General features: G+C 68.3%; 208 protein-coding genes, 2 tRNA genes and 2 pseudogenes (2 of these 212 cut by a window edge). 133 read left to right on the forward strand and 79 right to left on the reverse strand.

Annotated elements, in window-relative coordinates:
• The 8 genes from AC07Q9_RS07860 to AC07Q9_RS07895 form a co-directional block, all read left to right on the forward strand.
• A protein-coding gene (locus tag AC07Q9_RS07860; protein ID WP_495308596.1) for an O-acetylhomoserine aminocarboxypropyltransferase/cysteine synthase family protein crosses the window boundary here: on the forward strand, window positions 1–90 show its end. It extends 1,200 nt beyond the left edge of the window; only the last 90 of its 1,290 coding nucleotides appear in the window; its start codon lies off the left edge, out of view; it ends in the stop codon at window positions 88–90.
• A 16-nt stretch (window positions 91–106) separates the two neighbouring features.
• On the forward strand, window positions 107–703 hold the full coding sequence (locus AC07Q9_RS07865) for a malonic semialdehyde reductase (protein ID WP_495308597.1): 597 nt from the start codon (window positions 107–109) through the stop codon (window positions 701–703).
• Window positions 704–755: 52 nt separating this feature from the next.
• Complete coding sequence (locus tag AC07Q9_RS07870) at window positions 756–971, forward strand: TOBE domain-containing protein (protein WP_007829250.1); 216 nt, start codon at window positions 756–758, stop codon at window positions 969–971.
• Window positions 972–1,213: 242 nt separating this feature from the next.
• Window positions 1,214–1,696: a rhodanese-like domain-containing protein gene (locus AC07Q9_RS07875; protein WP_495309942.1), complete on the forward strand. Its 483-nt coding sequence runs from the start codon at window positions 1,214–1,216 to the stop codon at window positions 1,694–1,696.
• A 37-nt stretch (window positions 1,697–1,733) separates the two neighbouring features.
• Window positions 1,734–2,654, forward strand: coding sequence for a serine O-acetyltransferase EpsC (gene epsC / locus AC07Q9_RS07880; RefSeq protein ID WP_070060834.1), 921 nt, complete (start codon window positions 1,734–1,736; stop codon window positions 2,652–2,654).
• Window positions 2,651–2,920 (forward strand): helix-turn-helix domain-containing protein, encoded by a 270-nt coding sequence (locus tag AC07Q9_RS07885; protein ID WP_062470032.1) that lies wholly within the window; start codon window positions 2,651–2,653, stop codon window positions 2,918–2,920. Before epsC ends, AC07Q9_RS07885 begins: the two co-directional genes overlap by 4 nt.
• A 64-nt stretch (window positions 2,921–2,984) precedes the next feature.
• Complete coding sequence (locus AC07Q9_RS07890; RefSeq protein WP_042579703.1) at window positions 2,985–3,917, forward strand: family 2A encapsulin nanocompartment shell protein; 933 nt, start codon at window positions 2,985–2,987, stop codon at window positions 3,915–3,917.
• 66 nt (window positions 3,918–3,983) lie between these two features.
• The gene (locus AC07Q9_RS07895) at window positions 3,984–5,822 is read left to right on the forward strand and encodes a family 2A encapsulin nanocompartment cargo protein cysteine desulfurase (protein WP_495309943.1); all 1,839 of its coding nucleotides are present in this window, start codon (window positions 3,984–3,986) and stop codon (window positions 5,820–5,822) included.
• A 6-nt stretch (window positions 5,823–5,828) separates the two neighbouring features.
• Here AC07Q9_RS07895 and AC07Q9_RS07900 read toward each other — a convergent pair whose 3' ends face one another.
• On the reverse strand, window positions 5,829–6,797 hold the full coding sequence (locus tag AC07Q9_RS07900) for an alpha/beta hydrolase family protein (RefSeq protein WP_495308598.1): 969 nt from the start codon (window positions 6,795–6,797) through the stop codon (window positions 5,829–5,831).
• Between the two features lie 132 nt (window positions 6,798–6,929).
• On the opposite strand from AC07Q9_RS07900, the gene AC07Q9_RS07905 reads away from it, so the two are divergent.
• Together AC07Q9_RS07905 and AC07Q9_RS07910 are read left to right on the forward strand one after the other, a co-directional pair.
• Window positions 6,930–8,291, forward strand: a complete 1,362-nt coding sequence (locus AC07Q9_RS07905; protein ID WP_495308599.1) for an NAD(P)/FAD-dependent oxidoreductase — start codon at window positions 6,930–6,932, stop codon at window positions 8,289–8,291.
• A gap of 11 nt (window positions 8,292–8,302) precedes the next feature.
• Window positions 8,303–8,611 (forward strand): hypothetical protein, encoded by a 309-nt coding sequence (locus AC07Q9_RS07910; protein WP_492676907.1) that lies wholly within the window; start codon window positions 8,303–8,305, stop codon window positions 8,609–8,611.
• A gap of 3 nt (window positions 8,612–8,614) precedes the next feature.
• Here AC07Q9_RS07910 and AC07Q9_RS07915 read toward each other — a convergent pair whose 3' ends face one another.
• From AC07Q9_RS07915 to AC07Q9_RS07930, 4 genes are all read right to left on the reverse strand, one after another.
• Window positions 8,615–9,316: an aspartate/glutamate racemase family protein gene (locus AC07Q9_RS07915; RefSeq protein ID WP_495308600.1), complete on the reverse strand. Its 702-nt coding sequence runs from the start codon at window positions 9,314–9,316 to the stop codon at window positions 8,615–8,617.
• 14 nt (window positions 9,317–9,330) lie between these two features.
• On the reverse strand, window positions 9,331–10,263 hold the full coding sequence (gene panE, locus AC07Q9_RS07920) for a 2-dehydropantoate 2-reductase (RefSeq protein ID WP_495308602.1): 933 nt from the start codon (window positions 10,261–10,263) through the stop codon (window positions 9,331–9,333).
• A gap of 65 nt (window positions 10,264–10,328) precedes the next feature.
• Complete coding sequence (solA, locus tag AC07Q9_RS07925) at window positions 10,329–11,555, reverse strand: N-methyl-L-tryptophan oxidase (RefSeq protein ID WP_495308604.1); 1,227 nt, start codon at window positions 11,553–11,555, stop codon at window positions 10,329–10,331.
• A 19-nt stretch (window positions 11,556–11,574) separates the two neighbouring features.
• Window positions 11,575–12,558 (reverse strand): aliphatic sulfonate ABC transporter substrate-binding protein, encoded by a 984-nt coding sequence (locus AC07Q9_RS07930; protein ID WP_495308606.1) that lies wholly within the window; start codon window positions 12,556–12,558, stop codon window positions 11,575–11,577.
• A 226-nt stretch (window positions 12,559–12,784) separates the two neighbouring features.
• On the opposite strand from AC07Q9_RS07930, the gene AC07Q9_RS07935 reads away from it, so the two are divergent.
• The 4 genes from AC07Q9_RS07935 to AC07Q9_RS07950 are packed head-to-tail and all read left to right on the forward strand — an operon-like array spanning window position 12,785 to window position 15,713.
• Window positions 12,785–13,627: a transporter substrate-binding domain-containing protein gene (locus tag AC07Q9_RS07935; RefSeq protein ID WP_492676912.1), complete on the forward strand. Its 843-nt coding sequence runs from the start codon at window positions 12,785–12,787 to the stop codon at window positions 13,625–13,627.
• Between the two features lie 31 nt (window positions 13,628–13,658).
• Window positions 13,659–14,375, forward strand: coding sequence for an amino acid ABC transporter permease (locus AC07Q9_RS07940; protein ID WP_495308607.1), 717 nt, complete (start codon window positions 13,659–13,661; stop codon window positions 14,373–14,375).
• Window positions 14,372–15,106 carry an amino acid ABC transporter permease gene (locus tag AC07Q9_RS07945; RefSeq protein ID WP_495308608.1) on the forward strand — a complete coding sequence of 245 codons (735 nt, stop codon included), beginning with the start codon at window positions 14,372–14,374 and terminating at the stop codon, window positions 15,104–15,106. Before AC07Q9_RS07940 ends, AC07Q9_RS07945 begins: the two co-directional genes overlap by 4 nt.
• 49 nt (window positions 15,107–15,155) lie before the next feature.
• Complete coding sequence (locus AC07Q9_RS07950; protein WP_492676915.1) at window positions 15,156–15,713, forward strand: NADPH-dependent FMN reductase; 558 nt, start codon at window positions 15,156–15,158, stop codon at window positions 15,711–15,713.
• A 195-nt stretch (window positions 15,714–15,908) separates the two neighbouring features.
• Here AC07Q9_RS07950 and AC07Q9_RS07955 read toward each other — a convergent pair whose 3' ends face one another.
• Entirely contained in the window at window positions 15,909–16,694 is a 786-nt protein-coding gene (locus AC07Q9_RS07955; RefSeq protein ID WP_495308610.1) for an SDR family NAD(P)-dependent oxidoreductase, read from the reverse strand.
• 257 nt (window positions 16,695–16,951) lie between these two features.
• Window positions 16,952–17,599 carry an FMN-dependent NADH-azoreductase gene (locus tag AC07Q9_RS07960; protein ID WP_495308612.1) on the reverse strand — a complete coding sequence of 216 codons (648 nt, stop codon included), beginning with the start codon at window positions 17,597–17,599 and terminating at the stop codon, window positions 16,952–16,954.
• Window positions 17,600–17,734: 135 nt separating this feature from the next.
• On the opposite strand from AC07Q9_RS07960, the gene AC07Q9_RS07965 reads away from it, so the two are divergent.
• The 11 genes from AC07Q9_RS07965 (at window position 17,735) to AC07Q9_RS08015 (ending at window position 29,327) form a co-directional block, all read left to right on the forward strand.
• Window positions 17,735–18,649 (forward strand): LysR family transcriptional regulator, encoded by a 915-nt coding sequence (locus AC07Q9_RS07965; protein WP_495308614.1) that lies wholly within the window; start codon window positions 17,735–17,737, stop codon window positions 18,647–18,649.
• A gap of 148 nt (window positions 18,650–18,797) precedes the next feature.
• Complete coding sequence (locus AC07Q9_RS07970; RefSeq protein ID WP_093240439.1) at window positions 18,798–19,439, forward strand: peroxiredoxin; 642 nt, start codon at window positions 18,798–18,800, stop codon at window positions 19,437–19,439.
• Between the two features lie 22 nt (window positions 19,440–19,461).
• Entirely contained in the window at window positions 19,462–20,037 is a 576-nt protein-coding gene (locus AC07Q9_RS07975) for an RBBP9/YdeN family alpha/beta hydrolase (RefSeq protein ID WP_307590554.1), read from the forward strand.
• Window positions 20,034–21,050, forward strand: coding sequence for a sulfate ABC transporter substrate-binding protein (locus AC07Q9_RS07980; RefSeq protein ID WP_495308617.1), 1,017 nt, complete (start codon window positions 20,034–20,036; stop codon window positions 21,048–21,050). Before AC07Q9_RS07975 ends, AC07Q9_RS07980 begins: the two co-directional genes overlap by 4 nt.
• Window positions 21,051–21,186: 136 nt before the next feature.
• The gene (gene cysT, locus AC07Q9_RS07985; RefSeq protein WP_489061332.1) at window positions 21,187–22,074 is read left to right on the forward strand and encodes a sulfate ABC transporter permease subunit CysT; all 888 of its coding nucleotides are present in this window, start codon (window positions 21,187–21,189) and stop codon (window positions 22,072–22,074) included.
• A 1-nt stretch (window position 22,075) separates the two neighbouring features.
• Window positions 22,076–22,978 (forward strand): sulfate ABC transporter permease subunit CysW, encoded by a 903-nt coding sequence (cysW, locus tag AC07Q9_RS07990; RefSeq protein WP_495308619.1) that lies wholly within the window; start codon window positions 22,076–22,078, stop codon window positions 22,976–22,978.
• 20 nt (window positions 22,979–22,998) lie between these two features.
• Window positions 22,999–24,096: a sulfate/molybdate ABC transporter ATP-binding protein gene (locus AC07Q9_RS07995; protein ID WP_062470081.1), complete on the forward strand. Its 1,098-nt coding sequence runs from the start codon at window positions 22,999–23,001 to the stop codon at window positions 24,094–24,096.
• Entirely contained in the window at window positions 24,093–24,596 is a 504-nt protein-coding gene (locus AC07Q9_RS08000; protein ID WP_062470083.1) for a disulfide bond formation protein B, read from the forward strand. Before AC07Q9_RS07995 ends, AC07Q9_RS08000 begins: the two co-directional genes overlap by 4 nt.
• 201 nt (window positions 24,597–24,797) lie before the next feature.
• Window positions 24,798–25,964: a macrolide transporter subunit MacA gene (macA, locus tag AC07Q9_RS08005; protein ID WP_495308621.1), complete on the forward strand. Its 1,167-nt coding sequence runs from the start codon at window positions 24,798–24,800 to the stop codon at window positions 25,962–25,964.
• Window positions 25,961–27,943 (forward strand): macrolide ABC transporter ATP-binding protein/permease MacB, encoded by a 1,983-nt coding sequence (gene macB / locus AC07Q9_RS08010; RefSeq protein WP_495308623.1) that lies wholly within the window; start codon window positions 25,961–25,963, stop codon window positions 27,941–27,943. Before macA ends, macB begins: the two co-directional genes overlap by 4 nt.
• Window positions 27,936–29,327, forward strand: coding sequence for an efflux transporter outer membrane subunit (locus AC07Q9_RS08015; RefSeq protein WP_495308625.1), 1,392 nt, complete (start codon window positions 27,936–27,938; stop codon window positions 29,325–29,327). The genes macB and AC07Q9_RS08015 overlap by 8 nt, the downstream gene beginning before the upstream one ends.
• Window positions 29,328–29,564: 237 nt before the next feature.
• Here AC07Q9_RS08015 and AC07Q9_RS08020 read toward each other — a convergent pair whose 3' ends face one another.
• The 4 genes from AC07Q9_RS08020 to AC07Q9_RS08035 are packed head-to-tail and all read right to left on the reverse strand — an operon-like array spanning window position 29,565 to window position 32,976.
• Window positions 29,565–30,344, reverse strand: a complete 780-nt coding sequence (locus tag AC07Q9_RS08020) for a glycosyltransferase family 2 protein (RefSeq protein ID WP_495308628.1) — start codon at window positions 30,342–30,344, stop codon at window positions 29,565–29,567.
• The gene (locus AC07Q9_RS08025) at window positions 30,308–31,105 is read right to left on the reverse strand and encodes a lysophospholipid acyltransferase family protein (RefSeq protein ID WP_489061322.1); all 798 of its coding nucleotides are present in this window, start codon (window positions 31,103–31,105) and stop codon (window positions 30,308–30,310) included. Before AC07Q9_RS08025 ends, AC07Q9_RS08020 begins: the two co-directional genes overlap by 37 nt.
• A 36-nt stretch (window positions 31,106–31,141) precedes the next feature.
• Entirely contained in the window at window positions 31,142–32,188 is a 1,047-nt protein-coding gene (locus tag AC07Q9_RS08030) for a chorismate transformation FkbO/Hyg5 family protein (RefSeq protein ID WP_495308631.1), read from the reverse strand.
• The gene (locus AC07Q9_RS08035; protein WP_495308632.1) at window positions 32,185–32,976 is read right to left on the reverse strand and encodes a class I SAM-dependent methyltransferase; all 792 of its coding nucleotides are present in this window, start codon (window positions 32,974–32,976) and stop codon (window positions 32,185–32,187) included. Before AC07Q9_RS08035 ends, AC07Q9_RS08030 begins: the two co-directional genes overlap by 4 nt.
• A gap of 117 nt (window positions 32,977–33,093) precedes the next feature.
• Between AC07Q9_RS08035 and AC07Q9_RS08040 the strand changes: the two genes are divergently transcribed.
• The 8 genes from AC07Q9_RS08040 to rng are packed head-to-tail and all read left to right on the forward strand — an operon-like array spanning window position 33,094 to window position 40,046.
• Complete coding sequence (locus AC07Q9_RS08040) at window positions 33,094–33,819, forward strand: YebC/PmpR family DNA-binding transcriptional regulator (protein WP_056580425.1); 726 nt, start codon at window positions 33,094–33,096, stop codon at window positions 33,817–33,819.
• 43 nt (window positions 33,820–33,862) lie between these two features.
• On the forward strand, window positions 33,863–35,161 hold the full coding sequence (gene purD / locus AC07Q9_RS08045) for a phosphoribosylamine--glycine ligase (protein ID WP_495308634.1): 1,299 nt from the start codon (window positions 33,863–33,865) through the stop codon (window positions 35,159–35,161).
• A complete protein-coding gene (gene hemF, locus AC07Q9_RS08050; protein WP_495308636.1) occupies window positions 35,161–36,081 on the forward strand; it encodes an oxygen-dependent coproporphyrinogen oxidase in 921 nt (306 codons plus the stop codon). The genes purD and hemF overlap by 1 nt, the downstream gene beginning before the upstream one ends.
• Window positions 36,078–36,710, forward strand: a complete 633-nt coding sequence (nadD, locus tag AC07Q9_RS08055) for a nicotinate (nicotinamide) nucleotide adenylyltransferase (RefSeq protein ID WP_492676929.1) — start codon at window positions 36,078–36,080, stop codon at window positions 36,708–36,710. Before hemF ends, nadD begins: the two co-directional genes overlap by 4 nt.
• Entirely contained in the window at window positions 36,710–37,405 is a 696-nt protein-coding gene (gene rsfS / locus AC07Q9_RS08060) for a ribosome silencing factor (protein ID WP_062470113.1), read from the forward strand. Before nadD ends, rsfS begins: the two co-directional genes overlap by 1 nt.
• Window positions 37,402–37,869, forward strand: a complete 468-nt coding sequence (rlmH, locus tag AC07Q9_RS08065) for a 23S rRNA (pseudouridine(1915)-N(3))-methyltransferase RlmH (protein WP_070060813.1) — start codon at window positions 37,402–37,404, stop codon at window positions 37,867–37,869. The genes rsfS and rlmH overlap by 4 nt, the downstream gene beginning before the upstream one ends.
• Before the next feature lie 40 nt (window positions 37,870–37,909).
• Window positions 37,910–38,512 (forward strand): Maf family protein, encoded by a 603-nt coding sequence (locus AC07Q9_RS08070; RefSeq protein WP_495308638.1) that lies wholly within the window; start codon window positions 37,910–37,912, stop codon window positions 38,510–38,512.
• A gap of 7 nt (window positions 38,513–38,519) precedes the next feature.
• Window positions 38,520–40,046 carry a ribonuclease G gene (gene rng / locus AC07Q9_RS08075; RefSeq protein WP_070060811.1) on the forward strand — a complete coding sequence of 509 codons (1,527 nt, stop codon included), beginning with the start codon at window positions 38,520–38,522 and terminating at the stop codon, window positions 40,044–40,046.
• 33 nt (window positions 40,047–40,079) lie between these two features.
• On the opposite strand, the gene AC07Q9_RS08080 is transcribed toward rng, so the two are convergent.
• The 3 genes from AC07Q9_RS08080 to AC07Q9_RS08090 all read right to left on the reverse strand — a co-directional run bounded on the left by AC07Q9_RS08080 (window position 40,080) and on the right by AC07Q9_RS08090 (window position 43,282).
• Window positions 40,080–41,411 (reverse strand): MFS transporter, encoded by a 1,332-nt coding sequence (locus AC07Q9_RS08080; protein ID WP_492734653.1) that lies wholly within the window; start codon window positions 41,409–41,411, stop codon window positions 40,080–40,082.
• 108 nt (window positions 41,412–41,519) lie between these two features.
• Window positions 41,520–42,452, reverse strand: a complete 933-nt coding sequence (gene kce / locus AC07Q9_RS08085) for a 3,5-dioxohexanoate:acetyl-CoA acetone transferase (protein ID WP_495308639.1) — start codon at window positions 42,450–42,452, stop codon at window positions 41,520–41,522.
• Window positions 42,453–42,499: 47 nt separating this feature from the next.
• Entirely contained in the window at window positions 42,500–43,282 is a 783-nt protein-coding gene (locus AC07Q9_RS08090; RefSeq protein WP_495308641.1) for an SDR family oxidoreductase, read from the reverse strand.
• 100 nt (window positions 43,283–43,382) lie between these two features.
• Between AC07Q9_RS08090 and AC07Q9_RS08095 the strand changes: the two genes are divergently transcribed.
• Window positions 43,383–44,144, forward strand: coding sequence for a GntR family transcriptional regulator (locus tag AC07Q9_RS08095; RefSeq protein ID WP_495308643.1), 762 nt, complete (start codon window positions 43,383–43,385; stop codon window positions 44,142–44,144).
• A 3-nt stretch (window positions 44,145–44,147) separates the two neighbouring features.
• Here the strand turns inward: AC07Q9_RS08095 and msbA are convergent, their stop codons facing one another.
• Window positions 44,148–45,932: a lipid A export permease/ATP-binding protein MsbA gene (msbA, locus tag AC07Q9_RS08100; RefSeq protein ID WP_489061301.1), complete on the reverse strand. Its 1,785-nt coding sequence runs from the start codon at window positions 45,930–45,932 to the stop codon at window positions 44,148–44,150.
• Window positions 45,933–46,095: 163 nt separating this feature from the next.
• Between msbA and tolB the strand changes: the two genes are divergently transcribed.
• The 5 genes from tolB to AC07Q9_RS08125 all read left to right on the forward strand — a co-directional run bounded on the left by tolB (window position 46,096) and on the right by AC07Q9_RS08125 (window position 49,728).
• Entirely contained in the window at window positions 46,096–47,412 is a 1,317-nt protein-coding gene (tolB, locus tag AC07Q9_RS08105; protein WP_489061299.1) for a Tol-Pal system beta propeller repeat protein TolB, read from the forward strand.
• Window positions 47,413–47,448: 36 nt separating this feature from the next.
• Window positions 47,449–47,967 carry a peptidoglycan-associated lipoprotein Pal gene (gene pal / locus AC07Q9_RS08110; protein ID WP_489061297.1) on the forward strand — a complete coding sequence of 173 codons (519 nt, stop codon included), beginning with the start codon at window positions 47,449–47,451 and terminating at the stop codon, window positions 47,965–47,967.
• Window positions 47,967–48,719, forward strand: a complete 753-nt coding sequence (ybgF, locus tag AC07Q9_RS08115; RefSeq protein ID WP_489061296.1) for a tol-pal system protein YbgF — start codon at window positions 47,967–47,969, stop codon at window positions 48,717–48,719. The genes pal and ybgF overlap by 1 nt, the downstream gene beginning before the upstream one ends.
• 63 nt (window positions 48,720–48,782) lie before the next feature.
• Entirely contained in the window at window positions 48,783–49,601 is an 819-nt protein-coding gene (locus AC07Q9_RS08120) for a tRNA threonylcarbamoyladenosine dehydratase (protein WP_495309944.1), read from the forward strand.
• A gap of 51 nt (window positions 49,602–49,652) precedes the next feature.
• A tRNA-Lys gene (locus AC07Q9_RS08125) sits at window positions 49,653–49,728 on the forward strand.
• A gap of 220 nt (window positions 49,729–49,948) precedes the next feature.
• On the opposite strand, the gene AC07Q9_RS08130 is transcribed toward AC07Q9_RS08125, so the two are convergent.
• Window positions 49,949–52,306 carry a TonB-dependent receptor gene (locus AC07Q9_RS08130; RefSeq protein WP_492676936.1) on the reverse strand — a complete coding sequence of 786 codons (2,358 nt, stop codon included), beginning with the start codon at window positions 52,304–52,306 and terminating at the stop codon, window positions 49,949–49,951.
• Between the two features lie 284 nt (window positions 52,307–52,590).
• Between AC07Q9_RS08130 and AC07Q9_RS08135 the strand changes: the two genes are divergently transcribed.
• From AC07Q9_RS08135 to AC07Q9_RS08170, 8 genes are all read left to right on the forward strand, one after another.
• On the forward strand, window positions 52,591–53,100 hold the full coding sequence (locus AC07Q9_RS08135; protein WP_489056618.1) for a sigma-70 family RNA polymerase sigma factor: 510 nt from the start codon (window positions 52,591–52,593) through the stop codon (window positions 53,098–53,100).
• Window positions 53,090–54,112 carry a FecR domain-containing protein gene (locus AC07Q9_RS08140; protein WP_495308647.1) on the forward strand — a complete coding sequence of 341 codons (1,023 nt, stop codon included), beginning with the start codon at window positions 53,090–53,092 and terminating at the stop codon, window positions 54,110–54,112. Before AC07Q9_RS08135 ends, AC07Q9_RS08140 begins: the two co-directional genes overlap by 11 nt.
• A 183-nt stretch (window positions 54,113–54,295) precedes the next feature.
• The gene (locus tag AC07Q9_RS08145; RefSeq protein WP_495308648.1) at window positions 54,296–56,677 is read left to right on the forward strand and encodes a TonB-dependent siderophore receptor; all 2,382 of its coding nucleotides are present in this window, start codon (window positions 54,296–54,298) and stop codon (window positions 56,675–56,677) included.
• Between the two features lie 11 nt (window positions 56,678–56,688).
• A complete protein-coding gene (locus AC07Q9_RS08150; protein WP_495308650.1) occupies window positions 56,689–57,423 on the forward strand; it encodes a DUF4198 domain-containing protein in 735 nt (244 codons plus the stop codon).
• Between the two features lie 20 nt (window positions 57,424–57,443).
• The gene (locus AC07Q9_RS08155) at window positions 57,444–58,670 is read left to right on the forward strand and encodes a PepSY-associated TM helix domain-containing protein (protein WP_495308653.1); all 1,227 of its coding nucleotides are present in this window, start codon (window positions 57,444–57,446) and stop codon (window positions 58,668–58,670) included.
• Between the two features lie 930 nt (window positions 58,671–59,600).
• Complete coding sequence (locus AC07Q9_RS08160) at window positions 59,601–60,128, forward strand: sigma-70 family RNA polymerase sigma factor (protein ID WP_495300229.1); 528 nt, start codon at window positions 59,601–59,603, stop codon at window positions 60,126–60,128.
• Window positions 60,125–61,090 carry a FecR domain-containing protein gene (locus tag AC07Q9_RS08165; protein WP_495308655.1) on the forward strand — a complete coding sequence of 322 codons (966 nt, stop codon included), beginning with the start codon at window positions 60,125–60,127 and terminating at the stop codon, window positions 61,088–61,090. Before AC07Q9_RS08160 ends, AC07Q9_RS08165 begins: the two co-directional genes overlap by 4 nt.
• A gap of 132 nt (window positions 61,091–61,222) precedes the next feature.
• Window positions 61,223–63,745, forward strand: coding sequence for a TonB-dependent receptor (locus AC07Q9_RS08170; protein ID WP_495308657.1), 2,523 nt, complete (start codon window positions 61,223–61,225; stop codon window positions 63,743–63,745).
• Window positions 63,746–63,776: 31 nt separating this feature from the next.
• Here AC07Q9_RS08170 and AC07Q9_RS08175 read toward each other — a convergent pair whose 3' ends face one another.
• Entirely contained in the window at window positions 63,777–64,163 is a 387-nt protein-coding gene (locus tag AC07Q9_RS08175; RefSeq protein WP_495308659.1) for a YybH family protein, read from the reverse strand.
• Window positions 64,160–66,091 (reverse strand): amidohydrolase, encoded by a 1,932-nt coding sequence (locus AC07Q9_RS08180; protein ID WP_495308661.1) that lies wholly within the window; start codon window positions 66,089–66,091, stop codon window positions 64,160–64,162. The genes AC07Q9_RS08175 and AC07Q9_RS08180 overlap by 4 nt, the downstream gene beginning before the upstream one ends.
• 213 nt (window positions 66,092–66,304) lie before the next feature.
• Between AC07Q9_RS08180 and AC07Q9_RS08185 the strand changes: the two genes are divergently transcribed.
• Window positions 66,305–67,306, forward strand: a complete 1,002-nt coding sequence (locus AC07Q9_RS08185) for a GlxA family transcriptional regulator (protein WP_495300224.1) — start codon at window positions 66,305–66,307, stop codon at window positions 67,304–67,306.
• Here the strand turns inward: AC07Q9_RS08185 and AC07Q9_RS08190 are convergent.
• The 3 genes from AC07Q9_RS08190 to sctQ form a co-directional block, all read right to left on the reverse strand.
• Window positions 67,303–67,992: a DJ-1/PfpI family protein gene (locus AC07Q9_RS08190; RefSeq protein ID WP_492676949.1), complete on the reverse strand. Its 690-nt coding sequence runs from the start codon at window positions 67,990–67,992 to the stop codon at window positions 67,303–67,305. The genes AC07Q9_RS08185 and AC07Q9_RS08190 overlap by 4 nt on opposite strands.
• A gap of 137 nt (window positions 67,993–68,129) precedes the next feature.
• The gene (gene sctR / locus AC07Q9_RS08195; protein ID WP_099789470.1) at window positions 68,130–68,789 is read right to left on the reverse strand and encodes a type III secretion system export apparatus subunit SctR; all 660 of its coding nucleotides are present in this window, start codon (window positions 68,787–68,789) and stop codon (window positions 68,130–68,132) included.
• 2 nt (window positions 68,790–68,791) lie between these two features.
• A complete protein-coding gene (sctQ, locus tag AC07Q9_RS08200) occupies window positions 68,792–69,925 on the reverse strand; it encodes a type III secretion system cytoplasmic ring protein SctQ (RefSeq protein WP_495308663.1) in 1,134 nt (377 codons plus the stop codon).
• 323 nt (window positions 69,926–70,248) lie between these two features.
• Here sctQ and sctV point away from each other — a divergent pair, with 323 nt between their 5' ends.
• The 19 genes from sctV to AC07Q9_RS08295 all read left to right on the forward strand — a co-directional run bounded on the left by sctV (window position 70,249) and on the right by AC07Q9_RS08295 (window position 97,240).
• Window positions 70,249–72,324 carry a type III secretion system export apparatus subunit SctV gene (sctV, locus tag AC07Q9_RS08205; protein WP_495308665.1) on the forward strand — a complete coding sequence of 692 codons (2,076 nt, stop codon included), beginning with the start codon at window positions 70,249–70,251 and terminating at the stop codon, window positions 72,322–72,324.
• A gap of 42 nt (window positions 72,325–72,366) precedes the next feature.
• Entirely contained in the window at window positions 72,367–72,633 is a 267-nt protein-coding gene (gene sctS, locus AC07Q9_RS08210; RefSeq protein WP_099789463.1) for a type III secretion system export apparatus subunit SctS, read from the forward strand.
• The gene (sctC, locus tag AC07Q9_RS08215) at window positions 72,630–74,408 is read left to right on the forward strand and encodes a type III secretion system outer membrane ring subunit SctC (protein WP_495308667.1); all 1,779 of its coding nucleotides are present in this window, start codon (window positions 72,630–72,632) and stop codon (window positions 74,406–74,408) included. Before sctS ends, sctC begins: the two co-directional genes overlap by 4 nt.
• A gap of 2 nt (window positions 74,409–74,410) precedes the next feature.
• Complete coding sequence (locus tag AC07Q9_RS08220; RefSeq protein ID WP_495308669.1) at window positions 74,411–75,616, forward strand: FHA domain-containing protein; 1,206 nt, start codon at window positions 74,411–74,413, stop codon at window positions 75,614–75,616.
• Between the two features lie 143 nt (window positions 75,617–75,759).
• Window positions 75,760–75,966 (forward strand): hypothetical protein, encoded by a 207-nt coding sequence (locus tag AC07Q9_RS08225; RefSeq protein WP_021004014.1) that lies wholly within the window; start codon window positions 75,760–75,762, stop codon window positions 75,964–75,966.
• 55 nt (window positions 75,967–76,021) lie between these two features.
• Window positions 76,022–76,435 (forward strand): hypothetical protein, encoded by a 414-nt coding sequence (locus AC07Q9_RS08230; RefSeq protein WP_489056630.1) that lies wholly within the window; start codon window positions 76,022–76,024, stop codon window positions 76,433–76,435.
• A gap of 7 nt (window positions 76,436–76,442) precedes the next feature.
• On the forward strand, window positions 76,443–77,252 hold the full coding sequence (sctJ, locus tag AC07Q9_RS08235; RefSeq protein ID WP_495308670.1) for a type III secretion system inner membrane ring lipoprotein SctJ: 810 nt from the start codon (window positions 76,443–76,445) through the stop codon (window positions 77,250–77,252).
• Window positions 77,253–77,258: 6 nt separating this feature from the next.
• On the forward strand, window positions 77,259–77,963 hold the full coding sequence (locus AC07Q9_RS08240) for a SctK family type III secretion system sorting platform protein (RefSeq protein WP_495308672.1): 705 nt from the start codon (window positions 77,259–77,261) through the stop codon (window positions 77,961–77,963).
• Window positions 77,945–78,583 (forward strand): type III secretion system stator protein SctL, encoded by a 639-nt coding sequence (gene sctL / locus AC07Q9_RS08245; protein WP_495308674.1) that lies wholly within the window; start codon window positions 77,945–77,947, stop codon window positions 78,581–78,583. Before AC07Q9_RS08240 ends, sctL begins: the two co-directional genes overlap by 19 nt.
• Entirely contained in the window at window positions 78,580–79,926 is a 1,347-nt protein-coding gene (locus AC07Q9_RS08250; RefSeq protein ID WP_495308676.1) for a FliI/YscN family ATPase, read from the forward strand. Before sctL ends, AC07Q9_RS08250 begins: the two co-directional genes overlap by 4 nt.
• Window positions 79,923–80,411, forward strand: coding sequence for a serine kinase (locus tag AC07Q9_RS08255; protein WP_492676957.1), 489 nt, complete (start codon window positions 79,923–79,925; stop codon window positions 80,409–80,411). Before AC07Q9_RS08250 ends, AC07Q9_RS08255 begins: the two co-directional genes overlap by 4 nt.
• A 21-nt stretch (window positions 80,412–80,432) precedes the next feature.
• On the forward strand, window positions 80,433–81,215 hold the full coding sequence (gene sctT / locus AC07Q9_RS08260) for a type III secretion system export apparatus subunit SctT (RefSeq protein ID WP_099789444.1): 783 nt from the start codon (window positions 80,433–80,435) through the stop codon (window positions 81,213–81,215).
• Between the two features lie 8 nt (window positions 81,216–81,223).
• Window positions 81,224–82,255 carry an EscU/YscU/HrcU family type III secretion system export apparatus switch protein gene (locus AC07Q9_RS08265; protein WP_489056635.1) on the forward strand — a complete coding sequence of 344 codons (1,032 nt, stop codon included), beginning with the start codon at window positions 81,224–81,226 and terminating at the stop codon, window positions 82,253–82,255.
• Between the two features lie 63 nt (window positions 82,256–82,318).
• A complete protein-coding gene (locus AC07Q9_RS08270) occupies window positions 82,319–90,514 on the forward strand; it encodes a DUF4781 domain-containing protein (RefSeq protein WP_495308678.1) in 8,196 nt (2,731 codons plus the stop codon).
• Window positions 90,515–90,614: 100 nt separating this feature from the next.
• A complete protein-coding gene (locus AC07Q9_RS08275) occupies window positions 90,615–91,343 on the forward strand; it encodes a response regulator (RefSeq protein WP_495309945.1) in 729 nt (242 codons plus the stop codon).
• Window positions 91,344–91,355: 12 nt separating this feature from the next.
• Complete coding sequence (locus tag AC07Q9_RS08280; RefSeq protein WP_495308680.1) at window positions 91,356–92,696, forward strand: sensor histidine kinase; 1,341 nt, start codon at window positions 91,356–91,358, stop codon at window positions 92,694–92,696.
• Window positions 92,697–92,819: 123 nt separating this feature from the next.
• Window positions 92,820–93,872, forward strand: a complete 1,053-nt coding sequence (locus AC07Q9_RS08285) for an ABC transporter substrate-binding protein (RefSeq protein WP_495300210.1) — start codon at window positions 92,820–92,822, stop codon at window positions 93,870–93,872.
• Between the two features lie 28 nt (window positions 93,873–93,900).
• A complete protein-coding gene (locus AC07Q9_RS08290; protein WP_495308682.1) occupies window positions 93,901–96,162 on the forward strand; it encodes an ABC transporter permease in 2,262 nt (753 codons plus the stop codon).
• Between the two features lie 31 nt (window positions 96,163–96,193).
• Complete coding sequence (locus AC07Q9_RS08295; RefSeq protein WP_495308684.1) at window positions 96,194–97,240, forward strand: ABC transporter ATP-binding protein; 1,047 nt, start codon at window positions 96,194–96,196, stop codon at window positions 97,238–97,240.
• 11 nt (window positions 97,241–97,251) lie between these two features.
• On the opposite strand, the gene AC07Q9_RS08300 is transcribed toward AC07Q9_RS08295, so the two are convergent.
• Entirely contained in the window at window positions 97,252–98,154 is a 903-nt protein-coding gene (locus AC07Q9_RS08300) for a helix-turn-helix domain-containing protein (RefSeq protein ID WP_489056640.1), read from the reverse strand.
• 338 nt (window positions 98,155–98,492) lie between these two features.
• Between AC07Q9_RS08300 and AC07Q9_RS08305 the strand changes: the two genes are divergently transcribed.
• Window positions 98,493–99,416, forward strand: a complete 924-nt coding sequence (locus tag AC07Q9_RS08305; RefSeq protein ID WP_495308686.1) for a helix-turn-helix transcriptional regulator — start codon at window positions 98,493–98,495, stop codon at window positions 99,414–99,416.
• A 42-nt stretch (window positions 99,417–99,458) separates the two neighbouring features.
• On the opposite strand, the gene AC07Q9_RS08310 is transcribed toward AC07Q9_RS08305, so the two are convergent.
• Window positions 99,459–99,713: a hypothetical protein gene (locus tag AC07Q9_RS08310; RefSeq protein WP_495308688.1), complete on the reverse strand. Its 255-nt coding sequence runs from the start codon at window positions 99,711–99,713 to the stop codon at window positions 99,459–99,461.
• 550 nt (window positions 99,714–100,263) lie between these two features.
• Window positions 100,264–100,989 (reverse strand): helix-turn-helix domain-containing protein, encoded by a 726-nt coding sequence (locus AC07Q9_RS08315; RefSeq protein WP_489056643.1) that lies wholly within the window; start codon window positions 100,987–100,989, stop codon window positions 100,264–100,266.
• 70 nt (window positions 100,990–101,059) lie between these two features.
• Here AC07Q9_RS08315 and AC07Q9_RS08320 point away from each other — a divergent pair, with 70 nt between their 5' ends.
• Complete coding sequence (locus tag AC07Q9_RS08320) at window positions 101,060–101,290, forward strand: helix-turn-helix domain-containing protein (protein WP_495308690.1); 231 nt, start codon at window positions 101,060–101,062, stop codon at window positions 101,288–101,290.
• A 16-nt stretch (window positions 101,291–101,306) separates the two neighbouring features.
• On the opposite strand, the gene AC07Q9_RS08325 is transcribed toward AC07Q9_RS08320, so the two are convergent.
• The 11 genes from AC07Q9_RS08325 to AC07Q9_RS08375 all read right to left on the reverse strand — a co-directional run bounded on the left by AC07Q9_RS08325 (window position 101,307) and on the right by AC07Q9_RS08375 (window position 114,854).
• Window positions 101,307–101,819: a hypothetical protein gene (locus AC07Q9_RS08325; RefSeq protein WP_062470172.1), complete on the reverse strand. Its 513-nt coding sequence runs from the start codon at window positions 101,817–101,819 to the stop codon at window positions 101,307–101,309.
• Between the two features lie 91 nt (window positions 101,820–101,910).
• The gene (locus AC07Q9_RS08330; RefSeq protein ID WP_495308692.1) at window positions 101,911–103,920 is read right to left on the reverse strand and encodes an ABC-F family ATP-binding cassette domain-containing protein; all 2,010 of its coding nucleotides are present in this window, start codon (window positions 103,918–103,920) and stop codon (window positions 101,911–101,913) included.
• A 142-nt stretch (window positions 103,921–104,062) separates the two neighbouring features.
• On the reverse strand, window positions 104,063–104,944 hold the full coding sequence (prmB, locus tag AC07Q9_RS08335) for a 50S ribosomal protein L3 N(5)-glutamine methyltransferase (RefSeq protein ID WP_495308694.1): 882 nt from the start codon (window positions 104,942–104,944) through the stop codon (window positions 104,063–104,065).
• Window positions 104,941–106,128, reverse strand: coding sequence for a succinyl-diaminopimelate desuccinylase (gene dapE / locus AC07Q9_RS08340; RefSeq protein ID WP_495308696.1), 1,188 nt, complete (start codon window positions 106,126–106,128; stop codon window positions 104,941–104,943). The genes prmB and dapE overlap by 4 nt, the downstream gene beginning before the upstream one ends.
• Before the next feature lie 128 nt (window positions 106,129–106,256).
• The gene (locus AC07Q9_RS08345; protein WP_062470184.1) at window positions 106,257–107,405 is read right to left on the reverse strand and encodes a PilT/PilU family type 4a pilus ATPase; all 1,149 of its coding nucleotides are present in this window, start codon (window positions 107,403–107,405) and stop codon (window positions 106,257–106,259) included.
• Window positions 107,406–107,493: 88 nt separating this feature from the next.
• Entirely contained in the window at window positions 107,494–108,327 is an 834-nt protein-coding gene (dapD, locus tag AC07Q9_RS08350; RefSeq protein WP_095745420.1) for a 2,3,4,5-tetrahydropyridine-2,6-dicarboxylate N-succinyltransferase, read from the reverse strand.
• Window positions 108,328–108,376: 49 nt separating this feature from the next.
• Window positions 108,377–109,588, reverse strand: coding sequence for a succinyldiaminopimelate transaminase (dapC, locus tag AC07Q9_RS08355; protein ID WP_495308698.1), 1,212 nt, complete (start codon window positions 109,586–109,588; stop codon window positions 108,377–108,379).
• Between the two features lie 58 nt (window positions 109,589–109,646).
• Window positions 109,647–110,642: a DUF3829 domain-containing protein gene (locus tag AC07Q9_RS08360; RefSeq protein ID WP_495308700.1), complete on the reverse strand. Its 996-nt coding sequence runs from the start codon at window positions 110,640–110,642 to the stop codon at window positions 109,647–109,649.
• A gap of 124 nt (window positions 110,643–110,766) precedes the next feature.
• Window positions 110,767–111,414 (reverse strand): LysE family translocator, encoded by a 648-nt coding sequence (locus tag AC07Q9_RS08365; protein WP_495308701.1) that lies wholly within the window; start codon window positions 111,412–111,414, stop codon window positions 110,767–110,769.
• A 28-nt stretch (window positions 111,415–111,442) separates the two neighbouring features.
• The gene (gene argA / locus AC07Q9_RS08370; RefSeq protein WP_062470199.1) at window positions 111,443–112,789 is read right to left on the reverse strand and encodes an amino-acid N-acetyltransferase; all 1,347 of its coding nucleotides are present in this window, start codon (window positions 112,787–112,789) and stop codon (window positions 111,443–111,445) included.
• Between the two features lie 43 nt (window positions 112,790–112,832).
• Entirely contained in the window at window positions 112,833–114,854 is a 2,022-nt protein-coding gene (locus AC07Q9_RS08375; RefSeq protein WP_495308703.1) for an AAA family ATPase, read from the reverse strand.
• 351 nt (window positions 114,855–115,205) lie between these two features.
• Here AC07Q9_RS08375 and hrpA point away from each other — a divergent pair, with 351 nt between their 5' ends.
• A complete protein-coding gene (gene hrpA, locus AC07Q9_RS08380; protein ID WP_495308705.1) occupies window positions 115,206–119,171 on the forward strand; it encodes an ATP-dependent RNA helicase HrpA in 3,966 nt (1,321 codons plus the stop codon).
• A 44-nt stretch (window positions 119,172–119,215) separates the two neighbouring features.
• On the opposite strand, the gene AC07Q9_RS08385 is transcribed toward hrpA, so the two are convergent.
• The 8 genes from AC07Q9_RS08385 to lptF form a co-directional block, all read right to left on the reverse strand.
• Entirely contained in the window at window positions 119,216–119,374 is a 159-nt protein-coding gene (locus AC07Q9_RS08385) for a DUF3309 family protein (protein ID WP_093195340.1), read from the reverse strand.
• Between the two features lie 98 nt (window positions 119,375–119,472).
• Window positions 119,473–119,922 carry a DUF3592 domain-containing protein gene (locus tag AC07Q9_RS08390; protein WP_307588468.1) on the reverse strand — a complete coding sequence of 150 codons (450 nt, stop codon included), beginning with the start codon at window positions 119,920–119,922 and terminating at the stop codon, window positions 119,473–119,475.
• Between the two features lie 11 nt (window positions 119,923–119,933).
• Window positions 119,934–120,308, reverse strand: a complete 375-nt coding sequence (locus AC07Q9_RS08395) for a rard protein (RefSeq protein ID WP_495308708.1) — start codon at window positions 120,306–120,308, stop codon at window positions 119,934–119,936.
• A 28-nt stretch (window positions 120,309–120,336) separates the two neighbouring features.
• Window positions 120,337–121,518: a pyridoxal phosphate-dependent aminotransferase gene (locus AC07Q9_RS08400; RefSeq protein ID WP_369628971.1), complete on the reverse strand. Its 1,182-nt coding sequence runs from the start codon at window positions 121,516–121,518 to the stop codon at window positions 120,337–120,339.
• A gap of 32 nt (window positions 121,519–121,550) precedes the next feature.
• Window positions 121,551–122,492: a CysB family HTH-type transcriptional regulator gene (locus AC07Q9_RS08405; RefSeq protein ID WP_056580504.1), complete on the reverse strand. Its 942-nt coding sequence runs from the start codon at window positions 122,490–122,492 to the stop codon at window positions 121,551–121,553.
• A 63-nt stretch (window positions 122,493–122,555) separates the two neighbouring features.
• Window positions 122,556–122,930, reverse strand: a complete 375-nt coding sequence (locus AC07Q9_RS08410) for a sirohydrochlorin chelatase (RefSeq protein WP_495308710.1) — start codon at window positions 122,928–122,930, stop codon at window positions 122,556–122,558.
• Window positions 122,927–124,033: an LPS export ABC transporter permease LptG gene (gene lptG, locus AC07Q9_RS08415; RefSeq protein WP_492676975.1), complete on the reverse strand. Its 1,107-nt coding sequence runs from the start codon at window positions 124,031–124,033 to the stop codon at window positions 122,927–122,929. The genes AC07Q9_RS08410 and lptG overlap by 4 nt, the downstream gene beginning before the upstream one ends.
• Window positions 124,030–125,178 carry an LPS export ABC transporter permease LptF gene (gene lptF, locus AC07Q9_RS08420; protein WP_492676976.1) on the reverse strand — a complete coding sequence of 383 codons (1,149 nt, stop codon included), beginning with the start codon at window positions 125,176–125,178 and terminating at the stop codon, window positions 124,030–124,032. Before lptF ends, lptG begins: the two co-directional genes overlap by 4 nt.
• Before the next feature lie 21 nt (window positions 125,179–125,199).
• On the opposite strand from lptF, the gene AC07Q9_RS08425 reads away from it, so the two are divergent.
• The 4 genes from AC07Q9_RS08425 to AC07Q9_RS08440 all read left to right on the forward strand — a co-directional run bounded on the left by AC07Q9_RS08425 (window position 125,200) and on the right by AC07Q9_RS08440 (window position 128,960).
• Window positions 125,200–126,750: a leucyl aminopeptidase gene (locus tag AC07Q9_RS08425; protein WP_495308712.1), complete on the forward strand. Its 1,551-nt coding sequence runs from the start codon at window positions 125,200–125,202 to the stop codon at window positions 126,748–126,750.
• Entirely contained in the window at window positions 126,747–127,190 is a 444-nt protein-coding gene (locus AC07Q9_RS08430) for a DNA polymerase III subunit chi (protein WP_095948627.1), read from the forward strand. The genes AC07Q9_RS08425 and AC07Q9_RS08430 overlap by 4 nt, the downstream gene beginning before the upstream one ends.
• Window positions 127,190–127,618 carry a hypothetical protein gene (locus tag AC07Q9_RS08435; RefSeq protein WP_495308714.1) on the forward strand — a complete coding sequence of 143 codons (429 nt, stop codon included), beginning with the start codon at window positions 127,190–127,192 and terminating at the stop codon, window positions 127,616–127,618. Before AC07Q9_RS08430 ends, AC07Q9_RS08435 begins: the two co-directional genes overlap by 1 nt.
• Window positions 127,619–127,754: 136 nt before the next feature.
• Entirely contained in the window at window positions 127,755–128,960 is a 1,206-nt protein-coding gene (locus tag AC07Q9_RS08440) for a branched-chain amino acid ABC transporter substrate-binding protein (protein ID WP_492676980.1), read from the forward strand.
• A 114-nt stretch (window positions 128,961–129,074) separates the two neighbouring features.
• Here AC07Q9_RS08440 and AC07Q9_RS08445 read toward each other — a convergent pair whose 3' ends face one another.
• Entirely contained in the window at window positions 129,075–129,464 is a 390-nt protein-coding gene (locus AC07Q9_RS08445) for a response regulator (RefSeq protein ID WP_489056664.1), read from the reverse strand.
• Between the two features lie 308 nt (window positions 129,465–129,772).
• Here AC07Q9_RS08445 and AC07Q9_RS08450 point away from each other — a divergent pair.
• Window positions 129,773–130,909, forward strand: a pseudogene (locus AC07Q9_RS08450) (EAL domain-containing response regulator); the annotation flags it as partial.
• Window positions 130,910–131,161: 252 nt separating this feature from the next.
• Here AC07Q9_RS08450 and AC07Q9_RS08455 read toward each other — a convergent pair.
• Window positions 131,162–131,674, reverse strand: a pseudogene (locus AC07Q9_RS08455) (response regulator); the annotation flags it as partial.
• A 306-nt stretch (window positions 131,675–131,980) separates the two neighbouring features.
• On the opposite strand from AC07Q9_RS08455, the gene AC07Q9_RS08460 reads away from it, so the two are divergent.
• Window positions 131,981–132,958 (forward strand): fimbrial protein, encoded by a 978-nt coding sequence (locus tag AC07Q9_RS08460; RefSeq protein WP_495308717.1) that lies wholly within the window; start codon window positions 131,981–131,983, stop codon window positions 132,956–132,958.
• Window positions 132,959–133,039: 81 nt separating this feature from the next.
• On the opposite strand, the gene AC07Q9_RS08465 is transcribed toward AC07Q9_RS08460, so the two are convergent.
• Complete coding sequence (locus AC07Q9_RS08465; protein ID WP_495308719.1) at window positions 133,040–136,069, reverse strand: ATP-binding protein; 3,030 nt, start codon at window positions 136,067–136,069, stop codon at window positions 133,040–133,042.
• Between the two features lie 252 nt (window positions 136,070–136,321).
• Between AC07Q9_RS08465 and AC07Q9_RS08470 the strand changes: the two genes are divergently transcribed.
• The 13 genes from AC07Q9_RS08470 (at window position 136,322) to AC07Q9_RS08530 (ending at window position 149,926) form a co-directional block, all read left to right on the forward strand.
• The gene (locus AC07Q9_RS08470; protein ID WP_495308721.1) at window positions 136,322–137,149 is read left to right on the forward strand and encodes an IclR family transcriptional regulator; all 828 of its coding nucleotides are present in this window, start codon (window positions 136,322–136,324) and stop codon (window positions 137,147–137,149) included.
• A gap of 148 nt (window positions 137,150–137,297) precedes the next feature.
• Window positions 137,298–137,954: a TRAP transporter small permease subunit gene (locus tag AC07Q9_RS08475; protein WP_495308723.1), complete on the forward strand. Its 657-nt coding sequence runs from the start codon at window positions 137,298–137,300 to the stop codon at window positions 137,952–137,954.
• Window positions 137,951–139,258: a TRAP transporter large permease gene (locus AC07Q9_RS08480; protein WP_489056669.1), complete on the forward strand. Its 1,308-nt coding sequence runs from the start codon at window positions 137,951–137,953 to the stop codon at window positions 139,256–139,258. The genes AC07Q9_RS08475 and AC07Q9_RS08480 overlap by 4 nt, the downstream gene beginning before the upstream one ends.
• Window positions 139,259–139,313: 55 nt before the next feature.
• Window positions 139,314–140,354 (forward strand): TRAP transporter substrate-binding protein, encoded by a 1,041-nt coding sequence (locus tag AC07Q9_RS08485; protein WP_495308726.1) that lies wholly within the window; start codon window positions 139,314–139,316, stop codon window positions 140,352–140,354.
• A 6-nt stretch (window positions 140,355–140,360) separates the two neighbouring features.
• Window positions 140,361–141,737, forward strand: a complete 1,377-nt coding sequence (locus AC07Q9_RS08490; protein WP_495308728.1) for an amidase — start codon at window positions 140,361–140,363, stop codon at window positions 141,735–141,737.
• Window positions 141,713–142,507, forward strand: coding sequence for a 2-keto-4-pentenoate hydratase (locus tag AC07Q9_RS08495; protein WP_495308731.1), 795 nt, complete (start codon window positions 141,713–141,715; stop codon window positions 142,505–142,507). Before AC07Q9_RS08490 ends, AC07Q9_RS08495 begins: the two co-directional genes overlap by 25 nt.
• Before the next feature lie 32 nt (window positions 142,508–142,539).
• Entirely contained in the window at window positions 142,540–143,310 is a 771-nt protein-coding gene (locus AC07Q9_RS08500; protein ID WP_495308732.1) for a fumarylacetoacetate hydrolase family protein, read from the forward strand.
• Between the two features lie 37 nt (window positions 143,311–143,347).
• Window positions 143,348–144,574, forward strand: a complete 1,227-nt coding sequence (locus AC07Q9_RS08505) for a pyridoxal-phosphate-dependent aminotransferase family protein (protein ID WP_495308735.1) — start codon at window positions 143,348–143,350, stop codon at window positions 144,572–144,574.
• Window positions 144,575–144,792: 218 nt separating this feature from the next.
• Complete coding sequence (locus tag AC07Q9_RS08510) at window positions 144,793–146,118, forward strand: MFS transporter (RefSeq protein ID WP_492676984.1); 1,326 nt, start codon at window positions 144,793–144,795, stop codon at window positions 146,116–146,118.
• 25 nt (window positions 146,119–146,143) lie between these two features.
• Entirely contained in the window at window positions 146,144–146,872 is a 729-nt protein-coding gene (locus tag AC07Q9_RS08515) for a maleate cis-trans isomerase family protein (RefSeq protein ID WP_489056676.1), read from the forward strand.
• 46 nt (window positions 146,873–146,918) lie between these two features.
• Window positions 146,919–148,346 carry a dihydropyrimidinase gene (gene hydA, locus AC07Q9_RS08520; protein WP_307588420.1) on the forward strand — a complete coding sequence of 476 codons (1,428 nt, stop codon included), beginning with the start codon at window positions 146,919–146,921 and terminating at the stop codon, window positions 148,344–148,346.
• A gap of 16 nt (window positions 148,347–148,362) precedes the next feature.
• On the forward strand, window positions 148,363–149,124 hold the full coding sequence (locus AC07Q9_RS08525; RefSeq protein WP_495308738.1) for an aspartate/glutamate racemase family protein: 762 nt from the start codon (window positions 148,363–148,365) through the stop codon (window positions 149,122–149,124).
• Window positions 149,125–149,182: 58 nt separating this feature from the next.
• Entirely contained in the window at window positions 149,183–149,926 is a 744-nt protein-coding gene (locus tag AC07Q9_RS08530; protein ID WP_495300183.1) for a GntR family transcriptional regulator, read from the forward strand.
• 115 nt (window positions 149,927–150,041) lie between these two features.
• Here AC07Q9_RS08530 and AC07Q9_RS08535 read toward each other — a convergent pair.
• The 3 genes from AC07Q9_RS08535 to AC07Q9_RS08545 all read right to left on the reverse strand — a co-directional run bounded on the left by AC07Q9_RS08535 (window position 150,042) and on the right by AC07Q9_RS08545 (window position 151,560).
• Window positions 150,042–150,132 (reverse strand) — tRNA-Ser (locus tag AC07Q9_RS08535).
• A 36-nt stretch (window positions 150,133–150,168) separates the two neighbouring features.
• Window positions 150,169–151,098 (reverse strand): SPFH domain-containing protein, encoded by a 930-nt coding sequence (locus tag AC07Q9_RS08540; protein WP_099789315.1) that lies wholly within the window; start codon window positions 151,096–151,098, stop codon window positions 150,169–150,171.
• 48 nt (window positions 151,099–151,146) lie between these two features.
• Entirely contained in the window at window positions 151,147–151,560 is a 414-nt protein-coding gene (locus AC07Q9_RS08545; protein ID WP_489056678.1) for an NfeD family protein, read from the reverse strand.
• A gap of 216 nt (window positions 151,561–151,776) precedes the next feature.
• On the opposite strand from AC07Q9_RS08545, the gene AC07Q9_RS08550 reads away from it, so the two are divergent.
• Window positions 151,777–154,074, forward strand: a complete 2,298-nt coding sequence (locus AC07Q9_RS08550) for an Orn/Lys/Arg family decarboxylase (RefSeq protein ID WP_495308740.1) — start codon at window positions 151,777–151,779, stop codon at window positions 154,072–154,074.
• A 45-nt stretch (window positions 154,075–154,119) separates the two neighbouring features.
• Here AC07Q9_RS08550 and AC07Q9_RS08555 read toward each other — a convergent pair whose 3' ends face one another.
• Window positions 154,120–154,968, reverse strand: a complete 849-nt coding sequence (locus tag AC07Q9_RS08555) for a DNA ligase (protein WP_495308741.1) — start codon at window positions 154,966–154,968, stop codon at window positions 154,120–154,122.
• A gap of 31 nt (window positions 154,969–154,999) precedes the next feature.
• Window positions 155,000–155,782 carry an enoyl-ACP reductase FabI gene (gene fabI, locus AC07Q9_RS08560; RefSeq protein ID WP_095745393.1) on the reverse strand — a complete coding sequence of 261 codons (783 nt, stop codon included), beginning with the start codon at window positions 155,780–155,782 and terminating at the stop codon, window positions 155,000–155,002.
• Between the two features lie 37 nt (window positions 155,783–155,819).
• On the opposite strand from fabI, the gene AC07Q9_RS08565 reads away from it, so the two are divergent.
• The 12 genes from AC07Q9_RS08565 to AC07Q9_RS08620 all read left to right on the forward strand — a co-directional run bounded on the left by AC07Q9_RS08565 (window position 155,820) and on the right by AC07Q9_RS08620 (window position 172,124).
• A complete protein-coding gene (locus AC07Q9_RS08565; RefSeq protein WP_489056682.1) occupies window positions 155,820–157,652 on the forward strand; it encodes an extracellular solute-binding protein in 1,833 nt (610 codons plus the stop codon).
• A 10-nt stretch (window positions 157,653–157,662) separates the two neighbouring features.
• On the forward strand, window positions 157,663–158,676 hold the full coding sequence (locus AC07Q9_RS08570; RefSeq protein WP_099789303.1) for a microcin C ABC transporter permease YejB: 1,014 nt from the start codon (window positions 157,663–157,665) through the stop codon (window positions 158,674–158,676).
• Entirely contained in the window at window positions 158,669–159,712 is a 1,044-nt protein-coding gene (locus tag AC07Q9_RS08575; protein WP_489056683.1) for an ABC transporter permease, read from the forward strand. The genes AC07Q9_RS08570 and AC07Q9_RS08575 overlap by 8 nt, the downstream gene beginning before the upstream one ends.
• A 5-nt stretch (window positions 159,713–159,717) precedes the next feature.
• A complete protein-coding gene (locus AC07Q9_RS08580; protein WP_489057645.1) occupies window positions 159,718–161,349 on the forward strand; it encodes an ABC transporter ATP-binding protein in 1,632 nt (543 codons plus the stop codon).
• Window positions 161,350–161,368: 19 nt separating this feature from the next.
• Window positions 161,369–162,574 carry a YbfB/YjiJ family MFS transporter gene (locus AC07Q9_RS08585; RefSeq protein ID WP_495308745.1) on the forward strand — a complete coding sequence of 402 codons (1,206 nt, stop codon included), beginning with the start codon at window positions 161,369–161,371 and terminating at the stop codon, window positions 162,572–162,574.
• A 187-nt stretch (window positions 162,575–162,761) separates the two neighbouring features.
• Window positions 162,762–163,391 (forward strand): ribosome maturation factor RimP, encoded by a 630-nt coding sequence (gene rimP / locus AC07Q9_RS08590; RefSeq protein WP_495300156.1) that lies wholly within the window; start codon window positions 162,762–162,764, stop codon window positions 163,389–163,391.
• A 17-nt stretch (window positions 163,392–163,408) separates the two neighbouring features.
• Entirely contained in the window at window positions 163,409–164,893 is a 1,485-nt protein-coding gene (gene nusA, locus AC07Q9_RS08595; RefSeq protein WP_487846889.1) for a transcription termination factor NusA, read from the forward strand.
• Between the two features lie 23 nt (window positions 164,894–164,916).
• Window positions 164,917–167,907: a translation initiation factor IF-2 gene (infB, locus tag AC07Q9_RS08600; RefSeq protein WP_489056686.1), complete on the forward strand. Its 2,991-nt coding sequence runs from the start codon at window positions 164,917–164,919 to the stop codon at window positions 167,905–167,907.
• A 117-nt stretch (window positions 167,908–168,024) separates the two neighbouring features.
• Window positions 168,025–168,396 (forward strand): 30S ribosome-binding factor RbfA, encoded by a 372-nt coding sequence (rbfA, locus tag AC07Q9_RS08605; protein WP_062479819.1) that lies wholly within the window; start codon window positions 168,025–168,027, stop codon window positions 168,394–168,396.
• 2 nt (window positions 168,397–168,398) lie between these two features.
• Window positions 168,399–169,355: a tRNA pseudouridine(55) synthase TruB gene (gene truB / locus AC07Q9_RS08610; protein WP_495308747.1), complete on the forward strand. Its 957-nt coding sequence runs from the start codon at window positions 168,399–168,401 to the stop codon at window positions 169,353–169,355.
• The gene (gene typA / locus AC07Q9_RS08615; protein ID WP_489056689.1) at window positions 169,352–171,190 is read left to right on the forward strand and encodes a translational GTPase TypA; all 1,839 of its coding nucleotides are present in this window, start codon (window positions 169,352–169,354) and stop codon (window positions 171,188–171,190) included. Before truB ends, typA begins: the two co-directional genes overlap by 4 nt.
• A gap of 16 nt (window positions 171,191–171,206) precedes the next feature.
• Window positions 171,207–172,124, forward strand: a complete 918-nt coding sequence (locus tag AC07Q9_RS08620) for a DMT family transporter (protein WP_489056690.1) — start codon at window positions 171,207–171,209, stop codon at window positions 172,122–172,124.
• A gap of 14 nt (window positions 172,125–172,138) precedes the next feature.
• On the opposite strand, the gene AC07Q9_RS08625 is transcribed toward AC07Q9_RS08620, so the two are convergent.
• The 6 genes from AC07Q9_RS08625 to smpB all read right to left on the reverse strand — a co-directional run bounded on the left by AC07Q9_RS08625 (window position 172,139) and on the right by smpB (window position 175,713).
• Window positions 172,139–172,816 carry a hypothetical protein gene (locus AC07Q9_RS08625; protein WP_489056691.1) on the reverse strand — a complete coding sequence of 226 codons (678 nt, stop codon included), beginning with the start codon at window positions 172,814–172,816 and terminating at the stop codon, window positions 172,139–172,141.
• A 100-nt stretch (window positions 172,817–172,916) separates the two neighbouring features.
• The gene (locus AC07Q9_RS08630) at window positions 172,917–173,312 is read right to left on the reverse strand and encodes a COG4315 family predicted lipoprotein (RefSeq protein WP_119556624.1); all 396 of its coding nucleotides are present in this window, start codon (window positions 173,310–173,312) and stop codon (window positions 172,917–172,919) included.
• 77 nt (window positions 173,313–173,389) lie between these two features.
• A complete protein-coding gene (locus AC07Q9_RS08635; RefSeq protein WP_495308751.1) occupies window positions 173,390–174,214 on the reverse strand; it encodes an anti-sigma factor family protein in 825 nt (274 codons plus the stop codon).
• Between the two features lie 16 nt (window positions 174,215–174,230).
• Window positions 174,231–174,737 carry an RNA polymerase sigma factor gene (locus AC07Q9_RS08640; RefSeq protein WP_495308752.1) on the reverse strand — a complete coding sequence of 169 codons (507 nt, stop codon included), beginning with the start codon at window positions 174,735–174,737 and terminating at the stop codon, window positions 174,231–174,233.
• 24 nt (window positions 174,738–174,761) lie between these two features.
• Window positions 174,762–175,142, reverse strand: a complete 381-nt coding sequence (locus AC07Q9_RS08645) for a COG4315 family predicted lipoprotein (protein WP_492677001.1) — start codon at window positions 175,140–175,142, stop codon at window positions 174,762–174,764.
• A 94-nt stretch (window positions 175,143–175,236) separates the two neighbouring features.
• The gene (gene smpB / locus AC07Q9_RS08650) at window positions 175,237–175,713 is read right to left on the reverse strand and encodes an SsrA-binding protein SmpB (protein ID WP_099789277.1); all 477 of its coding nucleotides are present in this window, start codon (window positions 175,711–175,713) and stop codon (window positions 175,237–175,239) included.
• 62 nt (window positions 175,714–175,775) lie between these two features.
• On the opposite strand from smpB, the gene AC07Q9_RS08655 reads away from it, so the two are divergent.
• Window positions 175,776–176,222 carry a type II toxin-antitoxin system RatA family toxin gene (locus tag AC07Q9_RS08655; RefSeq protein ID WP_495300149.1) on the forward strand — a complete coding sequence of 149 codons (447 nt, stop codon included), beginning with the start codon at window positions 175,776–175,778 and terminating at the stop codon, window positions 176,220–176,222.
• Window positions 176,222–176,569, forward strand: coding sequence for an RnfH family protein (locus tag AC07Q9_RS08660; RefSeq protein ID WP_492677003.1), 348 nt, complete (start codon window positions 176,222–176,224; stop codon window positions 176,567–176,569). The genes AC07Q9_RS08655 and AC07Q9_RS08660 overlap by 1 nt, the downstream gene beginning before the upstream one ends.
• A 27-nt stretch (window positions 176,570–176,596) precedes the next feature.
• Here AC07Q9_RS08660 and AC07Q9_RS08665 read toward each other — a convergent pair whose 3' ends face one another.
• Entirely contained in the window at window positions 176,597–177,112 is a 516-nt protein-coding gene (locus AC07Q9_RS08665; protein ID WP_495308755.1) for a DUF4124 domain-containing protein, read from the reverse strand.
• A gap of 128 nt (window positions 177,113–177,240) precedes the next feature.
• Here AC07Q9_RS08665 and guaB point away from each other — a divergent pair, with 128 nt between their 5' ends.
• From guaB to argE, 8 genes are all read left to right on the forward strand, one after another.
• The gene (gene guaB, locus AC07Q9_RS08670) at window positions 177,241–178,710 is read left to right on the forward strand and encodes an IMP dehydrogenase (protein ID WP_095948611.1); all 1,470 of its coding nucleotides are present in this window, start codon (window positions 177,241–177,243) and stop codon (window positions 178,708–178,710) included.
• Between the two features lie 77 nt (window positions 178,711–178,787).
• Window positions 178,788–179,036, forward strand: a complete 249-nt coding sequence (locus tag AC07Q9_RS08675; RefSeq protein ID WP_070060762.1) for a type II toxin-antitoxin system Phd/YefM family antitoxin — start codon at window positions 178,788–178,790, stop codon at window positions 179,034–179,036.
• Window positions 179,033–179,467, forward strand: coding sequence for a type II toxin-antitoxin system VapC family toxin (locus tag AC07Q9_RS08680; protein ID WP_180288498.1), 435 nt, complete (start codon window positions 179,033–179,035; stop codon window positions 179,465–179,467). The genes AC07Q9_RS08675 and AC07Q9_RS08680 overlap by 4 nt, the downstream gene beginning before the upstream one ends.
• 11 nt (window positions 179,468–179,478) lie before the next feature.
• A complete protein-coding gene (guaA, locus tag AC07Q9_RS08685) occupies window positions 179,479–181,095 on the forward strand; it encodes a glutamine-hydrolyzing GMP synthase (protein WP_489056698.1) in 1,617 nt (538 codons plus the stop codon).
• A gap of 106 nt (window positions 181,096–181,201) precedes the next feature.
• Entirely contained in the window at window positions 181,202–182,032 is an 831-nt protein-coding gene (locus tag AC07Q9_RS08690; protein ID WP_495308757.1) for a helix-turn-helix transcriptional regulator, read from the forward strand.
• A 77-nt stretch (window positions 182,033–182,109) separates the two neighbouring features.
• Window positions 182,110–182,829 (forward strand): alanyl-tRNA editing protein, encoded by a 720-nt coding sequence (locus tag AC07Q9_RS08695; RefSeq protein ID WP_495308760.1) that lies wholly within the window; start codon window positions 182,110–182,112, stop codon window positions 182,827–182,829.
• 2 nt (window positions 182,830–182,831) lie between these two features.
• Window positions 182,832–183,755 (forward strand): DMT family transporter, encoded by a 924-nt coding sequence (locus AC07Q9_RS08700; RefSeq protein ID WP_495309947.1) that lies wholly within the window; start codon window positions 182,832–182,834, stop codon window positions 183,753–183,755.
• Between the two features lie 4 nt (window positions 183,756–183,759).
• The gene (gene argE, locus AC07Q9_RS08705) at window positions 183,760–184,866 is read left to right on the forward strand and encodes an acetylornithine deacetylase (RefSeq protein WP_495308762.1); all 1,107 of its coding nucleotides are present in this window, start codon (window positions 183,760–183,762) and stop codon (window positions 184,864–184,866) included.
• On the opposite strand, the gene AC07Q9_RS08710 is transcribed toward argE, so the two are convergent.
• Window positions 184,863–185,474 carry a porin family protein gene (locus AC07Q9_RS08710; RefSeq protein WP_307588363.1) on the reverse strand — a complete coding sequence of 204 codons (612 nt, stop codon included), beginning with the start codon at window positions 185,472–185,474 and terminating at the stop codon, window positions 184,863–184,865. The two genes, argE and AC07Q9_RS08710, sit on opposite strands and share 4 nt — an antisense overlap.
• Before the next feature lie 339 nt (window positions 185,475–185,813).
• Here AC07Q9_RS08710 and AC07Q9_RS08715 point away from each other — a divergent pair, with 339 nt between their 5' ends.
• Window positions 185,814–186,269, forward strand: coding sequence for a 2'-5' RNA ligase family protein (locus tag AC07Q9_RS08715; RefSeq protein ID WP_495308764.1), 456 nt, complete (start codon window positions 185,814–185,816; stop codon window positions 186,267–186,269).
• Here the strand turns inward: AC07Q9_RS08715 and AC07Q9_RS08720 are convergent.
• Window positions 186,266–187,186 (reverse strand): LysR family transcriptional regulator, encoded by a 921-nt coding sequence (locus AC07Q9_RS08720; RefSeq protein WP_307635796.1) that lies wholly within the window; start codon window positions 187,184–187,186, stop codon window positions 186,266–186,268. The two genes, AC07Q9_RS08715 and AC07Q9_RS08720, sit on opposite strands and share 4 nt — an antisense overlap.
• Before the next feature lie 133 nt (window positions 187,187–187,319).
• Here AC07Q9_RS08720 and AC07Q9_RS08725 point away from each other — a divergent pair, with 133 nt between their 5' ends.
• From AC07Q9_RS08725 to AC07Q9_RS08755, 7 genes are all read left to right on the forward strand, one after another.
• Entirely contained in the window at window positions 187,320–188,309 is a 990-nt protein-coding gene (locus tag AC07Q9_RS08725) for a 2Fe-2S iron-sulfur cluster-binding protein (protein WP_495308766.1), read from the forward strand.
• Window positions 188,310–188,337: 28 nt separating this feature from the next.
• Window positions 188,338–189,597 carry an aromatic ring-hydroxylating dioxygenase subunit alpha gene (locus AC07Q9_RS08730; protein WP_493192255.1) on the forward strand — a complete coding sequence of 420 codons (1,260 nt, stop codon included), beginning with the start codon at window positions 188,338–188,340 and terminating at the stop codon, window positions 189,595–189,597.
• A complete protein-coding gene (locus tag AC07Q9_RS08735; RefSeq protein WP_056580648.1) occupies window positions 189,594–190,076 on the forward strand; it encodes an aromatic-ring-hydroxylating dioxygenase subunit beta in 483 nt (160 codons plus the stop codon). The genes AC07Q9_RS08730 and AC07Q9_RS08735 overlap by 4 nt, the downstream gene beginning before the upstream one ends.
• Before the next feature lie 9 nt (window positions 190,077–190,085).
• A complete protein-coding gene (locus tag AC07Q9_RS08740; protein WP_062477800.1) occupies window positions 190,086–190,454 on the forward strand; it encodes a chorismate mutase in 369 nt (122 codons plus the stop codon).
• A complete protein-coding gene (locus tag AC07Q9_RS08745; protein WP_495308770.1) occupies window positions 190,451–191,416 on the forward strand; it encodes a Bug family tripartite tricarboxylate transporter substrate binding protein in 966 nt (321 codons plus the stop codon). The genes AC07Q9_RS08740 and AC07Q9_RS08745 overlap by 4 nt, the downstream gene beginning before the upstream one ends.
• 16 nt (window positions 191,417–191,432) lie before the next feature.
• Window positions 191,433–191,753, forward strand: coding sequence for a non-heme iron oxygenase ferredoxin subunit (locus AC07Q9_RS08750; RefSeq protein WP_056580656.1), 321 nt, complete (start codon window positions 191,433–191,435; stop codon window positions 191,751–191,753).
• 86 nt (window positions 191,754–191,839) lie between these two features.
• Window positions 191,840–192,331, forward strand: coding sequence for a RidA family protein (locus AC07Q9_RS08755; protein ID WP_062477794.1), 492 nt, complete (start codon window positions 191,840–191,842; stop codon window positions 192,329–192,331).
• A gap of 1 nt (window position 192,332) precedes the next feature.
• Here AC07Q9_RS08755 and AC07Q9_RS08760 read toward each other — a convergent pair whose 3' ends face one another.
• The 14 genes from AC07Q9_RS08760 to AC07Q9_RS08825 all read right to left on the reverse strand — a co-directional run bounded on the left by AC07Q9_RS08760 (window position 192,333) and on the right by AC07Q9_RS08825 (window position 205,675).
• Window positions 192,333–192,842, reverse strand: coding sequence for a DinB family protein (locus tag AC07Q9_RS08760; protein ID WP_062477792.1), 510 nt, complete (start codon window positions 192,840–192,842; stop codon window positions 192,333–192,335).
• 71 nt (window positions 192,843–192,913) lie between these two features.
• Window positions 192,914–194,194 carry an amidohydrolase family protein gene (locus AC07Q9_RS08765; protein ID WP_495308773.1) on the reverse strand — a complete coding sequence of 427 codons (1,281 nt, stop codon included), beginning with the start codon at window positions 194,192–194,194 and terminating at the stop codon, window positions 192,914–192,916.
• Window positions 194,195–194,221: 27 nt separating this feature from the next.
• Window positions 194,222–194,686, reverse strand: a complete 465-nt coding sequence (locus AC07Q9_RS08770) for a hypothetical protein (protein WP_495308775.1) — start codon at window positions 194,684–194,686, stop codon at window positions 194,222–194,224.
• A 7-nt stretch (window positions 194,687–194,693) separates the two neighbouring features.
• Window positions 194,694–195,617, reverse strand: coding sequence for an ABC transporter permease (locus AC07Q9_RS08775; protein WP_062477785.1), 924 nt, complete (start codon window positions 195,615–195,617; stop codon window positions 194,694–194,696).
• A gap of 130 nt (window positions 195,618–195,747) precedes the next feature.
• Window positions 195,748–196,812: an ABC transporter permease gene (locus AC07Q9_RS08780; protein WP_495309948.1), complete on the reverse strand. Its 1,065-nt coding sequence runs from the start codon at window positions 196,810–196,812 to the stop codon at window positions 195,748–195,750.
• On the reverse strand, window positions 196,812–198,401 hold the full coding sequence (locus AC07Q9_RS08785; RefSeq protein ID WP_144004379.1) for an ABC transporter ATP-binding protein: 1,590 nt from the start codon (window positions 198,399–198,401) through the stop codon (window positions 196,812–196,814). Before AC07Q9_RS08785 ends, AC07Q9_RS08780 begins: the two co-directional genes overlap by 1 nt.
• A complete protein-coding gene (locus AC07Q9_RS08790) occupies window positions 198,398–199,144 on the reverse strand; it encodes an alpha/beta fold hydrolase (RefSeq protein WP_495308778.1) in 747 nt (248 codons plus the stop codon). The genes AC07Q9_RS08785 and AC07Q9_RS08790 overlap by 4 nt, the downstream gene beginning before the upstream one ends.
• A complete protein-coding gene (locus AC07Q9_RS08795) occupies window positions 199,135–200,085 on the reverse strand; it encodes a 5'-methylthioadenosine/S-adenosylhomocysteine nucleosidase (protein WP_495308780.1) in 951 nt (316 codons plus the stop codon). Before AC07Q9_RS08795 ends, AC07Q9_RS08790 begins: the two co-directional genes overlap by 10 nt.
• Window positions 200,086–200,093: 8 nt before the next feature.
• Complete coding sequence (locus AC07Q9_RS08800) at window positions 200,094–201,095, reverse strand: BMP family protein (RefSeq protein WP_495308783.1); 1,002 nt, start codon at window positions 201,093–201,095, stop codon at window positions 200,094–200,096.
• A gap of 190 nt (window positions 201,096–201,285) precedes the next feature.
• Complete coding sequence (upp, locus tag AC07Q9_RS08805) at window positions 201,286–201,915, reverse strand: uracil phosphoribosyltransferase (RefSeq protein WP_307635808.1); 630 nt, start codon at window positions 201,913–201,915, stop codon at window positions 201,286–201,288.
• A 50-nt stretch (window positions 201,916–201,965) separates the two neighbouring features.
• Window positions 201,966–203,369 carry a URC4/urg3 family protein gene (locus AC07Q9_RS08810; protein WP_495308785.1) on the reverse strand — a complete coding sequence of 468 codons (1,404 nt, stop codon included), beginning with the start codon at window positions 203,367–203,369 and terminating at the stop codon, window positions 201,966–201,968.
• Window positions 203,366–204,691, reverse strand: coding sequence for a GTP cyclohydrolase II (locus tag AC07Q9_RS08815; protein WP_495308787.1), 1,326 nt, complete (start codon window positions 204,689–204,691; stop codon window positions 203,366–203,368). Before AC07Q9_RS08815 ends, AC07Q9_RS08810 begins: the two co-directional genes overlap by 4 nt.
• An 82-nt stretch (window positions 204,692–204,773) precedes the next feature.
• A complete protein-coding gene (locus AC07Q9_RS08820) occupies window positions 204,774–205,241 on the reverse strand; it encodes a DUF6152 family protein (protein ID WP_495308790.1) in 468 nt (155 codons plus the stop codon).
• Between the two features lie 14 nt (window positions 205,242–205,255).
• The gene (locus AC07Q9_RS08825; protein ID WP_495308792.1) at window positions 205,256–205,675 is read right to left on the reverse strand and encodes a hypothetical protein; all 420 of its coding nucleotides are present in this window, start codon (window positions 205,673–205,675) and stop codon (window positions 205,256–205,258) included.
• 86 nt (window positions 205,676–205,761) lie between these two features.
• Between AC07Q9_RS08825 and AC07Q9_RS08830 the strand changes: the two genes are divergently transcribed.
• Window positions 205,762–206,346 carry a sigma-70 family RNA polymerase sigma factor gene (locus AC07Q9_RS08830; protein ID WP_495308794.1) on the forward strand — a complete coding sequence of 195 codons (585 nt, stop codon included), beginning with the start codon at window positions 205,762–205,764 and terminating at the stop codon, window positions 206,344–206,346.
• Window positions 206,343–206,984 carry an NrsF family protein gene (locus AC07Q9_RS08835; protein WP_495308796.1) on the forward strand — a complete coding sequence of 214 codons (642 nt, stop codon included), beginning with the start codon at window positions 206,343–206,345 and terminating at the stop codon, window positions 206,982–206,984. Before AC07Q9_RS08830 ends, AC07Q9_RS08835 begins: the two co-directional genes overlap by 4 nt.
• 15 nt (window positions 206,985–206,999) lie before the next feature.
• Here AC07Q9_RS08835 and AC07Q9_RS08840 read toward each other — a convergent pair whose 3' ends face one another.
• Window positions 207,000–208,511, reverse strand: a complete 1,512-nt coding sequence (locus AC07Q9_RS08840; RefSeq protein WP_495308798.1) for a helicase HerA-like C-terminal domain-containing protein — start codon at window positions 208,509–208,511, stop codon at window positions 207,000–207,002.
• A gap of 102 nt (window positions 208,512–208,613) precedes the next feature.
• Between AC07Q9_RS08840 and AC07Q9_RS08845 the strand changes: the two genes are divergently transcribed.
• Genes AC07Q9_RS08845 through fabG form a run of 10 tightly spaced genes read left to right on the forward strand, consistent with a single transcriptional unit; the run spans window position 208,614 to window position 218,140 of the window.
• Entirely contained in the window at window positions 208,614–208,925 is a 312-nt protein-coding gene (locus AC07Q9_RS08845; protein WP_062482694.1) for a phosphopantetheine-binding protein, read from the forward strand.
• 3 nt (window positions 208,926–208,928) lie between these two features.
• Window positions 208,929–209,573, forward strand: a complete 645-nt coding sequence (locus AC07Q9_RS08850) for a COG4648 family protein (RefSeq protein ID WP_495308800.1) — start codon at window positions 208,929–208,931, stop codon at window positions 209,571–209,573.
• A 16-nt stretch (window positions 209,574–209,589) separates the two neighbouring features.
• Entirely contained in the window at window positions 209,590–211,305 is a 1,716-nt protein-coding gene (locus tag AC07Q9_RS08855; protein WP_495308802.1) for an AMP-binding protein, read from the forward strand.
• The gene (locus AC07Q9_RS08860) at window positions 211,302–212,312 is read left to right on the forward strand and encodes a lysophospholipid acyltransferase family protein (protein WP_495308804.1); all 1,011 of its coding nucleotides are present in this window, start codon (window positions 211,302–211,304) and stop codon (window positions 212,310–212,312) included. The genes AC07Q9_RS08855 and AC07Q9_RS08860 overlap by 4 nt, the downstream gene beginning before the upstream one ends.
• Complete coding sequence (locus AC07Q9_RS08865; protein WP_495308806.1) at window positions 212,284–212,919, forward strand: LolA-related protein; 636 nt, start codon at window positions 212,284–212,286, stop codon at window positions 212,917–212,919. The genes AC07Q9_RS08860 and AC07Q9_RS08865 overlap by 29 nt, the downstream gene beginning before the upstream one ends.
• Entirely contained in the window at window positions 212,916–215,321 is a 2,406-nt protein-coding gene (locus tag AC07Q9_RS08870) for an MMPL family transporter (protein ID WP_495308808.1), read from the forward strand. Before AC07Q9_RS08865 ends, AC07Q9_RS08870 begins: the two co-directional genes overlap by 4 nt.
• Before the next feature lie 20 nt (window positions 215,322–215,341).
• Window positions 215,342–216,175, forward strand: a complete 834-nt coding sequence (locus tag AC07Q9_RS08875) for a polysaccharide deacetylase family protein (RefSeq protein ID WP_495308810.1) — start codon at window positions 215,342–215,344, stop codon at window positions 216,173–216,175.
• A complete protein-coding gene (locus tag AC07Q9_RS08880) occupies window positions 216,172–216,942 on the forward strand; it encodes a class I SAM-dependent methyltransferase (RefSeq protein ID WP_495308812.1) in 771 nt (256 codons plus the stop codon). The genes AC07Q9_RS08875 and AC07Q9_RS08880 overlap by 4 nt, the downstream gene beginning before the upstream one ends.
• A complete protein-coding gene (locus AC07Q9_RS08885; protein WP_495308814.1) occupies window positions 216,939–217,412 on the forward strand; it encodes an ApeP family dehydratase in 474 nt (157 codons plus the stop codon). The genes AC07Q9_RS08880 and AC07Q9_RS08885 overlap by 4 nt, the downstream gene beginning before the upstream one ends.
• Window positions 217,409–218,140 carry a 3-oxoacyl-ACP reductase FabG gene (gene fabG, locus AC07Q9_RS08890; protein WP_062471225.1) on the forward strand — a complete coding sequence of 244 codons (732 nt, stop codon included), beginning with the start codon at window positions 217,409–217,411 and terminating at the stop codon, window positions 218,138–218,140. Before AC07Q9_RS08885 ends, fabG begins: the two co-directional genes overlap by 4 nt.
• Before the next feature lie 252 nt (window positions 218,141–218,392).
• Here fabG and AC07Q9_RS08895 read toward each other — a convergent pair whose 3' ends face one another.
• The 4 genes from AC07Q9_RS08895 to AC07Q9_RS08910 form a co-directional block, all read right to left on the reverse strand.
• On the reverse strand, window positions 218,393–219,085 hold the full coding sequence (locus AC07Q9_RS08895) for a P-loop NTPase family protein (RefSeq protein ID WP_062471226.1): 693 nt from the start codon (window positions 219,083–219,085) through the stop codon (window positions 218,393–218,395).
• A gap of 79 nt (window positions 219,086–219,164) precedes the next feature.
• On the reverse strand, window positions 219,165–220,463 hold the full coding sequence (locus tag AC07Q9_RS08900; protein ID WP_495308816.1) for a type II toxin-antitoxin system HipA family toxin: 1,299 nt from the start codon (window positions 220,461–220,463) through the stop codon (window positions 219,165–219,167).
• Window positions 220,460–220,780 (reverse strand): helix-turn-helix domain-containing protein, encoded by a 321-nt coding sequence (locus AC07Q9_RS08905; protein WP_070060699.1) that lies wholly within the window; start codon window positions 220,778–220,780, stop codon window positions 220,460–220,462. The genes AC07Q9_RS08900 and AC07Q9_RS08905 overlap by 4 nt, the downstream gene beginning before the upstream one ends.
• Window positions 220,781–220,835: 55 nt before the next feature.
• Complete coding sequence (locus tag AC07Q9_RS08910; protein ID WP_492677044.1) at window positions 220,836–221,606, reverse strand: hypothetical protein; 771 nt, start codon at window positions 221,604–221,606, stop codon at window positions 220,836–220,838.
• 113 nt (window positions 221,607–221,719) lie between these two features.
• On the opposite strand from AC07Q9_RS08910, the gene smc reads away from it, so the two are divergent.
• Window positions 221,720–223,972: the 5' portion of a chromosome segregation protein SMC gene (gene smc / locus AC07Q9_RS08915; protein ID WP_495308819.1), read on the forward strand. It continues 1,263 nt past the right edge of the window; only the first 2,253 of its 3,516 coding nucleotides appear in the window; the start codon lies at window positions 221,720–221,722; its stop codon lies beyond the right edge, outside the window.

Genomic DNA, 223,972 nt, shown 5'->3' on the forward strand with positions numbered 1-223,972 from the left:
GAAGACACGGTGCGCCTGTCGGTGGGCATCGAGCACATCGACGACCTGATTGCCGACCTCGACCAGGCCCTGGCCGCCGCATCGAACTGACACAGCGTTCCAAGAAATGACCACACTGCAAGCCATTCCCGACGGTGCGCTGGACCAGCTGTTCCGCAAGGCGCGCACCGTGCACGCCTTCAAGCCGGTGTCCGTGACCGACGCGCTGATCCACCAGCTGTATGACCTCGTGAAATGGGGCCCGACCGCCTACAACGCCCAGCCTGCGCGCTACGTGTTCGTGCGCAGCGAGGAGGCCAAGGCCAAGCTGAAGCCGGCGGTGTCGGCGGGCAACACCGCGCAGACGCTGCAGGCCGGCGTGACGGTGATCGTGGCGCACGACACGCGCTTCTACGAGCACCTGCCCACGCAGTTCCCGGCCTACGACGCCAAGCCCTTCTTCGAGAAGAGCGCCGACGCCGCGCAGGCCACGGCCTTTCGCAACAGCAGCCTGCAGGGCGCCTACCTGATCCTGGCGGCGCGCGCGCTCGGGCTCGACGCGGGGCCGCAGTCGGGCTTCAACGCCGACCTGGTCGACAAGGCCTTCTTCCCCGACGGCCGCTATCGCGCGAACTTCCTCGTCAACCTCGGCGTGGCCGACCACGCCGGCACTTTCGAACGCGGGCCCCGGCTGGCGTTCGACGACGTGGCCGAGATCGTCTGAGCGCCGGCCGTTTTCACTCACAACCCCTGTCAACCCTGAAAGAGAAATCACCATGTCCATCCAAGCCATCAACGTCCGCAACCAGTTCAAGGGCAAGGTCCGCGAGATCATCCGCGGCGACGTCGTCTCCGAAGTCGATGTCGAAACCGCCTGGGGCATCGTCACCTCCGTCATCACCACGCGCTCGGTCGACGAGCTGCAGCTGAAGGTGGGTTCCGACGTGGTCGCACTCGTGAAGTCGACCGAAGTTTCGATCGCCAAGCTCTGACGGACCCTCGGGCTTTGCGATTCCCCGGTGCTGTTTTGGTACCGGGGTTTTTCGTTTCAGCGCTGCTGGTTTGGAGCGTGTGCGCAGGACGCCGAGCGCGCCCTGAAGCAGCACCCCATAGATCACAAGGTTGTTAAGAATCGACTTTTGAGTCGTTTGACCTTGGCCTTCGCACTCCTACAGTGGTGGTTATCGCCATCAAGGAAGATGGAATGACCAACGTACAACAGGAGCCGAACCGCATGTCCGTGGAAGTTGAAGATGTCATCGCCTTGCCGCCCGCCCTCGAACAGGCGCGCGCGCAAGCCATCGAAAAGAACTGGCCCTACGCTGGCGGCGTGACGCCCCCCGTGGCCTGGCAGCTGGTGCAGGACGGCCAGGCCCTGCTCGTGGACGTGCGCTCCGGCGAAGAGCGCAAGTTCGTCGGCCATGTGCCCGACAGCCTGCACGTGGCCTGGGCCACGGGCACCGCGCTCACGCGCAACCCGCGCTTCGTGCGCGAGCTCGAAGCCAAGGTGGCCAAGGACGGTGGTAAGGAGGCCGTGGTGCTGCTCTTGTGCCGCAGCGGCAAGCGCTCCGCGCTGGCGGCCGAAGCCGCTGCCAAGGCCGGCTTCACGCACGTGTTCAACGTGGTCGAAGGCTTCGAGGGCGAGATCGATGCGCGGCAGCACCGGGGCGGGTCCGACGGCTGGCGTTTCCATGGCCTGCTGTGGGTGCAGGACTGAACCCCCATCGATAGATACACACGGGAGGAAAAAACACATGGCTCAATTCGAAGTGAGTGACATCGTGCGCGCACTGCACGAGGTGCGCGATGAATGGCGCGATTCGCAGCGCCGTTCGCGCGAGCCCGGTGCGCGCGAGTTTCCGTCGCGCGATGCGCTGGCGCAGATCGTCGAGTCGCTCAAGGGCGCGCTCTTTCCGATGCGGCTGGGCCCGCCGGACCTGCGCCACGAGAGCGAGGATTTCTACGTGGGCCACACGCTCGACGCCGCCTTGCAGGCGCTGCTGGTGCAGGCCCGGCTCGAGCTGAACTTCAACGCACGGCTGGCGCCGCGCCCCGCGAGCGAGATCGACGCAGCGGCCACCGAAGCCGTGCGCCAGTTCGCGAACGCGCTGCCGGGCCTGCGTCGGCTGCTCGACAGCGACGTGCTCGCGGCCTACCAGGGCGACCCTGCCGCGCGCAGCGTCGACGAGGTGCTGCTGTGCTATCCGGGCGTGCTCGCGATGATCCACCACCGCCTCGCGCACCGGCTCTACGAGCTCGGCCTGCCGCTGCTCGCGCGCATCGTCGCCGAACTGGCGCATGCGCAGACCGGCATCGACATCCACCCGGGCGCGACGATCGATGCGGGCTTCTTCATGGACCACGGCACGGGCGTCGTGATCGGCGAGACGGCCGTCATCGGCAAGCGCGTGCGGCTGTACCAGGCCGTCACGCTCGGCGCCAAGCGCTTCCCCACCGACGCCGAAGGCAACCTGCAGAAGGGCCTGCCCCGTCACCCGGTGGTGGAGGACGACGTGGTCATCTACGCGGGCGCCACCATCCTGGGCCGCGTGACGCTGGGCAAGGGCGCGGTCATCGGCGGCAACGTGTGGATCACCGACGACGTGAAGCCCGGTGCCAGCGTCACGCAGGCCAGCCTGCAGAACAACAGCGCACCGAAGGCGGGCGGCGTATGAAAGCCTTCGTCGAAGACTTCGGCGTCACCGTGCGCCAGCTGCGCGAAGGGCAGGGCTGGTCGCAGGAAGAGCTGGCCGAGCGTTCCGATCTGAACCGCTCGTACGTGGGCGAGATCGAGCGCGGGCGCGTGATCCCGTCGATCGTCACGGCGCAGAAGCTGGCCACTGCATTGGGCATCAACATCGTCAACCTGCTCGCGCGTTGCGAGCAACTGGAGCAGTCGCGCCTTGCACGGCGGATCAACTTGGCGGCTATAGCCTGTTGAGGGGAAACCCGTGGTCGCCAGACACTGGCGATCACTTTTTCCTCAACCCACGGAGCCTTGATCCATGAGTGCAACAGTCGGTGGTACCACCGCCCTTGGCGACAACGCCGCCCGCCAGCTAGCCAACGCCACCAAGACCGTTCCCCAACTCGAGACCATCAGCCCGCGCTGGCTGACGCACCTGCTGCAATGGGTGCCGGTGGAGGCGGGCATCTACCGCGTCAACAAGGTCAAGAATCCCGAGTCGATCAAGGTCACCTGCACCTCGCGCGAAGAAGAGAACCAGCTGCCGCGCACCTTCGTCGACTACGAAGAGAACCCGCGCGAGCACTACCTCAATGCCGTGAGCACCGTGCTCGACGTGCACACCCGCATCTCCGACCTGTACAGCAGCCCGCACGACCAGATCAAGGAGCAGCTGCGCCTGACGATCGAGACGATCAAGGAGAACCAGGAGAGCGAGCTCATCAACAACCCCGACTACGGCCTGCTGGCGCAGGTGAGCGAAGAGCAGCGCATCTTCCCGCTGACCGGCGCGCCCACGCCCGACGATCTGGACGAGCTGCTGACCAAGGTGTGGAAGGAGCCCGCGTTCTTCCTCACGCACCCGCTGGCCATTGCCGCGTTCGGTCGTGAAGCCACGCGCCGCGGCACGCCGCCGCCCACGGTGAGCCTGTTCGGTTCGCAGTTCATCACCTGGCGCGGCATTCCGCTGATTCCGTCGAACAAGGTGCCGGTGGCCGACGGCAAGAGCAAGATCCTGCTGCTGCGCGTGGGCGACAAGCGCCAGGGCGTGGTGGGCCTGTTCCAGCCGGGCCTGTCGGGCGAGCAGAGCCCGGGGCTGTCGGTGCGCTTCATGGGCATCAACAATCACGCGATCGCGTCGTACCTGATCTCGCTGTACTGCTCGCTCGCGGTGTTGACCACCGACGCGCTGGCCGTGCTCGACGACGTCGAGATCGGCAAGTACCACGACTATCCCGACACCTACAAGTAAGCCGCGGTGAGCAGCACACCCACGTTCCCGGGCGAGGCGCCGTTCGATCCGGCCGTTCTCGCGCGCATGGCCAGCGCCATGTTCTCCGCGCCGCCGGGCGCGCAGTTTCCCGCCAACATCGCACCGCCGGGCTCGCCGCTGGTGAGCCCCGCCGGCTTCGGGCCGAGCGTGCCGGGCACGCCGATCCCGCAGGGGCAGATTCCGGGCGCCAATGTGCTGCCCGCATCGCCCACGCAGCTGCCGTCGCTCGCGAACCGCGCGCCGGCGCTGCTGCCGCATGCGGTGGCGGGCAATGGCGTGCCGGACACGGTGCTGTCGGTGGCGCCGGCCTTCGAGCCGCGCTCGGGCGGCGCGGTGCAGGGCGTGCCGCAGCAGGTGGGGGCGCCTGCGTCGCCGCAGGCGGCCTCCGCATCGCCGTTCTACTTCCTGAACAACAGCTACGGGCATCCGACGGCAGGCACCGCCAGCGATGGCTTTGCGATCCACGATCCGTTCGCGGGTCTTGCCGCGCCGACCGCGCAGCCCGCGTTGCCACCGAGCCCGCCTGCGGCGCCGGTCGGACGCGACGCGCAGTTCTATTTCGTCGATGCGGTGCGCCTGCCCAACGGCTTCGTCACGCCGGCCAAGCCCGATCCGCGCGGCCCTGATGCGGTGCCGCTCGCCGGCAGCGGCCAGCATCCGCCGTTCGACGTGCACGCCGTGCGCCGCGACTTCCCGATCCTGCAGGAGCGCGTGAACGGCAAGCAGCTCGTGTGGTTCGACAACGCCGCCACCACGCACAAGCCGCAGTCGGTCATCGACCGCATCGCGTACTTCTACGCACACGAGAACTCGAACATCCACCGCGCGGCGCATGAACTGGCCGCGCGCGCGACCGACGCCTATGAAGGTGCGCGCGAACGCGTGCGCAAGTTCATCAACGCGCCCGAAGTCGAAGAGGTGATCTTCGTGCGCGGCACCACCGAGGCCATCAACCTCGTGGCCAAGAGCTGGGGTGGCCAGCACGTGGGCGAGGGCGACGAGATCATCGTGTCGAACCTGGAACACCACGCCAACATCGTGCCGTGGCAGCAGCTCGCCGCCGCCAAGGGCGCGAAGCTGCGCGTGATCCCGGTGGACGACTCGGGGCAGGTGCTGCTCGACGAGTACCGCAAGCTGCTGAACGACCGCACGAAGATCGTCGCGGTCACGCAGGTCTCGAACGCGCTGGGCACCGTGGTGCCGGTGAAGGAGATCGTCGAGCTGGCGCACCGCGCGGGTGCGAAGGCGCTGGTCGATGGTGCGCAGTCGGTCTCGCACATGCGCGTGGACGTGCAGGACATCGGCGCCGACTTCTTCGTGTTCTCAGGCCACAAGGTGTTCGGCCCGACCGGCATCGGCGTGGTCTGGGGCAAGCGCGAAGTGCTCGAAGACATGCCCCCGTGGCAGGGCGGCGGCAACATGATTGCCGACGTGACCTTCGAGAAGACCGTGTTCCAGCCGATCCCGAACAAGTTCGAGGCCGGCACCGGCAACATCGCCGATGCCGTGGGCCTGGGTGCAGCCATCGACTACGTGAACAAGGTCGGCATCGAGAACATCGCTCGCTACGAGCACGACCTGCTGGTGTACGGCATGGCGCAACTGGGCGCGATTCCCGGCGTGCGGCTGATCGGCACGGCGGCCGACAAGGCGAGCGTGATGTCCTTCGTGCTCGACGGCTACACCACCGAGGAGGTGGGCCACGCGCTCAACGACGAAGGCATCGCGGTGCGCACGGGGCACCACTGCGCACAGCCGATCCTGCGGCGCTTCGGCGTCGAGACCACGGTGCGGCCGTCGCTGGCGTTCTACAACACCTTCGACGAGATCGATCGGCTGGTGACGGTGGTGCGGCGGCTCGCCGGCCAGCGGCGCACGCGCTGAGCCGGCTCAGGGCTTCGATGCCAGGTGCTGCCTGAAGAAGGCGAGCACCTTGGCATTGAAGTCGGCGTGGAAGGCGACGCGGTCGAAGCCGCCGGCATCGCTGCAGATCTCCGGCAAGGCCTTGGCCATGGCCGGCGCGCAGGGCGCCAGGAAGGCGAAGTGCGCGGTGTTCGCGGGCACGTACCAGTTCGGCGCGGAAGGCAGGTTGCGGCGAACCGCCTCGACGTCGTCCAGCGTCACTCCGTCGCCGCCGCGCGCGGAGGCCCAGAGCTGGACGGGCACCGTGACCTGCTTCAGCCCCTCGGTATCGAAGAAACTCAACGGGTCGACGATCACCGCCGCCTTGATGCGCGCATCGCGCACCGGCGGCGCGGGCAGTTCCTGGCGCTGGATCTGGCCGCAGAACGGAATCTTCGACGCCGGCGTGCAAAAGCGCAGGCCCTGCTTGAAGTCGGGCACCGCGCCCGTCGCGACGAGGCCGGTGTAGCCGCCGCGGGAGAAGCCGAAGAAGCCGACCTGTTCGGCGGCGATCTTCGTGTGGCCGGGCCACGCCTTGAGCATGTGATCCGCCAGCCGCCGCATATCGACGGGCCGCGCGGCAAATGTCGAGAGATGGCCCCGGCGCTCCATGTCCTGGAAGTTGTTGTTCGGATGGTTGATGGCGGCGACCACGAAGCCCGCGTCGGCCAGCGCCGCGGCCGTGTCGTGGTGCCCGAGGAACGAGCCGCCCGAGCCGTGCGACATCAGCACCAGCGGCAGGCCCGTGCCGGCAATGGGGCAGTCCTTGGTGGCCGAAATGGCGATCAGGCCGAACGCGATCTCGCCGGGTGCTGCCTCGCAAGGCGTCCACACCGCGCCGCGCAAGGCCGGCCCGTCCTTGTCGGCCGGCACCTCGATGAAGCTGAAACCCGCGGCATGGCTCCATGCGGCGGACACGCAGAGGGCGGCGAGCAGGGCAAGGCGATGCAGGGTCATGGTGCGCAAGGGGTAGGGGGCTGAACGGGCCGCCAGTGTGCCGCCTCCGGCCCCGTGCCGCCAGCCCGTTTTGCGTCGTGCGATGCGGGCGCGCTATGCTCTGTCGCTGTCCATCACGCTGCTTGTCTTCGCATGTCCCAGCCTCAGGTTTCTTCTTCCGGTGCTCCTTCCTCTGTCAGCGATTCCTGCGATGTGTTCGTGATCGGCGGCGGCCCCGCGGGTTCGACCGTCGCGGCGCTGCTGGCGCAGCAGGGCCGCAAGGTGGTGCTGGTCGAGAAAGAGCACCACCCGCGTTTTCACATCGGCGAGTCGCTGCTGCCCGCGAACGTCGAGCTGTTCGACAGGCTCGGCGTGCGTGACCAGGTCGAGAAGATCGGCATGCCGAAGTTCGGCATCGAGTTCGTCTCGCCCGAGCACGAGCACCGCAGCTACGTGGAGTTCGCCGAAGGCTGGGACAAGTCGCTCGACTCCGCCTGGCAGGTGCGCCGCTCCGAGCTCGACGAGCTCTTGTTCCGCAACGCCGCCACGCGCGGTGCCCAGACCTTCGAAGGCTGCAAGGTGCGCGACGTGGCCTTCGACGCCGACGGCGCCACCGTGCAGGCCGTGATGGACGACGGTGCCAAGCGCAGCTGGCGCGCGCGCTTCGTGGTCGACGCCACGGGCCGCGACACGCTGCTGGCCAACAAATTCCGCTGCAAGCAGAAGAACCCCGACCACAACAGCACCGCGCTGTTCGGCCACTTCACGAATGCCGAGCGGCTCGAGGGCAAGAAGGAAGGCAACATCAGCATCTGCTGGTTCCCGCACGGCTGGTTCTGGTTCATTCCGCTGGCCGACGGCACGACCAGCGTGGGTGCGGTGTGCTGGCCCTACTACCTGAAGACGCGCGAGAAGTCGCTGAAGGAATTCTTCTACGACACCATCGCGCTGTGCCCGGTGCTGGCCGACCGCCTGAAGAACGCCACCCTGGTCGACGACGCCGTGCACGCCACGGGCAACTTCTCGTACTCGAGCACGCACGCCACGGGCGACAACTACCTGCTGCTGGGCGACGCCTTCACCTTCATCGACCCGATGTTCTCATCGGGCGTGTACCTGGCGATGCACAGCGCCTTCGACGGCGCCGAACTGGTGGCCACCGCGCTCGACCAGCCGGCCGAACTGGCCCGCGCGCGCGAAGGCTTCGAGGCCATGATGCGCAAGGGCCCGCGCGAGTACTCGTGGTTCATCTACCGCGTGACCAACCCGACCATCCGCGACATGTTCATGTACCCCGGCAACCCGTTCCGGGTGAAAGAGGCGCTGATGTCGCTGCTGGCCGGCGACATCTACAAGGGCACGCCGATGTGGGGCGCGCTGCGCATGTTCAAGGTGCTGTACTACGGCATCTCCCTGGCCAACTTCCGACGCACCATGGCAGGGTGGAAGCAGCACCGCTTCAACATCCGCGACATGGGGGCGTTGAAGGGGGAGACGATCCAGAAGTCGGACTGAGGATTCGGCGCATGGCCGTGCGGGTGTCCCGAACCACCATTGGCGTGGCGCTGGTCGGCCTCGGGTTGCTCATGGCCGTCTGGAGCTACAACGGCTATGGCGATGCCCGCACCTGCGGCTATATGGCATTGACCTGCCTCTATCGCGCGCTGGCCTGGCACCTCGGTCTCCAGGGCATGGCGACGGTCGTGCTGTGGTGGGAAGTTTTTTCACCGCAGAAGAACACGCGTCAGAAATGGGCTCGGTATGCGTTGGCCATGGGCGCCACGCTGGTCCTGCTGTTTCCGGCGCTGGTGCTCGCGTCCGTGTTCCTGCTGTAGGCGCTACCAGCCCCGCAGGTCTTCGCGGCCGGTCGCCCAGGCTGTGCTCGACGCGCGCAGCGTTGCCACGGCATGTGCCACCCCCAGCTGCGGACTGCTGAGCACATCGACCTTGAGGTCCGCCAGCAACCCCGTCACCGGCGCCATCGACGCCTGCGCCAGCACGATCACGTCGGTGCCGTCGGCCGCGGCGCGGATCGATTCGGCCAGCGTGGCCACGTAGCGCGCGATGTCGCCGGACTGGAAGTGCACCCAGGCATCGTCGACCAGCAGCGTGCTGGCGCGGATGCCGACACCGGCCTGCCGGGCCGCGGAGAGCACGAGCGACAGGGTCGGGTCGATGGTGCTTTCGACGGCGCCGACGATCAGCACGCGCGGGCCGTTGCGCACCGCGCGGTCGGCCATGGCGCGGTCGATGCGCAGGGCGGCGAAGGCGCCGCCGGTGGCGGTCTTCTCGGCGATGCCGCCGATGGTCGAGCAGGTGCACACGACCACCGAGGCGCCGTCCGAGGCGGCGTCGCGCATGGCTTCGTGGACGCGCGCCATGAGGCCGGCGTGGTCGATGCCCAGGGTGCGCGCATCGGCGAGCAGCTCTTCCATCACCAGGTGCTGCACGCGCAGCTCGGGCGCGATCTCGCGGGCCAGGCTGCCGAAGGTCTGCACATGCACCTGCGCGGTATGGAGAAAGGCGAGCGTGTCGGCCATGGTGTTGCCGCCGTTCAATCGGCCTCGTGGGCGCGCCGGAACTCGTAGGCCTTCAGGTGCACGTAGGCCGTGCGCAGCACCGACGGCGTGGCCGATGCGCTGCGCGGCGCGCGGGCCAGCAGGTCGCCCAGGATGTGGTCGGCCTCGACGCGCGCGCCGCGGGCCATGTCCTTGTACATGGAGGCGGTCATGGGCGAGCCGGCGGTCGTGACCACTGCGCGGCCGCGCGTGATGGCGCCGGGCCGCGGGGCAAAGCCGTTGTGGGCGGCGATGGCGCAGCACTCGTCGAAGATCGCGAGCGCCACGTCTTCGCCGCCGGCCGCCACGATGTCGCCGATGGAGGCGTGCATCAGGCTCGTGAGGCCCGCGGCCGAGGCGATGAAGACCCACTTCTCCCACATGTCCTGCGCGATGGACTCGCTCGCGGTGGCCGTGAAGTTCGCGCCGGCGAACTGGGCCGCGATGGCGTCGATGCGCGGCGAGCGCCCGCCGGCGCGTTCACCGTAGCTCAGGCTGTGCATGTCGTTCAGGTGCTGCACGCGGCCCTCGTCGTCGAGCGTGGCGGAGATCATGCACAGGCCGCCGAGCACGCGCGCCTCGCCGAAGCGCGCGACCAGCCGGTCGATGTGGCCCAGGCCGTTGAGCAGCGGAAGGATGACGGTGTCGGGCCCGACGGCGGGCGCGAACGAGTCCATGGTGGCGTCGAGGTCGTAGGCCTTGCAGCCGACCACGACCACGTCGTACGGGCCGCCGATCTGCTCGGCCAGCACATGCTTCGGCGTGGGCAGGTCGAGGTCGCCGAAGGGGCTGCGCACCACGAGCCCGGTCGTGGCCAGCTGGGCCGCGCGGCCGGGACGCAGTAGAAAGGTCACATCGCGGCCTGCCGCGAGCAGGCGTGCGCCGAAGTAACCACCGAGTGCTCCCGCACCCACCATCAGGAATCGCATCGCGCGCTGCCTCCGAAGAAACTGAAGATCGGAAGCGATGATGCCCCGGATCGCGCGCGGGCGCCTCAGGGGTGTTGCGAGGTCGCCAGTCGCTCGCGGGCAAAGGGCCGCAGGTCGAGGCCATGCGCGCTCTCGCGGCCCAGCACGCAGTCGGCGATGGCGTCTCCCAGCCCGGCCGAGTGCTTGAAGCCGTGACCGGAGCAGGCCGAGACGATCAGCACATTCGGCAGGCCGTCGAGCGCGTCGATCACGAAGCGGCGGTCGGGCGTGACGGTGTACATGCAGGCGCGGGCCTTGAGTGCGTGCCCTGCGATCTGTGGAAAGCGACCGGCCACGCGGTGGCGGTACATGGCGGCGCTTTCTTCGGCGCTCACCTCGCGGTCGAGTGCGTCGGGCGTGGTGGCGTCGACGTACTGCTCGGTGGCGACCTTCAGCGCGGGCTGCGACGGGTCGGAGGCCGGAAAACCGTACATGTAGTCTTCCTGCGCGTCGCCGAACATCCAGATGAAGATGGGAAAACGCCCAGGCGCGAAGTCGGCCGCGGCGGCGGGGCCGGTGTCGAACCAGTGCATCACCTGGCGGTGCACCGAGAAGTGCGCCTGCCAGTCGGTACGCGCCTGCCGGCCGAGGAATTCGGGCAGCCAGGCGCCGGCCGCGACCACCACCTGGTCGGCGGTGAAGCTCGCGGTTTCGGTGCGCACGCGCACGGTGTCGCCGTTGCCCACGGGCTCGACGCCCAGCACGCGCTCGCCGGTGCGGGTCTGTGCGCCGTCGGCGCGGGCCACGGCGAGCTGGGCGGCGATGGCGTCTTCGGGGCGCACGAAGCCGGCGTCGCGTTCGAGGTAGCCGATCTCGTCGCCCTGCAGGTGGAACTGCGGGTAGCGCGCGCGGATGCCGGCCGCGTCGAGCACCTCGTGCGCGATGTCGAAGCGCTCGGCGCAAGCGATGGTGCGGCGTACGAAGTCGGACTTGCCGTGGTGCTCGGCCACGCGGTCGCGCGGCGCGAGGATGAGGCCGCCGGTGGTGGTCATCAGCGGTCGGCCGGTGCGCGCCTCGAGCTCGCGCCAAATGGCGTGCGAGCGGTGCACCAGCGGCACGTACTCGTCGCCTTCGCCGACGGCCAGCCGGGTGATGCGCGAATCGCCGTGCGAGGAGCCGCGGTCGTGCGGCGGCGCGAACTGGTCGATGCCGAGCACGCGCGCGCCGCGTTGCGAGAGCTGGTAGAGGGTGGCCGCGCCGAGGGCGCCCAGGCCGATGACGATCGCGTCGTAATGAGTAGGGGAACGGGTCACGGGGCGAGAGGTTTCGTCGTCACACAAGGTTCAGGTCCAGAAACGCATCCTTCACCGCGATGGGCTGGGGAATGAGCTTCAGCTGCGCGAACACATCGGCCAGGCCCTGCTGTTCGCGGGCGATGGCGGGCGTGAGCGCCACGACGCCATAGTGCCGCCGTTCGGTCGCCAGCGCCAGCACCTTGGGCTCGACCTTCAGCTGCGGCGCGAGCGTGGCCACCACGTCGCCGGGGTGGGCCTGCGCCCAGTCGTTGGCCTTGCGCAGCTCGGCGAACACGGTGCGCAGCGTGTCGGCGTTGGCGCGCGCGAAGGCGGGCTGCGCGAAGTGGTAGGTGCGGTTGCCGCTCAGGCCGCTGCCGTCGAACAGCAGGCGCGACTCGGTCGCCACCTGCGCGCCGGCCAGGAACGGGTCCCACAGGCCGATGGCCGCAACGCTGCCCGACTGGTAGGCGGCCACGGTGTCGGAGGCCGTGACGATGTAGACCGGCTCGATGTCTTCGTAGCGCAGGCCGGCCGCTTCGAGTGCGCGGATCAGCACGTATTGCGTGTTGTAGCCGCGGCCGGTGACGACCTTCTTGCCCTTGAGGTCGCGCACGCTGCGGATCGGCGAGTCGTGCGGCACCAGGAAGCCGACGCCGCCGGGGTAGGGGCTTTCGGCCGCGAGGTAGGCCAGGCCCTTGCCGCTGGCCTGCTGGAACACGCCGATGCCGTCGGAGGCGTGGCCGAAGTCGATGGCGCCGGCGGCCAGCGCTTCCGACAGCTGGCTGCCGCCGAGGAACTCGCGCCACTCGACGTTCACGCCGGCCGGCGCGAGCGCCTTCTCGAGCTGGCCCGTGCCCTTGAGGATGTTGAGCGTGTTGAACTTCTGGTAGCCGATGCGCAGCGTGCGGGCGCGCGTCTGCGCGAACAGCGGGGCTGACGCGGCCACGGCGGCGGCGCCGATGCCGGCGCGAAGCAGAAGGCGCCGGGAGACGGCGGGTGAGGAAGAGCGTGGGAAGTGCATGGGAAGAGCGGGGCCGCGTCGCGCGGCCGAAGAAGAAAAAAGCAGTCAGTCGGAAGGCAGAGGCTGGCCACTCTAGGGACCGACGCTGTCTCGCGCCACGAAGCTTTTGTCATTTGTTCATGCGCAACTCATCGCTGCATATGCAAGCGGAAATTGCTTCGTTGGCGCCGCACGCGGCGCTGCCTAGAGTCGCGCTCTCTTTTTCCACTTCCAGCGAAGCGCAGGCATGACCCGCAACACCCACTCTTTCACCGTGACCAGCCTGGCCCTGGCAATCGGCGCTCTCACCACCCTGGGCAACATCGCCTGGGCCGACAAGCTCGACGACATCCGCAAGGCCGGGGTGCTGCGCGTGGCCGCGTTCGACGGCAACCCGCCCTTCGGCTACATCGACCCGGCCAGCAAGAAGCAGGTCGGCCACGACATCGACCTCGCCACCGAGTTCGCGAAAAGCCTGGGCGTGAAGATCGAGCTGGTGCCGACCAACCCGGCCAACCGCATCCCGCTGCTCACCTCGGGCAAGGCCGACGTGGTGTTCGCCAGCTTCACCATCACCGACGAGCGCGCCAAGGCGGTGGACTTCACCACGCCGTACTTCCTGGTCGGCCAGCAGTTCCTGGCGAAGAAGGGCGTGCTGAAGGAGGCCGCGCAGATCAAGGACATCCGCATCGGCACCGAGAAGGGCACGACCATGGAGTCGAACCTGCGCAAGAACTACCCCGACGCCAAGGTCGTGCTCTACGACGATTCGCCCTTTGCGCTGGCCGCGCTGCGCAACGGCAACGTGCAGGCCATCACCAACGACGGCGTGAAGCTCACGGCGCAGTGGAACGCGATTCCTGACAAGGAGAAGTACGAGATCCCGGCGATCACGGTGTCGAAGGAATACCTCGGCGCGGCCGTGGCCAAGGGCGAGACGCGCCTGCTCGAGACGCTCAACGCCTGGCTGGTCGACAGCGAGAAGAACGGCCGCGCCGTGGCGATCTACGACACCTGGTTCGGCCCGAACAGCAAGGCGCCACTGCCGCGCCTGCTGAAGATCGGCGACCAGCGCGTGGCCGCCAACTGATGGGGCACGCAACGACCGGATCGATGCGGCCTTGAGCGATTTCCTGCGTGAGCATCTGCTCGCGCCCCATTACCTCGGCTGGCTGCTCGACGGCTGGCTCGTGACCGTGGGCGCCTCGCTGCTGGTGGCGGCGGGCGCCACGCTGCTGGGTGTCGTCGTGGCGGCGGGGCGCTCGTCGAGCCGGCCCGCGTGGCTGCGCGCGAGCGGCGCGTACGTCTCGCTGTTTCGCAACACGCCGCTGCTGGTGCAGCTCTTCTTCTGGTACTTCGGCGCGCCCAGTTTGCTGCCCGAGGCGCTGCGCGAAGGGCTGCTGGCGGGGCGTTTCGTTTCCTTCGAACTTCTGTCGGCGCTGCTCGGGCTCACGCTGTATGCGGCCGCCTACGTGGGCGAGGACGTCCGCTCGGGCATCCGCGGCGTGCCCGTGGGGCAGACGCTGGCGGCGCAGGCGCTGGGCTTCACGCGCGCGCAGGTGCTGGCGCAGGTGGTGCTGCCGCAGGCGCTGCGCATCGCGTTGCCGCCGCTGCTGGGGCAGTACATGAACATCGTCAAGAACACCTCGCTCGCGATGGCCGTGGGGCTGGTCGAGCTGTCGTACGCCTCGCGCCAGGTCGAGGCGGAAACCTTCAAGACCTTCCAGGCCTTCGGCGTGGCGACGTTGCTCTACGTCGTGACCATCGGCGCGATCGAGCTGCTGGCTGCGTGGGCTGCGCGCCGGCAGTCGGCGGTGCCGGGGAGGGCCGCTGCATGACCGATGCATTGCACATGCTGTGGGACAGCCTGCCGTACCTGCTGTGGGGATCCTTTCCGCAGGGCGAGCTGGGCGGTGCGGCGCTCACGGTGCTGCTGAGCGCAGGCTCGGGCATCGCGTCGGCGCTGCTGGGACTGGCGTGGGGTATCGGGCTGGCCATGGCGCGAGGCCCGCTCAAGCGCGTGCTGATCCTGGGGCTGGCGTTCCTGCGCGCGATCCCGGTGCTGATGCTGATCTTCTGGACCTACTTCCTGCTGCCGTTCGCGCTGGGCGTGAGCGTGCCGGGCGTGCTGTCGGTGATGTGCGCGCTGTCACTGGTGGGCGGCGCCTACCTGGCGCACGCGGTGCATGCGGGCATCCGCGGCATCGGCGCGGGACAGTGGGCGGCGGGGCTGTCGCTCGGGCTCACGCGCTGGGGCACGCTGCGCCACATCGTGCTGCCGCAGGCGCTGCGGATGATGCTGCCGTCGTTCGTCAACCAGTGGGTCACGCTGGTGAAGGACAGCTCGCTGGCGTATGTGGTGGGCGTGGGCGAGCTGTCGTTCGTGGCCTCGCAGGTGAACGCGCGCACCATGGTCTATCCGGCGGAGATCTTCGTGCTGGTGGGCGCGATCTACTGGCTGCTGTGCACCGGGCTCGACAGGCTGGCCCACGGCGTCGTGCGCCGCGCGCAGGCGGGTGCGCCGGTTGTCATGAACTTTTCTGGAAAAGGTCTTGAGCGCTTCGCATAATCGTCCCGGTCATTCCGACAGCCTTTCTCATTTCAAGGAGTTCCACCCCATGGCACAGACCCGGATCGCCGTCATCGTCGGCAGCCTGCGCAAGGATTCGTTCAACCACAAGCTGGCCCTGGCGCTGGCGCATCTCGCGCCGTCGGACTTCACGTTCGAGACCCTGCGCATCGACGACCTGCCGCTGTACAACCAGGACGACGACGGCAACCAGGCCGCGCAGGTGAAGCGCCTCAAGAGCGAAGTGGCCGCCGCGCAGGGCGTGCTGTTCGTCACGCCCGAATACAACCGCTCGATCCCCGGCGTGCTGAAGAACGCCATCGACCACGCCTCGCGTCCCTACGGCCAGAGCGTGTGGGCTGGCAAGCCGACCGGCGTGCTCGGCATCTCGGTGGGCGCCATCGGCACCGCGCTGGCGCAGCAGCACCTGCGCAACATCCTGGCCTACCTCGACGCGCCCACGATGGGCGGCCCCGAGGTGTTCCTGCAGGCCAAGGAAGGCCTGTTCGACGACAAGGGCCACATCGGCAACGAAGGCACGCAGAAATTCCTGCAGGGCTGGATGGACAAGTACGTGGCCTGGGTGAAGAGCCATTCGGCGGCCTGACGAACAGAGGGCCGGTCGACGGCCATGAAAAAGCCGCCCTTGTGGGGCGGCTTTTTTGATTTGGCGATCTGAGTTTTGTAATTCAGATCGAATTGAAGATTTGAAACTTCAGGTCAATCAATTCAGGGTATTGGTTTTTGTGGAAATTTCAGGTCAGGCCATGCCTTTTGAGTACGCCTGTTTCGCGATTCGCAACTACCGGACCGTATTTCCAACGACATAGCCACCATCGACCGGCAGATCGGTGGCGGTCACGAACGCGGCGGCCGGGCTGGCAAGGAAAATCGCGGCCCCGACCAGGTCTTCGGTCGATCCCCAGCGCTTGAGGGCGGAGTGATTGGCGACGAGGTCGTGGCTCCTTGGCACACTCCACAACACTTTGGTCATATCGGTCTTGTGATAGCCCGGGGAAATGGCGTTGACCCGCACGCCATGCGGCCCGTACGCGTGCGCCAAGGTTCGCGTCAGGCCAAGCAGCCCGGTCTTGCTCGCCGCATAGGCGGGAATTTCAGGCTCGACCAGGTAGCTGAGCATCGACGAGATATTGATGATGCTGCCCTTCGAGCGGATCAGGTGTTCGCGGAAGGCGTACGACATGCGCATGACGCCATTGAGGTTGACGTCGATCACGTCGAGAAAGGCTTCCTCGGTATGTTCCGCATCGCCGCGAAGGATGCCCTGTGCGTTCACCAGGACATCGAGGGTGTCGAATCGTGCCGAGAACGCCTTGATGGCTTCGCCGTTGCGAGCGTCCAGGAGCTCGAAGCGAATGGATCGGTTGTCCGGATTTGCGCTTTCCCTGGCGATCTTTTCAGGGTTGCTCCCCGTCGCCACGACCGAGGCCCCCAGCCTTGCGAAACCGTGCGCAAGGGCGAGTCCGATGCCACTGGTGGCGCCCGAAACCACCACCGATTTCCCGCTGAAAAGGTCGTTGCGAAAAGTGCCGAGTATGTCGCCGTTGTCTGTTTGATTTGCTTGCATGGTCGGGCCAGATTTGTTGAATGCCGAATTGGCCCGAAAAATATTATCAGCGTCGATGGGGTTCTGGCATTCCATTCAAATCGAATTAACTATAGACCTCAGTGTTTGCAATTTTCTGGTGGCAAGACAGTGGCGGATCTGCGCCGATTCTCGATTTGAGGCGCAAACGTTAATTTCTAGTTGAACGCATGAGCACCAACGCCCCTGCACGCTGCGCAAGGCAGCATGCAGGGGCGTCGAGGGCAGGGGCGGAAAACTCAGGCGGCTTGCGCAACGGTCTTCTGGTTCGCCGCTTCGGTCGTGGCCACGAGGATGTCGGCGCGGGCGGCGGCCAGGGCGGCGGCCTTGGGCGCGTCACCCATCGCGATGCCTTCGGCGCGCACGAAGCGCACGTCGGTGATGCCGAAGAAGCCGAAGATCACCTTCAGGTAGCTCTCCTGGTGCTCCGCGGCCTGACCACCTTCGGAGGTCGAGTAGATGCCGCCGCGGCTCGAAGCCACGATGATGGTCTTGCCACCGGCCAGGCCGACGGGGCCCTTCTCGGTGTACTTGAAGGTGCGGCCGGCTTGCGCGAGGCGGTCGATCCACGCCTTGAGCTGGGTCGGGATGGTGAAGTTGTACAGCGGGGCGCCGAGCACGACGACGTCGGCGGCCAGGAACTGGCTCACCAGCTTTTCCGACAGGGCGTTCTCGCGCAGCTGCGCTTCGGTCGGCTGGGCCTGCACGCCGGTCTTGATGCCCAGGGCGTCGGCGCTGAAGTGCGAGGGCGCGTCCACGGCCAGGTCCAGGTATTCGACCTGGGTGTCGGGGTGGGCGGCGCGCCAGGCGGCGACGGTTTCGGCGGTCAGCTGGCGCGAGGTGGAGCCGGCGGCCAGGATGCTGGAGTCGATGTGGAGCAGCTTCATGTCAGTCAATCACTTTCTGTGCAAGGTGTCGGCGCTGAGAAGTGGCCGGCGTTGGGAGAATTCTATTTTTGATGTGAGTGACTGATAAGTAGCCAAAATTTGATCAGATCGTTCTGTTGGTAGGACAATAAAGCCATGCAAGACCTCAACGACATGGTGTTCTTCGCCGAGGTGGCCGAGCGGGGCGGCTTTGCCGCCGCCAGCCGGGCGCTGGGCATTCCCAAATCGCGCCTGTCGCGCCGCGTGGCCGAGCTCGAGGAGCGCCTGGGCGTGCAGCTGATGCAGCGCAGCACGCGGCGCCTGTCGCTCACGCCGGCCGGCGAGATCTACCTGCGGCACGCCTCGGCCATGCGCGACGCGGCCCAGGCGGCGGCCGAGGCGGTGGCGCAGGTGCAGAACGAGCCGAGCGGGCTGGTGCGGCTGACCTGCCCGGTCACCATCGCGCACAGCGGACTGGCGCAACTGATCCCGCTGTTCATGGAACGCTACCCCGCGGTGCGCGTCGACATCCGCGTCATCAACCGGCCGGTGGACCTGATCGAGGAGGGCATCGACATCGCGCTGCGCGTGCGCCCCACCATCGAGGACAGCACGGTGCTCGTGGCCAAGACCTTCGGCCACAGCCGGGGCGTGCTGGTCGCCAGCCCGGCGTTGATGGCGCAACACGGGCCGATCGACACGCCCGCCGACCTCGCGAAGCTGCCGACGGCGGCCATGTCGGTCAATGGGGAAGGGCGCGCCGAATGGCGGCTCGAAGGCCCGGAAGGCCGCAGCCACCTGCACGTGCACACGCCGCGCTACGTGGCCGACGACCTCGCGACGCTGCAATTCGGCGCGCTGGGCGGGGTCGGCGCGACGATGCTGCCCGACTACATGTGCAGCGCAGACGTCGAGACGGGCCGGCTGGCGCGGGTGCTGCCGGGCTGGGGGCCGTCGCCGGTGGTGGCGCACATGGTGTTTCCGGCGCGGCGGGCGCTGGTGCCGGCGGTGCGGCGGCTGATCGACTTCCTGTCGGAACACCTGCAGAGCGAGCAGATGCGGATGTTTTGAGGCAGATTGCTATCTAAAAGATAGCGGCATAGGGGGCCTGCGCAGGTTCTATATGCGAAAAACGTCATATCCAAACAAACAGATATTCGTTTGCCATTGAAGCAGCGGTTCGCACAATCCAGGGCTTCACCCCCTTCTTGGAGCGACCATGGCAACCCTGCGACTCGGCGACACCGCCCCCAATTTCACCCAGGACTCCAGCGAAGGCCCGATCGACTTCTATCAATGGGCCGGCGATTCGTGGATCGTGTTCTTCTCGCACCCGGCCGATTTCACGCCCGTGTGCACCACCGAACTCGGCAAGACGGCGGCGCTGTCGGGCGAGTTCGCCAAGCGCGGCGTGAAGCCCATCGCGCTGAGCGTCGACCCGGCCACCAAGCACAAGGAGTGGATCTCGGACATCAACGAGACGCAGAACACCACCGTCAACTTCCCCATCATTGCGGACGCCGACCGCAAGGTGGCCGACCTGTACGACCTGATCCACCCGAACGCCTCGACCACGGCCACGGTGCGCAGCGTCTACATCATCGACCCCAAGAAGGTCATCCGCACCACCATCACCTACCCGGCGTCCACCGGCCGCAACTTCGACGAAATCATTCGCGTGATCGACTCGCTGCAGCTCACCGACAGCCACAAGGTCGCCACGCCCGTGAACTGGAAGGACGGCGACGACGTCGTCATCGTGCCGAGCATCCAGGACCCGGCCGAGCTGGCCGAGCGCTTCCCCAAGGGCTTCAAGGCCGTCAAGCCTTACCTGCGCATCACGCCGCAGCCCAACAAGTAAGAAGCCGCAGGACCGCGCCGTCATGCAGACTCGTGTCGTCATCGTGCCCGGTTGGCGCGACTCCGGGCCCGGCCATTGGCAGAGCCTGTGGGAAGAACGCATTCCGGGCGCGGCGCGGGTGGCGCAGGACGACTGGGCTTCGCCCAAGCGCGACGCCTGGGTGCCCGCACTGGCCAAGCTGGTGCTCGAAAGCGAAGGCCCGGTGGTGATCGCGGCGCACAGCCTGGGCTGCATCGCCACGGCCCACCTGCCACCCGAGGCCGCCGCCCGCATCCAGGGCGCGCTGCTGGTGGCGCCGGCCGACCCCGAGCGCCGCGCGGTGCTGTCCGACTTCGCACCCGTGCCCTACGCGGCGCTGCCGTACCGCAGCATCGTGGTGGCGAGCAGCAACGATCCCTATTGCCCGATCCGCCTGGCGGGCGCCTATTCGCGCGCCTGGGGCAGCGAGTTCGTGCGCATGCAGAATGCGGGGCACATCAACATCGATTCGGGGCACGGAGACTGGCCGCTCGGCCTGGCCCTGCTGCAATCGTTGACCGACGAACCCGCCGCCTGGTCGGCCGGTCGTGAATTTTCAGACAACCTGGCAACCACATGACTTCCAGAATCAAGACCTTCGCTGCCGTGCTCGCGCTGGCGTCCTCCGCACTCGCCGGCAACACGGCCTTTGCCCAAGGCACGGGCCTGCTGAACGCCTCGTACGACGTGGCGCGCGAGTTCTACAAGGACTACAACGCGGCCTTCGTGGCGAACTACAAGAAGACCACGGGCAAGGACGTCAAGATCGACCAGTCGCACGGCGGCTCCAGCGCCCAGGCGCGCGCCGTGGCCGACGGCCTGGATGCCGACGTGGTGACCATGAACACCTCGACCGACATCGACTTCCTGGCCAGCGCCGGCGTGGTCGCCAAGGACTGGAACAAGAAGTTCCCCGAGAACGCATCGCCCACCACCTCGACCATGCTGCTGCTGGTGCGCAACGGCAACCCCAAGGGCATCAAGGACTGGGACGACCTGGTCAAGCCCGGCGTGCAGGTCGTGATCGTCAACCCCAAGACCGGTGGCAACGGCCGCTACGCCTACCTGGCGGCCTGGGGCTACATCAAGAAGAAGGGCGGCACCGACGCCCAAGCTGCCGAGTTCGTCGGCAAGCTGTTCAAGAACGTGCCGGTGCTGGCACGCGGCGGCCGCGACGCGACCACCGCCTTCCTGCAACGCAACATCGGCGACGCGCTGATCACCTTCGAATCCGAAGTGGTCTCGATCGACCGCGAATTCGGCACCGGCAAGGTCGATTCGGTGTATCCGTCGATCTCCATCGTGGCCGAGAACCCGGTCGCCATCGTCGAGCGCACCGTCAAGAAGAAGGGCACGGGCGAGCTGGCCAAGGCCTACCTCGACTGGCTGTACTCCGAAGAAGCGCAGGAAATCGCCGCCAAGCATGCGCTGCGTCCGCGTTCGCAGGCCGTGCTCAAGAAGTACGCCTCGACCTTCAAGCCGCTGCAGCTGTTCACGGTGCAGGAACTGTTCGGCAGCCTGAGCGAAGCGCAGAAGGTGCACTTCAATGACGGCGGCCAGTTCGACAAGCTGTACACCCCCGGCGGCAAGTGAAGTACACCCCCAGTCTTCGCGCACTTCGTGTCGCTTCGCCAACCCCCTTGCAGGGGGCGACACCTGCGGCCCGGCAAAGCCGGTTCCGCGGTGTCCCACGAAGGGACCAGCGAATCAACAACGGACCGTTTTCATCATGAGTGGTGTGACTTCGTCGGCGCTCCCAACTGCGGGAGCGCCTTTTTCACGTGCCAACCGGGCAGGGGGCGCCAAGCGCGTGCTGCCCGGTTTCCACATCACGCTCGGCTTCACGGTCTTCTATCTGTGCCTGATCGTGCTGATCCCGTTGTCGGCGCTGGTCTTCAAGACCTTCACGATGACCTGGGAGCACTTCTGGGTGTCGGTGACCGCGCCGCGCGTGATGGCCTCGTACCGCCTGACCTTCGGCGCCTCGCTGATCGCCGCGATGGTGAATGCGGTGTTCGGCCTGCTGGTGGCCTGGGTGCTGGTGCGCTACAAGTTCCCGGGCAAGCGCATCGTCGATGCGCTGGTCGACCTGCCGTTCGCGCTGCCCACGGCCGTGGCCGGCATCTCGCTCACGGCGCTGCTCGCGGGCAACGGCTGGATCGGGCAGCTGCTTGAGCCGCACGGCATCAAGCTGGCGTTCACGCCGGCGGGCATCGTGATTGCGCTGATCTTCATCGGGCTGCCGTTCGTGGTGCGCACGGTGCAGCCGGTGCTCGAAGACACCGAGAAAGAACTCGAAGAAGCCGCGACCTCGCTCGGCGCCACGCGCCTGCAGACCTTCACCAAGGTGATCTTTCCGGCGATTGCACCGGCATTGCTCACGGGCTTTGCGATGGCCTTCGCACGCGCCATCGGCGAGTACGGCTCCGTGATCTTCATCGCCGGCAACATGCCGATGATTTCCGAGATCACGCCGCTCATCATCATCGGCAAGCTGGAGCAGTACGACTACACGGGCGCCACCGCGGTCGCGCTGGTGATGCTGGTGCTGTCGTTCATCCTGCTGCTGGTCATCAACGGCCTGCAAGCCTGGCAACGCAAGCGCGCAGGAGCCTGACATGAGCGCACCTTCGAAAATCATTCGCCGCGCGCAGGCCGGCACCACCGAGTCGGCCTGGGTCCGCTGGACGCTGATCGGCGTCGCCCTGGCGTTCATGTTCCTGTTCCTCGTGCTGCCGCTGGCGGCCGTGGCGGTCGAGGCGCTGCGCAAGGGCCTCAATGCCTACCTCGAGGCGCTGAAGGAACCCGATGCGTGGAGCGCGATCCGCCTCACGCTGATCACCGCCGCCATCGCGGTGCCGATGAACCTCGTGTTCGGCGTGGCCGCAGCGTGGGCCATCGCCAAGTTCGAGTTCCGCGGCAAGGCCTTTCTCACCACGCTGATCGACCTGCCGTTCGCGGTGTCGCCGGTGGTGGCGGGCCTGATCTACGTGCTGGTGTTCGGCGCGCAGGGCTGGTTCGGCCCGTGGCTGGCGGAGCACGACATCAAGATCATCTTCGCCGTGCCCGGCATCGTGCTGGCCACCGTGTTCGTGACCTTCCCCTTCATCGCGCGCGAACTCATTCCGCTGATGCAGGCGCAGGGCACCGACGAGGAGCAGGCCGCCATCGTGCTCGGCGCGACCGGCTGGCAGACCTTCTGGCGCGTGACCTTGCCCAACATCAAGTGGGGCCTGCTGTATGGCGTGATCCTGTGCAACGCGCGCGCCATGGGCGAGTTCGGTGCGGTGTCGGTGGTGTCGGGCCACATCCGCGGCCAGACCAACACGATGCCGCTGCACGTCGAGGTGCTCTACAACGAATACCAGTCGGTGGCCGCCTTCGCGGTGGCCTCGCTGCTGGCGATCCTGGCGCTGGTCACCCTGGTGATCAAGTCGGTCATCGAGTGGCGCCATGAGCGCGAAATGAAAGCCATCGCCGAGCTGCCGCCCGAGCGCCCCCCCGAGCCTTCGGCGGCCTGAGAAGACGAGAGAACAAGACCATGAGCATCGAAATCCGCAACATCAGCAAGCAGTTCGGCGACTTCCGGGCGCTGAACAACGTGAACCTCGACGTCGAGTCGGGCGAACTGGTCGCGCTGCTCGGCCCCTCGGGCTGCGGCAAGACCACGCTGCTGCGCATCATCGCGGGCCTGGAAACGGCCGACACCGGCAGCATCCACTTCTCGGGCGAAGACACCACCGACGTGCACGTGCGCGAGCGCCAGGTCGGCTTCGTGTTCCAGCACTACGCGCTGTTCCGCCACATGACCGTGTTCGAGAACGTGGCCTTCGGCCTGCGCGTGAAGCCGCGCAAGGAGCGCCCGAGCGACGCGCAGATCAAGGCCAAGGTGACCGACCTGCTCAAGCTGGTGCAGCTCGACTGGCTGGCCGACCGCTACCCGTCGCAGCTGTCCGGCGGCCAGCGCCAGCGCATCGCGCTGGCCCGCGCGCTGGCGGTGGAGCCCAAGGTGCTGCTGCTGGACGAACCCTTCGGCGCGCTCGACGCCAAGGTGCGCAAGGAACTGCGCCGCTGGCTGCGCCGGCTGCACGACGAGCTGCACGTCACCTCGATCTTCGTCACGCACGACCAGGAAGAAGCGCTCGAAGTGGCCGACCGCGTGGTGGTCATCAACAAGGGCCGCATCGAGCAGGTCGGCTCGCCGCAGGACGTGTGGGACAAGCCCGCGAGCCCGTTCGTCTACGGCTTCCTGGGCGACGTGAACCTGTTCCACGGCCGGGCCGACAACGGCGCCGTGCAGCTGGACGGCATGCGCATCGACTCGCCCGAGCACAGCAGCGCGCGCGACGCCAAGGCGCTGGCCTACGTGCGCCCGCATGACCTGGATGTGACACGCTACGTGTCGGGTGCCACGGGCATCGTCGCCACGCTGTCGCGTGCGATCGTGGTCGGACCGATCGCGCGGCTGGAACTTGAGCCCACCGAAACGAATCCAGATAATCCGGGCTCCGGAACCATCATCGAAGCGCAACTCCCTGCGCAACAGTTCCGCGACCTGGGCTTGAAGGAAGGCGACACCGTCGTCGCCAACCCCCGCAAGGCCAGGGTGTTCGTAGAAGAAGATTGGGTATCTCCTTGATCCATTGGTACTTCGGCGCGCCGCGCCGCGCGCTCGGGCTGATCTGCCTGGCCTGTGTCCTCATGCTGGCCTTCGGGCTGTATCTGCAGCACGTGGTCGGGCTCGAACCCTGCCCGATGTGCATCGTGCAGCGCTATGCGCTGATGCTGGTGGCGCTGTTCACCGGCCTGGCGGCGCTGTTCAACAGCCGCGGCCTGCAGGTGACGGGCGGGGTGCTGGCGCTGGCGGCGGCGGTGGGCGGTGCCTACACGGCGGCGCAGCAGAGCTGGCTGCAGTGGTATCCGCCCGAAGTCGTCTCGTGCGGGCGTGACCTGTACGGGATGATCGAGACCTTCCCGCTCAAGCGCGCACTGCCGATGATCTTCCGCGGCGGCGGCGACTGTTCCAAGATCGACTGGTCGCTGTTCGGCCTGACGCTGGCGAACTGGTCGTTCATTGCGTTCACGGTGCTGGCGCTGTTGCTCCTCACCTTGCTGCTGCGTCGGCGCACGGCGCGCTGAGTTCTTTTTCAGTAGTTCTTGCGGCGTGGCCCGCTGTCCTTCGAGGGCAGCGGCCCACGCCGTTTTTCATGGGTCGCTGCGCAGGCCCGTGCAAAAAGCCCGCCGAAACGCATGCTTTAGCAGCCCTTCAGCAACCGGGGCTAGGATCAATCGCATCCCTTCCCGGGCCTTGCCGCCCGATTCATCCCACTTCTTCACTGCATGCCCACCACTCCTTCGCGACGATCGCGCAAGCTTCTTGTCGGCCTGGCCTTGCTCGTCGTGCTGGCCATCGCAGCCTTCTTCTGGCTGAGCCCGCCGAAGAAAAGCGACTACCTCACCGCCACCGTGCAGCGCAGCGACCTGGAGAACGCGGTGCTCGCCACGGGCGTGCTGCAGGCCTTCAAGCAGGTCGAGGTCGGCGCGCAGGTGTCCGGCCAGCTCAAGTCGCTGAAGGTGGTGCTCGGCCAGACAGTGAAGAAGGGCGACTGGCTCGCCGAGATCGATCCCGTCATCTCGCAGAACACCTTCGCGCAGGAACAGGCCAAGCTCGAGAACCTGCAGGCCCAGAAGCTCGCCAAGGAAGTGCGCGTGAAGCAGGCCGAACTCACCTGGGCGCGCCAGCGCGAGATGCTGGCGCAGGACGCCGCCGCGCGCCAGGACCTGGAAAGCGCCGACACCGAGCTGCGCGCGCTGCGCGCCGACGCCGTCTCGCTCGACGCGCAGATCCGCCAGCAGAAGCTGGCCCTGGCCTCGGCGCAGACCAACCTGTCGTACACCCGCATCATGGCGCCCATCGACGGCGACGTGGTGTCCATCAGCACGCTCGAAGGCCAGACCGTGGTGGCCTCGTTCCAGGTGCCCACGCTGATGAAGCTGGCCGACCTGTCGACCATGACCGTGAAGGCCCAGGTGTCCGAGGCCGACGTGGTGCGCGTGAAGGCCGGCCAGCCGGTGTACTTCACCATCCTGGGCGACCCCGACACGCGCTACCACGGCACGCTGCGCGCGGTGCAGCCCTCGCCCGAGAAGATCAACAACGCCGTGTTCTTCAACGCGCTGTTCGACGTGCCCAACCCCGAGCGCACGCTGCGCGTCGACATGACGGCGCAGGTCGCCATCCTGCTGGGCGAGGCGAAACAGGCGCTGACCGTGCCGCTCACCGCGCTCGGCACGCGTGACAAGGACGGCCGCCACGAAGTGCGCGTGCTCCTGCCCGACCAGCGCGTGGAAAAGCGGCAGGTGCGCGTGGGCATCAGCAACAACTTCCAGGCGCAGGTGCTCGAAGGCCTGAAGGAGGGCGACAGCGTCATCACCGGCGATGCCTCGGCGCTGGAGAAGACCGACGGCAGCACCAACGACAGCGGCAACCGGAGGCCGCGCCAGTGACGCAGCCGCTGCTGACCCTGCGCGGCATCGGCCGCAGCTTTCCCTCGGGCGAGCAGGAGGTCCAGGTGCTGAAAGACGTCAACCTGGACATCGGCCACGGCGAAATGCTGGCCATCGTCGGCGCCTCGGGCTCGGGCAAGTCGACGCTCATGAACATCCTCGGCTGCCTCGACCGGCCGACCACCGGCACCTACACCGTGTCGGGCCAGGACGTCGGCACGCTCGACAGCGACGCGCTCGCCGCGCTGCGGCGCGAGCACTTCGGCTTCATCTTCCAGCGCTACCACCTCATGCAGCACTTGACGGCCACCGGCAACGTCGAGGTGCCCGCCGTCTATGCCGGCACGGAGGGCGTGGCGCGCGACGCGCGGGCGCGGCAGCTGCTCGCGCGCCTGGGCCTGGAAGACCGCACCGAGCACCGGCCGAGCCAGCTTTCGGGCGGCCAGCAGCAGCGCGTGAGCATCGCGCGCGCGCTCATGAACGGCGGGCAGGTCATCCTGGCCGACGAGCCCACCGGCGCGCTCGACAGCAAGAGCGGCCAGGAGGTCATGGGCATCCTGCGCGAGCTGCATGCGCAGGGGCACACGATCATCATCGTGACGCACGACATGCAGGTGGCACGCTGCACCGAACGCATCATCGAGATCGCCGACGGCGTGATCGTCGGCGACCGGCCGAACGTGCCGACCGTGGCCGCACCCGCGCAGACGGTCGGCGACGACGCCCCCACGCCGCCCGCCATGACGCGCCCCACGCTGGGCATTGCGCGCTTCAGCACCGGTTGGGCGCGTTTCTCCGAAGCCTTCCGCATGGCCTGGCGCTCGATGATGGCGCACCGCATGCGCACGGCGCTGACCATGCTGGGCATCATCATCGGCATCACCTCCGTGGTGTCGATCGTGGCCATCGGGGAGGGCGCCAAGCGCTTCGTGCTGGCCGACATCAAGGCCATCGGCACCAACACCCTCGACATCTACCCGGGCCACGACTTCGGGGACGACAAGGCCGCGAGCATCCGCACGCTGTTGCCGGCCGACCTGCAGGCCATTGCCGCGCAGCCCTACGTGCACAGCGTCACGCCGACCACCATGCGCAGCCTGCGCCTGCGCTACCGCAGCGCCGACGTCAACGGCAACGTGAACGGCGTCAGCGACAACTTCTTCAGCGTGCGCGACATCCAGATGTCCAGCGGCACGGACTTCGACGCCAACGACGTGCGGCACCAGTCGCAGGTGGTGGTGATCGACCAGAACACGCGGCGCAAGCTCTTTCCCGACGGCACCGATCCGGTCGGCAAGATCATCCTGGTGGGCAGCCTGCCGTGCACCGTGATCGGCGTGGCGCAGGAAAAGAAGAGCATGTTCGGCGAGAACAAGTCGCTCAACATCTGGCTGCCCTACAGCACGGGTGCAAGCCGCCTGTTCGGCCAGCAGCACTTCGACAGCATCACCGTGCGCATCCGCGACGACCAGCCCACCAAGGCGGCCGAAGAGAGCATCGTGCGGCTGCTCACGCTGCGCCACGGCGGCAAGGACTTCTTTACCTTCAACATGGACAGCATCGTGAAGACGGCCGAGCGCACGAGCCAGTCGCTCACGCTGCTGCTGTCGCTGATCGCGGTGATCTCGCTCGTGGTGGGCGGCATCGGCGTGATGAACATCATGCTGGTGTCGGTGACCGAGCGCACCCGCGAGATCGGCATCCGCATGGCCGTGGGGGCGCGTCAAAGCGACGTGCTGCAGCAGTTCCTGACCGAGGCCGTGCTCGTGTGCCTGGTCGGCGGTTTCATCGGCGTGATACTGTCGTACGGCATCAGCTTTGTGTTCTCGCTGTTCGTGAAGCAATGGCAAATGATCTTTTCGCTCGGGGCCGTGGTGTCGGCTTTTTTGTGCGCGTCGCTCATCGGCGTGCTGTTCGGGTACCTGCCGGCGCGCAACGCCGCGCGGCTTGACCCCATCGAGGCACTGGCGCGTGAGTAGCGCCCGACCGACCCTGGCGGGACTCGCCATCGCGCTGGCGCTCGGCGGCTGCACGCTGTTCGCGCCGGAGCGGCGCGAACACCGACCGCTCGGCGTGCCGCAGGCGTGGCAGCAGCAGCAACAGCCCCTGCCGCAGAACGCGGCGGCCGTGCCGCAGGCCCGCTGGTGGACCGCCTTCCACGACGCGCGGCTCGACACCCTGATCGACAGCGCCCTGCGCACCAACAACAACCTGGCCGCCGCCGGCATCCGCGTGCAACGGGCGCAGCTGCAGGCCGGCCTGGCGAACACCAACCTCACGCCGGGCGTGACGGGGCAACTGGGCACCCAACGCAGCTTCGACCTGAAGCGCGGCGGCGTGGCCGCATCGAGCGCGAGCTCCTTGCTGAGCCTGAGCTACGAAGTTGACCTGTGGGGCCGCCTGTCGGCGCAGCGCAGCGTTGCCGACTGGGAGCTGCAGGCCACCCAGTCCGACCGCGAGGCCACGGCGCTGGCGCTGGTGGGCACCACGGCCGGGCTCTACTGGCAGACCGGGTACCTGAACCACCGCATCGCGCTGAGCGAGGCCGGCATGGCCGATGCGCGGCGCATCCAGGCGCTGGTGCGCGCCAAGTACGCGGCAGGTGCCGTGTCCGGGCTTGACGTCGCGCAGGCCGGCCAGAACCTCGCGAGCCAGGAGGCCGCGCACACGCAGTTGCTGCAGCAGCGTGTCGAGGCGCGCAACGCACTGGCGATCCTGTTCGACATGCCGCCCGACGTCCCGAGGGACGAGCCCTCGCAGCTGCCAGACACCGCCTTGCCCGTGATCGATGCCGGCCTGCCCGCCAGCCTGCTGGCTCGCCGGCCCGACCTGCGTGCCGCGGAGCAGCGCCTGCGGTCCTCGCTGGCGAACGTCGATGCCACGCGCACCAGTTTCTACCCGGTGCTGAGCCTCACGGGTTCGCTGGGCGCGGGAAGCAATGCCCTGGGCGAGGTGCTGAAGAACCCGGTCGCGACCCTCGGTGCTGGCCTGGTGCTGCCTTTCCTGCAATGGAACACCGCGCGGCTGACCGTCGCCGTGTCGCAGACGCGTTACGAAGAAGCGGTCGTCGGGTTCCGCCAGTCGCTGTACACCGCGCTGTCCGAGGTGGAGAACACGCTGTCGTCGCGCACCCAGCTGCAGGACGAAAGCGTGAAGCTGGCCCTGGCGCTGCAGCAGGCGCAACGCGCGGAGGCCTTGTCGGAAGTGCGCTACCGCGCCGGCGCCACGGCGTTGCAGCCGGTGCTCGATGCCAAGGACAAGCGCCGCCTCGCGGAGGTGTCGGTGGCGCAGAACCGGTTGAACCAGCTCAACGCCACGATGACGCTGTACAAGGCGTTGGGTGGCGCGGCCATCGTCGAGTAGGAAGAGAGGAAGAGCTCCCACATCACAGCAGGTGCCCGGCAGGCGGTGCGGTGTGGGCGGCCCCTCTGTGCCGCCGAGGAGCGCAGCGTTTCGCGGATCAGGGCTCGCAGCTGTTTGAGCCGCAGGCGAGTTCTGCGAGACCCCGCGAAACGCGAGCACCGCAGGGGAGCCGCGAAGCGGCCGGCACAGTGGGGCCGACCGCGCCGTACCGCCTGCCGGGCGCCCCTCAAAAAGAGGCTAGGCCTGAAACGGCGGCGCCCCCCGCAGCTTGCGAAAAAGCAACCCCGGCAGCCGCAAAACAAACTCAACCATCAGCCGCGTGTGCATCCAAGTCAGCAGCACATTGTCCCGCCCATAGCGAAAGTGCGACACCCCGCCTTCCTCCGCCGTCAGGTACTTCACAGGCGCATCGATGTTCACCGGCTTGACCCCGCGCCAGGCCAGCCGCACGACCGCCTCGGTATCGAAGTCGAAGCGCCGCATCCACGGTTGCCGCGCCATCACCGCGATCAGGTCGACCACCGGGTACACGCGAAAACCGTAGAGCGAATCGCCCACGCCCGCGAACAGCGTCTCGAGCTGCGTCCAGCCGTTCGACACCCGCCGCCCGCGCACCCGCAGCAGCGGCGCGCTGGCGTCGAACACCGGCCGGCCCAGCACCATCGTCTCGGGCCGCGCCAGCGAGGCGTTCATGAAAGAGGGGATCAGGTCCGCCGGATGCTGCCCGTCGGAATCCATCGTGAGCGCATGCGTGAAGCCGGCGTCCTTCGCGGCCCGCAAGCCGTGCAGCACCGCCGAGCCCTTGCCCTGGTTCTGCGGCAGCACCCACACGCACAGCCCCGGATCGCTGGCCGCCATCTGCTGCAGCCGCTCGCCCGTGCCGTCGTCGCTGCCATCGATCACCACCCACACCGGGTTCCATTGGGCCCGCGCGGCCGCGACCGTCGAGAACAGGCGCTCGCCCGTGTTGTAGCTGGGGATCAGGACAAGGTGGGTGCGCGAGGCGTCTGCTGGCATTCGGGGGACGCGTCGGTGGCGCGCTGCTCCATGTGTTGACGGAAATAGTGCTCCAGCTCGACCTGCAACGCATCGCTGTCCTGCGTCGGCGCAAAGCGCTTGCCCAGCCGCAGCGTGAAGACGATGGGCAGCGGCGGCACGCGCCACAGCGGCCAGCCCTTGCCGAGGTAGGGCGAGTCGGTGTCGATGAACACGGTCTGGATCGGCGCCTGCGCCAGCTTGGCAATCAGCGTGGTGCCGGGGCGGAAGGGGTTCAGCGGCGGCGTCACCGTGCGCGTGCCTTCGGGAAAGATCACGAGCTGGCCGCCCTGGCGCAGGTCGTTGACCGCCAGGCGCACCATCGTGCGGGCCGACTTGTTGCTGATGTAGCGCGCCAGCCGGGCCCCGGCGCCGAGGAAGATGTTGCCCATCAGATCGGCCTTCATGATGCAGGCGCTGCGCGGCAGCCGCGCCACCAGCAGCAGCGCGTCGAGCATGGTCGGGTGGTTGGCCACGAAGATCACGCCGGGTTCGTTGCGCATTGGGTCCAGGCACGAAGCGTCGATGCGCATCATGCCGGTGACCGAGGCGAGCCACCAGAACATCCGGTAGGCAAAGGCGATGGTCATGCGGCCCAGCGCGCGCGCCGGTGCGGCCGGCATCACCGGGTACAGCAGCATGGCGACCAGGTTCCAGACCAGCGAGATCAGGCCGAGGAACAGCAGCAGCGCATAGAGCATCAGCGCGAGCGGGATCGACGTGAGAAGACGCAGCACGTTCATGGGTGGTGTCGGTCGGGCAGGCGGACGGCGGGCCGCTCAGGCGGCCTGCAGCCGGCCGGCGGCGACCGTGTGGGCCTCGATCTCGACCAGCAGATCGCTGCGGCAGATGTCGGCTTCCAGGTACACCGCATGGCGGGCCATCGGCGACTGGGCGCCGAGCGCGGCTTCGATCACCTCGCGCACGGCCTCGGTGTCCGACGGATGCCGCACGTACACCACGCAATCGAGCGCGTCGAGCGAGAAGCGCGCCGTGGTCTGCGCATGGGCGGAGGCGATCACGGCCTCGAGGTTGCGCAGCGTTTCACGGGCCTGCTCACGCACGTCGCCGTGGTGCACCGTTTCGTGCCCGACGATGCTCGCCGTGCCCGAGATGAACAGCGCCACCTGGCCGTCGCCGATGTCCGCCAGCGCGGCGCGCGAGAAGGTCGGCGAGCGCGGGCCGTAGGTTTCGGGATAGCGGTAGGCCGACACCTGCCGCGGGTTCTCGACCGGCAGCGGCGCGGCGCGTCCCGCGAGAAAACGGATCGACAGCGCACCCTGGCGGATGCCCAGCGCACAGGCGGCCGGGGCACCCTCGAAGGCGGCGCGGCCGGCTTCGAAGAAGGCTTCCTGCCGACCGAGGTTGAACTGGCGGTAGCGCTCCAGCCCGCCGCCGTCAGCGTTGATGCGCGGCAGGTAGTTCCAGATGCGCTGCAGGTGCGGCGTGTCGGCCTGGTCGAGCGTGCGGAACAGGTCGCGGTAGGCGCGCTGTGCAAGCTCGGTCAGGCTCTGGCCCTCCACGGCTTCATCGAGGTCAATGGCGCCCAGCAACCAGTGTCCGTCGGTGCGCCAGCGCGCGATGCCGGTGGTGCCCGACCGGACCTGTGCGCCGTCGGCCACGTGCCACACATCGGCCATCGCGCCCTGCGGCGACAGCACGCGCGCGTTGACCGTGGGCATCCAGGCGACACCGTGCGGCGTGCCGTAGCCGAGCGCGGCGAAGGGTGCATGGCTGTGCGTGGCCAGCGCAAGGCTGTCCGGCAGCGAGAGGCGCTCCACGCGCAGGGGGGAATGAAGGCGGTCGTCCTGGGGGCGCACGTTCATCGAACCTCGTCGGCGGTGGATTCGGGTTTGCGGCCGGTGTAGGCCGAGAAGACCCCGAGGCTCGCATGCCGGCGCACGTCGCTGAAGCCGGCGGCGCCCAGTGCCTGCATGACGCGCTCGGGCGGGATGCAGGCCTCGATCGTGTCCCAGTAATAGCGCCACAGCTCCGAGGTGTCGCTGCGGCGGCCGACCACGCGGGCGATCAGCGGCACCACGGCGCGCATGTAGCCCTTGAGCAGCGCGGTGGCCAAGCGGCCTTCGGGCTTGGTGATCTCGAGCACCACCACGCGCCCGCCAGGGCGCAGCACGCGATGGAATTCGGAAAAGGCGGCGGCCACGTCGCTGATGTGGCGCATGGCGTAGCCCATGCTCACGAAATCGCAGCTGGCGTCGGGGCGGGGCAGGGCCTCGGCCACGCCTTGAATCAGTTCGACGCCGGGCAGGCGGACCTGGCCCATCATGCCCACGCTGGGGTCGACGCCGGTGAGCTTGCCGGTGGATCCGATGAGCTTCAGAGCTTCGCGGGCGACGAGCCCGGTGCCGATGCCCACGTCGAGCACCTGCGCGCCCGCCGTGAGGCCGGCCTGCTTCAGTGCGTCGCGCCGGTACGCGGGGCCGGTGCCGAAGGCCAGCACGGCTTCGATGCGGTCGTAGTCCGCGGCCGTGCTGTCGAAGATGCGCCGCAGGAACGCCTGGTGCTCCGCTTCGGTGTTGTAGTACAGCGGCAGCGGGGCGTGCGGCGGCAGGGCGTCGGGATTTCCCGTACCGGCAATGGGCGATGGCGTCATCGAACAATTATCACCAAAAGGTCCGGGCGGAAATCCCGGGCGCCGGGGAGCGTTGTGTGCGCCGGACAGTAAACTCCACACTTGCTTTGAAAACACACGACAGCGAGAGAGATAGCCATGGCCGGACATAGCAAGTGGGCAAATATTCAGCACCGCAAGGGCCGCCAGGACGAGAAACGCGGCAAGCTCTGGACCCGCGCCATCCGTGAAATCACGGTGGCGGCACGCGCCGGCGGCGCCGACCTCAGCGCCAACCCCCGGCTGCGGCTGGCGGTCGAGAAGGCCAAGGCGGTCAACCTGCCCATCGACACCGTCAAGCGCAACATCGACAAGGCCACGGGCAACCTCGAAGGCGTCAATTACGAAGAAATTCGTTACGAAGGGTACGGCATCGGCGGCGCGGCGATCATCGTCGACACCATGACCGACAACCGCGTGCGCACCGTGGCCGAAGTGCGCCACGCCTTCTCCAAGCACGGCGGCAACATGGGCACCGAAGGCTCGGTGGCCTTCCAGTTCAAGCACTGCGGCCAGATCATCTTTGCGCCCGGCACCAGCGAGGACAAGGTCATGGAAGTGGCCCTGGAAGCCGGCGCCGAGGACGTGATCACCGACGACGACGGCGCCATCGAGGTGCTCACCGCCATCGGCGACTTCGAGGCCGTGAAGAACGCGCTCGAAGCCGCGGGCCTGAAGCCCGACGCCGCTGAAATCACCATGCGCGCCGAGAACACCGTGGACGTGACCGGTGAAGACGCCGCCAGGATGCAGAAGCTCCTCGACGTGCTCGAGGACCTGGACGACGTGCAGGACGTTTATCACAACGCCGCACTGTCCGACTGAGCGAATGAATGATGGATCCACAGCGACAAACGAAAGCCCGCGAATGAAGGTACTGGTGATTGGAGGAGGGGGCCGCGAGCACGCACTGGCGTGGCGGCTGGCGCAGGGCAACCGGGTCAGCCGCGTCTACGTGGCACCCGGCAACGGCGGCACCGTGAGCGACGAACGCTACGACTGCATCGACATCACCGAACCCGCCGCGCTGCGCGAGTGGGCGATGGCCGAGAAAATCGCGCTGACCGTGGTCGGCCCCGAAGGACCGCTGGCGGCCGGCGTGGTGGACGAGTTCCGCGCGCATGGCCTGCGCATCTTCGGCCCGACGCAGGCGGCTGCGCAGCTCGAAAGCTCCAAGGCCTTCTCGAAGGCCTTCATGAAGCGCCACAAGATCCCGACCGCCGAGTACGAGGCCTTCACCGACGCCGCTGCCGCCCACGCATACATCGACGCCAAGGGCGCGCCGATCGTCGTCAAGGCCGACGGCCTGGCCGCCGGCAAGGGCGTGGTGGTTGCGATGACCGCGCAGGAAGCCCATGAGGCCGTCGACTTCATGCTGGTCGACAACAAGTTCGGCGTGTCGCACAACGAAGGCGGCGCACGCGTCGTCATCGAAGAATTCCTGCAAGGCGAAGAAGCCAGCTTCATCGTGATGTGCGACGGCAAGAACGTCGCCGCGCTCGCCACCAGCCAGGACCACAAGCGCCTGCTCGACGGCGACGAAGGCCCGAACACCGGCGGCATGGGCGCGTACTCGCCCGCGCCCGTGGTCACGGCCGAGGTGCATGCGCGCGCCATGCGCGAGATCATCCTGCCGACCATCCGCGGCATGGAAAAGGACGGCATTCCGTTCACCGGCTTCCTCTATGCCGGCCTCATGATCGACGCGGCCGGCCAGCCCAAGACGCTCGAATTCAACTGCCGCATGGGCGACCCCGAGACGCAGCCGATCATGATGCGCCTGAAGTCCGACCTGTTCGAGGTGTTCTGGCACGCCACCGACGGCACGCTCGACCAGGTCGAGCTGCAATGGGACCGTCGCGTGGCGCTGGGCGTGGTGATGGCCGCGCACGGCTACCCGCTGTCGCCGCGCAAGGGCGACCGCATCAGCGGCATCCCGGCCGAGGCGCCCGATGCCGTGGTGTTCCACGCGGGCACCACGCTCGAGAACGGTGAGCTCAAGACCAGCGGCGGCCGCGTGCTCTGCGTGACCGTGCTGGCCGACAGCGTCAAGCAGGCGCAGCAGCGCGCCTACGAAGTCGCGGCGCGCGTGCAGTTCGACGGTGCGCAGTACCGCAAGGACATCGGCTACCGCGCGCTGAGCGCGCGCAACACGACCCAATCCTGATGCCAGCCACCCAGCCGAAGGCGGTCGGCGACTACCTGCGCGGACTGCAGCAATCGATTATCTCGGCGATCGAGGCGGCGGACGGCGGCAGCGCGGTGCGCGACGCCTGGCAGAAAGAACCCGGCGAGCCGCTGCAGGGCAATGGCCTGACCTGCATCCTCGAAGGCGGCGCGCTGTTCGAGCGCGCCGGCGTCGGCTTCTCGCAGGTGCGCGGCGCCAAGCTGCCGTCCTCGGCCACGCAGAACCGCCCCGAGCTCTCGGGCGCGCCGTTCGAGGCCATGGGCGTGTCGCTGGTGTTCCACCCGCGCAACCCCTATGTGCCGATCGTCCACATGAACGTGCGCATGCTGGCCGCGCAGCCCGCGGGCGGCGGCGATCCGGTGTGCTGGTTCGGTGGCGGCATGGACCTCACGCCGTGCTACGGCTTCGAGGAAGACGCGGTGCATTTCCACACCGTGTGCCGCGACGCGCTCGCTCCCTTCGGCGCCGACAAGTACCCGCGCTTCAAGACCTGGTGTGACGAGTATTTCTTTCTGAAGCACCGCAACGAGCAGCGCGGCATCGGCGGCATCTTCTTCGACGACTTCGCCGAAGGCGGCATCGAGAACGGCTTTGCGCTGATCCGCTCGGTCGGCGATGCGTTTCTGCAGGCTTACCTGCCGATCGTCGAGCGCCGCCGCGGCATGCCGTACGGCGAGCGCGAGCGCGAATTCCAGCTGTACCGGCGCGGGCGCTATGTCGAGTTCAACCTCGTGTGGGACCGCGGCACGCACTTCGGCCTGCAGTCGGGCGGGCGCACCGAATCGATCCTGCTGTCGATGCCGCCGCTCGCGAGCTGGGCCTACCGGCAACAGCCCGAAGCAGGCAGCCCCGAAGCCGCGCTGTACAGCGACTTCATCGTGCGCCGGGACTGGGTGTGAGCCCCACCGGTTCCGCTTTGCGCATCGGCGTCTTCGGCGGGGCCTTCGACCCGCCGCACAACGCGCACGTCGCCCTGGCCGAAGCTGCATTGGCGCAGCTCGATCTGACGGAGTTGCACGTCATTCCCACAGGGCAGGCCTGGCACAAGAGCCGCACGCTCACGCCGAAGGAAGATCGTCTCGCGATGGCGCAACTGGCCTTCGGCAGCCTGACAGGCAAGGTCGTCATCGACAGCCGCGAAGTGTTGCGCGACGGCCCGACCTACACGCTCGACACGCTGCACGAATTGCAGAAAGAGCAGCCCGGCGCACAGCTCGTGCTGGTGATGGGCGCGGACCAGGCGGCGGCCTTGCCGACCTGGCACGGCTGGCAGGATATACTCGGCATTGCTATCGTTTCTGTAGCGTATCGCGCACTATCGACGGGTGACGTCACTCGTTTTGATCCGAAACAGCTGCCCGGCCTCCCGGCTGGCGCGCGTTTCGAGGCGCTTGAACTGCCTGCCGCCATGGACACCAGCGCCACCGATATCCGGCGGCGTGTGGCGTCGGGTGTGGACATTTCCTCGCTGGTTCCGCCCACGGTTGCACGCTATATTGACCAACACCACCTCTACCGCTCTGCCTGATGACCACTGAAGCCGCCGCCAAAAAAGACATCCAAAAACTCCAGCGAGCCATCATCGATGGTCTCGAAGACGTCAAGGCGCAGGACATCCAGGTATTCGACACGGAGCACCTCTCGCCGCTGTTCGAGCGCGTGATCGTGGCGTCGGGCACCTCCAACCGCCAGACCAAGGCGCTCGCTTCGAGCGTGCGCGACGCCGTGCGTGAAGCCGGCTTTGCCAAGCCGCGCACCGAGGGCGAGGAAAACGGCGAGTGGATCATCGTGGACTGCGGCGCGGCCGTGGCGCACATCATGCAGCCCGCCATCCGCCAGTACTACCACCTCGAAGAGATCTGGGGCGACAAGCCGGTGCGCGCCAAGCTCGGTGCCACCAAGCCCGCGCTGGCCACCGCCTCGTCCGTCGTCAAGGGCGCCGAAGAGAAGAAGACGGCCGCCGCCAAGACGCCGAGCCTGCGCCGTTCGAGCGCTGCCAAGACCGCGATCCGCGCGGCCGAGCAGGAAGCCAAGGCCGCCAAGGCCCCGGCGAAGAAGGCCGCATCGAAGACCGCGGGCAAGACCGCCGCCAAGAAGGCCCCTGCGAAGAAGTCCGCCACGGGCACCGCACGCGTGCCGGTGAAGGTGGTCGGCAAGCCGGCCGCCAAGAAGACCGCTGCAAAGAAGGCGCCGGCCAAGAAGGCGCCAGCCCGCCGCGCATGAAGCTGCTGGTGGTCGCCGTCGGGCAGCGCATGCCCGACTGGGCGCAGACTGCCTGGGACGACTACGCCAAGCGCTTCCCGCCCGAGCTCAAGCTTGAGCTGCGCGCTGTCAAGACCGAGCCTCGCGGCTCCAAGACCCTCGAGACGCTGTATGCCGCCGAGCGCGAACGCATCGAGGGTGCCATCGCCCGCGGCATGCGCATCGTCGTGCTCGACGAGCGTGGCACCGCGCTCACCACCAAGGCGCTGGCCGCACGGCTGCAGACCTGGCAGGGCGAGGGCGACGACGTCGCGCTGGTCATCGGGGGCCCCGACGGGCTCGACCCGGCCTTCAAGGCCGCGGCGCACGAACGCATCCGCCTGTCCGACCTGACCCTGCCCCACGCCATGGCGCGCGTGCTGCTGGTCGAACAGCTCTATCGGGCGTGGTCGGTCAACGCGGGCCATCCGTACCACCGGGAATGACCACGGGGCCGGCGGTGGGGCCCACCTCGGAGACCTGAACTTGCCTGACTTCATCTACCTCGCGTCGCAAAGCCCGCGCCGCGCCCAATTGCTCGGCCAGCTCGGCGTGCGCCACGAACTGCTGCTGGCCGGTGACGACGAAGACGCCGAGGCGCTCGAAGCCTTGCTGCCGAACGAGTCGCCGACCGCCTACGTGCAGCGCGTCACCGCCCTGAAGCTCGATGCCGCCGTCGCGCGCCGCAAGCGCCTGGGCTTGGCCGATGCGCCCGTGCTCTGCGCTGACACCACCGTCGCGCTCGGCCGCACCATCCTCGGCAAGCCCGAGGACGCACGCGATGCCGAACGCATGCTCGCGCACCTGTCCGGCGCCATGCACCGCGTGCTCACAGCGGTCGCGCTGCAGCACGGTCGTCGACGCCATGCGGCGCTGAGCGTATCGCGCGTGCGCTTCGCCACGCTCACGAAGAAGCAGATCGCGGCCTACGCCGCCAGCGGCGAGCCGCTCGGCAAGGCCGGCGCCTATGCCATCCAGGGCGCGGCGGCTGCGTTCGTGGAGCACATCAGCGGCTCCTATTCGGGCATCATGGGACTCCCCATGTTCGAGACCGCGCAGCTGCTTCGAGGCGTCGGTTTCAATACTTAAGACATCCATGCAAGACATCCTGATCAACTGGTCTCCGCAGGAGACCCGTGTGGCGCTGGTCGAGCACGGCGCGGTGCAAGAGCTGCACGTCGAGCGCACGCTCGAGCGCGGGCTGGTCGGCAACATCTACCTGGGCAAGGTCTCGCGCGTGCTGCCGGGCATGCAGTCGGCCTTCATCGACATCGGCCTGGAACGCACCGCCTTCCTGCACGTGGCCGACATCGTCTCGCCGTTCACGCCGGGCTCGCGCCCGAGCGCCGCGCCGCCTGAACGCGACCACCGCAACGGCGGGCCGATGGTGCCCATTGAGAAGCAGGTGTTCGAAGGCCAGTCGCTGCTGGTGCAGGTCATCAAGGACCCGATCGGCACCAAGGGCGCGCGGCTGTCCACGCAGATCAGCATCGCCGGCCGGCTGCTGGTGTTCCTGCCGCAGGACAACCATATCGGTGTGTCGCAGAAGATCCCGCCCGACCAGCGCGAGTCGCTGCGCAACCGCATGCTGGCGCTCATCGAGGCGGCCGCGGCCGCCGAGAGCGGCGGCGTGGTGCCCGTGAACACGGGCGGCTTCATCCTGCGCACCAACGGCGAAGACGCCGCCGACGCCGAGCTGGCCGAAGACATCGCCTACCTGCGCAAGACCTGGACCCGCATCCGCGAGGCCTCGGGCCGGATGCCGGCCATGTCGCTGCTGCACCAGGACCTGAGCCTGCTGCAGCGCGTGCTGCGCGACATGACGAGCGAAGACACGCAGACCATCCGCATCGACTCGCGCGAGCAGTTCGAAGTGCTGCTGAAATTCGGCCTCGAATTCATGCCGCAGGCGGCCGGCAAGCTGCAGCACTACAAGGGCGAGCGGCCGATCTTTGACCTGTATTCGGTGGACGAGGAAATCGCGAAGGCGCTGGGCCGGCGCGTCGACCTGAAGTCGGGCGGCTACCTCGTGGTCGACCAGACCGAGGCATTGACCACCGTCGACGTGAACACCGGCGGCTTCGTCGGTGCGCGCAACTTCGACGACACCATCTTCAAGACCAACCTCGAGGCCGCGCAGGCCATTGCGCGGCAGCTGCGCCTGCGCAACCTGGGCGGGATCATCATCGTCGACTTCATCGACATGGCGCGCGACGACCACCGCGAGCAGGTGCTGGCCGAGTTCCGCAAGCAGCTCGCACGCGACCGCGTGAAGACCACGGCCGGCGGTTTCTCGCAGCTCGGCCTCGTCGAGATGACGCGCAAGCGCACGCGCGAATCGCTGGCCCACATGCTGTGCGAGCCTTGCGTGGCCTGCAGCGGGCAGGGCATCGTGAAGACCGCGCGCAGCGTGGCCTACGACGTGATGCGCGAGATCCTGCGCGAGGCACGGCAGTTCACGCCGCGCGAGTTCCGCATCGTCTCGTCGCCGCAAGTCATCGAGCTGTTCCTCGACGAGGAGAGCCAGCACCTCGCGGGGCTGAGCGACTTCATCGGCAAGCCGATCTCGCTGCAGTCGGAGCCGGCGATCGGGCAGGGGCAGTACGACATCGTGCTGCTCTGACGGTGGGAGCGCGCGGCCCGTGGCAACGACGGGTCAGCGCTTCGACTCCTGGCCTTGGCGCATCCAGACGCTGGCCAGCGCGGCGGCCACCAGCATGCCGGCGATCAGCAGCAGCCCGTTCTTCGTGCTGCCCGTGCTCTGCTCGATCCAGCCCATCACCGACGGGCCGATGAAGCCGCCCACGAGGCCGCAGGTGTTGACCAACGCGAGTCCGCCTGCCAGCGCCACGCCAGCCAGCCGTGAGGACGCGAACAGGAAGATCACGGACTGCACTACGAAGAACATCGAGCCCGTGAGGCAGAAGCCGGCCAGCGCAATGGCCGGGCTCGCGAAGGCGGCGATCAACAGACCCACCGCCATCGAGACCAGCCCGACCAGCAGCAGGAGCCGACCGCGCTGCGGCGTGACCGCGAGCCGCGGCAGCGCAATGGCGCCGACAGCGGCGGCCACCCAGGGCAGCGAGTTGAGCGCGCCGATTTCCAGCGGCGAGAGCTTGCCGTAGGTGCCGATGATGCTCGGCAGGAAGAAGATCACCGTGTAGATGCTGATCTGGTGGCAGAAGTAGACAAAGATCGCCAGCCAGATCTGCCGGTCGACCAGGCAGGCGCGGAACGACTCGCCGACCTGTCCGTTGGCCACGTCCTCGGCGCGTTCGGCGGCGAGCTGGCGTTCGATGGCCTGCGCCTGCGGGCGCGTGAGCCAGCTGGCACTCGAAGGCCCGTCAGGCAGCTTGCGCCAGACCACGAAGGCCAGCGCCACGGCGGGCAGGCCTTCGAGCACGAACATCCATTGCCAGCCGTGCCAGCCCCACAGGCCATCCATCTGCAGCAGCGCGCCGCCGACCGGGCCGCTGAGGATGTTCGCGATGCACACGCCGAGCAGGAAGTAGCCCGTGGCGCGTGCGCGGTCCTTGCGGCCGAACCAGTAGTTCAGGTACAGCATCACGCCCGGGAACAGGCCGGCTTCCGCCGCGCCGAGCAGGATGCGCATCACGTAGAACGAGGTCTCGCCCGTGACGAAGGCCATGCCGGCCGACAGCAGGCCCCAGGTGATCATGATGCGGGCGATCCACCAGCGGGCCCCCACGCGGTGCATCACGAGGTTGCTGGGCACTTCGAGCAGCGCGTAGCTCAAAAAGAACAGCCCGGCGCCCAGCCCGTAGGCGGCTGCCGAGATGCCGATGTCCACGGCCATGTGGCTCTTGGCCAGCGCGATGTTGGTGCGGTCGATGAAGCTGATCACATAGGCCAGCACCAGCAGCGGCATGAGCTTGCGAAAGATCAGCGCATTGAGCGAGGCCTGTTCGTCGACGGCCTGGCGGGCGCGCAGGCCCGGCGGCGTGGCGGGGATGGATGGGTGTTGCATGGGATGTCTCTCTCCTGTCCTGTCGTGTTCTGGCGGAAGGTCGCCGGCGTGCGCCGGCGTGTAGATGCGGCCCGGTCGTGGGCCGGGCCGGGCGGTTCGGGTGCAGGGCTAGAAGTCGACGTTCGCCGCGCCCTTGAGCCCGAGGATCTCGCGGGCTTCGGCGGGTGTCGCGATGTCGATGTTCAGCGCCTCCAGCACGGCGCGGATGCGCAGCACCTGTTCGGCGCTCGACGCGGCGAGCCGGCCCGGGCCGATCCACAGCGAGTCTTCGAGCCCGACGCGCACGTGCGCGCCCATGGCGGCGCCGATGGTGGCCAGCGGCAGCTGGTTGCGGCCGGTGCCGAGGATCGACCATTCGAAGCGGTCGCCGAACAGCCGCGCGGCGGTGCGGCGCATGTGCATCAGGTCTTCGGGATCGGCGCCGATACCGCCCAGGATGCCGAAGACCGTCTGCACGAAGACCGGGGCCTGCACCAGCCCGCGGTCGAGGAAGTGCCGCAGGTTGTTGAGGTGGCTCACGTCGTAGCACTCGAACTCGAAGCGCGTGCCGTTGGCGTTGCCGAGCTTCAGGATGTTCTCGATGTCGGCAAAGGTGTTCTTGAAGATCAGGTTGCGGCTGTTCTCCAGGTGCTCGCGCTCCCATTCATGCGCGAAGGACTTGAAGCGCTCCAGCATCGGAAAGAGGCCGAAGTTCATCGAGCCCATGTTGAGCGACGCGAGCTCGGGCTTGAAGGTGGTGGCCGGGCGCATGCGCTCCTCGACGCTCATGTGCGGGCTGCCGCCGGTGGTGATGTTGATCACCGCATCGGTCGCGGCCTTGATCTTCGAGAGGAAGGGGCGGAACAGGTCCGGGTCCTGCGAGGGGCGGCCGTCCTTCGGGTCGCGCGCATGCAGGTGCAGGATCGCGGCGCCCGCGCGGGCGGCTTCGATCGAAGCGTGCGCAATCTCGTCGGCCGTCACGGGAAGGTGCGGCGACATGCTGGGCGTGTGGATGGCGCCCGTGGGGGCGCAGGTGATGATGGCTTTGGGGCGTTGGGCCATGAGGTGTCCGGAAAGAAGAAGAGGGAAAGAAGGGGCGTGCGAGCGGATCAGCTCAGCGCCTGCGTGTGGCCGTCCACCACGAGCTCCTGGCCCGTGACGCTGGCGGCCAGGTCACTGGCGGCGAACAGAACCATGTTCGCGATGTCTGTCGCTGTGACCATGCGGCCCAGCGCGGCCTGCGCGGTGTAGGCGCGCGTCACTTCGTCGAGCGGCTTGCCCAGCGCCTCGGCCTTGGCGGCGATCACCGCGCGGATGCGCGGACCATCGACCGCGCCCGGCAGGATCGCGTTGACGCGGATGCCGTCGGCCCCGAGTTCGAGCGCCAGCGTTTTCGTGAAGCCGATGACGGCCCACTTCGAGGCGGAGTAGGGCGAGCGCCCCGGCATGCCCAGGTGCCCGGCGGCCGAGGACAGGTTGACGATGGCGGGCAGGCGGCCCTTGCGCAGCCGCGGCACGGCCAGCCGCACGCAGAGGAACTGGCCGGTGACGTTGACGGCCATCGTGCGCTCCCAGTCGGCGAGCGAGACGGTCTCGACCGGGCCGGTGGGGCCGGCCACGCCGGCGTTGTTCACAAGCACGTCGAGGCCGCCGAGTTCGCGGTCGACGGCCTCGAACAGGCGGGCCACGTCGTCCTCGTTGGACACGTCGGCAACGCAGCGGCCCACCTCGGGCAGCTCACGCGCCAGCTGGTCGAGGCTGGCAGCCCGAACATCGCAGACGAAGACCTTGGCGCCCGCCGCCGCGAAGCTGCGCACGATGTCCAGGCCGATGCCGTTGGCACCGGCGGTGACGAGCACGCGCCGGCCGGCGAGGGAGTTGTTGTTCCACATGCTGAAGAGATCCTTGAGGTCGATTTTTGCAATGACGGGGATCGTATATCTGTGATCACAGATAATTCATAGGGAATACCCCGGACATATACTTCGACGCATGAGCCTCACCGATCTCGTCACCCCCCTGAAGCGCCAGACGCTCAGCGCCAACGTCTACGACCAGTTGCGCGACCTCGTGATGAGCGGGCAGATGATGCCGGGCGAGCAGATTTCATTGCGCAGCGCGGCCGAGGCGCTGGGCGTGAGCGTGATGCCGGTGCGCGAGGCGATGCAGCGCCTGGTGGCCGAGCAGGCGCTCGAACTCACGCCCAGCCGCACCTTGCGCGTGCCCCGGATGACGGCGGCGCAGTTCAAGGAAATCACCACCATCCGCACCAACCTCGAAGGCCTGGCCACGGAGCTGGCGGCCTCGGCATCGGGTGCGGTGGCGCTGCGCGACATCACGCGCTGGCACGACGAGTTCGCGGCCGAGATGAACGCGGCGAGCCCGGACGGTTCGAAGCTCGTCACCTTCAACAAGGAGTTCCACTTCGCGGTCTACGCCGCCGCCGACATGCCGGTGTTGCTGCAGATGATCGAGGCGCTGTGGCTGCGCATCGGCCCCATCCTCAACTACGACCTGCGGGCCGGCTCGCGACGCGTGGGGGACAAGGTGGCGATGTCGCACCATGCGGCCCTGCTGGCCGCGCTGAAGCGCCGCGACGGCGCCAAGGCCCGGGCCGCGCTGCAGGGCGACATCGAAAGCGCCGCGGAATTCATCCTGTCGACGGGCGTGCTGGTGTCCGATGGCACGCTGCCGTCGCAGAACGCCGCGCCGGCGGCGAAGAAGGCGCGCAGCGCGGCAGGCACTGCGCGCTGAGGGTCAGAGCGTCGGGTCCTGCCCCGGCGCCGCGCTGCGCACCGCCAGCGTCTGCAGTCGCGCATAGAGCCCGTCGCTCGCCATGAGTTGCTCGTGGCTGCCTTGCTCGGCGATGCGGCCTTGCTCCATCACGATGATGCGGTCGGCGTGCTGGATGGTCGACAGGCGGTGCGCCACGATCAGCGTGGTGCGGCCCTGCATCAGGCGTTGCAGGGCGTCCTGCACCAGCCGTTCCGATTCGGTGTCCAGCGCCGACGTGGCTTCGTCGAGCAGCAGCACGGGCGCGTTCTTGTAGAGCGCGCGGGCAATCGCCAGCCGTTGGCGCTGGCCGCCCGACAGCTGCGTGGCGTTGTGGCCCAGCACGGTGTCGATGCCCTGCGGCAGCGTCTCGACGTGCGCGCTCAGGTTGGCCGCCTCGAGGCAGGACTGCACGCGCGCGATGTCGATGTCGCCGCCCAGCGCCACGTTGGCGGCGAGCGTGTCGTTGAGCATCACCACGTCCTGGCTCACCATCGCGAACTGGGCGCGCAGGCTCTTGAGCTGCCATTCGCTGGTGTCGTGGCCGTCGAGCAGCACCTGGCCGCCGCTGGGCTGCACGAAGCGTGGCAGCAGGTTGACCAGCGTGGTCTTGCCCGAGCCCGAGGGGCCGACAAAGGCCACCACCTGGCCCGGCTCGATGACGAGGTTCACGCCGTCGAGTGCGCGCTGTTCGTCGTCGCCGCGGTAGCTGACCTGCACGTTGCGCAGTTCGATGTGGCCTTGGGCGTGGGCGACGCTGAAGGTGCCCTGCGATTCCGGCGCCACCTCGTCGATGAGGATCAAGCCGCGCTCCAGCGCTGCGAGGCCGCGCGTGATCGGCCCGGCCACTTCAGCGAGGCGGCGGATCGGCGCGATCAGCATCAGCATGGCCGTGATGTAGGCGACGAAGCCGCCCACCGTGAAGCCCTGCTTGCCGCTTTGCCACAGCGCGATCATCACCACCACCGACAGCGCCAGCGAGGCCATCATCTGCGTCAGCGGCGTGGTGGCGGCCTGGGCGATGGTGGACTTCACGGCCAGGCGGTTGAGGCGCTGGCTCAGTTGTTCGAAGCGGCGCTCCTGCGCCTGCTCCGCGCCGTGCAGCCGCACCACGCGGTGGGCCAGCACGTTTTCCTCGACCACGTAGGCCAGCTCGTCGGTGGCCTGCTGGCCCTGCTGCGTGAGCTTGTACAGGCGCTTGGAGAACACCTTCATGATCCAGGAGATGCTGGGCACCAGGAAGGCGACGATGAGCGTGAGCTTCCAGTTCAGGTAGACCAGATAGCCCAGCAGCGCGATCAACGTGAAGCCGTCGCGCGAGAGCCCGAGCAGCGCCTGCACCAGCAGCATGGCACCGGTCTGCACCTCGTACACGACGGTGTTCGACAGCGCGCTGGCCGATTGCCGGGCGAACAGCGCCAGCTCGGCGCCGAGCAGCCGTTCGAACAGCACGCGGCGCAGCTTCTGCATGCCTTCGTTGGCGATGCGCGAGAGCGCGTACTGCGAAATGAATTGGGCGATGCCGCGCACCGCGAACAGCAGCAGCACGGCGGCCGGAATGAACCACAGCGGCATCTCGCCGCGCGTGAAGCCCCGGTCGAGCAGCGGCTTGAGCAGGGCGGCCATGAGCGGCTCGGTGAGCGCGGCCAGCAGGGCGCCGATCAGCCCCACGGCCCACCATTGGCGCGAACTGCCGAACCAGGTCATGAGTCGCGCCAGCCGGCGCATGAGGGGAGGGCGGGCGCTCTCGCTGCCGGGGGATGCTTGCATATGGCGGCGGATTTTACGGGGCGGCTCCGACCGCCTTTTGCAGGGGCTGTAGGACCATTTCGCCGGATAAACGTTTTGTGACGGCGGGTTCAACCCAGTGTGTAACATGTGGCCCGTGAAACGCCGGGGAGAAACTTTTTACCCGGAAACCTCTCCGAACCGCATGAACAAGCCGTTGCCAGATCTTTCCCCAACTCCTTCTTCATCGTTGATTGCGCGCCGCAGCCTCATCGCGGCCCTTGCTGCCTCTCCCATGCTTCCCGCCATGGCCCAGTTCCGGGTCGAGGTCTCGGGCGTGGGGCTGACGCAGCTGCCGATCGCGCTCGTGCCCTTCAAGGGGCAGGACGCCTCGCCGCAGAAGATTTCCGACATCGTCCAGGCCGACCTCGAACGCAGCGGCCAGTTCCGCGGCGTCGATGCCTCGGGCCAGGCGCTCGACGAATCCTCGCGTCCCGACCTCGCCCTGTGGCGTCAGCGCACCGCCGATTCGCTCGTGGTGGGCAGCGTGAGCCGGCTGGCCGACGGCCGCTACGACGTGCGTTTCCGCCTGTGGGACGTCGTGAAGGACCGCGACCTCGGCGGCCAGAGCTACACCGTGCCGCAGGGCGACCTGCGACTGGCGGCCCACCGCATCGCCGACTACGTGTATGAAAAGCTGACCGGCGACAAGGGCATCTTCTCGACCCGCATCGCCTACGTCACCAAGGGCGGCAGCCGCTACTCGCTGTGGGTGGCCGACGCCGACGGCGAGAACGCGCAGGCCGCGCTGGCCAGCCCCGAGCCGATCATTTCACCCTGCTGGTCGTCCAACGGTCAGCAGCTGGCGTACGTGTCCTTCGAGTCGCGCAAGCCCGTGGTCTACGTGCACAACGTGGCCAGCGGCCAGCGCCGGTTGCTCGCCAACTTCAAGGGCTCCAACAGCGCCCCGGCCTGGGCGCCCGACGGCGGCTCTCTGGCCGTCACGCTCAGCCGCGACGGCGGCTCGCAGCTGTTCACCATCCCGGCCAGCGGCGGCGAACCGCGCCGCCTGACACAGAGCTCGAGCATCGACACTGAGCCGGTGTACTCGGCCGACGGCAGCACGATCTACTTCGTGAGCGACCGCGGCGGCGCGCCCCAGATCTACAAGATGAGCGCCGGTGGCGGCAACCCGACCCGGGTCACCTTCAGCGGCACCTACAACATTTCTCCATCTGTCAGCGGCGATGGCCGGTGGTTGGCCTACATCTCGCGGGTCGGCGGTGCGTTCAAACTCCACGTGATGGAGTTGGCGAGCGGCAATGTCGCGGCGATCACCGACACCACGGCCGACGAGAGCCCGAGCTTCGCACCCAACAGCAAGCTGATCGTCTATGCCACGCACCTGCAAGGTCGCGAGGCGCTCATGACGACCACGCTGGACGGAAAAATCAAGGCCCGCCTGGCGGGTCAGGCGGGAGACATCCGCGAACCGGACTGGGGTCCGTTTCAAAAGCAATAAGCATTGACCAGATAAATTTACTTGAGGAGTTCGCAAATGTTGAAACGTACGATCTATTCGCTCGCCATCGTGGCGCTCATCGCCGGTTGCTCTTCGGGCACCAAGCTCAACGAAACGCCGGTCTCCGACCGCACCGGCACGGCTGGCGGCCAGCAAGGCGGCGCGACCGCCGTGGCGCCCGTGACCATCGACCCCAACGCCAACACGGCGCAAGGTCCGGTCGGCGTGGCACGCATCGTGTACTTCGACTACGACAGCTACACGGTCAAGCCCGAGTTCCAGTCGGTGATCGACGGCCACGCGCGCTTCCTCAAGGGCGCCACGCAACGTCGCATCTCGATCGAAGGCCACACCGACGAGCGCGGCGGCCGCGAGTACAACCTGGCCCTCGGCCAGAAGCGTTCCGAAGCCGTGCGCCGTGCGCTCACGCTGCTGGGCGTGAACGACAGCCAGATCGAAGCCGTGAGCTTCGGCAAGGAAAAGCCCGCGGCACAAGGTTCGGGCGAAGAAGTGTGGGCGCAGAACCGTCGCGCTGAAATCCGCTACACCCGGTGATGCAGCCACGTGCCCTGTGGCGAGGTGCGGCCCTCGCCGCCGCCTTGCTCTGCGCGTCGGCCGGCTCGCAGGCTGCGCTGTTCGAGGACGACGAGGCCCGCAAGGCCATCCTCGACCTGCGCCAGCGCGTCGAAGCCATGCGCCAGCAGACCGACCAGCGCCTGGCCGACGAAAACGGCCAGCTGCGTCGCAGCCTGCTCGACCTGCAAAGCCAGATCGAGCAGATGCGCGGCGAACTGGCACGCATGACCGGCCAGAACGAGCAGCTCACGCGCACGCTGAGCGAAATGCAGTCGCGCCAGACCACGATCGACGACAAGCTCAAGCAGAACGAGCCTTCGAAGGTCTCGATCGACGGCCGCGAGTTCAACGCCGATCCGAAGGAAAAGGCCGATTTCGAAGCGGCCCTGGGCATCTTCCGCGCGGGCCAGTTCGCGCAGGCCCAGACCGCCTTCGCGGAGTTCGTGAAGCGCTATCCACAAAGCGGCTACAACGCATCCGCGCTGTTCTGGCTCGGCAATGCGCAGTACGCCACGCGCAACTACAACGAAGCCATTGCCAATTTCCGCTCGATGCTCTCGCTCGCACCCGACCACGCCAAGGCGCCCGAAGCCGTGCTGTCGATCGCGAACTGCCAGATCGAACTGAAAGACACGCGCGCCGCACGCCGCACGCTGGAAGACCTGGCCAAGGCCTACCCGCAGTCGGAAGCCGCACAGGCCGGCCGCGAGCGCCTGTCGCGCCTGCGTTGACGCAATGACCGTTTCAGCGGAGCTGTCCGCTTGAGCGCTTCACCCGAAGCCTCCTCGCTCCCCATGGCCGCCGCGGATGTCGTCACCGACACCGCGGCGCCTGACTTTGCGCGCCGCTTCGGTGGCCTAGAGCGCCTGTACGGCGTGGCCGGTGCCGCGCGCATCCGCCATGCCCATGTGCTGATCGTCGGCATCGGCGGCGTGGGCTCGTGGGCTGTCGAGGCGCTGGCACGCAGCGGGGTGGGGCGCCTGACGCTGATCGACCTCGACCACGTGTCGGAGTCGAACATCAACCGCCAGATCCACGCGCTCGACTCCACGGTGGGGCAGGCCAAGGTCGAAGCCATGCGCGAGCGCATCGCGCAGATCAACCCCGAGTGCCAGGTGCTCGCCATCGACGAGTTCGTCGAGCCCGGCAACTGGGCTTCGCTGCTCGACACCGCGCAAGCCACTCATGGGCCCGTTCACGCGGTGATCGACGCCTGCGACCAGGTGAAGGCCAAGCTCGCCATGGCCGCATGGGCGCGCACGGTGTCGCGCAGCACCGCGTTCATCACGGTCGGTGCGGCGGGCGGCAAGCGGCAGGCGCACAAGGTCGACATCGACGACCTGTCGCTCGTCACGCACGACCCGCTGCTGGCCCAGCTTCGCCAGCGGCTGCGCAAGCTGCACGGCGCGCCGCGCGAAGGCCGCAAGATCGGCCTGGCCTGCGTGTTCAGCCGCGAGAGCGTGGCGCCGCCCGATGCGTCGTGTCAGATCGATTCGGGCGACGGTTCGCTCAACTGCCACGGCTACGGATCGGTGGTCAGCGTGACCGCCACCTTCGGTCAATGTGCGGCAGGGTGGGTGCTCGACGAAATTGCGAGAAACAGCACGCTATAATCCAAGGCTTTGCCGGATTCGACGTCGGCAAGAAGCAAGAAAAATGGTTCCGGGACGTTAGCTCAGTTGGTAGAGCAGCGGACTTTTAATCCGTTGGTCACTGGTTCGAATCCAGTACGTCCTACCAGAACCCCCCAATCAATCCTCATGTGCTGCAAGCGCCTGAGGATTTTTTTATGGGCGGCGCGAAGCCGGTGGTTGGCTTCGCGACAGGTCGCCCGGCAGTGCAGCAAAGAGCGGGCCGGGTTCGCCTTCGACTGTGCGCCTGAACAAACGACAACGCCGCGCGGATGCAGAGGCATCCGCGCGGCGTTGTCTTGTGGGCGCCGTTCAGGCGCCGGGCATCATCAGAACGAGAAGGTACCCGTCAGCGAGGCCGAGCGGCCCGCGCCCACCGTCGCGTAGTGCGAGGCGTAGGCCTTGTCGAAGTAGTACTTGTTGGTCAGGTTCTGGATGTTCAGCTGCAGGCTGAAGTTCTTGTTGACCACGTAGCTCACCATGGCGTCGTACTTCACGTACGACGGAATCCACTTGGTGTTGTTGACGTTGCCGTACTGCTTGCCCACGTAGGTCGCGCCGCCGCCGATGGTGAGGCCGGGCATGACCGTGTAGGTGGTCCACAGCGTCGCGCTGTTGCGCGGCGTGTTCGGGAACGCATTGCCGTTGAAAGGCGAGGGCGTGTACACGCCGTTCGTCAAGGCAAAACCGTTGTCCGTGAGCTTGGCGTCCAGGTAGGTGTAGCCGCCGAACACCTGCCAGTCGCGGGTGATGCTGCCGGCCAGGCCGAACTCGACGCCTTGCACGCGCTTCTTGCCCACGTTCTGCGTGCTGCCGTCGGCCGCGACGGTGCGGGCGTTCTTCATGTCGGTGCGGAAGATCGCCGAGGTCAGGACGAGGCGGCGGTCCAGCACTTCCCACTTGGTGCCGAGCTCGAAGCTGCGGCTTTCCTGCGGCTTCAGGTTGCGGATGGCCGCCGAGATGCCGTCGGCGCCGTCGCCGCCGTCGGTGCCCGGAGGCGTCGACGAGGTGCCGTACGACACGTAGATGCTGCCGTTGGGCGCCGGCTTGTAGACCAGGCCGGCCTGGTAGTTCAGGAACGAGGCCTTGTTCTCCAGCTCGATGCCCGGCACCACGCCGCCCGGGCGCACCGCGAGGCTGGTCGAGCCGGTGAGGGCGGTGCTCGGCACCGCCGCCGTGACGGCGATAGGCGTGGCATAGGCCGGCGTGACCGCGCGGGTCTTGTAGTCGTCCCAGCGCAGGCCCAGGTTCAGCGACCACTGCGGGTTGAACTCGATCGTGTCGAAGGCATACAGCGAGGTGGTGCGCGTCTTGACCTCGGTCACGGCGGGCGAGCGGGTGATCGCGCCGGTCCACGGGTCGTACGGGTTCGGGTTCAGCATCGTCGTGCAGTTGAAGGCGCTGCGCACGCCCGAGCCCACGGCGCAGTTCGTGCCGCTGACGGCGCTGCGGGGGTAGGTCTCATAGCCGGTCTTCAGGTCCTGCAGGAACAGGTAGTTGCCCTTGGTCGTGGCTTCCTTGCCGAGTTCGAGGCCGGCCACGTAGGTGTGCTTCATGCCGGCGGCTTCAAACTTGCCCGACAGGCTGGTCTGGTTGACCAGCGAATCGGAGTCGGACACGCGGTTGTTGGGCCGGCGCCAGATGCCGCCGTTGACCAGGAAGTTGCCGCGGCTGTCGTCGGGCTGCGTCCAGATGTAGTCGTTGGTCGACTGGCTGGAGCGCGTGACGTTGCGCAGCACCATGCCGCCGCCGAAGTCGTGCTTGACGTCGATCGTGCCGGCGTCGACCTTGGTGCGCTGGTAGTCGCGCCCCACGATGCCGTAGTAGGTGCCGCGCGGCACCGCGATGGGCTGGCCGTCGCCGTTGAGCGCCATGTTGGCGCCCGAGCTGAAGGGGTTGTTGTACGGAATGCCCGAGTCGGGCAGGTCGTTCGTCTCGTAGTGGTAGTAGCTCAGCGTGACCTGCGTGGGCGAGTTCATGCCGAAGGTCACGCTCGGTGCGATGCCCCAGCGCTTGACGTTGACCGGGCCGCGGCCGGCGATGTCCGACTTGAAGTTCATCGCGTTCAGGCGCGCCGCCACGCTGTCGGAGAGCTTGCGGTTGATGTCGATCGTTTCGCGCTGGTACGAATCGGTGCCCAGGCCGATCGAGCCGCTGAAGAAGTTCTCGGCCTGCGGGGCCTTGCTGACGATGTTGACCGAGCCGCCGGCCGAACCGCGGCCGCCGAACACGGAGCTGGGGCCCTTGACGACCTCGACCGACTCCACGTTGAAGATTTCGCGCGTCTGTGCGGCGCCGTCGCGCACGCCGTCGACGTAGGTGTCGCTTTGCGAATCGAAGCCGCGGATGAACGGGCGATCGCCGACCGGGTTGCCGCCTTCGCCGGCACCGAAGGTGATGCCGGGGGAGGTGCGCAGCGCGTCGACCAGCGTGGTCGCGCCGGTCTGGCGGATGACTTCCTGGGGAATCACCGTGATCGACTTGGGCGTGTCCAGCAGTGGGGCGGTGAACTTGGGCGAGGCCGACTTCTCGGTCTTGAAGTCGGTCGAGGCTTCGACGCGGACTTCGTTCAGCGTGGACTGTGCATGGGCGGACACCGAGGCGCCGAGGGCCACGAGGGTGGCGGTGGCCGCTCGGCCGGAGAGGTAGCGTGCAGGCGAGTGCTTGCGACTTTGGATATGGGTCATTGCGATTCTTGGTGTTGGAGTGGCCCCGTCGGGCAGGGCGGTCTTGCCTTGGCCGGTTCCGTACAGCAGGGCGGACGCTGGTGCGAGACACGAAGCAAGAGAAGAAATGATAATGACTCGCAATCAGTTCTGTGACTTGCTTTACCTTTGGTTTGCAAATAGACGGGAACTCTTGTCGCAGGATTGCCACACCTTCGGCCCGGCGTGGGAGCCCGAATTCGAAACCATTGGCCTACAATGAGAACGATTCGCAATCAGATTGATGCTGCGCACCGCACGCTCCCATGCCTCCATCCGACGCTTCCATCCACCTCGTGCGCACGCTGTACTGCGAGCATCAGCCGTGGCTGCTGGACATGCTGCGCCGCAAGCTCGGCAACGTGGAGAACGCGGCCGACCTGGCGCAGGACACCTTTGCGCGCATCCTCTCGTCGAACGAAGCAGGGCCGCTGCGTGAACCGCGGGCCTACCTGACGACCGTGGCGAGCCGCATCGCCGCCCAGTACTTTCGCCGCCTGGCGCTGGAGCGCACCTACCTCGACGCGATCGCGCACCTGCCCGAGGCGACCAGCCCGTCGCCGGAAACGCGGCTGCTCGTGCTGGAGGCGCTCACCGCCGTGAGCCGCGTGCTCGACGGGCTCAAGCCGCATGTGCGCGAGATCTTCCTCATGGCGCAGCTCGACGGCCTGACCTACCCGCAGATCGCCGCGCAGCTCGGGCTGTCGCTCAACGTCGTGCAGAAGGCGATGGGCAAGGCCTACCTGCATTGCTACCACGCCGTCTATGGCGAGTGAGCCCGGCCGTTGGGGCGAGCGCCTGGTGTTCAAGCCGGCCGCCGATTCCGCACGATCGATCGACCCGGCCATCGTCGAACAGGCGGTGGCGTGGCTGGTGAAGATCCAGTCCGGCAGCGCCTCGGTCCGTGAGGCCGAGGCCTGCGACCTCTGGCGCCGCGCGCACCCCGATCACGAACGCGCCTGGCTGCGCCTGAGCGGGCTGGGCCGCGACCTGCGCGAAGGCACGGGCGCCGTGCCTGCGCAGGTCGTGCGCTCGACCCTGCGCGGCGTCGACCACCAGCAGCGCCGATGGGCGCTGAAGGCGGTGGCAGGCCTGGGCGTCGGCGCCGTGGCGGCCTGGACGCTGCGGCACGACATCGCCGCGCTGAACGCCGACCACCGTACGGTCGCCGGTGAGCGCCGGCAGGTAGTGCTCGCCGATGGCACGCAGGTCTTTCTGAACACGCGCACCGCGATCGACGTGCGCATCGATACCACGCGTCGCACGCTGCGCCTGCTCGATGGCGAAATCATGGTGACCACCGCCAAGGATGCCGCCGGCCGACCGTTCGTGGTGCTGGGCCGCGACGGCCGCCTCGTGCCCGTCGGCACGCGCTTCGTGGTGCGTGCCTTCCACGACGCCGACGGTCCCCGCAGCGAGCTGACGGTGCTCGAAGGTGCGGTCGATCTGCAGGCGGGCGAGGGCACCCCGGTGCAGCGCGTGCCGGCCGGCCGCCGGGTCGGCTACGGCGCGGGCGGCATCGGCGCATTGCGGCCGCCCGGCGAAGGCGCTGCGGCCTGGACCGACGGCAGCCTCGTGGTCGAGCGCATGCGGCTGGCCGAGTTCGTGGCCGAACTGGGCCGCTACCGTCCCGGCGTGTTGCGATGCGACCGTGCGGTGTCGGAGGTGCTCGTGAGCGGCGCCTTCCCGCTCGCCGACACCGACGCCGTGCTGCGCATGCTGGAGGAAACGCTGCCCGTGCAGGTGCGTTCGCTGAGCCGCTACTGGGTCACGGTCGCAGCCCGCTGAAGCGGCTTGCAAAAAAATCTGCCGAAAAGCGGCAGGTTTCGAAGTCTCGTGCGTCAACGGAACAGGAGCTGCGAAATGCTTGATGCAAGCAAGCGGCTCGGGCTTCCTTCATTCCATCGATCACAGAGAGCGCTTCACATGGCATTCATCGCACGGCCCGGACTCCGTTTCCGGCCTTCTCCGTTGGCAACGCTCGCCCGCGCCGCCTGCCTGGCCGCCGCCCTGGGCGTGACGGCCACGGGCGGGCCCTCGGCCTGGGCGCAGACGGCGCAGGCCGCCGGCCCGAGCCGGCCCTACGCCATCGCCCCCGGGTCGCTGGACAGCGTGCTCGGCCGCTTCGGACGCGAGGCCAACGTGATGATCGCGATCGACCCCACGCTGACCCGCGGCCTGGAGAGTGCCGGCCTGCAGGGCACCTACAGCGTGCCGGAAGGCCTGGGCCATCTGCTGTCGGGCAGCGGCCTGGAGGCGGTGCCCGGTGCCGGCGGCGGCTGGCGCCTGCGCAAGACCATCGGTGCCGCAACCGCACCGAATGCAGCAGCCGCACCGGCCGAAGGCGCCACCCTGGCCCCGGTCACCGTCAGCGCCCAGCGCGAGCGGCTGTACGACGTGCAGGACGTCAACGCCGGCGCGCTCGGCATCCGTTCGCTGCAAGACCTGCCGTTCGCCGTGGGCTCCTACAGCGTCGACACCATCGAGGCGCAGCGTGCCCGCACCGCGCTCGACGTGTTGCGCAACGACCCGTCCGTCACGCCGACCTCGGGCTTCTCGTCCTTCGACGGCGTGGCCGTGCGCGGCTTCTCGGCCAACACCTTCAACAACGTGCGCCGCGACGGCCTGCTGGCCAACGTCTACAGCGACGTGCCGCTGGAGAACAAGGAGCGCGTCGACGTGCTCAAGGGCCTGTCGGGCTTCCTGTACGGCGTGGGCGAACCCAGCGGCATCGTCAACTATGTGGTGAAGCGTCCGACGCGCGAGCGCTTTGCCAGCGTGACGGCCGAGGTGCGCACCCAGGGTGGTCGCTATGCCGCCATCGACGCAGGCGGCCCGCTCGATGCCAACGGCACCGTGGGCTACCGCTTCAACGCCGCGACCGAGAAGGTCGGCGACTTCACGCATTTCGGCGACCTGAAGCGCGACTTCCTGAGCGGCGCGGTGGACATCAAGATCAACCGCGACGCACTGCTGCAACTGGACTTCGACTGGCAGAAGAAATCGCTCGCAGCCAGCGGCATGATCGGCCCGCTCAGCAACGGCACCGTGCTCGCCGCCTCGCGCTTCGATCCGCGCACGCTGGTCGGCCAACCCTGGGGCCAGTACAAGACCGACGCCTGGAACATCGGCGCGCGCCTCGATTACGCGCTCAACAGCAACTGGGACCTCACCGCGCAGCTGGGCTTCAGCCGCAGCAAGCGCAACGCGATCTTCTTCAACGCCTCGCAGATCGCGCCGAATGGCGACGTGCTCAAGGGCAACACGCGCTACGAGGCCGAGCCGTACCCGACCGCGGCGGGGCAGGTGTTCGCCACCGGCCGCTTCAAGACCGGCAGCATCGGGCACGAGACGGTCATCGGCTATTCATATTCCAGTCTGCAATCGCCCGATGGCGACTACCAGCGCTTCCCGCAGATGATCGGCAACGTGTTCCGGCCGCTGCCTTACCAGCAGCCGTACCTGTCGGACGACACGCACCTGCCCGCAAGCACCGCGCGCCAGCGCAGCGTGTTCGTGAGCGACACGATCAGCTTCACGCCGCAGTGGCAGCTGCTGCTGGGCGCGCGCCACATCAGCTACAGCAGTGACATCGGCAGCAAGTACGACGGCACGCCCAAGTACACGACCCGCGTCACCGTGCCCACGCTGAGCGTGATGTACAAGCCGGCCGAGCACACGACCGTCTACGCCACCTACGGCGAAGGCTTCGAGCAGGGCGCCTACGCACCGAGCTATGCCGAGAACGCGCTGCAGAAGCTCGGCCCCATCAAGAGTCGCCAGTACGAGATCGGCGTGAAGAGCCGCGTGCGCGACGGCCTGATGCTCACCGCCGCGATCTTCGACATGGACAAGCCGCTGCAGGCTGTCACGCCCGCCGACAACATCTTTCGCCAGAAGGGCAACCAGCGCCACCGCGGCGTGGAGTTCACCGCCAACGGCGAGATCACGCCGCAGCTGAGTGGCATCGCCGGCGTGTCCTGGCTGGACGCCGAGCAGCGCGACACCGGCGACGCGGCGCTCGAAGGCCGCCGACCCAGCAACGTCGCGCGCTTCCAGGCCAACGTGTTCCTCGACTACCGCCTGAGCGCGGTGCCGGGCCTGTCGTTCAACACCGGCGTCTACCACGTGGGCAACCGGCCGCTGGACCGCGCCAACACCATGATCGTTCCGAGCTTCACGCGCTGGGACCTCGGCGCGGCCTACGTCACGAAGGTGATGGGCAAGGCCTCGGTGATCCGCCTGTCGATCGAGAACGTCACCAACAAGCGCTACTGGAGCTCCGTCAACTACGGCGGCGTGACACAGGGCAACCCGCGCATCGTCCGCCTGGCGACGACGGTGAACTTCTGAAGGGGGCCGCCATGACGACCAAGAAGATCCTTGCGTTCGCCGCATGTGGCTTGTCGATGCTGCTGGCGAGCGGTGCCGCCTTGGCCCACGGCGTGTGGGTGGCACAGCGTGCGGGTGAACTGGCCCTGGTGCTCGGCGAAGGCGCGCTCGACGAGGCCTACGACCCGAAGCAGGTGCACGCGGTGAAGGCTTTCACTGCGAACGGCGAGGCCTCGGCCGTCAAGCTGCTGCCGCGCGAGCGCAACGTCGTCGTCGAGCCCGCGGCCGATGCGGCCGTGCTCTCGGTGGCGGTGGAAGACGGCTTCTGGTCGCAAGGCGCCGACGGCAAGTGGGTCAGCGGCTCGCGCCTGAAGGTGCCCGACGCGCGCCGCGCGGGCTACTACATGAAGTACGGCACCACGTTGCTCAAACCGGTGCGGATGCCGTTGCAGCCGCTGGGCATGGACCTCGAGATCGTGCCGCTGGTCGATCCGTCGACCTTGCGCCGGGGCCAGCCGCTGCCGCTGCGCGTGCTCTCCAAGGGGCAGCCGGTGGCGGGCGTGTCGGTCATCGCCGACTTCATCGGCCACACCGCAGGCCCGCGTGTGAAGACCGACAAGGCCGGGCGCGCCACCGTGGTGGTGGGCAGCAGCGGCCTGAACGTGGTGGCGGTGTCGCTCAACCGGCCGCGCAGCGACCGGCGCGAAGCCGACGAAGACGGGCTCGAAGCCACGCTGGCGTTCACCCTGCCGCGCGCGGGCGACTGAGCGCGCGCCGCCGCCGCGCGATGTCGCGACCGCTGCTGCTGCGCCTGCACCGATGGGCCGGCCTTGCCACCGGGCTCTTCCTGGTGCTGGCGGGCCTGACCGGCAGCCTGCTGGCCTTCGAGGACCGGCTCGAGGCCTGGCTCAACCCGGCGCTCTTCGTGACGGCGTCGCCACCGCCAGGCGGGGCTCGGCCGCTCGATCCTTTCGCGTTGCGCGAGATGGCGCAGCGCGCCGCGCCACCACAGGCGCTTGTCGACACGGTGCTGCTGGACCGCCAGGCCGACCGGTCGTTGCGCTACATCCTGTCGGCCCGAACCGATCCGGCGACCGGCCTGACGATGCCGCTCGATGTGGACGAGCTGTTCCTGAACCCTTACGACGGCAGGGTGCAGGGCACACGCCTGTGGGGCGCGTCGCTGTTCCAGCGCGAGACGGCGGTGAGCTTTCTCTACCGCTTGCACTACGCGCTCGCGCTGCCAGCGCCATGGAGCGCGGGCATCCTCGGCACGGTCGGCCTGCTCTGGACCTTCAACTGCCTGATCGGCCTGTGGCTGACGCTGCCGCGGCGCAGTACCCAGCCTTCGGCGCGCGGAGGGTGGCGGCGCTGGCGTGCGGCGTGGCGCGTCGGCCCGAGGGGCAATGCAATGCGGACGACGCTCGACCTGCATCGCGTCGCCGGCCTCTGGCTGTGGCTGGCGATGCTGGTCTTCGCCTGGTCGAGCGTGATGTTCAACCTGCGCGAGAGCGTCTACCGGCCGCTCATGTCGGTCGTCGCCGTGACGCCTGATCTCTGGGCCGGTGTGCCAACGCAGCGCACGCCGATGCGGGAGCCTGCCATCGACTGGAAGCCGGCGCATGCAGTCGCCCGCGAGGCGATGGCCGTGCTCGCTGCACAAAAGCACTTCACGGTGAACACGGAGCGTGACCTGCGGCTGGACCGCGCCCACGGCGTCTATGCGTACCGCGTGCACTCCAGCCTCGACGTGCCCGGAACGCCGGGCACGACCACCGTGCTCATCGACGCCACGACCGGCGCGGTGCGCGGCTTTGCGGGCGATGCCCGGGGCCACAGGCTCGAAGAGTGGCTGGGTGCGCTGCACATGGCACGGGCCTTCGGCACGCCCTACAAGGTGCTGGTGTCGCTGTTCGGGCTGGGGGTGGCGACGCTGTCGCTGGCCGGGCTGCTCCTCTGGTACCGCAGAAGGATGAACGGTATTGAGAAGCGCAAACCCAAAACAACGCGATGAATCGGGATCTGCCGGGACTGAATGGGATCGCTTGGGACGGGTCGTGCAACGACTTTACGCCGGTGGTAAAGCGCGCCCCACAAGATCGCTCACCTTGAGCGACCTTGTGGGGCGCCAGCATGCCAAGCGTCAGCGGCCACCTGCTTGATGACGGCCGCATCGACGCACTGCTTCCGCACAACTGGCAGCGCAGATCGGAGGCGACTCGGGGCCCACTGCAGTCGCTCCAACAATCCTCTCTTCGCCCCCGACCGCATCGACCTGCGGCACGCGGCGCTCCGTCCCTGGTGTGAACTAATTTCGGCTTGACGAGCGGACGGGCCTCGCGCAATCTCAGATGAGGGGAGCGTCTGTGGAGAGAGGGTTGAAATGATGATTCGCATTCGTTTGCAGCGCGCGCGCCTTGCCCTTCAAAGCGCAACACTGACAATGCTGCTCGCGTACGGCACCGTCGGTCTCTGGGTGATTTTTTGGTTCGGTGACTAGCAGCACTTGGGGGGGCGTTGCTTCGGTCGAGGCATGCCAACAGACTCAACCGTCCAAGTTGTCATTGCGTCAGCACTCTGTTGGGCCTGGCATTCAGGTACCCCCAGAGCGAGCCAGGAAGCACATAGTGACGCTTCCCGCCGACGACACCTTCATTCGCTTGAATCCCTGTGCCCTTCCACGGCGCAGAGCGCTGACGAACAAGCTCACCCACGTCCAGTTTCCTCCGTGAACTGAATGAGACGCTTGGATGTCAGCGCCATGTCGTTCGTTGCGATGCGTGCGCCCTTGGCGCTTGACGCCATTCAGTTCAGCTCCGCCAACGGGCGTGAAGACGACTTGTCGCACCGGCTGGCGCGGATTTATCGCGGGGCGCTCCAGCTTGTTGAGAAGTATTCGCATTTATAATGAATGCGAAAGTTTCTCAACTGAAAAGAGGCATCGATGGTTGTCGGCGAGTCGACCCCGCAACAGCAGGCGCACGCCCTCTACCGGGAGCACCACGGCTGGCTCTTCAGCTGGCTGCGCGGCAGGGTGGGCAACAGCTTCGACGCGGCGGACATCGCGCACGACACCTTCCTGCGCATCTGGTCGGGGCTGCGCGCCGGTGCCATCCCCACGCTGCACGAGCCGCGCGCCTACCTGACCACGGTGGCCAAGCGCCTCGTGATCAACCACCACGAACGCCAGTCGCTGGAGCGCGCCTACCAGGCGTCGCTGGCGCTGCTGCCTGAAGCGCTGGTGCCTTCGGTCGAAGAGCGCGCGATCCTGCTCGAGACGCTGCACGAACTCGATGCGCTGCTCGACGAACTGCCCGCCCGGGCGCGCACCGCGTTCCTGCTGTCGCAACTCGAAGGCCTCGGCTATGACGACATCGCTGCGCAGCTCGGGGTCAGTGTGCGCACCGTGACACGCTACATGGCGCAAGGGTTCGCGCAGTGCCTGCGGCTCATGTTGGCGACGCCGGTGTGAGCGCGGCCGTCGATCCCCGTCTGGTCGACGAGGCCGCGCAGTGGCTCGCGCGCATGTACGCGGGCCGCCTGTCCGAGGCCGATGCGCAGCGCTGGGCGCAGTGGCGCGACCAGAGCCCCGAGCACCAGCGCGTGTGGCACAGCGCCGAGCAACTGAGCCGCAAGTTCGGCGCGGTGCCACCGGATGTGGGCATGCCGGTGCTCGACCGGCGCCGGGGCCTGGCGAACCGGCGCGCACTGCTGCGCACCGTGGCCGTGCTGGTGGCCGCGCCGTCCGCGGCCTGGCTCGGCTACCGCGCCGTGCCCTGGCCGTCGCTCGGGGCCGAGTACCGCACGGCGACGGGCGAGCGTCGCACCGTCGAGCTGGCCGACCGCAGCCGCACCACGCTGAACACGGCGACGGCCATCGACGTGGCGTTCGATGCCACGCAGCGGCTGGTGCGACAGCGCAGCGGCGAAATCCTTGTCGAGACCGCACCCGACACGAACCCCGGAATTTCGCGACCGTTCCTGGTCGAGACGCCGCAAGGCCGGCTGCGCGCGCTGGGCACGCGTTTCATCGTGCGCATCGGCGAAGGCGGGCACAACCGCCTCACGGTGCTGGCCGGTGCGGTGGAAGTGAGCCCGACCCGCGCGACCGGCACGCCAGTGATCGTGCCGGCCGGACGACAGATGACGTTCACTGCCGATGCGACGGGCCCGGTGGCACCGGCCGCGAGCGGCGCCGAAGCCTGGACGCAAGGCGTGCTCTACGCTGAGGACATGCGCCTGGCCGATGTGCTCTCGGAAATCGGCCGCTATCGCAGCGGCGTGCTGCGCTGCGACCCCGCGGTGGCCGACTTGCGCGTGTCGGGCGCCTTCCAGCTCGAAGACACCGACCGCGTGCTCGCCGTCCTCGCGCAGACCTTGCCCGTGCGCGTGGATGCACGCACGCGCTACTGGGTGACCGTGACGGCCCGGTGATTCCCGGGCTGCTTCGCGCAGCGCCCTGAAAAATTTCTTGCCAATGCGTGTCCGGTTTTCGCGTCTCGCCTGTCATGTCGATGAAGAGCAAGCAAGCCATCCACTTCCCGACATGCGACAAGGACACCCTTCATGACCGCCAGGCCTTCCGTCTTCCCGACCTCCCGCGATGCCACGCAGCACCGCCAGCGCCTCGTCGTGCGCGCCGTGCAAGGCGCGCTGTGCGCCTTGGGCCTGGCCACCGTCGGGCTGGCCGCGTTGCCGGCCCATGCGGCCGATGCCGTGGCCGCCCCCGCGCGCAAGGCCTACCGCGTGCCGGCCGGTCCGCTGGGGCCGGCGCTGCTGAGCTTCGCGGGGCAGGGCGGCTTCAACCTCAGCTTCGACCTGGCCCGCACGCGCGGACTGACCACGCCGGGCCTGGCCGGCGAGTTCTCCGCCGAAGAAGGGCTCGGCCGGCTGCTGCAAGGCAGCGGCTTGCGCGCACGGCGACTGACCAGCGGCGACTTCACGCTGGATGCAACGCCGGCCCCCGTCGCCGCTGCGCCCACCATTGAATCCGCAGCGGCTGCCGACGCGCTGCCCGCCGTCACCGTGACCGCGCGCACGCAGAGCAACCTCATGGCGCCGACCCGGCAGGTCACCGTGCTCGAGCGCGAAGAGCTCGACACCCTGCGCCAGGGCTCCGACAGCGTCGCCACCTTGCTCAGCAAGGTCGTGCCTGGCATGGCCGACTCGAGCCACACCATCACCGACTTCGGCCAGACCCTGCGCGGGCGCAACATGCTCGTGATGGTCGACGGCATTCCGCTCAACACCAACCGCGATTCGTCGCGCAACCTGGCCAACATCAACCCCGCCGACGTCGAGCAGATCGAAGTGCTGCGCGGCAGCAGCGCCATCTACGGCAGCGGCGCGGCCGGCGGCATCGTGTCGATCCGCACACGCCAGCCCAGCGGCGAGGCGCGTGCCGAAACCACCGTCACCGGCGTGCTGCCGCTGTCGCGACCGGGCGGGGCGGGGCTGGGCGGCGAGGTGCAGCACTACCTCTCGGGCGGCGGCGAGGTCTTTGATTATTCGGTGAGCCTCGGTGCGCGGCGCGTGGGCGGCTCGTACGACGCGCGCGGCGACCGCATTGCGCCCGAACCCAGCCAGGGCGACCTGTTCGACTCGAACATCTACAACGCCTCCGCCAAGATCGGCTATCGCATCGACGCCAACCAGCGGCTGCAGCTGTCGGCGAGCCACTACGACGCGAAGCAGGACACCGACTACGCCTCCGACCCGTCGGTGGCCAGGTTGCCCGCGGGCAGCGTCGCGGCGCGCCCGCTCAAGGGCCTGCAACTCGACAAGCAGAACCGCGTGACCAACAGCCTGCTCGGCCTGGACTACACCAACCGCGACATTGCCGGCAGCACGCTCGCTGCGCAGCTGTACTACCGCGACTTCTTCACCCGCTTTGCGCCCTTCGACGCGCGCGGCGTCGTGGCGCGCGGTTCGAGCGTCGACCAGGTGATGCAGAACTCGCGCGTGTACGGCGGCCGGCTGACGGTCAAGACGCCGTTCGGTGCCGACAAGAAGACGCAGCTCACCTGGGGCGCCGACTTCAACCAGGAGCGCACCGACATGCCGCTGGACGTGTTCGACCCGAAGCTCTACGACGCCAGCCGCGGCCTGAGCTTTCAGCGCACCGGCACGCTGATCTTCATGCCGCCGATCACCACGCGCAGCCTGGGCGCCTTCGGCCAGCTGCAGCACCGCTTCAACGACCAGTGGTCGGTGGAGGGCGGGGCGCGCTACGACAAGGCCAGCGCGCGCTTCGACAGCTTCACGCCGCTGTCGCAGCTGCGCGCGCGCAACCCCGCCCAGGTGACGGGCGGCACCGTGGACTACGGCGCCTGGACCTACAACGCCGGCGTGGTGTTCAACCCGAGCAAGCGCCACGACATCTACGCCTCGTACAGCCAGGGCTTCGAGCTGCCCGACATCGGCCTGCAGGTGCGCAACGCGACCCCGAGCTTCAACATCCGCAGCTCCGACCTGCAGCCGGTGAAGACCGACACGCTGGAGCTGGGCTGGCGCGGGCGCTTCGACAACGCGGTGGCCAACCTCAGCGTGTTCCAGTCGCAATCGGCGTTGGGCGCAGTCCAGAGTTCGTTCAACGGCCTGGTCATGACGCGCACCAAGGAGCGCATCCACGGCATCGAAGGCGCCATCGACTACGCCGGCAGCGGCGACCGCTGGGCCACGGGCGGTTCCTTCACCTGGATCAAGGGCCGCGAGCTGCCGCAGGGCGGCACGCGCTACCAGGACATGTGGGGCTACCGCATCCCGCCGCTCAAGCTGACCGCCTATGTGGAGTACAAGCCCAGCGCGCGCTGGAGCCACCGGCTGCAGGCCGTGTCATACGGCTCGAAGGACTACCGGCTCGACGGCGTGAACAGCTTCGGGCGCCGCGAGACCAGCGGGTACACCACCGTGGACCTCGTCAGCCGCTTCAAGATCGACGAGAAGAACAACGTCGTCATCGGCGTGGAGAACCTGTTCAACCGCAAGTACTTCCCGCTGTACAGCCAGCTGCTGCGCAACAGCAACAACACGAGCCGGCTGCCGGCCGCGGGTGCGGTGCTGAAGGTGAGCTACTCGCACCGCTGGTAGGTCGAGCGGCGCGCGCCGCCCCCACGCACGATCACCCCTGGGGGCCGTGGTTGATCATGTCCCGGTGAATCAGCCAGCGGCCGTCCACCTTGCGCCACAGCACGAGGTAGCGCCCGCGGTCCGCCGTGACCTTCGTGCCCTCCGGCGTCGCGGCCTGGAGCTCATACGCCCCGATCTCCGAGGCCTCGTGCTCGTTCCCTTCGACATCGAGCGAGACGAAGCTCGCGGCCACGATGCCCTGGGCGAACACGCCCTCGAAGAAGCGCGCAATCTCTCCATGGCCCTTGAAGGTGGGCGCGCCCTCAGGCAGGAGCTGTGCTTCCTGCGTGTAGAGCGCCAGGGCGTCGGAAATGCGTCGGTCGGCGATGGCGCGTGCCAGCGCGTCCTCTTGCTGCTGGATCTGTTGAGTCAGGGTCATGGTGTTTCCGTGGTTGAAGAAGCGGGAGTGAAGACGTGTTCGTGGACGATGTGGCCATCGACCAGCGTCAACAGGCTGTGGGTCGCCGGAATCTCCGACGGCGCGATCGAGAACAGGTCCTGGGACAGCACGGCCAGGTCGGCGCAGGCGCCGGGCACCAGGCGGCCCTTGCGATCGCCCAGCCCCTCGGCCACCGCGCTGCCGTGCGTGTAGGCCCTCAGGGCGTCCTCCAGGCTGGCGGCCTCTTCGGGCCTGGGCGGATGCACCACGGCGGCATACAGGCTGAGAAAAGGGTTCAGCGGCCCGTCGGAGCCCAGGGCCACGGGGATGCCGGCGCCGAACAGCGAGCGGAATGCCGCAAAGGGCGTGTCGGCACCGAAGCGCGCCGCATACAGGTCGCCGAACAGGAAGTGCGACGGGTTCTGCACCACCGTCACACCCAGGGCTTTCGCGCGGTCGACCTGTGCGGGCGTGATGCCGTCGGCATGTTCGATGCGCAGCCCCGGGTCGCGCCAGTCCACACCGGGACCGAAGGACTCCGCGCACGCGAGCACCGTCTCCAGCGTCTGCGCGCCGATCGCGTGCAGCAGCAGTGGTTCGCGCGCGGCGATGCTTTCGCGCAGCATCTCGCGCACGTCGGACGCCGCGAAGTTCTCGCGCCCCTGGGTCGTCGGATCGTCGCCGTAGGCACGGCCGATGGCCGAAGCCCGTTCGACAGGCGTGCCGTCGAGAATCCATTTGGTGCCGTCCACGCGGATGCGCGGAGCGACCTGGCGCGGCAGCTCCCGGCCTTCGCTCACCAGGCGCCCCTGCGGCCCCGACGGCGGAAAGCGGATCACCCGCACCTTGATCGGCAGGTCGGCGGCCTTCAGCATCTCGACGTAGCGGGCCGCGGGCGTCCACGACATGTTCTGCAAGGTGGTGATGCCCCAGCGCACGCAATCGGCCGCCAGCGCACGAAGGCTGTCCACGCCCTCGTCGCGCGTGGCCATCGACGCGAAGGTGCGCTGCGGCGCCCATTGCGCGTACTCGTTGATGCGCCCCGACAACCGCCGGGTGCCCGCCACGCGTTCGTAGGTGCCGCCCAGCGGATCGGGCTCGTCGTCCGCGATGCCCAGCCGTTGCAACGCGGCGCTGTTCACCACGTTGGTGTGGTTGGTCATGCCCAGCAGGATGACCGGGTGCCGGGGCGCCAGCGCGTCGAGCGCGTCGCGCGTCACCGAGCGGTCGATCGACAGCCCGATGCCCATCACCCCGTAGATCCAGGTGCCCGCCGGCGAAGCGGCGACAGCCTCCTCGATCATCGGTGCCACCTGCGCGAAGCCGGGGTCCACGACGGGATCGACCGGCAGCCGGATGCCCGCGGGGTCGGGCGTGTGGTGCATGTGCGCGTCGTTGAAACCGGGAATCACCAGGCGCCCCTGCAGTTCGATGACCTCGGTGCGTTCGCCGATCCAGGCCTCGATCTCGGCGCGCGTGCCAGTGGCGACGATGCGGCCTTCGTCGATGGCGAGCGCCTCGCACCACGGATGCGCGCGGTCGGCCGTGAAGATGCGCCCGCCGGACAGCACGCGCTCGGCGCCAACTGGCGCCTTGGAAGGGCCACCGCGCCTTCGAACGAGCGGTGCCGCACCGTCGCTGCCAGCGGCCGGCAAGGCCGCGCCCGAGAGGCCCAGCGGTTGCGCCTGCCAGGCAGCGGCCATGCACGTCCACAGCATCGGTCGGGTGAGCGGTGCGGGCTGTCGCCAGTCGGCATCGTGCGCTGCGCTGTGCACAGCGTGGAGCAGCTGAAGAAACGCCGCGCGCGGGATGCAGCAAGCGCAGCGGTAGGGCGCACTGTTCTTCTTCGCGGGCGAGGGCGCCGGCACGGGTGGCATGGCCACTGGCGAGGTCACCGGCAGTGCGGCGTGCGGATGAAGGGCGGTCATGAAGCGGGCTCACTCTCACGGGATGACGGACGGTCAGCGTAGAGAAGCGAGGCGCCCGCGCACAGACAAACTGCTGTCAATTCCGGCCATCGACCACACGCGACGACAGGCCGGGGCCTGCCCCTCTCGCGTTCCCGCGGGGCAGCACGTACGATCCGAAAGCACGCGCGGCCCCGCCCCTCCGATCGGCGCTGCGCTCCCTGGAGCACCTCGATGACACACCCCGCCGACAGCCACCTCGTGGTGATCCTCGCGTTCGACGAGGTGACGGCCTCCGACATCACCGGCACCGCCGATGTCTTCGCCATGGCGACGCGTTACTTTCTCGGCAGCGCCACGCCGGGCTACCGCATCGCGATCGCATCCATCGGGGGTCAGCCGATCCGCACGTCATCGGGCATCTGCATGGCCACCGAGCCCTTGTCGCAGATCGCCACCGAGCGCATCGGCACGCTGGTCGTGCCCGGCGGCGGGCCGCCCGCAGACCCACCGATTCCCGCCGACCTGGTGGCATGGCTGGCGCGCGAAGGCCGCCAGGTGCCCCGCATCTGCGGCATCTGCACCGGCACCTTCCTGCTGGCGGAGGCGGGCTTGCTCACGAACAAGCGGGTCACCACGCACTGGCAGGCCGCCCGGGTGATGGCCGAGCGCTATCCGCAGGGCCGCATCGAGGCCGACCACATCTACTCGCGCGATGGCGAACTGTGGACGTCGGCCGGCTTCACCGCCGGGCTCGACCTCGCGCTGGCCGTGCTCGAGGAAGACCACGGCTACGAGATCGCCATGGAAGCCGCGCGTTCCTTCGTGACCTTTCTCAAGCGCCCGGGCCACCAGTCCCAGTTCTCGGCGGCGTTGTCGTCGCAGATCGCCGGCGATCGCGGCTTCAGCAAGCTGCACGCATGGCTCATGGAGCACCTGGCCGACGAGCTGAGCGTGGAAACGCTGGCCGACTGCGTGGGCATGGCGCCCCGCACCTTTGCGCGCCGCTACACCGAGCAGGTCGGCCGCACGCCGGCCAAGACGATCGAGGCCTTCCGCATCGAGGCCGCATTGCGCTCGCTCGCCGAGCCGACGCTGAGCCTGAAGAAGATCGCGCGCGACTGCGGATTCGGAGACGAGCAGAACATGCGGCGCTCGTTCGTGCGCGTGCTGGGCGTCGGGCCGGACAGCTACCGGCACTCGGAAGCTGTCGGAACCGCCGCTGCGCTCAACTAGGCAAAGCCGCGCCGGCGAGCCGCCTGTGCCACGAGGTCGTTGGGCATTTCTCCTTGCAGGATGCCGCGTGCCGTCGCCAGCGTCTCCTGCGACGCGATCTCGGGCCGGCCCGAACCGAAGGGCGGTTGGGGTGCGTATTCCATCAATAGCTCCGTCAGCGCGCCGTTGGGTGCACCGGCCCACTGGCCGATCATGTGCAGGCCGAAATCCACGCCGGCCGTCATGCCGCCGCCCGTGGCGCGGTTGCGGTCGATGACGATGCGCTCGTTCACCGGCTGGGCGTCGAACAGTTCGAGGTAGTCGCGCGAGTACCAGTAGCAGGCCGCCTTGTAGCCCTTGAGCAACCCGGCCGCGCCCAGCAGCAGCGAGCCGTTGCAGACGCTGGTGACCCAGCCCGCCCGGGCGCCGATGCGCGCGACCGCGTCGAGGTAGGCGTCGTTGTCGAGTGCCTCGAATGCGGGCCTGCCGCCGCCAGGCACGAGCAGCACATCGGGGTCCTGCCAGCATGTCCTGAAGTCGTGCGTGGCCACGATGTCCGCGTGCGGTCCGCCGAAGTCCATGGGCAGGGCACCCGCCTGCGCGGCGGCAAACTGGAACTGCGCGCCGGGAATCAACCCCCAGCAATTGGCCGGGCCGATCAGGTCGATGGCGGTGAAACGGGGAAAGAGCAGGGCGAGGATGCGCATCGTTGGCCTTTGACGAAGAGGAGGGGGAGCCCGAAAGGGCTGGCCAAAATCATGGCACGCGCACCCCAGGGCCGCGATGCCAACCCTGCGTCAAAAACAGCCAAGGCGCAGTGGGCGCGCGCCGCTGCGCTGCAGTCTCAGCGGTACGAGAGCACCAGCCCGTGCACCAGCCGCGTCCAGCCGTCCAGCATCACGAACAGCAGCAGCTTGAAGGGCAGCGAGATGGTGGTGGGCGAGATCATCGACATGCCCAGCGCGAGCAGCACGGTGGCGACGATCAGGTCGACCACCACGAACACCAGGTAGATGATGAAGCCGATCTGGAAGGCGCGCGTGAGTTCGCTGAGCGTGAAGCTCGGCACCAGCACCATGAAGTCGTCGTCCCTCAGCTGTTCGGCGCGCGCCTTGGGCCAGATGTTGGCGGCCGACTTCAGGAAGAACTGCCGCTCGCGCTCGTGCGTGTGCTTCTGCAGGAACTCCTTCACCGGCGCCTTGGCCGCATCGACCACGGCCATGATGTCGCCCAGACCTTCGCCCTTGGCGCCGAAGGTGCGCCCGCGCAGCGCGTCGCCGATGTCCATGCCGACCGGCGCCATGATGTACACCGACAGGATGATCGCGATGCCGTTGAGCACCATGTTGGGCGGCGTCTGCTGCAGGCCCAGCGCGGTGCGCAGCAGGCCGAACACGATCACCAGCTTGGTGTAGCTGGTCACCATCAGCGCCACGAACGGCGCGATGCCGAAGGCGACGATGAGCGCGACCAGCGTGAGGGGTTCGGGAAGGCCGCCTTGCATGCTCAGACTTCGCCGGGGGCGAACTCCGACACGCGCACGCCGAGGCGGTCGCCCACCGCGACGAGGTAGCCCTTGCCCAGCACGTTGCCGTGCGCCAGGATGCGCACCGGGCTGCGGTTGAGCGGCTGGCCCAGGTCGAACACGTGGCCGGCGCGGATGCTGCGCAGTTCGCCCAGCGACAGCGACAGGTCGCCGACCTCGAAGCGCAGCGTCACCTCCAGCGCATCGAGCCGGTCGATCGGCAAATGGGTGTTGTCCGCGACGCCCGCAGTGGGTGCGGCCGGGGTGGGGGAGTCTGGCTTCATGGCACTGTCTCTCGATTGCTGAACGGTGATGCGCGAGCCTTCGGCAAAGGCCGAGAGATGCCGCCCCGCGGGGCCTCCCAGCTCGGCCGTGACCACGATCGCGGCGCCCGAGGAGCGCCATTGCTCGATGCCGACGATGTCGCCGGGGCGGATGCTGCGGATCTCGCGCAGCTGGATCGGCGTGCTGCCGAGGCTGAAGTTCACGGGCAGGCGCAAGGCGTCGAAGGCCTCGTCTGCATGCGCGTTGTGGCGGTGCGTGGCGTCGCGCGCTGGCACCAGCGTGTCGAGCGTGGCGGCATCCTCGAACTGCACGAAGCCGCGCAGCAGTGCGCCGCCCTCGGTGGGCGTGGCAGTGAAGAACGCAGCGCGCTCGGGGTCGCAGTGCACGCGCGACGCGGTGCTGTGCTCGCGCCGCTCCTGCGCGTCGCGCGCCTCGGCTTCCGAAGGCTGCCATTCGAAATGCAGGCGCAGTGTTTTCTCCAGCGCATCGATCACCGGATGCAGTGCATCGGCCAGCAGGATGTAGCGCAGGTCGCGCGGCAGCAGGTCGATGCGGCGCTCGCCCAGCAGCACCTGCAGGCTCGGCGCATCCAGCGCGAGGTGGCCCACGTGCGCGCCAAGCCTGAAGCGATAGCTCCCGTGCGCGGTGTGGCCGAGCGCTGCATCGTGGTGCCAGCCGATGGCATACCGCGTGCCGCGCGCCGACACCGCTTCGGGCAGCGGCGGTGCGCCATACAGGCGATTGAGCGCGCGCACGTTCGCAGCATCGGCACGCGGCAATGCGCGGGCTTCGCCGAGCTCGGTCACCGATTCAGCGCCTGCGATCGGCATGCACGCTTTCGTTCGACATGGCGGTGCGGGCGGTCCTACGTCTTGTCACTGTCTTCATGCCTTGAAGCAACGCGAGGCAGCTCGCATCGGGACCGGCAGCTTAGCCAGAGGCCTCTCGCGCAGGTAGTCCGCAAACACGTAGTGCCGCGCGCGCCACACACCGCAGGCATCTACGAAAACTCGTGGTTGCCGTGAATGGATGGCGGCGCATAGAGTCCGACGCGACGTGACATCCCTCACGTTCGACGAGGGTGTGGCGAGCGATGCAAACGGCATCGCCCGTCATGCCGAACACACCGCAAGACAAAAGTAGAAAAGTAGCAATGGCGAGTTCTCCGCGATCACTTTCAACCTACCGTGGCGGTGTGCGCGACCTGCTGGGCAGTGCAGGCCGCTACAACGACCTGCTGCTCGCAGGCCTGCTGGTGGTGATCGTCGCGCTGTTCGTGTTGCCGCTGCCCACGCCGCTGCTCGACCTGCTGATCGCGAGCAACCTGGCCATCAGCCTGGTGCTGCTGATCGTGGCGATGTACGTGCCCTCGGCGCTGTCGCTCTCCACCTTTCCGTCGCTGCTGCTGTTCACCACGCTGTTTCGGCTGGCGCTGAACATCGCATCGACCAAGCTGATCCTGCTGCATGCCAATGCGGGCCACATCATCGACACCTTCGGCAAGCTGATCGTCGGCAACAACGTGGTGGTCGGCGGCGTGGTGTTCCTCATCATCGCGATCGTTCAGTTCATCGTGATCGCCAAGGGCTCCGAGCGCGTGGCCGAAGTGGCGGCGCGGTTCGCACTCGATGCAATGCCGGGCAAGCAGATGAGCATCGACGCCGACGTGCGCGCCGGCGTGCTCTCGTCCGCGCAGGCGCAGAAGCGCCGCCAGATGCTGGAGCAGGAATGCCAGCTGCACGGCGCGATGGACGGCGCCATGAAGTTCGTCAAGGGCGACGCCATCGCGAGCATCGTGATCGCGCTGGTGAACATCCTTGCGGGCATCGCCATCGGCACGCTGATGCACGAGATGAGCCTGGGCGCCGCGCTGCAGCGCTACGCGATCCTCACGGTCGGCGACGGCATGGTGTCGCAGATTCCGTCGCTGCTGGTGTCGATCGCGGCCGGCATCGTCATCACGCGCGTGAGCACCGGCGAGCGCCGCGACACGCAGCTCGCCAACCAGATCGGCCAGCAGCTCATGGCGCACCCGCGCGCGCTGATCATCGCGGGCCTGGCGGTGGCGAGCTTTCTGCTGGTGCCGGGCTTTCCGAAGTGGGTGTTCGGCCTGCTCGCGGCCGTGCTGCTGGGGCTGGGCTTTGCGGTGCGCATGCTGCGCCAGAAGAACCAGACGCCGGGCTGGATCTCGCACCGCGAAGGCGAGGCCTCGCGGGCAGACGAAGAGGGCGACCACGCCATCGCCGCGCCGCTGGCGGTGCGCCTGTCGAGCCGGTTGCGCGGCGGCGTCGACCGCCATGCGCTCGACCAGCAACTGGCCACGGTGAAGACCGCGGTCGAGTCCGACCTCGGCCCCGTGTTCCCGCGCCTGCAGGTGGCCTATGCGGATGGCCTGCCTGTGCATGGCTACCAGGTGCTGGTGCACGACGTGGCGGTGACCGAAGGCACGCTGCGCCCGGGCTGGCGCATGCTCGATCCGGCCGAGGCCGCCGCGCCTCCGGCCGGCGCCGAAGTGGCCGAGCCCTTCGGCCCGTTCACGCGCGTGGTGTGGGCACCGGGCGAAGCCTCCGGCTTCAAGAGCTGGAACAACGAAGAGGTGGTGGGCCTGCACCTGGATGACGCGGTGCGCCGCAACGTGCGCCAGCTGATCGGCCTGCAGGAGGTGCAGCGCCTGCTGCACTCGGTGCAGCGCGATGCGCCCGAGCTGGCGGCCGAGGTGTCGCGCGTGGCCTCGAGCCAGCGCATCGCCGAGGTGCTGCGCCGGCTGCTGCAGGAGGGCATTCCGATCCGCAACCTGCACGCCATCTTCGAATGCCTCGCGATCTGGGCGCCGAAGGAGCAGGACGCCATCGCGCTGACCGAGCTGGTGCGCATCGACCTGGGCCGCTACATCACCAGCCGCTACGTGGGGCCGAACCGGCAGCTCGAGGCCATCCTGTTCGAGTCCAGCCTGCTGGAGCGCGTGCAGAACGCCATCGAACGTTCGCCGCGCGGCAACCTGCTGCTGCTGAGCCCGGCCGTCACGCAGGACATCCGCGAGCAGGTGCGCCGCATCCTCGGCTCGGCCGCGACGCGCGTGGTGGCCATCGCCTCGTCGGACGTGCGCCGCTACATCAAGACGCTGATCGAGCCGGTGGCGCCGCTGCTGCCCGTGTTGTCCTACCAGGAAGTCGACGAAGACGTGGCCCTGCAGCCGGTGGGCTGGGTCACGAATCCGCAAGCCCATTGATGAACTTTTCCTTGCCTTCCGTGGCACTCCCCAAGAAGCACCATGACACCGCAGAACATCCTGGACATCACGCGCGAGGGGCTGCTCCTCGTGCTGTGGATCTCGTTGCCGGTGGTGGCGGTGGCCACGCTCACGGCCCTGGTGGTGGCGGTGCTGCAGGCCGTGACGCAGGTGCAGGACCAGAGCATCGGCCAGTCGATCCGGCTGATCGCGGTGATGGTGGCGATCATCGCCACGGCGGGCTGGCTGGGGCGCGACGTGATGCGCTTCGCCGAACGCGCCTTGCAGACACTGAGTTCCTTGCCGTGATCGCCGCGCACCTGAACCTGCTGCGCCAGCGGGCCTTCCTGCTGTTCGGCTGCGCCGCGCTGGTGCTGCTGGCCGCGCACCAGCACAGCCAGGCTGCCGAGCTGCGCTGGCACAACCGGCCGTTCCAGATCGTCGCCAACGAGAAGCCCTTGCCCGACTTCCTGCGCGAGCTGGCGTCGTCGCAGAACGTCACGGCGGTGATCGATCCCAAGGTGGCCGGCGTCATCAGCGGCAAGTTCGCCGGGCCGGCGCTGGGCATCCTCAACAGCGTGTGCTCGGTCAACGGCCTCACCTGGTACTTCGACGGCGCGTTCCTCTTCGTCGACCTGGCGGCCGACGCCAAGAGCGAGGTGCTTCCCATCGCCGGCGAGAACGCGGGGCGCATCGCCGAGACGCTGGTGCGCCTGCACATCTCCGACGAACGCTACCCGCTGAGCATCAGCGAACGCGACGCCAGCGTGTATGTCACCGGCCCGCGCCGCTACGTGGAGATGGTGCGCCAGGCCGTGAAGCTGGCCGACCAGAAGAGCGCGATGGCCGAGGGCGCCGAGATCCGCCTGTTCCCGCTCAAGTACGCCTGGGCCGCCGACTTCCGCATCAACCGCTCTGGCAAGGACACGGTGATTCCCGGCGTGGCCAATGTGCTGCGCAGCCTCTACGGGCGCAGCACCGGCAATGCGTCGTCAGGCAGCAGTGGTGGCCGCGGCATGAGCGGCGGCATGTCGCTCGGGCCGAACCGGCAGATCAAGCTGCGCAGCGGCGAAACCATCAACGCGCCGAAGGTCGAGATCGCCGGTGCAGGCGGCGGTGGCAGCGACGGCGCGACATTGGGCGGCATGGCGAGCATCGTCGGCGGCGAGCTGCCGCAGTTCCAGGCCGACACGCGCATGAACGCCGTGCTGGTGCGCGACATGCCCGACAAGATGGCGCAGTACGCCCGACTGATCGAATCGATGGACGTGCGCCCGCGCCTGGTCGAGATCGAGGTGACCATCATGGACATCAGCTCCGACACGCTCAGCAGCCTGGGCATCGACTGGCGCCTGCACGGTCGGCACGCCGACTTCCAGACCGGTCGCGGCGACCGCGGACAGCTGACCTGGGGCGGCACGGGCAGCGAGGCCGGGCAGATCGGCAGCTTCGACGGCACGGGCAACCCGCTCACGCCGCTGGGCGGCATGCTCACCGCGGCCATCGGCAACAGCGCGCGCAACTACCTGCTGGCCCGCGTGACGGCGCTGGCCACCAACGGCAACGCGAACTTCGTGGCCCGCCCCAAGGTGATGACGCTGGACAACACCGAGGCCGTGCTGGAGAACCTGAGCGAGTTCTACGTGCGGGTGGACGGCTTCCAGGACGCGGGCCTGTTCAGCATCACCGCCGGCACCGCCGTGCGGGTGACGCCGCTGGTCATCGACGAGAAGGCCAGCCGCGGCGTGATGATGTCCATCGATATCGTCGACGGCGACCTCAGTCCGATGTCGGTCGACAAGATCCCGATCGTGCGCCGCCGCACCGTCAACACGCAGGCGCTGGTGGAAGAGGGCTCGAGCCTGCTGATCGCCGGCTACTCGTCGGAAGAAAAGACCAATGCGGTCACGGGCGTGCCGCTGCTGAAGGACATCCCCGGCGTCGGCGGGCTCTTCCGCTCGACCGAGAAGAAGCAGGCCAACATGGAGCGCTTCTACCTGCTGACGCCGCGCCTCGTGGTGCCCGGCGCCACGGCGAACGTGCCGTCGCTGCCGCTGCCGCCCCCTGCATCGGTGGGAGGCTGAACGTGCGCGACACCGAAGACATGTCCCTCGACAACAGCAGTCACGCCAGCAGTGACGGCGAGGCTGCGCAAGACCCGCGGCCCGGCCCGGCCCTGGGCGAAGGCTGGTGCCTGCGCTTCCTGAGCGGTGCCGTGAAGGGCCGCACCATCGCGCTCAAGCCCGGGCTCAACGTGCTGGGCTCGGGCGGCGACTGCGAAGTGATGCTGCCCGGCGGCGACGTGCTGCCGCGCCACCTGGCCTTCACCGTCGGCGAGCTGGTGGTGTCGATGCAGCGCCTGGGCACGGCCTCGGCGCGGCTCAACGGCGAAGAGATGCAGCAGCCGCGCAAGAGCGTGGTGGCGGGCGATGTCGTGAGCCTGGGCCAGATCGACTTCCAGCTCGACCGCAGCTACACCGCCAACGCGCGCGAAGACCGCATGTTCGCCCCGGCCCGCGAGGCGCAGGCCGGCGAGGGCGCCCCGGTGGGCCAGCCCGCGCCGTCGTCGCGGCGCCTGGGCTACTGGGTGGGTGGCGTGATGGCGCTGCTGGCCGTGATCGGGCTGGCCGCCGTGTCGCTGGGCGATGCGGGCGCGGGTGCGCGCGCCAAGGGCAGCGTCAACCTGGCCGAGGTGGAGAAGGCCCTCGTGCCGTTCCCCGAAGTCGAGGTGGTGGCCGCGCAGGGCGGGCTGCTCGGCGTGAAGGGGTACGTGGAGTCGAAGCAGCGCCGCCAGGCCCTGCAGCAGGCCATGGCGCCCTTCGGCAGCAAGGTCAGCGTCAATGTGCATTCGGCCGAGGACATGGTCGAGCAGGCGCGCCGCTACGTGGCCGACCCCGGCGTGGCCGTCACCTACACGGGGCAGGGCCGGCTGGTGCTGTCCGGCACGGTGGAAGACGCGGCGGTGCGCCAGAAGATCCGGCGCCTGAGCGAAGACCTGCATCCCTCGGTGCTCGTGTCCGACAAGGTGCAGTACCGGGAGAAGCCCGCTGCCGAGGCCAAGGAGCCCGACATCCGCGCCCAGTGGGACGGCTGGCAGAGCGTGCTGCCTGCGCGCATGGTGAGCATCACCGAAGACGGCAACGGCCTGCGCCACATCCAGCTGTCGAACGGCAACCGCTACTACGAAGGCTCGGTGCTGCGCTCGGGTGCCGAGCTCAAGCGCATCGACGCCGACGGGCTGGTGCTCAGCGGCGGCGTGCCCGACAGCAGCAACAACAGACGCGCGAGATGAAGGCATGGACCCCCGCAGCCTGCATCACGCGCACCCCCGATTTCATGCGGCGACGCGTTCGTGCGCCGCATGGAATGGCTTCGTCCCGCCGGGACGGAGCGCTTCAACCCTCGTGAATCGTTCCACTTGACCAGGAGATACATATGGCAGGCGCAGTTGACAGCTCTATCCAGCAGATGAACCAGGCCGCGGCGGACAACGCCCGGCTGATGTCGGCCAGCATGGCCGCTTCCACCAGCATCCAGGGCGCGGCTTCCACCGCGCACACGGTCAACGGTGCGAGCGCCGCGGGCGGCGAGGTGGCCAAGTCCACCGGCAACGACATCCGCCAGTCGGCCAAGTCCTCGTAAGCAGGTCCGCGCGGTGCCCGGTGCATCGCGCGGCCTTTTCCCCAGGAGGTGAACCATGACCGATCCCACCGCGCTGGTCGCTGCGGGCGCACCACCGGCCGACGTGTCCGGGCCGGCGGCGCCGCAGCAGGCCGCCCACGCTTCGCGCTTCGATCCGGGCGAGACCCGGATGTTCGCCAACATGATGCAGGGCGTGCAGGCGCCGCCGTCTTCCGTGGCCGCGCCCAGTGCGCTCGGCGACGCCGCCAAGGCGCTCGCGGCGCAGTTCTCGGGCAACGTGCGCTCCTACGAGGAAATGCGCCGCAGCATGCTCGAGTCGATCGACATGTCCGACCCCATCAAGACCATGTTCGCGATGACCGACCATTCGATGGAGGCCCACACCATGTTCGCGAAGATGCACATCTCCACGGGCCTGGCGAGCGCCGCCACCAGCCTGTTCGGCACCTTGCTGAAGAACCAGCAATGAGGATGCCGTGAACCCGCTGCGTCACCCCCTTTCCCTTTCCATTTTTTCGCGCCGCGGCCGATGGGTTGCCGCGCTGGCCCTGCTGCTGGCGCTGGGCGGCTGCAAGGTCGGCCTGTATTCCAGCCTCAACGAGCAGGAGGCCAACGAGATCGTCGCCGCGCTGTCGGCCGAAGGCATCGACGCGTCCAAGAGCCGCGTGGAAGGCAGCAACTGGCAGGTCGAGGTCGACGAAGGCCGCATGGGCGCCGCGCTCGACGTGCTGCGCGCGCAGGGCCTGCCCAACGAGCGCTTCGCCACCATGGGCGAGGTGTTCCAGAAGCAGGGCCTGGTGTCCACGCCGTCCGAGGAGCGCATGCGCTACATCTACGCCATCTCGCAGGAGCTGTCGCAGACGCTGCGCCATGTCGACGGCGTGGTGTCCGCGCGCGTGCACGTGGTGATCCCGGCCAACGATCCGCTGAGCGAGAAGCTGCGCCCCTCGTCGGCGGCGGTGTTCATCAAGCACCGGCCCGACGTGGACATCCGCCTGCTGGCGCCGGCCGTGAAGGACATGGTGGCGCACAGCATCGAAGGCCTCACGCACGACCAGGTCTCGCTGTCGCTGTTCGAGGCGCGCAAGCCCGCGGCGGTGGCACCCGGCGGCGAGGGCGGCCGGGGCCAGCCGATGGTGCTGGGCCTGTTCTCGACCTCGACCGCGATGGTGCTGCTGGGCCTGCTGCTCGTGGCCGCGGTCTGCCTGATGGTGCTGCCCACGCTGCTGCGCCGGCAGGGGCTGGACTGGCGCAGCTGGACGCGCCGCCAGGTGTTCAGGCGCTGACCACCGATGCCCGCATCACCCGTCACCACACCCGAAACGCCGCAAGTTGCGCACGGCCCGATGGACCTCGTGCGCCTGGTGATGCGCTTCAACCTGCACCCCGAGGCCGACCTGCATCCGAGCTGGCTGCCCGCCCACTGGCCGGCCCGCCACCGCAGCCTGGCGCGGCTGGGCGAGGGCGGGCGCGCGGTGCTGGCCAACCAGCTGCGGCGCGAACAGGGACCGGCGGGCGACCCCGGTGCCGACTACAACTTCGATGCGCGCCTCAAACGCCTGGCGCTGCTCGACGCCGCCGCATTGCGCCGGCTCGCCGTGTACCTGGGGTTCTGCGTGCACCTGCCGCTCTTCAGGCAACGCGGCGGCGCGGGCGCGCAGATCCGCCGCCAGGCCCGCCGCTTCGACGCCGACGCGGTGGATTTCGTGCTCGACCGCGTGCCGCAGCTCACCGAGCTGCACATGGACAACGCCGCGCTGCAGCAGCGACCCCTGGCCACGGGCCGGGTGGTCGTCGACCGGGGCCATCGCCTGCTCCTGGGCCTGGCCGCCGCCGAAGGCGAGGCGGTGCTGCATCGCCTGCGCCGCAAGCTGCCGCGGCGCATCTCGACGCTTGGCGTGCCGCTGCTGCAGCGGCCCCAGGCCCGGCAACTCAACGAACTGGTGCTCTCGTGCATCGTTCCCGAAAGACTGCCCCAATGGGATTGGCTTTTCTGATCACCACCGAGAACCTGCAGCTCCTGAGCGAGCGCAAGGTCCTCAAGGAAAACGAGTACGCCGCGCTGCTCGACGCCTCGGCCGTGGTCGAGACCGCGCGGCGCGAGGCACGGCGCATCGTGCAGCAGGCCGTGCAGGACGCCGAGGCCAGCCGCCGGCAGGGCTACGAAGAAGGCCTGCAGCGCGCCAAGGCCGAGTACGCGAGCCAGCTGCTGAGCGACACCATGGCCAGCGAGCGGCAGCTGCATGCGCTGCGCGCGTCCATGGCGCAGATCGTCGTCAAGGCCGTGGGCCAGTTCGTCGCCGACGCCGAACCGGCGGCGCTGCTCGAGGCGGCGCTGCTGCGTGTCGACACGCTGATCCGCCACGAGCCCTTCATCACCGTGCGCGTGGCGCCCGCGCAGGAGGCCATCTTGCGCGACGTGCTGGCACGGCTGCGCGCCGACGCCAACTGGACCATGACCGTGAGCCTCGTGGCCGACGCGGCACTGCCCGCCGGCGCCTGCGTGGTGCAGACCGCATCGGGCGTGCTGGAGATCGGCGTCGACGCGCAGCTCGAAGCCTTTCGCCGCGCCGTGGAGCGCAGCGGCGTCATCGACGGCGCGGAGGGCGGCCGATGAACCCCGTGTCCGACGCGGCCCTGGGCGTCGTCGCCGACCTGGCGCAGGCTTTCGGCCGCGTCACGCCGGTGGCGATGCGCGGGCGCGTCAGCAAGGCGGTCGGCATGCTGATCGACGCCTCGGGCATCCAGGCCCATGTGGGCGAGCTGTGCGAGCTGGTCACGCCGGGCGAGCCGCCGCTGCTGGCCGAGGTGGTGGGCTTTCGCAACAACACCGCCATCCTCACGCCGCTGGGGCCGATCACCGGCATCTCTGCGCTCACCGAGGTGGTGCCCACCGGGCGCGGCCATGTGTGCCCGGTCGGCGCCAGCCTGCTGGGGCGCGTGCTCGATGCGCTGGGCCAGCCCATCGACGAGCGCGGACCGCTGAAGACCCACATGCAGCTGCCGGTGCACCGCGAGCCCGTGAGCCCGCTGGCGCGCCGCATGATCGACGCGCCGCTGCCCACCGGCATCCGCGCCCTCGACAGCCTGCTGACGCTGGGCGAAGGCCAGCGCGTCGGCGTGTTCGCGCCGCCCGGCGTGGGCAAGAGCACCTTGCTGGGCATGCTGGCGCGCGGCTCGACGGCCGACGTCAACGTGATCGCGCTGATCGGCGAACGCGGGCGCGAGGTGAAGGAGTTCATCGAGCACAACCTGGGCGCCGAAGGCCTGGCGAAGACAGTGATGGTGGTGTCCACCTCCGACCGCCCGCCGATGGAGCGCATCAAGTCGGCCTATGTGGCGACGACCATCGCCGAGCACTTTCGCGACCAGGGCAAGAAGGTGCTGTTGCTGGTCGATTCGCTCACGCGCTTTGCGCGCGCGCAGCGCGAGATCGGCCTGGCCAGCGGCGAGCCGCCCACGCGGCGCAGCTACCCGCCGTCGATCTTCTCGATGCTGCCTCAGCTGCTGGAGCGCGCGGGGCAGGGCAAGACGGGCTCCATCACCGCCGTGTACTCGGTGCTGACCGAGGGCGATGAAGAGAACGACCCCATTGCCGAAGAGGTGCGCTCCATCCTCGACGGCCACATCGTGCTGTCGCGCAAGTTCGCGGCGGCCAACCGCTACCCGGCCATCGACGTGCTGGCCAGCATCAGCCGCGTGATGCCGCTGGTGGCTTCGCACGCGCACTGCGCCGCGGCAGCACGCTTTCGCAGCCTGCTGGCCAAGTACCAGGAGATGGAGCTGCTGGTGCAGATCGGCGAGTACAAGCCCGGCGCCGATGCGCTGGCCGACGAGGCGATCCGCGCGCGGCCGGCGATGCTCGCGTTCCTGTCGCAGCCGTCGGGTGCGAGCCTGCCCTACGAACAGTCGCTCGCCCAGCTGCTGCAGGTGGGCGAGGGCGCAGAGGTGACGCGGTGAGCGGCATCGACTGGAAGACGCTGGTCGGCGTGCGCGAGCGCCAGAAGACCGTCGCCATGGGCGTCGTCGCACGCGACCGCGCGGCGGCCGCGCAGAGCCACGCCGAGCTGCAGCAGGCCCAGGCATGGCAGCAGCAGCAGGTGCAGAACAAGGCGGCGCACTGGCAGTCGACCGTCGGCGCGCTGTCGCACGGGCAATGCAGCGTCGCGCAACTGCGGCATGCCGGCGCCTGGAGCGGCGCGCTCGATGCGCAGATCGCCCAGGCCGGCCAGCGCGCGGCGCAGGCCGGGCAGGCCCATGCGCTGCGCGAGCAGACGCTCGATGCCAGCCGGCAGAAGCTGCGCGCCGCCAGCGGCGATGTGGAAAAGGCGCAGCAGATGCAGCAACGCGCGCGCACCGAGCAGCTGCGCGTGCAGGACCTGCGGCTGGACGAGGCGGCCGAGGAAAGCGCCTCGCAGGCCTGGGCCGCGCGGCGCCCGGCCTAGGCGCAAGGACACGCACAGCCCATGGACCCCACCATCGAACTGGCCAGCATCGAGAAGTTCTTCTCGTCGGTGGTGCTGACGCTGCCGCGCCTGTTCGCGATCTTCGCGGTCGTGCCCTTTCTGTCGGGCGGCATGATCACCGGCACCGTGCGCAACGGCCTGCTGTTGCTGCTCGCGCTCTTCATGTCGCCGGTGGCGGGCGACATGCCGGTGGCTTCCATCGGCACCTGGGTGCTCATTGCGGGCAAGGAGGCCTTCATCGGCCTGATGCTGGGCCTGGGTTTCGGCATCTTCATCTGGGCCGTGCAGAGCGTGGGCGACCTGATCGACTTCCAGACCGGCTCCAGCAACGCCTCGTTCTTCGACCCCGTGGCGGGCCATGAGAACGGCCCCACGGGCGAGTTCCTCGGCTGGATGGTGATCACGCTGTTCGTCTCGGCCGGCGGGCTGCTCGCGATGCTGGGCGTGATCGTCGATTCGTACCGGCTGTGGCCCGTGGCCTCGTTCTTCCCGAACCTGGGCCTGGTGATCGAGCAGTTCGCCGTTCGACAGGGCGACACGCTGTTCCTGTGGATCGTCAAGCTCGCGTCGCCGGTGGTGTTCGTGCTGCTGCTGGTGGAGCTGGGCATGGGCCTCATCAGCCGCGTGGCACCGCAGCTCAACGTGTTCGTGTTCTCGCAGCCGCTCAAGAGCCTGCTGGCGCACCTGATGATGTTGCTGTTCGTCTTCTTCGTGTACGAGTCGCTGCAGGAATTCCTGCGGCCCGAGAACGGCGTGCTTGATTTCCTGCGGGCCACGCTCTAGCGCACACCATGGCCGAGAAAGACCAGGACCCCACCCCCAAGCGCCTGCGCGATGCGCGCAAGCGCGGCGAAGTGGTGTTCAGCAACGACGTGGCCTCGACCCTCGTGTTCGCCGTGGTCGTGGTCTGCATGTGGCTGGGCGGCGGCGCCATCTACAGCCTGCTGCGCGAGCTGTGGCTGCACGCCACCAGCACCAGCCTGCTCACGCAACCCGACGACCGCTTTGCCGAGCTGTTGCTGCACACCGGCGCGGCGCTGGTGTGGGGCACGCTGCCCGTCACGGCCATCGCGGCGGTGGCCGGCATCGTCGGCTCGCTGGCCCAGGTGGGCGGCGTGGCCGCGTGGGAACGCCTCAAGCCCGACGTGAGCCGCATGAACCCGGCGCAGGGCCTGCAGCGCATCTTTTCCACGCGCAACCTCATCAACCTGCTGAAGATGAGCGTCAAGACCGCGCTGCTCGCGGGCCTGATGTTCGTGGTGGTGCGCGGCTTCGTCGACACCTCGCTCAAGCTCGGCCACGCGACCCCGGCCGCGATCATGACCGCCTCGGCCCACATGGTGCTCGTGGCCTTCGGCTGGGCCGTGGTGATCTACGCACTCATGGCCGCGGTCGACTACGCGCACGAGCACTTCGAGTTCATGAAGCAGCAGCGCATGTCGATCGACGACATCCGCCAGGAATACAAGGAAGTGGAGGGCGACCCGATCAACCAGTCGCGCCGCCGCTCCGCCCATTTCGAGGCCGTGTACGCCAGCCTGGGCGACCGGGTGCGCATGGCCTCGGCCGTGATCCATTCGGCCCGCACGGCCGTGGCCCTGCAGTACCTGGGCGAGGCCGACCTGCCGCGCGTGATCGCGCGCGGCGAGGGCGAGGTGGCCGCGCAGATTCGCCGCTTTGCGGGCGAGGGCCTGGTGCCGATGGAGTTCGAGCCGTCGCTGGCCGAGCGCATCTATGCCGAGGTGCCGGTCGACCAGCCGATTCCGCGCTCGCTGTATGCGCCCGTGGCCACGCTCCTGCGCTGGGCGCAGGGCCAGGGGTGACGCCATGGCCGCGCACCCGTCGTCTTTCTTCTTTGTCTGAACCCGTTCATTTTCGGAGGTCCCATGGTCGCAGCTGCCGTTTCATCTTCAGGCCCATCGCAGTCCGTCCTCGATCAGATGGCCGCCGCGCGTGCCGCCGAAGACGCGCGGCGCGCCGCCGAAGCCGAAGCACGCCGGCTTGCCGAAGAGGCCGCGCGCAAGGCGGCCGAGGCCCTGCGCCTGGCGGAAGAGGCCCGCAAGAAGGCGGAGGCGCAAAGAAAGGCTGCCGAAGCGGCCGAGCTCAAGGCTGCGCAGAGCAAGGCCGAGGCCGACCAGGCCGAAGCGCAGAAGGCGCGCGCCCAGGCCAAGACCGACGAACTCGATGCGCTGAAGAAAGAGGCCGCTTCCAATCTGAGCAGCAAGGAATCGACCCTGGCGGCCAGCAAGCTGGACGACGTGTGCCAGAGCCGCGCGAAGGGCAATCCATCGGATGCGACGCGCGCCGCGCAGAGCGAGGTGACTGCGGCGCAGAAACTCAATGCACTCTACGAAGCACCGGCGGCTCAACCGGGCGCCGAGCCGCCACCACCGCCCAGCGCAGGAACCAAGGCCGCCCTCGAGAAGCTCCAGGATGCCGCCAGGCCTGTGTTCGATGCACAGGCGAAGGGCGACAAGGCCACCCCGGCGCAGGAGAGTGCTCGCAACGCAGCATTCAGCGATTGGCTGGAAGCCGCCCAGCAGGACATGCGCACGGCCGGACTGAAGGCGCAGGCCCAGGGCAAGGACCCGCAGGCTGCCATCGCCCAGGAAGGGGAACGGGTCAACAAGGAGGTCGTGGCAGGCGGCCTGTTCGTGCCCAAGGACATGGCAAAGAGCGTTGCCGAGGTGCGCGACAGCGTGCAGGCCGAGTCACCCGAGGTCCGCCAACTGCGCAGCGAGCAGTACGACGTCAACCAGTCCGGCAAGCAGCAGATTGCCGATGCACGCACCGAGGCGGGCAAGGCGGCGGATGCGGCAGCCAAGGCCAAGGCGGATGTCGCGACGTACGGCGACGGTCCGATCACCAGCGACAGCCGGTTCACGGCGCGGGAAAACGCACGGGCCAAAGCGGCGCAGCTTGGCGCCGCATCGGACCAGGCGGCGGCGAAATACAAAGGGCTGGTCGAGACCTTCGGCGGCCACCACCCGGACGATCCGACAGGCACCGACCCCAAGGCCGAAGTCTTCGGAGCCGTCAACACCGACTACGAAGCGCGCGCGGCCGATCTGCAGGTCCAGGACTTCGAAGAGAAGTACCAGAAGGCGCTGGCCGGTGCCGACAAGAAGAAGATCGATGAGGCCGACACCGCGCTGCGCGAGGCGCAGGGGGCGCAGCGTCACATCCATGCCTTCCGGGACGACCAGGCTGCCAAGGTCGACCTGCGCGACGCCGCGACGGAGTACACCGATGCGGAAGCGGCGTGGAACGCGGAAGCCGCAAAGCGGCCCGGCACCTATCAAGTGACCGAGCGCGACGGCGGCAAGGAGACGACCAAGACCGTCAGGATGGAGGGCTACGACCCGGCGTTCCGGGCCAAGCCCGACAGCGAAGAGGGCAAGAAGGTCCAGCTGATCGACGGCAAGCGCTACTACGTCGATGGCAACAAGAAAACGGAGCTGGACCCGATCACGAACCGCCTGTTTGCCGCGAAGGAAAAACGCGACGCGGCCACGGCGCGCGTCGGCCAGACCGACAACGCGCTGCGCGGCGTCGTGAGCGACCTGTATCCCGCTGCCGATGGCAGCGCGCCCAAGCTCGATGCGTCCCGCTACGCCGACGCGGACGGGATCAACAACCGCCTCCTGGATGCCAACAAGGCACTGGCCGCCGCCTATGCCAACGTCGATGCGGGACCGCGCCCTGCGGGCTTCGTCGGGCCGGTGGCCACGCCCCCCACGCCGTTGCAGCTGGGTGAGCTGGTCGAGAAGCAATACACCGCGCAAGCCGCCTTCAACGCCATGAAGGCGATGCAGGAACTGCGCGGCGCTGAACGCGACCAGGCGGCCGGCAAGCCGGTGGACGAGGCCCGGCTCGAAACGCTGCGCGAGGCGGCGCGCAAGGCGCAGAGCCAGGACGTTGCGTGGACCCCTTCGATGACCCCGGAGCAGGAGAAGGACCTGCGCGACAAGCAATTGCCCGACGCGCGCAACGCGTTCAAGGCCAAGGACGAGGAATACCGCAAGCTCCCGCAGCCCAGGACGCCCGAGGAAGAGGCGGCGCGCGACAAGGTGCTGGGCGAACTCGACACCCTGAAGCTCACGGTGCGCGACAAGGAAACGCAGATCGAGCTGATCGACGCGAAGCGCGACTTTCGGGCAGCGCAATACCGGTTGGAAAAGACGACATTCGCCAAGCCCCAACTGGAGATGTATGTCCAGGACGGGGAAACTCACAGCGGCGACGTCTATCCCCAGAACTACGACCCGACGGCGGGGATCAGGCGCGGCGCCGACGGCAAGGCCGATCCCAAGACCTTGCCGAAGGGCATCTCGCCGGACGACGTGAAGATCGAGCTCAACCCTTGTGGTGGCGGCTACATCGTCACGTTCAAGAAGGACTCCAAGGTCGTGGGTCTGCAGGAATCGCCCGTCGATGGACGCAAGCGCAGTTTCGTGGTGAAGGCGGGCAGCTATGAAATGAACCCTGTCACCGCCCACGTGTGGCAGACCTCGGACACGGGCGGCGGGCGGCTTGCGAAAGCCAACGACGCCCGCAACGAAGTCAATGGCGCACTGGCCAAGGCGGCGGCAGAAGCACCGCCTGCGGAAAATGCGCTGCCGCAGCCGGGGCCCGACGGAAAGCCCGTGCCGACCCTGCGCATGAACGAAGACCTGGGGCCGCGCAAGAAGACCGTGGACCAGGGCGTGGTCGATGCCATTGCCGCAAGGGACAAGGCCCAGACGGCCTACGACGCGGCGACCGGCGACCGCACCAGGCTCGGCAACGATCTCGCGGACGCCAAGTCGCGCGTGCAGATCGCCCAGAACGAGCAGACGGCGGTGAATGCCATGCTCGCCTGGCAGACGGACAACCGCAATCGCCAGATCTACCAAGCCGACGAACGCGCGGGGCGCACCGCGTATTGCTATGCCGAGTTGCCGACGGTCACGGCCGACAAGTCGCGCGACAAGGCGGAGCTGGCACGCAAGGACTGGATCGATTCGCGCAACAAGTTTCTGGTCGACACCGCGAAGCGCGACCTGGGCCTGGCACAGACGGCTCACGACCAATGGAAGAGCGCGAACCCGACCTTGGCCGAGACCGGCTCGGCCACCTGGACGGCGCTGCAGGATGCCAGGCTCCAGATGAATGTCGCCGACGTCAACCACGTGGCCGGCGCGGCGGACAGTGCGATCGCGCGCGAGAAGAGCTTCATTTCGCAGAACCTCACGCCCGACAAGTTCCAGGATCCGCGTTCGCTCTACAGCCTGTTCGAGAAAAATCCGCAGGTGATGGCGCAGTCCATCATCAACAGCCACTATCTGCAATACGGCCCCGAGCCGATGCAGATGCAAAGCCGCCTGCACCTGGAGAACGAGGTGGCGCTGGCACTGGGCTGGGGCCCCGAAAAACCGCTCGACGGCGAAACCGCCGCGGACAACGCAAGGATCCGCCAGACCCAGAACCTGTTCGGCAACCTGCCCAAGGAACAGCGGGAGATGCTGGACAAGGCGGTGGACAAGCTGGTGGAGACCGGCGGCGACAAGGCCCGCGTGACGGTGCTCCCGGTGGTCTATGCACTCGACGGCGACAAGGGGGGCATTGTCAAGACGGCCCTGTTCAAGGTGGAGAGCCGGGACAAGCCGGGGCAGGTGAAATTCGTCGACGAGCAAGGCTGGCGCTACGACGATCTCGACGACTACCGGGCCAACAACAGCCTGCCGGTGGAAGACGTCAACCTCGTGACGGCGAAAGACGGCAAGTTCTCGGTCGACGACAAGGGCAACGTCGAGCTGTTCAGCGGCGACGCGCGCACCGAGACCGACTTTGAATCCGCGCGGCGCCGCTACAAGCTCGACTGGATCGCGGGCGGTGTCGGGCTCGTCGCGGGCGTGGTGCTGACCGTGGGCTCGTTCGGGACGCTGGTGGGCCCCGGCATGATGCTCGCGGCGGGCTCGCTCACCGTGCTCACGGCCGGCTACGGCGTCGAGACCTCGCGGCAAAGCCTGGTCCGGCAGGCCGATCACGGGCAGAGCGTGAATCCCTTCACGAACACGCAGGCACGGATGGACTGGTTGAATCTGGGCTTGTCCGCATTCAGCGTTCCGGTGGTCGGTGCATCCACCCGGGCGGCCATGCAGACGGTGCGCGCCGGCAGGGCCCTCAAGTCGGCGAACAGCGCCACAGGGGCGGCGGCCGAAGGTCACCTCGCGGATGCCAATCGCTACCTGCAGAGCGCCAAGGCCTGGGGAAAGCCAGCCTCGACGGCGGCGGTGCCACTGACCGTCGGCAGTGTCTATGCCTTCGAGGAAGGCGCACGCTATCTGATGGAGAACTGGGACCACATGACCCCCTCCGAGCGCAACCAGCAGCTGGGCATGCTCGGCCTGAACGCGGGCGGCTTTGCCACGGGGGTGGCTGTGCGCGGCACTCAGGGTGGGTACAACGCGGTCAAGACGTGGCTTGCCGGCAAGGGCGGCCCTGACGTCGTGCCCGCCAGCCACGTGACGAACGGGACGCCGGGCGGGGATGTCACGGCATCCGGCAATGCGCGCACGCCCGCCCACCTGCTGCCGGCCGCCGGAAAGAAGGATGCCCTGACCGACTTCCGCGAAGCCTCGTCGCTGCCGGCCGACGCCCCGGTCAATGCCCCTGTCGCCCCGTTGAACAGCGGTGGGCGGGTGCCGGTGCGCGCGACACCGCCCGTCGGGGTCGATGCGCCCGTCACGAAGGCGCCATCGAAGCCGGTGGCGGAGGTGCCCGCCGACACCGCGCTGAACCCGGTGGTTTCGCTCGCTTTGCGACGTTCCAGCGACGACCCCGGTACGGGTGGCGGCGCGATGCCCGCCTCGGCGCGCAGGCCCGATGTCCAGCGGGCGACAACGGCGGCCAACGACAAGGGCCCCGCGGCGAATGCACCGCAGCGTGCCGCGCTGGAGCGCCAGCGCGTGGCCGGGAACACCGGCGGCAGCAGCCATGCCTGGCGCGTGGCCCACGGCGACGCGGTCCCGCTGGCGCGGGATATCAATCCGACCGGCTCCGACACCAACTGCGTCAACAGTGCCGTCACCTTCGACCGGATGCTGAGTGCGCCCGGCATCAAGATGCAGGCCGTTCCTTCGGGACCGAAGACCTGGGCGCAAATCCTTGCGCTGTACGGCGACGCGCCCCTTTCATCGTTCGGCAGTTCGCGAGAGGCGGGGGCCGCGATGTCGGCGCTGCCGGACGGCTCGCGCGGCTTCGTCTTCATGGGCGACCCGAACGCAGAGGCCCATGTCGTCAATTTCGTGCGGCGCGGTGGACGCACGGAACTCGTCGATGCCCAAGCCGGAAGGTTGGTCGACAGCTTCGACGCCGCCGACGTCAAGGTGATGGTGACGCATGAAGGCGGCCAGCCCCGGATCGACCAGACCGTGTTGTCGGGCCCGCGGCTGGCGCGTTTTCTCGACGCCTCTGCGGACAAGGTGCCGGCCAATGGTCCGCAGGGCCGGCTGGCGGGCACGCCGGCCGCTGGCGGGCGGCCGGGCTTCGATGCGGACGGCGTGCCCAAGCCGCCGACCACGTCGGGCCACCCCGACTGGGAGGGCACGGCCGCGCATGTCGGCGATCTGTTTGCAAGGCAGCGAGCGGCGGCCGACCCGGATTCGACGTTGGCGCCGCTGCAGCCTTCGGCCGATGAAACGGCAGTGACGAATTCGCTGATGGCCGACCCGGCCGCGGGTTCGGCCGAGCGCTTCGTGTTCACCAAACTGGGGCCGCGCGACACCTTCTACAGCAAGCAGACCCCCGAGGGCCAGCGGGCCGACATGCGCGTACCCAACAACAGGACCTTCGACAACTTCTCCGATGCCAGCGCGACCGCGGTGCGCGAAGGCGGTGGCTGGGTACAACGCGTGAAGCCCGATCCGAACAAGCTGCCGCTCAACGCCCGCCGCAAGGTGGGCGCCGACGAGATCGTGGGTGCGCTGCACGTCAACGGTGAAGGGCAGGTGCTGCCGATGGGCATACCCAACGCACGCGATGCCGCCGCGCTGGCCGCGACCGATGGCGTGCCGACGTGGAAGCAGGGCACCAAGGGCCTGCTGTCGGAGCAGCCGAAGGACGCGCTGATCCGCGCCAAGGGGATGACGATCATTGCCGGCGGCACGCGCGTCGTCTTCGAGGCGGTCAAGCCCGTCTTCGGCGTGCCGGCCGACTGGGCCGGCGGCCGCACGGCAGGCTACGCGGGCTATCCGCTGTCGAGCTTCGGCCGCGCGGCCTATCTCAAGGCCTCCCAACGCGCGAAAGAGTCAATGGCCGCCGCCACGCGAGGAGACCGCGGCAAGGCCGACGAACTCATGGACAAGGTGATCAGCGGCAGTGGCTGGCGCGGCGACAAGATCATGGACGCGAAGAAAATCGCCTCGCTGCGCAGCGACGTGAACAAAGTGGCGACGCTCGGAGAAGAGTTTGCGAAAGCGCGCAGGGCGGTGCCGGGCGGCCCGTCGGAAAAGGACTTTCAGCTGCACACGATCCTCCCGACCGATGAGAGTGCCCTGGCCCTGGCGCCGTCCGGCTACCTCAAGGGCGTGCCGGGCATGCGCGATTTCCTGGGCCTGCAAGGCGCCGATCCCGCGGGCGAATTCCACGGCCAGCGCCCGTCGAAGATTCGCGACCAGCTGCTCGTGCGCATCGACCGGATGAGCGCCGACGAACTTCAGCGCGCGGCCGATCCTTCGCATCCCGATGATTCGCCGCAGGCGCAACTTCTGCGCGAGTTCCCCGAAGTGCGGGCGAAATTCAGGAACACGCTCGACGAGCGCGCCAAGATGCGGGAGGCACATGAAGCGCTCTACACCCAGCTGAAATCCATGTTCCCCGACGATCCGGATGTGCCGGGCAAGCCCCATGGTGCGCTCTACATCAAGGTGGCGTCGATGCTCAAGGACAAGACGGGCATCGATCCGCAGGCGGCCGAAAGCATGGGTGGCAGCACCAATTCGCCGAACACGCGCCTCGGGCTGGTCAGCCGGCGCGCGACCATCCTCGTGAGCATGAACACCTTTGTCGGCGTCGCCTTCAAGCCGCTGAACGCGGGTGGCGGTTGGAGGACGGACGTGGGCAATTTTGCCGACTCGCTCTCGATCGGAACCCTGGGTGCGAACTACATCTACAACAACAAGGTGGACAAGCTCGCCACCATCGACCGGACCGTCGCCGAGGGGGCCAGGGCGGCAAACAAATCGGAGAAGGAGTACCTCGACGACAACCCGACGCTGAAGGAGACGCAGACGGCAGCGAAGAAGGAGAAAGACAACTGGAACAAGTACCGCGACTTCGCGGGGGGGCTGAGCGCCGCGCGGGCCACCGCAGTGGGCTTGGGGTTGCTCGAAGCAGGGCCTGAAATACTGGCCTACGGCGCTTTCGCGCAGGCCGGGCTCACGCTCACCTGGGTCGGCCTGCAGCAGGTTCCGAAGCTGCGCAACGGCGCGGCACCCCATCTCACCAAGTCCCTCAAGTGGTTGGCGGTCGGTGCGATCGCGATCGTTCCTGCGGCCACAGCGCTGTACAAGGCCTTTTTCGGCACTGACCAGCAAAAGTCCGACAGCGTGGTGAAGATGGTGTGGAACGGCTTCACGGGATTGTTCGAGCAGAGGCCGGTCACGCCGACGCCGACCGTCACGCCGACGCCGTCGACTGCGAAGACGCCATCGCCGAGCGCGACGACACCGTCTCCGAGCGCGACTGCGACAACGCCACCGCCGACCACGACGCCGCCTCCGACCACGACAACCCCACCGCCCTCCGGCAAGCCCACGCCCATCCTCGTCACCGTCGACGGCAACGACCCCGACACCGCCACGCTCTGGGGCATCTCCGAGCACAACGAGCAGACGCTGCTCACGCCGCTTCAACTCGGCGAAGCGCGGCGCGAGGGCGGGGAGGTCCGCGTGATCGACGAGGCCCTGTCGCAGCTCTTCAACCTGAACCCGCGCTTCGACAGGCGGCTCATGGACGGCGTGGCCAGCAACGTCGCAGGCGACCCGGACACGCTGCTCAACGGCTGGCAGATCGAGGTCGGACAGAGGCCGGCCACCTGAACCGCGCCACACGCCGGGTGCCTGCCTTTCGACTCCCTTTCACCGTTCAGGCGGGCAACTCCCGGTTCGCAGCCGGCAGAGGAATGGCACGATGCAAGGCATGAAGCTGCTGCTGGTTGAAGACGATTTCGATCTCTCGGGCGTGCTGGGCCGAAGCCTCTCGTCGCGCGGGTTCGAGGTGCTGTGCTGCGCCGACGGCATCGAGGCGCTGGCGGCGGCGCGCAAGAAGCGCTTCGACGTGGTGGTGCTCGACCTGTCGCTGCCGGGCCTGGACGGCCTGGAGCTGCTGCAGCGCCTGCGCGGCGACGGCAACCGCACGCCGGTGCTGGTGCTCACGGCACGCGGCGCGGTGGGTGAGCGCATCGTCGGGCTCAATGCCGGCGCCGACGACTACCTGGCCAAGCCCTTCGACCTGGACGAGCTGATCGCGCGGCTGGGCGCACTCACGCGCCGGCTGGGGCGCGACGGCGAGCTGCGCTGCGGCCGGCTGCACTACGAGGCCGCATCCAACGCCTTCTACCGCGACGAGAGCCCCCTGGAGCTGTCGCCGCGCGAGGCCGAGCTGCTCAAGAGCCTGATGTCGCGCGTCGACCACGTGGTGCCGAAGGAAGCCCTGCGCGACGCGGTGTTCGGCGCCGACGACACGGCCCATGCCGAAGCCATCGAGGTGATCGTGCATCGCCTGCGCAAGAAGCTGGCCGGCGCGAGCGTCGAGATCATGACGCTGCGCGGCGTGGGCTACCTGCTGTGCGACGACGCGAGCGCGGCGGTGCAGCAGCAGCAACAGCAGCAGTCGCTGCAACCGCAACAACAGCGGGCGGCGCGGTAGGTGAAGGCATGGGTGCAACGCCTCCTTCGCGCGGCCTCGCTGCGGCAGTTCCTGCTGGCCTGGATGCTCGGCGGGCTGTGGCTGATCGTGGCGGCCGTCACGCTGTGGCACGTGCTGCTGGCGTTCGCCGAGGTGGCACGCGCGCAGGACGAGCGCCTGGGCGCGGCGATCTCGCAGGTGGTGCAGCAGGCCGTGGTGCAAGCCGAAGGTTTGGCATTCGCGTCCACGCTCGAACCTTTGGCGTACAGGGTGAGCAGCATGCAGGGTGACTGGCTCGCGGGCGACCGCGCCCTGGCGGCGTATCCCTGGCGCGGCGCATTGCCGGCGTCGGGCCTGCCGGCGCTGTACATCACGCAACGCGGCGGCGCACCGATGCGCGCTGCTGCGGCGCTGCGCCATGTGCCCGGTGCGGCGACGGCCGACGGCGTGGTCGTGCAGGTGGCGGAGCCGCTGCGCCAGCGCATTGCGCTGTGGCAGGCCCTGCCGCAACGCCTGCTGGCCTGGCTCTATGCCAGTGCCGCGCTGATGTCGGTGGTGGTCTGCAGCGGCGTGGCCGTGGCCGCGCGCTGGCTCGAGCGCGCGCGGCAGGCGCTCGATGCGCCGAACGTCGATGCGCTCGACTACGACGGACCGGCCGAGCTGCGCCCTGCGGTCGAGCGCATGCACGGCCTGCACCGACGCCAGCGCGAATGGGTGGGCCAGCAGCGCCGCTTCCTGGCCGATGCCTCGCACCAGCTGCGCACGCCGATGTCGGTGCTGCGCACGCAGCTGCAGTCGGCCATGGCGGGCGACGTGCCGCTGAGCGAGGTGCTGCCGCAGATGCTGCACACGGTCGACCGGGCCACGGGCATGGCCAACCAGTTGCTCAGCCTCACCAAGCTGGAGCAGATCAAGCGCGCCGGCGAGCTCAAGCCCATCGACCTGCGCGGCGTGGCGCGCGATGCGGTGATGGAGCTGTCGCCGCTGATTGCCGCCAAGCGGCTGGACTTCGCACTCGAAGGCGACGAGATGTGGGCCCCGGCCGATGCGCTGATGCTCGGCGAGCTGCTGCGCAACCTGCTGGCCAACGCGATCCATCACACGCCGGCGGCCGGCCGGCTCGGCGTGCTGTTGCGCGGCTATGCGGGCAACACCGAGCTGGTGGTGTGGGACGAAGGGCAGGGCCTCGACGACGAGGTGCGGCCCCGGCTGTTCCAGGCGTTTTCTGCCGCCAAGGGCGGCGTGGGGCTGGGCCTGTCGATCTGCCGCCAGATCGCCGATGCGATGGGCGCCAGCATGGACCTCTACAACCGCATCGACAACGGCCGCGTGATCGGCGTCGACGCGGTGGTCACCTGGGGCCAGGGGCCCTGACGCGCGCGTTCTCGCGCCTCTTTCTTTCCTTCCTTTTCTGCCCGTTCCATCCGGCGCCATCGCAGCCGGGGGACTGGTGTCGCCGCAAGAACCTTGATGAAGCACAACCCGGAGATGACGACGATGACGACAACGACCGCAAGCACACGAAAGATCCTGAGCGCCACCGCACTGGCCGCCGCGGCCCTGTGGGTCCAGGCCGAGGCACGGGCCCAGGGCTCGGGCCAGCTCAACGTGGTGTGCTCGGTGCAGGACGAGTGGTGCTCGCTGATCAGCACCACCTTCGCCCGCAGCGCGGGCATCAAGGTCAACGTGCTCAAGCGCGGCAGCGGCGAGGCGCTGGCGCAGCTGATCGCCGAGCGCTCCAACCCGAAGAGCGACGTGTGGTTCGGCGGCACCGGCGACCCGCACCTGCAGGCGGCCGAGCAGGACCTCACGCTGGCCTACAAGTCGCCCTCACTGGCGCAACTGCATCCGTGGGCGCAGGCGCAGGCCGAGCAGTCGGGCTGGCGCACGGTGGGCGTGTACTCGGGGCCGCTGGGCTTTGCCTACAACACCGAGCTGCTGGCCAAGAAGAAGCTGCCCGTGCCCAAGTGCTGGAAAGACCTGCTGTCGCCCGCGTTGCGCGGCGAGGTGCAGGTGGCCAACCCCGCGAGCTCGGGCACGGCCTACACGATGATCGCCACCATCGTGCAGCTGATGGGCGAGGACAAGGCCTACGACTACCTCAAGGGCCTGCACAAGAACGTCAGCCAGTACACCCGCTCGGGCACCGGCCCGATCAAGGCCGCGGCGCGCGGCGAGACCACGGTGTCGATCAGCTTCGTGCACGACGCGCCGGGCGAGCAGATGCAGGGCTTTCCCATCGCGACCGAAACGCCCTGCGAAGGCACGGGCGCGGAGATCGGCTCCCTGTCGATCGTCAAGGGCTCGCGCAACCTGGAGAACGCGAAGAAGTTCTACGAATGGGCGCTCACGCCCGCCGCCCAGCAACTGGGCGTGGCGGCCAAGCAGTTCCAGCTGCCCTCGAACAAGACCACGCCGCTGGACAGCCGCATTCCCGATTTCCGCAAGATCAAGTTCATCCACTACGACTACGCCAAGTACGGCCAGTCGGCCGAACGCAAGCGCCTGATCGAGCGCTGGGAGCGCGAAGTGAACGCGCTGCCGCGCTGATGGCAGGCGACCGGACAAGGCCGACACCATGAAATTCAAGGACGACAACAACCGCGCGATCGGGCTGTGGTCTGCGCTGGGCCTGGCGGCCTTCGTGCTGCTGCCCTGGTACAGCCTGCCCGAGGGCCTGTTCGGGCTGCAGGGGCTGAGCGAACTGGCGGCGGGGCACGACACCTCGTCGGCCTTGGCGCAGGTGCTGCTGCACCACCGGCCCTGGCTGCTGCTGGGCCTGTGGCCGTTGCTGGCCGGGCTCGTGGCGCTGGGCATGGCGCCGGGCAAGACGCAAGGCCGCCTGCTCGCGTGGAGCGGGGCGCTGGGCGTGTTCGGCGTGCTGGCGCAGGGCTTTGCCATCGGCCTGCCGAACGCGCCCGATGCCGGCGCCTGGGCCGGCCTGTTCGGCGCGGCGGGCATCGGCCAGCCCGGCTTCGGCTGGGGCGCCGTGGGCGTGCTCACGGCGTTGATGATGCTCACCGCTTTCGGCTTCGCGCGCTCGGGCGCCTTCCGGGGCGACCTGTTCGTGGCGGCGGCGGTGGTCGGCAGCGGCGGGCTGCTCATGGTGTTCGTGGCCTTCCCGGTGCTGCGCGCGCTGGCGAGTGCCTTCGTCGACGAGAGCGGTGCGATCAGCCTGGGCGCCTGGCTGGCGCGCGTGGGCAACGAGCGCACCTGGGGCCTGGGCTGCCTGAACTCAGCACGCAACTGCGGCGTGGCCTGGAACACGCTCTTTCTTGCGGTGCTCACCGGCCTGAGCACCACGGCGCTGGGCACCTTGCTGGCACTGATCGAAGACCGCAGCGACTCGCGCGTGCGCCGCGCGCTGCGGCTGCTGGCGCCGTTGCCGATCATCACGCCGCCGTTCGTGGTCGGGCTCGGGCTGGTGCTGCTGTTCGGGCGCGCGGGGCTGGTCAACCAGTTTCTCGAATGGGCCTTCGGCATCGAGCCGGGGCGCTGGTTCTACGGCTGGTTCGGCGTGTGGCTGGCGCAGCTGTTCGCCTTCACGCCCATCGCCTTCCTGATCGTGCGCGGCGTGGTGCAGGGCATCAGCCCGTCGCTGGAAGAAGCGTCGCAGACGCTGCGCGCCGACGCGGGCCGCACCTTCCGTCACGTGACCTTTCCGCTGATGCTGCCGGGCCTGGCCAATGCCTTCCTGGTGGGCTTCATCGAGAGCATTGCCGACTTCGGCAACCCGATCGTGGCGGGCGGCCAGTTCTCGGTGCTGTCGACCGAAATTTTCTTCGCCATCGTGGGCGCGCAGTTCGACCAGGGCCGTGCCGCGGCGCTCGCCTGGGTGCTCACGCTGTTCGCACTGGGTGTGTTCGCGCTGCAGCGCGGCGTGCTCGGGCGCAAGAACTACACGACGGTGTCGGGCAAGGGCGACGCGGGCATTCCGATGCGGCTTCCCCATGGCCTGCGCCGGGTGGCGCTGGCCATCGCGGTGCCGTGGCTGGTGTTCACGCTGGTGGTGTACTGCTTTGCCTTCACCGGCGGCTTCGTGCAGACCTGGGGGCGCAACTACACGCCCACGCTGGACCACTTCCGCTCGGCCTTTGCCATCACCTTCGAGGGCGGCGGGTTGCAGTGGGTGGGGCTGGCGTGGAACTCGCTCTTCACCACCATCCAGCTGGCGGCCATTGCGGCGCCGCTGACGACCGGGTTGGGCCTGCTGATCGCCTGGCTGCTGGCGCGGGTGCAGTTTCGCGGGCAGGGCGCCTTCGAGTTCTCGGCCCTGATGGCCTTCGCGATCCCGGGCACGGTGCTGGGCGTGAGCTACGTGGTGGCCTTCAACGTGCCGCCTTTCGAGATGACGGGCACCGGGCTGATCATCGTGATGTGCTTCATCTTCCGCAACCTGCCGGTGGGCGTGCGTGCCGGCTCGGCGGCCTTCCGGCAGCTGGACAAGTCGCTCGACGAGGCCTCGCTGATGCTGCGCGCTTCCACCGCGCGCACGCTGTGGTCGGTGGTGCTGCCGCTGCTGAAACCGGCGCTCACGGCCTCGCTGATCTACAGCTTCGTGCGGGCGATGACGACGGTGTCGGCGGTGATCTTCCTGGTGACGGCCGAGACCGAACTGGCCACCACCTTCATCATCGGGCGCGTGGGGCAGGGCGACTACGGCGTGGCGCTGGCCTACAGCACTGCGCTGATCGTGTTCATGGCGCTGGCGACCGCGGCCATCCAGTGGCTGGTGGGCGACCGCAAGCTGGGCCGGCGTGCAGCGGGCATGGCCCGCCCGGATGCCGACGTTTCACCGGCCGGCCCCGAGCGCGCGGCGCCGGTGGCCGCGCAGCTTTGATTGAGTTTTCACAAGCGAAAGACAGATCCAGATGTACGGCTTCGAATTCCAGAACGTCTCCAAGCGCTACGGCACGGCCTCCGACGCGCCGCTGGTGGTGAAGAACATCAGCTTCGGCGTGCCGAAGGGCACGTTGACCACCATCCTCGGCCCCTCGGGCTGCGGCAAGACGACCACGTTGCGCATGCTCGCGGGGCTGGAGAGCCCGAGCGCCGGGCGCATCCTGATCGACGGCAAGGACGTGACCGCGCTGGGCGCCGCGCAGCGCAACGTGAGCCTGGTGTTCCAGAGCTACGCGCTGTTCCCGCACATGAACGTGATCGAGAACGTCTCGTACGGGCTGCGCATGTCGGGCCTGCCGGTGCCGCAGGCGCGTGAGAAGGCCGCGCTGATGCTCGAGACGGTCGGCCTGCGCGGCATGAACGAGCGCACGCCCAGCGAGCTGTCGGGTGGCCAGCAGCAGCGCGTGGCGCTCGCACGCGCGCTGGCGCTGGAACCCGCGGTTCTGCTGTTCGACGAGCCGCTGTCGAACCTCGACGCCCGCCTGCGCCGCTCGATGCGCGAGGAGATCCGCGCGCTGCAGCAGCGCCTGGCGCTGACCGTGGCCTACGTCACGCACGACCAGAACGAGGCGCTGGCCGTCAGCGACCACATCATCGTGATGGACCAGGGCGTGATCGCGCAGCAGGGCACGCCGCACGAGTTGTACGAGGCGCCGAACTCCGAGTTCGTCGCCGGCTTCATGGGCGAGGCGATGCTGTTCGACGGCGAGTGCAGTGAAGACGGGCGCGTGTCGCTCGGCGCGCTGACCGTGGTGGCTGCACCGGGCGTGCGCCCCGGTCCGGTGAAGCTCGCGGTGCGGCCCGAGGCCTGGGTGATCGGGCCCGTTGCCAGCACCGGCCTGGCGGCGCGCGTGCTCAAGCAGACCTATGTGGGCAGCCTCGTGGAATACACCTTCCGCAGCCCGCTGGGCGACATCTTCGTGGTGTCGCCCGAGGTGCGCCAGCCGCTGAGCCAGGGCGCGCCGGTGAGTCTGTACCTGGCGGACCACGGCGTGTCCATCGTTGCCGCGCAATGAACACGTGCCACCTACCCGGCGATGCCGTTGCGGGCCGACAGCGGCTGCAGCGCGTCGAGCGCGGCGAGCTTGCGGTAGTCGCCGGGCAGCACGGCGTAGGTGGTCATGAAGGTCTTGTGCAGATGGCTCTGGTCGGTGAAGCCCGCCGCATGCGCCGCGTAGGTGACGTGTGCGCCGCCGGCGATGAGGTCGCGCGCGTACTCGATGCGATGGCCCACCAGCATCTCGTGCGGCGTGAAGCCCCATGCGGCCCGGAAGCGCCGCTGCAGATGCACCGGATGCCAGCCGACCTCGTCGGCGAGGCTGTCGAGCGTCATGCGCTGGTGAAAGCCCGACGCGATCAGGGCATAGAGCCGGTTCAGGCGTTCGTCGCCGCTGTCGGGCAGCGGTGGCGCGTCGTCGGGCCCGTGCGCGTGCACGGGTGGCGGCTCGGCGGGAATCCATTGCGCCAGGCGCCGGCGCAGCAGCGTGCGCGCCGCAACGACGTCGTCGGCGTTGCCGTTGCGCGTGGGCGCGAAGAGCAGGCGATGGCATTCGAGGAATTCGAGCGCCGCGGCGGCATCGAGGAACACCGAGATGCCCGCGTCGTCCTGCACGCGCGCACGCGGCAGGGCGTCGTCCACGGGGCTGATGCAGCGCGCCACGGCGAAGCTGCAATAGAGCGCGTCTTCGTGCCACGGTGTCGTGCGCGCCTGCACCGAATGCCAGACATGCGGCGCGATGCGCAGCAGCGTGCCGGGTGGCACGACGGTCACGCGGGTGCCGCTGCGCACATGCAGCTCGGTGTCGGCCACCGCGAGCGTGAAGCCGACGTGCCGGTGCGGCCGCACCTCGCGATGGCGGAAGCGGTTGGCGGTGAATTGAAGGCCTGCGAGATCGGCGTCTCGCCAGTAGCGGGAGGCAACGGGTTCCATCGGGAGACGGGGGTTTGCGAACGTCGGGCAATTGCTGCGTGCGGTGCGCAGCATGCCAGCGAGGTCTGCATCTGTGAAGCCTCGATCGCACAGGAATCGACCGGTGCCGCGCGCGCTTCAGGCGAAGGTATTCAGTTGGAAGCGCGGGCTGTAGGACATTGCCGCGCACCGCCTGCGCGGCATGCTGCGCGCCCGTCGGTTGCTAAGAATTTACAAGGCGGTGTCTCCGCCCTTTTGGTAGTTTGGCTCCCAGTCCGCCCCACTGAACACTGTCTGGTGCCGGCGGCACATCCATCAGGCCTCCCATGATTCTGTCTACCTTGTTCTATCGTGCTCCGTTGGCGTCGCTGTCACACGCGCCGCAGCAACAACCGCAGGATGTCGATCCCGCGTCGCTGTCCGATGCCGAGCTGCAGCAGTGCACCCAGCCGATCCCGCAGTTCTATGGCGAGGAGCAGCTGTTCCTGCCGCAGACCGTGCAGCGCCCGGCCGGCAGCGTGCCCAGCATCGTCGGCGACCTGCTGGACGCGCCCGACATCGAGTCCCGTGCGGCGCTGGTGCGCGGCATGCTGCACACGCTCGACTTCGACTGGCTGGGCTATGGCGCGGTGGCGTACATGCGGGGACGCTGGTGGCCCCTGAGTTTTTTCACGGCGTATGCGAACCCCGAGTGGACCCAACGCTACTTCGCGCACAGCTACTGCGGCGGCGACCTGCGCCAGCAGGGCGTGCCTGCGTCGAGCGTGCCGCTGGTGTGGGACGTGACGCAGCTCGAAGCCCTGGCGGCGCAGGAGCCCGACGACCCGGGCGGGCAGCGCCAGCGCTTTCTCGATGACCTGGAGGCCAGCGACATCCGCAGCGGGCTGATGTTTCGCCTGGCCTCGCCCACGCACGTGAACCAGCACACCGTGATCAGCCTGCTGTCGCGCCGGCCCGGGCGAGACTGGATCACCGACAGCGTGATCGGGCAGGGGCTGGTCCTGGGCCTGAGCGTGCACGAGTACGTGACACGCCACACGCGCATCGTCGGCGCGCCGGGCACGGGGCGCATCGAGATCTCGGCGACGCAACAGGACATCCTGCAGCACCTGCTGCAGGGGCGCAGCGACAAGGAAATCGCCAACCGGCTGGACCTGTCGTCCCACACGGTCGACTACCACATGCGCCAGCTGCGGCGCCGCTTCGCCGCGCGCAACCGCGTGCAGCTGGTGAACGCGGTGCAGCAGAGCGACAGCGATTTCGGCGTGCTGAGCGAAATCTGAAAGCGGCGAAGAGAAGGGGCCTTCGAGGCCCCCGTGCGGGTGTCAGGCCGGGGCGTGCCAGTCCTGCGCGCTGGCCTGCGGCGCGAGGTCGGCGAGGCCGGTGGGGCCCGTGGCGTCCTCGTGGCACGGCTGGACCTCCATCGGATCGCACGGGCTGCTGATCTGGCGCCCGTCGAACTTGACGCGGATGTGCGAGTTGCTCGCCCCGGCGACGGTGCCGAGGCGGCCACCGCAGATGACGCGGGTTCCTCTTTCGAAGCTCACGCCGTAGCGTTCGCGGATGTCCCTGAGGCTCATGTCGTTCCCTTTGTTCCCTGTGCTGACAGTGAACGAATCGTCTCTTGCGCCCGGGTGGAACCGCGTAGGCCGCATTCCGTTACACCGTGTAGGAAAAAAGAGGGGTTGACGGCAGGCAAACACCTTGGGGCCCCTTGGGGCTGTTAGCAGGCCGGAAATGACAAAGCCCTCACGAGGAGGGCTTTGTTCGGAAGTTGGTCGTGAACTCTTACGCGGTCCACGCTACGGCAAAGATTCGTTTGCGGAAGTCATTGTTGTTTTTCTCGTCGCTATGACTTCGACGCGCTGGTATGAGATTCAGCTTGCCTGGCCAGGCAAATGCCCGATCGTTTCGGGCAACCGCCGATTATATACCAAAATAAATCAGTCCCTCAAAATCTTCATGCAGGCGCGCAGCATGCAGGCAAAAAAACAGCCCGCACGAGGGCGGGCTGGAAGGGTGACTTGCTGGAGGAGGGAGGATCAGAGGTGCAAGCCACCGGGAGAAACCTCACTGTGCCCAGCGAATCTGTACGCAACCTGACCTCGCGAAAAGAGGTCCTTTCGGTCTTCAGTCTTCGTCTTCCCATTTGCCGATCACGGTGCCCAGCACGGTGAAGGGCACACGCACGGCTTCGTGCGCGGGGTTCAGCGGCAGCAGCCAGCGGCGGCCCGCGTCGGCCTTGTAGACCTTGAAGGTGACTTCGCCGCTCGTGTCGTCGTCGAGCTTGGCGATCACGCGCTCGCCGTCGTCGGGCGTGGTGTGCTGCGGGTCGACAAAAACGATCGATCCGGCCGGGTAGCTCTTCAGGTGCCCGTGCGGCGAGGTCATGCTGTCGCCGCGCACGCGCAGCGCGTAGGTGCCGGCGCTGTGGTGCGCGATGCAGGGAATCCAGCGTTCGGCCAGCGTCGGCCGGGGCGGCGATTCGGCGCCGCGCCATTCGCCCGCGTGCTCCCACGTGATCAGCGGCACGGTGCCGGGCGTCTGCGGCGCAAAGCCCGGGCCGGCGGGCGGGATGCGGGTGACGCGGTAGGGGCCGGGCGGTTCGTGCGCGTTGTCGCGTGCCAGACGGATCTGCACCTCGTCCCACGGGGCGGGACCGTCGCCGGTGTCGAGCCAGTTGGGATCGGCGCGGTAGGCGCGCGCCAGGGCGAGCACGCTCATCGACCGGCTGGTGTCGCCACGCTCGATCTTCGAGATGCTCGACTGCTTGACACCCGAAGCGGCCTCGGCCTGCTTCTGCGTCATCTTGGCGAATTTGCGTGCGGCCAGGGCACGAGAAGCAATAGTCTCCATGGGGTGGAGATTCAAGCGCAGATGAATATTCGTATTGGACTCTAAAATAGGAAAAAAAGGGAGGATCGATATGAAGCCACGCGAATTGGTGCAAGCGCTGCGGGCGCTCGGGTTGACGCAAAAGCAGATCCAGGAACGCACGGGCATTCCGCAGCCCACGGTCAGCAAGATCGGACTGGGGCGGGTGAGCGACGTGATGTCGCGCCACTATGTCGCGCTGCTGGCCGCCTACGAGCAGCGCATGAAGGAAGAGGCGCTGCGGCCGGCCGCGCACTACGGGCCGCCGCCAGCCGGCGACTGAGCCGGAAGTGGCCGGATCAGGCCGGCTTGAGCCGTTCGGCGGGCTCGGGCGGCGTCAGGGCCAGCGTGGTGCTCACGCGCACGCAGTCCTTGATGTGCTGTTCGCCCAGCGCGCGCAGCGCGGCATAGCCGAGCGCGGCCGACACGACCTGCCCGGCGATGGGCACGTACTTGGTGGCCTGCTTGGCGGTGAGGCGGATGCCGGCGTGCCGGGCCAGCTTCATGAGCAGCTCGCGCGTGACGAGGCGGCCCACGAGCAGGGCGCCGAGCGTGGTGGCGGCCTTCTGGATGCGCTCACGCTGGTGCGGCGCGAGCTTTTCGACCTGGGTGACCGAGAGGCCGAACTCGGAACTGATCTGCGGCACGAGGCGCGACAGCAGCGCCGCGTCGGCCATCCAGTCGACGCCGGGCAGCGGAATGGCGCTGGCGGCGGCGGCCATGAGGGCCTTGCGGCCGATCAGGCGTCGGCTGCGGTGGATGGCCGCGATGAGTTTTTCATCGCCCCGGGCGAGTTCGATCGAAGAAGGCATGCAGCGTGGCTCCTTGGCGGGTTCCCTGAGCGTGCCATGCTACCCGGCCCGTGCCGGCCGGCGGTTTGCCAGCCGTGCGCGGGCAGGGGGCTTAGGCCGCCAGCGCTTCGAGCTGGTCGGACAGCGCCAGCCAGCGCTCTTCGAGTTGCGCGATCTCGTCGTTGAGCGCCTTCAGCCGCTTGCCGGCGTCGGCGATCTCGGCGGGCGGCAGCGGTTCGGCCAGTCGGGCTTCGAGCGTGCTGCGCTCGGTGCTGGCCGCCGCCATGCGCTCGTCGATCTTGGCGATTTCCTTCTTCAGCGGCTTGGCCTGTTCGCTGCGCTGCTGGCGCTCCTGGGCGTCCTGCTTGCGCTGCTCGGGGGTGTTGCTGCTGCTCTTGGCCGGTACCGCGGCGGCTGCTGCGGCAGCGGCGGCCGCAGCCACGGCGTCCGCTTCGCGCACGGCCACCTTGGCCTCTTCGCGCAGGCGCTTGGACTCGTCGAGCAGGTAGCGCTGGTAGTCGTCCAGGTCGCCGTCGAAGTCGGCAACGACGCCGCGGCCCACGAGCCAGAACTCGTCGCACACCGAACGCAGCAGCGCACGGTCGTGGCTCACCAGCATCAGCGTGCCTTCGAACTCGTTGAGCGCCACGGCCAGGGCTTCGCGGGTGGCGAGGTCCAGGTGGTTGGTGGGCTCGTCCAGCAGCAGCAGGTTGGGGCGTTGCCAGACCATCATCGCGAGCACGAGGCGGGCCTTTTCGCCGCCGCTCATGGTGCCCACGGGCTGCTTGACCATGTCGCCGCTGAAGTTGAAGCTGCCCAGGTAGCCGCGCAGGGCCTGCTCGCCGGTGGCTTCCTTGGCATTGCTGCCGAGTTCGCGCGCCATGCGCACCATGTGCTCCAGCGGGTTGTCCTGCGGGCGCAGCACGTCGAGTTCCTGCTGCGCGAAGTAGCCGATGTTCAGGCCCTTGCCTTCGGTGACCTGGCCGGCCAGCGCGCCCATTTCGCGCGCGATGGTCTTCACCAGCGTCGACTTGCCCTGGCCGTTGGCGCCCAGGATGCCGATGCGCTGGCCCGCCAGCACCGAGCGGCTCACGCCGCGCAGGATGGTCTTGGGCGCTTCGCCTTCGATCTCGTAGCCGAAGCTCGCGTTGTCGATCGAGAGCATCGGGTTCGGGATGTTGCCCGGCTCCTTGAACTCGAAGGTGAAGTCGGCTTCGGCCAGCAGCGGCGCCACGCGCTCCATGCGCTCCAGCGCCTTGACGCGGCTTTGCGCCTGCTTGGCCTTGCTGGCCTTGGCCTTGAAGCGGTCGATGAACTTCTGCAGGTGGGCGATCTTGTCCTGCTGCTTGCTGAAGGCCACCTGCTGCTGCTCCATCTGCAGCGCGCGCATGTCCTCGAACTTGCTGTAGTTGCCGCCGTAGCGCGTGAGCTGCGCGTTGGCGATGTGCAGGGTGACGTCGGTCACGGCGTCGAGAAACTCGCGGTCGTGGCTGATGACGATCATGGTGCCGGCGTACTTCTGCAGCCAGGCTTCGAGCCAGACGAGCGCGTCCAAGTCCAGGTGGTTGGTCGGTTCGTCGAGCAGCAGCAGGTCGCTCGGGCACATCAGCGCGCGGGCCAGCTGCAGGCGCATGCGCCAGCCGCCCGAGAAGCTGTTGACGGGCTCGTCGAGCTCGTGCGACTTGAAGCCCAGGCCCAGCACCAGCGCCTGCGCGCGCGGCACGGCGTCGTGCTCGCCGGCATCGGCCAGGTCGGTGTAGGCGTGGGCCAGCTCCATGCCGATGTCGGCGTCGTCGGGGTTCTCGGCGTAGGCGGCCTCGATGGCGGCCAGCGTGGCGCGCAGCTCGGTCAGGCGGGTGTCGCCGCCGACCACGAAGTCGGTGGCCGACTCCTCGGTCTCGGGCATGTCCTGCGCCACCTGGGCCATGCGCCACTGCTTGGGAATGTAGAAATCGCCGCCGTCTTCGTGCAGCGTGCCGTTGAACAGCGCGAACAGCGACGACTTGCCGGCGCCGTTGCGTCCCACCAGGCCGACCTTTTCGCCGGGGTTGAGATTGACGGTGGCGCCGTCGAGCAGTTTCTTGGCGCTGCGGCGAAGAATGACGTTTTTGAGAGTAATCATGAAATAGGAACCGTAGGGGGGATTATCCCGTCCGACCTTCAGCGAGCCGGCGCGAAGGGGCAAAGGCGGACATCACCCGATGAAAGGGGGGCAGCCACGAGGCTGCATGCAAGGCGAAGAAGGGGGCTTGGGCGGGGCGCCGCTAACGCGCGCCGGCGCCGGCCAGCAGTGCCGTCCGGGTGACCAGCAGCACCTGGTCTTCGCCGGCCGAGGTTTCGAGCCAGACCACCTCGAGCTGCGGAAACGCGGCCTCGAAGTAGTCGCGCTCGTTGCCGATTTCGAGCACCAGCACGGCCTGCTCGCTCATGCGGGCGGGCGCGTCGGTGAACAGCTGGCGCACGAAATCCATGCCGTCGGTGCCGCCGGCCAGCGCCAGTTCGGGCTCGGCGCGGTATTCGGCGGGCAGCGCAGCCATGCTGGCGCTGTTCACGTAGGGCGGGTTGCACAGCACGAGGTCGTACGTACCGGGCACGTTCTTCAGGCCGTCCGATTCGATCAAGGTGACGCGGGCGTCGAGCGCGTGGCGCGTGACGTTGATGGCGGCCACTTCGAGCGCCTCGACCGACAGGTCGGCGGCATCGACCGTCACGTCCGGGTAGGTCAGGGCCGCAATGACGGCCAGGCTGCCGTTGCCGGTGCACAGGTCGAGCACGCGCTGCGTGTGTTCGCCCAGCCAGTAGTCGATGCTGCCGTCGGCGATGAGTTCGGCAATGAAGCTGCGCGGCACGATGGCGCGCTCGTCCACGTAGAAGGGCACGCCCTGCAGCCACGCTTCTTTGGTGAGGTAGGCGGCGGGTTTGCGCGTGGCGATGCGCTCTTCGATGAGGGCAGCCACCTTGGCGGCGTCGGCCGGCGACACGGGGGTGTCGGCCACGGCGTCGATGTCGTCCAGCGGCTGCTTCAGGCGCCACAGCACGAGCCAGGCGGCTTCGTCGAAGGCGTTGGCGGTGCCGTGGCCGAAGGCCACGCCGGCGTCGGTCAGGCGCTGGGCACCGGCTTCGATCAGTTCGATGACGGTGCTCATCGGGCGCCCTGGGCGAGCGCCGCGTCGAGCCCGCGCAGCGTGCGCAGGTAGATGTTCTTCAGCGTCTCGATCTCGGCCACCTCGATGTGCTCGTCGATCTTGTGGATGCTGGCGTTCACCGGGCCGCACTCGACCACCTGCTTGCAGATCTTGGCGATGAAGCGCGCGTCGCTGGTGCCGCCGCTGGTCGACAGCTCGGTGTCCAGGCCGGTTTCTTCGCGGATCGCCGCCTGCACGGCCGTGACGAGTTCGCCGGGCGTGGTCAGGAAGGGCAGGCCGCCGACGGTCCAGGTCAGGGTGCAGTCGACGCCGTGCGCGTCGAGCACAGCCCGCACGCGCTGCTGCAGCGATTCGGGCGTCGACTCGGTCGAGAAGCGGAAATTGAAGTCGATCACCGCGCTGCCCGGAATCACGTTGCTCGCGCCGGTGCCTGCGTGGAAATTGCTGATCTGCCAGCTGGTGGGCTGGAAGTAGGGGTTGCTTTGCGCGTCCCAGCCACCGGCGGCGTTGATCGCCACCAGTTCGGCCAGCGCGGGCGCCACCGCGTGCACCGGGTTCTTCGCCAGGTGCGGGTAGGCGATGTGGCCCTGCACGCCGTTCACCGTGAGCTTGCCGCTCATGGTGCCGCGGCGGCCGTTCTTGATCATGTCGCCGCAGCGCGCGACTGAGGTGGGCTCGCCGACGATGCAGTAGTCGATGGTTTCACCGCGTGCGGCCAGCGCGTTGCAGACGATCACGGTGCCGTCGACGCCCGGGCCTTCCTCGTCGCTGGTCAGCAGCAGGGCCAGCGTGAGCGCCGGGTCGGGCTCGCCCTGCAAAAACTCTTCAATGGAGGTCACGAAGGCCGCGACCGAGGTCTTCATGTCGCAGGCGCCGCGGCCGTAGAGCTTGCCGTCGCGGTGCGTGGGCGTGAACGGGTGGCTGCTCCACTGGTCGAGCGGGCCGGTGGGCACCACGTCGGTATGGCCGGCGAAGACCAGCGTCTTTGTGGCCTTGCCGTTCGTGGGGCGGCGCACGGCCCAGAGGTTGGTGACCCGGAAATCGGCCGGGCCGCTCTCGATGGTTTCCAGCGTGAAGCCCAGCGCGGCGAGGCGTTCGCCCAGGATCTGTTGGCAACCCGCGTCGTCGGGGGTGACGGAAGGGCGCGAGATCAGTTGTTCGGCGAGCTGGAGCGTACGGGACATGGCAGAGTGAGCAGTTGGGCGGGTCCCTTTCCAGCAAACACCGCGGAACCGGCTTTGCCGGGCCGCTGGTGTTGCCCCCGGAAGGGGGTTGGCGTAGCGACACGAAGTGCGCGCAGCCTGGGGGAGAGTCAAAATTTCACGTCTAGCGTGATGTCGGTGAAGGTGGGTTCGTCGAGCTGGTCGGTCAGGTCGCGATCCTCGGCCTGCTTCTTGGGCGCGTCGCGGTTCTGCAGGCGCCACATCAGGTTGGTGGGCGAGTCGGCGTTGGCCAGGCCTTCTTCGCGGGTCACGCGTTCCTCGGTGATGAGGCGGGCGATGTCTTCCTCGAAGGTCTGCGAGCCTTCGGCCATCGACTGCTCCATGGCCTCCTTGACGCCGGAGAAGTCGCCCTTTTCGATCAGGTCGGCCACCAGCGCGGTGTTCAGCATCACTTCGAGCGCGGGCACACGCCCGCCGGCCGGCGTGCGCAGCAGGCGCTGCGACACCACGGCGCGCAGCGCCGAGCCCAGGTCGCCCAGCAGGGTGGGGCGCACCTCGACCGGGAAGAAGCTCAGGATGCGGTTCAGCGCGCGGTAGCTGTTGTTGGCGTGCAGCGTGGCCACGCACAGGTGGCCCGACTGCGCATAGGCAATGGCGGCCGTCATGGTGTCGCGGTCGCGGATTTCGCCGATCTGGATCACGTCGGGCGCCTGGCGCAGCGCGTTCTTCAGGGCCACCTGCAGCGAGGTGGTGTCGCTGCCCACATCGCGCTGGTTCACCAGCGATTTCTTGTTGGTGTAGGTGAACTCGATCGGCTCCTCGACCGTGAGGATGTGGCCGCTGGCGTGCTCGTTGCGGTAGTCGAGCATCGAGGCCAGCGTGGTGGTCTTGCCCGCGCCGGTGGCGCCCACCATCAGGATCAGCCCGCGCTTTTCCATGATGAGCGACTTCAGGATGTCGGGCAGGTTCAGGTCGTCGAAGCTGGGGATGACCGAGGCGATGTGCCGCACCACCACGGCGTAGCTGCCGCGCTGGCGCATGGCGCTGATGCGGTAGTTGCCGGCACCTTCGAGGGCGACGGCCATGTTGAGTTCGCCCGTGTTTTCCAGTTCCTGGATGCGGGCTTCGGGCACCACTTCCGACAGCAGCGCCAGCGGCGCGGTCGGCGGCAGCACCTGCGCATTGATCGGCAGGCAGTTGCCGTTGATGCGGATCATCACCGGGGAGTGGGCCGAGAGGTAGATGTCGGAGGCCTTGCGCTCGGCCATCAAACGAAGAATCCGTTCCATCATGTTCATCGGTCTCTCTCCTCGGTGCTGTTTTTTTCTCAGGGGAAGAAGCGGACCGGCCGCGAGCGGTGAAACCAGCGGCCGGTGGTTGGGTGCGTCAGTCGCGCAGCAGGTCGTTCAGGCTGGTCTTGGAGCGCGTTTGTGCGTCGACCGTCTTCACGATGACTGCAGCGTAGGTGCTGTAGTCCTGGCCCGACTTGGTCTTCTTGGGCAGGCTGCCGCTGATGACCACGCTGCCGGCGGGCACGCGGCCGTACGAGATTTCGCCGGTGTCGCGGTTGAAGATCGGGGTGCTCTGGCCCAGGTACACGCCCATGCCCAGCACCGAGTTCTCTTCGACGATCACGCCTTCGACGACTTCGGAGCGCGCGCCGATGAAGCAGTTGTCTTCGATGATGGTCGGGTTGGCTTGCAGCGGCTCGAGCACGCCGCCCAGGCCCACGCCGCCCGACAGGTGCACGTTGGCACCGACCTGCGCGCACGAACCGACGGTGGCCCAGGTGTCGACCATGGAGCCTTCGCCCACGTAGGCGCCGATGTTCACGTACGAAGGCATCAGGATCGCGCCCTTGGCGATGAAGCTGCCGCGGCGGGCCACGGCCGGCGGCACGATGCGCACGCCCGATTCCTTCAGCTCGGCGGCCGACAGGTGCGAGAACTTGGTCGGCACCTTGTCGTAGAAGCCCAGCGAGCCGGCCTGGATCTGCTCGTTGTCCTTCAGGCGGAACGACAGCAGCACGGCCTTCTTGATCCACTGGTGCACGGTCCACTGGCCCACGCCCTGGCGGGTGGCGACGCGCAGCTTGCCGTTGTTCAGCTCGGTGATCACGTGCTCGACGGCGTCACGCACTTCGGCGGGGGCGGCGGTGATCGAGATGTTGGCGCGGTCTTCCCACGCGGCGTCGATGATTTGTTGCAGTTGCTGTGTCATGGAGAGAGTCTCGGGTGAAAAAGGGGGCAGGGAGCGGGGCGGAGCGCGGTCAGCGGCGACCGCCCTGGACGAAACGGACGATGCGCTGGGCGGCCTCGACGCACTCGGCGGTTTCGGCCACCAGCGCCATGCGGATGCGACCGCGGCCCGGATTGGCGCTGTGGTCGGTGTCGCGCGCCAGATAGCTCCCCGGCAGAACCGTGACATTGTATTGAGCGTAGAGCGCGCGGGCGAAGGCTTCGTCGTCGCCAGCCCACACTTCGGGCACGCCGGCCCAGAGGTAGAAGCTGGCGTCGGGCAGGCGCACGTCGAGCACGGGTTCGAGCAGCGGCGTGACGGCGGCGAACTTGGCGCGATACTGGGCGCGGTTGTCGACCACGTGCGACTCGTCGCCCCAGGCCGCGATGCTGGCGGCGGCCACGGCGCCGCTCATGGCGCTGCCGTGGTAGGTGCGGTACAGCAAAAAGCCCTTGATGAGGGCCGCGTCGCCGGCCACGAAGCCGCTGCGCAGGCCGGGCACGTTGCTGCGCTTGGACAGCGAGGTGAGCGCGATCAGGTTCTTGAAGTCGGGGCGGCCGAGCTTCATCGAGGCTTCGAGGCCGCTCAGCGGGGGCTCGTCGCGGAAGTAGATCTCGCTGTAGCACTCGTCGGCGGCAATCACGAAGCCGTGGCGGTCGGACAGCGCGAAGAGCTTCTTCCACTCGTCCAGAGACATCACGGCGCCCGTGGGATTGCCCGGCGAGCAGACGAACACGAGCTGGGTGCGGGCCCAGACGGCCTCGGGCACGCTGTCCCAGTCGACCGCGAAGTTGCGCGCGGGCACGCTGGGCACGTAGTACGGCTCGGCGCCCGAGAGCAGGGCCGCGCCCTCGTAGATTTGATAGAACGGGTTGGGCGACATCACCACCGGCTTGGTGCTGCCGCTGGCGTCGACCACGGTCTGGGCGAGCGAGAACAGCGCCTCGCGCGAGCCGTTGACCGGCAGCACCTGGGTGGCCGGGTCGAGCGACAGGCTGTAGCGGCGATGCAGCCAGTCGGTGAAGGCGGTGCGCAGTTTCAGCTCGCCGGCGGTGGCCGGGTAGGCGGCAAGGGCGCCGAGGCCGGCGCTCAGGGCGTCCTTGATGAAGGCCGGCGTGGCGTGCTTGGGCTCGCCGATGCCCAGGCTGATGGGGGCGAATTCGGGGGCGGGCGTGACGCCCGCGAACAGTTGCTTCAGCCGCTCGAACGGGTACGGCTGCAATTTGGCAAGCAAGGGATTCATGCCCCGGATTATCGGCGACGGGCCGGGCGGCCCGCACGCCCCGCGCCCCTTGGCCCGCTCAGCAAAGCGGGTGGTTGAACTGGCCGATCATGTTGGCGAAGTTCTGGTTGTAGCGGTGGGCCGCGTCGACGATGGCCGAGCGGCCCATGCGGGCCATCGCACCGGTTTCCTTGCGCTTGAACACGCCGTCCCTGGCGTCCTTGATCACCGAGCGCGACTGGCCGATGAACTCGTTGATCTGCAGCATGCCGCCGCTGCAGCTCTTGCCGCTCTGGGCCGACTGCTCGGCGGTCTTCTTGCTCCAGCCCGCGGCCGAGTCGGCCACCAGCGCCAGCGAGGCCTCGAAGGCGGCCAGCGCCTGCGGGTCGTTGGGCGCGGCGAACAGCGCCATGGCGTCGGCGTGGTTGAGCTTGCCGTGGTAGATCAGGCCGGCGCGGTAGTAGGCGGCGGTGTCCTTGGGCGCCTTCTCGAAGGCTTCCCTGGTGAGCGCCCGGTCGCGGGCACTCAGGCCCTTGTCGAAGGCCGCTTCGGCCTGCGCGACGGTGGTGAGCGCGGCCAGGTAGTCGGCGCTCATCTGGCGTGCCTTGTCGCCGTTGTCGGCGAGGTAGCCCTTGGAATTGGCGTAGTCGTTCAGCTCGCGGCTCAGCGGTGACAGCACCTTGAGGGCGGCCGAGAAGGCCTTGGCCGATTCGTCGATCTCGGGCAGCGGCGCGGCGATGGCGGCGGCGGCATCGAGCTTCCTGGCCGAGCGGTCGACCAGGATGTCGTTCTGGATGCGCAGGCTGGTGAGCGGCGCCTTGGCCTGCAGCAGCGGCACCTGGGCGGTCATGTAGCTCTCGCGGGCTTCCTGGAACGAGGTGCGCAGGTTGTTCGACACGTCGACGTAGAGGTTGTACTTCTCGACGAGCTGCTGCTGGTCGTTGCCGGCCTGAGCGGCGGGCTTGGCTTCGGCGGAAGCGGGCGGGGCGGTCTTGTCCGCCTTGTCGCCGCAGCCCGCGACGAGCGCCGAGACGGCGACGAGGGTGGCACCCAGCAGGGTTTGGTACTTCTTCATTCTTTCGTTTCCTCCGTTGAAAAAACAGCACGGGCAGGCCGCGGGATGGCACGGCTTGCCGGAAAAACATCGTGGGGAGGAGCGCGGCTGCCTGAGGACAGCGGTCGGGGGGACGCGAGGTCGATCAGACGGCGGTGGCCGCGCTGCGCCGATAGAAGGCGAGCGAGCCCGCCAGCGCCAGCAGCATGCCGCCGCAGGCGCGGTCGATCCAGCGGGTGGCCGACACCGTGAGCAGCCGGATCGCGCGGGCGCCGACGAAGGCATAGCCCAGCATCACCAGCATGTCGAGGCCCGCGAAGATCAGCGCAATGATCAGGTACTGCGGCGCCTGCGCGGCGGCCGGGTCGATGAACTGCGGCAGCAGTGCCGAGCAGAAGATGTAGCCCTTGGGGTTGGTCACTGCCACCAGGAAGGACTTGAAGAAGATGCGCCGGCTTTCGCCCGCCGTGACGGTGGCCGCGGCGTCCGCGTTCGGCAGCTGGAAGCCGCCCTTAGAGCGCAGCATGCGCAGCCCGAGCCAGGCCAGGTAGACCGCGCCGACCCACTTCAGCATCGAGAACCAGAACTCCGAAGCCGCGAGCAGCGCGCCCAGGCCCAGCGCCACGGCGCCGACCAGCACGAAGTCGGACAGTACCGCGCCGAGCATGCCCGGCAGCGCCCGGCGCACGCCGTGGCGCGAGCCGTTGCTCAGGGCCAGCAGCACCGTGGGGCCGGGCGTGGCGATGGCCGCGAAGGCCACGATGGCGAACAGCAGGGCGGTGGCGAGCGTCATCGGGGCGTCTTTCTTTGTTCGGATGGACTCAGATCTTCTTGACCAGCACCTGGCTCTTGCGGTCCCAGTTGTACTTGCGCTTGCGCGCCTCGGGCAGCCAGTCGGGGTTGACCTGCTGGAAGCCGCGCTTGAGGAACCAGTGCATCGTGACCGTGGTGAGCACGAAGATGCTTTCCAGGCCCATGGCCTTGGCGCGGTGCTCGATGCGCTTGAGGATGCGTTCGCCGTCGCCCTGCGACTGCGACTGCGGCGACACCGTGAGCGCGGCCATCTCGGCGGTCTTCGCCTCGGGGTACGGGTACAGCGCCGCGCAGCCGAAGATCACGCCGTCGTGCTCGATGACCGTGTAGTGGCCCACGTCGCGCTCGATCTCGGTGCGGTCGCGCTTGACCAGCGTGCCGTCGCGCTCGAAGGGCTCGATGAGCTGCAGGATGCCGCCGATGTCGTCCACCGTGGCTTCGCGCAGGCTCTCGAGCTTCTCGTCGATCACCATGGTGCCGACGCCGTCGTGCACGTAGATCTCGAGCAGCAGCGAACCGTCGAGCGCAAACGGCAGGATGTGGTTGCGTTCCACGCCGCCCTTGCAGGCCTTCACGCAGTGCTGCAGGTAGAAGGCGGTGTCGGTCGGCTTCTGCGCGGGCGGCAGAGAGGCCAGCAGCTTCTCGGCGGCGGCCAGCGGCAGCTCGGTGTCGATCGGGTTGTCTTCGCTCTCGGGCAGTTCGCTGTCCACGCGGATGCCCGGCACTTCGGTCAGGAAGATCAGCTTGTCGGCCTGGATCGAGATGGCCACGCTGGTCGCCACTTCTTCCATCGTCAGGTTGAACGCCTCGCCGGTCGGCGAGAAGCCGAAGGGCGACATGAGCACCATCGCGCCGAAATCGAGCGTGCGGCGGATGCCGGCCGCGTCCACCTTGCGCACCAGGCCCGAATGCTTGAAGTCCACCCCGTCGACCACGCCCACGGGGCGCGCGGTGATGAAGTTGCCCGAGATCACGCGCACCGTCGAGCCGGCCATGGGTGTGTTGGGCAGGCCCTGGCTGAAGGCGGCCTCGATCTCGTAGCGCAGCTGGCCCGCGGCCTCTTGCGCCGAGTCGAGCGCCACGGCGTCGGTGATGCGGATGCCGTGCGAGTACTTCGCCTCGTGGCCCTTGGCCGCCAGCTGCTCGTTGACCTGCGGGCGGAAGCCGTGCACCAGCACGATCTTGACGCCCATGCTCTGGATCAGGGCCAGGTCTTGCGCGATGTTCTGCAGCTTGCCCGCCGCGATGGCCTCGCCCGCGAGCGCGACCACGAAGGTCTTGCCGCGGTGCGTGTGGATGTAGGGCGCGACCGAGCGGAACCAGGGCACGAAGGTGAAATTGAAGACGGTGGACATGGGGCGTGATTGTGCATTCTTGGCAAGGTTTTGGTGCAGCGCGTCATGCCAGGGCGCGCAGCAGCCGGCCGGCCCCGGCCGCGGCGGGCGTGCCGCGGGCCTTGAAGGCCTCGAGCTGGTCGGCGTAGGCGTCCAGCGGCTCGACCGCCGCCTCGGCCGCACCCGCCGGGGCGGCTGGTGCCAGCGGCAGGCCGAGCAGTCCGGCGAGCTCGTCCGGTGCGATCGAACCGTGCGCCATCAGCGCATCGACCACCGCCATGAAGGCGGTGGCGTGCGCTTCGAGCAGGCCCAGCGCGCGGGTGTGTTCGCGCGCCAGGATGGCCTCGATCTCGCGGTTGGTGGCGGCCACGTCGGTGTTGAGGTTGTCGTTCGAATCGGTCGTCACGTCGGTGCGGCTCCAGCGCGTGCCGAAGCCCAGGTGGCGCACATGGCGCGCCGCCGTCGCGGTCGCCTGCATCAGGTCGCGCTCGGCGCCGGTGGTGCAGCTCGATTCGCCGAACACCAGCCGCTCGGCCGCGCGGCCCGCCAGGCTCACGCACACGCTGTCCAGCAGGTTGCGCTTGGACCAGGCCTTGCGCTTCACGTAGCTGTTGTAGCCGCCCTCGAACGAGGCCACGTTGATGCGGATTTCTTGTGGCGCGCGGCCGAAGAGCAGGGCGTACACCAGGCCATGGCCGGCCTCGTGCACCGCGAGCAGCGCACGGAAGTCGGCGTTGGCGCGCTGCTTGAGCCGGTTCAGCTCCAGCGCCACCGGGAACTCGCGCCGCGCCAGCCGGAAGCGCGCAACCAGGCGCGGGCCGCCGGGCGTGACCTCGCCGGGGTCGAGCATCAGCCACACGGGCTCGCTGCCGTGCGCGCCCTGTTCGAGCGCCCACAGCGCGGCGTTGACCAGCGTCGCGCTCAGGATCGCGTGGATCGACGAGAACAGCGGGCGCGTGCCCTGCGCCGGGAACACGGCGTTGGCGTAGATCTGCTCGTACACGCTCGCGTCGAGCACGAAGCGCACGCCCGAGCTTTCCTGGATCTCGCTCACGTAGCGGTCGCAGATCGACAGGATCAGGCGCACGTAGGTGGCGCGGCTGAACGACGGGTAGATCACGTGGTTGTTGCCCAGCCGCGCGACCTGCTCGGGCTTGAAGCGTTCGGCCAGCGCCTTCTTCACGTCGATGAGCGAGAGCTTCTTGGTCAGCGCGTGGAAGATGTCGGCGTCGGTGTCGCAGTCTTCCACCCGCTTGGCGGTCTCGGCGTACATCTCGTCGAGGTTGCCCGAGACGAAGACCAGCAGCTTGGAGTAGTCGGTTTCCCAGTGGTCCTGCGAGGCGCGGAAGGCGCGCAGCCGCGCCTGGATCTCGTCGGGCTTCCAGGTCATGATTTCGAGCAGCGACTCGCGCAGCTTCAGGCAGCGCTTGAACTCCTGGGCTTCCCAGGGCGAGAGCTGCAGGCGGCGCTTGCGCTTGGTCTTGCCGGCCTTGGCAACGTCTTCCTCTTCGTCTTCTTCGTCGTCATCGGTGCGGCGGTCCTGGTCGTACTCGGCCCAGGCCAGCGACGACTCGATCTCGCTGAGCACCGACAGCGACGGCGGCAGGCGGCCGTCCGAGAGCAGCGCCCACACGTCCTGGTAGCGCTCCACGCGCGCTTCCTTGCCGCTGGCGTCCACGGTGCGAAAGCGCTGGAACTCGTCGAGCACGAGGATGCCGGGCGCGCCCTCGGCGATGCCCGACTCGGCCAGCATGGCCGAGATGGAGCCGGCAGTGCGGTGGCCCGAGCCGTGGCTGAAGCCGTCCATCTGCACTTCGATGAAGCGGTCGTAAAAGCCCAGGTGCTGCGCCAGGCGCCGCACGAGTTGCGTCTTGCCGGTGCCGGTCAGGCCCCACAGGCAGATGACGACCGGGCGGCTGATGAGCTGCGGCAGCACGTACCAGGCGCGCAGCGAATCGATCACGCGATCGATGATCTCGTCGATGCCGAACAGCTCGGCCTTCAGCGAATGGGCAATGGCCTGCAGGTGGCGCGTGCGCTCGGCCAGCGTGGTGTGCAGGTCGCGGGAAATGTCTTGTTGCGACATGAGGTTCTTTTTTCTTCGAATGATTCGGGACACGGAAACAGGAATGCAGCCGCTGCTCCACGCGAGATGCGGGGAGGGCGGTGGTGCAGGCGCTGTGCGGGTCAGGCTGGCGCGCTTCGACCGAAGTGAAGCGCGAGCGGTGGGCGTTCAGTTCCGCGAAGGAAGCTGAAGCCGGTGCGCGGGCTTCGTCAGGCCGGGCGGGTCGCCTTGACCCCGCCGCGTGCAAGGACGCGGCTTGCGCAGCGGATGCGCATCGAAAGGGGGGCAAGGAAGGAGGTCATGGCCGCGATCGTAGCGGCGGCATGCGGTAGAGTAAAGAGTCTTTACGAAATTTTCTGCGCCACCTGCTGCATGCGGCCTCGCTGTGGATGCCATGCAACAGCGCCGGGGCCCCGCGATAATTGGCGGTTTGCCCGCCTGCCGCCGCGCGCAACGACCGACGACTGCCTTGCCTTGACGACCCTCACACCTCCCGCCCCCCTGCGCATCGAGTTCCCCGAATCGCTCCCGGTCTCCGGCCGGCGCGAGGAGATCATGGCCGCCATTGCGGCGCACCAGGTCGTGATCGTCTGCGGCGAAACGGGCTCGGGCAAGACCACGCAGCTGCCGAAGATCGCGCTGGCGCTCGGGCGCGGCAAGCTCAACGCCGAACCCGGCAAGGGCCGCCTGATCGGCCACACGCAGCCGCGCCGCATTGCCGCGAGTTCGGTCGCCAAGCGCATCGCCGAAGAGCTGAAGACGCCGCTGGGCGACGTAGTCGGCTTCAAGGTGCGCTTTCAGGACCGCCTGAGCCGCGACGCCTCGGTGAAGCTGATGACCGACGGCATCCTGCTGGCCGAGACGCAGACCGATCCGCTGCTCAAGGCCTACGACACGCTCATCATCGACGAGGCCCACGAGCGCTCGCTGAACATCGACTTCCTGCTGGGCTACCTGCGCGAGATTCTTCCGCGCCGGCCCGACCTGAAGATCATCGTCACCTCGGCCACCATCGATGCCGACCGCTTCGCGCAGCACTTCGCTTCGGCCAAGGGCCCCGCGCCGACGATCATGGTGTCGGGGCGCACCTTCCCGGTCGAGCAGCGCTACCGCCCGTTCGAGGAGTCGCGCGAGCACGACCTGAACGACGCCATCGCGGACGCGGTCGACGAGCTCTGGCGCGACCCGCACAACGCCGGCGACATCCTGATCTTCCTGCCCGGCGAACGCGAAATCCGCGAGGCGGCCGACCACCTGCGCCGCCACGTCAGCCACCAGCCGTTGTTCCGCAACGCCGAGGTGCTGCCGCTGTTCGCGCGCCTCTCGGGCCCCGAGCAGGACCGCATCTTCGAAAGCCACCACGGCCGTCGCATCGTGCTGGCCACCAACGTGGCCGAGACTTCGCTCACCGTGCCGGGCATTCGCTACGTGATCGACACCGGCACGGCGCGCGTCAAGCGCTACAGCTTCCGCAGCAAGGTCGAGCAGCTGCTGGTCGAGCCGATCAGCCAGGCCGCGGCCAACCAGCGCGCGGGCCGATGCGGGCGCGTGGCGAACGGCATCTGCATCCGCCTGTACGACGAGAAGGACTTTGCGGGCCGCCCGCGCTTCACCGACCCGGAAATCCTGCGCTCGTCGCTCGCGGGCGTGATCCTGCGCATGAAGTCGCTGCGGCTGGGCGACGTGGCGCGCTTCCCGTTCCTCGAAGCGCCGTCGCCGCGCGCCATTGCCGACGGCTACCAGCTGCTCAACGAGCTGGGTGCGGTCGACGACGCCAACGAGCTCACGGCCACCGGTGCCGAGCTGGCGAAGCTGCCGCTCGATCCGCGCGTGGGCCGCATGATTCTGGAAGCCCGCACACGCGGCGCGCTCGAAGAAGTGCTCGTCATCGCCTCGGCGCTCAGCGTGCAGGACGTGCGCGACCGACCGATGGAAGCCCAACAGCAGGCCGACCAGGCGCACTCGAAGTTCGACGACGAAAAGAGCGAATTCAGCGGCTACCTGCGCCTGTGGAAATGGATTGCCGACGCGCGCGGCGGCCACGGTGACACGCACAAGCTCAGCAACCGCCAGTACGAGCAGTTGCTGCGCCAGAACTTCATCAACATCCGCCGCGTGCGCGAATGGCGTGACATCCATTCGCAGCTGCTCACGGTGGTCACCGAGCACAAGTGGCGCATCAACGCCACGCCGGCCGGCTACGAGCCGCTGCACCTGTCGATGCTCGCGGGCCTGCTCGGCAACGTGGGCTGGAAGCTCGAGGACGACGAGGCCTACCTCGGCGCGCGCGGCATCAAGTTCTACAAGCACCCCGGCGCGCACCTGAAGAAGAAGCCCGGGCGCTGGATCGTCGCGGCCGAACTGGTCGAGACCACGCGCCTGTTCGGACGCGGCATCGCCAACATCGAGCCGCAGTGGCTCGAACAGGTGGCGGAGCATCTGCTGAAGAAGCAGCTGCTCGATCCGCACTGGGAAAAGAAGGGCGCGCAGGTCTCGGCGCTGGAGCGCGCGACGCTGTACGGCCTCGTGGTGTACAGCGGGCGGCGGGTCGATTTCACCAAGGTCGATCCGGTGTCGGCGCGCGAGATCTTCATCCGCGAAGCGCTGGTCGGCGGGCAATGGGAAAGCAAGTTCCCGTTCCTCACGGCCAATCGCAAGTTGGTGCGCGAGGTCGAAGGCCTGGAGCACAAGGCGCGCCGGCAGGACGTGCTGGTCGACGACGAACTGATCTTCGCCTTCTACGACGCGCAGCTGCCGGCCGACGTGGCCAGCGGCATCACCTTCGAGAACTGGTACCGCCATGCCTCGAAGGACCAGCCGCGGCTGCTGTATCTGACGCGCGACGAGCTCATGCGCCACCAGGCGGCCGGCATCACGACGCAATCGTTCCCGCCCACGCTGCGCCTGGGCGGTGTCGATTGCGCCGCGAGCTACCTGCACGAACCGGGCGATGCGAAAGACGGCCTCACGGTCAGCGTGCCGCTGTTCGTGCTCAACCAGGTGAACGAAGAGCGCTGCGAGTGGCTGGTGACCGGCATGCTCAAGGACAAGATCCAGGCGCTGCTCAAGAGCCTGCCGCAGCGCCCGCGCTCGCGGCTGGTGCCGCTGCCCGAGTCGGCCACGAAGCTGGCGGAGGAGCTGTCGGCGCCCGAACTGTTCGGCACCGGTTCGCTCACCGACGTGCTGCTCAAGCGCGTGCGCGACCTCACGAGCATCGACGTGAAGCGCGCCGACTTCAAGCTTGACATGCTCGCGCCGCACCTGTTCATGAACCTGCGCATCGTCGACGAGCACGGCCGCCAGCTGGGCATGGGCCGCAACCTCGGCGCGCTGAAAGCCGAGCTGGGTGCGCAGGCGCGGGGCGCGTTCCAGGCGCTCGCGGGGCTCAACGTGAAGGCCTCGCCGGCTGCCAAGGCTGCGCCTGCCGCCGAAGGCCAGGCGCCCGCGAAGAGCGCCGCGCCCGAGAAGGCAGCACCCACGCTGCCCGCCGGCCAGCGCTACACGAGCTGGACCTTCGGCGAACTGCCCGAGCTGATGGAAGTGCGGCGCGGTTCGCAGTCGCTCATCGGCTTCCCGGCGCTGCGCGACGAAGGCGATGCCGTGACCATCGAGGTGTTCGACGAGCCCGCCGTGGCCGCCGCGAAGCACCGCGCCGGCCTGCGCCGCCTGTTCGCGTTGCAGCTGAAGGACGCACTGAAGTACCTCGAGAAGAACATCCCCGACCTGCAGAAGATGTCGGTCGCCTACATGCCGCTGGGCACGTCGGAAGAGCTGCGCACGCAGATCATCGACGTGGCGATCGACCGCGCCTTCCTGCAGGAGCCGCTGCCGACCGACGAGTTCGCCTTCAAGAAGCGGCTCGAAGAAGGGCGCGGGCGGCTCACGCTGATCGCCAACGAGGTGGCGCGACTCGCGGGCGTCATCCTCGTGGAGTACGCGGCGGCGGCGCGCAAGATCAAGGACACGAAGATCCAGCCCGAAGCGGTGCAGGACGCGGCGCAGCAGCTGCAGAAGCTCGTCGGCAAGCGCTTCATCGCCGATGCGCCGTGGACGCAGCTGCAGCACTTCGCGCGCTACCTCAAGGCCATCGTGCTGCGCCTGGACAAGCTGCGCGCCGACCCCGCGCGCGACACGGCCAAGCTGGCCGAATTGAAGCCGCAGGAGCAGCGCTACTGGCGCCTCGTGGCCGAGCGCAAGGGCGTGGTGGACGACCGCATGCTCGAATTCCGCTGGCTGCTCGAGGAGCTGCGCGTGAGCTTCTTCGCGCAGGAGCTGCGCACGCCGCAGCCGGTGAGCGTGAAGCGGCTCGACAAGGCCTGGGCGCAGCTGCAGGCGTAAAAAAGCCCGCGGCGACGCGGGCTTTTTTCATGGCGGCCTGGGCGCTATATGCGGCCCATGAGCACGAGGATCACCACGATCAGCACCACGAGCCCGAGGCCACCGCTGGGCCCGTAGCCCCAGGCCCGGCTGTAGCCCCAGCTCGGCAGCGCGCCGATCAGCAGCAGGATCAGGACGATCAGCAGAATGAACGAGAGAGACATGTTTTTCTCCTGGGACGTTGTTGTCACGAGCTTTCATGCTCATCGTCCCGGGGCGCCGCGAGCGCCGGAGAGCCGCCCCTGACGCGGTCAGGGCTGTCCTACCGTGGGCGTCGGCGCTTTACCGGTGCGCCTGCCAGCAGGAAGTGCATGGCCACGCCCACCGCCAGGAAGATGGCCCCCAGCCCGCCGACGATGGCGGCGCCGCCCCACAGGTCGAAGAAGCCGTCGAGCCGGGCGTCCTGCGGGTTCGCGGGATTGAAGAACACGCCCACGACTTCGCCCTTGTCGTACGCAGGCGGGTTGCTGCTGCTCGAGGGCGAGAACTCGACGATCGCGCCCGAGGGCAGCGTGAAGCGCACCAGCGGGCGCCACGTCGGCGAATTGCTGCGGCTCGAACTTCCCGCGGACTGCAGCGCGATCACCTCGCCCTGCGCCTTGCCGGCCGATGCGATGAATTTCGTGGTGTTCTGGTAGAGCAGCCAGCCGCCGAGGAGCATGAGCGCGCCGACGAGCGTGAAGATGCGCGTGATGAGGCGGGTGGGGTTCATTCGGGTGGCCTTCAGTTGCGCATCCACTCGACCGACAAGGTGCCCACGGCGGCCAGCACCAGGCTCGATACCAGGAAGCCCGCGGCCCCCAGCGTGGCCAGCAGGGCCCGTCGCCAGGGGCGCGTGCGGAAGAAATAGACCGGGATGCCCAGCAGTGGAAACACCCCCGCGAGCAGCGCCGAGCGACCAGGCGCCGGCACGCCGCGCACCAGGCCGTCGGCCCGGCACCACGTGTAGCACAGCGCCGAGATGAGGAACACATGCACCACGTCGAACGCGGTGTAGTCCTTGCCGCGCAGCGGCGGCACGAAGGCGTCAGCCACGCCGACCACGAGGAACGACAGGCCCAGGGCCAGCAGGATCCAGCGCGGCCGGTTCATCGTCATCGCGGTGCCCGGATCGCGGCGGCCGGCGTCAGAGCTTCGCGAGGCGGTCGAGCGCGGCGAGCAGCGTCTCGTCCTTCTTGGCGAAGCAGAAGCGCACCACGCGCTGGTCGAAGCCGTCGCCGTAGAAGGCCGACAGCGGGATTGCCGCCACGCCGATCTCGCGCGTGAGCCAGAGGCAGAACTCGGCCTCCGACAGGTCGCTCACGGCCGAGATGTCCACGCACTGGAAGTAGCTGCCTTCGCTGCGCAGCAGCTTGAAGCGGGTCTTCTCGGCCAGGCCGGCCGCGAACAGGTCGCGCTTGCGCTGGTAGAAGGCCGGCAGCTCCAGGTAGGGCTCGGGCCTCGCCATGTACTGTGCGAGCGCGTGCTGCATCGGCGTGTTCACGGTGAACACGTTGAACTGGTGCACCTTGCGGAACTCGGCCATCAGCGGCGCGGGCGCGGCCACGAAGCCGACCTTCCAGCCGGTGACGTGGTAGGTCTTGCCGAAGCTGCTGACGATGAAGCTGCGCGCCGCCAGGCCGGGGAAGCGGGCCACGCTTTCATGGCGTGCGTCGTCGAACACCATGTGCTCGTAGACCTCGTCGCTGATCACGAACACGTCGGTGGGCGCGAGCAGGTCTTCGAGCTGGCGCATTTCGGCCTCGGTCCAGACCGTGGCGCTCGGGTTGTGCGGCGTGTTGATGATGATCGCGCGCGTCTTCGGCGTGAGCGCGGCGGCGATCTTGTCGAAGTCGGGGCGGAAGGTGCCGGGCACGAGCGGCACGCGCACGACCTTGCCGCCGGCCAGGTCGATGTTGGGCACGTAGCTGTCGTAGCAGGGCTCCAGCACGATCACTTCGTCGCCGGGGCGCACGATGGCCAGGATGGCCGTGATGATGGCCTGCGTGGCACCGGCCGTGACCGTGATCTCGGTCGCGGCGCTGTAGCTGCGGCCGTAGAGCGCTTCGATCTTGGCGGCAATGGCGTCGCGCAGCGACGGGATGCCCGGCATCGGCGGGTACTGGTTGTGGCCGGCCGCCATGGCGGCCGTCACGTCTTCGAGCAGCTTCGGATCGCAGTGGAAATCGGGGAAGCCCTGGCCGAGGTTCACGGCGTTCTTCTCGGCCGCGAGCGTGGACATCACGGTGAAGATGGTGGTGCCGACAGCCGGCAGCTTGGTGGTGATCTCGGGCGTGCGGGGAGAAGACGAAGGGGTGGCGGTGCTCATGGTCGGTCGTCGCGGGGAGAAAGGCTGGAGGATCAGAGTTCGTAGTCTTGTTGATGGCCGCTCAGGGCCTTCGCGATCAGGTTGCGGTCGAGGCGGTCGCTCAGCAGCTCGGCGAACTTGAAGACGAAGTTGCGCAGGTAGGCGCTGCGCTTGAAGGCGACGCGCGCGATGTTCTGGCCGAACACGTGGCCCATCGGGCGCACCACGAGGTCGGCGTTCGACTCGTCGCGCACGGCCATCTCGGCCACGATGCCCACGCCCAGGCCCAGGCGCACATAGGTCTTGATCACGTCGGAGTCGATGGCTTCGAGCGCGATGCGCGGCGTGAGCTTCTTCTGCGCAAAGGCATGGTCGATGCGCGTGCGGCCGGTGAACGACGGGTGGTACGTGATGATGGGTTCGAGCGCCAGGTCTTCGAGCGACACGCGCTCCTTGGCCGCCAGCGGATGGTCCTTGGGCAGCACCAGCACGTGCTGCCACTCGTAGCAGGGCAGCGTGACCAGCTCGGCATAGCCGTCGAGCGATTCGGTGGCGATGCCGATCTCGGCGATCTCGTCGATCACCATGCGCGCCACCTGGTCGGGCGAGCCCTGGTGCAGGCTGACGTTGACCTTCGGGTAGGCCTCGCGCAGGTTGGCCACGGGCACCGGCAGCACATAGCGCGCCTGCGTGTGGGTGGTGGCGATGGAGAGGGTGCCGCTGTCCTGCGCGCTGAACTGTTCGCCGATGCGCTTGAGGTTACCCACCTCGCGCATGATGAGTTCGATGCTCGCAATGACGTGCTGGCCGGGTTCGGTGATGCGCTTCAGGCGCTTGCCGTGGCGGGCGAAGATCTCGACGCCGAGCTCTTCCTCGAGTTCGATGATCGCCTTGGAGACGCCGGGCTGCGAGGTGTGGAGCGCCTTGGCCGCCTCGGTGAGGTTCAGGTTGCGCCGCACGGCTTCCTGAACAAACTTGAACTGGTGCAGATTCATATCAAATTCCGTCTGATTGCGGAATTCATTATGCCTTTGAAGTCTATAAAAATGACCGGGACTTCAGGATTTGATGGCGATCCGGGCCAGCAAAGCGACCAGTTCGGGCGATTCGCCCACGATCGGGGCCAGCGAGAACGCCACGGCGGGCCAGCGCTGGCGCAGGGCGTCGAGCTGCAGCGGCAGGTCTTCGCGGGCGTGCTTGCCCATGCCCAGGAACAGCGGCACCACGTGCACCGCGGTGGCGCCGTCGGCAATCAGCGCGGCGGCGGCGGTCGGCAGGTCGGGCGTGGCCAGTTCCATGTAGGCACACAGCACGCGCACGGCGGGGTCGTCTTCGCGCATGCGGGCGGCGACGGCCTCGATGGGCTCGCGCCAGCGCGCGTCGCGCGAGCCGTGCGCGAGCAGCACCGTGCCCGGCACCTGCGCTGTCGTCATCGCCTCAGGACCAGCCAGCTGAAGGCGGTCAGCGACAGCACCGAATAGATCATTCCCGGCGCCGCCGCGGTGAGCCAGGGCGACCAGTTGCTCAGGTTGCCCAGGTAGCCGAACACGTTGTTCAGCAGGAAGAAGCTGATGCCGATCATCACGCCGCCGAACACGTAGGTCGTGATGCCGGCCTGGCGGAAGTGCAGGTAGGCGAAGGGCAGGGCGAGCACCACCATCACCAGGCACGACAGCGGATAGAACACCTTGCGCCAGAACTCGATCTCGTAGCGCTGCGCGGTCTGGCCGTTGGCGTTCAGGTGCCGGATGTAGTCGAACAGGTCGATGGTGCTCATGCGGTCGGGCCGCAGCAGCGCGACCGACACCATTTCGGCAGTGAGCGAGGTGGGCCAGTCCATCGTGTCGACCTGGGTGGTCGTGATGCGGGCCTTGTCGGCGCTGCGGGTTTCGTAGTCCTGCTGCTCGACCTCGGACAGCACCCACTTGTCGTCGCGGATGCGCGCGGACTTGGCCATGAGCTGCTTGCTCACGTAGCCGTTGCCGTCGAACTCGAAGATGCGGGTGTTCTGCAGCGAGCCGTCGCGCGAGATGGACAGCACATTGACCGCATACGACGTGTCGCCGCGCTTTTCCTTCAGCCAGGCGCCGGTGTTGCCCACCAACGAGTAGGTGCCCTGGTAGCGCGACTTGAGCAGCTGGCCGGTGCGTCCCGACAGCGGCGCGATGTAGTCGCCGATGGCAAAGGTGAGGATCACGAAGCCCAGCCCCAGCAGCAGCAGGGTGCGCAGCGCGCGCCACGGGCCCAGGCCGCTGGTGCGCAGGATGGTGTATTCGGAGCTTTGCGCCAGCCGCGCCATCACGAAGATGCAGCCGATCAGCACCGTGATCGGCAGCAGTTCGTACAGGTGGCTGGGCACCAGCAGCAGCACGTAGATCAGCGCCTGCACCGGCCCGTAGGCCAGGCTTTCGGGTTTGCCCACGGACTGCAGCTCGTCGACGAAGTCGAAGAAGAAGAACAGGCTCAGGAAGCCGAGCGTCACGAAGGCCACGGCCTTCAGTGCCTCGACATAGATCAGTCGGCGGATGGTTTTCACGAGGTCGGGTCGATCCGGGAAGGCGGTGCGGCCGGCGGGGCGCCGGCGGTGGCAGCGGCGCTGGCGCGGGCCTGGCGGCGGGCCGACCAGTTGTTGTTGCGCAGCGTGAGCCAGGCCGTGGCGAACAGGAAGACGCCGCCGTGCAGCAGGAGCATGAACGAACCCATGCCGTAGCGGCCCGAACTGATCCAGCTCTGGCCGAGGTTCAGCAGGTTGTAGTAGACGACGAAGGCGAACAGCGCGAACACCAGGTTGCCGCTGCGTCCCACGCGCGGGTTGACGCTGGACACCGTCAGCGCCAGCAGCACGAAGTTGATGGCGGCCAGCAGCATGCCGAAGCGCCAGCCCAGCTCGCCCAGGCTGGCATCGCTGCGGTCGCGCAGCAGCGAGAGCGTGGAGCGCGCGCGCGTGGGCGTGCTGTCGTCGGTGGCGTTCGAGCTGCCCCCGGCGCGCGTGCCGTAGGTCTTGAACTCGCTGATCTTCAGGCCGGTGGCTTCGAACAGCGGGCGCTCCAGGCGCTGGCCGTTGCTCAGCAGCAGGAAGCGGTGGTTGTCGATGTCCTCGATGCGGCCGCTGCGCGCCGACGTGGTGATCTGCAGGCCCCGCTCGACGGCCCAGATGAACACGTTGGTGGCAGTGGCGCCGTCGGGCGTGTCCTTGTCGATGAAGAACACGCGCAGCCGGCCCGAGGACTCGCGGAACTCACCGGGCGTGACGCGCTCGATGTCGCTGCGCTGCTCGTACTGCTGGCGCATGCCGATGGTTTGCGAGTTGGCCCAGGGCCAGCCCACCAGCGCCATGGCTGCGATGAGCAGCAGCACCGGCCAGGCGAATCGGAACAGCGGCTGGACGAAATCGGCCAGGCCGCGCCCGCTGGAGAACCAGATCACCATTTCGCTGTCGCGGTACATGCGCGAGAGCGTGCCGACGATGGCGATGAACAGGCTCAGGCTCAGGATGGTCGGCATGTAGCCGAGCACCGTGTACGCCATCACGAGGAAGACCTCCTGCGGGTTCACGCTGCCCTTGGACGCCAGCCCGAGCGTACGGATGAGCATCATGGTCATCACGATGGTGACCAGGACGACGAGGGTCGCTCCGAAGCTGCGCGACAGCTCCTTGCGTAGGGAAGAATGGAATAACATCGTTCGAGGAAAAAAAGGATTATGGACTTTCAACTCAAGACCCTCACCGTCGCCCAGGCCGCCGCCGAGAAATCCGACCTCCTCATCGTGCTCGTCGGCAGCGCTCTCCCCACCGCCAAAGACCCCGTTTCCGTGCTCGCCGCCAGCGCCCGCAAGGCCGGCGACCTGCCCGACAAGGCCGGCAAGCTGCTCGCGCTGTACCGCCCCGAGGCCGTGGTGCCGTCGCGCGTGCTGCTGGCCGCCATCGGCGACGGCAAGGCCGCTTCGGTGCGCAGCGCCGTGAGCGCGGCAGTGGCCGCCGCCAAGGCCAACGGCCCCAAGCGCGTCGTGATCGTCTTCGCGCAGCCGGCCGACGCCGCCGCGGCGGCCGCCGCCGTCACGGCCGCGGCCGATGCCAGCTATGTCTACACCACGACCAAGTCGAAGGCCGAGCCGCGCAGCATCCGCCACCTGACGCTGGGCGTGTCCGAGGCCGCCAGCCCCGCCGTCAGCAAGGCTTTCGACGACGCCCGCGCCACGGTCGCCGGCATCGAACTGGCCAAGGAGTGGGGCAACCGTCCTGCCAACCACGCCACGCCCACGCTGCTGGCCGACGCCGCCAAGGGGCTGGCGAAGCTGCCGCGCATCAAGTGCGAAGTGCTGGGCCCGAAGGAAGTCGAGAAGCTCGGCATGGGCGCATTCGCCGCCGTGGCCCAGGGCTCGGCCGAACCGCTGCGTTTCATCGTGCTGCGCTACCAGGGCGGTGCGAAAGACGAGGCCCCCGTGGTGCTCGTGGGCAAGGGCATCACCTTCGACACCGGCGGCGTCTCGCTCAAGCCCGCGGCCGAGATGGACGAGATGAAGTTCGACATGTGCGGCGCAGCCAGCGTGCTGGGCACCTTCCGCGCGCTCGGCGCGATCCAGCCGGCGATCAACGTGGTCGGCCTGATTCCCTCGTGCGAGAACATGAACGACGGCAAGGCCGTCAAGCCCGGCGACGTGGTCACCAGCATGAGCGGGCAGACCATCGAGATCCTGAACACCGACGCCGAAGGCCGTCTCATCCTGTGCGACGCGCTCACGTACGCCAAGCGCTTCGACCCCGCCGCCGTCATCGACATCGCGACGCTCACAGGCGCCTGCGTGGTGGCTTTGGGCGGCGTGCGCAGCGGCCTGTTCGCCAGCGACGAATCGCTGGCCTCCGCGCTCGAATCGGCCGGCGAGGCTTCGCAAGACCGCTGCTGGCGCCTGCCGCTGGACGACGACTACGCCGAAGGCCTCAAGAGCAACTTCGCCGACGTGGCCAACATCGCCGGGCGTGCCGGCGGCGCGATCACCGCGGCCAAGTTCCTGCAGCGCTTCACGGCCGACTACGCCTGGGCGCACCTGGACATCGCAGGCACGGCCTGGAAGAGCGGGGCGGCCAAGGGCTCGACCGGCCGGCCCGTCGGCCTGCTGGTGTCGTACCTGACGAACCGCGCAGGCGGCAACGCTGCCGCACCCAAGGCCGAGAAGGCTGCCAAGCCCGCAAAGAAGGCCGCTGCGCCCAAGGCCCCGGCCAAGCCGGCCCGAAAGGCCCGGTCCGCGCAGTGACCGACATCGGCTTTCACTACAACGCGCCCGATAAGCTCACCTACGCTTGCCGGCTGGTTCGCAAGGCCGTGAACACACGCGGCCTGCGCGTGGTGGTGGTGGGCGATGCGCGCGCGCTCGACACGGTCGACGCGGCGCTCTGGCAGCTGTCGCCGGTCGACTTCGTCGCGCACTGCCGCGCCGATGCGCCGGCCCATGTGGTCGCGCGCTCGCCCGTGATCCTGTGCGCCGAAGGTTCGGACGCGGCCTCGCTGCCGCACCGCGAGATGCTGGTCAACCTCGGCCTTGAAGTGCCGGCCGGCTTCGAGCGCTTCGAGCGCATGATCGACATCGTGAGTGACGAGGCCAACGACCGGCAGGTCGGCCGCACCCGCTGGCGCCACTACGCCGACCGGGGCTACACGATCCAGCCGCACGATTTCGCAAGGAGCGCTTCCTGATGGCCAGCACGCTGCGCACGCCGCCCCGGTTCGTCCCGACGCTGACGACCGTGCTCGAGATCCCGGCCGAGCCCGTGCCGGTCGCCGAGACGGTGCGACCCACGGGGGCATCGGTGTCGCAGCCTGCGCCGCCCGACCCTGCGAGCGCCGTGGCATTGCCGCCTTCGGTGCCGCTCACGCCGGCTGAAATCGTCAGCCTCGAAGAGCAATTGCTGCACCGCGTGCTGCAGCGCGTCGACCTGTCGCTGGAAGAGCGATTGAGCGACGCCGTGTCAGCTGCCGTTCAGCATCAGCTCGACGAAATGGTGCCGCGTCTGCGCGGCGAAATCGAGGCCGTGCTGCGCGCGCTCGTCATCGAATCCATGGCCGCTGAACTCTGTGAAAACACAGGGGAAAACACAGGGTCTACGCCAACTTCCGGCGCATAAATCCTCGGCTAAACTGCGCCGCAGGTCGGAATGGCGTGAGGGTGCCGCTGGTCTGCGGCGCGAAACTTGCGAGGTCTGAACGCCCGGATCGAACGACCGGTTTTTATATCTTTTCATCCAAGTTCTGGAGGTTCTCATGCAATTGAAATGGACTGCGGTCGCACTGGCTGCACTCACGCTCGTGGCTTGCGGCAAGAAGGAAGAAGCTGCTGCTCCGGCGGCACCGGCACCCACGGCTGCGGCTCCGGCCCCTGCTGCGCCTCCGGCTGATGCCCTGGTCGTCAAGATCGGCCACGTCGGCCCGACCAGCGGTCCCATTGCCCACCTCGGCAAGGACAACGAGCTCGGCGCCAAGATGGCCATCGAAGACCTGAATGCCAAGGGCCTCAAGATCGGCGACAAGGTCGCCAAGTTCGTGCTGGTTCCTGAAGACGACGCCGGCGATCCGAAGCAAGGCACGGCCGTCGCCCAGAAGCTGGTCGATGAAAAGGTCAACGGCGTGGTCGGTCACCTGAACTCGGGCACCACCATCCCCGCTTCCAAGCTGTACAGCGACGCCGGCATTCCGCAGGTCTCGCCGTCGGCCACCAACCCCAAGTACACCCGCCAGGGCTTCAAGACCACGTTCCGCGTGGTGGCCGACGACACGCAGCTGGGCGGCACGCTCGGCAAGTACGCCGTCGAAACGCTCAAGGGCAAGAACATCGCCGTGATCGACGACCGCACGGCCTACGGCCAGGGCGTTGCCGAAGAGTTCGAGAAGGCTGCCAAGGCCGCCGGCGCGACCATCGTGGGCCACGAGTTCACGACCGACAAGTCGACCGACTTCAACGCCATCCTGACCAAGCTGAAGGCTTCCAAGCCCGACGTGCTGTTCTTCGGCGGCATGGACGCCGTGGGCGGCCCGATGCTCAAGCAGGTCAAGCAGCTCGGCCTGAACGTCAAGTTCATGGGCGGCGACGGCCTGTGCACCGGCGAACTGCCGAAGCTGGCGGGCGATGCCATCGGTGAAGACATGGTGGTCTGTGCCGAAGCCGGCGGTGTCGACGGTGACTTCAAGCAGCCGCTGGAAGACTTCAAGGCCAAGTTCAAGACCAAGAACGGCGTCGAAGTGCAGATCTATGCACCGTACGTCTACGACGCGGTCAACGTGCTGGCCGAAGCCATGGTCAAGGCCGGTTCGTCCGAGCCGGAAAAGTACCTGCCTGAAGTCGGCAAGGTGCAATACAAGGGCGTGACCGGCCCGATCGCCTTCGACGAAAAGGGCGACATCAAGAACGGCGCGCTGACGCTGTACACCTACAAGGGTGGCGCACGCACGCAGATCGCCGTGGTGCGCTGAGCGCATCGCTGTTGCCAACGGCCCCTCACCGGCCGTGCCAATCAAAAAGGGCCTTCGGGCCCTTTTTTCATTCTGGGGTGGTGCGCGCAACCGCAACGCGCGCCGAGGAAGCGCTCAGAGCGCGGCCAGGCCCGAGGGGCGGTCGGTGTTGCAGTACTCGATGAAGGCGTCCAGGTCGCGCGACTTGTCGAACACCGCGTCGGCGCCCAGCGCCTGGCAGCGCGTGCGGATGTCCGAGGTGACGTAGTTGCTCAGCACCACGACCCGCTGGTGCGGGCCGCGCTCGCGGCAGCCCGAGAGCACGCCCAGGCCGGAGCCTTCCTTGAGGAACAGGTCGACGATGAGCAGCTGCCAGGCATCGGGGTGGGCGGCCAGCCAGGCGAGTGCGCCCGACTCGGTTTCGGCGAAACCGACGACATGGCCGTTGACGAGGTCCTCGAGGGCCGGGACCAGGTTGTCCCTGATGGTCTTGTTGTCCTCGACGAGGAACGTGATGAGGGCCATGCCGCGGTTTTGATGTGTGAACCAATAGCGTAGCGTGGCGCGCGGCGGCTCCGCGTAGGAGAAAGGAGATGGACGCACGCAAACCGTGCAGCAATGGACGGCGCCTCGTCCTCGTCCGGCCTTTTTCTTCACATCCTCCTCGGAGCGCATCGATCGTGGGCGTCCCCGGGCACAGTTGTGGCGACGCAACGCAGATCGGCGCGCAGTCCTAGCCGATGGCCCCCGAGATTCGGACAGGGCCGATGGGGGAACGGGGCCGTGCCCGGGAAGATGCAAGGCATCTCTTCCTACCGGACCACCCGCCAGCCATGATCAGACACGCACTCGTGATCGACCAGGTCGAACGCACCGGCTTCGCGCTGGCCACCTTCATGCGCCACGCCGGCATTCCCCGCGTGGACGTCACGCGCAGCGGCCATGGCTTTGTCGAAGCGGTGCAGCGCCGCCGCCACGACCTGCTGGTGGTGGACATCGACACGCCCGAGGTGACGGGGCTGCAGATGATCGACGCGGTGGTCGAAGCCGGCAGCCCCGCGGCGCTGGTGCTCATGAGCGCCCAGCCGCCGCGCATCCTGCAGGCCGCGGCGGACTACGCCCGGGCCCGCGGCGCGCGCGTGCTCTCGGCCATCGCCAAGCCGCGCACCATGGTCACGATGGCGTCGGCGGCGCAGACCATGGCGCGCGGGCGGCGCCACCGGGCCGGGCTGCGGCGCGGGAGCGCGCCGCCCGCGAACGGCGCACCGGCGTTCACGGCAACGGTCCTGCGCGAGGCGCTGGCCACGCGCCAGATCGCCGCCCACTTCCAGCCCCGGCATTGCGCGCGCACGGGCGTGCTGCGCGGCGCCGAACTGCAGCCGGGCTGGTACCGGCCCGACGACACCTGGCTGCCCGCGACCGACTTCCTGCCCGCCATCGCGCAGGCCGGCCTGCACGGCGCGCTGGTGCAGCGCATGCTCGACTGCGCCTTCGAACTGCTCGGCTACATGCACAAGGACCACGGCCTGCGCCTGGGCGTGCGCGTGCCGGCGTCGGTCGCGGCTTCGGTGCATTGGGCGCAGGGCGTGGCCGAACAGGCCGAGCGCGTCGGTATCGCCGCCGACCAGCTCGTGCTGGAGATCGCCGAAGACGGCGGCGCGCGCTGCAACGACGTGCTGGCCGGCGCGGTCGCGCACCTGCGGCTGCGCGGGTTCCACTGCGCCATCGACCGCTTCGGCCAGGGCGACTCGACCCTGAGCCGCTGGTTCAAGGTGCCGTTCAGCGAGCTCCAGATCGACGCACGCCAGCTCGTGCAGGCGCGCGAGAACCCGCATGCCCGCCACATCCTGGCGAGCGTGATCGCCATGGCGCGCGAGCAGCACGCGACGCTGCTCGTGAAGGGCGTCGACGGCGAGCGCGACCTCGCGCTGGCCCGCAGCCTCGGGTGTCACTTCACGCAGGGCGACCAGCACGCCGCGCCGATGCAGCCGCTCGGCGATCTCCGTCACCGTGAGGCCCGACACGAACATGCGCACCACCTCGAGTTCGCGCTTCGAAAGGGCGGCATGGGGTTGTGCGTCGGGGCGATGCGGCGCGGTGCGCGCGGCGATCTCCGCCATGCTGGGCGACAGGTAGCGTCCGCTCGCGTAGGCCGCATGCACGGCCGGCAGCAGGTGGCTCACCGAGTCGGCCTTGTTCAGGATGCAGGGCACGCCGATGTCCAGCAGCGAGTGGATGATGCCGGGGTTGTCCAGCATGGTCATCACCACGATCTTCAGTCGCGGGTAGCGCTGGCGCACCAGCGCGAACAGCGCGATGCCGTCGCCGTGCAGGCCGCCGGGCATGGCGTAGTCGGACACCAGGATCTGGCAGTCGTGCAGCTTGAGCATCTCCATCATCTCGGTCGAGTCGCGCGCGGCGCCCACGACAGTGACCGCCTGGCTTTCGCGCAGCGTGCTCTCGATGCCGATGCGAACGGCGGGATGGTCGTCCGCGATCAGGACGCGGAGGTTGAGTGGCTTCATGGCGGACCTGTTGAACACAGAAGGGGACGAGCCTGCGCGCGCCGCGTGCAGGAAGGACTGCTGTCGAACGCCATGCCCCGGTGTCGGGGACGCCTTCAAAAGGGGCCGGTGGCGGGAGCCTCGGGCGGTGCCAGCAGGGGATGACTGGACTTTAGGGGGGCGTCCGTCTTCCGTTAAGCGGCCTGATCCGATAGCGGGCCGCCGATGCATAGGACTGGTCCGAATCTGTGGGACGGCGGTGAAGAAGGGCTAGGACCGGCGCGCTTTCCCATCGGTTCGAGTCCGAAGGCGGCTTCGGACCGGGCCGGCTTCAGGCGCCTGGCGCCAGGGCTGCGCGCGGCCCGACGTCACGAGGAAATTCCGGGAAAGGCGAGCCGATTTTTCGGACGGGTCCGATTTCTTGCTGCGCTCGTGAAATCTAGGATTTGAAGCAACCGGCGCTCTTTCAGCGTCGGGACAGGGCGCCACTCATTGGAGGGGCGCGATGCAGTTTGATATTTCTCGGAGGACTTGCCGATGAAGAAATTCTTGCGGCCTGGCGGTGCACCCGGGCAGGCGCTGTGCGGTGTGTTGGTCCTGGTCTGTGCGTCTTCGACCCTGGCCCAGATGCCAGGCAAGACGCCACGAACCTTGAACCTTCATGCCTTCTCGAGCGACACCTATCTGCCGAGCCTGGCATCGGTCGGAACTGTGGTGGCGCGCCAATACGTGACGCCGCAGCAGATGTGCGAAGGCGCCCCCTCATGCAGGTTCTGGCAGATGAAGGTCTATCCCTATGGCGGCAGTGCGGACGAGAGCGGCAAGGCGCTGATTCCCACCAATGTCTCCGGCATTTCCGCCCAGGTGATCGTCAACGGACAACCGGCAGGGAGCAAGGCGTCCGGCGGGATCAATACCCCGTTGATGGAGATTTCTTCTCCGGTGGAAGTTCAGCTGATCCGGGACAGCCGCCCTCTGGCAAGCGGATCGTTGAGAGGGACGGCCACCTATCCTGACTACTGGATCTTTTGGCCCATGGGCATGGTGAGCAACGCCGCGGCGCCGGGTATTCGCATGACCGGCAATGTCCACATCATTCCCGGCACGTGCCGCGTGCCCGGGCAAACCGTCGCACTGCCTCCGGTGTCGCTGACCAGCCTCCATGGCATCGGTGCGACCTCCGGCGCGCGTGCCTTCAGCATCCCGCTGGAAAACTGCCCGGCTGGTTTCAACAGGGTCGGCTACACGCTGACGCCGATCGGCGGCGAAATGCCGGGCATCCCGGGGACGCTGAAGCCGTCCGCCGGCTCGACAGCCACCGGCGTCGCCGTCCGGTTGACCGACGCGAGTGGCGCGCCGGCCCGGTTCGGCACCTCCTTGCCCGTGACCAGCTACAACAAGCTCACCGGTGGCGCGGCAGGAATTGCGATGAACGCTGCTTATGTGCGGACCGGCGCCACGGTGCTGCCCGGCACGGTCAAGCGGGCGATGCTCGTCTTGCTCGACTACCAGTGAGCGCCTGAGCGCCTGAGCGCCTGCCGCGTGCGGTGCGTTCCCGGGAGGCGACGCGAACGCCGCGTCGGGCCGGCCCGGGGCTCAGGCCGCGGCGGCTGCTTCGGGGGCTCGGCGCGCGAGCGCGGCGCGCGCCGCCGGCTCGAAGCGTTCGAAGGCCTGCGCCAGCGCGGGCAGGTCGGCGTCGCGCAGCTGCGTTTCCATGGCGACGCAGTCGGCGGCGAGCCCGGCTTCGTGGATCAGCGCGAAGGCGCCGCGCAGCGAGTGCAGCCCGGCGCCGAGCGCGGCGGTGTCGCCGGCGTCCAGCGCCGCGCGGATGGCCGTCGCGGTGTCGGCCAGCGACTGCACGAGCGGCTGGTGCACCGACGCGGGCAGGGTGCCTTGCGCGATGTCCTGCCGCTGGGCGCTGGCCGATGGCGCGGCATCGGGGTCGCGCAGGGTCAGCTGGCGCACCGTGCGTTCGAGCGTGTCGAGCAGGATGGGCTTGATCAGCGCGGTGTCGATGCCCGCCGACTCGCAGCGCTCGCGTTCGCGCACCGCGACATCGGCCGTGAGCGCCACGATCGGCACGCGCGATCCCTGTGCACGCAGCGCGCGTGCCAGCGTGTAGCCGTCCATGCCCGGCATGTTGATGTCGGTGATGATGAGGTCGTGCCGCCGCCGGGCGAACAGGTCGAGCGCCTGCAGACCGCCCGAGGCCTGGTCGGAGGTGTAGCCCAGCGCCTCGAGCTGCATCTTCACCAGCTCGCGGTTGGCCGGATGGTCGTCCACCACGAGGATGTGCGCCGTCGGCGCGGCCGTGTCGGCACCGGCCGCCGGCGGTGCGGGCGCGCGCGGGGGCAGGGCGGGCGCGGCCGGCAGCGGCAGCGTGACCAGGAAGGTGCTGCCCTTGCCCGGCGCGCTCACCACCTGGATGTCGCCGCCCATGAGCCCGGCCAGCCGGCGGCACAGCGCCAGCCCCAGGCCGGTGCCGCCGAAGCGCCGCGCGATGCTGCTGTCGGCCTGCGTGAAGGGCTCGAACAGCGCCTTCTGCTGCGCCGCCGTCATGCCGATGCCGGTGTCGCTCACGCCGATCACCACCGGCGAGGCGGGGTCGGCATCGTCCTTCAGGTAGACCTCGAGCAGCACGTCGCCGGTGTCGGTGAACTTGATGGCGTTGCTCAGCAGGTTCATGAGCAGCTGGCGCAGGCGCGTCGGGTCGCCGAGGTGGTGCGGGGCGAGGGCGTCGTCGATCACGCAATCGAGCGCCAGGCGCTTGGCCTGTGCCAGCGGCGTGAAGACCGCGATCACCTGCCGCGCCGTGTCCGCGAGGTCGAAGCGGATCGACTCCAGGCGCATCTGGTCCGACTCGATCTTCGAGAAGTCGAGGATGTCGTTGATGATGCCCAGCAGCGCGGTCGACGACGACGTCACGGCGCCGAGCCGCTCGTTCTGCGCGGCCGACAGCGGCGAGCGCTGCAGCAACTCGAGGTTGCCCATGATCGCGTTCAGCGGCGTGCGGATCTCGTGGCTCATCATGGCCAGGAAGGCCGACTTCGCATGGTTGGCCTGGTGCGCGGCCTCGCGCGCGCTTTCCAATGCACGCTCGGCGTTCTTGCGCGTCGTGATGTCGGAGAAGTTGCACAGCAGCACGTCGCTGCCCTGGTACTTGGTGCGCACCACGCTCACCAGCAGCTCGGTGGTCTCGCCGCCGGCCAGCGTCACGGGCAGCTCCAGGTCGGGCAGCCATTCGGGAGCGCCGGGGGCGCTGTCGTACAGGCGCAGCAGGCGCTGCGGCAGGGGCGGGTCTTCGGGGCGCGCGTTGTCGGTGCAGGCCTGCATCACCTGGTTCTGCAGCAGCACCTCGCCCGAGGGGTAGCGCAGCAGCGCCAGGCCCGAGGGCGTGGTCGCGACCATGGTGCGGTTGAGGTTCTCGCTCTCCACGATGCGCTGGGAGCGCGCATAGCCGGGCCGGAACACCTTGCGGTCGAGCAGGAGCAGCGCGGCCCAGACGAAGGCGATGAGCAGCAGCATGGCGCCCGCATAGAGCGCCAGCCGCGGGCCGAGCTCGGACGCGATGGTGCGCCACGAAAAGGCGTAGAGGTAGGTCCAGTCGGCGTCGGCGATCGGGGCGCGCAGGGTGAAGAGGCCGTCGCGGTACTGCAGCGTGGCGCCGTTCGCGGCCAGCGACGGCTGCGAGAGCTGCAGCGCGCGCGCCTGCAGGCCCTCGGTGCCGCTGGGGCCGTGCGTCTCGGCGATCACGCGGCCCGACGGGTCCACGAACATCGAGGCCTCGTCGTGGCGCTCGTTCGACAGGTGCGCGGTGATGATGTCCAGCGGGTAGTCGTTCACCAGCACGACGAAGGGCTTGCCGTCGTGGAAGCCGGGCTGCGCCAGCCTCAGCACCGTCTCGCCGGTGAAGGGGCTCACGGCCGGCGGCAGCCACACGGCCGTGCCGCTGTCGCGCAGGCGGGCGACGACGGCCGGGTCGTTCAGGTCGCCGAGTTCGGGGGGCGCGATGCGCTGGAGGAGGTCTTCGGTGGTGCGTGCGCCGTGGCGTTCGAACAGGTCGGCCGCGGCGGGGGCCGGTACCACGGCCAGGAAGCGCAGGTCGGGCGCATAGAAGTAGCTGGAGTGCAGCGTCAGCGTCTTCGTGTAGGCCGCCGAGCGGTAGCCGACCTCTTCGGCCAGCCCGAGGTACTGCGCGAAGCTGTCGGCCGGGCGCTGCGCCGAGAGGTCGCCCAGCAGCAGCATCGGCGGGAAGTCCTTGTTGCTGGGCAGCACCAGCCGGCCGTCGTGCGCGGCGAAGGCGTCGACCAGCGACTGCGGCGCACGTGCGCGCCGTTCCCAGGCGCCTTCCTCGTGAAAGATGTTGATCCGCGCCGAGCCCTGGCGCACGAAGAGTTCGAGGTGGAGCAGGGCCTTGCGCGCATTGAACTCGGCCTGCCGTTCGGCCACGTAGTCGCGCACCTGCGAAGAGAGCATCACGCCGGTGGCGGCCAGCAGCACGAGCGAGGTGACGGCGCCACCCACGTACAGCAGCGCACGCTGGTAGCGGTTCAGCAGGCTCATCACGCCGCGTGGGGTGGCGCGCGAAGCGCCGAAGCCGAAGAAGCGCGGGAGATCGCTGGGCATCATGGCATCCGTGTGACCGGTGCGGGCAGGAAGAAGATGCCCGCGATGGTAGGGCACTGCCGCGCGCGCGGGCGCACCGCGAGGGCGAGCGCGATGCACGCCTGCGGGGCGCAACGGGCGATCGCTGCGCCAGGAAATGTCGACATTGGTGCAAACACTGTAGTTGACATATCTTTTGTCGCAGACCATCGGCGGCCAGATCGCGTGCCGGACGGGCAGGCCGGATGGCACGCAATTTGCACAAGGCACGCCATGACCGCCAGCTCGCCGCGCACCTCCGCCAAGACCCCCAAGGTCTCCCGCATCGACCGCGACAACGACAGCACCGTGCAGTCGCTCACGCGCGCCATGCAGCTGCTCGAACTCCTCGCGGAGGACGACGAAGGCTTCCGGCTGGTCGACATCGCGGCGCACACGGGCCTGTCGTCGTCCACCGCGCACCGGCTGCTCACCACGCTTGAGCAGCGGCGCTTCGTGCAGTTCGATCGCGAGACCAACCTCTGGTACGTGGGCGTGCGCTGCTTCTCGGTGGGCGCGGCCTTCGGGCGCCGCCGGCGCATCGCGCACCTGGCGCTGCCGGTGATGCGCCGGCTGCGCGACAGCACGGGCGAGAGCATCAACCTGGGCATCGCCGACCTGGGCGACATCGTGTTCGTCACGCAGGTCGAGAGCCGCGAACTCATGCGTGCCATCGGCAAGCCGGGCTTCCGTGCGCCGCTGCATGGCACCGCGATGGGGCAGGCGATCCTGGCGGCGATGTCGGAAGACGACGTGCTGCAGTACCTGCGCACCTACGGCCTGCCCAAGCTCACCAACAACACGATCGCGCGCGCCTCGCGGCTGCACGAAACGCTGGGCGAAGTGCGCCGCGCGGGCCATGCGATCGACGACGAGCAGAACGCCGTCGGCCTGCGCTGCATTGCCGCGGCCATCCGCGACGAGCACGGCCAGCCCTTCGGGGCGATCTCGCTGGTCGGCCCGACGCAGCGCATCAAGAGCACCGACTTCCCGCACCTGGGCGCCACCGTGCGCGCCGCCGCCGACGAGATCACCGCCGCCTACGGCGGCCGCGCCCGCTGAGGCGCGCGCATTCCACTGGCGCAGCGCGCCAAGTGCTTGATTCCTAAGCCGTTTTTTCGACTGTCCCGCGCAGCGGGATAGTCCGCTGCGCGCGTGCGGCGCGCGCTCCAATGGCTTGCCCTTCAACCGCACCTCCTTGCACAAAACCATGAAAACATTGCTTCCACAGCACGGCATCAGCCGAACGCTGACGCGGGTTTGCGACTGGACCGTGATCGCCTGCGGCTGGTGGCTGATCGCGCTGTCCGTCATGACCTGCGTCGAAATGCTCGGCCGCAAGGTGTTCTCGTTCAGCCTGCAGGGCATCGACGAGATCGGCTCGTACACCTACGGCATCGTCGGCGCCTTCGGCTTCGCCTACACGCTCATCACGCGCAGCCACACGCGCGTCGACTTCCTGCTGTCGCGCTTCTCGGTCGGCACGCGCGCGCTGCTCAACATGCTCGCGATGGTGAGCCTCGCGCTGCTGTCGGTGCTGTGTCTCTGGCGCGGCTACAACGTCGTGGTCGAGAGCATCGAGCTGCAAAGCACGGCCGCCACGCCGCTCGCCACGCCGATGTGGATTCCGCAATCGATCTGGCTCGGCGGCTACCTGATGTTCGCGCTGGTCGCCGCCTGGGCGGCCTTCGATGCACTGCAGCTGTTCGTGCGGCGCCGCACGGGCGAGCTCAACGAGCGCTTCGGGCCGCAGACGCTCGAGGAAGAGATCGAGGCCGAGACCGAGGTCCAGATCAAGAGCCCGGCGCAGCCATCCACCGAACACGGCACCGCCCACGTCACCAACGCCACCGGAGTCGCCTCGTGATCGGGCCGCTCGAAATCCTGGCCGGCCTGGCCATCATGCTGGGCCTGATGTTCCTGGGCTTCCATGTCGCGACCACGATGCTGGTCGTCGGCCTGCTCGGGTCGCTGATCCACTTCGGCATGCCCGCCATCAACGCCGTCGGCGAGCAGCTCTGGGCCGCCGGCGAAGACTACCTGCTGCTGTCGATCCCGCTGTACATCCTGCTGGGCGAGATCCTGATGCGCGGCGGTGCCACCGACAAGATGTACCAGTCGCTGGGCCAGTGGCTCAACCGCATGCCGGGCGGGCTGCTGCACACCAACATCGGTGCCTCGGCGCTGTTCTCGGCGGTGTCGGGCTCGTCGGTGGCGACTGCCGCAACGATCTCGACCGTGGCGCTGCCCGCCTTCAAGAACCGCAACTACGACCAGCGCATGGTGCTGGGCACCATCGCCGCCGGCGCCAGCCTGGGCAACCTGATTCCGCCCGGGGTGGCTTTCATCATCTACGGCTCGATGACCAACACCTCGGCGGCGCGGCTGTACATGGCCGGCATCCTGCCCGGCGCGATCATGACGGTGCTGTTCCTGCTCACGATCCTGGCGATCTGCGTGTGGCGGCCGTCGGTGGCGGGCGTTCGCGAAGGCCGCACCGCACTCGCGGAGAAGCTGCGCCACTCGGTGCACCTGCTGGGCCCGCTGGCCGTGTTCGCGGTGGTGATGGGCGGCATCTACACGGGCTGGGCCACCGTCACCGAAAGCGCCGCGCTGGGCGTGATCGTCTGCCTGCCCATTGCTGCGGGCTACCGCAAGCTGAACATCGCGATGCTGCACGAGTGCTTCCGCTCGACCATGCGGCTCACGGCGATGACGGCGCTCATCCTCGTGGCGGCGCTGTACCTGAACTTCGTGCTCTCGATGCTGGGCGTGCCGCAGGCGCTGGCCAGCCTCATCAAGTCGGCCGACGTGTCGCCCATCATGCTGCTGTGGATGCTGGCGCTGCTGTACCTCGTGCTGGGCATCGCGCTGGAGACGATGCCGATGCTGGTCGGCACGTTGCCGGTGGTGTTCCCCATCGTGCAGGCCGCGGGCATCGACCCGGTGTTCTTCGGCGTCTTCATGGTGCTGATGTGCGAGATCTCGCTGATCAGCCCGCCGATCGGCATGACGCTCTACGTGATCCAGGGCGTGCGCGGCGAAGGCTCGATCAACGACGTGTTCCAGGGCACCTTGCCCTTCTTCGCCGCCATGGTCGTGATGACCGCGATCCTGATCCACAACCCGTGGATCGCGACCTACCTGCCGAACCTGCTGTTCGGCAAGTGACGGTACTTTTTTCTCCCACTCTCGAACCACCTTTCCACCTTCCAAGGAGTCAGGCATGCAACTGAAATTCGTTCTCCCGCTGATCGCGGCCACCCTGGCGCTGGCACTGCCGGCGCAGGCGGACAACGCCCGCCTGCGCGTGGCCGGCAACCTGGTGGCCACCGGGCTGATCCAGCAGACCAAGGAGCAACCCTTCTTCGAGAACTTCGCGAAGAACACGGGGCTGGCCATCGACGCCGACTACAAGCCGATGGACGTGCTCGGCGTGAAAGATGCCGACGGCCTGCGCGTGCTGAAGTCGGGCCTGTTCGACATCGTCACCCTGCGCCTGGCGCAGGTCTCGCGCGACGAGCCCTTCTTCCTGGGGCCCGACATCGTAGGCCTGTCGACCGACTACGAGGTGGCGCGCAAGGTGGTCGATGCCTACCGCGACGCTTTCGACAAGCGGCTGCAGGAGCGCCACGGCGGCAAGCTGCTCGGCTTGTACCCCTTCGGCCCGCAGGTGGTGTTCTGCAAGGTCGCGATCGGCGGCCTCGCGGACCTGAAGGGCAAGAAGGTGCGCGTGTACGACCAGTCGCTCGCCAAGTTCATCGAGAAGCTCGGCGGCATCCCCGTGACCATTCCCTTCGGCGAGACGCAGCAGGCGCTGGAGCGCGGCGTGACCGACTGCGCCATCACCGGCCCGAGCTCGGCCAACTCGGCGGGCTGGCCCGAGGTCACCACGCACTTCATGCCGATCGGTTTCCAGATTGCGCTGAACGCGTACGCGATCAACCTGCAGAAGTGGAACGCGCTGAGCGCCGAGCAGAAGACGAAGCTCACCGAGGCCTTCCGCAAGTTCGAGACCGAGGTGTGGGGCTATTCGAAGGAGCTGTTCGACGACGCCTCGCGCTGCAATGTCGGCAAGGAACCGTGCAAGACCGTCAAGAAGTTCGCGATGAAGGACGTGCCGGTGAAGCCGGGCGACCAGCAGATGATCCGCGACGCGCTGACCACGGTGTCGCTGCCGATCTGGAGCGAACTCTGCGACAAGTCCTACGACAAGTGCTCGGCCACCTGGAAGCAGGTCGTCGGCCCGGTGGTCGGTCTCAAGTAGCCCGGTATGCCATCGCTCTGGCAACTCACCGCGACCGAGCTCGCCGCAGGCTTTCGCGATGCGGCGTTCACCCCGACCGACGCGCTGCATGCCTGCCTGCAGCGCAGCGCCGAGGTCAACCCGCGGCTGAACGCGCTCATCACGCTCGACAGCGAAGGCGCCACGCACGCGGCCGAGCAGAGCAGCGCGCGCTGGCGCAGCGGCCGGGCGCTGGGCGCGCTCGACGGCGTGCCCGTCACCATCAAGGACAACCTGCAGGTGCGCGGCCTGCCGACGCACTGGGGCAGCCGCGCGCTGGCCGGTGGCGTGGCCGAGCGCGACGAGCTGCCGGTCGCCAGGCTGCGCGAGGCCGGCGCCGTGATCTTCGGCAAGACCAACGTGCCCGAGTTCACGATGCAGGGCTACACCGACAACCCGGTGTTCGGCCCCACCGGCAACCCGTGGGACCCGGCGCTCACGCCCGGTGGTTCGTCCGGCGGCGCGGTGGCGCTGGTGGCCGCGGGCGGCTGCCCCATCGCGCTGGGCACCGACGGCGGCGGCTCCATCCGTCGGCCGGCCTCGCACACCAACCTCGTGGGCTTCAAGCCCTCGCGCGCGCGCGTGCCGCGCGGCGACGGGCTGCCGCCGATCTTCCTGGGCTTCGAGGTCGCGGGCCCGATCGCGCGCAGCGTGGCCGACGTGGCGGCCGTGATGCAGGTGATCGGCGACCGGCCGGTGGAGGAGGGCGCGGGCCCGCGACGCGCGCGCATTCTCTTCATTCCACGCTTCGGCGATCACCCGGTCGATCCGCAGATCGCGGCGCTGACAGAAGCGGCTGCGCGCCACATGGCCGAACTCGGCCACGAGGTGACGACGGCGCAGGACTTCGGCATTGCCGAAGCGGTCAACCAGCGCTGGCCGCTGCTGGCGCAGGTCGGGCTGGCCTGGCTGGTGGCGCATCCGCAGGAGCTGTCGAGCCGGCCTTTCGACGCGTCACTGTTCGGCCCCGCGATGCAGGCGAATGCCGAGAACGGCCGCAAGGCCAGTGCGAGCGAGCTGTTCGAGCTGCTGTACGAAGCCGAGCGGCTGCGCAACACGCTGGCGCAGCTGTTCGATCGCTACGACTTCCTGCTCACGCCCGCCGCCGCCGCGCTGCCCTGGCCCGCCGGCCAGACGCATCCGACGCGCATCGACGGGCGCGAGGTCGGCCCGCGCGGCCATGCGGTGTTCGCCGGCTTCGCGAACGCCGTGGGCCTGCCCGCCATCGCGCTGCCGTGCGGCTTTGCAGGGCCGCTGCCGGTCGGCGTGCAGCTCGTGGCGCGCGAAGGGGCGGACGACGCCTTGCTCGCGCTCGCGCGCTCGTTCGAACAGGCCCATCCGTGGCGGCGCTTCCCCGCGTTGTGACGCTGGCCGAGGCCGTGGCGGCGCAGCTCGCGCCGGCCGAGGCCGCGCAGGCGCTGTGCCGCGCGCGGCGCGACGGGCGGCGCGTGATGTCGGCGCTGCTGCCGTCGCACGACCGGCGCGCTGCCTACGCGATCCAGGACGCGACGCTGGCGGCGCTTGGTGCGGTCGGCGGCTGGAAGGTCGGCGCGAGCGCGCCGGACCGCCAGCCCGTGTGCGCGCCGCTGCCGGCCGAAGGGCTGGTGCCCGGCGGCGCGTCGCTGGTCGGCGGTGCATGGCATCTGCGCGGCGTCGAGGCCGAACTCGCGTTCCGCCTCGGCACCGACCTGCCGCCGCGCGCGTTGCCCTACACGCGCGACGAGGTCGCCGATGCCATCGACGCGGTGCTGCCCGTGATCGAGGTGGCCGAAACCCGCCTGATCGACTGGCTCGACGCCAGCCCCTCGGCGCTGCTCGCCGACCTGCTGTGCCACGGCGGCCTTGTGCTCGGCGAGCCCGCGCCTTTCGAGCGTGCGTGGCTCGACCTTGCGCACACCGAGGTCGTGATGCATTTCGACGCGCAGGTCGTCGCCCACACGGTCGGGGAGCACACGCACCCCGATGTCGGTGCGCTGCTCGTGTGGCTGGCCAACGAAGGCGCGGCGCGGGGCCAGGGCCTGCGGGCCGGCCAGGTCGTGACGACCGGTTCGTGCACCGGCATGTTGTTCGCCTCGCAGGGCACGGCCGTGCGGGCGGAGGTGAAGGGGCTCGCGCCTTTGCACGCGCGCTTCTGATTTCTTTCCTGGGATCACTGGAGGAACCCGATATGTCCCATTCAATGATCGACGCGGTGGCGCAGGCGCTGGTGCGTGCGCGCGGCGCGCACGTCGCGTGCCCGGCCGCTGAGGTGGCCGAAGGGCTCGCGCAGGCCGACGAGGCTTACGCCGTGCAGCAGCAGGTGGCGCAGGCGCTCGGCTGGTTCGGCGCGGCGCCGCCCCGGTACTGGAAGGCCGGCGGCCCGTCGCGCGATGCCGTGCTGACGCATGCGCCGCTGCCGCCGCGCGGCGTGTGGACCAGCCCGGCCACGGCCGGCGACTGGCCGTTCCACCTTCGGGGCATCGAGGCCGAGATCGCGCTGCGCATCGGGCGCGACGTCGATGCGGCGTCGGCTGCGACGCTGGATGTCGACAGCGCACGCGCCCTGGTCGGCGCCATGACGGTCTCGATCGAGATCGTCGACTCCCGCTGGCAGGAGGCCCTCGACGCGCCCGCGCTGTGCAAGCTGGCCGACCTGCAATCGCATGGCGCGCTCGTGCTGGGTGCGTGGGTGCCGTTCGTGGCCCGCGACTGGGCCGCGCAGGCCTGCGAAGTGCGCATCGGCACGCGGGCGAGCGTGGTGCGCCGCGGCACGCATTCGCTCGGCGACCCCGCCTGGCTGCTGCCCGCGTGGCTGCGCCATGCCACGCGCCACGGCGAGACCGTCGCGGCCGGCACCGTCGTCACGACCGGCACCTGGGTCGGCATTCTCGAAGCGGGCGAGGGCGACCTCGTCACCGCCGAATTCCCGGGCATCGGCCACGCGTCGGTGCAGCTCTAGCCCTTTCCACAACCCATCCAGAACGGAGACAACCCCCATGATCGCGCTCGACAACCACCCCAGCGGCCGCCACTTCCTGCAGATCCCGGGCCCCAGCCCCGTGCCCGACCGCATCCTGCGGGCCATCAGCCTGCCGACCATCGACCACCGCGGGCCCGAGTTCGCCACGCTCGGCAAGAAGGTCATCGGCGGGCTGCAGCAGGTGTTCCAGACCCGGCACCCGGTCGTCGTCTATCCCGCGTCGGGCACCGGCGCCTGGGAGGCGGCACTGGTCAACGTGATGAGCCCGGGCGACCACGTGCTGATGTTCGAGACCGGCCACTTCGCGACGCTGTGGCAGAAGATGGCGCGCCGGCTCGGCCTGGAGCCCGAGTTCCTCGCGCTCGAAGGCACCGACGAGACCGGCCTGCCGCGCAGCTGGCGCCACGGTGTGCAGGCCGACCTCATCGAGCAGCGCCTGCGCCAGGACACCACGCACCACATCAAGGCCGTGTGCGTGGTGCACAACGAGACCTCGACCGGCGTCACCTCCGACATCGCCGCGGTGCGCCGCGCGATCGATGCGGCGGGCCATCCGGCGTTGCTGATGGTCGACACCATCTCGGGCCTGGCGAGCGCCGACTACCGGCACGACGAATGGGGCGTGGACGTCACCGTCAGCGGTTCGCAGAAGGGCCTCATGCTGCCGCCGGGCATCAGCTTCAACGCCGTGTCGCCGAAGGCGCTCGAGGTGGCGAAGACGGCGCGCCTGCCCAAGGCCTTCTGGGCCTGGGACGAGATCATCGAGATGAACCAGGGCGGCTACTGGCCCTACACGCCGAGCACGAACCTGCTGTACGGCCTGAGCGAGGCGCTGGACATGGTGCTCGAGCAGGGCCTGCCCGTGATCTTCGCGCGTCACCAGCGCTGGGGCCGCGGCGTGCGCGCCGCCGTGCAGGCCTGGGGCCTGCCGACGCAGTGCGCGGACGAGCGCGTGCACTCGCCGGTCCTGACCGGCGTCATCACGCCGCAGGGCGTCGATGCCGATGCGCTGCGCCGGCTCATCCACCAGCGCTTCGACCTCTCGCTGGGCGCGGGGCTGGGCAAGCTGCGGGGCCGCATGTTCCGCATCGGGCACCTGGGCGACTGCAACGACCTCACGCTGATGGCCGCATTGACGGGCATCGAGATGGGTTTCAAGCTGGCGGGCGTGCCGGTGGCCGGCAGCGGGGTGCTGGCGGCCATGGTGTACTTTGCGGAAACACCGGCCGTCGACGCCGCGTGATCCCCCGGGAAGGGGCTGCGGTCTAGGTGTTTGCCATTATCGTCAACAAGATTGTCAACATTGATGTTGACGTTGATTTCGACAAAGCCTAAATTCCGCTCCACAGCCTCGGTGGTGCACTGGACCGGACCAGCCCGACCCGCGACTGCAAAGTTCGCCAGCGTGCCGGGTCGTTTCCTTGCAAGCTGGCATCCGTGCCACTGCAAGGAGACAAACCGATGCAAAACACCATGACGGACGGCGCCAAGGCGACCGCCGCAGCGCCCGACGCCGCCCTCCAGCCCACCAAGGTGCGCTGGAAGATCTTCCTGATGATGTTGTTCCTGATCTCGATCAACTACATCGACCGGGCCTCGCTCTCGGTGGCCATGCCGCTGATCGCCAAGGAATTCGACATCGGCCCGGCCGTGCAGGGCCTGCTGCTCAGTTCGTTCTTCTGGACCTATGCGCTGATGCAGATCCCGGGCGGCATGCTGGCCGACCGCTACGGCCCGCGCGTCGTCATTGCCGGCGCCACCGTGGGCTGGGGCTTCTTCCAGGCCATCGCCGCCTTGTGCACGGGCTGGGTTCCCTTGCTGCTGACCCGGCTGGGCCTGGGCGCGGCCGAAGCGCCGATTTACCCCGCGGGCGGCAAGCTCAACGGCATCTGGATGACGCAGACCGAACGCGGACGCGGCGCCACCTTGCTCGACGGCGGTGCGCCCCTGGGCGCGGCGCTGGGCGCGATCCTGATCTCGGCGCTGATCGCCGTCCTCGGCTCGTGGCGCCTGGCCTTCGTGATCGCCGGTGTCGGCACCGTCATCGCCGGCTACTTCGCCTGGCGCTACATCCGCAACCATCCGCGCCAGCATCCCGACGTGAACGAAGCCGAGGCACGCTACATCGAGGCCAGCCATGCCGCCGACGCCGCCAAGGAATCGGCCAATGCGAGCGGGCGCGTGCTCGACTTCTTCCGCTACCGCTCGGTGTGGGGCATGTTCTTCGGCTGGATGTGCTTCAACGCGCTGTTCTACGGCCTGCTCACCTGGATGCCGAACTACCTGTCGAAGGTGCACGGCTTCGACATCAAGCAGATGGGCGGCGCGGTGTTCATCATGTTCTTCTCGGGCTTCGTCGGCGAAATGTTCGGCGGCTGGCTGGCCGACAAATGGATGGCCGCCGGCGCGTCGCAGAGCAAGGTGCTGCGCACGCTGTTCGGCATCTCGTCGATCATCGCGACCATCGCCATCTTCATGGTGACGCGGATCACGGACCCGGTCGCCGTGGTCGTGCTGCTGTCGGTCACGCTGTTCTTCCTGCGCTGGTGCGGCCTGTTCTGGTGCGTGCCGTCGATCCTCGGCACGCGTGCCCGGGTCGGCTTCCTGGGCGGCACGATGAACCTGGGCGGCAACGTGGCGGGCATCGGCGTGCCGATCGTGGTCGGCCTGATCGTGCAGGCCACGGGCTCGTACTTCATGGCGCTCATGCTGTTCACTGCCGCCGGTGCGGGCCTCTTCGTCTGCTCGACGATGCTGATCGACTACAGCAAGAAGCTGCCGGTCTGAGGCCAACCACCCGGACTTCCATCCCATGACCCCTCGCAAACTCATCGGCGTGCTCACGCCGTCCTCGAACACGGCGCTCGAACCGCTGACCAGCGCGATGGTCGCGGCCGTGCCCGGCGTCTCGGCGCATTTCTCGCGCTTCACCGTCACCGAGATCTCGATGCGCGATGCGTCGCTGAACCAGTTCGACGACAGCAAGATCCTCGAGGCCGCGCGGCTGCTGGCCGACGCACGCGTCGACACCATCTGCTGGAGCGGTACCTCGGCCAGCTGGCTCGGCTTCGAGAAAGACCAGGCGCTGTGCGCGCGCATCACCGAGGCCACCGGCATCCCGGCGACCACCTCGGTGCTGGCGCTCAACGAACTGCTGGCCGCGCAGGGCGCGCGCACGCTGGGGCTGGTGTCGCCGTACGTCGAGGACGTGCAGCGGCGCATCGTCGCCAACTACGCGGGCATCGGCATCGACTGCGTGGCCGAGCGCCACCTGGACCTCACGGTGAACTTCTCGTTCAGCGAGGTCGAGCCCGACACGCTGCGCCGCATGCTGCGCGAGGTGGCGCAGCAGCGCCCCGACGCCATCACCATCATGTGCACGAACCTCAGCGGCGCGCAGCTGGTCGAGGAGATGGAGCGCGAGCTCGGCATCCCGATCTACGACTCGGTGGCCACCGTGGTCTGGCGCGCGCTGAAGACCGTCGGCGTCGCGCCGGGCGCCGTGAAGGGCTGGGGCCGGCTGTTCGACGCAACAGCCTGAGCGTTCGCCACCGCCCCCGAAACAGACAGAAAAGCAAAGAAAGACCATGACCTTCCGCGACCTCGATCTCGTGGTGCGCAACGCCCGCGTTGCCACCGCCAGCGACACCTTCGATTCGGACATCGGCATCGCCGGTGGCCGCATCGTGCAGCTCGGCCTCGGCCTGCCGCCCGGCCGGCAGGAGATCGACGCCGCCGGCCGCTACGTGACGCCGGGCGGCGTCGACGCCCACTGCCACCTCGACCAGCCGATGGAGCCGCCCGTGCGCATGGCCGACGACTTCGGCTCGGGCACCCGCGCCGCGGCCTGCGGCGGCACCACCACCGTGATCCCGTTCGCCGCGCAGCAGAAGGGCCAGTCGCTGCGCGCCGCCGTGCAGGACTACCACCAGCGCGCCGAGGGCCGCGCCCACGTCGACCACGCCTTCCACCTGATCGTGAGCGACCCGACCGAGGAAGTGCTCAAGCACGAGCTGCCGCAGCTCATCGCCGAGGGCTACACCTCGTTCAAGATCTACATGACCTACGACGATCTGAAGCTGGACGACGGCCAGATCCTCGACGTGCTGTCGGTGGCGAGAGAGCAGGGCGCGATGGCCATGATCCATGCCGAGAACGCCGACTGCATCGAGTGGCTGACCAAGCGGCTCGAAGCCAGCGGGCGCACCGCGCCGCGCTTTCATGCGCATTCGCGGCCGATGCTGGTCGAGCGCGAGGCGACGCACCGCGCCATCGCGCTGTCGGAGCTGGTCGACGTGCCGATCATGATCGTGCACGTGTCGGGACGCGAAGCCGTCGAGCAGATCCGCTGGGCGCGCGCGCACGGCCTGAGCGTGTTCGCCGAAACCTGTCCGCAGTACCTGTTTCTGACCGCCGAAGACCTGGGCATCGACGACAGCTACCAGGGCGCACGCTGCGTCTGCAGCCCGCCGCCGCGCAACCGCGAGAACCAGCAGGTGATCTGGAACGGGCTGTCCGACGGGCTGTTCACGATCTTCTCGTCGGACCATGCGCCGTTCCGCTACGACGCGCCCGAGGGCAAGAAGCCCGGCGGCGAAGAGGTGGCCTTCCGCCACATCCCGAACGGCATTCCGGGCATCGAGACGCGGCTGCCGCTGTTGTTCTCGCACGGCGTGCTCGACGGGCGCATCACCATCAACAAGTTCGTCGAGCTGACGTCCACCAACCCCGCCAAGGCCTACGGGCTGCACCCGCGCAAGGGCACGATCGCCGTCGGTGCCGATGCCGACCTCGTGGTCTGGGGCACCACGCCGCGCGCCATCCGCAACGCCGACCTGCACCACGACGTCGACTACACGCCCTACGAGGGCATCGAGGTGAAGGCCTGGCCGGCGCTGACGCTGGCGCGCGGCGAGGTCGTGTGGGACGGCGAACGCTTCCATCCGCGCGCCGGACGCGGAGAATTCCTGCGCCGGGGCGAGCCCACCTTGCTGCCGAGCCGCCGACCCGCCTGAACCTGGAGCCACCGCCATGAACCTGCTGCTCATCAATCCCAACACCTCGCAAAGCGTCTCCGACCTGATCGCGGCCGAGGCCCGGCGCGCAGCCGCGAGCGACACGCACATCGAGGTGCTCACGGCGCCCTTCGGCGTGGCCTACATCGAGACCCGCTTCGAATCGCTGATCGGCGCCTACGCTGCCGCCACGCTCGCGGCCGAGCACCACACGCGGCACGACGCCATCGTGGTCGCGGCCTTCGGCGACCCCGGCATCGACGGCCTGCGCGAGGCGCTCGACATCCCCGTGGTCGGCATGACCGAAGCCGCACTGATGAGCGCGAGCCTGCTGGGCAAGCGCTTCTCGATCGTCGCGATCTCGCGGCGCATCACGGCCTGGTACCGCGAGTGCGTGCAGGCCAACGGTCTCAGCGACCGGCTGGCGAGCATCCGCAGCCTGGACGGTCCACTCAAGGACATCGGCCACGTGCAGGACGACCACGGCCAGCGCCTGGAAGCCCTGTGCATGTCGGCCATCGAGGACGACGGCGCGGACGTGATCATCATTGCCGGCGCGCCGCTGGCGGGCCTGGCGCGCTCCATCAAGGACCGCATTCCGGTGCCGGTGGTCGACGGCGTGTCGAGTGCCGTGTGCCATGCGCAGACGCTCGTGTCGCTGGCACCTGCACCGGCGCGCCTGGGCAGTTTTGCGCCGCCGCCGATCAAGCCGAACCACGGCCTGCCCGAGGCCCTGGCGCGGCTTCTGGCACGCGACGGCGCCCGCGTGCCAGGCTGAGGCGGTGGGCCCCGTGACGCTCTGCAGCCTCGGGGGGGCGTCGATAGAATCGGCGCCGATGCCCACCAAAGCCCCAGCCCGCAAGACCAGCGCGAACGGCGCGACTGGCGCCACCGGCACGACCGGTGCCCCCAACGCCCGCGAACACAGCGTCGATGAAATCGCCGAGAAAATCTCGGCCGCCATCCTGGAACACCGTCTCGCGCCGGGCACGAAGCTGGGCGAAGACCGGCTGGCCACGATCTTCGCGACCAGCCGCGCCAAGGTGCGCGAGGTGCTGGCCCGGCTGGCGCACGAGCAGATCGTCGAGCTCGTGCCGCAGCGCGGCGCTTTTGTCGCCAAGCCCACCATCGAGCAGGCGCAGGACGTGTTCGAGGCGCGCCGCCTCATCGAACCCGGCGTGCTGCGCCGCCTCATCCGCACGCTCGACGACACCAAGAAGCAGCGCCTGCAACGCCACATCGAACTCGAGGCCGATGCCCGCCGACGCGACGACAAGCGCGCCATCGTGCGGCTGTCGGGCGAGTTCCATGTGCTGCTGGCCGAGTTGGCCGGCAACTCGGCGCTGGCGCGCTCGATGCGCGAGCTGTCGGTGCTGACCTGCCTGATCATCTCGCTGTACGACGCCCCCACGGCCACCAGCTGCCGCGCAGACGAGCACGAGGAAATCGTCGCCGCCGTGAACCGCGGCGACGCCGCACGCGCCGAGAAGCTGATGCTGCATCACCTCGACCACATCGAGCAGAGCCTGAAGCTGGACGACAGCGCGGAAGAGGTCGATCTCGAAAGCGTGTTCAGCTGAACCGGAGGAGGTCGGGCAACGGCATGCCCGATGTCCGCAAGGCACAGGCAAACCCATTGCGGGTGCCCAACAAACAAAAAGCCCCAGCAGCTTGGCAGCTACTGGGGCATCGTTTTGGCGGAGCAGGCGGGATTCGAACCCGCGGAGGGCTATTAACCCTCACACGCTTTCCAGGCGTGCGACTTAAACCGCTCATCCACCGCTCCTGAGCCCACGATTGTAGCGCGGGTTTTCAGCCGTTTTCAGGTCGGGCCAGAGCTTTTGCCGGTTTGGATCATGCGCATGGCCGACGAGATCAGCGCGGCCGTCTCGGTCATGTTGCTCGGCACGATGAGCGTGGTCTTCGAATCGGCGGCCACCTTGCCGTAGGCATCGACGGCGCGCTCGGCCACCTTCAGCTGCACGGCCTGTTCGCCGCCCGGCTTCTGGATGGCGGCGGCCACGCGTTCGATGGCGTCCGCCGTGGCGGTGGCCACGGCCGTGATGGCGGCGGCTTCACCCTGCGCATTGTTGATCTGCGCCTGCTTCTCGCCCTCGGAGCGGGCAATGAAGGCTTCGCGTTCGCCAGTGGCGATGTTGATCTGTTCCTGGCGACGGCCTTCCGAGGCGGCGATGAGCGCGCGCTTGCCGCGTTCGGCGGTGATCTGCGCCTGCATGGCCAGCAGAATTTCCTTCGGCGGCGTCAGGTCCTTGATTTCGTAGCGCAGCACCTTCACGCCCCAGTTGAGCGCGGCCTCGTCGATGGCGGCCACCACCTGGGCGTTGATCACGTCGCGCTCCTCGAAGGTCTTGTCGAGCTCGAGCTTGCCGATCACGCTGCGCAGCGAGGTCTGTGCGAGCTGGGTCACGGCCACGATGTAGTTCGACGAGCCGTAGCTGGCGCGCATCGGGTCGGTCACCTGGAAGTACAGGATGCCGTCGACCTGCAGCTGCGTGTTGTCGCGCGTGATGCAGATCTGGCTGGGCACGTCGAGCGGGATTTCCTTCAGGCTGTGCTTGTAGGCCACGCGGTCGATGAACGGGATCAGGAAGTTCGGGCCGGGCGTCATGGTGCCGTGGTACTTGCCCAGGCGCTCGCGCACCCATGCGTTCTGCTGCGGCACGAACTTGACCGACTGGCTGATGAAGATGATCGCGATGACCAGGATGATGAGAGGAACGGAAAATTCCATGGTGTGCTTCCTTTTCGAATGCGTTTTTCTGACGGACGGATTGAACTGCTAGATCTTGTCGACCACGAGGCGACTGCCGATCACCTCGACCACGCGGTGTTCGCCGGTGGAAGGCGCATGGCCCGCACGCAGCACGACGGTCCATTGCGAGCCGCGGTAGCGCACGGTGGCGGTGCCGTCGGGGTTCCAGGCATCGACGAACACGCTCTCGCCGATGTCCAGGTTGAGGTCGCTGGAGGGCGCAGCCGGACGGTTGCGCCGGATCAGGTACCAGGTCACGACTGAGCCCACGCCGACCACGGCGGCCACCAGCAGCTGCGTGACGAGGCCGAAGCCCAGGTGCGCGGCGATGGCGGCGGCGGCGAAGCCGGTGGCCAGCAGCAGCAGGTACACCGTGCCGGACAACAACTCGGCCACGATGGCCGCGCCTGCGATCAACCACCAGAAGGTGGGATTTCCCATGGCAACTCCTCTCTTCTTTTGTTACTTGGACCGTCGCCATTCTGCGGCATGGCGTGCCATGCGCCTGTGTCGCGTAGGGATATGGCGCCCGGTGGGGCTCTTCGCAGTCACGCACCTGCGCGGGCTTGAACCCGGCCGGCGCAATCCGTCATCCGAATTCCGTACACTTCGCGCCTCGCTCATTGCCTGTCTGACTGCCTGTCCGGAGCCCCGCTCATGAAATTCCGCTTTCCCATCGTCATCATCGACGAGGACTTCCGCTCCGAAAACACTTCGGGCCTCGGCATCCGCGCGCTTGCGCAGGCCTTCGAAAGCGAGGGCTTCGAGGTGCTGGGCGTCACGAGCTACGGTGACCTGAGCCAGTTCGCGCAGCAGCAAAGCCGCGCCAGTGCCTTCATCCTGTCGATCGACGACGAAGAGTTCACGGTCGGCCCCGACCTCGACCCGGCCGTGCTGAGCCTGCGCAGCTTCATCGGCGAGGTGCGTCGCAAGAACGCCGACGTGCCGATCTACATCTATGGCGAGACCAAGACCTCGCGCCACATCCCGAACGACATCCTGCGCGAGCTGCACGGCTTCATCCACATGTTCGAGGACACCCCCGAATTCGTGGCGCGCCACATCATTCGCGAGGCCAAGAGCTACCTGGAAGGCGTGCAGCCGCCGTTCTTCAAGGCGCTGATCGACTACGCCGAAGACGGTTCGTACTCGTGGCACTGCCCGGGCCACTCGGGCGGCGTGGCGTTCCTGAAGAGCCCGGTGGGCCAGATGTTCCACCAGTTCTTCGGCGAGAACATGCTGCGCGCCGACGTCTGCAACGCGGTGGAAGAACTGGGCCAGCTGCTCGACCACACCGGCCCGGTGGCGGCCAGCGAGCGCAATGCGGCGCGCATCTTCAATGCCGACCACTGCTTCTTCGTGACCAACGGCACCAGCACCAGCAACAAGATGGTGTGGCACCACACGGTGGCGCCCGACGACGTGGTGGTGGTCGACCGCAACTGCCACAAGTCGATCCTGCACGCGATCATCATGACCGGCGCGATTCCGGTGTTCATGAAGCCCACGCGCAACCACTTCGGCATCATCGGCCCGATTCCGAAGAGCGAGTTCGAGCAGAGCGCCATCAAGGCCAAGATCAAGGCCAACCCGCTGCTCGCCGACGTGGACCCGAACAAGGTCAAGCCGCGCGTGATGACGCTCACGCAGTCGACCTACGACGGCGTGATCTACAACACCGAGACCATCAAGAACATGCTCGACGGCTACGTCGACACGCTGCACTTCGACGAGGCCTGGCTGCCGCACGCCGCCTTCCATCCGTTCTATGGCGCGTACCACGCGATGGGCAAGCGCCGCGTGCGCCCGAAGGAATCGCTGGTGTTCGCCACGCAGTCGACGCACAAGCTGCTGGCCGGCATCAGCCAGGCCAGCCACGTGCTGGTGCAGGACTCGCAGAACCGCGCGCTCGACCGCGACCTCTTCAACGAGGCCTACCTGATGCACTCGTCGACCAGCCCGCAGTACGCGATCATCGCCAGCTGCGACGTGGCCGCCGCCATGATGGAGCCGCCCGGCGGCACCGCGCTGGTGGAAGAAAGCATCCTGGAAGCGCTCGATTTCCGCCGCGCCATGCGCAAGGTCGAGGACGAGTTCGGCAAGGACGAGTGGTGGTTCAAGGTCTGGGGCCCCGAGAAGCTCGTCGACGAAGGCATCGGCCGCGCCGAAGACTGGATCATGCACGGCGAGAAGAACGGCAAGCCCAAGAGCAAGAAGTCGCCGCGCAACTGGCACGGCTTCGGCGAGCTGGCCGACGGCTTCAACATGCTCGACCCGATCAAGTCGACCATCGTCACGCCCGGCCTGGACCTGGAAGGCAACTTTGCCGAGACCGGCATCCCCGCCAGCGTGGTGACCAAGTTCCTGGCCGAGCACGGCGTGATCGTGGAGAAGACGGGCCTGTACAGCTTCTTCATCATGTTCACCATCGGCATCACCAAGGGCCGCTGGAACACGCTGCTCACGGCGCTGCAGCAGTTCAAGGACGACTACGCGCGCAACCAGCCGATGTGGCGCATCCTCCCCGAGTTCTGCCAGCAGCACCCGGGCTACGAGCGCCTGGGCCTGCGCGACCTGTGCCAGCACATCCACCAGCTGTACGCGCGCTACGACGTGGCCCGCCTCACGACCGAGATGTACCTGAGCGACCTGACTCCGGCCATGAAGCCCAGCGACGCCTTCGCCCACATCGCGCACCGCAAGACCGAGCGCGTGGAGATCGACGAGCTCGAAGGCCGCATCACCACGAGCCTGATCACGCCGTACCCGCCGGGCATTCCGCTTTTGATCCCGGGCGAAGTCTTTAACAAGAAGATCGTCGACTACCTGAAGTTCTCGCGCGAGTTCAACCTGCAGTGCCCGGGCTTCGAGACCGACATCCACGGTCTGGTGGCGCGCGTCGACGAGACGGGCAAGAAGCGGTACTACGCGGACTGCGTGCGCAAGGCAAGTTGAGAAAGGGACGTGCCCCGTTGAGGGGCACGGTCTGCGAAGGCGGGGTTAGCCTTCGCGCACGCGCATGAAGCGCGCGAACTTCGGCAGCCCGCTCGGGTGCGTGCCGTTGTAGCGGTAGGTCACCAGGCTGCCGATCGGCGGCGGCTGGTCGCGCTCGGCGTCGGTCAGTCCGGTGCCGAGGCGGAAGCGCTGGCCGTCGGGCATCTCGACCATCAAGGCCCCGAGCCGGCCGTGGTGCTTGCCCTTGCCGGGCAGGTGCGCGACCACGCGGGCCTCGGCGTCGTCAAACGGCTTGACCTTGAGCAGGTCGTTGTTGCGCTCGCCGCGGTACATCGACGCGCCCCGGTGCAGCATCAGGCCTTCGCCGCCCATCTTCACGGTCTTGTCGAGCAGCGCCTGCAGGTCTTCGTGCGTGGTTGCGGGCTGCTGCGGCACGGCCATCACCCAGGGCGCATCGGTGATCGGCAGCAGCTTGCGCAGCGCCGCGAGGCGGGTGTTGAAGTCGCCGCCCTGGGCGGGCAGGTCGAACACCATGAAACGGATCTCGTGCCAGGCGGTGTCGCTGGGCGTCTGGCTGCGCACGGTGGACATCGTGTGGTTGAAGCGACCACGTCCCGCCCACAGTTCGCCGTCGAGCGGCTGCTTGGGCAGCGAGGCGGTGAACCAGATGGGCGCCGCGACGGGCTCGCCGCCGCGGGTCCAGAGCTTCTGGCCGTCCCAGTAGCCGCGCACGCCGTCGAACTTCTCGCTGACCCAGTAGCCCGCGAGCGACATGCCGGGGCGGTACACCTCGGCGAGCATCAGGGCGGGCGCGGCCGCGCGCGCGAACGCGGCGCGGCCCGAAAGAGCTGCGCCCAGTCCCGCAAGCAGGAGGAGGGTGCGTCGGTTCAACACGGTGGCAGGCGCTGGAAGCCGAGAGGGGAAATTACTCCGCCATGCCTCCGACCACGTTGCTGAAGCCGCCGTCCACGTAGGTGATCTCGGCGGTCACGCCGCTGGCGAGGTCGCTCAGCAGGAAGGCGGCCACGTTGCCGACTTCCTCGATGGTCACGTTGCGGCGGATCGGCGAGGCGTCGGCCACGGCCGTGAGGATCTTGCTGAAGCTCTTGATGCCGCTGGCGGCGAGCGTCTTGATGGGGCCGGCGCTGATGCCGTTCACGCGCATGCCCTTCGGGCCGAGCGAGGCGGCGGTGTAGCGCACCGACGCCTCGAGCGAGGCCTTGGCCAGGCCCATGGTGTTGTAGTTGGGCAGCGCGCGCTCGGCGCCCAGGTAGGTCAGCGTGAGCAGAGCCGACTTGTCGTTGAGGTAGGGCAGGGCCGCCTTGGCCATGGCCGGGAAGCTGTAGGCACTGATGTCGTGCGCGATCTTGAAGCCTTCGCGCGAGAGGCCTTCCAGGAAGTCGCCGGCGATCGACTCGCGCGTGGCGAAGCCGATGCTGTGCACGAAGCCGTCGAATTTGGGCCAGGTCTGCGCGAGGTCGGTGAAGAGCTTGTCGATCTGCGCGTCGTCGCCCACGTCGCAGTCGAAAATCAGTTTCGAGCCGAAGTCTGCGGCATATTCGGTGATACGGTCCTTGAATCGCTCGCCGACATAACTGAAGGCGAGTTCCGCGCCCTGGTCGTGACAGGCCTTGGCAATGCCATATGCAATGGAGCGATTGCTCAACACACCGGTGATCAACAGTTTCTTGCCGGAAAGAAAGCCCATGAAGTTGCCTCGTGAAAATCTTGGGCAGAATTCTCGCATGCGAGGTTGGCTGCTCTGGATGTTGGCGCTCCTGGCGCTGCCCTCGTGGGCGGCGCACGGGCTGGGCATGGGTTACGAGCCCAAGTACCCGGCGTCGTTCACGCATTTCGACTACGTGAACCCCCACGCGCCCAAGGGCGGCGACCTGACCCTGTCGGCCGCCGGCAGCTTCGACAAGCTCAACCCCTTCACCTTGCGCGGCGTGCCCCCGGTGGGCATGGGCTACAGCGCCAACGGCTTCGTGTTCTCCGAGTACGGCCTGCTCTTCGACTCGCTGACCACGCCGAGCGAGGACGAGCCTTTCTCGCAGTACGGCCTGCTGGCCGAGGACATCCAGCTCGCGTCCGACCGCTTGAGCGTCACGTTCCGGCTGAACCCCAAGGCGCGGTTTTCCGACGGCTCGCCGGTGCTGGCGAAAGACGTGAAGTACTCCTTCGACACCCTGCGCAGCAAGCTGGCCGGGCCGACCTTCCGCTCGTACTGGGCCGACATCAAGGAGGCCGTGGTGACGGGCGAGCGCACCATCCGCTTCGACTTCGTGCGCCAGAACGCCGAGCTGCACATGATCATCGGCGGGTTGCCGGTGTTCTCCAGCGCCTGGGGCAAGGGCAAGCCCTTCGACCAGATCGTGACCGAGCCGCCGATCGCGAGTGGGCCCTACGTGGTGGACAAGGTCGATTTCGGCAAGTTCATCTCGTACCGCCGGCGCCCGGACTACTGGGCCGCCAACCTGCCGGTGCGCAAGGGAATGTTCAACTACGACACGGTGTCGTACCAGTACTTCAAGGACGCGCTCGGCGAGGAAGAGTCGCTCAAGGCCGGCGCCCTCGACGCGATGGAAGAGCGCTCGATCATCGCGTGGGTGCGCCGCTACAAGGGCCGCCGCTTCGACTCCGGCGAGCTGGTCAAGGAAGAGATCGCGCACCGCCGCTTCACCGGCATGCAGGGCCTGGCGCCCAACCTGCGGCAGCCGCGCTTCGCCGACATGCGCGTGCGCAGGGCGCTGGCGCTGGCCTTCGACTTCGACTGGCTCAACGCCCACCTGTTCTATGGCCGCCGCGGGCGCACCCAGAGCTACTTCCAGAACAGCGACGACCTCATGGCCCAGCCCGAGGTCAGCCCCGAGGAGCAGGCGCTGATCGACAAGCTCAAGACCCGGCAGCGCTACCTCGACAACACCAAGGGTGAGCTGCCGCGCCCCGACAGCAGCGGCGACACCGCCGAAGGCCTGCGGCGCAACCTCGTGAAGGCGCAGGAACTGCTGAAGGAAGCCGGCTGGACCTACCGCGACGGTGCGTTGCGCGACAAGGCCGGCACGCCGTTCGTGATCACCATCGACATCGCCGACCGCAGCTCGGGCGTGGTGCTCGCGCCGTATGCGCGCAACCTCGGCAAGCTGGGCATCCGGCTCGACTACCGTTTGCGCGACCCGAGCCTGCTGAAGAAGAAGCTGGACGACTTCGATTTCGACATGGCCATCAGCCTCGTGGGTGGCTCGTCGAGCCCGGGCAACGAGCTGTACGACGACTTCAGCTCGAAATCGGCGAGCGAGAAGGGCAGCCAGAACCTGAGCGGCATCAGCGACCCGGTGGTCGACGAGATCGTCGAGGTGATCGTCAACAGCCACGACCGCGCCTCGCTCGCCGCAGCCGCGCGGCTGCTGGACCGCTACTTGCTCCACCAGCACTACATGACCCCGATGTACTACGGCAAGCAGTATTTCATTGCCCACAAGCGAAAGCTGCGTCGACCGGACGCGCCCTTGCCGCAGCGCCTGCTGGCGGGGTCCGCGATGCTGACGATGTGGTGGATCGACCCGAGCGTCAAGTAGAAGAACACGCATGGCCGCCTACCTGATCCGACGCCTCCTGCTGATCATTCCCACGCTGTTCGGCGTGCTGCTGCTCAATTTCGCCATCGTGCAGTTCGTGCCCGGCGGTCCGGCCGAGCAGCTGCTCTCGCAACTCACCAACAAAGAGAACCGAATCTCGGGCGGTCCCACCGGCCGCACGCTCGACGCCAAGCAGGTGGCCGAGATCAAGGCACTCTACGGTTTCGACAAACCGGCCCCCGAGCGCTTCTGGCAGATGCTCAAGCAGTTCGCGCGTTTCGACCTGGGCAAGAGCTTCTTCCAGAGCAAGGACGTGTGGCAGCTCATCAAGGAGAAGCTGCCGGTGTCGATCAGCCTGGGGCTGTGGACCTTCTTCATCAGCTACCTCATCGCGGTGCCGCTGGGCGTGGCCAAGGCGGTGCGCGCGGGCTCGCGCTTCGACTTTTTCACGACGCTGCTCGTGCTCGTCGGCTACGCCATCCCGGGTTTCGTGCTGGGTGTGGCGCTGCTGGTGATCTTCGGCGGCCAACTGCAGTGGTTCCCGCTGCGCGGGCTGACCTCGCCGAACTGGGAGTCGCTGAGCTGGGGCGCGCGCATCGTCGACTACCTGTGGCACATCACCTTGCCGGTGACGGCCATGGTGCTGGGCAGCTTCGCGATCACCGCGATGCTCACCAAGAACTCCTTCCTGGAGGAAATCCGCAAGCAGTACGTGCTGACGGCGCGGGCCAAGGGGCTGGCCGAGCGGCAGGTGCTGTGGAAGCACGTGTTCCGCAATGCGCTGATCCCGATCATCACGGGCTTTCCGACGGCCTTCATCGGCGCCTTCTTCTCGGGCGCGCTGCTGATCGAGACGCTGTTCTCGCTCGACGGCATGGGCCTGCTGAGCTACGAAAGCGTGCTGCGGCGCGACTACCCGGTGTTCCTGGGCACGCTCTATCTGTTCACGCTGATCGGGCTGGTGACCAAGCTCATCTCCGATCTTTGCTACGTCTGGGTCGATCCGAGGGTGAAGTTTGACTGAAGCCGCCGCCGTGTCCGTGAGCCCCGGGCGCCGTGCCTGGCGCCGTTTCCGCCGCAACCCGCTGGGGTTCTGGAGCCTGGTCGTCTTCTCGACGCTGGTGGTGCTGAGCCTGTTCGCCGACGTGCTCTCCACCGACAAGCCGTTGGTGGTGCGCTACGAGGGCCAGACCTACTTCCCCGTGCTGCGCGACTATTCCGAGAAGACCTTCGGCGGCGATTTCGAAACGCCCGCCGACTACCTCGATCCCTTCATCGAGCAGCGCATCACCCAGGGCGACAACTGGGCGGTGTATGCGCCCAACCGCTACGGCCCGGCCACGCTCAACTATTTCTCGAAACCGCCGAACCCCGCCGCGCCCTCGCAGGCGAACCTGCTGGGTACCGACGAACGCGGGCGCGACCTGCTGGCCCAGCTGATCTACGGCTTTCGCGTGAGCGTGCTGTTCGCGCTGGCGCTCACGGTGGTCGGCGTGGTGCTGGGCATCGCGACCGGCGCCGTGCAGGGCTTCTTCGGCGGCAAGATCGACCTGACCTTCCAGCGCCTGATCGAGATCTGGAGCGCGATGCCCGAGCTGTACCTGCTGATCATCTTCAGCGCGATCTTCACGCCGAGCGTGTCGCTGCTCTTGATCCTGCTGAGCCTGTTCGGCTGGATGGGCCTGTCGGACTACGTGCGCGCCGAGTTCCTGCGCAACCGCCAGATGGACTACGTGCGCGCCGCGCGCGCGCTCGGCGTGGGCAACCTGCAGATCATGTGGCGCCACATCCTGCCCAACAGCATGGTGCCGGTCGTCACCTTTTTGCCGTTCCGCATGAGCGCGGCCATCCTGGCGCTGACCTCGCTCGACTTCCTCGGGCTGGGCGTTCCGCCCGGCACGCCGTCGCTCGGCGAACTGCTGAGCCAGGGCAAGGGGAACATCGATGCGTGGTGGATTTCGCTGTCCACCTTCTGTGTGCTGGTCGTCACGCTGATGCTGCTGACCTTCATGGGCGACGCGCTGCGCGATGCGCTCGACCCCCGCAAGGCCGACAAATGACGACGATGCGCGACACCAAGAACCAACCCCTGCTCGATGTAAAGGGGCTGAGTGTCTCGTTCAGCGGCAAGCCGGTGGTGCACGGCATCGACCTGCAGATCGCGGCGGGCGAAAAGCTCGCGCTGGTCGGCGAGTCGGGCTCGGGCAAGACCGTCACGGCGCTCTCGCTGCTGCGGCTGGTGCAGAACGCCGACCTTGGCGGGGTGGCGACCCTGTCGGGGTCGCAGGCGCAGCGCGGTGCGCGCGACCTGCTGTCGATTCCGGAGCGCGAACTGCGCGGCATCCGTGGCAAGGAGATCGCGATGATCTTCCAGGAGCCGATGACCGCGCTCAATGCGCTGTACACCGTGGGCGACCAGATCGCCGAGGTGCTCGAGCTGCACGAAGGGCTGTCGGCCCGCGCCGCGCAAGAGGCGGCCGTGCAGCTGCTCGCCGACACCGGCATTCCCGAACCGGCGCGGCGGGCGAGGTCGTATCCGCACCAGCTGTCGGGCGGGCAGCGTCAGCGCGCCATGATCGCGATGGCGCTGGCCTGCAAGCCGCGCCTGCTGCTGGCCGACGAACCGACCACGGCGCTCGACGTCACGGTGCGCGCGCAGATCCTCGAACTGCTGGCCGAGCTGCAGCGCAAGTACGGCATGGCCGTGCTGCTCATCACCCACGACCTGAACCTGGTGCGCCGCTTCGCCGACCGCGTGGCGGTGATGGAGCGCGGCCACATCGTCGAGCACGGCCCGGTGGGCACGGTGTTCGAGGCGCCGCAGCATGCCTACACCCGCAAGCTGATCGACAGCCATCCGGCGCGCGACGTGGCCGAAGCCGCCGCCGATGGCGCGGCGCCGCCGGTGCTCGAAGCCCGCGCGCTGCGCGTGAGCTATCCGGTGTCGCGCCCTGGCTTCGCGGGCTGGTTCCGCAAGGGCGAGTTCGTCGCCGTGCAGGGCGCCGATTTCCGGATCGCGCCGGGCGAAACGCTGGGCGTGGTCGGCGAATCGGGCTCGGGCAAGTCGACGCTGGCACTGGCCGCGCTCGGCCTGCTCAAGCACCGGGGCGAACTGCAGGTGACGGGGAAGGGCTGGGCGGTCGACCGCGCCTCCGACCTGGCGCTGCGCCGCACGATGCAGGTCGTGTTCCAGGACCCGTTCTCGTCGCTCTCGCCACGCATGACCGTGGAGCAGATCGTGGGCGAGGGGCTGCGCGTGCACGCGCCCGAGCTCGACACCGCTGCCCGTCGGGTGCGCGCGCTCGCGGCGCTGGCGGACGTGGGGCTGAGCGAGGCGCAGTTTCCGGCGCTGCTCGACCGCTATCCGCACGAGTTCTCGGGTGGGCAGCGCCAGCGGCTGGCGATCGCCCGGGCGCTGATCGTCGATCCGCGGCTGCTGGTGCTCGACGAGCCCACCAGCGCGCTCGACGTGACCATCCAGAAGCAGGTGCTCGGCCTGCTGCAGCGGCTGCAGCGCGAACGGGGGCTGAGCTACCTCCTGATCACGCACGACGTCGAGGTGATCCGCGCCATGGCGCACCAGGTCATCGTGATGAAGGACGGCGCGATCCTTGAATCCGGGCCGGCCCTGCGCGTTCTTGACGCTCCCGAGCACCCCTACACACAGAAGCTGGTGGCGGCGGCGCTGCTGGAATAGAACACGGAGATTGCAAGCAATGTCGGGAATCGGACACGACCGGCGCGGCGCCTGGCGCGCGGCGCTGGCCTGCATGGTCACGCTGGCGGTGGCCATGGGGCTGGGGCGCTTCGCCTTCACGCCCATGCTGCCCATCATGCTGAGCGAGGGAAAGCTCGAGTTGGCCGGTGGAGGGCTGCTGGCGTCTCTTAATTACCTGGGCTATTTCTTCGGCGCGGTGAGCTGCGCGGCAATCGGCATCAAGGCATCGAGCATGGTGCGCGGTGGCCTGCTGGCCACGGCGGCGCTGCTGGTCGGCATGGGACTGCTGCACAGCTTCATCGGGTGGGGCGTGCTGCGCGCGGCGGCCGGGGTGATGAGTGCCTGGGTTTTCGTGTTTGCCTCGGGCTGGGGGCTGCGCCGCCTGGCCGAGACGAATTCGCCCACGCTGGCTGGCGTGATCTACACCGGGCCGGGCATCGGGATCGCCATGACCGGGCTGCTGGGCGGTGCGCTGGGTCGCTGGGGTTCGGAGGCGGGCTGGATCGGCCTCGGATTGCTGGCCGTGGTGCTGATCGCCGTGATCTGGCGGGTGTTCGACGACGGCGAACGGGTAGGGGCGGTGGCGGGCGGGGCGGCTGCCAGCCCGGCCGCGACCGCTGGCGCCACCGGATCGGCCTCGGCGCGCAGTGACGCGATCTGGCTGGTCGCACTCTATGGGCTGGCCGGCTTTGGTTACATCATTACGGCCACATTCCTGCCCGTGATCGCCCGGCAGGCGCTGCCGGGTTCGCCCTGGCCGGATTTCTTCTGGCCACTGTTTGGTGCGGCCATCATTCCGGGCGCATTGATCGGCGCCCGCGCCCCGGTGCATTGGGACAACCGGCTGCTGCTGGCCGCCGCCTATGCATTGCAGGCCCTCGGCGTCGTGTTTTCGGTGGCCTGGCCGACGATTGCCGGTTTTGCATTGGGCAGCCTGCTGCTCGGCATGCCTTTCACCGCCATCACGCTTTTCGCCATGCGGGAAGCGCGCCGGCTGCGCGGCAATGCGGCGGCCGGGCTGATCGGCTATGCCACGGCGTCCTACGGGGTGGGGCAGATCATCGGACCGTTGTTTGCGGCGCCACTGGCCCAGCGCACCGGCTCTTTCGAGCTGCCTTTGCTGGTGGCCGCGGCCGCATTGGCTTTGGGCGCGGTGCTGTTTGCCGTGGTTTGGTCGAAATACAGGCGCCCGCTGGCCGCTTGAATACCGATGTCCTTCATTTATGCACGCGAATAGCATATAATTCGAGGCTCACGACCAAACGGGCGGGTACCAACCGCCCGTTTTTTTTGGTCTATGCATTCTCAAGCAGCAATTATTTGGCGTCGTGGCATCCGTGGTGGGCGGGTGCTGCGGCTTGGGCATTGATTCAGAAGGCGCTTTCAAACACGTGGCATTGCAGCAAACAGTAGAACAAACCGTGGCCGGTCTCGGCTACGACCTGGTCGAGGTCGAGCGCTCGGCCGGTGGATTGCTGCGCGTGACGATTGATTTGCCCTGGACGCCCCCCACCTCTGAAGATGTGGCGGCCGGCGTGCCCGAACCCTTCGTGACGGTGGAAGACTGCGAGAAGGTCACGCGCCAGCTGCAATTCGCGCTGGAAGTCGATGCGGTCGATTACAAGCGGCTCGAGGTCTCCTCGCCCGGTATCGACCGTCCGCTGCGCAATGAACAGGATTTCGGGCGATTCGTGGGCGCGGTGATCGATATCACCCTCAAGGCACCCATGGGCGCTGCGGCGGCGGGCCAGGTGTCGGCCACCCGCAAGAAGTTTCGCGGCACGCTGGAGCGTGCGGAGAGCGGTTCGGGTTGGCAGATCGTCTGGAGCGACGAGCCCAAGGCCAAGCCCGGTCAAAAAGTGAGCAAGAAGCGCGCGCCTGCACCGTTGCATGCGCTGGGCTTCGCATTGGACGAGCTGCGCGATGCGCGGCTCGCGCCGATTGTGGATTTCAAGGGCCGCAAGGCCAAAACCCAACCGGGTTTTTCGGATATTGACGACGGAACGAACGTTTCGGACTGAACAAGAGGAGTGGTGGCATGAATCGCGAAATGTTGATGTTGGTGGATGCGATCTCGCGCGAGAAGAACGTCGAACGCGACGTGGTCTTCGGCGCGGTCGAATCCGCACTGGCGCAAGCCACCAAGAAGCTCCATCAGGGTGACGTGGATATCCGCGTGGCGGTCGATCGCGACAGCGGCGACTACGAAACTTTCCGCCGTTGGCACGTCGTTCCCGATGAAGCCGGCCTGCAGCTGCCCGACCAGGAAATCCTCCTGTTCGAGGCCAAGGAAGAAATGTCGGACATCGAAGTCGGCGAGTACATCGAGGAAGCGGTGGACTCGGTGCCGATCGGCCGCATCGGCGCCATGGCTGCCAAGCAGGTGATCCTGCAGAAGATCCGCGACGCCGAGCGCGAGATGCTGCTCAACGACTTCATGTCGCGCGGCGACAAGATCTTCGTGGGCACCGTCAAGCGCCTGGACAAGGGCGACATCATCGTGGAAGCCGGGCGTGTCGAAGGCCGCCTGCGCCGCAGCGAGATGATCGCCAAGGAAAACCTGCGCAACGGCGACCGCGTGCGGGCCATGATCATGGAGGTCGACCTGACGCTGCGCGGCGCGCCGATCATCCTGTCGCGCTCGGCCCCCGAGTTCATGATCGAGCTCTTCCGCCAGGAAGTGCCCGAGATCGAACAGGGCCTGCTCGAAATCAAGAGCTGCGCCCGCGACCCCGGTTCGCGCGCCAAGATCGCCGTGCTCTCGCACGACAAGCGTGTCGACCCGATCGGCACCTGCGTCGGCGTGCGCGGCACCCGCGTCAACGCCGTGACGAACGAACTCGCCGGCGAGCGCGTGGACATCGTGCTGTGGAGTGAAGACCCGGCCCAGTTCGTGATCGGCGCCCTGGCGCCGGCCAACGTCTCGTCGATCGTGGTCGATGAAGAAAAGCACGCCATGGACGTGGTGGTCGACGAGGAAAACCTCGCGATCGCCATCGGCCGCGGCGGCCAGAACGTGCGTCTGGCTTCCGACCTCACCGGTTGGAAGATCAACATCATGGACGCCAACGAGTCGGCCCAGAAACAGGCCGTCGAAACCGATACCAGCCGCAAGCTTTTCATGGAAAAGCTCGATGTCGACGAGGAAATCGCCGACATCCTGATTTCGGAAGGGTTCAACAGCCTCGAGGAGGTGGCCTATGTGCCGATCTCCGAGATGCTTGAGATCGAGGCCTTCGACGAAGACACCATCAATGAGCTGCGCGCCCGTGCAAAGGATGCGTTGCTCACCATGGAAATCGCCAAGGAAGAAGGCGTCGAAACCGTTTCGCAGAACCTGCGCGACCTCGAAGGCCTCAACCCCGACCTGATTCCCCAGTTGGCCGAAGCGGGTGTGAACACCCGTGACGACCTGGCCGACCTCGCGGTCGATGAACTCACCGAAATCACCGGCCTGAGCGCCGATGACGCCAAAGCCCTCATCTTGAAAGCCCGCGAACATTGGTTCGCCGGCCAAGAGTGACGGTATGGAGGCACGAAAGCAATATGTCCAGTACCACTGTCGCCGAGTTCGCGAACGAGCTCAAGAAGACTCCCGAAACCTTGCTTGACCAGCTCAAGAGCGCAGGCGTGCCCAAAGCGGCCGCCACCGATGCACTCACGGAGGCCGACAAGCAGCGCTTGCTCGGTTTCCTGAAGGCCAGCCACGGCACGGCCGAGCCCGAGCGCAAGAAGATCACGCTGACCAAGAAGTCGACCAGCGAGATCAAGCAGGCCGACGCCACCGGCCGCGCCCGCACCATCCAGGTCGAAGTGCGCAAGAAGCGCACCTTCATCCAGCGCGATGAAGGCCATCCGGCGACCGCCGAAGGCTCGCAGCAGCAGGCGGCCGAGACGTCCGCCGCGCCGAGCGCACCTCAGATCGACGAAGCCGAACTGGCCCGTCGCGAGGAAGACGCACGCCGTCAGGCCGAGCTGATCCGCCGCCAGGAAGAAGAGCTGGCCGAGAAGCGTCGCCAGCGCGAAGAAACCGAAGCCCGCGAACGCGAGCAGGCCGAGAAGGCCGAGCGCGCCGAACAGGCCGAGCAGGAAGCTGCGCGCATCGCCGCCGAGAAGAAGGCCGCTGAAGCCGCCGCCGCTTCGGCCAAGGAAGCCGCGAAGCAGCCGGTGGCTGCTCCGGCCGCACCGGCCGCTGTGGCTGCCGCCGCTGCCGCTGCAGAAACCGCTGCCGTTGCCGAAAAGCAGGCTGCCGACACCAAGCTGGCCGCACAGAACGCTGCCACGCAAGCCAAGGAAGACGCCAAGGCCAAGGCCGCCGCCGAATCGAAGGCCCGTGCCGACGAAGAAGCCGCCCGCGCCAAGGATCTCGACGAGCGTCGCCGCAAGGCACTCGCCGAAGCCGAGGCCATCCGTGCCATGATGAATGCACCGGCCCGCGTGCTGGTGCCGCACAAGGCGCCCGAGAAGCCGCAGCCTGAAAAGTCGGCGGTCAAGGGCACGCTGCACAAGCCGGCCACGCCGCCCGCACGTCCTGGCGCGCCTGCCGCGGCGGGTGCTGCGGCAGCACCTGGCGCAGCGGGTGCCGGCAAGGAAGTCAAGTCCGCCAAGCTCTCGTCGAGCTGGGCTGGCGATCCTGCCAAGAAGAAGGAAATCAAGACCCGCGGCGATGCCAGCGGCGGTGTCGGTCGCGGCAACTGGCGTGGAGGCCCGCGTGGCCGTCGCGGCAACGACCGTGGCGGTCATGACGAGCAACACGCACCGGCCGCACCGGTCGAGGCGCGCATTCTGGAAGTGCACGTGCCCGAGACCATCACGGTCGCCGAGCTCGCGCACAAGATGGCCGTGAAGGCGCAGGAAGTCATCAAGCAGCTGATGAAGCTGGGCATGATGGCGACCATCAACCAGTCGCTCGACCAGGACACCGCGATGATCATCGTGGAGGAAATGGGCCACAACGCGGTGGTTGCCGCGCTGGACGACCCGGAAGCCTTCACCGACGAGGACGTGTCGGCGCAACAGGCGGAAGCCCTGCCGCGCGCACCGGTCGTGACCGTCATGGGTCACGTCGACCACGGCAAGACCTCGCTGCTGGACTACATCCGCCGCGCCAAGGTCGCTGCGGGCGAAGCCGGCGGCATCACGCAGCACATCGGTGCGTACCACGTCGAAACCGAACGCGGCATGGTGTCGTTCCTCGACACCCCGGGTCACGAGGCGTTCACCGCCATGCGTGCCCGCGGTGCACAGGCCACCGACATCGTGATCCTGGTGGTGGCGGCCGACGACGGCGTCATGCCCCAGACCAAGGAAGCCATCAAGCACGCGAAGGCGGCGGGTGTGCCGATCGTGGTTGCCATCAACAAGGTGGACAAGCCCGACGCCAACCTGGACCGCGTGAAGCAGGAACTGGTGGCCGAAGAGGTCGTGCCTGAAGAGTACGGCGGCGACGTGCCGTTCGTGCCGGTGTCGGCCAAGACCGGCCAGGGCATCGACGATCTGCTCGAACAGGTGCTGCTGCAAGCCGAAGTGCTGGAACTCAAGGCGCCGGTGGATGCCGCCGCCAAGGGCCTGGTCATCGAAGCGCAGCTCGACAAGGGCCGCGGCCCGGTCGCCACGGTGCTGGTGCAGTCCGGCACGCTCAAGACCGGCGACGTGGTGCTGGCGGGTTCGACCTATGGCCGCGTGCGCGCCATGCTGGACGAAGACGGCAAGGCCACCAAGTCGGCAGGTCCGTCGATCCCGGTCGAAATCCAGGGTCTGACCGAAGTGCCGCAGGCGGGCGACGAGTTCATGGTGATGGCCGACGAGCGCCGTGCGCGCGAAATCGCGACCTACCGTGCGGGCAAGTTCCGCAACACCAAGCTGGCGAAGGCGCAAGCCGCGAACCTGCAGAACATGTTCACCGACCTGTCGGCGGGCGAAGTGCAGACGCTGCGCATCATCATCAAGGCCGACGTGCAAGGCTCGCAGGAAGCACTGGCCCAGTCGCTGCTCAAGCTGGCGACCGAAGAAGTCAAGGTGCAGATCGTGTACGCCGGCGTCGGCGGCATCAGCGAAAGCGACATCAACCTCGCGATCGCGTCGAAGGCAGTGGTCATCGGCTTCAACGTGCGGGCCGATGCCGGTGCGCGCAAGCTGGCCGAAGGCAATGGCGTGCAGCTGAACTACTACAGCATCATTTACGACGCTGTGGACGAGATCAAGGTTGCGATGTCGGGCATGCTGGCACCGGAGCGCCGCGAAGAGATCATCGGCTCGGCCGAGATCCGCACGGTGTTCGTGGCCTCGAAGATCGGCACCGTGGCCGGCTCGTACGTCACATCGGGCTCGGTCAACCGCAGCGCGCATTTCCGCCTGCTGCGCGACAACGTGGTGATCTACACCGGCGAAGTCGACTCGATCAAGCGCATGAAGGACGATGTCCGCGAAGTTCGCGAAGGTTTTGAGTGCGGTATCAAGCTCAAGAACTACAACGACATCAAGGAAGGCGATCAGCTCGAATTCTTCGAAATCAAGGAGATCGCGCGTACGTTGTGACGCGCGCCGCGATATCGAGCTCATTGCCGCGTTGCCGCCGTCTTGCCGTACTGAAGTACTGTCTGCGACGGCGCGCCTTGCACTGAGCCCGATCTCGCGACGCTAGTGATTGATCAAATGCCCAAAAGAAAAGCTGCCGCACCCAACCGCGCCTTCAAGGTTGCCGACCAGATCCAGCGCGATCTGACGGAGCTGATCGCGCGCGAGTTGAAGGACCCGCGCGTGGGCATGGTCACGATCCAGGCGGTCGAGGTCACGCCCGACTATGCGCACGCGAAGATCTTCTTCAGCCTGCTCACAGGCGACGTGGCCGAGACCACCGAAGCGCTGAACCAGGCCGCAGGCTTCCTGCGCAACGGCCTGTTCAAGCGCCTGCACATCCACACCGTGCCGACGCTGCACTTCCTGTTCGATCGCACCACCGAGCGTGCGGCCGACATGAATGCGCTCATCGCACAGGCCGTTGCTTCGCGCTCGAAAGACGACTAGCGATGAACGCGCCACGCACACGGGTGCAGCGGCGCCCTGTGCATGGGGTGTTGCTGCTCGACAAGCCGCTGGGGTTTTCCAGCAACCAGGCCTTGCAAAAGGCCAAGTGGTTGCTGCGCGCCGAAAAAGCGGGCCATACCGGCACGCTCGATCCGCTCGCCACGGGCGTGCTGCCGCTGTGCTTCGGCGCCGCCACCAAATTCAGCCAGCTGCACCTCGACGCCGACAAGACGTACGAGGCGATTGCGCGCCTGGGCGTCAAGACCGCCACGGGTGACGCCGAAGGCGAAGTGATCGCCGAGCGCCCGGTGCAGGTGTCGCCAGAAGACCTGGCCCGCGTCGAGGCGCTGTTTACCGGCCCGATCCGCCAGGTGCCGCCGATGCACAGCGCGCTCAAGAAAGACGGCAAGGCGCTGTACGAGTACGCCCGCGAAGGCATCGAGATCGAGCGTGCGCCGCGCGATGTCGTCATTCACCAGCTCGCGCTGACGCAGCTGGACGACACCCGCATCCGCATTGTTGCGAGCGTGAGCAAGGGCACCTACATTCGCACCCTGGGCGAGGACATCGGCGAGGCGCTGGGCTGCGGCGCGCACCTGACCTTCCTGCGCCGCACGGCCACGGGCGGTTTCGGGCAGGCGCAGTGCGTCACGATCGAGGCGCTCGAAGCCATGACCGAAGACGAGCGCCTGGCACGGCTGTTGCCTGCCGAAGCGCTGGTCGAGGGCCACAGCCGCGTCACGCTCGCCGCCGAAGATGCGGCACGTTTTCTTTCGGGCCTGCGCCGCCGCGGCGGCTGGGCCGATGCCGAAGCGGTGGCCGTGTTCGGCACCGACCCGCAGGCGTTCCTGGGCACCGCCCACGTGAGCGCCGGCGAACTGATCCCGGGGCGCTTGCTGAACCCCATCGAAATTCAGCAAATTCTTTTGAACGCACCACAGACCGAAGCGACACCATGAGTACCAAGCAAATCCGCAATATCGCCATCATTGCCCACGTGGACCATGGCAAGACCACCATGGTCGACCAGCTGCTGCGCCAGTCGGGCACCTTCGCCGATCACGAGAAGGTCGTCGACACGGTGATGGACAACAACGCCATCGAAAAGGAACGTGGCATCACGATCCTGGCCAAGAACTGCGCCGTGACCTGGGAAGGCACGCACATCAACATCGTCGACACCCCGGGCCACGCGGACTTCGGCGGTGAAGTGGAACGCGCGCTGTCGATGGTCGACGGCGTGGTGCTGCTGATCGACGCGCAGGAAGGCCCGATGCCCCAGACGCGTTTCGTGACCAAGAAGGCGCTGGCCCTGGGCCTGAAGCCGATCCTGGTCGTGAACAAGGTCGACAAGCCGGGCGCCAACCCCGACAAGGTCGTCAACGCCGCTTTCGACCTGTTCGACAAGCTCGGCGCGACCGACGAACAGCTCGACTTCCCCGTGGTGTACGCCTCGGGCATCAACGGCTGGTCGTCGCTCGAAGAAGGCGCACCCGGTGAGCAGTGGGGCCCCGACATGTCGGCCCTGTTCAACACCATCCTGAAGCACGTGCCGTCGCAAAAGGGTGACCCGAACGCGCCGCTGCAGCTGCAGATTTCCGCCCTCGACTTCTCGACCTTCGTGGGCCGCATCGGCGTGGGCCGCATCAGCCAGGGCACGCTCAAGCCCATGACCGACGTGCTGGTCATGGAAGGTCCGGACGGCAAGACCGTCAAGGGCCGCGTCAACCAGGTGCTGACCTTCCAGGGCCTGGACCGCGTGCAATCGACCGAAGCCGGCCCCGGCGAAATCGTGCTGATCAACGGCATCGCCGACATCGGCATCGGCGTCACCGTGACCGACAAGGACAAGCCTGCGCCGCTGCCCATGCTCAAGGTCGACGAGCCGACCCTGACCATGAACTTCTGCGTGAACACCAGCCCGCTGGCCGGCCGCGAAGGCAAGTTCGTGACCAGCCGCCAGATCTGGGACCGCCTGCAAAAGGAACTGCAGCACAACGTGGCACTGCGCGTGAGCGAGACCGACGAAGAAGGCATCTTCGAAGTCATGGGCCGCGGCGAACTGCACCTGACCATCCTGCTGGAAAACATGCGCCGCGAAGGCTATGAAATGGCCGTGTCGAAGCCGCGCGTGGTGTTCCGCACCGTGAACGGCGAAAAGCACGAGCCCATCGAATTGGTCACGGCCGACATCGAGGAAACCCACCAGGGTGGCGTGATGCAGGCACTGGGCGAACGCAAGGGCGAGCTGGTCAACATGGAACCGGACGGCCGTGGCCGCGTGCGCCTGGAGTACCGCATTCCGGCGCGTGGTCTGATCGGCTTCACGAACGAATTCCTGAACCTGACGCGCGGCTCGGGCCTCATCAGCAACATCTTCGACAGCTACGAAGCCCACAAGGGCGAGATCGGCAGCCGCAAGAACGGCGTGCTGATCTCGATGGACGACGGTGAAATCTTCACCTACGCGCTGGGCAAGCTGGACGACCGCGGCCGCATGTTCGTGAAGGCGAACGATCCGGTGTACGAAGGCATGATCGTCGGCATCCACAGCCGTGACAACGACCTGGTCGTGAACGCCACGCGCACCAAGCAGCTGACCAACTTCCGCGTGAGCGGCAAGGAAGACGCGATCAAGATCACGCCCCCGATCGACCTCACGCTGGAATACGGCGTCGAGTTCATCGAGGACGACGAGCTGGTCGAAATCACGCCCAAGAGCGTGCGCCTGCGCAAGCGTTTCCTGAAGGAAAGCGACCGCAAGCGCGCCGGCCGCGACACGTCGAACGGCTGATCGCCTTCGATCGGCCATGCGCCTGACGCACGGCGCCGCAGTCGGGCTGATGGTCGTCGTGACCCTCATGTGGGGCACGGCGGGCGTCGTCACGCGGCACCTGGCGCAGGCGCACAGTTTCGAGATCACCTTCTGGCGCAGCCTCTTCACGATGCTGGCGCTGCTGGTGATCTTGCCGCTTTGGCGGGGGCGGGCGGTGTTCTCGCAGCTGCGCCGCGGCGGGCACTCGCTCTGGATCTCGGGCGTCTGCTGGGCCGTGATGTTCACGGCCTTCATGGTGGCGCTGACCCTCACCTCCACAGCGAGCGTGCTGGTCACGATGGCGCTCGGGCCGCTCTTCACTGCACTGGCCGCGCGCCTCTTCATCGGGCACAAGCTGCCCGCACGCACCTGGGCGGCCATCGTGGTCGCCGGGCTGGGCATCGGCTGGATGTACGGCACGCAGCTGCTGGGCGGTGGCGGTGGGTCGCTCGTCGGCACGCTGGTGGCGCTGTGCGTGCCGCTGGCCGGTGCAACCCAATGGACGGTGGTCCAGCATGCGCACGCCAAGGGGCAGGAGGTCGACCTCGTGCCCGCGGTGCTGATCGGCGCCGCCCTCTGCGCGCTCGTCACCTTGCCGCTGGCCTGGCCGTTCCGCGCCGGCCCGCATGACCTGGGACTGCTGGCCTTCCTGGGTGTCTTTCAGCTGGCGATTCCCTGCGTGCTCTCAGTGTTGTGCGCGCAGGTGCTCAAGGCGCCCGAGGTGGCGTTGCTGGCGCTGCTCGAGGTGATCTTCGGCATCGCGCTGGCTTGGCTGGGCGCCGGGGAGACGCCTGCGGCCAGCGTGCTGACCGGCGGCGTGCTTGTGATCGGGGCGCTGGTGTTCAACGAGTTGCTCGCGCTGCGCGGGCGCCGCACCACGCTCGCGGACAGCGCGCTGCCGGGCGCGCACTGACCCTCCGCTGGCTCTCAGCGGCCGAAGAGGTACCAGCCGATCACGATCACGACGGCCACTACGATCATTCCGAAGTTGCGCCAGCTGGCTTGCTGGCTGCGCGCGAACTCTTTGAGCATGTCGGCGGTCTCCTGCTCGTCGGCGGCGACGATCGCCTGGGCTTCGTCGAGGAGGCGCCGATGGTCGGCTGCCGTCGCGAAGGCCGGCTCGGCGGCAACACGGGCGCGGAGCGCTTCGAACGGCTCCGTGTCGAGCAGGCCATCGGTCACCAGCCAGCCCAGCGTGGGGCCCAGGGCGGCGGGCGCGCCGGTCAGGGGCGCGGCGCGCAGCGCCAGATCGCGGGTCTCGGTGTCGATCAGCCCTTCGTTGAACAGCGCGATCACGGCCTCGTGTGTGATGCCGGTCTTGCCGAGGTCCAGCAGGTCGTCTGCGTCGTAGGCGATGTCTTCCGCCTCGGTGAACGCCGCGACGGCCGGCGATGCGGCTTCGAGGCGCTCCACCGCTGCATCCAGTTCTTCCTCGGTGATCAGGTTCTTGAGGCGCATCCAGGCCAGCGCATGTGCGGGACCGGGAATCGGCGGCAGGGCGCGGGCCTCGGGGTGCGCGAGCGCGGCGTCGTGCTGCGCGTCGGTGATGAGGCCGTGGGACACAAGCGCGTGGAAGGCGTCCGGGTGGGTGTCGGCAGAAGTCATCGGGCCATTCTGCCGTGCAGCATGAAAAAAGCCCCGGCGGATGCCGAGGCTTCGGTGGATGGAGGCGTCGGTTCAGACCGATGCCATCACATCAGCGGCATCAGGGACGGGCGACCTTCCAGGCGCCGTTGGCCACGCCGTCACCGGTCTTGTCGCCGGCCTTGGTGTCCTTGGCCCAGTAGTACAGCGGCCAGCCCTTGTAGGCCCACTGCTTCTTGCCGTCTTCACGCACGACGATGGTGTAGCCGCCCATGGGTTTGGCGGCATCGGCCACGCCGAGCGGCGGCCAGTTGGTGGCGCATTGGCCGTTGCAGGCCGAGGTGCCGGCATTGGCGGTGTCACGGGCGAAGGTGTAGAGCGTCATGCCGTTCGGGCCGACCAGCACGCCATCGGCGGTGCGGGTGGGCGTGTCGGGCGCTCCAGCGGTCTTGGTGGACATGCCGCCGCAGCCGGCGAGCAGAGCCGCTGCGAGGATCGAGGCGCTGAGCAATTTCATGCAGTTTCTCCTTCAGTTGAAAAATCAATCGCGAAAACAAGCCAGGTGAATGCGCGAACCGGCAGTTTATGCCGTCGCTACGATAACTCGCGGTAGGCCAGGGTCGCGAGTCTCAGCAGCGCATCGCGCGGCAGGCGACCGGCCACGGCATAGCCGAAACCCCGGTCGACCCAGTAAAAGCTCGGCACGGCGCCGTCCGAGGCGAAGCGGAAAGCGGTTTCGCGCGCGGCAGCGGTATCCGCGGCCTGCGCATCGAGCGTGCCGATATAGAGCGTGATGCGTTCGCCTGCCGCGTCCTCGAACATGAACTGGGCGCGCGCGCCGGTTTCGCCGGGCAGCAGGCGCCCGCCGACCAGCGTGTAGCCGAGCGAGGACAGGTCGGGCACCTTGAGCGGGTGGTCGAGGCGCTTGGACAGCCACTGCACGAGGTGCTGCTGTTCGGTGGCGGCCACTTCGACGGGGTGCCGCTTTTCAGGTGTGTAGACGACATGGGCCACCGACGCGTCGCGGACGAACTCGCGCACGGCCGGTGCGCGCGCCAAGGAGGCCTCGGCCGCACGTGGCGTGCCCGACCACTGGGCATTGCCGAGCCAGCCCGCGGTGAAGGCGATCAACAGGCCTGCGGCCATGCCGCCCCAACGCAGCCAGGGGGCAGCGCGACCGGTCTCGGCGCGACGCCGTTCGAGCACGCCCATCAGCGGCGCCGGCACGGGCTCGTCGAGCAGACCGCCGTGCAGGCGGCGCAAGGCGTCGCGCTGGGCATGCCAGGCCGCCACACGGGCCGCCACGGCCGGATCGCGCGCAATCGCATCCTCGACCGCTTCACGGCGTTCCGGCGGCAACTGGCCGTCGACCCAGGCGTGCAGCTCGTCGTCGGTGGGGGGCAGGGTGGGGCGGTTCATGGCGGGGTGCTTCACGTCACTTGAGGCGGCGCAGGCCGGGGCGGCTGGGCGCGGCGGCGCCGTCCATCAGTTCCTGCAGACGAAGGCGGGCGCGCGAGAGGCGCGACATCACGGTGCCGATCGGAATGCGGAGCACCTTCGCCACCTCGGCGTAGGACAGGTCTTCGAGCGTCACGAGCAGCAGCACGGCGCGTTGCTCCTCGGGCAACTGCATCAGGCAGCGCTGCAGGTCGAGGCCGAGGCCCGGATCGGCGCCGCCCTGCAGCTGCTCGGGCGCCACGTCGTCCAGCGGCACGACCGCATGCGGCGGCGGCCGTCGCCGCACCTGGCTGGCGAAGAGGTTGTGCATGACCGTGAAGAGCCAGGCGCGCAGGTCGGTGCCCACCACCCACAGCCGCCACTTGCCGCAGGCGCGCTCGAGCGTGTCCTGCACCAGGTCGTCGGCCGCCCAGGCATTGCCCGTGAGCGCGCGCGCATAGCGGCGCAAGCTCGGGATGTGCTCGACCAGCAGGCGGGCGTCCATGGGTAGGCCGGGAGCCTGTCCGTCTCAGGGCTTGGCGGTTTTCCAGGTGCCGTTGACGCCGTCGCCGGTCTTGTCGCCCGGCTTGGTGTCCTTCACCCAGTAGTACAGCGGCCAGCCCTTGGCGGCCCATTGCTTCTTGCCGTCGTCGCGCGTGACGATGGTGAAGTCGCCGCTCGGCTTGTCGCTGTCGGCCGCCATGAAGGGCGGCCAGTTGGTGGCGCAGCCGCCGTTGCAGGCCGACTTGCCGTTGCCGGCCGTGTCCTTGTCGAAGGTGTAGAGCGTCATGCCGTTCGCGCCGACCAGCGCGCCATCGGCGGCCTTGGGCTGGGCGAACGCGGGGAGGGCGAGCAGGCTGCCGAGCAGTGCGGCGGCGATGCCGACGGAGGACATGCGAAGAGGCGACATGGAAAGACTCCTGGGTTGATGGCATCGACGATCGATGACACCGCACAAACGCCCGCAGAGCGCGTTTTATTCCAGGCCGCGAAAAAAAGAATGATCAGCGGTTGCGGCTCTTCATCGCGCGCTCGACTTCGCGCTTGCCTTCGCGGTCCTTGATGGTGTCGCGCTTGTCGTGCTCGGCCTTGCCCTTGGCGAGCGCGATGTCGCACTTCACCTTGCCGGCCTTCCAGTGCAGGTTCAGCGGCACCAGCGTGTAGCCCTTTTGTTCGACCTTGCCGACCAGCCGTTTGATCTCTTCCTTGTGCAGCAGCAACTTCTTGGTGCGGATCGAGTCAGGGTTGACGTGCGTCGAGGCGCTCTTGAGCGGATTGATCTGCAGGCCCACGACGAACAGCTCGCCGTCGCGGATCACCACGTAGCCGTCGGTCAGCTGCACCTTGCCTTCGCGCAGCGATTTGACTTCCCAACCCTCGAGGACCAGGCCGGCCTCGAAGCGTTCTTCGAAGAAATAGTTGTAGGCGGCCTTCTTGTTGTCGGCGATGCGGGAGGAGGTGTCTTGTTTCTTGGTGGCCATGGCTCGAGAAGTTGGGGGCGCATGGCTTCAATACAATCCGTCGCGCACGCGGTGCCGATTCTATGAAAACAGTCCACAAGTCCGTCCTCATCTGGTACAGCGCCGAAGAAATGTACGCGCTCGTCACCGATGTGGCGAAGTACCCGCAGTTTCTGCCCTGGTGCAACAAGTCGCGCGTCATCGAGCAGGACGAAGGCGGCATGACCGCCGAAGTCGGCCTGGCCTTCGCCGGGTTGCACCAGAGTTTCACCACCCGCAACACGCACATCGCAGGCCGCGAAGTGCAGCTGAAGCTGGTCGACGGGCCGTTCTCCAACCTCGACGGCACCTGGAAATTCCATCCCGTGGGCGAGCAGGGCGAACGCGCCTGCCGCGTCGAATTGCAGATGAGCTACGGCTTCAGCAACTTCGCACTGCAGGCCATGGTGGGGCCGGTGTTCGACACCATCGCCTCGAGCCTGGTCGAGGCCTTTGTGAAGCGCGCCGAACAGGTCTACGGCGAAGGCTGATGGCCGACAGCCGCATCGAGGTCACGCTGAGCTGTTCGCCGGCGGCGCGCGAGGTGTTCGAGCAGGTCCTGCTGCTCGCGCCCGGCACCGCGGTGAGCGAGGCGGTGAAGGCCAGCGATCTCACACAGCGCTTTCCCGATCTGGACTGGCGCCACACCATGACGCCGGGTGTCTGGGGCAGGGCGGTGGCGTGGGAGCAGCCGCTGAAGGATGGTGACCGCATCGAGCTGTGCCGTCCGCTCACGGTCGATCCGAAGGTGGCGCGGCGTGAACGCTTCCAGCGTCAGGGCGCGCGCGGCACGGGCCTGTTCGCGAACAAGCGCAAGGGCGGCAAGGACGGCTACTGAGCCGCCTGCACTGGCCGGGTCAGCGGCTTACTTGCAATCGCTGTCGATGACCGTTTGAGCGCGTTTTTGCGCGTCGGCACGAGCGGCGTCGTCCATGAATTCGCGTTCGCCCTTGGCATTGACCTTGGCGATGCGGATGCCGCTGTCGATGGTGTTCTTGTTCTCGCGTGCACGGGCGCAGTTGTCGGCCTTGGCCTTGGCGATCTTTGCGGCTTCAGCCGCTTCCTTGGCCTTCTGCTCGGCCTCGGCCTTCTTGGTCTTTTCTTCGAGCTCCTTGTCCACGCCCGTGGGCTTGGGCGGCGCGGGCTTGGGGGCTGCGGCCGCATCGCTGCTTCCCTCGGGGGCTGGCGTGACCGGAGCGGGAGCCCGGGCCGACGGCGAGGGGCCGGCGCGGCGCAGGATGTTTTTCTCGGGGATGTCGGTGGGCGGCGGCTGGTCGCTGAAGACCTTCTTGCCGCTGTTGTCGACCCATTGCCATTGCGCGCTCGCCGAGAGCGGCAGCGCACACGCGCAACCCAATACCAGCCAATGCAGGAAATTCATGCGCGGAGTTTAGCTGGGCCTTACTTTTTGCAACATCCGTAGTAGGCGGTTTTGCAACGGTCGGAAAAAACCCGCGCCGGCGAAGCGGGCGGAGCCCTCGTTACAATCCGTCTTTTGGAGCCTCACCCATGCGCCTTCTAGGCAAAGCGCTCACCTTCGACGACGTGTTGTTGGTGCCAGCATTCTCCCAAGTCCTGCCCAAGGACACGTCCCTCGCCACCAAGTTCTCCCGCAACATCACGTTGAACCTGCCGCTCGTCTCGGCGGCCATGGACACCGTGACCGAAGCCCGCCTCGCGATCGCCATCGCGCAGGAAGGCGGCATCGGTATCGTGCACAAGAACCTCACCGCGCAACAGCAGGCCGCCGAAGTGGCCCGTGTGAAGCGCTATGAGTCGGGTGTTTTGCGAGATCCGGTGGTGATCACGCCGACGCACTCCGTGCGCCAGGTGATGGCACTGTCCGACCAGCTCGGCATTTCGGGCTTCCCGGTGATCGACGGCGGCAAGGTCGTCGGCATCGTCACGGGGCGCGACCTGCGCTTCGAGAACCGCTACGACGTGCCCGTCAGCGAAATCATGACGCAGCGCGACCGGCTCATCACCGTGCCCGACGGCACCACGCTGGCCGAAGCCAAGGCGCTGCTGAACAAGCACAAGCTCGAGCGCCTGCTGGTCATCAACGGCGACTGGGAGCTCAAGGGCCTCATCACCGTCAAGGACATCACCAAGCAGACCAGCTTCCCCAACGCCGCACGCGACGCCAACGGCCGCCTGCGCGTGGGCGCGGCGGTCGGCGTGGGTGACGGCACCGAAGAGCGCGTCGAAGCCCTGGTGAAGGCCGGCGTCGACGCCATCGTGGTCGACACCGCCCACGGCCACAGCGCCGGCGTGATCGAGCGCGTGCGCTGGGTCAAGAAGAACTACCCGCAGGTCGACGTCATCGGCGGCAACATCGCCACCGGCGACGCGGCGCGCGCGCTGGCCGACGCTGGTGCCGATGCGGTCAAGGTCGGCATCGGCCCGGGCTCGATCTGCACCACCCGCATCGTGGCCGGCGTGGGCGTGCCGCAGATCATGGCGGTCGACAGCGTTGCCACCGCGCTGCACGGCACGGGCATTCCGCTGATCTCCGACGGCGGCGTGCGCTACTCGGGCGACATCGCCAAGGCCATCGCGGCCGGCGCGAGCACCGTGATGATGGGCAGCATGTTCGCCGGCACCGAAGAGGCGCCGGGCGAAATCGTGCTGTACCAGGGGCGCAGCTACAAGAGCTACCGCGGCATGGGCTCCATCGGCGCGATGCAGCAGGGCAGTGCCGACCGGTACTTCCAGGAATCGACCACCGGCAACCCCAACACCGACAAGCTCGTGCCCGAAGGCATCGAAGGCCGCGTGCCCTACAAGGGCTCGATCGTCTCCATCGTCTACCAGATGGCCGGCGGCGTGCGTGCCAGCATGGGCTACTGCGGCTGCGCGACCATCGAGGACATGCAGAACAAGGCCGAGTTCGTCGAGATCACCACGGCCGGCATTCGTGAGAGCCACGTCCACGACGTGCAGATCACGAAGGAAGCGCCGAACTACCGCGCCGAGTAAGCCCAATCTGGCCAGACCTTGAAAGTCAGGCCAGACTGAAGCTAAAATTTGGGCCAGATTCAAATTTTCTGGCCCAAATGCAATCCATCGGCATCGCTGAAGCCAAGAACAACTTCTCGGCCCTGATCGACCTGGTCGAAAAGGGCGAAGAGGTTCGCATCACCCGCCACGGCAAGGAAGTCGTGCGCATGCTGCCGGTGCGCCGCAAGCCCGTCATCACCGACGAGCAGATCGCCCGCGAACTCGGGCAGATCGACGCGCTGCACGCCACCATCCAGCCCGGCCCCACGACCCGCGAGCTCCTCGACCAAGGACGTCAACCATGACCGCCTTCGTCATGGACGCCTCGGTCACCGCCGCGTGGCTGCTGCCCGACCAGGCCAGCGAACACACCCGCAAGCTCTACGCCGCCATCCGCCGCGACGAGGTCGAGCCGCAGGCGCCCAATGCCTGGCAATGGGAGTGCGCCAACATCCTCGCCAATGGCGTGCGCAGCGGTCGCATTCCGGCATCGGCCGTCGAGGGCCTGTGGAGCGTGCTCGACGCCATTCGCCACCGCGTGGAGCTGCACGACCTCGCGCCGGCCCAGCACAAGGCCGTGCTTGCCGTGGCCATCGACGCGGGCGTCTCGCTCTACGATGCGGGCTACCTCTGGCTCGCCAAATCGCTCAACCTTCCGCTCGCCACCTTCGACGAGCACCTCATCCAGGCGGCGCCGCAAGCGGGCGTCAAGCTGTTCGACATTTCAACGCTCTGAGTCCTTTCGCCATGCAACACGACAAGATCCTCATCCTCGACTTCGGCTCGCAAGTCACCCAGCTCATCGCACGCCGCGTGCGTGAAGCGCATGTGCTCAGCGAAGTGCATCCCTGCGACGTGACCGACGAATGGGTGCGCGAATACGCCGCCGACGGCCACCTCAAGGGCGTGATCCTCTCGGGCAGCCACGCCAGCGTGTACGAAGAAACCACCGACAAGTGCCCTCAAGCCGTGTTCGACCTCGGCATTCCGGTGCTGGGCATCTGTTACGGCATGCAGACCATGGCCCACCAGCTCGGCGGCAAGGTCGAAGGCGGCCACAAGCGCGAGTTCGGCTTCGCGGCCGTGCGCGCCCATGGCCACACCGCGCTGCTGAAGGACATCGCCGACTTCACCACGCCCGAAGGCCACGGCATGCTCAACGTGTGGATGAGCCACGGCGACAAGGTCACCGAGCTGCCGCCCGGCTTCAAGCTCATGGCCAGCACCGACAGCTGCCCCATCGCCGGCATGGCCGACGAGGCGCGCCGCTACTACGCGCTGCAGTTCCACCCCGAAGTCACGCACACCGTGCAGGGCAAGGCCATCATCGACCGCTTCGTGCTCGGCATCTGCGAAGCCAAGCCCGACTGGGTCATGCGCGACCACATCGCCGAAGCCGTGCAGAAGATCCGCGAGCAGGTGGGCGACGAAGAAGTCATCCTGGGCCTGTCGGGCGGCGTCGATTCGAGCGTGGCCGCCGCGCTCATCCACCGCGCCATCGGCGACCAGCTGACCTGCGTGTTCGTCGACCACGGCCTGCTGCGCCTGAACGAAGGCGACATGGTCATGGAGATGTTCGAAGGCAAGCTGCACGCGAAGGTCATCCGCGTCGATGCCAGCGACCTGTTCCTGGGCAAGCTCGCCGGCGTGAGCGACCCCGAAGCCAAGCGCAAGATCATCGGCGGAGAGTTCGTCACCGTCTTCAAGCAGGAGGCCGCCAAGCTCAAGGCCGGCGACGGCGGGCACAAGGGCGCGACCTTCCTGGCGCAAGGCACGATCTACCCCGACGTCATCGAATCGGGCGGCGCCAAGAGCAAGAAGGCCGTCACCATCAAGAGCCACCACAACGTGGGCGGCCTGCCCGAGCAGCTCGGCCTGAAGCTGCTCGAACCGCTGCGCGACCTGTTCAAGGACGAAGTGCGCGAACTCGGCGTGGCGCTGGGCCTGCCGCCCGAGATGGTGTACCGCCATCCGTTCCCCGGCCCGGGCCTGGGCGTGCGCATCCTGGGCGAAGTGAAGAAGGAATACGCCGACCTGCTGCGCCGCGCCGACGCCATCTTCATCGAAGAGCTGCGCAACTTCACCGACGAATCGGGCAAGACCTGGTACGACCTCACGAGCCAGGCCTTCACCGTGTTCCTGCCCGTGAAGAGCGTGGGCGTGATGGGCGACGGCCGCACCTACGACTACGTCGTCGCGCTGCGCGCCGTGCAGACCAGCGACTTCATGACCGCCGACTGGGCCGAGCTGCCGTACGCGCTGCTCAAGAAGGTGTCGGGCCGCATCATCAACGAGGTGCGCGGCATCAACCGCGTGACCTACGACGTGTCGAGCAAGCCGCCGGCCACGATCGAGTGGGAGTGATCCCCATCGCGCGGGCCAAGGCCCGCGCTGGCACACCGCTTGCGATCTAATCGCACCTGATGCGGCGGCCACCGGTGGCGCCGCCTTTCGTGCGAAAGGACGCCCGTTGGCCCGCTCCGATCCTCGCAACACCTCACGGTATTGGCACGCACCCGGCGTGCCGGGCATGGACATGCTCCATGCCGACTTCACGACGCACGACTACGCCCCGCACGTGCATGACTCCCTCGTGGTCGCGGTCACGGAAGTGGGCGGCTCGGAGTTCAGGAGCCGGGGCCGCACCGATGTGGCCCACACACAGGCGCTGCTCGTCTTCAACCCCGGCGAGCCGCACTCGGGTCGCATGGCCGGCAGCCCGCGCTGGTGCTACCGGTCGTTCTACCTGGCTGGGCAGGGCATCCAGGGCGTGTTGACGTCACTGGGCATCGACCAGCCGCAGCACTTCACATCGAACGTCTTTCGCGACCCCGGCCTCATCGCGCGCTTCCTGGCGTTGCACCGCACCCTAGACGGAGAGCCTGATCCGCTGCTGCACCAGGAGCTGCTCGTGCGCAGCTTCGGTGCGCTGTTCGCCGCGCACGGACAGGCCGGCCCCCGCGTGCCGGCTGCGCCCTCGGAGGCGCGCGTGCTCGCGCCCGTGCTCGACCTGATGCGCGATGGCCATGCCGAGCGGCTGACGCTCGAGCAGATGGCGCAGGCCGCCGACCTGACGACCTTCCAGCTGATCGGCGCCTTCCATCGCACGCTCGGGCTGACCCCACACACCTACCTGACGCAGCTGCGCCTGCGGGCCGCGCTGCGGCAGCTCGATGCGGGACAGCCCGTGGCCGAGGCGGCGTTGGCCTCTGGCTTCTACGACCAGAGTGCACTGAACAAGCACTTCAAGCGCACCTTCGGCATGACGCCGCTGCAGTACGTGCGTGCCCGGGCGAACTGATCGAGCCGCGGGCGCAATTTCAACCAATAGCGTTTCGAGTCGTCCTGCCATGCTGAAACCCCTCAGCAAGGCCACCCATGACACGACTCTTCTGCCAGGAACATGCCGACATCCTGCGGCTGGACGCCCAGGTCCTTCAATCGCGGCCCGGTGCCGTGCGGCTGTCGCAACATCCTTTCTATCCCGGCGGTGGCGGGCAGCTGCCGGACCGCGGCATCGTCCGCTGGCAGGGCGGCGAGGTGCCCGTCACCGGTTTTTCCGAAGAGGGCGGCCTCGTCTGGGTCCAGCTGCCCGATCGCATCGAGATCACCGGCGACGTCCAGGCCGAGGTCGATCTGGTCTTCCGGCAATGCATGCGCGAACTGCACACCGACCTGCATGTGCTCAACGCGCTGGTCTTCCGTGACTTCGACGGCGCGCTGGTCACCGGCGTGCAGATGAACGACGACGGCACCGCGCGCATCGACTTCGATTTGCCCGGCGCCGACAACGACCGCCTGCGGGCCCTCGAGCCCGAACTGAACGACGTGATCGCGCAGGACCTCGCGGTGCAGACGCACTACGTCTCGGTCACCGCCGCTCATGGCGAGCAGGGGCTGCTGCGCTCCCGTTCGGTGGCGCCGCCGCCTTCGGCCGAGGGGCTGGTCCGCATCGTCGAGATCGCCGGACTCGACCGGCAGGCCTGCGGCGGCACGCACCTCGCGTCCACCGGTGCCTCGCGTCCGGTGCGGATTCTCAAGATCGAGAACAAGGGCCGCTCCAACCGCCGCGTGCGCATCGGGCTGCAGGGGCCGTGAGCATGCACAAATCGCTGCGGGCGCTCTGGGCGCATCCCGTGTGGCTGCTCTGGGTGCCACCTGCCTTCTGGGCGGGCAACCTCGTGCTGGGGCGTGCGCTCGGGCCGGTCTTTCCGCCGGTGTCGCTCGCGGTGGGGCGCTGGGTCGTGGCGCTGGCGGTGCTGGCACCGTTCGTCGGCTCGCAGGCGTGGCGCGAGCGCGGGCTGCTCGCGCGGCACTGGCGGCTGATCGCGGCCTGCGGCGCCTTTGGCATCGCCGGCTACAACGCGCTCGGCTACCTGGCCTTGCAGACCGTGCCCGCTACCAGCGTCGCGTTCCTCAACTCGACGCTGCCGCTGATGGTGCCGCTCGCCGCCGTGGTGCTCGGTGTCGAGCGCATCACCTGGAAGGCCTTGCTCGGCATTGGCATCTCGTTCCTCGGCGTGACCTGGATCGTGGCGCGCGGCGAACTGGCGCACCTGCTGGCGTTGCGGCTGGGCGGCGGCGAGCTGCTGGTGCTGCTGGCCGTGGCCAACTACGCCGTGTACTCGGTGCTGTTGCGGCGCAAGCCGGCGGCCCTCAGCCCGCTGGTGTTCCTGGCCGCGACCATGGCCGCCGGGCTGGTGGTGCTGATGCCGTTCTGGGTGGCCGAGCTGGCACGCGGCGCGCGCATTCCGACCGACGCGGCCTCGGTGGGCGCGGTGCTCTACATCGGCCTCTTCGCGTCGCTGTTCGCCTTCATCCTGTGGAGCCGCTGCGTCGCGACACTGGGCGCGACGGTGACGGGCGTGTCGTTCCATCTCGTCGCACTGTTCACCGCGCTGCTGGCGTTCCTCGTGCTGCGCGAGCCCGTGCGCGGCTTCCATATCGCGGGCATCGCGCTGATTCTGCTCGGCTTCTTCGTCACGACCTTCCAGCCGGCGAGGCGCGCGAAGGTCGCGGCCTGAGCCGATGAACACGGTCGAACTCCTGCGCGCCTTGGTCGGGTTTGACACGACCTCGCACCGCTCCAACCTCGACCTCATCCACTGGGTGGCCGATTACCTGGCGGCGCACGGCGTCGAGGCGCGGCTGATCCCCAGCGACGACGGCCAGAAGGCGAACCTGCTGGCGACCATAGGCCCCGACGCGGCGGGCGGCATCGTGCTGTCCGGCCACACCGACGTGGTGCCGGTCGACGGGCAGGCCTGGGATTCGGACCCCTTCACGCTCGTCGAACGCGAGGGCCGCTGGCACGGACGGGGCACCGCCGACATGAAGGGCTTCATCGCGGCCTGCCTGGCGGCGGTGCCTGCGTGGCGCGGGCTCGAGCTGCGGCGTCCGATCCACCTCGCGCTGTCGTATGACGAAGAGGTCGGCTGTTTCGGCGTGCCGCGCCTGGTCGCCGCGCTGCGTGCCCACGCGCAGGCCCCGGCACTGGCTGTTATCGGAGAGCCGACGCAGATGCGTGTGGGGCTGGCCCATCGCGGCTTTTTCGGCCACCGCATCACCTTCAGCGGGCGGCCCGTCCATTCGGGCGACCCGGCCCTGGGCGTGAGCGCGATCGAGCCGGCCGCGCAGCTGATCGCGCAGCTTGCGCACTTCGGGCACACGCTGCGCGCGCAAGGCAATCGCACGACCTTCAACGTCGGCTGCATCCATGGCGGGACGGCGATCAACATCGTCCCCGGCTGCTGTGAAGTGACGTGGGAGTTCCGGCCGACGGATGCGGCAAGCACGGTAATGGTGAAGGCGGAGTTGGCGCGGCTGCTCGCGGGCGTTTCGCCCGAAGTGGCCGTCGAGATGACGCAGTTGGCCGGCGTGCCGGCGCTCTGCGCCCAAGAAGGTGAGGGCGCTGCCGCGGAGACCGCCAGGCGCTGGGGCGCACTGTGGCCTCCGGGCGAGATCCCGTTCGGCACCGAGGCCGGATTTTTCCAGCAGGCCGGCATTCCGTCGCTGGTGTGCGGGCCCGGCGCGATCGCGCAGGCCCACCAGCCCAACGAGTGGATTGCCGCCAGCGAACTGCACGCCGCCGACCGTTTCCTGGCCGGCGTCGGCGCCTGGGCTGCGAAGGCTTAGAAGTTCGCCTTCAAACCCACCGTGAACATCCCGCCCTTGGCCTGCTTCGACAGCTTGCCGAAGTAGTCGTAGTCGGCCGTGATCGCGAGGTTCTGCGTCATGCGGTACTCGGCGCCGACACCGACCATCACGCCCGTGCTGGTGCCCGAGAGGCGTTGGTTGGCCGGGGCCCAGTTGTTGTCGCCGGAGATGCGTCCGCGTGCCACGCCGAGGCGGCCGTTGAGGGCGAAGGCGTCGCTCAGCGGCATGCGGGCGGTGGCGGCGGCGTAGAAGACCTGGCCGGTGCCGGTCTGCAGCCGGGAGCCGCCGTAGGCCGAGGTCCATTGGCTCACGCTGCCGAGGCGGGCGTAGCCGGCTTCCACGCCGAAGTGTTCGGTAAGGCGGTAGCCGCCGTACAGCTTGTAGGACGTGCCGCTCTTGTTGGCCTTCTTGCCGCCCCATGGCACGGGCACGTGGTTCTTCGAGGACGACAGGCTGTAGCTGGAGCGGCCGATGGCGCCGCCGACATAGAACCCGGTGTCCTTGTCGAGACCGGCGGCGAAGGCGCCGACGGAGGCGGTGCCGAGCCAGAGGGCTGCGAGTGCGAGGCGGGTTTGCGTTTTCGTCAAGATGAAATCCTGTTGGTTGGTTGATTGATCGATTGAATGAATGAGTGGATGGGCGGCGTGTCGTTGTTCACCTTGCCGCCACCGTCCGACGATTCTCAAAAACCAAGCTGAAGACGAGCTTCGCGTTTGCTGAAGGCCTCATGAAGGGCCCTTGCCATGGGCGATGATCGACACATGTCAGCTCAGCTTCTTCTTCCCGGAATCGATCCCCCGCCGCGGCCCCTGCCGCGGCCTCGCGGCACCCAGGCCCCTCGCAAGGCGCCGCTGCCGCACTCGCTTTTCTTCGCACTGCTTCCCACCCCGCAAGACGCCGAAACGATCGCCGCGCTCGGCGCGCGCATGAACTCCCAACACGCCCTGAAGGGCACGGTGGTCGAGGCGCAGCGCCTGCATGTCACGCTGTTCGACCTCGGCAACCACGACCAGGTGCCCGCCGACAAGCTGGCCCAGGCATCGACCGCCGCCGCCGCGGTGTCTGTGCCGGCGCTCGATGTCGTCTTCGAAAAATCCATGAGCTACGCCAAGGGTGCGCTGGTGCTGTGCGCCGACGACGAGGCCAACGTTGCGGCGTTGCGCGCGTTCAGGCAGCGGCTGGGCGAGGCGCTGGCCGATGTCGGCCTGAAGCCCTCGCGCACGTTCACGCCGCACATGACCATCGCCTATGCACGGCGCAAGCTCGAGAAGCACGCGCTCGAAGCGCCCGCCCTCTGGACCGCCCACTCGCTCGTGCTCATCGACAGCCACGTGGGCGAGGGCGTGCACGAGGTGCTGGGCCGCTGGCCCGCCGAGGTCTAAGCGCCGTCCTGATCCGCGAAGGTGTCGAACAGCAGCCCGCGCAGCCACTGGTTGCCCGGGTCGCGGTGCACCTTCGCGTGCCAGAACAGGTTGATCGCGATCTGCGGCAGCGCCACCGGGTGCGGTCGCCACACCAGGCCGAAGGGCTCGGCGATGCTGCGCGCCAGCCGCTCGGGCACGGTCGCGATCATCTCGCTCGACTGCAGGATGTGGCCGATGGCCACGAAGTGCGGCACCTTCAGCCGGATGCGGCGCTGGATGCCCTGCGCCGCCATCACGTCGTCGGCCTTGCCGTGGCCCGTGCCGGCGGCCTGCACCTGCACATGGTCGGCCGCGCTGAAGTCCTTCAGTGACACGCTGCGCTTGCGCGCCAGCGGGTGCGTGCCCGCGAACAGGCACACATAGCGCTGCAGGAACAGCCGGCGCTGGAACACGCCCGACTTGAGCTGCGGCAGCAGGCCGATGGCGATGTCGACATGGCCGGCCTCCAGGTCGTCGCGCAGGTGGGTCGCGGTGTTGTTGCGCAGCGTGCTGATGGTCACGCCCGGCGCGGCGGCCGAGAGCGTTTCCATGAGGCGCGGCGTGAAGTAGATCTCGCCGATGTCGGTCATGGCGAGCGTGAAGCTGCGCGTGCTCGTGGCGGGGTCGAACACCACCTGCTGGTTGAGCGCCGTGTGCAGCGCGCCCATGGCGTAGGCCACCGGCTCGGCCAGCTGCAGCGCGAAGGGTGTGGGCTCCATGCCGCGCGCGGTGCGCAGGAAAAGCTCGTCGCCCAGCAGCTTGCGCAGGCGCGCCAGTGCGTTGCTGATGGCGGGCTGCGACAGGCCCAGCGACGCGGCCACGGCCGACACGCGCTTCTCGGCCAGCATGCGGTCGAACACCAGCAGCAGGTTGAGGTCGATGTCCTTGAGTTGCATGGCGCACCTTTATTCATACTGGTGATACACCCGATTCACCAGATTCTATTGGTCAATCGGAAGAGGCCGCGCATCATCCGTGCCCAGAGACAAGCCGGCCCTGCCGCCGGCGTCAGAAAAAGAGAGCCCGACGATGGACCTGCACATTCACCCCCTTGCCCGCACCCTCGAGGTCCGCCCCGGCGCGAACCTGCTCGAGGTGCTGCGCGAGCACCAGGTGCCGGTGTCGTACAGCTGCATGTCGGGGCGCTGCGGCACCTGCCGCTGCAAGGTGGTGTCGGGCCAGCTGCTCGACGGCGGCCAGGACGCGATCCGGCCCGACGGGCAGGGCGAGCGCTACGTGCTGGCCTGCCAGAGCACGCTGACCGAAAGCTGCACCATCGAGATTCCCGAGCCCAACGAGGTGGTGGTGCACCCGGCGCGCGTGCTCAAGGCCACGGTCACGGGCATCGACGTGCTCACGCACGACATCCGCCGCCTGCGCCTCAAGCCCAACAAGCCGCTGGAGTTCTCGCCGGGCCAGTACGCGCAACTGCAGTTCGGCCCCGAGCTGGCGCGCCCGTACTCGATGGCCGGGCTGAGCCGCGACGCGGAGCTCGAATTCCATGTGCGCCGCGTGCCGGGCGGGCGCGTCACGGCCCACATCTTCGAGCAGCTGCGCGTGGGCGACACCGTGCGCGTGAGCGGCCCGCTGGGCACCGCCTACCTGCGCACCAAGCACCGCGGGCCGATGCTCTGCGCGGCGGGCGGCACGGGGCTCGCGCCCATCCTGTCGATCGTGCGCGGCGCGGTCGCTGCGGGGCTGACGCAGCCGATCCACCTCTACCTCGGCGTGCGTTCCGATGCCGACGTGTACGGCCTGCCCGAGCTGCGCGAACTGCAGGCCCAGCACCCCGGCCTGAAGGTGCACGTCGTGGTGGTCGCCGGCCCCGCGCGCGACGGCCAGCGGCTGGGGCTCATCACCGACGCGATCCGCGCCGACCTGCCCGCGGGGCTCGACGGCTGGCGTGCCTACCTGTGCGGCTCGCCGCCCATGGTGGAGGCCGCGAGCCGGCTGGTGCAGGCGCACGGCCTGGCGCCCGAGCAGACGCACGCCGATGCCTTCTACCTGCAAGGCACCTGAAAAACCGAACAAGAGAAAAGGAGACCCGATGACCACGCCAGCCGTCTTCCCCATCGAACTGCGCTGGGAGAGCGAAAAGACCAGCCGCATTCCCTTCATGGCCTACACCGACGAGGCGCTGCACAAGAAGGAGCTGCAGCGCTTCTTCTACGACAAGCACTGGTGCTATGTCGGCCTGGAGGCCGAGATCCCGAACCCAGGCGACTTCAAGCGCACCGCCATCGGCGAGCGCTCGGTCATCCTGTCGCGCGACGAAGAAGGCGCGATCCACGTGTTCGAGAACGTCTGCGCCCACCGCGGCATGCAGTTCTGCCGCGAGCGCCACGGCAACAAGAAAGAGTTCGTCTGCCCGTATCACCAGTGGAACTACACGCTCAAGGGCGACCTGCAGGGCGTGCCGTTCCGTCGTGGCGTGAAGCAGGACGGCAAGGTGCACGGCGGGATGCCGCCCGACTTCAAGACCGAAGACCACGGCCTGAACAAGCTCAAGGTCGCGTCGCGCGGCGGCGTGGTGTTTGCATCGTTCGACCACGACATCGAATCGTTCGAAGATTTCCTCGGCCCCGACATCCTCCATTACTTCGACCGCCTGTTCGACGGCCGCAAGCTCACCATCCTGGGCTACAGCCGTCAGCGCATTCCGGGCAACTGGAAGCTGATGCAGGAGAACATCAAGGACCCGTACCACCCGGGTTTGCTGCACACCTGGTTCGTGACCTTCGGGCTCTGGCGCGCCGACAACAAGTCGGAACTGAAGATGGATGCACGCGGCCGACACGCCGCCATGATTTCCACGCGCGGCAGCGCGGGCAAGGCCGCGCAGGTGACGCAGGTGTCGAGCTTCAAGGAAAGCATGCAGCTCAAGGACCCGCGCTTTCTGGACATCGTGCCCGAGCCCTGGTGGGGCGGGCCGACGGCGGTGATGATGACGCTGTTCCCCAGCCTCATCCTGCAGCAGCAGGTCAACAGCGTGTCGACGCGCCACATCCAGCCCGTGGGCCACGACGCCTTCGATTTCGTGTGGACGCATTTCGGCTTCGAGGACGACACGCCCGAGATGACGCAGCGCCGCCTGCGCCAGGCCAACCTGTTCGGGCCGGCGGGCTTCGTGTCGGCCGACGACGGCGAGGTGATCGAGTTCTCGCAGGAAGGCTTCGAGCAGAAGCCCTACCACCGCACGCTGGCCGAGCTCGGCGGGCGCGAGGTGGAGAACACCGACCACATGGTGACCGAGACGCTGATCCGCGGCATGTACCGCTACTGGCGCGAAGTGATGGAGGCCGCATGAGCACGCTCGACACCGCCACCTACCTCGACCTGTCGCGCCTGTATGCGGCGTACGCGCACGCCGTCGATTCGGGCGACTGGGACCTGTGGCCTGCGTTCTTCACCGAGCAGTGCAGCTACCGCCTGCAGCCGCGCGAGAACCATGAGCGCGGCCTGCCGCTGGCCACGCTCTCGTTCGAAAGCCGGGGCATGCTTGAAGACCGCGTCTACGGCATCAAGGAGACGTTGTTCCACGACCCGTACTACCAGCGCCACGTGGTGGGCCTGCCGCTGGTGCACCGTGTCGACGACGACGGCACCATCCACAGCGAGGCCAACTACGCGGTGTTCCGCACCAAGCTCGACGGGCCGTCGACCGTGTTCAATGTGGGGCGCTACATCGACAAGGTCGTGCAGACCCCCGAGGGCCTCAAGTTCGCGTCGCGCCTGTGCGTGTTCGACAGCGAAATGATCCCGAACTCCATCATCTATCCCATCTGAAATAGAGCCATGCCAGAAAAAGAACCAGAGACCCACGGTGCCCCGTTGCGCCGCTTCACCGACCCGGCCTACGTGCCGCTGTGCGCCAACCTCGCTGAAGTGCGCGAGAACATCGATCGGCTCGACCGCCAGATCGTCGCGCTGCTGGCCGAGCGTGGCCGCTACGTGAAGGACGCCGCGCGCTTCAAGCGCGACGCCTTCCAGGTGTCGGCGCCGCAGCGCCAGCAGGAAGTGATCGACAAGGTGAAGGCGCTCGCCGAGAAGGAGGGCGCCTACCCCGAGGTGGTCGAGGCCGCCTACCGCGCGCTCATCGCGGGCTTCATCGCGCGCGAGCAGCAGGACCACCGGGGCATGGTCGACGTGGAGGTGCAACCATGACGCGCGCACGCCTCTTCGTTGCCTACACCGCCGTGGCCCTGGCCGCCGCTGCCCACGCGCAAGACTGGCCGCAGCGCCCCGTGCGCATCGTGGTGCCCTTCGCGGCGGGCTCGTCGCCCGATATCCTGGCGCGCATCGTCAACGACAAGCTCGCGGCGCGCATCGGCCAGCCGCTGATCGTCGAGAACAAGCCCGGCGCGGGCGGCAACAGCGGCACTGACGCGGTCTCGAAGGCGCAGCCCGACGGCTATACCTTCCTGTTGTCGGTGAATGCGCCGCTGGTCTACAACACCATCCTCTACAAGAACCTGCCGTACGACCCGTTCAAGGACCTCGTGCCGGTGTCGCTGGCCGCGACCACGCCGAACGTCTGCGCGGTCTCGAATTCGATGGGCGTCGATTCGGTCAAGGGCTGGCTGGCGGCGATGAAGAAGAACCCCGGCAAGTTCAACTTCGCCTCGACCGGCAACGGCTCGATCTCGCACCTGGGCGTGGAGCTCATCAAGGCCAAGACGCAGTCGTTCGCGGTGCACATCCCGTACGCGTCGTCGGGCCAGGCCGTGACGGCCATCGTGCAGGGCGACGTGCAGTACGCCTGCCTGCCGCCGGTCACGGTGATGCCGCAGGCCAAGGCCGGACGTCTCAAGGCGCTGGCCGTCACCTCGGCCGAGCGTTCGGCATTGCTGCCCGACCTGCCCACGCTGCGCGAATCGGGCCTGCCCGACATCCAGGCCGTGCCGTGGTTCGCCTACATGGCGCCCAAGGGCACGCCGAACGACGTGGTGCAGCGCATGAGCCGCGAGATTGCTGCGGCGCTGAAAGACCCCGACACGGTCAAGCGCCTGCAGACCGCGTACTTCGACCCCGTGGGCAGCACGCCCGAAGGCTTGTCGAAGTTCATGGACGAGGAACTGCGCCGCTGGAAGCCGGTGATCGACCGCGCCGGCCTCAAGCCCGATTGAGAAAAGGGAGCCCACGATGAGCACGATGACCTGGGTCGACGCTGCGGCGGTCGACGACGTTCCCGCCGACGACGTGGTCGGCATCGAGGTGCAGGGGCGCGACATCGCGCTGTACGGCACCGACGACGGCATCCACGCCACCGACAACATCTGCACGCACGGCCATGCGCGGCTGTGCGACGGTTTCCTGGAAGGCCACGAAATCGAATGCCCGCTGCATCAGGGCCGCTTCGACGTGCGCAGCGGCAAGGCCATGTGCGCGCCGCTCACCGAAGACCTGCGCACCTACCCGGTGAAGATCGAGGGCGGGCGGGTGTTCCTGGCGTTCGAAGGCTGAACTGTTCTGCCTCTAGCGATGGCAATCTGTCTCTGTTCGCGCCCGATCGGTTGGCGACAATCGAGGCCCGTTTTCCTGGACATCCGATGACAGAACCACACAGCCGCGACCAGATCGCCGACCTGATTGCCGCCGAACTGGGCCACCGCTTCGACGGCGAGATCCTGGCCGGCGGCCACTACGTGCCGTTGGTGCGCGACGGCCGCACCGTCTACCTCAGCGGCCAGGTGCCGCGCGTGGGCACCACGGTGGTCGTCACCGGCCGCGTGGGCGATGCCGTGTCGCTCGACACCGCGCGCGAAGGCGCCCAGATCTGCGCGCTGCGCAGCCTCGCGCTGCTGCGCCGCGCCCTCGGCTCGCTCGATGCGGTCGAGAAGGTGCTGCGCGTGGGCGTGTTCGTGCAGTGCACGGCCGACTTCACGCAGCAGAGCGAGGTGGCCGATGCCGCGTCCGACCTGCTGCACCGCGTGTTCGGCGAGGCCGGCGTGCATGTGCGCACGGCGGTCGGCGTCTATGCGCTGCCGAAGAACGCGACGGTCGAGGTCGAGATGACGGTCGCCACGACCCACGCCGCCTGACCTAGGAGCGTTCGCGGCGCGCGGGCTCGCTGCGGTGCAGGTGCACCGCCAGCGTGTCGCGCGGCGGGCGCACCGCGCATTGCGCGAGCAGCCGGCCGGCTTCGCCCCGGTGGTAGCCGTTGTGCGTCACGACGTGGGCCAGCATTTCTTCGCGCGTCATGCGGCCCTTGTCGCCGTCGGTGAACACGAAGGGCAGCGGCTCGGCCAGCAGCGCCGGCGTGAGCGTGTCCAGGTAGGCGAGGTACCAGCGGTCGGACTCGGCCACGGCCGCGCGCAGGTCGGCCAGCGTGGGCGTTTCGGGCGTGTTGTCGTCGGTGAAGCCGTGCGGCGTGCCCGTGAGGTGGCCCGCGAAGATCCGGTTCACCACGTGGGCATGGTTGACCACGCGGATCGCGGCATGCCGGGCGTCGGCGTGCTGCACGGGGTCGAGGCTGGCCATGCGGTCCAGCAGCTCGTCGTTGGCCCACGCGTGGTACTGGAACAGCGTGCGCAGCAGGGGTGGGGCGCTCATGTCGGGTGTCCTTGTCGTCGGGGAACCCGGATGTTCGCGGCAGGCGCGGCGCCTGTCCAGCCGCCGCCGGGTCAGCGCTCGCCGAGCATCCAGCGCGTGCGGTCGCCTCGTCCCGGCAGGTGCAGCGCGGCGGTGGCCGCGGGCGTCTCGGCCAGCAGCCGGCCCTTGCGGAACACCTTGAGCCGCGTCGCGCGCAGGCGGATGGCCTCGACCGGGTCGCGCGCCTGCAGCAGCACGAAGCTGGCGTCGCAGCCGGCTTCCAGGCCGTAGCCGTCCAGGTGCATCACGCGCGCCGCGCGCGTGGTCACGGCCTCGAAGCACTGGTGGATGCCGGCCTGGCCGGTCATCTGCGCCACGTGCAGGCCCATGTGGGCCACCTCGAGCATGTCGCCCGAGCCCATGCCGTACCACGGGTCCATCACGCAGTCGTGGCCGAAGGCGACGTTCACGCCGGCCGCCAGCAGCTCGGGCACGCGCGTCATGCCGCGGCGCTTGGGGTAGCTGTCGTGGCGGCCCTGCAGCGTGATGTTGATGAGCGGATTCGACACCACGCTCACGCCGCTCTCGGCAATGAGCGGCAGCAGCTTGCTCACGTAGTAGTTGTCCATCGAGTGCATCGACGTGCAGTGCGAGCCCGTCACGCGGCCCTGTAGGCCCAGGCGCAGCGTTTCGGCGGCCAGGGTCTCGATGTGGCGCGAGAGCGGGTCGTCCGACTCGTCGCAGTGCATGTCGACCAGCTTGCCGCGCTCGGCCGCCAGCTCGCACAGCAGCTTCACGCTGGCCGCGCCGTCGGCCATGGTGCGCTCGAAATGCGGAATGCCGCCGACCACGTCCACGCCCTTGTCGAGCGCGCGCGTGAGGTTGTCGAGGCCGCCCGGCGAGCGCAGCACGCCGTCTTGTGGAAAGGCCACCAGCTGCAGGTCGATGTAGGGCGCCACCTGGCGCTTCACCTCGAGCAGCGCGTCGACCGCGAGCAGGCTGGGGTCGCTCGTGTCCACGTGCGAGCGGATCGCCAGCAGGCCCTTGGCCACGGCCCAGTCGCAGTAGGCGAGCGCGCGTTCGATGAGCGCATCGGCCGTGAGCAGCGGCTTGAGCTCGCCCCACAGTGCGATGCCTTCGAGCAGCGTGCCGCTCTGGTTGACGCGCGGCTGGCCGTAGCTCAGCGTGGCGTCCATGTGGAAGTGTGGGTCGACGAAATGCGGCGCGAGCAGCAGGCCCTGGGCGTCGAGCGTTTCATGCGCGGGCGCGGCCAGGCCGGGCGTGACTTCGGCGATGCGGCCGTCCTGCACGGCAACCGACATGCCGGTGCGGCCGTCGGGGAGGGTGGCGTTGGTGATGAGGAGGTCGAGCATCGGTGGGGTGTTTTTCTTGAGGGGCGCTCAGCGCGTGCGCTGCGCGCGGAAGCGGTATTGCCCTGCGGCCGGCCCGACCTCGATGGTCACGCGGCGCAGCTTGTCGCCGTGCCCCGAGTCGGCCTTGGCCGTCACCACGATGCCGCGCGGCGTGGCGCGGCAGGTGAGTTCGCTCAGGGAGATTTCCGCGTGGTCGTTGTCGAGCTCGGCGATGGCGGTCGTGTGCACGGCGTACAGGCTGTAGTTGCGGTCGGCCTCGCCGCGCGCCATCCACTGCACATAGAGGAACGACTGCGCGAAGGCTTCGGCGTGGATTACGCGGTAGGTGCCGTGGTGGTCGGGGCCCCAGGTGCCGCAGGTCTGCACCCAGGTGACGGCGTCGTGGGTGGCGAAGCGCTCGGGGCCGTAGTCGGCGCCGAGGGCGTGGGCGCCGCTGCCGGCCAGGGCGAGCAGCGCGGTGGCCACCAGGCGACAAAGGCGAGGCCGCGTCATCGGCATGTCAGCGTTCTCCCTTGCGGTAGGGTTTCATCAGCGCCTGCGGGTAGCTGGCCTTGCGCGCCACCAGCACCAGCGCCAGGATCGACAGCAGGTAGGGCAGCATCAGGTACAGCTGGTAAGGCAGCACGGCATCGCCCGATTGTTGCAGCCGCAGCTGCAGCGCGTCGAAGAACGCGAACAGCAACGCGCCGAGCAGGGCCTTGCCGGGCCGCCACGAGGCGAACACCACCAACGCCACGCAGATCCAGCCGCGCCCGTTCACCATGTTGAAGAAGAAGGCGTTGAAGGCCGACAGCGTGAGGAACGCGCCCGCCACGCCCATCAGCGCCGAGCCCGCCACGATGGCGCCGGTGCGCGTGGCCGCGACCGACACGCCCTGGCTCTCGGCCGCCTGCGGGTTCTCGCCCACCATGCGCAGCGCCAGGCCGAGCGGCGTGCGGTACAGCACCCAGGCCACCGCCGGCACCAGCAGCAGCGCGAACAGCGTGAGCGCGGTCTGCGCGCCGAGGATGGGCACGGGCAGCCAGTCCATCGGCGCGAAGGGCGTGATGGTCGGCGGCGTGTTCACCTTCGGAAAACTCACGCGGTAGCCGAAGTAGCTCAGCGCCGTGGCCAGCAGCGTGATGCCCAGCCCCGAGACGTGCTGCGACAGCGCGAGCCCGACGGTCAGAAAGGCATGCAGCAACCCGAACACCATGCCCGTGAGCGCGGCCACGCCGACGCCGGCCCACAGCGGCGCGCCGGCATACACCGCGAGCCAGCCGGTGAAGGCACCCGCGACCATGATCCCCTCGATGCCGAGGTTGAGCACGCCCGCGCGCTCGCACAGCAGCACGCCCAGCGTGCCCAAAATGAGCGGCGTGGCGATGCGCAGCACCGCGACCCAGAAGGCGGGGTTGGAAAGAATGTCGAGCAGGTCGGTCATGGGGAGTTTCTCCCTCCCCTTCCGGGGGAGGGCCGGGGTGGGGGCACGCGGCGCTCGCTGTGGGAGCCGATGCCCCCATCCCAGCCTTCCCCCGGGAGGGGAAGGGGCAAGACCGAGGTCATGGGCGCCGTCATTTGGTCATCCTCACCCGATACTGCGTGAGCAGCGTCGCCACCAGCACCGCGATCAGCGAGGCCGCGACGATCACGTCGGCGATGTAGGTCGGCACGCCCACGGCGCGGCTCATGGTGTCGGCGCCGACCAGCACGCCGGCCACGAACACGCCAGCGGCGATCACGCCCAGCGGGTGCAGCCCGGCGAGCATCGCGATCACGATGCCCGTGTAGCCATAGCCCGGCGACATGTCGAGCGTGACGTAGCTCGTGCGGCCCGCCACCTCGATGGCGCCGGCCAGCCCGGCCAGTGCGCCCGAGAGCAGCGCCACCATCACGACGGTGCGCGTCACCGGCACGCCGGCGAAGGCGGCGGCACGCGCATTGGCGCCCACGGCGCGGATGTCGAAACCCAGCACCGTGTACTTGAAGATCGCCCACACGATCACCGCGAGCGACACCGCCCACAGCAGCCCGGTGTGCACGCGCGTCTGCGCGATGAGCTTGCCCAGCTCGAGGTCGGATTGCAGCGACACGCTCTGCGGCCAGCCCATCGCCGTCGGGTCTTTCATCGGCCCGTCGAGCAGCGCCGACACGCCCAGCAGCACGATGAAGTTGATGAGCAGCGTGGTGACCACTTCGTCGACGCCGAGCTTGTTCTTCATGAGCGCCGGGCCCAGCAGCATCAGCGCGCCGGCCACCGCAGCGGCCAGCATCATCAGCGGGAACAGCACCCACGGCGACAGTTCGAAGCCTGTGCCGCCATGCATGCCGCCCACAGCCACGGCGGCGAGTGCGCCCGCGAACAGCTGCCCCTCGGCGCCGATGTTGAAGAGCCGCGCCTTGAACGCGACCGTGGCGGCCAGGCCGGTGAGGATGAGCGGAATGGCCCGCGTCAGCGTCTCGCTCCACGCGAACACCGAGTCGAAGCCGCCCTGCAGCAGCAGCGCGTAGGTGCGCCCGACCGGCGCGCCGGCCCAGCGCACGAGCAGCGCGCTCACCAGCAGCGTGAACACGACCGCGCCGATGGGGGCCAGCACCAGCGCGGCGCGCGAGCTTTCGTGGCGTCGTTCGAGGCGCATCATGCGGCGGCTCCCGGGCGTTGCGGCGCCGTGGCGCCGGCCATCGCCAGGCCGATGGCCTCGCGCGTCCAGGCCGCGGCCGGGCGCGCTTCGCCGAGGTGGCCGCCGTGCATCACGGCCACGCGGTCGCCGAGCGCGAGCACTTCGTCGAGGTCGTCGGAAATGACGAGCACCGCCGCGCCGGCATCGCGCGCGGCAATGAGCTGCTGCTGCACGTAGGCGACGGCGCCGATGTCCAGGCCCCAGGTCGGCTGGTGCGCGACGATGAGGCGCGGGGCGCGGTTCGGGTACTTCTTGTTGTCGGTGTCTTGTTCCACTTGCTCAGGCGCCAGCAGCGCCCGCCCCAGGATCAGTTTCTGCATGTTGCCGCCCGAGAGCGAACGGGCCGGCGACATCAGGCCGGCACCGCGCACGTCGAAGGCTTTCTCGATGCGCCGGGCATGGAGCCGTGCGGCCGCACGCCGGACGATGAACGACCAGCGCGAAAAGACAGGGCTGCGCAGCCGCTCGGACACGGCGTTCTCCCACACCGGCAAGTCGCCGACCACGCCGACCGCGTGCCGGTCTTCGGGGATGCGCGCCACGCCGCGCTGCACCAGCCGGGCGGGCGAGGGCGGCAGCGCGCGGCCCATGAACTGCGCGCTGCCGGAGACGGCGCGGCGCGTGCCGCTCAGCAGCTCGGCCAGCGCGACCTGGCCGTTGCCCGAAACGCCGGCAATGGCGGTGATTTCCCCCGCGCGCAGCGTGAGCGACACCTCGCGCAGGCGGTCCTGCCCGCCGTCCTTGGCGGACGCGGTGCTCACGTGGTCGAGCACGCACACCGCGTCGCCCACCGACTTCGCGGGCCGGCGCTGCGGCGCCTCGACCGCGTGGCCGACCATCCACAGCGCGAGCTGCGCCTGCGTGGTGTCGGCCGTGCGCGCCTCGGCGACCAGCTTGCCGCCGCGCAGCACCGCGATGCGTTGCGACACGCGCAGCACCTCGCCGAGCTTGTGGCTGATGAAGATGACCGACAGGCCCTGCGCCACCATCTGCGCGAGCGTGGCGAACAGCGCCTCGCTCTCCTGCGGCGTAAGCACGGCCGTGGGTTCGTCGAGGATCAGGATGCGCGCGCCGCGGTACAGCGCCTTGAGGATTTCCACGCGCTGGCGCTCGCCCACCGAGAGGCTGCCGATGGTCGCGTCGGGCTGCACCGGCAAGCCGAAGCGCTGGGCCACTTCGAGCAACCGCGCACGGGCCGCCGCGCGGCGCGAGACCGGGCGCCACAGCGGCTCGGTGCCCATCGTCACGTTGTCGAGCACGCTGAGGTTGTCGGCCAGCGTGAAGTGCTGGTGCACCATGCCCACGCCGGCGGCCAGCGCGGCCTTGGGGTTGCCGGGCGGCAGGGGCGAGCCGAAGACTTCGATGCGGCCTTCGTCGGCGACGTAGTGGCCGAACAGGATCGACATCAGCGTCGACTTGCCGGCGCCGTTCTCTCCCAGCAGCGCGAGCACTTCGCCGGCCTGCAGGTCGAGGGAGATGGCGTCGTTGGCCACGAGCGGGCCGAAACGCTTGGTGATGCCCTGGAGGCGAAGCACGGTGGGGTTCATGGGCAAACAGGTGGCGACGGCAGGTCGCGGCAGAAATTCTCGATGGCCCGCGCGGAGGCGGCGGGCGAGGCCTGCAGCAGGCCGTGGGGGCCGTCGAGCTGCACCAGGTGCAACGCCGACAGCCCGCGCTGAAGGGCGGCCACCGCGCGGCGCGGCACCACGCGGTCCTGCAGCGCCTGCAGGTACATGGCGGGCACGCCGACCCGCGGCAGCTTGTCGCGCACGTCGACGCGCTGCACTTCCTTCATGCGGTGGGTCATGACCGCGACCGACACCTGCTTCAGCGAAGCCTGGAGCATGTCCGACAGCTGCGGCGACGCCGAGCCGCCCAGCAGCAGGTGTCGCATCGGCGCGCGCATGAGCTTCGAATGCAGCAGGCGCATCGACAGGTCGAGCAGGCCCGCGCGCATCAGCGCCAGGCCGGGCGCGGGCCGGCGCGCGAAGCTGCAGCACAGGATGAGGCCGCGCAGCCCCGGAGGACGCGAGGCCGCGAGGGAAATGGCCAGCGGCCCGGAAAACGATTCGCCGAGCAGCACGAAGGGCTGCTGCGTCGGCAGTTGCGCACGCACCAGCGGCTCGAGTTCGTCGTAGCCCAGCACCTGGCGGCCCGGGTAGCGCACGACGTCGATGGCGGCCTGCGGCCCCAGGGCCTGCGTCAGCGGTGCGAAGAGATCGCCGGTGCCGTCCATGCCCGGCAGCAACACAAGACGCGGCAGGCGCCCGGGCGCCACCGTCACTTCCACGCGGCCAGGAAGGCCAGCATGACCTTGGCCGAGTTGTCGGCCGCGATGCTCATGAAGGTGCCCATCTCGTTCTCGCCGTCGCCGCCGCCCGCGAGGTCGCTGAGCGAGCGGAAGGCGATGTAGGGCACGCCGTTGCTGTAGGCGACCATGCCCACGGCGGCGGTTTCCATGTCGAGCACGTTGGCCTGGAAGGTCTTGTAGGTGTATTCGCGGTACGCCTTGTTGTCCATGAAGGCCTGGCCCGACACGCCGTTGCCGCCCACCACCAGCTGCGGCTTGCGCGGCAGGCATTTGCCGGCGCCGCAGTTCGCCAGGTCGACATTGCGGATGCTGCGCGCCACCTCGAGCATCTTCGGATCGGCCGCGAACCAGAACTTGCGCTCGATGCCCGGCTTGGCCGCCGAGCGCACCTCGACCGGGCGCGGGAAGTTCATGCCGAAGTTGGGCAGCGTGGCGTCGGTGATGAAGGGCGGCGCGCGGTACGTGCCGGGCGCGGTCTCGCGCGCCATGAGCACCTCGAGGTACTGGCCCCACTGGGCCGGCACCGTCACGTCGCCCACGTGCAGCGACGGGTTCACGCCGCCCGCGATGCCGCTGAACACGATGCCGCTGATACGAAAGCGGTTGAGCACGAGCTGCGTGTTCATGGTCGCGTTCGTCATGCTGATGCCCGAGAGGAACAGCACCACGGGCTTGCCTTCGAGCGTGCCGGTGGTGAACTCGACGCCGTTCACGCTGTGTTTGCGGGGGCCTTGCAGGCGCGTGAGCAGCAGCTTGAGCTCGGGCTCGAAGGCCGAGATCACGGCCAGGCGCGGCGTGTCGTCCAGCCGCGTGCTGCTGTTGATGCTGGCGCCGGTGCCCTTGTAGACGCCGACGCAGCCCGACAGGCCCACGGCCAGCACGCCGGCCGCGAGGAGGGAACGCCAGCGGACCGTCGTCATCGGCTTTTTCACTTGGCCGTCGACTTGGGTTGTGCGTCGTCCACCTTCACGGTGAACTTGCCCGCAAGAATGTCGGCCTGCTTGGCCTTCACCTTGGCCACGACGTCGGCCTGCACCTTCTTCTCGAAGGTGCCCAGCGGGGCGAGCTCGGAGCCCTTGTGCTTCATGTGCGAGTACACGCCGTAGTCCTCGGCGGCGAACTTGCCTTCCTTCACGAGCTTGATCGCGCGGTCGGCCGAGGGCTCGAAGTTCCACAGCGCCGAGGCCACCACCGTGTCGGGGTACTGGGCCTGCGTGTCGATCACGTTGCCGATGGCGAGCTTGCCCTTTTCCTTGGCCGCGTCCGACACGCCGAAGCGCTCGGCGTACATGATGTCGGCGCCCTTGTCGATCATCGCGAAGGCCGCTTCCTTGGCCTTCGGCGGGTCGAACCAGCTGTTGATGAAGCTCACGCTGAACTCCACCTTCGGATTCGTTTCCTTCGCGCCCGCCATGAACGCGTTCATGAGCCGGTTCACCTCGGGAATCGGGAAACCGCCGACCATGCCGATGCGGTTGCTCTTGGTCATCCCGCCCGCGACCATGCCGCTGAGGTAGGCCGGCTCCTGGATGTAGTTGTCGAACACCGAGAAGTTGGGCGCCTGCGGCTTCAGCGACGAGCCCATGAGGAACGCCACCTTGGGAAAGTCTTTCGCGACCTTGCGCGCCGCCGCTTCCACCCCGAACACCTCACCCAGGATCAGCTGGTTGCCGCCCGTGGCGTACTCGCGCATCACGCGCTCGTAGTCGGCATTGCTCACGTTCTCGGTGGCCTTGTATTCGATCTCCCCACGCGCCTCGGCCGCCTTCAGCGCCTTGTGGATGCGGCCCACCCATTGCTGCTCGAACGGCACCGTGTACACGGCAGCCACCTTGAGCTTGGCCTGCGCGAGCGCAAGGCCCGGGGCGCCCGCCGCAAGCGCTGCGGCAACGGCGATGGAACGAACGATCAATTGACGGCGTGCTGTCACGGTCTTCTCCTCGATGAAATGAAAGAACCAGCCCTGCAATCCCCATGCCCACCCACCGAATCGAGCCGGCCGCTCGCGGCAGGCTCCCTTCCAGCAAACACCGAGGAACTGGCTTCGCCGGGCCTCAGGTGTTGCCCCCGGTAGGGGGAAGGAGCAGCGACACGAAGTGCGCGAAGCCTGGGGGCGAGCCTTACTTCGTGCCGAAGATGCGGTCGCCGGCGTCGCCCAGGCCCGGCAGGATGTAGCCGTGGCTGTCCAGCTCGCGGTCGATCGCGGCGGTGTAGATCGGCACGTCCGGGTGCGCCTTCTGCATGGTGGCCACGCCTTCGGGGCAGGTCAGCAGGCAGACGAACTTGATCGACTTGGGGTTGAGTTCCTTCAACCGCTCGACCGCGGCCACGGCCGAGTTGCCAGTGGCCAGCATGGGGTCGACCACGATCACGTCGCGGTTCTCCATCTCGCCAGGCATCTTGAAGTAGTACTCGACGGCCGTGAGCGTCTTGGGGTCGCGGTACAGGCCGATGTGGCCGACGCGCGCGCCCGGCACCACTGTGAGCATGCCGTCCAGGATGCCGGTGCCGGCGCGCAGGATCGACACCAGCACCACCTTCTTGCCGTCGATGACCTTGGCCTGCATGGTTTCGAGCGGGGTCTCGACCTCGATGTCCTGCATCGGCATGTCGCGCGTGACCTCGTAGGCCATCAGCATGCTGATTTCGTTCAAAAGCCGGCGAAAGCTGTTGGTGGAGGCGTCCTTGCGGCGCATCAGCGTGAGCTTGTGCTGGACGAGGGGGTGGTCGACGAGGTGGACGTTGCTCATTGGAGTCTTCTTTTGGTGTGCCGTTGCGGAAAACAGGAGAGTCTAAAAGACTAGAAGACGGTGCCGTCGCTCTCGATCTGCAGCGGTGGCGCACCGTCACGCAAACGCTGTGCCAGCACCCGGCCCGCGGCCCAGGTGCCGCCTTCGAGCACGCAGGCCAAAGGCAGCTCTTCTTCGGTGCGGTCGAGCACCTTGCGCACGCGCGGCGCGATTTCGTCGAGCAGCGCCACGGTGAGGGCGCGCCATTCGACGATGAACTCGTCGCCGGCCTTCCAGCGGCGGGTGAGAAAGGCCGCCTCGCGCGGCACGATCACGCCGCTGTCGATCAGCAGGCCGCCGTTGCGGTATTCGGGCAGGGCGGTGAGCGCGTCGAGATGCCGCACCTTCACGCCGGCCCATTCAAAAGGTTCGAGCAGCGAGTAGGTGAGCCACTGCGACAGCTTGTGGAACGGCATCCAGCCGTTGGTGAGCCCGGGGCCGGTGACGGCGCTGTGGCGCCAGCAGTCGCCCAGCGCAAAAGCCGGGTCGCCCGATCCGATGCCGCCCGCGTTGTCGCTGCCGTCGGCCGCGATGCTGTCGATGGCGTTGGCCGAAGGCCAGATGCGCGACAGCGTGTCGAGCAGCAGCGACAGGATCTGGTGCGCGGTGATCTCGGCGGTGGGCGGTGCGGCCGGGCCGAAGGGGCCGACCAGCGCATCGAACAGGCGGCCCGGCCGCCCGTCGTCGCCGAAGGTCTCGGGCTGTTCGTTCATGGCCTCGCCGAGCCGGCGCAGCAGCGTGGCGCGGCCCGCGAGGCCGACCAGCGGGTTGACCTCGCTCACCTGGAAGGCGTCGCCCAGCCGGTCGGTCACGAGGCCGCGCAGGCCGGCGGCGTCGGCCTGCAGCGGATGGTCGGGGTCGGACGAGAAGAGCCCGCTGGTGAACGCATGGAAGCACGCCACGCCCAGTCCTTCGGAGCGCGTGAAGCGCAGGCCGGTGGCCGGTTCGGTGTAGTGCCAGGTCGGGCCGGCGCCGGCGTCGAGCAGCACGCTCACCAGCGTGAGGTCGATGTGGGCGCGGGCGCGCTGGCGGGCATCGAGGCCCTTGCCGAGCAAGGCGTCGAGTTGCTGGCGGCGGTCGACGCCGCCGGCCTCGAAGTGGCGCCAGCGGCTGTGGTACGGGATGGTGTCCCAGGGGTAGCGCTCGCGCGTGACCTCGGCCACGGTGCGCGCCGCGTCTTCGAGCGCGTCGTCGCTGCCGATACGGAACCACTGCGATTCGCCGCGGCGCGCGCGGGCCAGCAGGGCGCCGGCACGCTGGCGGATGGCGGCGGTGGTGCGCAGCAGGCTGGCGGCGCCGGCCGGGTGGCCGGTGTCGGGCGTGAACTCGATCGACGGATCGACATTGCCCGCGCCGCCGGGGCGCAGGCTGCCGGAACCGTCGGCGGGCAGGTCGATGTCGGTGCTTCGGCTCACTCGCTCAATCCCCGGCCCTTGGCCTTTTTCAGTTCTTCTGCGTCCGGCACCGGGCCGGGGGTGAAGTAGCCGGCCGCCATCTTGGCGTCCATCTCGACGCGGGCGTCGGCCGGGATCAGTGCGTCGGGAATGTTCACGCGCTCGCCGATCTCGATGCCCGAGCCGGTGATGGCGTCGAACTTCATGTTGCTCATCGACACGAGGCGGTGGATTTTCTTGATGCCCAGCCAGTGGAAGACGTCGGGCATCAGCTCCTGGAAGCGCATGTCCTGCACGCCGGCCACGCACTCGGTGCGCGCGAAATACTGGTCGGCCGTGTCGCCGCCCACCTGGCGCTTGCGGGCGTTGTAGACGAGGAACTTGGTCACCTCGCCGAGCGCGCGGCCCTCCTTGCGCGAGTAGGCGATGAGGCCCACGCCGCCGCGCTGCGCGCCCTGGATGCATTCTTCGATCGCGTGCGTGAGGTAGGGGCGGCAGGTGCAGATGTCGGAGCCGAACACGTCGGAGCCGTTGCACTCGTCGTGGATGCGCGCGGTGAGTTCCACGTCGGGGTTGGACAGGTCGCGCGGGTTGCCGAAGATGTAGAGCGTCTGCCCGCCGATGGGCGGCAAAAACACCTCCAGGTCGGAGCGCGTGACCAGTTCGGGGTACATGCCGCCGGTCTCCTCGAACAGCGTGCGGCGCAGGTCGGTCTCGGAGCAACCGAAGCGTCGCGCCACCTCGGGCAGGTACCACACGGGTTCGATGGCCGCCTTGGTCACCATCGCGGCGCCGCCCGTGGTGAGGAAATGGCCGTCGGCCTTCAGGCGCCCGCTTTGCAGCGCCTCGATCACCTCGGGCAGGATCACGTGGGCCTTGGTGATCGCGATGGTCGGGCGGATGTCGTAGCCGGCCGCGAGTTCGGCGGAAAACACGTCGGCCACCAGCGCGCCCCAGGGGTCGAGCGAGACGATGCGCCCCGGCTCGCTCCACTGCGGATAGGGGCCGATGACGTCGGTGGGCGCGGTGTTGGTGAGGTCGGCCTTGTGTTCGCGCTTCAGAGCGCCGGCCGCCACGGCGAGTGCGCGGTACACGCTGTACGAGCCGCTGTGCGTGCCGATGACATTGCGGTGTGCTCGCTTGGTGGTCGTGCCGACCACGGGGCCACGCTCGACAGCGGTGGCCGCGCTCCAATGGATGGGCAGGGCGCCAAAGCCGCCGGCATGCGAGGTCAGGCGGATGTGGCCGGTCGAGGACGAGGGATGAAGCGGAGGGTTCTGCGTCGGGCTCGCGCCAGTCGCTGTCGGCAAGGCGGAAGGGATCGCGGTACTGTCTGCGGACATTTGAGGCCCTCAAAAAATGCAATGTACCGAGCACTTGTGCGGCTGGCAAGCGAGGGCCCGCGCGGCCTGGCCGCACTGGCATTCAGGCAGGCGACGAGCGCAGGCCGTAGGTCTTGCCGTGCACGAACAGGTACTCGGCGCGCAGCACCGCGTCGCCTTTCTCTCCCGTGAAGGTGAAGCCGAGCACCGCCACCGGCGTGCCGGGCTTGATCTCCTCGACGCCCCAGGCCTGCAGCCGCGTGAGCGGGGCCAGCTCGACCTGCCATTGGCGGTCGCGCCGCGTCGGCAGCTGCGCCTTGGCCAGCAGCGCCGGGCCATCCACCGTTGCGCTCTGTTTGGGCAGCACGCGCTGCTTCAGGTCGGGCGGCAGCGCGAGGTTCTCGGGCAACTCGATCTCCAGTTCGCCGTGCGGATTGCGCCAGCTGACCTTGGTGGCGCGGCCTTCCACGTACAGCGGGCGCTCCTGGTCAAAACTGCTCCAGCCGTGGTGGGCCCAGGCGGGCAGGGCCAGTGCGATCGAGCCGGTCAGGAACATGCGTCGATGCAGCATCGCGTTCTCCTTGGTCAGACATAGGCAATCCAGCGCCCGCAGATGATGACAGCGAGCCAAAACCCCAAGGACAGGAGGCATTGAAACCTGGCGAACCCGCTCTGCCCGCCGATGTCGCCGCGCAGGTGGAACCAGGCGGCGTTGAGGCCGGCCAGCAGGATCAGCAGCAGCTTGACGCGAAAGGCCGTGTTGCTCAGCAACTCGCCCGGCTGGCTTGCGAACATGGTCAGGCCGGTCAGCGCGCACAGGCCGAAGCCCACCAGGGCAGGGCGCAGCGTGAGGCGCGCCAGCAGCGGCGCCGGCAACTCGCGGGCCAGGCCCAGGGCGCGCAGCTCGAACACCAGCAGGCCGCCGAACAGCAGCGCGATGCCCACGATGTGCGCCGCCTCCAGCGCCGGATAGGCCCAGGGGTGCGAGACGAGTCCGGCCAGCATGGGGGCAGCTTAGCGCAAGCCTCGCTGCGGGGGCGCGGCACAATCCCTTGCAATCTTTTTCCACCAGGCTGTAACCGGCCGGCCCGATGGCACGAAACACCGTAGGCAGCAGGACGATACCGAGCGACGCGGAAGTGGCCTTGCGCCGCCTGTTCCTTCGCGGCCTCGATGGCGACGCCGGCGCGTACCGCGAGTTCCTGCAGAAACTGAGCGCGCACCTGCGCGCTTTTCTGGGCAAGCGCCTGTTCGGCTGGCCCGATGAAGTGGAAGACCTCGTCCAGGAATGCCTGCTCGCCATGCACAACCAGCGCCACACCTACCAGAGCGACCAGCCGTTGACGGCCTGGGTGCATGCCATTGCGCGCTACAAGATGATCGATTTGCTGCGCGCGAAGTCGGTCCGCGAAGACCTGCATGACCCGCTGGACGATGACCTCGCCGTGTTCGCCGATTCCGCCACCGAGGCCAGCGATGCGAAGCGCGACCTCGGCGGTCTGCTGCAGACCCTGCCCGAACGCCAGCGCCTGCCCATCGTGCACGTGAAGATCGAAGGCCTCTCGGTGGCCGAGACGGCGAGCCTCACGGGCATGTCGGAGTCGGCGGTGAAGGTCGGCATCCACCGGGGCCTGAAGGCCCTGGCCGCGAAGTTCGGGGGAGGCGCCGCGCCATGAAGACCGACGACCTCGTGAACCTGCTGGCCGCCGGCGAGGTGGCGGTGCCGCGGCGCAGCGCCAGTGGGCGCATCGGGCTGGCGGTGCTGGCCGCGCTGCCGCTGTCCTTCGTGATCCTGTTCGGCGAGTACGGGCTGCGGGGCGACCTGGTGCAGGCGATGTTCTGGCCGATGTTCTGGGTCAAGGTGCTGTTTCCGCTGTGCATCGCGGCGGCGGCCTTCGTGACGGTGCAGCGGCTGGCCCGGCCCGGCGTGCGGGTGCGCCACGCATGGTGGGTCGGGGTGCTGCCGGTGCTGGGAATCTGGGGACTGGCGGCGTTCGCCTGGTTCGCGCTGCCCGTCGAGGAGCGCATGCCCTCGCTGATGGGGCAGTCGTGGCGCATCTGCGCCCTGAGCATCGGCTTCATGGCGCTGCCGGTGTTCGCGGCCACCTTCGTGGCACTGCGCGGGCTGGCACCGACGCGGCCCGCGCTGGCCGGGGCCGCGGCCGGCGCGCTGGCCGGCGGCGTGGGCGCGTCGGTCTACGCGCTGCACTGCATGGAGCTGACCGCGCCGTTCCTCGCGGTCTGGTACGTGAGCGGGATCGCGGTGCCGGTGCTGCTGGGCGCGGCACTGGGGCCGCGCCTGCTGCGCTGGTAGCGCGGCCGCTTTCTCTTAGCGCTTCTTGCTGCCGAAGATCCCGCCCAGCACGCCGCGCAGGATCTCCTTGCCCACCGACGTGCCCATGGTGCGCACCGCCGACTTGGCCATGGTCTGCACGAGGCCGTCGCGCTTGCCGCCGCGCGGGCCGGTGCTGCCGAAGAGCATGTCGTTGAGCATGCCGCCCATGCCGGACGATTCTTCCGCGGCGGCCCCGCCCTTGGCGCCGGCGGCCGGTGCGTCGGGCGCGCTCTCGGCGCGGCCCTTGAGCTTTTCATAGGCCGATTCGCGGTCGACCGTCTTCTCGTACACGCCCGCCACCAGCGAGCCCGCGATCAGCGCCTTGCGCTGCTCGGGCGTGATCGGGCCGAGCTGGCTGCCCGGCGGCAGCACGTACACGCGCTCGGTGATGCTGGGGCGGCCCTTGGCGTCCAGGAAGCTCACCAGCGCCTCGCCCACGGCGAGTTCGGTGATGGCGGTCTCGATGTCCAGGCCGGGCTTCTGGCGCATGGTGCTGGCGGCGGCCTTCACGGCCTTCTGGTCGCGCGGGGTGAAGGCACGCAGCGCGTGCTGCACCCGGTTGCCCAGCTGGGCCAGCACCGAATCGGGAATGTCCAGCGGGTTTTGCGTGACGAAATACACGCCGACGCCCTTGGAGCGCACCAGCCGCACCACGAGTTCGATGCGTTCCACCAGCGCCTTGGGCGCCTCGTTGAACAGCAGGTGGGCCTCGTCGAAGAAGAAGGCCAGCTTGGGCTGGTCGGGGTCGCCGATTTCGGGCAGTTGCTCGAACAGCTCCGACAGCATCCACAGCAGGAAGGTGGCGTACAGGCGCGGCGAGTTCATGAGCTTGTCGGCCGCCAGGATGTTCACCACCCCCTTGCCGCCCACCGTCTGCATGAAGTCGGAGATGTTGAGCATCGGCTCGCCGAAGAACTTGTCGCCGCCCTGGGTCTCGATCTGCAGCAGGCCGCGCTGGATGGCGCCCACGCTGGCGGCGCTGATGTTGCCGTACTCGGTGGTGAACTGGCTCGCGTTCTCGCCCACGTACTGCAGCATGGCGCGCAGGTCTTTCAGGTCGAGCAGCAGCATGCCGCTGTCGTCGGCGATCTTGAACACCAGGTTCAGCACGCCGGCCTGGGTTTCGTTCACGTCGAGCATGCGGCCCAGCAGCAGCGGGCCCATGTCGGAGATGGTGGCGCGCACCGGGTGGCCCTGTTCGCCGAACACGTCCCACAGCGTGACGGGGCAGGCAGCGGGCTCGGGCACGTCGATGCCGCGTTCCTTGAGCGTGGCGGCCAGCTTTTCGCCGACGGCGCCTTTCTGGCTGATGCCCGTCAGGTCGCCCTTGACGTCGGCCATGAACACCGGCACGCCGATGTTCGACAGTTGTTCGGCGATGGTCTGGAGCGTGACTGTCTTGCCGGTGCCGGTGGCGCCGGTGATCAGGCCGTGGCGGTTGGCAAGGCCGGGCAGGAGGGTGCACTCGATGGTGTCGTGGCGTGCGATCAGAAGGGGGTCGGCCATGGGGCGCTCCGGGTCGTATCGAAGCGCGCAGTCTAATCAACCGCCACTCCTATAATTCACGACCCCGCACGGTCGTTCAGGAAAAAAGTTCAGGAGGTTTTTTTGTCATCGACTGCTCAGCCCCCCATTCCCGCCACTGGCGATGCATCCGAACAGTCGCCGATCGAAAAAGAGCTGGCCGTGTTGCTCGTGAACGCGCTCAATCTCGAGGTCGCACCTGAAGAGATCGTGCCCACCGACCCGCTGTACGGCGAAGGTCTGGGCCTCGACTCCATCGACATCCTCGAAGTCGCGCTCGAAGTTTCGCGCCGCTATGGTTTCCAGCTGCGCTCGGACGACGAGCGCAACCAGCAGATTTTCCAGTCGCTGCGTACGCTCGCGACCCACGTCGCCGAGCACCGCAGCGCCACCTGATCCATGTCTCGATGGCGACTCGTCCTCCTGCTGCTGGTGGGGGGCACGTATGCCGGCCTCTCCCATTGGATGACGCTGTTCCACGCCACCGAGCCCTGGGCTGTGGTGGTGTTGCTCGGCCCGCTGTGGATCGCCGCCATGGGTTGCGCCGCCAGCTGGTTCGGCCGCTGGGGCCTGGCCATTGCGGCGGCCCTGGGCATCGGCGGCTTCTCGCTCGTCTTCCTCGGTGAGGCGGGCGACACGAACCGCTTGTACGTGCTGCAGCACATCGGCATCAACGGCGCCTTGTGCGGCTGGTTCGGTTCGACGCTGCGCGGCAAGGGCTTGCCGCTGATCACCCAATTCGCGCAGCGCGTGCACCCGCTGAAGGGGCACATGCTGTCGTACACGACGCGCCTCACGCAGGTGTGGACGGTGTATTTCGCCGTGGTGGTCGCCTCGTCGATCGTGGTCTACCTGACGCTGCCGTTTTCGGCCTGGTCGCTGCTGGCCAACGTGTTGTCGCCGCTGAGCGTGGCGCTGCTTTTCGTGGGCGAGCACCTCGTGCGCTACCGCCTGCATCCCGAATTCGAACGCACGCGCCTCGTCGATGCGGTGCGCGCGTTCTACGGCACCTCGACGGTGGACAACGGCGCCGGCGGCCAATGAAACAGGCGCAGCCCGCGTGACCCTCGACACTGCTTCTTCTTCCTTCCTGCCGCTGCTCGCGGACCGCAACCCCGACGCCCCGCTGGCCTGGCGAGGCGGCCAGCCGGTTAGCGCGCGCCAGTTCCTGGCCGACGTCGCGCGCCTGGCGCCTGCGCTGCCTGCCGAAGGGCCTGCCGTCAACCTGTGCCTCGACCGCTACGCCTTCGCCGTGAGCCTGGGTGCCGCGCTGGTGCGCGGCCACGCCAGCCTGCTGCCGCCCGATGCGCGGCCGGACACGCTGGCGCGCCTGACCGAAACCGGCGGCGCCCACCTGTTCGCGCTGACCGACGACGCCAAGCTCGACACGCCCGGCATGCGGCGCCTGCAGGTCGAAGCCGTGCCCGGCCCGGCCGGCGATACGCCGGTGCCCGACATCGACGGCGGCCGGCATGCGGCCAGCCTGCTCACCTCGGGCTCCACCGGCGTGCCGCAGCCGCATGCGAAAGCCTGGCGCACGCTGGTCGGCGACGTCGAGGTCGCGGTCGAGCGGCTGTGCCGCGTGCTGCAGCGGCCCACGCTCGAAGGGCTCACCCTGGTGGCGACCGTGCCGGTGCAGCACAGCTACGGCCTCGAGTCGTCGGTGCTGCTCGCGATGCTCGGTGGCGCCGCCTTTGAAACCGGGCGGCCGTTCTTTCCAGCCGACGTCGCGAAGGCGCTGGCCTCGGTGCCGCGTCCGCGCGCGCTGGTGACCACGCCGTTCCATCTGAAGACGCTGCTGCTGTCGGGCATCGAACTGCCGCCGGTCGACCTGATCCTGTCGGCCACCGCGCCGCTGTCGCCGCAACTGGCCGCGCAGGCCGAGCAGGCGCTGGGCGGCGTGCTGCTCGAAATCTACGGCAGCACCGAATCGGGCCAGGTGGCGACGCGCCGCACCACCGAGAGCGAAATCTGGGAAACCTTCGGCGAGATCCGCGTGCACGCGGAACCGGGGGAGGGCGACGGCCCCGAGCGCTTCATCTTCAGCGGCGACTTCATTCCCGAACCGACGCCCATGGCCGACGTGCTCGAACTGCTCGACGCACGGCGCTTTCGCCTGTTCGGCCGCGCCAACGACCTGATCCACGTCGCCGGGCGGCGCAGCTCGCTCGCGCACCTGAACTACCACCTCAACAGCATCGCCGGCGTCGACGACGGCGCCTTCTGGTTGCCCGACGAGGTGGCCGACGGTGTGGTGCGGCCGGTGGCGTTCGTGGTGGCGCCCACGCTGTCGGCGACAGACATCATTGCTGCACTGCGGCAACGCCTGGAGCCGGTGTTCGTGCCGCGCCGCGTGGTGCCGGTCAAGGCCTTCCCGCGTGAAGGCACGGGCAAGCTCACGGTGCGGGCGCTGCGCGAATTTGCGCTGGCGCAGCTGGCCGACGACCAGACGCCGGTGCAGATGGCGCACACGGTGCCGGTCGATCATCCGGTCTTTGCCGGCCATTTCCCCGGCCAGCCGCTGGTGCCCGGCGCGCTGCTGCTGGCCGAAGTCATGGAGGTCGTGCGCCGCGTGCCGGCCCTGTCGGCACGGCTCGGCGCGAGTCCGACGCTCGCGGCCGCCAAGTTCCTGGCGCCCGTGCGGCCCGGCAGCACGCTGTCCATCGAGCTGCATCCCGAGGCCGGAACCGGCCGCGGCGTGCGTTTCGACGTGCGCTGCGACGGCGTGCTGGCTGTCACGGGCCGCTGGACGGCTGTGCCAGAGTCGGCGGGATGAAGCACACCGACGCCGAAACGCGCGCCGTGGACGAAGCGGCGCGCCAGACCGCCCGCCCGACGCCCCAGCAGGGCGACTGGGCGCGCGCGCCCGAGCGCAGCAACATGCTGGCGCTGCGCTTCATCTGCCTCATGGCGCTGGTGTGCGGGCGGCACGTCACGCGGCTGCTGCTGCCGCCGATCAGCCTGTACTTCCTGCTGTTCGCGCCGGCGCCGCGCCGCTACATCAAGCGCTACCTGTTCCGGGCCATCGGCCCGCGTGCGGGGTGGGTCGACGGCTACCGCCTGCTGCACGCGTTTTCCTCCACCGTGCTCGACCGCGTGTACTTCCTGCGCGGGCGCATGGACCTGTTCAAGCTGAAGATCGAAGGCAACGCCCCGATCGAGGCCGAGGCGGCCGAAGGGCGGGGCGCCTTCCTGCTCGGCGCCCACATCGGCAGCTTCGAGGTGCTCGGCGCCTGCAAGCAGCAGAAGCACCAGAACCGCATGCGGCTGGCGATGCTGATGTACCCGGACAACGCGCAGCGCATCACCGCCATCCTGAACGCCATCGCGCTGCCCGAGATGCGGCCCCACGTGATCTCGCTGGGCCGGCCGCACTCCATGCTCGCGCTGCGCGACTGGCTCGACGGCGGCGGCCTCGGCGGCATGCTGGCCGACCGTACCCTGCCGGGCAGCGAGGAGCAGCCGGCGCACCAGCGCGGCAACAACATCGTGCTGCCTTTCCTGGGGCAGCCGGCCGTCTTCAACGACGGTCCGTTCCGGCTGGCGGCACTGCTGCGCCGCAAGGTGTTCTTCATGGCCGGCATGTACGGCGGCGGTGCCCGCTACGATGTCCGGTTCGACCCGCTGGCCGACTTCGGCACGCCGTTCACCGATGCCGCGGAGCGCGAACAGCGCATCCGCAGCGCAGTCGAAGCCTATGTGGCCCGCCTCGAGGCGCTGTGCCGCGCCTACCCGTACAACTGGTTCAACTTTCATGATTTCTGGCTCGAAGATGCGGCTTGATTGGCTTTGCAGGGTGGTGGTGCTCGCCGTGGCTTTCTGCGCCGCGCCGGCCTGGGCGGCGTTCGACCTGCCTGAATTGATGGGCCTGCTGTCCAAGCAGAAGAGCGGTGAGGCGCGCTTCACCGAGCAGCGCTTCGTGCACGGCCTCGAAGGCCCGCTCGACGCGAGCGGCACGCTGAGCTTCGAGGCACCCGACAAGCTGGTGCGCCGCACGCTGTCGCCGCGCATCGAAACCATGGCGGTCGACGGCAACACGCTGACCCTGTCGCGCGGCAACCGCAACCGCACGCTGGCGCTGGACAGCATGCCCGAGCTGCTGGGCCTGGTCGAAGCCATGCGCGGTACCCTGACCGGCGACGGCACCACGCTGCAGCGCTATTTCAAGAGCACCGTGACCGGCGTCGCCAACCAATGGACGCTCGACCTGGTCCCCAATGACAGCCGGCTGGCCGCGCAGGTGCGCAGCATGCGCATCACGGGCCGCGGTGGTGAGGTGCTTGGGCTGGAGATGGAGTTCGTGGGCGGCGACCGCTCGGTCATGAACATCTCGCCCAACGCGCCGCCGTCTGCGGTGCCGGCTGGCGCTCCCCGGCGCGCGACGCCGTGAGCCTGGCGCAGGCGGGCGGGCCGCCGGGGTGGTCGCGCCGCATCGTCGTTCTGCTGGTATGGCTGCTGGTCGTGGCCCTGGGCGCGGTCGTCATCGCGCGCACACAGATCGGCGCCGACCTGTCGGCTTTTCTTCCCAAGAGCCCGGACCTGCGCCAGCGCGTGCTGATCGAGCAGCTGCAAAGCGGCGTCGCCTCGCGCACGCTGATGCTGGGCTTCGAGGGCGGCAGCGTCGAACAGCGCGCTGAAGTCTCGCGCGCCGTCGGCAAGGCGATGCGCGAGAGCCAGCTTTTCGACCTGGTGCAGAACGGCGACGTGAGCGACTGGAGCGAGGCCGGCACCTGGGTGTTCGATCACCGCTACCAGCTCTCGTCCGGCGTGATGCCGGGGCAGTTCACGGCCGAAGGGCTGCGCGACGCCATCATCGACACGCTGTCGATGCTCGGCACGCCGGCCGGCAACGCGATCAAGCCCTTGCTCGACCGTGACCCGACCGGCGAAACCCAGCGCGTCGCGATGGAGCTGGTGCCGGCGAGCGCACCGCGCAGCGAAGGCGGCGTCTGGATGTCGCGCGATGCGCCGCGTGCGCTCATGATCGCCACCACGCGCGCGGCCGGCGGCGACCTCGATGCCCAGGCCGTCGCCATCGCGCGGGTGCAGGCCGCCTATGAAGCCGCCGCGCGCGGTGTGGGCGAGGCGGCTCCTAAATTGCTGCTGAGCGGACCGCCCGTGTTCTCGGTGATGAGCCGCGAAAAGATCAAGACCGAAGCCATCCACCTCGCGGTGGTGGGCGGCATCGTGATGAGCGTGCTGCTGCTGCTGGCTTTTGCCTCGCCGCGCGCACTCGTCATCGCCTTCCTGCCGGTCGCCACCGGCGTGGTGGTCGGCACGGCGTCGGTCAGCCTCGTGTTCGGCTCGGTGCACGGGCTCACGTTGGGCTTCGGCAGCACGCTGATCGGCGAGACGGTCGACTACGCCATCTACTACCTGATCCAGGCGCGCGGCGCGGCCGTGGCCGGTACCGGCTGGCAGCGCTGGCGCGAGGTGCATTGGCCCACGGTGCGGCTGGGCCTGCTGACCTCCGTGTGCGGCTTTGCGGCGCTGGTGTTCTCGGGCTTTCCGGGGCTGGCGCAATTGGGCGTGTTCTCGATCGCCGGGCTGGTGTCGGCCGCGCTCGCCACGCGCTACGTGCTGCCCGTGCTGGCACCCGATGGCGCGACCGGCATGGGCATGCGCCGACACATGGCGCGGCTGGCCGGTCTGCTGGTGCGCGGCCTGCCGCGCCTGCGCTGGCCGCTGGCGGCGCTCGGCGTGGCCGCACTGGCGCTGGTGCTGTGGCAGGGCGGTCACCTGTGGCGCGCCGACCTGAGCGCGATGAGCCCCGTGCCGCGCTCGGCCCAGCAGCTCGACGAGATGCTGCGCAAGGACATCGGCGCCAGCGACGGCGGCGTGCTCGTGGTGGCCTTCGGCGACGACGAACAGGCCGCGCTGCGCCACACCGAGGCTGCGGCTGCGCGCCTCGACGCCCTGGTCGACAAGGGCGAGCTCAGCGGCTACGAAACCGTGACCCGTGTGCTGCCGAGCGTGGCGGCGCAGACCGCGCGCCTGGCCAGCCTGCCCGACGCCGACACGCTGCGTGCCAACCTGGCCGAGGCGACGAAGGGCCTGCCGTTGCCGGCCTCCCGTCTCGGCGCTTTCGTGACCGATGTGGAGGCTGCGCGCAAACAGGCGCCCGTGCAGCGCGCCGACCTCATGGGTGGCCCGCTGGGCTCCGTGGTCAACACGCTGATGTACGAGCGGCCGGGCGGTGGATGGTCCACGCTGGTCGTGCTGCATCCTGGCCCGGGCTTCGACCAGGGCCGGCTCGAAGCCGCGCTGGCCGGCCTGCCCGAGGTGCAGGTGGTGGACGTCGGCCGCGAACTCGGCGGCCTTTACCAGCGCTACCTGCACGAGGCCTTCGTGCAGGTGCTGCTCGGCGCGCTGGCGGTGGTGGTGCTGTTGGGCGTGTACCTGCGCTCGTGGCGCCGTCTGCTGGCCGTGTGCCAGCCGCTGCTGTTCGCGGTGGTGCTCACGCTGGGCGGCATGGCGCTGGCGCAGGCGGCGCTCGGCATCCTGCACCTCGTGGGGCTGCTGCTGATCGTCGCCGTGGGATCGAACTACGCGCTCTTCTTCGACCAGCTGCGCACGACCGGGCGCGCCGATGAAGACACGCTGGCCTCGCTGATGCTGGCCAACCTCACGACGGTGGTGTCGTTCGGGCTGATCGCGATCTCGGACATTCCGGCGCTGTCGTCCATCGGCCGCGTGGTGGCGCCGGGCGCCTTGCTGGCGCTGCTGCTATCGGCCGCGTTCGCACGCAACGTAGCGCCCGGGAAGGGCCCGAGCCCGCAGCGCTCGCGCTGATGGGAAAATTCGGACCCACCATGTCGTCGCCTTCCGCTCCCGTCGTCGCCTCCGAATCCTGGCCTTGGCCGCCGGCCATACGCGCCAGCGCGGCCGTGCATGTGGCGGCCCTGGGCGCGGGCGTGCTGGTGCCGGGCGCATGGCCCTGGGCCCTCGGCGCGGTGGTGCTGAACCATGCGCTGATTACCGGTGCGGGCCTCACGCCGCGCAGCAACCTGCTAGGCCCGAACGTCACGCGCCTGCCCGAAGCCGCCGCTGCGCGTCGCGAGGTGGCGATCACCATCGACGACGGGCCCGAACCCGAGGTCACGCCCCGCGTGCTCGACCTGCTGGACGCCCACGGCCAGCGCGCCACCTTCTTCTGCATCGCCGAGCGCGTGCTGGCGCATCCAGCGCTGGCGCGCGAGATCGTCGCGCGCGGCCACAGCATCCAGAACCACACGGCGCAGCACCGGCACAACTTCTCCTTCCTCGGCCCGCGCGGCTTCGCGGCGGAGATCGCGCGTGCGCAGGACATCCTGACCGACGTGACCGGCCAGCGCCCGACCTGTTTCCGCGCGCCCGCCGGGCTGCGCAACCCTTTCCTCGAACCCGTGCTGCACCGCCTCGGCCTCTCGCTCGTGAGCTGGACGCGGCGCGGTTTCGACACCCGCGAAGGCGACGCCGCCAAGGTGATGGCGCGCCTCGCCCGCCACCTGCAGGCGCGCGACATCCTCCTGCTGCACGACGGCAACGCCGCGCGCACCGCGGCAGGGCAACCCGTCCTGTTGGAAGTCCTGCCCTTGTTGCTCCAACGCCTGCGCACCGATGGATTGCGCGCTGTGACCCTGCCTGAAGGATTGAAGACCGCATGAGCGCCGTGATGCCATCGACGATGACCACCGACCAAGCCTGGCGCGAGCTGCACGAAGCAGCGACTGTCCCCTACAAGAAGGGCGGCACCTTCGCCTGGCAGTTCGCGCGCGGCAAGCTCGGGCGCGACCCGGTGTTCCGCGGCCTGCTCGAACGCGGGCTGATCGACGCCCAGCACCGGCGCGTGGTCGACATCGGCTGCGGGCAAGGCCTTTTCGTGAGCCTGCTGGCGTCGATGAGCACGATGCAGCAGCAGGGACGCTGGCCGGCCTCATGGGCCGCCACGCCGGCCGCTGCGGACTACACGGGCATCGAGCTGATGCCCAAGGACGTGGCGCGCGCCGAGGCGTCGGTCGGCCACCTGAAGCCCGCGCCGCGACTCGTGTGCGCCGACATGTGCTCGGCCGCCTTGCCCGACTGCGACCTGGTCGTGATCCTCGATGTGCTGCACTACGTGGACCTCGCGGCGCAGGAGGGCGTGCTGACCCGCGTGCACGACGCGCTGCGCCGTGGCGGCAACCCGAAGGCGCGCCTGCTGCTGCGCGTGGGCGATGCGTCGAGCACGCGCGGTTTTGCGATCAGCCAGTGGGTCGATCGCACCGTGACGCGCATCCGCGGTCACAAGGTCTCGCCGACCTGGGGCCGCCCGCTGACCGAGTGGATCGCCGTGCTGCAGCGCCTGGGTTTCCGTGTGCAGAGCGTGCCGATGAGCGAAGGCACGCCGTTTGCCAACGTGCTGCTGGTGGCCGACCTGGAGGCTGCCGCTTGACGGCACCGCAGACGCTCGACCGCGCGGGCATCGCCGCGCGCATTCCGCACAGCGGCAGCATGTGCCTGCTGGAGCGCCTCGAAGGCTGGGATGCCGAATCGATCCACTGCAGCACCACGACGCACAGCCAGGCGGACAACCCGCTGCGCACCGAGAGCGGCCTGCTCGCGCCGAACGCCATTGAGTACGCGGCGCAGGCCATGGCGCTGCACGGCGGCTTGCTGGCCGTCGAGGGCAGCACGCCGTCGGCCGGCTTCCTGGCCAGCGCGCGCAACGTGAAGCTGGCCGTGGCGCGGCTGGACGACATCGCCGGGGCGATGCAGGTGCGGGCGAAGCGCCTGTCCGGCGACGACCGGCAGGTCTTGTATGAATTCACGGTAGCGGCCGACGACGGCCGCCTGCTGGCCGAAGGCCGGGCCGTGGTGGTCTTGAACACGCCGCTGGCGGACACCGAAAGTACACCGTCATGAGTTTCGAAGGAAAACGCACACTGATCACCGGCGCCAGCGGCGCGCTCGGCGCGGCCATGGCGGAGCGCTTTGCCCGCGACGGCGCCACCGTGCTGCTGCATGCGAACTCGCGCCCCGAAGCCATCGAGCAGCTGGCCGCGTCGATCACCGCCGCCGGCGGCAAGGCGGAATGCCATGTGTTCGACCTGCGCAGCGACGAGGCCTGCGCGGCCGGCTGCGCACGCATCCTCGAAGGCGGCGCGGTGCAGATCCTCGTCAATAACGCGGGCGTGCACGACGACGCCGTGCTGCCCGGCATGCGCGCCGAGCAGTGGCACAAGGTGATCGACGTGTCGCTGAACGGCTTCTTCCGCGTGACGCAGCCGCTGCTGCTGCCGATGATGCGCACCCGCTGGGGTCGCGTGCTGAACATCTCGTCCGTCGCCGCCATTGCGGGGAACAAGGGGCAGGTGAACTACGCCGCGGCCAAGGGCGCGCTGAACAGCGCGACCAAGGCGCTGTCGCTCGAAGTGGCGTCGCGCGGCGTGACGGTGAATGCGATTGCGCCGGGGATCATCGCCTCGCCGATGGCCGACGCGGTGTTCGATCCCGCGCTCATCAACCAGATGGTGCCCGTGAAGCGCGCCGGAACGCCGCAGGAAGTGGCGGCGCTGGCAGCGTTCCTGGCAGGCGATGAAGCCGCGTACATCACGGGTCAGGTCATCTCGATCAACGGTGGAATGATCTGAGACCCTGCCAGTTCGTTCTTCCTCGCGAAGGGCGCGGCATCCACTTCACCCCGAAGCCCGACAGGCGGTGCGGCGTGGGCGGCCCCTCTGTGCCGCCGAGGAGCGCAGCGTTTCGCGGATCAGGGCTCGCAGCTGTTTGAGCGCAGCGAGTTCTGCGAGACCCCGCGAAACGCGAGCACCGCAGGGCAGCCCGAAGGGCCGGCACAGTGGGGCCGACCGCGCCGTGCCGCCTGCCGGGCGCTCCCGAAAGGCCTAAAGAGGCAGCGTATCAAACGCAGCGTAGGCAGTAGCCAGCCAAGACTTCACGCGCTGCCGCTCCAGCAACCCAAGCGCATGCGGCCCTTCGCGGTCGTTCACAGCCTTCCAGAAACTCGTGTTCTGCGCATCGATCTTGCGCATGCTGGCCTCATGCAAACGCGGCAAGGCAATCACGCGTGCGCCATTCGCATTGGCCTTCGACAGCGACTGCGACGCCAGCAGCATCCCGAAGTCGCTGCCGCGCCCGTAGTTCTGCACCACGATGTAGTTGGGCCGGTTGCCGAAGGTGTCGATCAGCGTGCCGAGCAGGTCGGTGGAGTCCTTGCCGTCGTCCAGCACGTGCCAGAAGTTGACCGTGACGTCGATCTCCTCGAACACGTCGAACAGGTCCGATTCCTTGATCCAGCGCGACAGCGGCGCCAGCGTCTGCGCCGCGAGGTCGACGATCACGCTCTGCTTCGGGTTGGTTTCGAAGCCGTTCACCACCGTGTCCAGGCCTTCGAAACTGTCGACCACCACGGGCGAGGCAAAACCCTCGTAGAAACGGGTGAAGGAGCTGTGCGAACGGTCGGTGTCGAAGCCGGTGAAGGGCCGGCTGCGATCGATGAAGTACTGGGCCAGCACGCGTGCCGTGACCGATTTGCCGACACCGCCTTTTTCGCCGCCGATGAAGTTGATGGAGCTCATGAGTGGTTGCTGCCTCGAATGGGTTGAGGGGTGGAGGAGGGCGGATTCATTCTAGGGGTCGCCTGTCACGCCACTGTGGCTAGCGGCCCCGCTTGCTCATGCCCTGCAGCAAGGGATGTGCCTGCAGGCGCTGCTGCAGTCGCTTTTTCCACGGAGCTGGCAGCGCCGAGCCGTCGATCATCGCGGGCCATTGGTCGCGCGCGAGGCGGGCCGTGTCTGCGACCACGCGTCGCATGCGTGGCTCGTGCAAGCCAGCCGAGAAACAGAACGCGCGCACATTGGCCGGCGTGAACATCGCGGTGCGACGGGCCGCGGTGGCGCTCACCGCGGCCGGCAGCAGCGGCAACGCGTGGCCCTCGACGCCCTGCAGCGCCGCATAGGCCACGATGTCGTAAGCCGGCGCCAGGCGCGGCGCGATGCCGTCGGGGTACAGCACGCCGAAGTTCTTCAGGTGGGCATCGGGGTTGCCCAGCAGGTCGTTGACCACGAGCCGGCGCACCAGTTCGAGCACGGCGTCTTCGCCCAACGACGGAAAGGCGCGCATCGCGAGCGCCATGTCGAGGTAGCTCCCGCTGTACTTGTGCATCGGGTCGACCGCGAGCACCTGCGCGAAGTCTTCGAAGTGGATGCGGCGCGCGCCATCGCGGTCGAAGCGCGTGACGGCCAGGAACTCGGGCTCGTCCGGCAGCGCATAGCTGTGCTCCGCCGCAATGGCCGACAGCGGCGCGAGCTCGGCGTGGCACACCTCGACGCCCGCCGCCCCGGCCATCTGCAGCGAGAGCATCTCGAGTTGCGGCATGTGCGGTCGGCCCGCCACCGGCAGCTTGGCGATCACGCGTGTGCTGGCGCCGGCGCGCACGCGCGCCACGTAGCGGCCGCCCTGGCGGCGCAGGCCGAGCTTGGGCTGTACGCCCGAGACCGAGATGCCCTGCGGCATCGGCAGCTCGACCACCGACATCTCGAGCGCGTCCTGGTCCTGCGTGATGAGCCGCTGCAGCGTGCCGCGGTCCACCGACACCGGGCGCGCAGCCACGGCGCCGGGCAGGTCGCCGCCGCAGGCCGCCAGCAATTCGAAGTGGTCGTTCTCGCGGCAACCGCGCAACTGCGCGATGTGGCTGCGCAGCACGCCTTCGGGCAACAGGTTCTGGAAGAAGCCCGGCAACTGGCCGCCCTGGGCGTTGAACAACGGGTTCTTCACGTCGCTCCACAACGCGGCCTGGGCGGCCGGGTCGCTCGCGACCATCGACAGAGAAAGCACGCCGGGCAGCGGGTTGGCGATCAACTCGGGCTCCGCCACGAAACGACACAGGTCGGCGTACTGGAACAGCTTGCCAAGGCGGTGCGTGCCGAGCGAAATCTCGAGGATCTTGACGTTCATGGCGGTGAGCGGCGGCCCCGCACGTAGGGCGGCGCGGCAGGCGCTTCGGCCAGCGCACGGCCGACGCGCGTGGCGACCGGGCGGTAGCCGGGATCGACCGCGGTGCCTTCGCCGAAGCCCTTGGGCGCGAGCTGCAGTTCGAGCCCCAGCGCATCGACCAGCGCGAGCAGCGACGACAGCTGCGGATTGCCCTTCAGGCTCAGGGCATTGCGCACCGAGCGCTCGGTGAGCCCCGAGCGCAAGGCGATCTCGGCGTTCGTGAGGCCGGTGGCCCCGCGTCGCGCCGTGAGGGCGGTGATGAGTTCCTGCTTGTCCACGGAAATATATTACCTCAAATGCCTATTTGGGAAATATATTTCCGATGCGTAGAGCCTACTTGGGTATCAACGTGAAGAGCGGCATGACCACGCCCATCACCCAGTTCTGGCCGAAATCGAGGGCGGCCCGACGGTACTTCTCGTCGGCCTGCGCGGCCAGCAGGTCGAGCCGTGCCACCACCTTCGACAGCTCGCGGTCGGCCACGAGGTTGCGCCCGCGATCGCTGATCTCGGTGGCCAGCAGCAGCGGCTGGCCGTCGGGGCCGGTCTTGGAAGAGATGAGCCAGAGCGAAATCTCGAAGTTGCGCGCCGTGCGGTAGCTGTTCTCGGCGTCGACCCCGTCGATCATGGTCTGGTCCCAGGTGTTGCCGTTGGCCTGCTTGAGCATCGTGACCCAGCCGACGACCAGCGCCGCCACGCGGTCGCCCTGGTAGGCCTGTGGGCCGGTCTCGAAGGCCAGGCGGATGGCGTCGATGCCGGTGGCGCCGCGCAACTCGGGCAGCGGTGTGCCCTGCAGGACTGCGTCCCAGGTGCGATGCGTGGCTTCTTCCATGGAGGCGGCCGATTTGCGCCATTCGCGCGGGTTGCGGCGGTACAGCGTGGTCTGCACGCGGCGCACCGATTGCAGGTTGTCGCGCAGCGACAGGTTGGCGATGCGGTTGGTGGCGGATTGCAGCCACTCCTGGTTGCCGTAGGGTTCGGCGCGCTCGGTGGATCGGAGGGATGAACAGCCCGTCAGCGCCAGCGGCGCGAGCAGGGCGGCCGCGGTGCCCGCCAGCAGGCAGGTGCGTCGCGCCGCGAGGGGAGAAGCCGGGGAATCGCTCATGCCCTGACGTTATCATCCACGGCTGGGGCGGCGGCTCGCTTCAAGCTGCGGGCCCGTGCAATTTTCCTTACAAATCAATACCTTGGCGCTATGCCAAGGCAGGGCGACAAGTCGTGCGTCTTAACTCCATCAAGCTCTCGGGCTTCAAGTCGTTCGCCGAACCCACCAACTTCCTGCTGCCGGGCCAACTGGTCGGGGTGGTAGGGCCGAACGGCTGCGGCAAGTCGAACATCATGGATGCCGTGCGCTGGGTGCTCGGCGAGTCGCGTGCGTCGGAACTGCGCGGCGAGTCGATGCAGGACGTGATCTTCAACGGCACGACCACCCGCAAGCAGGCCAGCCGTTCGAGCGTCGAACTGGTGTTCGACAACGCCGACCATCGCGCCGGCGGCCAGTGGAACCAGTTCACCGAAATCGCCGTGCGCCGCGTGCTCACGCGCGACGGCACCAGCAGCTACTACATCAACAACCAGCCGGTGCGCCGTCGCGACGTGCAGGACGTGTTCCTGGGCACGGGCCTCGGGCCGCGCGCCTACGCCATCATCGGCCAGGGCACGATCAGCCGGATCATCGAATCCAAGCCCGAAGAACTGCGCCTGTTCCTCGAAGAGGCAGCCGGTGTCTCCAAGTACAAGGAGCGCCGCCGCGAAACCGAGAACCGCCTGGGCGACACGCGCGAGAACCTCACGCGCGTCGAAGACATCCTGCGCGAACTCAACGCCAACCTCGAAAAGCTCGAGAAGCAGGCCGAGGTGGCGGCGCGCTACAACGCGCTGCAGGGCGACGCCACGAAGAAACAGCACCAGCTGTGGTTCCTCAAGCGCGGCGAAAGCGATGCCGACCAGGCCAAGATCAAGGCCGATTCGGAAAAGGCCATCAACGACCTCGAATCGCGCACCGCCGACCTGCGCCGCATCGAGTCCGAACTTGAAACCGTGCGCCAGGCCCACTACGGCGCCGGCGACCTGGTGAACCAGGCACAAGGCAAGCTCTACGAAGCCAGCGCCGAAGTCGGCCGGCTCGAAGGCGAGATCCGCTTCGTGGTCGAAGGCCGCCAGCGCGTCGAACAGCGCCTCGTGCAACTGCGCGAACAGATGGGCCAATGGGGCCGTCGCCGCGAAGAGGCCGAAGCCGAGATCGAGACGCTGGCCGGTGCCGGCGTCGATGCCGAAGAGCAAGCCATCCTGCTGGCCGCGCAACTCGAAGAGCACGACGCGCGCATGCCTGACCTCGAAGAGGCCGTGCAGCGTGCGCAGAACGAAGCCAACACCCAGCGCGCGACGGTGTCGCAGGTGCAGCAGCAGATCCAGGTGCTGGCCGCGGACCAGCGCAACATCGAAGACCAGAGCCGCCAGCTCACGCTGCGCAGCGAGCGTCTGCGCGCCGACCAGAACGCACTGGCCGCGCCCGACGAAGACCGGCTGATCGAAATGCAGGAACAGCTGGACGCGGCGCAAGAAGCCGCCAGCGAATCCGATGCCCGCCTGCAGGAACTGCAGGAAGCCGTGCCGCAGCTCGATGAAGACCGTCGCGCCAAGCAGCAGGCCGTCAACACCGAGGGCGCCCGCCACGCCGAGTTCTCGGCCCGCCTCGAAGCGCTGCGCGCGCTGCAGGAGAAGGTCAAGACCGACGGCAAGCTCGCCCCCTGGCTCGCCAAGCACGGCCTCGATGGCCTGCAGGGCCTGTGGAGCCGCATCCACATCGAACAGGGCTGGGAGAGCGCGCTCGAATCCGCGCTGCGCGAGCGCCTGGGTGCGCTTGAAGTCAGCCGGCTCGACATGGTGCGTGCCTTCGGCAACGACGCTCCGCCCGCCAAGCTCGCTTTCTACAGCCCGCCCGCCGCCGGTGTGCCTCAAGGTGCGGGCGCGCTGCCCAAGCTGTCGAGCCTGCTGCGCCTGAACGACGCCGGCCAGCAAGCGCTGCTGAACGACTGGCTGCACGGCTGCTTCACGGCCGAGACTTTCGAAGAGGCGCTGGCCCAGCGCGCCACGCTGCAGCCCGGCGAGGTGATCTACGTGCGCAGCGGTCATGCCGTGTCGTCGCACAGCGTGAACTTCTACGCGCCCGATTCCGAGCAGGCCGGCCTCCTGGCCCGCCAGCAGGAAATGGAAAACCTCGAGCGCCAGCTGAAAGCCCAGACGCTCATCAACGAAGAGGCGCGCACCGCGCTGGTCCGTGCCGAAGCCGCCTACGGCGACGCCGCACAACGCCTCGTCACGGCCCGCCGCGAAGCCGCCGAAACGCAGTCGCGCGCCCATGAGCTGCAGGTCGAGACACTGCGCATGACGCAGCTCGCCGAGCAGACCCGTGCACGCAGCCAGCAGTTGGCAGCCGACCTCGGCGAGGTCGATGCCCAGCTCGAAGAG

It is taken from the genome of Variovorax sp. GW821-FHT09A10, assembly GCF_059418385.1.

Bases quoted from the DNA above. Each gene is read 5' to 3' on its own strand.
- AC07Q9_RS07865 (WP_495308597.1), top strand. From the start codon at position 107: ATGACCACACTGCAAGCCATTCCCGACGGTGCGCTGGACCAGCTGTTC.
- AC07Q9_RS07870 (WP_007829250.1), top strand. From the start codon at position 756: ATGTCCATCCAAGCCATCAACGTCCGCAACCAGTTCAAGGGCAAGGTC.
- AC07Q9_RS07875 (WP_495309942.1), top strand. From the start codon at position 1,214: ATGTCCGTGGAAGTTGAAGATGTCATCGCCTTGCCGCCCGCCCTCGAA.
- epsC (WP_070060834.1), top strand. From the start codon at position 1,734: ATGGCTCAATTCGAAGTGAGTGACATCGTGCGCGCACTGCACGAGGTG.
- AC07Q9_RS07885 (WP_062470032.1), top strand. From the start codon at position 2,651: ATGAAAGCCTTCGTCGAAGACTTCGGCGTCACCGTGCGCCAGCTGCGC.
- AC07Q9_RS07890 (WP_042579703.1), top strand. From the start codon at position 2,985: ATGAGTGCAACAGTCGGTGGTACCACCGCCCTTGGCGACAACGCCGCC.
- AC07Q9_RS07895 (WP_495309943.1), top strand. From the start codon at position 3,984: ATGGCCAGCGCCATGTTCTCCGCGCCGCCGGGCGCGCAGTTTCCCGCC.
- AC07Q9_RS07900 (WP_495308598.1), bottom strand. From the start codon at position 6,797: ATGACCCTGCATCGCCTTGCCCTGCTCGCCGCCCTCTGCGTGTCCGCC.
- AC07Q9_RS07905 (WP_495308599.1), top strand. From the start codon at position 6,930: ATGTCCCAGCCTCAGGTTTCTTCTTCCGGTGCTCCTTCCTCTGTCAGC.
- AC07Q9_RS07910 (WP_492676907.1), top strand. From the start codon at position 8,303: ATGGCCGTGCGGGTGTCCCGAACCACCATTGGCGTGGCGCTGGTCGGC.
- AC07Q9_RS07915 (WP_495308600.1), bottom strand. From the start codon at position 9,316: ATGGCCGACACGCTCGCCTTTCTCCATACCGCGCAGGTGCATGTGCAG.
- panE (WP_495308602.1), bottom strand. From the start codon at position 10,263: ATGCGATTCCTGATGGTGGGTGCGGGAGCACTCGGTGGTTACTTCGGC.
- AC07Q9_RS07930 (WP_495308606.1), bottom strand. From the start codon at position 12,558: ATGCACTTCCCACGCTCTTCCTCACCCGCCGTCTCCCGGCGCCTTCTG.
- AC07Q9_RS07935 (WP_492676912.1), top strand. From the start codon at position 12,785: ATGACCCGCAACACCCACTCTTTCACCGTGACCAGCCTGGCCCTGGCA.
- AC07Q9_RS07945 (WP_495308608.1), top strand. From the start codon at position 14,372: ATGACCGATGCATTGCACATGCTGTGGGACAGCCTGCCGTACCTGCTG.
- AC07Q9_RS07950 (WP_492676915.1), top strand. From the start codon at position 15,156: ATGGCACAGACCCGGATCGCCGTCATCGTCGGCAGCCTGCGCAAGGAT.
- AC07Q9_RS07955 (WP_495308610.1), bottom strand. From the start codon at position 16,694: ATGCAAGCAAATCAAACAGACAACGGCGACATACTCGGCACTTTTCGC.
- AC07Q9_RS07960 (WP_495308612.1), bottom strand. From the start codon at position 17,599: ATGAAGCTGCTCCACATCGACTCCAGCATCCTGGCCGCCGGCTCCACC.
- AC07Q9_RS07965 (WP_495308614.1), top strand. From the start codon at position 17,735: ATGCAAGACCTCAACGACATGGTGTTCTTCGCCGAGGTGGCCGAGCGG.
- AC07Q9_RS07970 (WP_093240439.1), top strand. From the start codon at position 18,798: ATGGCAACCCTGCGACTCGGCGACACCGCCCCCAATTTCACCCAGGAC.
- AC07Q9_RS07975 (WP_307590554.1), top strand. From the start codon at position 19,462: ATGCAGACTCGTGTCGTCATCGTGCCCGGTTGGCGCGACTCCGGGCCC.
- AC07Q9_RS07980 (WP_495308617.1), top strand. From the start codon at position 20,034: ATGACTTCCAGAATCAAGACCTTCGCTGCCGTGCTCGCGCTGGCGTCC.
- cysT (WP_489061332.1), top strand. From the start codon at position 21,187: ATGAGTGGTGTGACTTCGTCGGCGCTCCCAACTGCGGGAGCGCCTTTT.
- cysW (WP_495308619.1), top strand. From the start codon at position 22,076: ATGAGCGCACCTTCGAAAATCATTCGCCGCGCGCAGGCCGGCACCACC.
- AC07Q9_RS07995 (WP_062470081.1), top strand. From the start codon at position 22,999: ATGAGCATCGAAATCCGCAACATCAGCAAGCAGTTCGGCGACTTCCGG.
- macA (WP_495308621.1), top strand. From the start codon at position 24,798: ATGCCCACCACTCCTTCGCGACGATCGCGCAAGCTTCTTGTCGGCCTG.
- AC07Q9_RS08020 (WP_495308628.1), bottom strand. From the start codon at position 30,344: ATGCCAGCAGACGCCTCGCGCACCCACCTTGTCCTGATCCCCAGCTAC.
- AC07Q9_RS08025 (WP_489061322.1), bottom strand. From the start codon at position 31,105: ATGAACGTGCTGCGTCTTCTCACGTCGATCCCGCTCGCGCTGATGCTC.
- AC07Q9_RS08030 (WP_495308631.1), bottom strand. From the start codon at position 32,188: ATGAACGTGCGCCCCCAGGACGACCGCCTTCATTCCCCCCTGCGCGTG.
- AC07Q9_RS08035 (WP_495308632.1), bottom strand. From the start codon at position 32,976: ATGACGCCATCGCCCATTGCCGGTACGGGAAATCCCGACGCCCTGCCG.
- AC07Q9_RS08040 (WP_056580425.1), top strand. From the start codon at position 33,094: ATGGCCGGACATAGCAAGTGGGCAAATATTCAGCACCGCAAGGGCCGC.
- purD (WP_495308634.1), top strand. From the start codon at position 33,863: ATGAAGGTACTGGTGATTGGAGGAGGGGGCCGCGAGCACGCACTGGCG.
- hemF (WP_495308636.1), top strand. From the start codon at position 35,161: ATGCCAGCCACCCAGCCGAAGGCGGTCGGCGACTACCTGCGCGGACTG.
- rsfS (WP_062470113.1), top strand. From the start codon at position 36,710: ATGACCACTGAAGCCGCCGCCAAAAAAGACATCCAAAAACTCCAGCGA.
- rlmH (WP_070060813.1), top strand. From the start codon at position 37,402: ATGAAGCTGCTGGTGGTCGCCGTCGGGCAGCGCATGCCCGACTGGGCG.
- rng (WP_070060811.1), top strand. From the start codon at position 38,520: ATGCAAGACATCCTGATCAACTGGTCTCCGCAGGAGACCCGTGTGGCG.
- AC07Q9_RS08080 (WP_492734653.1), bottom strand. From the start codon at position 41,411: ATGCAACACCCATCCATCCCCGCCACGCCGCCGGGCCTGCGCGCCCGC.
- kce (WP_495308639.1), bottom strand. From the start codon at position 42,452: ATGGCCCAACGCCCCAAAGCCATCATCACCTGCGCCCCCACGGGCGCC.
- AC07Q9_RS08090 (WP_495308641.1), bottom strand. From the start codon at position 43,282: ATGTGGAACAACAACTCCCTCGCCGGCCGGCGCGTGCTCGTCACCGCC.
- AC07Q9_RS08095 (WP_495308643.1), top strand. From the start codon at position 43,383: ATGAGCCTCACCGATCTCGTCACCCCCCTGAAGCGCCAGACGCTCAGC.
- msbA (WP_489061301.1), bottom strand. From the start codon at position 45,932: ATGCAAGCATCCCCCGGCAGCGAGAGCGCCCGCCCTCCCCTCATGCGC.
- tolB (WP_489061299.1), top strand. From the start codon at position 46,096: ATGAACAAGCCGTTGCCAGATCTTTCCCCAACTCCTTCTTCATCGTTG.
- pal (WP_489061297.1), top strand. From the start codon at position 47,449: ATGTTGAAACGTACGATCTATTCGCTCGCCATCGTGGCGCTCATCGCC.
- ybgF (WP_489061296.1), top strand. From the start codon at position 47,967: ATGCAGCCACGTGCCCTGTGGCGAGGTGCGGCCCTCGCCGCCGCCTTG.
- AC07Q9_RS08120 (WP_495309944.1), top strand. From the start codon at position 48,783: ATGGCCGCCGCGGATGTCGTCACCGACACCGCGGCGCCTGACTTTGCG.
- AC07Q9_RS08130 (WP_492676936.1), bottom strand. From the start codon at position 52,306: ATGACCCATATCCAAAGTCGCAAGCACTCGCCTGCACGCTACCTCTCC.
- AC07Q9_RS08135 (WP_489056618.1), top strand. From the start codon at position 52,591: ATGCCTCCATCCGACGCTTCCATCCACCTCGTGCGCACGCTGTACTGC.
- AC07Q9_RS08140 (WP_495308647.1), top strand. From the start codon at position 53,090: ATGGCGAGTGAGCCCGGCCGTTGGGGCGAGCGCCTGGTGTTCAAGCCG.
- AC07Q9_RS08150 (WP_495308650.1), top strand. From the start codon at position 56,689: ATGACGACCAAGAAGATCCTTGCGTTCGCCGCATGTGGCTTGTCGATG.
- AC07Q9_RS08155 (WP_495308653.1), top strand. From the start codon at position 57,444: ATGTCGCGACCGCTGCTGCTGCGCCTGCACCGATGGGCCGGCCTTGCC.
- AC07Q9_RS08160 (WP_495300229.1), top strand. From the start codon at position 59,601: ATGGTTGTCGGCGAGTCGACCCCGCAACAGCAGGCGCACGCCCTCTAC.
- AC07Q9_RS08170 (WP_495308657.1), top strand. From the start codon at position 61,223: ATGACCGCCAGGCCTTCCGTCTTCCCGACCTCCCGCGATGCCACGCAG.
- AC07Q9_RS08175 (WP_495308659.1), bottom strand. From the start codon at position 64,163: ATGACCCTGACTCAACAGATCCAGCAGCAAGAGGACGCGCTGGCACGC.
- AC07Q9_RS08180 (WP_495308661.1), bottom strand. From the start codon at position 66,091: ATGACCGCCCTTCATCCGCACGCCGCACTGCCGGTGACCTCGCCAGTG.
- AC07Q9_RS08185 (WP_495300224.1), top strand. From the start codon at position 66,305: ATGACACACCCCGCCGACAGCCACCTCGTGGTGATCCTCGCGTTCGAC.
- AC07Q9_RS08190 (WP_492676949.1), bottom strand. From the start codon at position 67,992: ATGCGCATCCTCGCCCTGCTCTTTCCCCGTTTCACCGCCATCGACCTG.
- sctR (WP_099789470.1), bottom strand. From the start codon at position 68,789: ATGCAAGGCGGCCTTCCCGAACCCCTCACGCTGGTCGCGCTCATCGTC.
- sctQ (WP_495308663.1), bottom strand. From the start codon at position 69,925: ATGCCGATCGCAGGCGCTGAATCGGTGACCGAGCTCGGCGAAGCCCGC.
- sctV (WP_495308665.1), top strand. From the start codon at position 70,249: ATGGCGAGTTCTCCGCGATCACTTTCAACCTACCGTGGCGGTGTGCGC.
- sctS (WP_099789463.1), top strand. From the start codon at position 72,367: ATGACACCGCAGAACATCCTGGACATCACGCGCGAGGGGCTGCTCCTC.
- AC07Q9_RS08225 (WP_021004014.1), top strand. From the start codon at position 75,760: ATGGCAGGCGCAGTTGACAGCTCTATCCAGCAGATGAACCAGGCCGCG.
- AC07Q9_RS08230 (WP_489056630.1), top strand. From the start codon at position 76,022: ATGACCGATCCCACCGCGCTGGTCGCTGCGGGCGCACCACCGGCCGAC.
- AC07Q9_RS08240 (WP_495308672.1), top strand. From the start codon at position 77,259: ATGCCCGCATCACCCGTCACCACACCCGAAACGCCGCAAGTTGCGCAC.
- sctL (WP_495308674.1), top strand. From the start codon at position 77,945: ATGGGATTGGCTTTTCTGATCACCACCGAGAACCTGCAGCTCCTGAGC.
- AC07Q9_RS08250 (WP_495308676.1), top strand. From the start codon at position 78,580: ATGAACCCCGTGTCCGACGCGGCCCTGGGCGTCGTCGCCGACCTGGCG.
- sctT (WP_099789444.1), top strand. From the start codon at position 80,433: ATGGACCCCACCATCGAACTGGCCAGCATCGAGAAGTTCTTCTCGTCG.
- AC07Q9_RS08265 (WP_489056635.1), top strand. From the start codon at position 81,224: ATGGCCGAGAAAGACCAGGACCCCACCCCCAAGCGCCTGCGCGATGCG.
- AC07Q9_RS08270 (WP_495308678.1), top strand. From the start codon at position 82,319: ATGGTCGCAGCTGCCGTTTCATCTTCAGGCCCATCGCAGTCCGTCCTC.
- AC07Q9_RS08275 (WP_495309945.1), top strand. From the start codon at position 90,615: ATGAAGCTGCTGCTGGTTGAAGACGATTTCGATCTCTCGGGCGTGCTG.
- AC07Q9_RS08285 (WP_495300210.1), top strand. From the start codon at position 92,820: ATGACGACAACGACCGCAAGCACACGAAAGATCCTGAGCGCCACCGCA.
- AC07Q9_RS08290 (WP_495308682.1), top strand. From the start codon at position 93,901: ATGAAATTCAAGGACGACAACAACCGCGCGATCGGGCTGTGGTCTGCG.
- AC07Q9_RS08295 (WP_495308684.1), top strand. From the start codon at position 96,194: ATGTACGGCTTCGAATTCCAGAACGTCTCCAAGCGCTACGGCACGGCC.
- AC07Q9_RS08300 (WP_489056640.1), bottom strand. From the start codon at position 98,154: ATGGAACCCGTTGCCTCCCGCTACTGGCGAGACGCCGATCTCGCAGGC.
- AC07Q9_RS08310 (WP_495308688.1), bottom strand. From the start codon at position 99,713: ATGAGCCTCAGGGACATCCGCGAACGCTACGGCGTGAGCTTCGAAAGA.
- AC07Q9_RS08315 (WP_489056643.1), bottom strand. From the start codon at position 100,989: ATGGAGACTATTGCTTCTCGTGCCCTGGCCGCACGCAAATTCGCCAAG.
- AC07Q9_RS08320 (WP_495308690.1), top strand. From the start codon at position 101,060: ATGAAGCCACGCGAATTGGTGCAAGCGCTGCGGGCGCTCGGGTTGACG.
- AC07Q9_RS08325 (WP_062470172.1), bottom strand. From the start codon at position 101,819: ATGCCTTCTTCGATCGAACTCGCCCGGGGCGATGAAAAACTCATCGCG.
- AC07Q9_RS08330 (WP_495308692.1), bottom strand. From the start codon at position 103,920: ATGATTACTCTCAAAAACGTCATTCTTCGCCGCAGCGCCAAGAAACTG.
- prmB (WP_495308694.1), bottom strand. From the start codon at position 104,944: ATGAGCACCGTCATCGAACTGATCGAAGCCGGTGCCCAGCGCCTGACC.
- dapE (WP_495308696.1), bottom strand. From the start codon at position 106,128: ATGTCCCGTACGCTCCAGCTCGCCGAACAACTGATCTCGCGCCCTTCC.
- AC07Q9_RS08345 (WP_062470184.1), bottom strand. From the start codon at position 107,405: ATGAACATGATGGAACGGATTCTTCGTTTGATGGCCGAGCGCAAGGCC.
- dapD (WP_095745420.1), bottom strand. From the start codon at position 108,327: ATGACACAGCAACTGCAACAAATCATCGACGCCGCGTGGGAAGACCGC.
- dapC (WP_495308698.1), bottom strand. From the start codon at position 109,588: ATGAATCCCTTGCTTGCCAAATTGCAGCCGTACCCGTTCGAGCGGCTG.
- AC07Q9_RS08360 (WP_495308700.1), bottom strand. From the start codon at position 110,642: ATGAAGAAGTACCAAACCCTGCTGGGTGCCACCCTCGTCGCCGTCTCG.
- AC07Q9_RS08365 (WP_495308701.1), bottom strand. From the start codon at position 111,414: ATGACGCTCGCCACCGCCCTGCTGTTCGCCATCGTGGCCTTCGCGGCC.
- argA (WP_062470199.1), bottom strand. From the start codon at position 112,789: ATGTCCACCGTCTTCAATTTCACCTTCGTGCCCTGGTTCCGCTCGGTC.
- AC07Q9_RS08375 (WP_495308703.1), bottom strand. From the start codon at position 114,854: ATGTCGCAACAAGACATTTCCCGCGACCTGCACACCACGCTGGCCGAG.
- hrpA (WP_495308705.1), top strand. From the start codon at position 115,206: ATGCGGCCTCGCTGTGGATGCCATGCAACAGCGCCGGGGCCCCGCGAT.
- AC07Q9_RS08385 (WP_093195340.1), bottom strand. From the start codon at position 119,374: ATGTCTCTCTCGTTCATTCTGCTGATCGTCCTGATCCTGCTGCTGATC.
- AC07Q9_RS08390 (WP_307588468.1), bottom strand. From the start codon at position 119,922: ATGAACCCCACCCGCCTCATCACGCGCATCTTCACGCTCGTCGGCGCG.
- AC07Q9_RS08395 (WP_495308708.1), bottom strand. From the start codon at position 120,308: ATGACGATGAACCGGCCGCGCTGGATCCTGCTGGCCCTGGGCCTGTCG.
- AC07Q9_RS08400 (WP_369628971.1), bottom strand. From the start codon at position 121,518: ATGAGCACCGCCACCCCTTCGTCTTCTCCCCGCACGCCCGAGATCACC.
- AC07Q9_RS08405 (WP_056580504.1), bottom strand. From the start codon at position 122,492: ATGAATCTGCACCAGTTCAAGTTTGTTCAGGAAGCCGTGCGGCGCAAC.
- AC07Q9_RS08410 (WP_495308710.1), bottom strand. From the start codon at position 122,930: ATGACGACAGCGCAGGTGCCGGGCACGGTGCTGCTCGCGCACGGCTCG.
- lptF (WP_492676976.1), bottom strand. From the start codon at position 125,178: ATGTTATTCCATTCTTCCCTACGCAAGGAGCTGTCGCGCAGCTTCGGA.
- AC07Q9_RS08425 (WP_495308712.1), top strand. From the start codon at position 125,200: ATGGACTTTCAACTCAAGACCCTCACCGTCGCCCAGGCCGCCGCCGAG.
- AC07Q9_RS08435 (WP_495308714.1), top strand. From the start codon at position 127,190: ATGGCCAGCACGCTGCGCACGCCGCCCCGGTTCGTCCCGACGCTGACG.
- AC07Q9_RS08440 (WP_492676980.1), top strand. From the start codon at position 127,755: ATGCAATTGAAATGGACTGCGGTCGCACTGGCTGCACTCACGCTCGTG.
- AC07Q9_RS08445 (WP_489056664.1), bottom strand. From the start codon at position 129,464: ATGGCCCTCATCACGTTCCTCGTCGAGGACAACAAGACCATCAGGGAC.
- AC07Q9_RS08460 (WP_495308717.1), top strand. From the start codon at position 131,981: ATGAAGAAATTCTTGCGGCCTGGCGGTGCACCCGGGCAGGCGCTGTGC.
- AC07Q9_RS08465 (WP_495308719.1), bottom strand. From the start codon at position 136,069: ATGCCCAGCGATCTCCCGCGCTTCTTCGGCTTCGGCGCTTCGCGCGCC.
- AC07Q9_RS08470 (WP_495308721.1), top strand. From the start codon at position 136,322: ATGACCGCCAGCTCGCCGCGCACCTCCGCCAAGACCCCCAAGGTCTCC.
- AC07Q9_RS08475 (WP_495308723.1), top strand. From the start codon at position 137,298: ATGAAAACATTGCTTCCACAGCACGGCATCAGCCGAACGCTGACGCGG.
- AC07Q9_RS08485 (WP_495308726.1), top strand. From the start codon at position 139,314: ATGCAACTGAAATTCGTTCTCCCGCTGATCGCGGCCACCCTGGCGCTG.
- AC07Q9_RS08490 (WP_495308728.1), top strand. From the start codon at position 140,361: ATGCCATCGCTCTGGCAACTCACCGCGACCGAGCTCGCCGCAGGCTTT.
- AC07Q9_RS08500 (WP_495308732.1), top strand. From the start codon at position 142,540: ATGTCCCATTCAATGATCGACGCGGTGGCGCAGGCGCTGGTGCGTGCG.
- AC07Q9_RS08505 (WP_495308735.1), top strand. From the start codon at position 143,348: ATGATCGCGCTCGACAACCACCCCAGCGGCCGCCACTTCCTGCAGATC.
- AC07Q9_RS08510 (WP_492676984.1), top strand. From the start codon at position 144,793: ATGCAAAACACCATGACGGACGGCGCCAAGGCGACCGCCGCAGCGCCC.
- AC07Q9_RS08515 (WP_489056676.1), top strand. From the start codon at position 146,144: ATGACCCCTCGCAAACTCATCGGCGTGCTCACGCCGTCCTCGAACACG.
- hydA (WP_307588420.1), top strand. From the start codon at position 146,919: ATGACCTTCCGCGACCTCGATCTCGTGGTGCGCAACGCCCGCGTTGCC.
- AC07Q9_RS08525 (WP_495308738.1), top strand. From the start codon at position 148,363: ATGAACCTGCTGCTCATCAATCCCAACACCTCGCAAAGCGTCTCCGAC.
- AC07Q9_RS08530 (WP_495300183.1), top strand. From the start codon at position 149,183: ATGCCCACCAAAGCCCCAGCCCGCAAGACCAGCGCGAACGGCGCGACT.
- AC07Q9_RS08540 (WP_099789315.1), bottom strand. From the start codon at position 151,098: ATGGAATTTTCCGTTCCTCTCATCATCCTGGTCATCGCGATCATCTTC.
- AC07Q9_RS08545 (WP_489056678.1), bottom strand. From the start codon at position 151,560: ATGGGAAATCCCACCTTCTGGTGGTTGATCGCAGGCGCGGCCATCGTG.
- AC07Q9_RS08550 (WP_495308740.1), top strand. From the start codon at position 151,777: ATGAAATTCCGCTTTCCCATCGTCATCATCGACGAGGACTTCCGCTCC.
- fabI (WP_095745393.1), bottom strand. From the start codon at position 155,782: ATGGGCTTTCTTTCCGGCAAGAAACTGTTGATCACCGGTGTGTTGAGC.
- AC07Q9_RS08565 (WP_489056682.1), top strand. From the start codon at position 155,820: ATGCGAGGTTGGCTGCTCTGGATGTTGGCGCTCCTGGCGCTGCCCTCG.
- AC07Q9_RS08570 (WP_099789303.1), top strand. From the start codon at position 157,663: ATGGCCGCCTACCTGATCCGACGCCTCCTGCTGATCATTCCCACGCTG.
- AC07Q9_RS08580 (WP_489057645.1), top strand. From the start codon at position 159,718: ATGCGCGACACCAAGAACCAACCCCTGCTCGATGTAAAGGGGCTGAGT.
- AC07Q9_RS08585 (WP_495308745.1), top strand. From the start codon at position 161,369: ATGTCGGGAATCGGACACGACCGGCGCGGCGCCTGGCGCGCGGCGCTG.
- nusA (WP_487846889.1), top strand. From the start codon at position 163,409: ATGAATCGCGAAATGTTGATGTTGGTGGATGCGATCTCGCGCGAGAAG.
- infB (WP_489056686.1), top strand. From the start codon at position 164,917: ATGTCCAGTACCACTGTCGCCGAGTTCGCGAACGAGCTCAAGAAGACT.
- rbfA (WP_062479819.1), top strand. From the start codon at position 168,025: ATGCCCAAAAGAAAAGCTGCCGCACCCAACCGCGCCTTCAAGGTTGCC.
- truB (WP_495308747.1), top strand. From the start codon at position 168,399: ATGAACGCGCCACGCACACGGGTGCAGCGGCGCCCTGTGCATGGGGTG.
- typA (WP_489056689.1), top strand. From the start codon at position 169,352: ATGAGTACCAAGCAAATCCGCAATATCGCCATCATTGCCCACGTGGAC.
- AC07Q9_RS08620 (WP_489056690.1), top strand. From the start codon at position 171,207: ATGCGCCTGACGCACGGCGCCGCAGTCGGGCTGATGGTCGTCGTGACC.
- AC07Q9_RS08625 (WP_489056691.1), bottom strand. From the start codon at position 172,816: ATGACTTCTGCCGACACCCACCCGGACGCCTTCCACGCGCTTGTGTCC.
- AC07Q9_RS08630 (WP_119556624.1), bottom strand. From the start codon at position 173,312: ATGAAATTGCTCAGCGCCTCGATCCTCGCAGCGGCTCTGCTCGCCGGC.
- AC07Q9_RS08635 (WP_495308751.1), bottom strand. From the start codon at position 174,214: ATGAACCGCCCCACCCTGCCCCCCACCGACGACGAGCTGCACGCCTGG.
- AC07Q9_RS08640 (WP_495308752.1), bottom strand. From the start codon at position 174,737: ATGGACGCCCGCCTGCTGGTCGAGCACATCCCGAGCTTGCGCCGCTAT.
- AC07Q9_RS08645 (WP_492677001.1), bottom strand. From the start codon at position 175,142: ATGTCGCCTCTTCGCATGTCCTCCGTCGGCATCGCCGCCGCACTGCTC.
- smpB (WP_099789277.1), bottom strand. From the start codon at position 175,713: ATGGCCACCAAGAAACAAGACACCTCCTCCCGCATCGCCGACAACAAG.
- AC07Q9_RS08655 (WP_495300149.1), top strand. From the start codon at position 175,776: ATGAAAACAGTCCACAAGTCCGTCCTCATCTGGTACAGCGCCGAAGAA.
- AC07Q9_RS08660 (WP_492677003.1), top strand. From the start codon at position 176,222: ATGGCCGACAGCCGCATCGAGGTCACGCTGAGCTGTTCGCCGGCGGCG.
- AC07Q9_RS08665 (WP_495308755.1), bottom strand. From the start codon at position 177,112: ATGAATTTCCTGCATTGGCTGGTATTGGGTTGCGCGTGTGCGCTGCCG.
- guaB (WP_095948611.1), top strand. From the start codon at position 177,241: ATGCGCCTTCTAGGCAAAGCGCTCACCTTCGACGACGTGTTGTTGGTG.
- AC07Q9_RS08675 (WP_070060762.1), top strand. From the start codon at position 178,788: ATGCAATCCATCGGCATCGCTGAAGCCAAGAACAACTTCTCGGCCCTG.
- AC07Q9_RS08680 (WP_180288498.1), top strand. From the start codon at position 179,033: ATGACCGCCTTCGTCATGGACGCCTCGGTCACCGCCGCGTGGCTGCTG.
- guaA (WP_489056698.1), top strand. From the start codon at position 179,479: ATGCAACACGACAAGATCCTCATCCTCGACTTCGGCTCGCAAGTCACC.
- AC07Q9_RS08695 (WP_495308760.1), top strand. From the start codon at position 182,110: ATGACACGACTCTTCTGCCAGGAACATGCCGACATCCTGCGGCTGGAC.
- AC07Q9_RS08700 (WP_495309947.1), top strand. From the start codon at position 182,832: ATGCACAAATCGCTGCGGGCGCTCTGGGCGCATCCCGTGTGGCTGCTC.
- argE (WP_495308762.1), top strand. From the start codon at position 183,760: ATGAACACGGTCGAACTCCTGCGCGCCTTGGTCGGGTTTGACACGACC.
- AC07Q9_RS08715 (WP_495308764.1), top strand. From the start codon at position 185,814: ATGAACTCCCAACACGCCCTGAAGGGCACGGTGGTCGAGGCGCAGCGC.
- AC07Q9_RS08720 (WP_307635796.1), bottom strand. From the start codon at position 187,186: ATGCAACTCAAGGACATCGACCTCAACCTGCTGCTGGTGTTCGACCGC.
- AC07Q9_RS08725 (WP_495308766.1), top strand. From the start codon at position 187,320: ATGGACCTGCACATTCACCCCCTTGCCCGCACCCTCGAGGTCCGCCCC.
- AC07Q9_RS08730 (WP_493192255.1), top strand. From the start codon at position 188,338: ATGACCACGCCAGCCGTCTTCCCCATCGAACTGCGCTGGGAGAGCGAA.
- AC07Q9_RS08735 (WP_056580648.1), top strand. From the start codon at position 189,594: ATGAGCACGCTCGACACCGCCACCTACCTCGACCTGTCGCGCCTGTAT.
- AC07Q9_RS08740 (WP_062477800.1), top strand. From the start codon at position 190,086: ATGCCAGAAAAAGAACCAGAGACCCACGGTGCCCCGTTGCGCCGCTTC.
- AC07Q9_RS08745 (WP_495308770.1), top strand. From the start codon at position 190,451: ATGACGCGCGCACGCCTCTTCGTTGCCTACACCGCCGTGGCCCTGGCC.
- AC07Q9_RS08750 (WP_056580656.1), top strand. From the start codon at position 191,433: ATGAGCACGATGACCTGGGTCGACGCTGCGGCGGTCGACGACGTTCCC.
- AC07Q9_RS08755 (WP_062477794.1), top strand. From the start codon at position 191,840: ATGACAGAACCACACAGCCGCGACCAGATCGCCGACCTGATTGCCGCC.
- AC07Q9_RS08760 (WP_062477792.1), bottom strand. From the start codon at position 192,842: ATGAGCGCCCCACCCCTGCTGCGCACGCTGTTCCAGTACCACGCGTGG.
- AC07Q9_RS08765 (WP_495308773.1), bottom strand. From the start codon at position 194,194: ATGCTCGACCTCCTCATCACCAACGCCACCCTCCCCGACGGCCGCACC.
- AC07Q9_RS08770 (WP_495308775.1), bottom strand. From the start codon at position 194,686: ATGACGCGGCCTCGCCTTTGTCGCCTGGTGGCCACCGCGCTGCTCGCC.
- AC07Q9_RS08775 (WP_062477785.1), bottom strand. From the start codon at position 195,617: ATGACCGACCTGCTCGACATTCTTTCCAACCCCGCCTTCTGGGTCGCG.
- AC07Q9_RS08780 (WP_495309948.1), bottom strand. From the start codon at position 196,812: ATGCGCCTCGAACGACGCCACGAAAGCTCGCGCGCCGCGCTGGTGCTG.
- AC07Q9_RS08785 (WP_144004379.1), bottom strand. From the start codon at position 198,401: ATGAACCCCACCGTGCTTCGCCTCCAGGGCATCACCAAGCGTTTCGGC.
- AC07Q9_RS08795 (WP_495308780.1), bottom strand. From the start codon at position 200,085: ATGACGACGGTCCGCTGGCGTTCCCTCCTCGCGGCCGGCGTGCTGGCC.
- upp (WP_307635808.1), bottom strand. From the start codon at position 201,915: ATGAGCAACGTCCACCTCGTCGACCACCCCCTCGTCCAGCACAAGCTC.
- AC07Q9_RS08815 (WP_495308787.1), bottom strand. From the start codon at position 204,691: ATGTCCGCAGACAGTACCGCGATCCCTTCCGCCTTGCCGACAGCGACT.
- AC07Q9_RS08820 (WP_495308790.1), bottom strand. From the start codon at position 205,241: ATGCTGCATCGACGCATGTTCCTGACCGGCTCGATCGCACTGGCCCTG.
- AC07Q9_RS08825 (WP_495308792.1), bottom strand. From the start codon at position 205,675: ATGCTGGCCGGACTCGTCTCGCACCCCTGGGCCTATCCGGCGCTGGAG.
- AC07Q9_RS08830 (WP_495308794.1), top strand. From the start codon at position 205,762: ATGGCACGAAACACCGTAGGCAGCAGGACGATACCGAGCGACGCGGAA.
- AC07Q9_RS08835 (WP_495308796.1), top strand. From the start codon at position 206,343: ATGAAGACCGACGACCTCGTGAACCTGCTGGCCGCCGGCGAGGTGGCG.
- AC07Q9_RS08840 (WP_495308798.1), bottom strand. From the start codon at position 208,511: ATGGCCGACCCCCTTCTGATCGCACGCCACGACACCATCGAGTGCACC.
- AC07Q9_RS08850 (WP_495308800.1), top strand. From the start codon at position 208,929: ATGTCTCGATGGCGACTCGTCCTCCTGCTGCTGGTGGGGGGCACGTAT.
- AC07Q9_RS08860 (WP_495308804.1), top strand. From the start codon at position 211,302: ATGAAGCACACCGACGCCGAAACGCGCGCCGTGGACGAAGCGGCGCGC.
- AC07Q9_RS08865 (WP_495308806.1), top strand. From the start codon at position 212,284: ATGATTTCTGGCTCGAAGATGCGGCTTGATTGGCTTTGCAGGGTGGTG.
- AC07Q9_RS08875 (WP_495308810.1), top strand. From the start codon at position 215,342: ATGTCGTCGCCTTCCGCTCCCGTCGTCGCCTCCGAATCCTGGCCTTGG.
- AC07Q9_RS08880 (WP_495308812.1), top strand. From the start codon at position 216,172: ATGAGCGCCGTGATGCCATCGACGATGACCACCGACCAAGCCTGGCGC.
- fabG (WP_062471225.1), top strand. From the start codon at position 217,409: ATGAGTTTCGAAGGAAAACGCACACTGATCACCGGCGCCAGCGGCGCG.
- AC07Q9_RS08895 (WP_062471226.1), bottom strand. From the start codon at position 219,085: ATGAGCTCCATCAACTTCATCGGCGGCGAAAAAGGCGGTGTCGGCAAA.
- AC07Q9_RS08900 (WP_495308816.1), bottom strand. From the start codon at position 220,463: ATGAACGTCAAGATCCTCGAGATTTCGCTCGGCACGCACCGCCTTGGC.
- AC07Q9_RS08910 (WP_492677044.1), bottom strand. From the start codon at position 221,606: ATGAGCGATTCCCCGGCTTCTCCCCTCGCGGCGCGACGCACCTGCCTG.